This window comes from Klebsiella sp. X13 (assembly GCF_003323835.1).
Lineage (GTDB): Bacteria > Pseudomonadota > Gammaproteobacteria > Enterobacterales > Enterobacteriaceae > Klebsiella > Klebsiella ornithinolytica.
The window spans coordinates 5,225,646-5,404,711 of sequence record NZ_CP030874.1; the positions used below are offsets into that span (position 1 = coordinate 5,225,646).

Annotated in this window: 159 protein-coding genes, 5 tRNA genes, 6 rRNA genes and 1 riboswitch (1 of these 171 only partly in view); of the genes, 74 read left to right on the forward strand and 96 right to left on the reverse strand. The window is 54.5% G+C overall.

Features of this window, described 5'->3' with window-relative positions; translation table 11 throughout:
- The 4 genes from wzzE to trxA form a co-directional block, all read right to left on the reverse strand.
- Positions 1-63: the start of an ECA polysaccharide chain length modulation protein gene (wzzE, locus tag DSD31_RS24945; RefSeq protein WP_015585414.1), read on the reverse strand. The gene continues 984 nt to the left of window position 1, outside the view; only the first 63 of its 1,047 coding nucleotides appear in the window; it begins with the start codon at positions 61-63; the stop codon falls past the left edge of the window.
- 13 nt (positions 64-76) lie between these two features.
- Positions 77-1,180 (reverse strand): UDP-N-acetylglucosamine--undecaprenyl-phosphate N-acetylglucosaminephosphotransferase, encoded by a 1,104-nt coding sequence (wecA, locus tag DSD31_RS24950; protein WP_004869531.1) that lies wholly within the window; start codon positions 1,178-1,180, stop codon positions 77-79.
- A gap of 241 nt (positions 1,181-1,421) precedes the next feature.
- The gene (gene rho, locus DSD31_RS24955) at positions 1,422-2,681 is read right to left on the reverse strand and encodes a transcription termination factor Rho (RefSeq protein WP_002883293.1); all 1,260 of its coding nucleotides are present in this window, start codon (positions 2,679-2,681) and stop codon (positions 1,422-1,424) included.
- A gap of 333 nt (positions 2,682-3,014) precedes the next feature.
- On the reverse strand, positions 3,015-3,344 hold the full coding sequence (gene trxA, locus DSD31_RS24965; RefSeq protein WP_004869525.1) for a thioredoxin TrxA: 330 nt from the start codon (positions 3,342-3,344) through the stop codon (positions 3,015-3,017).
- 342 nt (positions 3,345-3,686) lie between these two features.
- Here trxA and rhlB point away from each other — a divergent pair, with 342 nt between their 5' ends.
- The gene (gene rhlB, locus DSD31_RS24970; RefSeq protein WP_004869522.1) at positions 3,687-4,952 is read left to right on the forward strand and encodes an ATP-dependent RNA helicase RhlB; all 1,266 of its coding nucleotides are present in this window, start codon (positions 3,687-3,689) and stop codon (positions 4,950-4,952) included.
- Between the two features lie 8 nt (positions 4,953-4,960).
- Positions 4,961-6,445 (forward strand): guanosine-5'-triphosphate,3'-diphosphate diphosphatase, encoded by a 1,485-nt coding sequence (gppA, locus tag DSD31_RS24975; RefSeq protein WP_113991363.1) that lies wholly within the window; start codon positions 4,961-4,963, stop codon positions 6,443-6,445.
- A 68-nt stretch (positions 6,446-6,513) separates the two neighbouring features.
- Here the strand turns inward: gppA and rep are convergent, their stop codons facing one another.
- Entirely contained in the window at positions 6,514-8,535 is a 2,022-nt protein-coding gene (gene rep / locus DSD31_RS24980) for a DNA helicase Rep (protein WP_004869516.1), read from the reverse strand.
- A gap of 112 nt (positions 8,536-8,647) precedes the next feature.
- On the opposite strand from rep, the gene ppiC (DSD31_RS24985) reads away from it, so the two are divergent.
- Positions 8,648-8,929, forward strand: a complete 282-nt coding sequence (ppiC, locus tag DSD31_RS24985) for a peptidylprolyl isomerase PpiC (protein ID WP_004869513.1) — start codon at positions 8,648-8,650, stop codon at positions 8,927-8,929.
- A gap of 50 nt (positions 8,930-8,979) precedes the next feature.
- Positions 8,980-9,261 (forward strand): peptidylprolyl isomerase PpiC, encoded by a 282-nt coding sequence (gene ppiC, locus DSD31_RS24990; protein WP_004869510.1) that lies wholly within the window; start codon positions 8,980-8,982, stop codon positions 9,259-9,261.
- Between the two features lie 85 nt (positions 9,262-9,346).
- Here the strand turns inward: ppiC (DSD31_RS24990) and ilvC are convergent, their stop codons facing one another.
- Positions 9,347-10,822 carry a ketol-acid reductoisomerase gene (ilvC, locus tag DSD31_RS24995; RefSeq protein ID WP_015585417.1) on the reverse strand — a complete coding sequence of 492 codons (1,476 nt, stop codon included), beginning with the start codon at positions 10,820-10,822 and terminating at the stop codon, positions 9,347-9,349.
- 163 nt (positions 10,823-10,985) lie between these two features.
- Between ilvC and ilvY the strand changes: the two genes are divergently transcribed.
- The gene (ilvY, locus tag DSD31_RS25000; RefSeq protein ID WP_004869503.1) at positions 10,986-11,876 is read left to right on the forward strand and encodes an HTH-type transcriptional activator IlvY; all 891 of its coding nucleotides are present in this window, start codon (positions 10,986-10,988) and stop codon (positions 11,874-11,876) included.
- Between the two features lie 81 nt (positions 11,877-11,957).
- Here the strand turns inward: ilvY and ilvA are convergent, their stop codons facing one another.
- From ilvA to DSD31_RS25035, 8 genes are all read right to left on the reverse strand, one after another.
- Positions 11,958-13,502 (reverse strand): threonine ammonia-lyase, biosynthetic, encoded by a 1,545-nt coding sequence (gene ilvA / locus DSD31_RS25005; protein WP_113991408.1) that lies wholly within the window; start codon positions 13,500-13,502, stop codon positions 11,958-11,960.
- Positions 13,503-13,504: 2 nt separating this feature from the next.
- Entirely contained in the window at positions 13,505-15,355 is a 1,851-nt protein-coding gene (gene ilvD / locus DSD31_RS25010) for a dihydroxy-acid dehydratase (protein WP_004869495.1), read from the reverse strand.
- A gap of 87 nt (positions 15,356-15,442) precedes the next feature.
- A complete protein-coding gene (gene ilvE, locus DSD31_RS25015; RefSeq protein ID WP_004869492.1) occupies positions 15,443-16,372 on the reverse strand; it encodes a branched-chain-amino-acid transaminase in 930 nt (309 codons plus the stop codon).
- A 16-nt stretch (positions 16,373-16,388) separates the two neighbouring features.
- Complete coding sequence (gene ilvM / locus DSD31_RS25020) at positions 16,389-16,646, reverse strand: acetolactate synthase 2 small subunit (RefSeq protein ID WP_004869489.1); 258 nt, start codon at positions 16,644-16,646, stop codon at positions 16,389-16,391.
- On the reverse strand, positions 16,643-18,289 hold the full coding sequence (ilvG, locus tag DSD31_RS25025) for an acetolactate synthase 2 catalytic subunit (protein WP_004869487.1): 1,647 nt from the start codon (positions 18,287-18,289) through the stop codon (positions 16,643-16,645). Before ilvG ends, ilvM begins: the two co-directional genes overlap by 4 nt.
- A 2-nt stretch (positions 18,290-18,291) precedes the next feature.
- Entirely contained in the window at positions 18,292-18,363 is a 72-nt protein-coding gene (gene ilvX, locus DSD31_RS26675; protein WP_201405924.1) for a peptide IlvX, read from the reverse strand.
- 66 nt (positions 18,364-18,429) lie between these two features.
- The gene (gene ilvL / locus DSD31_RS25030) at positions 18,430-18,528 is read right to left on the reverse strand and encodes an ilv operon leader peptide (protein WP_001311244.1); all 99 of its coding nucleotides are present in this window, start codon (positions 18,526-18,528) and stop codon (positions 18,430-18,432) included.
- An 85-nt stretch (positions 18,529-18,613) separates the two neighbouring features.
- Positions 18,614-18,826 (reverse strand): hypothetical protein, encoded by a 213-nt coding sequence (locus tag DSD31_RS25035; protein ID WP_126509988.1) that lies wholly within the window; start codon positions 18,824-18,826, stop codon positions 18,614-18,616.
- 67 nt (positions 18,827-18,893) lie between these two features.
- Here DSD31_RS25035 and DSD31_RS25040 point away from each other — a divergent pair, with 67 nt between their 5' ends.
- The gene (locus DSD31_RS25040) at positions 18,894-20,414 is read left to right on the forward strand and encodes a YifB family Mg chelatase-like AAA ATPase (RefSeq protein WP_015585420.1); all 1,521 of its coding nucleotides are present in this window, start codon (positions 18,894-18,896) and stop codon (positions 20,412-20,414) included.
- A gap of 24 nt (positions 20,415-20,438) precedes the next feature.
- Here the strand turns inward: DSD31_RS25040 and DSD31_RS25045 are convergent, their stop codons facing one another.
- The gene (locus tag DSD31_RS25045) at positions 20,439-20,777 is read right to left on the reverse strand and encodes a MaoP family protein (RefSeq protein WP_004869479.1); all 339 of its coding nucleotides are present in this window, start codon (positions 20,775-20,777) and stop codon (positions 20,439-20,441) included.
- Between the two features lie 118 nt (positions 20,778-20,895).
- Between DSD31_RS25045 and hdfR the strand changes: the two genes are divergently transcribed.
- Positions 20,896-21,717 (forward strand): HTH-type transcriptional regulator HdfR, encoded by an 822-nt coding sequence (gene hdfR, locus DSD31_RS25050; RefSeq protein WP_044351294.1) that lies wholly within the window; start codon positions 20,896-20,898, stop codon positions 21,715-21,717.
- Positions 21,718-21,809: 92 nt separating this feature from the next.
- Here the strand turns inward: hdfR and DSD31_RS25055 are convergent.
- The 8 genes from DSD31_RS25055 to btuB all read right to left on the reverse strand — a co-directional run bounded on the left by DSD31_RS25055 (position 21,810) and on the right by btuB (position 30,147).
- Positions 21,810-21,885 (reverse strand) — tRNA-Trp (locus tag DSD31_RS25055).
- A gap of 55 nt (positions 21,886-21,940) precedes the next feature.
- Positions 21,941-22,017, reverse strand: a tRNA-Asp gene (locus DSD31_RS25060).
- A gap of 54 nt (positions 22,018-22,071) precedes the next feature.
- Positions 22,072-22,187 (reverse strand): 5S ribosomal RNA (rrf, locus tag DSD31_RS25065).
- Between the two features lie 92 nt (positions 22,188-22,279).
- Positions 22,280-25,185, reverse strand: a 23S ribosomal RNA gene (locus DSD31_RS25070).
- A gap of 218 nt (positions 25,186-25,403) precedes the next feature.
- Positions 25,404-25,479, reverse strand: a tRNA-Glu gene (locus DSD31_RS25075).
- An 85-nt stretch (positions 25,480-25,564) separates the two neighbouring features.
- Positions 25,565-27,104, reverse strand: a 16S ribosomal RNA gene (locus tag DSD31_RS25080).
- Together the 16S, 23S and 5S rRNA genes with 3 tRNA genes alongside form the textbook arrangement of a ribosomal RNA operon.
- A 378-nt stretch (positions 27,105-27,482) precedes the next feature.
- A complete protein-coding gene (gene murI / locus DSD31_RS25085; protein ID WP_004869471.1) occupies positions 27,483-28,334 on the reverse strand; it encodes a glutamate racemase in 852 nt (283 codons plus the stop codon).
- Complete coding sequence (btuB, locus tag DSD31_RS25090; protein ID WP_004869468.1) at positions 28,279-30,147, reverse strand: TonB-dependent vitamin B12 receptor BtuB; 1,869 nt, start codon at positions 30,145-30,147, stop codon at positions 28,279-28,281. Before btuB ends, murI begins: the two co-directional genes overlap by 56 nt.
- A 67-nt stretch (positions 30,148-30,214) precedes the next feature.
- A riboswitch (cobalamin riboswitch) is annotated at positions 30,215-30,394 on the reverse strand.
- A 115-nt stretch (positions 30,395-30,509) separates the two neighbouring features.
- Between btuB and trmA the strand changes: the two genes are divergently transcribed.
- Positions 30,510-31,610: a tRNA (uridine(54)-C5)-methyltransferase TrmA gene (gene trmA, locus DSD31_RS25095; RefSeq protein ID WP_015585422.1), complete on the forward strand. Its 1,101-nt coding sequence runs from the start codon at positions 30,510-30,512 to the stop codon at positions 31,608-31,610.
- 55 nt (positions 31,611-31,665) lie between these two features.
- On the opposite strand, the gene DSD31_RS25100 is transcribed toward trmA, so the two are convergent.
- Both DSD31_RS25100 and fabR read right to left on the reverse strand, forming a co-directional pair.
- Complete coding sequence (locus tag DSD31_RS25100) at positions 31,666-32,025, reverse strand: YijD family membrane protein (RefSeq protein WP_004869462.1); 360 nt, start codon at positions 32,023-32,025, stop codon at positions 31,666-31,668.
- 15 nt (positions 32,026-32,040) lie between these two features.
- The gene (fabR, locus tag DSD31_RS25105; protein WP_004869459.1) at positions 32,041-32,676 is read right to left on the reverse strand and encodes an HTH-type transcriptional repressor FabR; all 636 of its coding nucleotides are present in this window, start codon (positions 32,674-32,676) and stop codon (positions 32,041-32,043) included.
- A gap of 196 nt (positions 32,677-32,872) precedes the next feature.
- On the opposite strand from fabR, the gene sthA reads away from it, so the two are divergent.
- Positions 32,873-34,273: a Si-specific NAD(P)(+) transhydrogenase gene (sthA, locus tag DSD31_RS25110; protein ID WP_004869456.1), complete on the forward strand. Its 1,401-nt coding sequence runs from the start codon at positions 32,873-32,875 to the stop codon at positions 34,271-34,273.
- Here sthA and oxyR read toward each other — a convergent pair.
- The 4 genes from oxyR to argC all read right to left on the reverse strand — a co-directional run bounded on the left by oxyR (position 34,256) and on the right by argC (position 38,714).
- The gene (oxyR, locus tag DSD31_RS25115) at positions 34,256-35,173 is read right to left on the reverse strand and encodes a DNA-binding transcriptional regulator OxyR (RefSeq protein WP_004869452.1); all 918 of its coding nucleotides are present in this window, start codon (positions 35,171-35,173) and stop codon (positions 34,256-34,258) included. The genes sthA and oxyR overlap by 18 nt on opposite strands.
- A 276-nt stretch (positions 35,174-35,449) precedes the next feature.
- Positions 35,450-36,823: an argininosuccinate lyase gene (gene argH / locus DSD31_RS25120; RefSeq protein ID WP_015585423.1), complete on the reverse strand. Its 1,374-nt coding sequence runs from the start codon at positions 36,821-36,823 to the stop codon at positions 35,450-35,452.
- 103 nt (positions 36,824-36,926) lie between these two features.
- Positions 36,927-37,703 (reverse strand): acetylglutamate kinase, encoded by a 777-nt coding sequence (gene argB / locus DSD31_RS25130; protein ID WP_088402725.1) that lies wholly within the window; start codon positions 37,701-37,703, stop codon positions 36,927-36,929.
- A gap of 6 nt (positions 37,704-37,709) precedes the next feature.
- Positions 37,710-38,714, reverse strand: a complete 1,005-nt coding sequence (gene argC, locus DSD31_RS25135; RefSeq protein WP_071359060.1) for an N-acetyl-gamma-glutamyl-phosphate reductase — start codon at positions 38,712-38,714, stop codon at positions 37,710-37,712.
- Between the two features lie 178 nt (positions 38,715-38,892).
- On the opposite strand from argC, the gene argE reads away from it, so the two are divergent.
- Together argE and ppc are read left to right on the forward strand one after the other, a co-directional pair.
- A complete protein-coding gene (argE, locus tag DSD31_RS25140; protein WP_004869442.1) occupies positions 38,893-40,044 on the forward strand; it encodes an acetylornithine deacetylase in 1,152 nt (383 codons plus the stop codon).
- Positions 40,045-40,299: 255 nt separating this feature from the next.
- Positions 40,300-42,951 carry a phosphoenolpyruvate carboxylase gene (gene ppc, locus DSD31_RS25145; RefSeq protein WP_004869440.1) on the forward strand — a complete coding sequence of 884 codons (2,652 nt, stop codon included), beginning with the start codon at positions 40,300-40,302 and terminating at the stop codon, positions 42,949-42,951.
- A 105-nt stretch (positions 42,952-43,056) separates the two neighbouring features.
- Here ppc and zinT read toward each other — a convergent pair whose 3' ends face one another.
- On the reverse strand, positions 43,057-43,707 hold the full coding sequence (zinT, locus tag DSD31_RS25150) for a metal-binding protein ZinT (RefSeq protein WP_015585425.1): 651 nt from the start codon (positions 43,705-43,707) through the stop codon (positions 43,057-43,059).
- Positions 43,708-43,858: 151 nt separating this feature from the next.
- On the opposite strand from zinT, the gene DSD31_RS25155 reads away from it, so the two are divergent.
- From DSD31_RS25155 to gldA, 3 genes are all read left to right on the forward strand, one after another.
- Positions 43,859-44,710 carry a helix-turn-helix transcriptional regulator gene (locus tag DSD31_RS25155; RefSeq protein WP_004869432.1) on the forward strand — a complete coding sequence of 284 codons (852 nt, stop codon included), beginning with the start codon at positions 43,859-43,861 and terminating at the stop codon, positions 44,708-44,710.
- Between the two features lie 211 nt (positions 44,711-44,921).
- A complete protein-coding gene (gene fsa / locus DSD31_RS25160; RefSeq protein ID WP_004869426.1) occupies positions 44,922-45,584 on the forward strand; it encodes a fructose-6-phosphate aldolase in 663 nt (220 codons plus the stop codon).
- 54 nt (positions 45,585-45,638) lie between these two features.
- Complete coding sequence (gene gldA, locus DSD31_RS25165) at positions 45,639-46,742, forward strand: bifunctional L-1,2-propanediol dehydrogenase/glycerol dehydrogenase (protein WP_032724973.1); 1,104 nt, start codon at positions 45,639-45,641, stop codon at positions 46,740-46,742.
- A gap of 30 nt (positions 46,743-46,772) precedes the next feature.
- Here gldA and metF read toward each other — a convergent pair whose 3' ends face one another.
- Positions 46,773-47,663 carry a methylenetetrahydrofolate reductase gene (gene metF / locus DSD31_RS25170; protein ID WP_113991364.1) on the reverse strand — a complete coding sequence of 297 codons (891 nt, stop codon included), beginning with the start codon at positions 47,661-47,663 and terminating at the stop codon, positions 46,773-46,775.
- A 167-nt stretch (positions 47,664-47,830) separates the two neighbouring features.
- A complete protein-coding gene (locus DSD31_RS25175) occupies positions 47,831-48,730 on the reverse strand; it encodes a LysR family transcriptional regulator (RefSeq protein WP_113991365.1) in 900 nt (299 codons plus the stop codon).
- A gap of 90 nt (positions 48,731-48,820) precedes the next feature.
- On the opposite strand from DSD31_RS25175, the gene DSD31_RS25180 reads away from it, so the two are divergent.
- Positions 48,821-49,192 (forward strand): carboxymuconolactone decarboxylase family protein, encoded by a 372-nt coding sequence (locus DSD31_RS25180; protein WP_004869411.1) that lies wholly within the window; start codon positions 48,821-48,823, stop codon positions 49,190-49,192.
- Positions 49,193-49,236: 44 nt separating this feature from the next.
- Here DSD31_RS25180 and DSD31_RS25185 read toward each other — a convergent pair whose 3' ends face one another.
- The gene (locus DSD31_RS25185) at positions 49,237-51,669 is read right to left on the reverse strand and encodes a bifunctional aspartate kinase/homoserine dehydrogenase II (protein WP_004869409.1); all 2,433 of its coding nucleotides are present in this window, start codon (positions 51,667-51,669) and stop codon (positions 49,237-49,239) included.
- Positions 51,670-51,671: 2 nt separating this feature from the next.
- Positions 51,672-52,832, reverse strand: coding sequence for a cystathionine gamma-synthase (gene metB / locus DSD31_RS25190; RefSeq protein WP_004869407.1), 1,161 nt, complete (start codon positions 52,830-52,832; stop codon positions 51,672-51,674).
- A 266-nt stretch (positions 52,833-53,098) separates the two neighbouring features.
- Between metB and metJ the strand changes: the two genes are divergently transcribed.
- Positions 53,099-53,416 (forward strand): met regulon transcriptional regulator MetJ, encoded by a 318-nt coding sequence (gene metJ, locus DSD31_RS25195; protein WP_004869405.1) that lies wholly within the window; start codon positions 53,099-53,101, stop codon positions 53,414-53,416.
- Positions 53,417-53,543: 127 nt separating this feature from the next.
- Here the strand turns inward: metJ and rpmE are convergent, their stop codons facing one another.
- Positions 53,544-53,759 carry a 50S ribosomal protein L31 gene (gene rpmE / locus DSD31_RS25200; protein WP_004869403.1) on the reverse strand — a complete coding sequence of 72 codons (216 nt, stop codon included), beginning with the start codon at positions 53,757-53,759 and terminating at the stop codon, positions 53,544-53,546.
- A 241-nt stretch (positions 53,760-54,000) separates the two neighbouring features.
- On the opposite strand from rpmE, the gene priA reads away from it, so the two are divergent.
- The 7 genes from priA (at position 54,001) to rraA (ending at position 62,002) form a co-directional block, all read left to right on the forward strand.
- The gene (gene priA / locus DSD31_RS25205; protein ID WP_004869402.1) at positions 54,001-56,196 is read left to right on the forward strand and encodes a primosomal protein N'; all 2,196 of its coding nucleotides are present in this window, start codon (positions 54,001-54,003) and stop codon (positions 56,194-56,196) included.
- Positions 56,197-56,347: 151 nt separating this feature from the next.
- Complete coding sequence (gene cytR / locus DSD31_RS25210) at positions 56,348-57,376, forward strand: DNA-binding transcriptional regulator CytR (RefSeq protein ID WP_004869399.1); 1,029 nt, start codon at positions 56,348-56,350, stop codon at positions 57,374-57,376.
- A gap of 91 nt (positions 57,377-57,467) precedes the next feature.
- Positions 57,468-58,463, forward strand: a complete 996-nt coding sequence (gene ftsN, locus DSD31_RS25215; protein WP_071887201.1) for a cell division protein FtsN — start codon at positions 57,468-57,470, stop codon at positions 58,461-58,463.
- A gap of 91 nt (positions 58,464-58,554) precedes the next feature.
- The gene (gene hslV, locus DSD31_RS25220) at positions 58,555-59,085 is read left to right on the forward strand and encodes an ATP-dependent protease subunit HslV (RefSeq protein WP_004869393.1); all 531 of its coding nucleotides are present in this window, start codon (positions 58,555-58,557) and stop codon (positions 59,083-59,085) included.
- A gap of 9 nt (positions 59,086-59,094) precedes the next feature.
- A complete protein-coding gene (hslU, locus tag DSD31_RS25225; protein WP_004869389.1) occupies positions 59,095-60,429 on the forward strand; it encodes an HslU--HslV peptidase ATPase subunit in 1,335 nt (444 codons plus the stop codon).
- Positions 60,430-60,497: 68 nt separating this feature from the next.
- Entirely contained in the window at positions 60,498-61,424 is a 927-nt protein-coding gene (menA, locus tag DSD31_RS25230; RefSeq protein ID WP_113991366.1) for a 1,4-dihydroxy-2-naphthoate polyprenyltransferase, read from the forward strand.
- A 92-nt stretch (positions 61,425-61,516) separates the two neighbouring features.
- Entirely contained in the window at positions 61,517-62,002 is a 486-nt protein-coding gene (gene rraA / locus DSD31_RS25235) for a ribonuclease E activity regulator RraA (protein WP_004869382.1), read from the forward strand.
- 63 nt (positions 62,003-62,065) lie between these two features.
- Here the strand turns inward: rraA and pfkA are convergent, their stop codons facing one another.
- From pfkA to cpxP, 3 genes are all read right to left on the reverse strand, one after another.
- On the reverse strand, positions 62,066-63,028 hold the full coding sequence (pfkA, locus tag DSD31_RS25240) for a 6-phosphofructokinase (protein WP_004869378.1): 963 nt from the start codon (positions 63,026-63,028) through the stop codon (positions 62,066-62,068).
- Between the two features lie 203 nt (positions 63,029-63,231).
- Positions 63,232-64,128 (reverse strand): CDF family cation-efflux transporter FieF, encoded by an 897-nt coding sequence (gene fieF, locus DSD31_RS25245; protein ID WP_004869375.1) that lies wholly within the window; start codon positions 64,126-64,128, stop codon positions 63,232-63,234.
- Positions 64,129-64,285: 157 nt separating this feature from the next.
- Positions 64,286-64,789 carry a cell-envelope stress modulator CpxP gene (gene cpxP / locus DSD31_RS25250; RefSeq protein ID WP_004869373.1) on the reverse strand — a complete coding sequence of 168 codons (504 nt, stop codon included), beginning with the start codon at positions 64,787-64,789 and terminating at the stop codon, positions 64,286-64,288.
- Positions 64,790-64,944: 155 nt separating this feature from the next.
- Between cpxP and cpxR the strand changes: the two genes are divergently transcribed.
- Entirely contained in the window at positions 64,945-65,643 is a 699-nt protein-coding gene (gene cpxR, locus DSD31_RS25255; protein WP_004869370.1) for an envelope stress response regulator transcription factor CpxR, read from the forward strand.
- A complete protein-coding gene (gene cpxA, locus DSD31_RS25260) occupies positions 65,640-67,013 on the forward strand; it encodes an envelope stress sensor histidine kinase CpxA (protein WP_004869367.1) in 1,374 nt (457 codons plus the stop codon). Before cpxR ends, cpxA begins: the two co-directional genes overlap by 4 nt.
- Positions 67,014-67,142: 129 nt before the next feature.
- On the opposite strand, the gene yiiM is transcribed toward cpxA, so the two are convergent.
- Positions 67,143-67,817: a 6-hydroxyaminopurine reductase gene (yiiM, locus tag DSD31_RS25265; protein WP_004869365.1), complete on the reverse strand. Its 675-nt coding sequence runs from the start codon at positions 67,815-67,817 to the stop codon at positions 67,143-67,145.
- 71 nt (positions 67,818-67,888) lie between these two features.
- On the reverse strand, positions 67,889-68,509 hold the full coding sequence (sodA, locus tag DSD31_RS25270; RefSeq protein ID WP_004869361.1) for a superoxide dismutase [Mn]: 621 nt from the start codon (positions 68,507-68,509) through the stop codon (positions 67,889-67,891).
- A 292-nt stretch (positions 68,510-68,801) separates the two neighbouring features.
- Between sodA and rhaT the strand changes: the two genes are divergently transcribed.
- Positions 68,802-69,836 carry an L-rhamnose/proton symporter RhaT gene (rhaT, locus tag DSD31_RS25275; RefSeq protein WP_004869358.1) on the forward strand — a complete coding sequence of 345 codons (1,035 nt, stop codon included), beginning with the start codon at positions 68,802-68,804 and terminating at the stop codon, positions 69,834-69,836.
- 4 nt (positions 69,837-69,840) lie between these two features.
- On the opposite strand, the gene rhaR is transcribed toward rhaT, so the two are convergent.
- Together rhaR and rhaS (DSD31_RS25285) are read right to left on the reverse strand one after the other, a co-directional pair.
- Positions 69,841-70,689, reverse strand: a complete 849-nt coding sequence (rhaR, locus tag DSD31_RS25280; RefSeq protein WP_004869355.1) for an HTH-type transcriptional activator RhaR — start codon at positions 70,687-70,689, stop codon at positions 69,841-69,843.
- Positions 70,690-70,761: 72 nt separating this feature from the next.
- The gene (gene rhaS / locus DSD31_RS25285) at positions 70,762-71,598 is read right to left on the reverse strand and encodes an HTH-type transcriptional activator RhaS (protein WP_004869353.1); all 837 of its coding nucleotides are present in this window, start codon (positions 71,596-71,598) and stop codon (positions 70,762-70,764) included.
- Positions 71,599-71,910: 312 nt separating this feature from the next.
- Here rhaS (DSD31_RS25285) and rhaB point away from each other — a divergent pair, with 312 nt between their 5' ends.
- The 9 genes from rhaB to rhaM all read left to right on the forward strand — a co-directional run bounded on the left by rhaB (position 71,911) and on the right by rhaM (position 81,829).
- Positions 71,911-73,377, forward strand: a complete 1,467-nt coding sequence (rhaB, locus tag DSD31_RS25295; RefSeq protein ID WP_048023488.1) for a rhamnulokinase — start codon at positions 71,911-71,913, stop codon at positions 73,375-73,377.
- Positions 73,374-74,633 carry an L-rhamnose isomerase gene (gene rhaA / locus DSD31_RS25300; protein ID WP_004869351.1) on the forward strand — a complete coding sequence of 420 codons (1,260 nt, stop codon included), beginning with the start codon at positions 73,374-73,376 and terminating at the stop codon, positions 74,631-74,633. The genes rhaB and rhaA overlap by 4 nt, the downstream gene beginning before the upstream one ends.
- Before the next feature lie 105 nt (positions 74,634-74,738).
- Entirely contained in the window at positions 74,739-75,569 is an 831-nt protein-coding gene (rhaD, locus tag DSD31_RS25305) for a rhamnulose-1-phosphate aldolase (protein WP_015585433.1), read from the forward strand.
- A gap of 176 nt (positions 75,570-75,745) precedes the next feature.
- Positions 75,746-76,732, forward strand: coding sequence for a rhamnose ABC transporter substrate-binding protein (gene rhaS, locus DSD31_RS25310; protein WP_004869349.1), 987 nt, complete (start codon positions 75,746-75,748; stop codon positions 76,730-76,732).
- A gap of 48 nt (positions 76,733-76,780) precedes the next feature.
- A complete protein-coding gene (locus DSD31_RS25315; RefSeq protein WP_004869347.1) occupies positions 76,781-78,292 on the forward strand; it encodes a sugar ABC transporter ATP-binding protein in 1,512 nt (503 codons plus the stop codon).
- The gene (locus DSD31_RS25320; RefSeq protein WP_162786338.1) at positions 78,289-79,296 is read left to right on the forward strand and encodes an ABC transporter permease; all 1,008 of its coding nucleotides are present in this window, start codon (positions 78,289-78,291) and stop codon (positions 79,294-79,296) included. Before DSD31_RS25315 ends, DSD31_RS25320 begins: the two co-directional genes overlap by 4 nt.
- Complete coding sequence (locus DSD31_RS25325; RefSeq protein ID WP_032718499.1) at positions 79,293-80,297, forward strand: ABC transporter permease; 1,005 nt, start codon at positions 79,293-79,295, stop codon at positions 80,295-80,297. The genes DSD31_RS25320 and DSD31_RS25325 overlap by 4 nt, the downstream gene beginning before the upstream one ends.
- Before the next feature lie 72 nt (positions 80,298-80,369).
- Entirely contained in the window at positions 80,370-81,518 is a 1,149-nt protein-coding gene (gene fucO / locus DSD31_RS25330; RefSeq protein WP_004869342.1) for a lactaldehyde reductase, read from the forward strand.
- The gene (gene rhaM, locus DSD31_RS25335; RefSeq protein WP_004869340.1) at positions 81,515-81,829 is read left to right on the forward strand and encodes an L-rhamnose mutarotase; all 315 of its coding nucleotides are present in this window, start codon (positions 81,515-81,517) and stop codon (positions 81,827-81,829) included. Before fucO ends, rhaM begins: the two co-directional genes overlap by 4 nt.
- Before the next feature lie 93 nt (positions 81,830-81,922).
- On the opposite strand, the gene DSD31_RS25340 is transcribed toward rhaM, so the two are convergent.
- The 4 genes from DSD31_RS25340 to DSD31_RS25355 all read right to left on the reverse strand — a co-directional run bounded on the left by DSD31_RS25340 (position 81,923) and on the right by DSD31_RS25355 (position 87,106).
- The gene (locus tag DSD31_RS25340; protein ID WP_032718515.1) at positions 81,923-83,188 is read right to left on the reverse strand and encodes an MFS transporter; all 1,266 of its coding nucleotides are present in this window, start codon (positions 83,186-83,188) and stop codon (positions 81,923-81,925) included.
- A 41-nt stretch (positions 83,189-83,229) separates the two neighbouring features.
- Positions 83,230-85,353: an alpha-galactosidase gene (locus tag DSD31_RS25345; protein ID WP_113991368.1), complete on the reverse strand. Its 2,124-nt coding sequence runs from the start codon at positions 85,351-85,353 to the stop codon at positions 83,230-83,232.
- A gap of 113 nt (positions 85,354-85,466) precedes the next feature.
- On the reverse strand, positions 85,467-86,462 hold the full coding sequence (locus DSD31_RS25350; RefSeq protein WP_113991369.1) for a substrate-binding domain-containing protein: 996 nt from the start codon (positions 86,460-86,462) through the stop codon (positions 85,467-85,469).
- A gap of 95 nt (positions 86,463-86,557) precedes the next feature.
- Complete coding sequence (locus DSD31_RS25355) at positions 86,558-87,106, reverse strand: helix-turn-helix domain-containing protein (protein WP_004869333.1); 549 nt, start codon at positions 87,104-87,106, stop codon at positions 86,558-86,560.
- A 100-nt stretch (positions 87,107-87,206) separates the two neighbouring features.
- On the opposite strand from DSD31_RS25355, the gene DSD31_RS25360 reads away from it, so the two are divergent.
- Together DSD31_RS25360 and DSD31_RS25365 are read left to right on the forward strand one after the other, a co-directional pair.
- Positions 87,207-87,866, forward strand: a complete 660-nt coding sequence (locus DSD31_RS25360; protein WP_015585440.1) for an AzlC family ABC transporter permease — start codon at positions 87,207-87,209, stop codon at positions 87,864-87,866.
- Positions 87,866-88,189 carry an AzlD domain-containing protein gene (locus DSD31_RS25365; protein ID WP_015585441.1) on the forward strand — a complete coding sequence of 108 codons (324 nt, stop codon included), beginning with the start codon at positions 87,866-87,868 and terminating at the stop codon, positions 88,187-88,189. The genes DSD31_RS25360 and DSD31_RS25365 overlap by 1 nt, the downstream gene beginning before the upstream one ends.
- Positions 88,190-88,230: 41 nt before the next feature.
- Here DSD31_RS25365 and DSD31_RS25370 read toward each other — a convergent pair whose 3' ends face one another.
- The 9 genes from DSD31_RS25370 to fdhD all read right to left on the reverse strand — a co-directional run bounded on the left by DSD31_RS25370 (position 88,231) and on the right by fdhD (position 94,638).
- The gene (locus DSD31_RS25370; RefSeq protein WP_004869327.1) at positions 88,231-88,785 is read right to left on the reverse strand and encodes a P-loop nucleotide/nucleoside kinase family protein; all 555 of its coding nucleotides are present in this window, start codon (positions 88,783-88,785) and stop codon (positions 88,231-88,233) included.
- A complete protein-coding gene (locus tag DSD31_RS25375; RefSeq protein WP_015585442.1) occupies positions 88,782-89,219 on the reverse strand; it encodes a PTS sugar transporter subunit IIA in 438 nt (145 codons plus the stop codon). The genes DSD31_RS25370 and DSD31_RS25375 overlap by 4 nt, the downstream gene beginning before the upstream one ends.
- A 9-nt stretch (positions 89,220-89,228) precedes the next feature.
- On the reverse strand, positions 89,229-89,498 hold the full coding sequence (locus DSD31_RS25380) for a hypothetical protein (protein WP_004869323.1): 270 nt from the start codon (positions 89,496-89,498) through the stop codon (positions 89,229-89,231).
- A 66-nt stretch (positions 89,499-89,564) separates the two neighbouring features.
- A complete protein-coding gene (locus DSD31_RS25385) occupies positions 89,565-90,407 on the reverse strand; it encodes a class II fructose-bisphosphate aldolase (protein WP_015585444.1) in 843 nt (280 codons plus the stop codon).
- Complete coding sequence (locus DSD31_RS25390) at positions 90,394-91,761, reverse strand: PTS sugar transporter subunit IIC (protein WP_004869317.1); 1,368 nt, start codon at positions 91,759-91,761, stop codon at positions 90,394-90,396. Before DSD31_RS25390 ends, DSD31_RS25385 begins: the two co-directional genes overlap by 14 nt.
- Positions 91,754-92,068 (reverse strand): PTS sugar transporter subunit IIB, encoded by a 315-nt coding sequence (locus tag DSD31_RS25395; RefSeq protein WP_004869315.1) that lies wholly within the window; start codon positions 92,066-92,068, stop codon positions 91,754-91,756. The genes DSD31_RS25390 and DSD31_RS25395 overlap by 8 nt, the downstream gene beginning before the upstream one ends.
- A gap of 11 nt (positions 92,069-92,079) precedes the next feature.
- Positions 92,080-93,060: a 6-phosphofructokinase gene (locus DSD31_RS25400; RefSeq protein ID WP_015585445.1), complete on the reverse strand. Its 981-nt coding sequence runs from the start codon at positions 93,058-93,060 to the stop codon at positions 92,080-92,082.
- A 401-nt stretch (positions 93,061-93,461) separates the two neighbouring features.
- Positions 93,462-93,674, reverse strand: a complete 213-nt coding sequence (locus tag DSD31_RS25405; protein ID WP_004869311.1) for a YdgH/BhsA/McbA-like domain containing protein — start codon at positions 93,672-93,674, stop codon at positions 93,462-93,464.
- A 127-nt stretch (positions 93,675-93,801) separates the two neighbouring features.
- Positions 93,802-94,638 (reverse strand): formate dehydrogenase accessory sulfurtransferase FdhD, encoded by an 837-nt coding sequence (gene fdhD / locus DSD31_RS25410; RefSeq protein ID WP_004869309.1) that lies wholly within the window; start codon positions 94,636-94,638, stop codon positions 93,802-93,804.
- 156 nt (positions 94,639-94,794) lie between these two features.
- On the opposite strand from fdhD, the gene fdnG reads away from it, so the two are divergent.
- From fdnG to DSD31_RS25440, 5 genes are all read left to right on the forward strand, one after another.
- The gene (gene fdnG, locus DSD31_RS25420; RefSeq protein WP_088402721.1) at positions 94,795-97,845 is read left to right on the forward strand and encodes a formate dehydrogenase-N subunit alpha; all 3,051 of its coding nucleotides are present in this window, start codon (positions 94,795-94,797) and stop codon (positions 97,843-97,845) included.
- 12 nt (positions 97,846-97,857) lie between these two features.
- Entirely contained in the window at positions 97,858-98,760 is a 903-nt protein-coding gene (gene fdxH, locus DSD31_RS25425; protein WP_004869304.1) for a formate dehydrogenase subunit beta, read from the forward strand.
- Positions 98,757-99,392: a formate dehydrogenase cytochrome b556 subunit gene (gene fdoI / locus DSD31_RS25430; RefSeq protein ID WP_004869301.1), complete on the forward strand. Its 636-nt coding sequence runs from the start codon at positions 98,757-98,759 to the stop codon at positions 99,390-99,392. The genes fdxH and fdoI overlap by 4 nt, the downstream gene beginning before the upstream one ends.
- Positions 99,389-100,318, forward strand: coding sequence for a formate dehydrogenase accessory protein FdhE (fdhE, locus tag DSD31_RS25435; protein ID WP_004869299.1), 930 nt, complete (start codon positions 99,389-99,391; stop codon positions 100,316-100,318). The genes fdoI and fdhE overlap by 4 nt, the downstream gene beginning before the upstream one ends.
- Before the next feature lie 201 nt (positions 100,319-100,519).
- Positions 100,520-101,443 (forward strand): alpha/beta hydrolase, encoded by a 924-nt coding sequence (locus tag DSD31_RS25440; RefSeq protein ID WP_113991370.1) that lies wholly within the window; start codon positions 100,520-100,522, stop codon positions 101,441-101,443.
- A 15-nt stretch (positions 101,444-101,458) separates the two neighbouring features.
- On the opposite strand, the gene fabY is transcribed toward DSD31_RS25440, so the two are convergent.
- From fabY to typA, 8 genes are all read right to left on the reverse strand, one after another.
- Positions 101,459-102,400 carry a fatty acid biosynthesis protein FabY gene (gene fabY, locus DSD31_RS25445; protein ID WP_004869293.1) on the reverse strand — a complete coding sequence of 314 codons (942 nt, stop codon included), beginning with the start codon at positions 102,398-102,400 and terminating at the stop codon, positions 101,459-101,461.
- A gap of 44 nt (positions 102,401-102,444) precedes the next feature.
- Positions 102,445-102,882 carry a D-aminoacyl-tRNA deacylase gene (dtd, locus tag DSD31_RS25450; protein WP_004869291.1) on the reverse strand — a complete coding sequence of 146 codons (438 nt, stop codon included), beginning with the start codon at positions 102,880-102,882 and terminating at the stop codon, positions 102,445-102,447.
- A gap of 2 nt (positions 102,883-102,884) precedes the next feature.
- The gene (locus tag DSD31_RS25455) at positions 102,885-103,739 is read right to left on the reverse strand and encodes a virulence factor BrkB family protein (RefSeq protein WP_004869289.1); all 855 of its coding nucleotides are present in this window, start codon (positions 103,737-103,739) and stop codon (positions 102,885-102,887) included.
- 2 nt (positions 103,740-103,741) lie between these two features.
- Entirely contained in the window at positions 103,742-104,332 is a 591-nt protein-coding gene (yihX, locus tag DSD31_RS25460) for a glucose-1-phosphatase (RefSeq protein WP_004869287.1), read from the reverse strand.
- Between the two features lie 166 nt (positions 104,333-104,498).
- On the reverse strand, positions 104,499-105,767 hold the full coding sequence (locus DSD31_RS25465) for an MFS transporter (protein WP_004869285.1): 1,269 nt from the start codon (positions 105,765-105,767) through the stop codon (positions 104,499-104,501).
- Between the two features lie 103 nt (positions 105,768-105,870).
- The gene (locus DSD31_RS25470) at positions 105,871-106,851 is read right to left on the reverse strand and encodes a sugar phosphate isomerase/epimerase family protein (protein ID WP_015585450.1); all 981 of its coding nucleotides are present in this window, start codon (positions 106,849-106,851) and stop codon (positions 105,871-105,873) included.
- A 7-nt stretch (positions 106,852-106,858) separates the two neighbouring features.
- The gene (locus DSD31_RS25475; protein WP_004869280.1) at positions 106,859-107,569 is read right to left on the reverse strand and encodes a GntR family transcriptional regulator; all 711 of its coding nucleotides are present in this window, start codon (positions 107,567-107,569) and stop codon (positions 106,859-106,861) included.
- 210 nt (positions 107,570-107,779) lie between these two features.
- On the reverse strand, positions 107,780-109,603 hold the full coding sequence (gene typA, locus DSD31_RS25480; RefSeq protein ID WP_004869279.1) for a ribosome-dependent GTPase TypA: 1,824 nt from the start codon (positions 109,601-109,603) through the stop codon (positions 107,780-107,782).
- A 378-nt stretch (positions 109,604-109,981) separates the two neighbouring features.
- On the opposite strand from typA, the gene glnA reads away from it, so the two are divergent.
- The 3 genes from glnA to glnG all read left to right on the forward strand — a co-directional run bounded on the left by glnA (position 109,982) and on the right by glnG (position 114,046).
- Positions 109,982-111,391, forward strand: a complete 1,410-nt coding sequence (gene glnA, locus DSD31_RS25490) for a glutamate--ammonia ligase (protein ID WP_004127100.1) — start codon at positions 109,982-109,984, stop codon at positions 111,389-111,391.
- A 187-nt stretch (positions 111,392-111,578) separates the two neighbouring features.
- On the forward strand, positions 111,579-112,628 hold the full coding sequence (gene glnL, locus DSD31_RS25495) for a nitrogen regulation protein NR(II) (RefSeq protein WP_004869278.1): 1,050 nt from the start codon (positions 111,579-111,581) through the stop codon (positions 112,626-112,628).
- Positions 112,629-112,636: 8 nt separating this feature from the next.
- Positions 112,637-114,046 (forward strand): nitrogen regulation protein NR(I), encoded by a 1,410-nt coding sequence (gene glnG / locus DSD31_RS25500; RefSeq protein ID WP_004869277.1) that lies wholly within the window; start codon positions 112,637-112,639, stop codon positions 114,044-114,046.
- A gap of 83 nt (positions 114,047-114,129) precedes the next feature.
- Here glnG and hemN read toward each other — a convergent pair whose 3' ends face one another.
- Both hemN and yihI read right to left on the reverse strand, forming a co-directional pair.
- A complete protein-coding gene (hemN, locus tag DSD31_RS25505) occupies positions 114,130-115,503 on the reverse strand; it encodes an oxygen-independent coproporphyrinogen III oxidase (RefSeq protein ID WP_113991371.1) in 1,374 nt (457 codons plus the stop codon).
- A 188-nt stretch (positions 115,504-115,691) separates the two neighbouring features.
- Positions 115,692-116,198 (reverse strand): Der GTPase-activating protein YihI, encoded by a 507-nt coding sequence (gene yihI / locus DSD31_RS25515; RefSeq protein ID WP_004869274.1) that lies wholly within the window; start codon positions 116,196-116,198, stop codon positions 115,692-115,694.
- 587 nt (positions 116,199-116,785) lie between these two features.
- On the opposite strand from yihI, the gene yihA reads away from it, so the two are divergent.
- Positions 116,786-117,418, forward strand: coding sequence for a ribosome biogenesis GTP-binding protein YihA/YsxC (gene yihA, locus DSD31_RS25520; protein ID WP_004869272.1), 633 nt, complete (start codon positions 116,786-116,788; stop codon positions 117,416-117,418).
- 135 nt (positions 117,419-117,553) lie between these two features.
- Here the strand turns inward: yihA and spfP are convergent, their stop codons facing one another.
- The gene (spfP, locus tag DSD31_RS26710; RefSeq protein WP_071892919.1) at positions 117,554-117,601 is read right to left on the reverse strand and encodes a small protein SpfP; all 48 of its coding nucleotides are present in this window, start codon (positions 117,599-117,601) and stop codon (positions 117,554-117,556) included.
- A 165-nt stretch (positions 117,602-117,766) separates the two neighbouring features.
- Positions 117,767-120,553 (reverse strand): DNA polymerase I, encoded by a 2,787-nt coding sequence (gene polA / locus DSD31_RS25525; protein WP_004869269.1) that lies wholly within the window; start codon positions 120,551-120,553, stop codon positions 117,767-117,769.
- Positions 120,554-120,949: 396 nt separating this feature from the next.
- On the opposite strand from polA, the gene DSD31_RS25540 reads away from it, so the two are divergent.
- Complete coding sequence (locus tag DSD31_RS25540; protein WP_015585452.1) at positions 120,950-121,858, forward strand: acyltransferase; 909 nt, start codon at positions 120,950-120,952, stop codon at positions 121,856-121,858.
- Positions 121,859-121,933: 75 nt separating this feature from the next.
- On the opposite strand, the gene dsbA is transcribed toward DSD31_RS25540, so the two are convergent.
- The 3 genes from dsbA to DSD31_RS25555 all read right to left on the reverse strand — a co-directional run bounded on the left by dsbA (position 121,934) and on the right by DSD31_RS25555 (position 123,916).
- On the reverse strand, positions 121,934-122,557 hold the full coding sequence (gene dsbA / locus DSD31_RS25545) for a thiol:disulfide interchange protein DsbA (protein ID WP_004869264.1): 624 nt from the start codon (positions 122,555-122,557) through the stop codon (positions 121,934-121,936).
- Between the two features lie 27 nt (positions 122,558-122,584).
- A complete protein-coding gene (locus tag DSD31_RS25550; protein ID WP_054829029.1) occupies positions 122,585-123,571 on the reverse strand; it encodes a serine/threonine protein kinase in 987 nt (328 codons plus the stop codon).
- A gap of 75 nt (positions 123,572-123,646) precedes the next feature.
- Positions 123,647-123,916, reverse strand: coding sequence for a YihD family protein (locus tag DSD31_RS25555; RefSeq protein WP_004869260.1), 270 nt, complete (start codon positions 123,914-123,916; stop codon positions 123,647-123,649).
- A gap of 71 nt (positions 123,917-123,987) precedes the next feature.
- On the opposite strand from DSD31_RS25555, the gene mobA reads away from it, so the two are divergent.
- Entirely contained in the window at positions 123,988-124,569 is a 582-nt protein-coding gene (gene mobA, locus DSD31_RS25560) for a molybdenum cofactor guanylyltransferase MobA (protein ID WP_048023468.1), read from the forward strand.
- Positions 124,566-125,081 (forward strand): molybdopterin-guanine dinucleotide biosynthesis protein MobB, encoded by a 516-nt coding sequence (gene mobB, locus DSD31_RS25565; protein WP_004869257.1) that lies wholly within the window; start codon positions 124,566-124,568, stop codon positions 125,079-125,081. The genes mobA and mobB overlap by 4 nt, the downstream gene beginning before the upstream one ends.
- 127 nt (positions 125,082-125,208) lie before the next feature.
- Here the strand turns inward: mobB and rrf (DSD31_RS25570) are convergent.
- From rrf (DSD31_RS25570) to DSD31_RS25590, 5 genes are all read right to left on the reverse strand, one after another.
- Positions 125,209-125,324: ribosomal RNA gene (gene rrf, locus DSD31_RS25570) — 5S ribosomal RNA — on the reverse strand.
- Between the two features lie 92 nt (positions 125,325-125,416).
- A 23S ribosomal RNA gene (locus DSD31_RS25575) occupies positions 125,417-128,322 on the reverse strand.
- 206 nt (positions 128,323-128,528) lie between these two features.
- Positions 128,529-128,604 (reverse strand) — tRNA-Ala (locus DSD31_RS25580).
- 109 nt (positions 128,605-128,713) lie between these two features.
- Positions 128,714-128,790: transfer RNA gene (locus DSD31_RS25585), tRNA-Ile, on the reverse strand.
- Positions 128,791-128,861: 71 nt separating this feature from the next.
- Positions 128,862-130,401 (reverse strand): 16S ribosomal RNA (locus DSD31_RS25590).
- A gap of 477 nt (positions 130,402-130,878) precedes the next feature.
- Here DSD31_RS25590 and DSD31_RS25595 point away from each other — a divergent pair.
- Positions 130,879-131,580: a FadR/GntR family transcriptional regulator gene (locus DSD31_RS25595; RefSeq protein WP_004869256.1), complete on the forward strand. Its 702-nt coding sequence runs from the start codon at positions 130,879-130,881 to the stop codon at positions 131,578-131,580.
- 12 nt (positions 131,581-131,592) lie between these two features.
- Positions 131,593-132,990 (forward strand): multidrug transporter subunit MdtD, encoded by a 1,398-nt coding sequence (gene mdtD, locus DSD31_RS25600; RefSeq protein WP_004869253.1) that lies wholly within the window; start codon positions 131,593-131,595, stop codon positions 132,988-132,990.
- Here the strand turns inward: mdtD and rbsR are convergent.
- From rbsR to kup, 7 genes are all read right to left on the reverse strand, one after another.
- Entirely contained in the window at positions 132,987-133,970 is a 984-nt protein-coding gene (gene rbsR / locus DSD31_RS25605) for a ribose operon transcriptional repressor RbsR (protein ID WP_004869251.1), read from the reverse strand. The genes mdtD and rbsR overlap by 4 nt on opposite strands.
- A 12-nt stretch (positions 133,971-133,982) precedes the next feature.
- Positions 133,983-134,912: a ribokinase gene (rbsK, locus tag DSD31_RS25610; RefSeq protein WP_086817487.1), complete on the reverse strand. Its 930-nt coding sequence runs from the start codon at positions 134,910-134,912 to the stop codon at positions 133,983-133,985.
- A gap of 102 nt (positions 134,913-135,014) precedes the next feature.
- A complete protein-coding gene (gene rbsB, locus DSD31_RS25615) occupies positions 135,015-135,905 on the reverse strand; it encodes a ribose ABC transporter substrate-binding protein RbsB (protein WP_099144753.1) in 891 nt (296 codons plus the stop codon).
- Positions 135,906-135,932: 27 nt separating this feature from the next.
- On the reverse strand, positions 135,933-136,898 hold the full coding sequence (gene rbsC / locus DSD31_RS25620; protein WP_004869245.1) for a ribose ABC transporter permease: 966 nt from the start codon (positions 136,896-136,898) through the stop codon (positions 135,933-135,935).
- Between the two features lie 5 nt (positions 136,899-136,903).
- Positions 136,904-138,409: a ribose ABC transporter ATP-binding protein RbsA gene (rbsA, locus tag DSD31_RS25625; protein WP_004869243.1), complete on the reverse strand. Its 1,506-nt coding sequence runs from the start codon at positions 138,407-138,409 to the stop codon at positions 136,904-136,906.
- A 10-nt stretch (positions 138,410-138,419) separates the two neighbouring features.
- A complete protein-coding gene (gene rbsD, locus DSD31_RS25630; RefSeq protein ID WP_004869242.1) occupies positions 138,420-138,839 on the reverse strand; it encodes a D-ribose pyranase in 420 nt (139 codons plus the stop codon).
- Positions 138,840-139,024: 185 nt separating this feature from the next.
- Positions 139,025-140,893 carry a low affinity potassium transporter Kup gene (kup, locus tag DSD31_RS25635; RefSeq protein ID WP_004869240.1) on the reverse strand — a complete coding sequence of 623 codons (1,869 nt, stop codon included), beginning with the start codon at positions 140,891-140,893 and terminating at the stop codon, positions 139,025-139,027.
- A gap of 217 nt (positions 140,894-141,110) precedes the next feature.
- Between kup and ravA the strand changes: the two genes are divergently transcribed.
- Entirely contained in the window at positions 141,111-142,610 is a 1,500-nt protein-coding gene (gene ravA, locus DSD31_RS25640) for an ATPase RavA (protein ID WP_113991372.1), read from the forward strand.
- Entirely contained in the window at positions 142,607-144,055 is a 1,449-nt protein-coding gene (viaA, locus tag DSD31_RS25645) for an ATPase RavA stimulator ViaA (protein WP_004869237.1), read from the forward strand. Before ravA ends, viaA begins: the two co-directional genes overlap by 4 nt.
- A 17-nt stretch (positions 144,056-144,072) precedes the next feature.
- Here the strand turns inward: viaA and asnA are convergent, their stop codons facing one another.
- Positions 144,073-145,065 (reverse strand): aspartate--ammonia ligase, encoded by a 993-nt coding sequence (asnA, locus tag DSD31_RS25650; RefSeq protein WP_004869235.1) that lies wholly within the window; start codon positions 145,063-145,065, stop codon positions 144,073-144,075.
- Positions 145,066-145,217: 152 nt separating this feature from the next.
- Between asnA and asnC the strand changes: the two genes are divergently transcribed.
- The 13 genes from asnC to DSD31_RS25720 all read left to right on the forward strand — a co-directional run bounded on the left by asnC (position 145,218) and on the right by DSD31_RS25720 (position 156,712).
- A complete protein-coding gene (asnC, locus tag DSD31_RS25655) occupies positions 145,218-145,676 on the forward strand; it encodes a transcriptional regulator AsnC (RefSeq protein ID WP_004869233.1) in 459 nt (152 codons plus the stop codon).
- Between the two features lie 91 nt (positions 145,677-145,767).
- A complete protein-coding gene (gene mioC / locus DSD31_RS25660) occupies positions 145,768-146,208 on the forward strand; it encodes an FMN-binding protein MioC (RefSeq protein WP_004869231.1) in 441 nt (146 codons plus the stop codon).
- A 381-nt stretch (positions 146,209-146,589) separates the two neighbouring features.
- On the forward strand, positions 146,590-148,479 hold the full coding sequence (gene mnmG / locus DSD31_RS25670; protein WP_004869229.1) for a tRNA uridine-5-carboxymethylaminomethyl(34) synthesis enzyme MnmG: 1,890 nt from the start codon (positions 146,590-146,592) through the stop codon (positions 148,477-148,479).
- Between the two features lie 113 nt (positions 148,480-148,592).
- A complete protein-coding gene (gene rsmG, locus DSD31_RS25675) occupies positions 148,593-149,216 on the forward strand; it encodes a 16S rRNA (guanine(527)-N(7))-methyltransferase RsmG (RefSeq protein ID WP_004869227.1) in 624 nt (207 codons plus the stop codon).
- Positions 149,217-149,830: 614 nt separating this feature from the next.
- Positions 149,831-150,211: a F0F1 ATP synthase subunit I gene (gene atpI / locus DSD31_RS25680; protein ID WP_004869225.1), complete on the forward strand. Its 381-nt coding sequence runs from the start codon at positions 149,831-149,833 to the stop codon at positions 150,209-150,211.
- 8 nt (positions 150,212-150,219) lie between these two features.
- Complete coding sequence (atpB, locus tag DSD31_RS25685) at positions 150,220-151,035, forward strand: F0F1 ATP synthase subunit A (protein WP_004869223.1); 816 nt, start codon at positions 150,220-150,222, stop codon at positions 151,033-151,035.
- Between the two features lie 47 nt (positions 151,036-151,082).
- Positions 151,083-151,322 (forward strand): F0F1 ATP synthase subunit C, encoded by a 240-nt coding sequence (gene atpE / locus DSD31_RS25690; RefSeq protein WP_000429386.1) that lies wholly within the window; start codon positions 151,083-151,085, stop codon positions 151,320-151,322.
- Positions 151,323-151,376: 54 nt separating this feature from the next.
- The gene (gene atpF, locus DSD31_RS25695) at positions 151,377-151,847 is read left to right on the forward strand and encodes a F0F1 ATP synthase subunit B (protein WP_004869221.1); all 471 of its coding nucleotides are present in this window, start codon (positions 151,377-151,379) and stop codon (positions 151,845-151,847) included.
- A 14-nt stretch (positions 151,848-151,861) separates the two neighbouring features.
- Positions 151,862-152,395 (forward strand): F0F1 ATP synthase subunit delta, encoded by a 534-nt coding sequence (gene atpH, locus DSD31_RS25700; RefSeq protein WP_004869220.1) that lies wholly within the window; start codon positions 151,862-151,864, stop codon positions 152,393-152,395.
- A gap of 12 nt (positions 152,396-152,407) precedes the next feature.
- Positions 152,408-153,949, forward strand: coding sequence for a F0F1 ATP synthase subunit alpha (gene atpA, locus DSD31_RS25705; RefSeq protein WP_004869219.1), 1,542 nt, complete (start codon positions 152,408-152,410; stop codon positions 153,947-153,949).
- Between the two features lie 50 nt (positions 153,950-153,999).
- Positions 154,000-154,863: a F0F1 ATP synthase subunit gamma gene (atpG, locus tag DSD31_RS25710; RefSeq protein WP_004869218.1), complete on the forward strand. Its 864-nt coding sequence runs from the start codon at positions 154,000-154,002 to the stop codon at positions 154,861-154,863.
- Positions 154,864-154,889: 26 nt separating this feature from the next.
- Positions 154,890-156,272, forward strand: coding sequence for a F0F1 ATP synthase subunit beta (gene atpD, locus DSD31_RS25715; RefSeq protein WP_004869217.1), 1,383 nt, complete (start codon positions 154,890-154,892; stop codon positions 156,270-156,272).
- A 20-nt stretch (positions 156,273-156,292) separates the two neighbouring features.
- Complete coding sequence (locus DSD31_RS25720; RefSeq protein WP_004869216.1) at positions 156,293-156,712, forward strand: F0F1 ATP synthase subunit epsilon; 420 nt, start codon at positions 156,293-156,295, stop codon at positions 156,710-156,712.
- Positions 156,713-157,118: 406 nt separating this feature from the next.
- On the opposite strand, the gene DSD31_RS25725 is transcribed toward DSD31_RS25720, so the two are convergent.
- The gene (locus tag DSD31_RS25725) at positions 157,119-159,290 is read right to left on the reverse strand and encodes a right-handed parallel beta-helix repeat-containing protein (protein WP_113991373.1); all 2,172 of its coding nucleotides are present in this window, start codon (positions 159,288-159,290) and stop codon (positions 157,119-157,121) included.
- A gap of 345 nt (positions 159,291-159,635) precedes the next feature.
- Here DSD31_RS25725 and glmU point away from each other — a divergent pair, with 345 nt between their 5' ends.
- The 7 genes from glmU to phoU all read left to right on the forward strand — a co-directional run bounded on the left by glmU (position 159,636) and on the right by phoU (position 167,982).
- Positions 159,636-161,006: a bifunctional UDP-N-acetylglucosamine diphosphorylase/glucosamine-1-phosphate N-acetyltransferase GlmU gene (glmU, locus tag DSD31_RS25735; protein WP_004869214.1), complete on the forward strand. Its 1,371-nt coding sequence runs from the start codon at positions 159,636-159,638 to the stop codon at positions 161,004-161,006.
- A 186-nt stretch (positions 161,007-161,192) separates the two neighbouring features.
- Entirely contained in the window at positions 161,193-163,022 is a 1,830-nt protein-coding gene (glmS, locus tag DSD31_RS25740) for a glutamine--fructose-6-phosphate transaminase (isomerizing) (protein WP_004869213.1), read from the forward strand.
- 339 nt (positions 163,023-163,361) lie between these two features.
- Positions 163,362-164,402 (forward strand): phosphate ABC transporter substrate-binding protein PstS, encoded by a 1,041-nt coding sequence (pstS, locus tag DSD31_RS25745; protein ID WP_004869206.1) that lies wholly within the window; start codon positions 163,362-163,364, stop codon positions 164,400-164,402.
- Between the two features lie 134 nt (positions 164,403-164,536).
- The gene (gene pstC / locus DSD31_RS25750) at positions 164,537-165,496 is read left to right on the forward strand and encodes a phosphate ABC transporter permease PstC (protein WP_004869204.1); all 960 of its coding nucleotides are present in this window, start codon (positions 164,537-164,539) and stop codon (positions 165,494-165,496) included.
- The gene (gene pstA / locus DSD31_RS25755; RefSeq protein WP_004869202.1) at positions 165,496-166,386 is read left to right on the forward strand and encodes a phosphate ABC transporter permease PstA; all 891 of its coding nucleotides are present in this window, start codon (positions 165,496-165,498) and stop codon (positions 166,384-166,386) included. Before pstC ends, pstA begins: the two co-directional genes overlap by 1 nt.
- 45 nt (positions 166,387-166,431) lie before the next feature.
- Entirely contained in the window at positions 166,432-167,205 is a 774-nt protein-coding gene (gene pstB, locus DSD31_RS25760; protein WP_004869200.1) for a phosphate ABC transporter ATP-binding protein PstB, read from the forward strand.
- A 51-nt stretch (positions 167,206-167,256) separates the two neighbouring features.
- Positions 167,257-167,982 carry a phosphate signaling complex protein PhoU gene (gene phoU, locus DSD31_RS25765; protein WP_004869199.1) on the forward strand — a complete coding sequence of 242 codons (726 nt, stop codon included), beginning with the start codon at positions 167,257-167,259 and terminating at the stop codon, positions 167,980-167,982.
- Between the two features lie 97 nt (positions 167,983-168,079).
- On the opposite strand, the gene yieH is transcribed toward phoU, so the two are convergent.
- A complete protein-coding gene (gene yieH, locus DSD31_RS25770) occupies positions 168,080-168,745 on the reverse strand; it encodes a 6-phosphogluconate phosphatase (RefSeq protein ID WP_004869197.1) in 666 nt (221 codons plus the stop codon).
- Between the two features lie 168 nt (positions 168,746-168,913).
- Here yieH and DSD31_RS25780 point away from each other — a divergent pair, with 168 nt between their 5' ends.
- Complete coding sequence (locus DSD31_RS25780; protein WP_004869195.1) at positions 168,914-170,251, forward strand: NCS2 family permease; 1,338 nt, start codon at positions 168,914-168,916, stop codon at positions 170,249-170,251.
- Between the two features lie 46 nt (positions 170,252-170,297).
- Here DSD31_RS25780 and DSD31_RS25785 read toward each other — a convergent pair whose 3' ends face one another.
- The 11 genes from DSD31_RS25785 to DSD31_RS26715 form a co-directional block, all read right to left on the reverse strand.
- Positions 170,298-170,864, reverse strand: a complete 567-nt coding sequence (locus tag DSD31_RS25785) for an NADPH-dependent FMN reductase (protein ID WP_004869193.1) — start codon at positions 170,862-170,864, stop codon at positions 170,298-170,300.
- 37 nt (positions 170,865-170,901) lie between these two features.
- Entirely contained in the window at positions 170,902-171,639 is a 738-nt protein-coding gene (locus DSD31_RS25790; RefSeq protein WP_065907279.1) for a 4'-phosphopantetheinyl transferase family protein, read from the reverse strand.
- A 155-nt stretch (positions 171,640-171,794) separates the two neighbouring features.
- Positions 171,795-172,754: an HTH-type transcriptional regulator YidZ gene (yidZ, locus tag DSD31_RS25795; RefSeq protein ID WP_004869189.1), complete on the reverse strand. Its 960-nt coding sequence runs from the start codon at positions 172,752-172,754 to the stop codon at positions 171,795-171,797.
- Complete coding sequence (locus tag DSD31_RS25800) at positions 172,723-173,907, reverse strand: MFS transporter (protein ID WP_015585461.1); 1,185 nt, start codon at positions 173,905-173,907, stop codon at positions 172,723-172,725. Before DSD31_RS25800 ends, yidZ begins: the two co-directional genes overlap by 32 nt.
- A gap of 118 nt (positions 173,908-174,025) precedes the next feature.
- Positions 174,026-174,430, reverse strand: coding sequence for a GNAT family N-acetyltransferase (locus DSD31_RS25805; RefSeq protein WP_113991374.1), 405 nt, complete (start codon positions 174,428-174,430; stop codon positions 174,026-174,028).
- A 181-nt stretch (positions 174,431-174,611) separates the two neighbouring features.
- Positions 174,612-175,976: a tRNA uridine-5-carboxymethylaminomethyl(34) synthesis GTPase MnmE gene (mnmE, locus tag DSD31_RS25810; protein ID WP_004869182.1), complete on the reverse strand. Its 1,365-nt coding sequence runs from the start codon at positions 175,974-175,976 to the stop codon at positions 174,612-174,614.
- 83 nt (positions 175,977-176,059) lie between these two features.
- Positions 176,060-177,706, reverse strand: coding sequence for a membrane protein insertase YidC (gene yidC / locus DSD31_RS25815; protein WP_004869180.1), 1,647 nt, complete (start codon positions 177,704-177,706; stop codon positions 176,060-176,062).
- A gap of 2 nt (positions 177,707-177,708) precedes the next feature.
- Complete coding sequence (gene yidD, locus DSD31_RS25820; protein ID WP_015585463.1) at positions 177,709-177,966, reverse strand: membrane protein insertion efficiency factor YidD; 258 nt, start codon at positions 177,964-177,966, stop codon at positions 177,709-177,711.
- On the reverse strand, positions 177,930-178,289 hold the full coding sequence (gene rnpA / locus DSD31_RS25825) for a ribonuclease P protein component (protein ID WP_049264554.1): 360 nt from the start codon (positions 178,287-178,289) through the stop codon (positions 177,930-177,932). The genes yidD and rnpA overlap by 37 nt, the downstream gene beginning before the upstream one ends.
- A 15-nt stretch (positions 178,290-178,304) precedes the next feature.
- Positions 178,305-178,445, reverse strand: coding sequence for a 50S ribosomal protein L34 (gene rpmH / locus DSD31_RS25830; RefSeq protein WP_004871828.1), 141 nt, complete (start codon positions 178,443-178,445; stop codon positions 178,305-178,307).
- 218 nt (positions 178,446-178,663) lie between these two features.
- Positions 178,664-178,744, reverse strand: coding sequence for a hypothetical protein (locus DSD31_RS26715; RefSeq protein ID WP_418325380.1), 81 nt, complete (start codon positions 178,742-178,744; stop codon positions 178,664-178,666).
- Positions 178,745-179,066: the final 322 nt, after the last annotated feature.

Genomic DNA, 179,066 nt, shown 5'->3' on the forward strand with positions numbered 1-179,066 from the left:
CCCGCGAATATCCAGCTCATTCTCAACGTTCACTGCTTGTGCTCCCGGTAATGGTTGAGTCATCACGTCCCCAGTTCTACTTGGTTAATTTTGGATTATTGCCGCTGTGTCGCCGTATTCTGCGTCTGATGCGCTTAACCAGTCGCGCCACTTTCCATGCGCGTTTAATGCAGTAGCCATAAAGGAAAAAGGCCAACAAAAAGAGAATTAACATCACCCATTCAGGAACGATACGGGTATATTCCGCCACCACGCCCACCAGCGCCAGCAGCGCGGCCGCCAGCGTGATCAGGACAAACGCCTGTCGGGAAGTAAACCCGGCACGCATGATCAAATGATGAATATGCTGGCGATCCGGAGAGAACGGACTCATGCCTTTACGCAGGCGACGATACATAATCGCCACCATATCCATCAACGGAATCGCAATAATCCACAGGGCGGTCACCGGGCTAATGGGATGCGTTTTGCCCTGGGTCGTTTCCAGCAGAATCCAGATGATGGTGAAGCCAATCATGGTACTGCCGGCATCCCCCATAAAAACTTTATAACGACGGCCAAGCGCGCCGAGGTTAAGTAAAATATAGGGCAGAATGGCGGCTATCATCGCAAAACACCACATTGCCAGGCTGTATTGGCCGTCAAACCACAGAATAATGCCGGTTGCCGCAAAGGAGACCGATGACAGACCGCCGAGCAGGCCGTCGATACCATCGACCATATTAAAGGCGTTAATCGCGGCCCAGACGGCAAAAAGGGTGAGGAAGAAACCAAAGGGGCCGAGGACCAGCTCCCACGAACCAAAAATATAGCCCAGACTACTCAGGTGCAGATTTCCTGCCGTCATCATGACAACGGCAATGGCGGCCTGAATCACCGCGCGAATTTTTACACTGATATCAAACCGGTCATCCAGCGCACCGACCAGCACAAGGATGCCGGCACAGGCCAGATATAAGGATGAATGGGGAATGTAATAATCAGCGATGGCAAAAGTAAAACAAATGCCAGCATAAACTGAGATGCCACCCACTAACGGAACCAAACCCTGGTGCCGTTTTCGATAGTTAGGTTTATCCACTAACCCGACTTTTTTTGCTGCTTTTCGGGCAACAAATATAAAAAGGGTAGTGAATAAGAAAATACTGATTAATTCAGTAATAGCAGTGAGTAAATTCACAACACATGTGCTCTCAGCATGGTTAATCCGGGAAGTATAACGACGATGTCTCAACTCCTGAAGGGGTAAAGCAGAACATTACAAATTTATTGTATAGATTTTAGTCTGTTAAAATCATCTCTGCCTGGAGTGGTGCGCTAATCATACGATAATCCCTGCTTCCTTTTCCCTTCCTGGATCATACAAACCCAAAAAACAAAACGCCACGCGATTGCGTGGCGTTTTTGGGCTTTTTTTTAACTTACGAGCGCTTCATCATATCGAAGAAGTCATCGTTCGTTTTGGTCATCGCCAGTTTGTTGATGAGGAATTCCATCGCGTCAATCTCACCCATCGGATGGATAATTTTACGCAGGATCCACATCTTCTGCAGCTCTTCCTGGGTGGTGAGCAGCTCTTCTTTACGGGTACCGGAACGGTTGTAGTCGATAGCCGGGAAGACGCGTTTTTCAGCGATTTTACGCGAGAGATGCAGCTCCATGTTACCGGTGCCTTTAAACTCTTCGTAGATAACCTCATCCATTTTGGAGCCGGTATCAATCAGCGCGGTGGCGATGATTGTCAGGCTGCCGCCCTCTTCCACGTTACGTGCTGCACCGAAGAAACGCTTCGGACGATGCAGGGCGTTGGCATCCACACCACCGGTCAATACTTTACCGGAAGCCGGAACAACGGTGTTGTAGGCACGTGCCAGACGAGTAATGGAGTCGAGCAGAATGATAACGTCTTTCTTGTGCTCAACCAGACGTTTCGCCTTCTCGATAACCATCTCGGCAACCTGAACGTGGCGAGAAGCCGGTTCGTCAAAGGTAGAAGCAACCACTTCACCTTTAACCAGACGCTGCATCTCGGTCACTTCTTCCGGACGTTCGTCGATCAGCAGCACCATCAGCACGCAGTCAGGATGGTTGTACGCGATGCTCTGCGCGATATTCTGCAGCAGCATGGTTTTACCGGCTTTCGGCGGTGCAACAATCAGACCACGCTGACCGCGACCAATTGGCGAAGCCAGATCCAGCACACGTGCGGTTAAGTCTTCGGTTGAACCGTTACCACGTTCCATGCGCAGACGTGAGTTCGCATGCAGCGGCGTCAAGTTCTCGAACAGGATCTTATTACGCGCGTTTTCCGGCTTGTCGTAGTTAACTTCGTTAACTTTCAACAGCGCAAAGTAACGCTCACCCTCTTTAGGAGGACGAATCTTACCGGAAATGGTGTCACCAGTGCGGAGGTTGAAACGGCGGATTTGGCTTGGGGATACGTAGATGTCATCGGGACCGGCGAGGTAGGAGCTGTCTGCGGAGCGGAGGAAACCAAATCCATCCTGCAGTATCTCCAGTACGCCATCGCCAAAGATATCTTCGCCACTCTTCGAATGCTGCTTGAGGATGGCAAAAATAATATCCTGCTTACGCATACGGGCCAGGTTTTCCAGCCCCATATTTTCGCCGAGAGTAATCAGCTCAGAAACCGGCGTATTCTTTAATTCGGTAAGATTCATAATGGTGTGGGTTCTTAAACTCGGGGTAGAACTCGAACTTAATGTTGTGAATGGTATGGCAGGAACATCCATGCCTGTTAACGGCCTTCATCTCGTGCCTGTACGTTGCCTGGTCACAGGAAAGAACGCAGAGCTGGAACGACAAAACGGAATGAGTGAAAAGCCCGGAATTTGTAGCCTCTCGCGCATTTTCTGCGGGACGCTTCGGGTAAAACAAGATTCAAACAATAAGGTATGTTTAAAACGAAGTCTGAAGTTAACTTAGCACGACTCTGGCCGGGCGTCCAGAGTTCCGCTAAAAATAGGAACCCGGACGCCGGAATGGCAAACTGCTTACGCCAGGTTGGCGTCGAGGAAATCTTTCAGCTGGCCTTTAGACAGTGCGCCAACCTTAGTTGCCGCCACTTCGCCGTTCTTAAACAGCAGCAGAGTCGGGATGCCGCGAATGCCGTATTTCGGCGCAGTACCCGGGTTCTGATCGATGTTCAGTTTAGCTACGGTCAGTTTGCCCTGATACTCTTCAGCGATCTCATCCAGAATCGGGGCGATCATTTTGCACGGACCGCACCACTCTGCCCAGAAATCGACGAGGGTTAGCCCGTCAGCCTTGAGTACGTCCGTGTCAAAACTGTCGTCAGTCAGGTGAATAATTTTATCGCTCATATTTAACTCCACAGGAATAAGCCTGGTGTGTTGGTGTCGCAGACATCAACGACGTGCCGATGCTACGTTATACACGTTATTTTTCAGGATGCCTCTATTACTGGCCACTGCGCGATCCGATCCCTCATGGATGTCGTCTTGCAGGAGCCAAAGCAAACCGCCTTCAAACCGTTCCCGGTAGATTAATTCTCCTCGACTCGCTGAGTAGTCTAAGCTTTCGAGGATTCATCAGGTTGCCGTAGATGCACCTTAAGTCATTTCGCGTATAGCCAACGAAAGGTTGACGTTATTTCAACGGATACGCTTTCTTAATGCAATAGTTAGCTGATATTCTACCACACTATGAGCAAAACACATTTAACAGAACAGAAGTTTTCCGACTTCGCCCTGCACCCGGCAGTGATTGAAGCCCTTGAAAAGAAAGGGTTTCATAATTGTACGCCCATTCAGGCACTCGCTCTTCCGCTAACGCTGGAAGGTCGTGATGTCGCCGGGCAGGCGCAAACCGGTACCGGAAAAACGATGGCGTTCCTGACGTCAACGTTTCATTACCTTCTCTCTCACCCGGCCAGCGCTGACCGCCAGGTAAACCAACCGCGTGCGCTGATCATGGCTCCTACCCGTGAGCTGGCGGTACAAATTCACGCTGACGCAGAACCGCTGGCTGCGGCCACTGGCCTGAAGCTGGGTCTGGCGTACGGCGGCGATGGCTACGATAAGCAGCTGAAAGTGCTGGAAAGCGGCGTCGATATTCTGATCGGTACCACCGGTCGTCTTATTGATTACGCTAAACAGAATCACATTAACCTTGGTGCGATTCAGGTCGTCGTACTGGATGAAGCCGATCGCATGTACGATCTCGGCTTTATTAAAGATATCCGCTGGCTGTTCCGTCGCATGCCGCCGACCAATCAGCGTCTGAACATGCTGTTCTCCGCAACCCTTTCTTACCGTGTCCGCGAACTGGCGTTTGAACAAATGAACAACGCCGAATATGTTGAAGTCGAGCCGGAACAGAAAACGGGTCACCGGATTAAAGAAGAGCTGTTCTATCCTTCCAACGAAGAAAAAATGCGCCTGCTGCAGACGCTTCTGGAAGAAGAGTGGCCGGATCGCGCTATTATTTTCGCGAACACTAAACATCGTTGCGAAGATATCTGGGGCCACCTGGCAGCAGACGGTCATCGCGTCGGCTTGTTAACCGGCGACGTCGCACAGAAAAAACGTCTGCGGATTCTTGAAGAGTTCACCCGTGGCGATATCGACATTCTGGTGGCGACCGACGTTGCTGCACGTGGTCTGCATATCCCGGCCGTAACGCATGTCTTTAACTATGACCTGCCGGACGACTGTGAAGATTACGTCCACCGTATCGGCCGTACCGGTCGCGCGGGCGCCAGCGGTCACTCCATCAGCCTGGCCTGCGAAGAGTACGCGCTGAATCTTCCGGCGATTGAGACCTACACCGGTCACTCTATTCCGGTCAGCAAATACAACCCAGATGCACTTATGACAGATTTGCCTAAGCCGCTGCGCCTGACGCGCCCGCGCACTGGCAATGGCCCGCGTCGCAGCGGTCCGCCTCGTAACCGTCGTCGTTCAGGTTAAATACATTTATGCTCAGTTCCACCTCGCTTTATGCAGCTATCGATCTTGGTTCTAATAGCTTTCATATGTTGGTTGTACGCGAGGTGGCCGGGAGCATCCAGACGCTCAGCCGCATCAAGCGCAAAGTGCGTCTGGCCGCTGGCCTGAACAGCGATAACACGCTCTCCGCGGAAGCGATGGAGCGTGGATGGCAGTGTTTGCGTCTGTTTGCCGAACGCCTGCAGGATATCCCCTCCATTCAGATTCGCGTTGTGGCCACCGCCACGCTGCGCCTGGCCGTCAATGCCGACGAGTTTTTAGCCAAGGCCCGGGAAATTCTCGGCTGTCCGGTGCAGGTAATCAGCGGTGAAGAAGAAGCCCGTCTGATTTATCAAGGCGTTGCCCATACGACCGGCGGCGAAGACCGGCGCCTGGTTGTCGATATTGGCGGCGCCAGTACCGAACTGGTGACTGGTACGGGGGCACAGACCACCTCTCTTTTTAGCCTGTCGATGGGGTGCGTCACCTGGCTGGAACGCTACTTCGCCGATCGCAACCTGACAAAAGAAAACTTCGATCTCGCAGAAAATGCGGCTCGGGAAGTTCTGCGTCCGATTACTGACATCCTGAATTACCACGGCTGGAAAGTTTGCGTCGGCGCATCCGGTACCGTTCAGGCTCTGCAGGAAATCATGATGGCGCAGGGAATGGACGAGCGTATCACCCTGGCTAAATTGCAGCAGCTCAAGCAGCGTGCGATCCAGTGCGGGCGCCTGGAAGAGCTGGAAATCGAAGGTTTAACCTTAGAACGAGCGCTGGTTTTCCCCAGCGGGCTGGCCATACTTATCGCCATCTTCAGCGAACTGAATATTCAGTGTATGACCCTCGCGGGCGGTGCGCTCCGTGAAGGCCTGGTTTACGGCATGCTGCATCTGTCCGTCGATCAGGATATCCGTAGCCGTACGCTGCGCAATATTCAACGCCGCTTCATGATCGACACCGAGCAGGCCCAGCGTGTAACCCAACTCGCAGCGCATCTGGTGAATCAGCTGGACGATGCCTGGGAGCTGGAATCGCTCAGCCGCGAGCTGCTCGCCAGCGCCTGCGAGCTGCACGAAATTGGCCTTAGCGTCGATTTTAAACGCGCCCCGCAGCACGCCGCCTATCTGGTGAGCAACCTCGATCTCCCCGGCTTCACGCCGGCGCAGAAAAAACTGCTCGCCACGCTGCTGCTCAACCAGACCAATACCATCGACCTCTCCTCGCTCCATCAGCAAAATGCTGTGAAACCGCGGGTTGCTGAGCACTTGTGTCGGCTGCTGCGTCTGGCGATCCTGTTTGCCAGCCGCCGTCGCGACGATCTGCTGCCGGCCATTTCACTCGCCGTCGACGGCGAGAAACTGGTGCTGACGCTGCCGGAGGGGTGGCTGGAAAGTCATCCGCTGGGTCGGGAGATGGTGGAGCAGGAGTGCCAGTGGCAAAGCTATGTCCACTGGGCTCTCGAAGTGGCTTAATTTCGCCTGATAAGCAGCGGGCTCAGTAAAATCTCCCGCTGTGTGCCACCGGGAGATACGCGGTCGTACTACTTCCCTTTCGCTTTTGCCAGCATCGCGCGAATATTGGCGACGTTGGCCTGCCCTTTATGCATCCGCTCCTCCGGCGAGATAACCTTGCGCTCCTGCTCCCAGATCAGGTCATCCTGCGGTAGCTCCAGCAGAAAACGGCTGGGCTCAGGGCGCACCAGCTCTCCGTACTGACGACGCTCTTTACACAGCGTGAAGGTCAGCTCTTTTTGCGCGCGGGTAATCCCGACATACGCCAGGCGGCGCTCTTCATCCACGTTGTCTTCATCGATGCTACTCTGATGCGGCAGCAGCCCCTCTTCCATACCCACCAGATAGACGTAGGGAAACTCCAGCCCCTTTGAGGCGTGCAGGGTCATCAACTGCACCTGATCCGACTCTTCATCGGACTCGCCGCGCTCCATCATATCGCGCAGAGTAAAACGGGTGACCACCTGGGTCAGGGTCATTGGCTCGTCTATGTCGCTGCCCTCGAGCATCTCCGTCATCCAGCTGAACAGCTGATTGACGTTTTTCATCCGCATTTCTGCGGCCTTCGGGCTCGGAGAGGTCTCATACAGCCAGGATTCATAATCCACCCCGCGAATCAGATCGCGCACCGCGGCGACCGGTTCGCGCTCCGCCAGGCGCTGGATGTCAGCCAGCCACTGCGTAAACCCGGTGAGCGCATCATAGCCGCGACCGGTTAGCGTCTGGTTGAGGCCCATATCAAAACTGGCGGTAAACAAGCTTTTGTTACGGGTCATCGCCCACTCGCCCAGCTTTTGCAAGGTGGCCGGGCCGATTTCGCGCTTTGGCGTATTAACGATACGCAGGAAAGCGCTGTCATCATCCGGGTTGGTCAGCACGCGCAGATAGGCCAACAGGTCTTTAATCTCGGGCCGTGAAAAGAACGACGTACCGCCCGAAATTTTGTACGGGATGCGGTTTTGCATCAGCATCTTTTCAAAGACCCGCGACTGATGGTTGCCGCGGTAGAGAATGGCGTAATCTTTATATTGCGTCTTATTGATAAAGTGGTGGGCGATCAGTTCCCCGGTCACCCGCTCCGCTTCATGTTCTTCATGGTTCGCTGAAAGCACTTTAAGCTCTGCGCCATATCCCAGCTCGGAAAACAGGCGTTTTTCGAAGACGTGCGGGTTGTTGGCAATCAGGATGTTAGCGGCTTTTAGTATGCGCCCGGAAGAACGGTAGTTCTGTTCCAGCTTAATCACCTGCAGCGCCGGGAAATCCTGGCTCAGCAGGACCAGGTTCTGCGGCCGTGCTCCGCGCCAGGAGTAGATCGACTGGTCATCATCGCCGACGACGGTAAAGCGCGCACGCTGCCCCACCAGCAGCTTCACCATCTCATACTGACTGGTGTTGGTATCCTGATATTCATCCACCAGCAAATAGCGAATCTTGTTCTGCCAGCGTTCACGCACCTCTTCATTGCGCTGTAACAGCAGGGTCGGCAACAGGATCAGATCGTCAAAATCCAGCACGTTGCAGGCCTTCATATGGGCATCATAGAGCCCGTAGCAGTGGGCAAAGATCCGATCCCGTTCACCCTTTGCGCCTGCCGCGGCCTGTGCCGGGGTTTGCAGATCGTTTTTCCAGTTGGAGATCGTCGAGATCAGCTGCTGTAACACGACTTTATCGTCGTCGATGAGCCCTTCGGTCAGCTCTTTAAGCAGCGCAACCTGGTCGGTATCATCGAACAGAGAAAAGTTAGATTTCATCCCCAGCGCAGCATATTCGCGCTTAATAATATCCAGCCCCAGGGTATGGAAGGTGGAAATCATCAGGCCCCGCGCTTCTTTGCGCCCCAGCGTTTGCCCGACACGTTCTTTCATTTCACGTGCCGCTTTGTTGGTAAAGGTTACCGCCGCAATATGGCGCGCCTGATAGCCGCATCCGCGGATCAGGTGAGCGATTTTATTGGTGATAACGCGGGTCTTACCGGAACCGGCGCCCGCCAGCACCAGGCACGGTCCGGTAACAAATTCGACGGCTTGTTGTTGGCCAGGGTTTAAACGCATGGGAGTCTTGCTCAATCTTCGAACGGGGTGGGGATTGTAGCAGAAAGCCGGGTGGAGATTTACCGGCTAATGGTAAAGTGTTGGCAACACCGATAATCCAGAGAACAAAACAATGGCAAAGTCCGCAGCAGCCCTGCATATCCTGGTAAAAGAAGAGAAACTGGCCCTGGAGATCCTCGCTAAACTGGCGCGAGGCGTCAGTTTCGATCACCTGGCAAAACGCTATTCGAAATGCCCGTCCGGACGCAACGGCGGCGATCTCGGTGAGTTTACGCAGGGGGCGATGGTCGGGCCGTTTGATAAAGCCGTCTTCACCTGCCCGCTGCTAAAGCCCTACGGACCGGTAAAAACGAAGTTCGGCTACCACATCATTAAGGTGCTCTACCGCCGCTAGCGCATGCTAATATTGCCCTCTGATTCATCGTCAATTATCAAGGTACGATCATGGCAAAAACAGCGGCAGCAATGCACATCCTGGTGAAAGAAGAGAAACTGGCACTCGACCTGCTGGAGCAGATTAAAAACGGCGCCGATTTCGAGAAGCTGGCGAAAAAGCACTCCACTTGCCCGTCAGGCAAAAAGGGCGGTCATTTAGGCGAGTTCAAACAGGGCCAGATGGTTCCGGCATTTGATAAAGTCGTCTTCTCCTGCCCTGAGCTGGAGCCGACCGGCCCGCTGCACACTCAGTTTGGCTACCACATTATCAAAGTCCTGTACCGCAAATAAAAAGCCGGGTGGCGGCTACGCCTTACCCGGCCTACATCTTGCGGTTGTGTAGGTCGGGTAAGCGGAGCGCCACCCGACAATCGGGTTAACCCGCTACTGCAATACGCTTCATATCAGTCATATAGCCGCGCAGTTTCTTACCCACCTGCTCAATAGCGTGGCTGCGGATGGCTTCATTCACGTCGCGCAGCTGAGCGTTGTCTACCGCGCCTTCGGCAATCGCTTTGCCCAGGTCGCCGGTCTGCAGGGTAGTCATGAACTCTTTCAGCAGCGGTACGCAGGCATAAGAGAACAGGTAGTTACCGTATTCTGCGGTATCGGAGATAACCACGTTCATTTCGTACAGACGCTTACGCGCGATGGTGTTCGCGATCAGCGGCAGCTCATGCAGTGATTCGTAGTAAGCAGACTCTTCGATGATACCGGAATCAACCATGGTTTCGAACGCCAGCTCAACGCCCGCTTTCACCATCGCGATCATCAGAACGCCTTTATCGAAGTACTCCTGCTCGCCGATTTTGCCTTCAAACTGCGGTGCGGTTTCGAACGCGGTTTTACCGGTCTCTTCACGCCAGGTCAGCAGTTTCTTATCGTCGTTGGCCCAGTCAGCCATCATGCCGGAGGAGAATTCGCCGGAGATGATGTCATCCATATGTTTCTGGAACAGCGGCGCCATGATCTCTTTCAGCTGTTCGGACAGCGCATAAGCACGCAGTTTCGCCGGGTTAGACAGGCGATCCATCATCAGGGTGATACCGCCCTGCTTCAGCGCTTCGGTGATGGTTTCCCAGCCGAACTGAATCAGTTTTTCGGCGTATGCCGGATCGGTACCTTCTTGCACCAGCTTGTCGAAGCACAGCAGAGAACCGGCCTGCAGCATACCGCACAGGATAGTCTGCTCGCCCATCAGGTCAGATTTCACTTCCGCAACAAAGGATGATTCCAGAACGCCCGCACGGTGACCACCGGTTGCCGCGGCCCAGGCTTTAGCAATCGCCATGCCTTCGCCTTTCGGGTCGTTTTCCGGGTGAACCGCGATCAGAGTCGGTACGCCGAAACCACGTTTGTACTCTTCACGCACTTCGGTACCCGGGCACTTCGGCGCCACCATCACGACGGTGATGTCTTTACGAATCTGCTCACCCACTTCGACGATGTTGAAGCCGTGGGAGTAGCCCAGCGCCGCGCCATCTTTCATCAGCGGCTGAACGGAACGCACAACGTCGGAGTGCTGTTTGTCCGGCGTCAGGTTAACCACCAGGTCAGCCTGCGGGATCAGCTCTTCGTAGGTACCCACTTTGAAGCCGTTTTCGGTCGCTTTACGCCAGGATGCGCGCTTTTCAGCAATCGCTTCTTTACGCAGCGCATAGGAGATATCCAGGCCGGAATCACGCATGTTCAGGCCCTGGTTCAGACCCTGCGCGCCACAGCCGACAATGACCACTTTTTTACCCTGAAGGTAGCTCGCGCCATCGGCGAATTCGTCGCGGCCCATAAAGCGACATTTACCCAGCTGCGCCAGCTGCTGGCGCAGATTCAGTGTATTAAAGTAGTTAGCCATGGTGATACCTCGTGATGTTGTACTGTCTTATTGTTCGGTTCGCTTGCCGTGTCTGTGCAAGAGAGAATGAACTTACTATATGACAGGAAATTTATTGCGGAAATTGATATATTCACAACGTCACGTTGCAATTTCTGCAATGCAAAACCGTGGAGTACGGAGTGTGGATTTACGCGATCTGAAAACCTTCCTGCATCTGGCCGAAAGCCGCCATTTTGGCCGCAGCGCGCGGGCGATGCACGTCAGTCCTTCCACCCTTTCACGCCAGATCCAGCGCCTGGAAGAAGATCTCGGGCAGCCGCTGTTTGTTCGCGATAACCGTACCGTCACCTTGACCGAAGCGGGCGAAGAGCTGCGCCTGTTCGCACAGCAGACGCTGCTACAGTACCAGCAGCTTCGTCATGCCATCGATCAGCAAGGTCCTTCGCTTTCCGGCGAGCTGCATATCTTCTGCTCGGTAACGGCAGCCTACAGCCATCTGCCGCCGATTCTCGATCGCTTCCGCGCTGCCCACCCTTCGGTGGAGATCAAGCTTTCCACCGGCGATGCCGCCGATGCGATGGAGAAGGTCGTCACCGGCGAGGCAGATCTCGCGATTGCCGGCAAGCCGGAAACGCTACCGGGCTCCGTGGCGTTTTCGATGCTGGAAAACCTGGCGGTCGTGCTGATCGCCCCGGCATTAGCCTGTCCGGTGCGCACCCAGGTGAGCCAGGAGAAGCCCGACTGGTCAACCGTACCGTTTATCATGGCCGATCAAGGGCCGGTGCGTCGCCGCATCGAACTGTGGTTTCGCCGCCATAAAATCAGCAATCCCTCGATTTACGCCACCGTGGGCGGCCATGAAGCGATGGTGTCGATGGTCGCGCTCGGCTGCGGCGTGGCTTTAATTCCGGAAGTAGTACTGGAGAACAGTCCGGAACCGGTACGCAATCGCGTGATGATTTTAGAGCGCAGCGATGAGAAAACGCCGTTTGAACTGGGCGTATGCGCACAAAAAAAGCGGCTGTATGAGCCGCTTATTGATGCTTTCTGGTCGATTCTGCCTAACCACTGACGTTTTTGCCGGGTGGCGGCGAAACGCCTTACCCGGACGGGGATCTGATTGTCGGCCCGCTAAGCGCAGCGCCATCAGGCATTAGCCCGCGAGAAAGAACCTGAACGCCGGGTTATTGGTTTCGTCGTGGCAGTCGTAGCCCAGCTCATGGAGTCGGGTTTCGAAATCCGGCTCATGCTCGCCAAGCTCGAACGCCGCCAGCACGCGGCCATAATCGGTTCCGTGGCTGCGGTAATGGAACAACGAGATGTTCCAGTGGGTCCCTAACGTATGCAGGAACTTGAGCAGCGCCCCCGGTGATTCGGGGAATTCGAAGCTGAACAGTCGCTCCTGCAGCGGTTTTGACGGCCGCCCACCGACCATATAGCGCACATGAAGTTTCGCCATTTCGTCATCAGAAAGATCGACAACGCTATAGCCGCCTTCGTGCAGCAGACTCAAAATCTCTTTGCGTTCCTCCAGACCGCGGCTCAGACGAACCCCGACAAAAATGCAGGCATCTTTGGCATCAGCAAAACGGTAGTTGAACTCGGTCACTGAACGACCGCCCAGCAGCTGACAGAACTTCAGGAAGCTGCCCTTCTCTTCCGGAATGGTCACCGCCAGCAGCGCTTCACGTTGCTCTCCCAGCTCGCAGCGTTCGGAAACGTAGCGCAGGCCGTGGAAGTTAACGTTGGCCCCGGAAAGCACATGTGCCAACCGCTCGCCGCGGATGTCATGCTGCGCGATATACTTTTTCATTCCTGCCAGCGCCAGCGCACCAGACGGTTCAGCCACGGCGCGGACATCTTCGAACAGGTCTTTCATCGCCGCGCAAATCGCATCGCTGTCGACGGTGACGATATCGTCAAGATACTCCTGGCAGAGGCGGAAGGTCTCGTCACCGATACGTTTCACCGCCACGCCTTCGGCAAACAGCCCGACGCGCGGCAGATCGACCGGATGCCCGGCGTCCAGCGCGGCTTTCAGACAGGCGGAGTCCTCTGCTTCCACCGCGATCACTTTGATCTGCGGCATCAGCTGCTTGATCAGCACCGCTACGCCTGCGGCCAGGCCACCGCCGCCTACCGGGACAAACACGCGGTCCAGATGTGCGTCCTGCTGTAGCAGCTCCAGCGCCAGCGTTCCCTGCCCGGCAATCACCATCGGGTGGTCAAACGGCGGGACCCAGGTGAAGTTCTGCTGTTGCGCCAGTTCGATAGCTTTCGCTTTTGCTTCATCGAAATTAGCGCCGTGGAGCAGGACCTCACCGCCAAAGTTACGCACGGCATCCACTTTGATATCCGCCGTGGCAACCGGCATGACGATCAGCGCCTTCACGCCAAGACGCGATGCCGAGAACGCAACCCCCTGGGCGTGGTTGCCCGCAGAAGCGGTGATCACGCCCTGCGCTTTTTGCTCTTCCGTCAGGCCTGCCATCATTGCGTAGGCCCCACGCAGCTTGAAGCTATGAACCGGCTGGCGATCTTCGCGCTTCACCAGAATCACGTTATCAAGACGCGACGAGATTTTTTCCATTTTTTGCAACGGCGTAATTTGCGCCGCTTCATAGACCGGTGCGCGCAGCACCGCCCTGAGATATTCCGCCCCCTCGGGGGCGGCAGACAGGGGTTGTGATTCAGCCATCATTAACCCCCCAGTTTTGATTTATCGCGAACCGCGCCCTTATCGGCGCTGGTTGCCAGGCTGGCATACGCGCGGAGTGCGAAGGAGACCTGACGTTCACGCGCTTTCGGCGTCCAGGCACGATCGCCGCGGGCCTCTTGTGCTTCACGACGCGCGGCAATTTCGGCATCGCTCAGCTGCAGCTGAATACCCCGGTTTGGAATATCAATGGCAATCATATCGCCATCTTCAATGATCGCAATATTGCCGCCGCTGGCTGCTTCCGGCGAGACATGGCCAATCGACAGGCCCGAGGTACCGCCAGAGAAACGTCCGTCGGTGATCAGCGCACAGGCTTTACCCAGGCCCATGGACTTCAGGAAGGTCGTCGGATAGAGCATTTCCTGCATTCCCGGACCACCCTTCGGCCCTTCATAGCGAATAACCACGACGTCGCCCGCCACCACTTTACCGCCAAGGATCGCGTCAACGGCTTCGTCCTGGCTTTCGTAGACTTTCGCTGGGCCGGTGAATTTCAGAATACTGTCATCCACCCCTGCGGTTTTAACGATACAGCCGTTTTCCGCAAAGTTGCCATACAGCACCGCCAGACCGCCGTCTTTGCTGTAAGCATGCTCCAGCGAACGGATACACCCTTCGGCACGATCGTCATCCAGCGTATCCCAGCGGCAGTCCTGCGAGAACGCCTGAGTCGTCCGAATACCCGCCGGGCCGGCGCGGAACATTTTTTTCACCGCGTCATCTTTGGTCAGCATGACATCATATTGATCGAGCGTTTGTGGCAGAGTCAGACCGAGAACGTTTTTCACATCGCGGTTCAGCAGCCCGGCACGATCGAGCTCGCCGAGAATACCCAGTACGCCGCCCGCGCGGTGCACATCTTCCATATGGTACTTCTGCGTGCTCGGCGCCACCTTACACAGCTGCGGAACCTTGCGGGACAGCTTATCGATATCGCTCATCGTGAAGTCAATTTCCGCTTCCTGCGCGGCGGCCAGCAGGTGCAGAACGGTGTTCGTCGACCCCCCCATGGCGATATCCAGCGTCATGGCGTTTTCGAACGCCGCTTTGCTGGCGATATAACGTGGCAGCGCAGATTCGTCATCCTGCTCGTAATAGCGCTTCGTCAGTTCGACGATACGTTTACCTGCGTTGAGGAACAGCTCTTTACGGTCGGCGTGAGTCGCCAGCAGAGAACCATTACCCGGCTGGGACAGACCCAGCGCTTCGGTCAGGCAGTTCATCGAGTTGGCGGTAAACATCCCCGAACAGGAACCACAGGTCGGACAGGCGGAACGCTCGACCTGCTCACTCTGTTCGTCGGAGACTTTTGGATCCGCCCCCTGAATCATCGCATCGACAAGGTCGAGTTTGATGATTTTGTCAGAAAGCTTGGTTTTCCCGGCTTCCATTGGGCCACCGGAAACAAAAATCACCGGAATATTCAGGCGCAAGGAGGCCATCAGCATCCCCGGGGTGATTTTGTCGCAGTTGGAAATGCAGACCATGGCATCGGCACAGTGCGCGTTAACCATGTACTCAACCGAGTCGGCGATCAGTTCACGGGATGGCAGTGAATAAAGCATACCCCCATGCCCCATGGCGATCCCATCATCCACCGCGATGGTGTTAAATTCTTTGGCAACGCCGCCTGAGGCTTCAATCTGCTCAGCAACCAGCTTACCCAGATCGCGCAGATGTACGTGACCCGGTACGAATTGGGTGAAGGAGTTAACAACGGCGATAATCGGCTTACCGAAATCAGCATCGGTCATCCCGGTTGCGCGCCACAGCGCGCGGGCACCCGCCATATTACGGCCGTGAGTGGTGGTGGCGGAACGGTACTTAGGCATGCTTTAGTTACTCCCAGTCTCTGTGACATGGGGCGCTGCGTGCCACCCCATTTTTTTATGCTTATGCTTGAAATATGACGGGTATATTTATTGGTTAACCTGATCCAACCAGCCCCATTTGTCCTCGGTTTCACCGGTGAAGAGACCAAAGAAGGCCTGCTGAATACGCTTGGTGACCGGGCCACAGCGACCTTCGCCAACCTGAATACCGTCCACGCTGCGCACCGGGGTGATTTCCGCAGCAGTACCAGACATAAAGACTTCATCAGCCAGATACAGAGATTCACGGGACAGCACCTGCTCGCGGACTTCAATATCCAGATCTTTTGCCAGTTTAATGATCGCGTCGCGGGTAATGCCCGGCAGCGCAGAAGAGGTAAATGGCGGCGTGAACAACACGCCATCTTTCACTTCAAACAGGTTCTCACCCGCGCCCTCGGAGATATAGCCGTTAACGTCCAGCGCGATCCCTTCCTGATAACCATGGCGGCGCGCTTCGCTGCCAACCAGCAGGGAAGAGAGGTAGTTACCACCGGCTTTTGCAGCGGTCGGGATGGTGTTGGGCGCGACACGGTTCCAGGAAGAAACCATCGCATCGATCCCCTGATCCAGCGCTTCAGCGCCAAGATAAGCTCCCCACGGGAACGCCGCGATGATCACGTCAGTGCTGTATCCCGCAGGCGGGTTAACACCCATGCCGACGTCGCCAACAAAGACCAGTGGACGAATGTACGCGCTGGTCAGGTTATTTTTGCGGATAACTTCGCGGCAGGCTTCCATCAGCTCATCAATGCTTTGAGAGACCGGAAAACGATAGATTTTGGCTGAGTCATGCAGACGCTGCATATGTTCGCGATGACGGAACACCACCGGTCCTTTATGCGAGTCGTAGCAACGGATGCCTTCAAACACGGAAGTACCGTAGTGAAGCGCGTGAGACATCACGTGAACCTTCGCCTCTCCCCACGGAACCATCTCGCCGTTGAACCAAATGTAATCAGCTTTTTTCGTCGTCATTTTTCTTCCCTTGCGCTTATGCGCGGATTTGTTGTGATGTTGGTTGCTGGATCTCGACGCAGGCGACGTCGACCAGCTTACTTAATTGACTAAACAGTAATTCGACGGGCCGCTGGCTGGCAACGGTCAATTCGATATTTATGTTGCCGGCATCTGCCGCGGTTTCCATATTCATGGAACAAACCTGAAAGCCGCGGTGACGAACCACGCGCAGCACGCGTTCTAAGGTTTCCGGGTTGAAGCGAGCCTGTAAAGCGACCTGATGTTGCATCATGATAATTTCTCCAGCATTTCTGCATTACTGGCACCGGGCGGTACCAACGGCCAGACGTTCTCAAGCTCATCGATTGAGACATGAAGCAGGTATGGCCCCTGGCTCGAAAGCATGGTGTCGAGAGCCGCTTCAACCTGGTCTTTACGGGTGATGTGCTGTCCAGGAATGCCGAAGGCGCTGGCCAGCGTGACAAAATCGGGATTATCGGTGAGGGTGGTTTCGCTATAGCGCTCCTCAAAAAACAGCTGCTGCCACTGACGCACCATGCCTAAACGCTGGTTATCCAGTAACAGGATCTTCAACGGCAGCTGTTTACGCTTCACGGTACCCAGCTCCTGCACGTTCATCATGAACGAGCCATCGCCGGAGACGCAGATAACGGTATCGTTCGGACGTGCAACTTGAGCGCCAACCGCCGCCGGCAGGCCAAAACCCATCGTGCCCAAACCGCTGGAGGTAATAAAATTCTCAGGACGTGTATAGGTCATATGCTGCGCTGACCACATTTGATGTTGACCCACGTCGGTTGTGACAACGCTATCGGCCGGCTTACGGTCGGAGAGCTGTTTGAGCAGCAGCGGTGCGTAAATACCCTCACCCGGGTGGTCGTAGCGCCATGCGTGCTCATCACGCAGCGCCTGATTATGCTGGCGCCAGGCGTCGATGGTCAGCGGCTTCTGCAACGCTGGCAGCAATGTATTCAGATCGCCCGTCAGGGCAACATGTGCCTGACGCAGCTTGTTCAGCTCCGCCGGATCGATATCCAGATGGATAACTTTGGCGTGCGGAGCAAAGGTGTTCAGCTTCCCGGTAACACGGTCATCGAAGCGGGCGCCAACAGCGATCAACAGGTCACATTCCTGTACCGCCAGATTGGCCGCTTTGGTGCCGTGCATCCCCAGCATTCCCAGATAGTACGGATAGGCCGCATCAACGGCGCCCAGACCTTTCAGCGTGCAGGTGACCGGCATTTGCGTAATGGCGATAAACTCGCGTAACGCAGGAACCGCCTGCGCCATACCCACGCCACCGCCGACGTACAGCATCGGTTTTTGCGCGGCGGCTAACATCTGCAGCGCCTGCTCAACTTCTGCATGGGGGAAGGCAATGTCGTTATCAACCGTCGAGAAATACGGTTCAAGCTCGCCCTTCGCCAGCTGGATATCTTTAGGGATATCAACCAGAACCGGACCTGGGCGGCCAGAGTTTGCGACCTGGAAAGCTTCAGCGATCACTCGCGGCAGCTCTTCCAGCGACTGCACGAGAAAACTGTGTTTCGTACAGGCCAGCGACAAACCAAGGACGTCCACTTCCTGGAAAGCATCGGTGCCGATAAACGGCGCCGCGACCTGACCGGTGATGGCGACAACAGGGATAGAGTCCAGTAACGCATCAGCCAGGCCGGTGATCAGGTTCGTCGCACCTGGACCTGATGTGGCGATGCATACGCCGGTTTTGCCGGTGGCGCGAGCATAGCCGATAGCTGCCATGGCCGCTCCTTGCTCGTGGCGGCACAACAGGTGTTCCACGCCGCCGTCATACAATGCATCGTAAACCGGCATAATCGCGCCACCAGGATAGCCAAAAACCGTGTCGACCCCCTGTGCCCGCAAAGCATGTACTACCCACTGCGCCCCATTCATAGTTAGTTCCCCGTCATAGATCGGGAGAAACAGAATTTTATGCTATTCGTCATTGTCTGCTCCTCGCTTATCATTTTTAAGTTATAAAAAAACCCCCGGACCTTTCGGTGCGGGGGTCTTAGTTCGTTAAGGCTTGATTTCTAAGCCTTTCCTCGTCCAAGTGCAGCCCCGCACGGTGGGATAATAATCACCACCACGCTAATCACGACCAGGCTAATCACTCGTAGAAGGGCTGTCATTTTCTGTACTTTCTGGCTTCTTGTTCGAAGGAATACCTAAAGAGTTACCACAGACATCACAATAAACACAAGATTTTTTTATACATCACTTACTGATCGCGCTAACAGTTTTTTGTAAAACAATTGTTTTTAATAGAAAAAATATAAAATGAAAAAAATTCAATTTATCACCCTTTTCTATGATGCTGCGGCGGTTTCCGCCAATACGCTCTTTCACCATGATGAGCGTCTGCGATGCCGCTTCCATCATGTGTGAAATGTCACAATATCCGGCGATATTCGCTGGAACATGCCGCATAAAATGCATTTCTTACTCATTACTGCCCCTTTTTCTGCCGACATAATGCTCGTACTCAGGAGGCATTATGTCACTCGCGATTATCTACACACGGGCTGCTTTTGGTATCAGTGCCCCGCTTATTACGATCGAAATTCATATCAGCAACGGGCTTCCGGGATTAACCATGGTAGGGCTTCCTGAAACCACGGTCAGAGAGGCTCGCGACCGGGTACGCAGCGCGATAATTAACAGCGGCTATACGTTTCCGGCCAAAAAGATCACCATCAATCTGGCCCCTGCCGATTTGCCAAAAGAAGGCGGGCGATACGATCTCCCCATCGCTCTCGCGCTTCTGGTCGCGTCGGAGCAGTTAGATGCGTCCAGGTTGAAGCAATATGAGTTTATCGGCGAGCTCGCGCTCACAGGGGCGCTACGTGGCGTTCCTGGCGCTATCTCCAGTGCAATGGAAGCGATAAAAGCCGGGCGACAAATTATCGTCGCTGAGGATAACGCGGCGGAAGTGGGGCTCATTGAGGGCCACGAGTGTCTTGTCGCCGGGCATCTGCAGGAGGTGTGTGCGTTTCTCGAGGGACGCCATGCGCTCAATCCTTCCATACCGGAGGAAGAGCATCCTGATGACTCTCTACCTGATCTGAGTGATGTGATTGGCCAGCAGCAAGGAAAACGTGCATTGGAAATCGTTGCCGCAGGGGGCCACAACCTGCTGTTGATTGGCCCTCCCGGAACAGGAAAAACCATGCTTGCCAGCCGGCTGCCAGGTCTTCTGCCACCGTTAAGCAATCAGGAGGCGCTCGAAAGCGCCGCTATCCTTAGTCTGTTGAGCCGCTATCGCGCAACAAAACAGTGGCGTCGGCGACCGTTTCGCAGTCCACATCACAGTGCTTCTCTCGCGGCAATGGTGGGGGGCGGTTCAATCCCGATACCCGGAGAGATCTCGCTGGCACACAATGGGGTGCTGTTTCTGGATGAACTACCGGAGTTTGAACGTCGGGTATTGGATGCTTTGCGGGAGCCGATAGAGTCAGGAAAAATACATATTTCACGAACCCGTGCGAAAATTGACTATCCGGCACATTTTCAGCTTATTGCGGCCATGAATCCCAGCCCCACCGGGCATTACCGGGGCCATCATAATCGCGCATCACCGGAACAAACCCTACGCTATTTGAGCCGCCTGTCCGGACCGTTCCTCGACCGGTTCGATCTCTCGCTGGAAATTCCTCTACCGCCCCCGGGAGCGCTTAGCCAGGCAGCCTCTGGCGTGGAAAATAGCGCCAGCGTGAGGAAGCGGGTTCTCGTCGCCCGAGACAAACAGCTGGCCCGGCAGGAGAAACTCAATGCCCAGCTGGAGAGTAACGAAATGAAAATCTGGTGTCCGCTCAGTAAAGAGGATGCTATCTGGCTGGAACAGGTATTATCGCAGCTGGGGCTTTCTATCCGCGCCTGGCAGCGTCTGCTGAAAGTCGCCCGGACCATCGCCGATATAGGAGGGGAGCCCTGTATTGAGCGCCACCACCTGCAGGAGGCTCTTGGCTATCGAGCGATAGACAGGATGTTGAACCATTTGCAAAAACTCATGGCATAAAAAAAGGGCTTACGCCCTTTTTTGTTAATCATCGCTTTCGGTGTAATCTTCAGCGCCTTCAACCTGCGGTTTACCGCCGGACAGCGTATGAAAACGCTTAGGCCGCTTAATACGCGCCATATACTTAATCCAGACGCGTTCCATTTCCGTGGCTGGCTCACGTTCACCACGACATACCGAAACAAACTGTTTTTCATCTTCGGTGACAGGTTCGCGTTTACCCAGTTCCAGTTCGTTAAGAGCATAACCATGCTGTTCCAGCAGTTGTGCCTCTTTGATGGTGAAATCACCATGACGGGAGAACCCGCGCGGATAATGTTTATTATCGAAAAAACGATTAGTCGTCATAAAGCTTTCCGCCATCCTACACGCTCCTGATTCTTTGGCCGAGCTATTTATGGCGCGGAGTATTAGTTACGCTTGACAGAGTGTAAAACAAAAGATTTAAATCATTACGACAAATAATTTTGCGGAGAAGAGTGTGGATACGGAATTGCTCAAAACTTTCCTTGAGGTGAGCAGAACTCGCCACTTTGGACGAGCAGCAGAGGCGCTTTATCTGACGCAGTCGGCCGTCAGCTTTCGTATTCGTCAGCTGGAAAACCAGCTTGGCGTGAACCTTTTTACCCGCCATCGCAATAATATCCGCCTGACGTCAGCCGGCGATAAGCTCCTTCCTTATGCCGAAACCCTGATGAACACCTGGCAGGCGGCACGAAAAGAGGTTGCGAATGCTTCCCGACATAATGAATTCTCAATTGGCGGCAGCGCATCTTTGTGGGAATGCATGCTTAACGGATGGCTGGGGAAGCTCTACAAAGAGCCCTGTAACCTGCAGTTTGAAGCGCGGATTGCGCAGCGACAATCGCTTGTTAAACAGTTACATGAGCGACAGCTTGATCTACTGATCACGACAGAATCGCCGAAAATGGACGAATTAAGCAGCCAGTTGCTTGGTAATTTTACGCTGGCACTCTACTGTACCTCGCCATTTAAAACTAAGAATGAATTGAATTATCTGCGCCTTGAATGGGGCCCGGACTTCCAACAAAATGAGGTCGGACTGATTGGCAGTGATGATGTTCCTCTGCTGACAACCAGCTCTGCTGAACTGGCCTATCAGCAACTCGCCGCGCTAAATGGTTGTACATGGCTGCCGACACGCTGGGCGAAGGATAAAAGCGGCCTGCATACGGTGACGGACAGTACAACGCTATCTCGCCCCCTGTACGCTATCTGGCTACAAAACAGCGATAAACAGGTACAGATCCGCGAAATACTGAAGACAAACATACTGGAATAATGCACGCCTCCAGGGACGGAGGATGTTGGAAGATTCTGGGGATGGTAAATAACAGACAAAAAAAATCCTTTGCCTGAGCAAAGGATTATATATGGCAGGGGCGGAGAGACTCGAACTCGCGACACCCGGTTTTGGAGACCGGTGCTCTACCAACTGAGCTACGCCCCTAAATCTCTTACTATTAAGCCCGCTAATTAAATTAGCAGGCTTAACTTTTAATAAGTGGCGGAACGGACGGGACTCGAACCCGCGACCCCCTGCGTGACAGGCAGGTATTCTAACCGACTGAACTACCGCTCCACCGAATTTTTCTACAACTACTGATTTTTACATCAGTTTACTGCGTAATTTGATGCCTGGCAGTTCCCTACTCTCACATGGGGAGACCCCACACTACCATCGGCGCTACGGCGTTTCACTTCTGAGTTCGGCATGGGGTCAGGTGGGACCACCGCGCTATCGCCGCCAGGCAAATTCTGTTTTCACCCCGCATTCCTGCGCGATGATGAATCTGTAATCAAGCTGAACATTCGTCTCTTCGCCAAAACAGCTTCGGCGTTGTAAGGTTAAGCCTCACGGTTCATTAGTATCGGTTAGCTCAACGTATCGCTACGCTTACACACCCGACCTATCAACGTCGTCGTCTTCAACGTTCCTTCAGGACTCTCAAGGAGTCAGGGAGAACTCATCTCGGGGCAAGTTTCGTGCTTAGATGCTTTCAGCACTTATCTTTTCCGCATTTAGCTACCGGGCAATGCCATTGGCATGACAACCCGAACACCAGTGATGCGTCCACTCCGGTCCTCTCGTACTAGGAGCAGCCCCCCTCAATTCTCCAGCGCCCACGGCAGATAGGGACCGAACTGTCTCACGACGTTCTAAACCCAGCTCGCGTACCACTTTAAATGGCGAACAGCCATACCCTTGGGACCTACTTCAGCCCCAGGATGTGATGAGCCGACATCGAGGTGCCAAACACCGCCGTCGATATGAACTCTTGGGCGGTATCAGCCTGTTATCCCCGGAGTACCTTTTATCCGTTGAGCGATGGCCCTTCCATTCAGAACCACCGGATCACTATGACCTGCTTTCGCACCTGCTCGCGCCGTCACGCTCGCAGTCAAGCTAGCTTATGCCATTGCACTAACCTCCTGATGTCCGACCAGGATTAGCTAACCTTCGTGCTCCTCCGTTACTCTTTGGGAGGAGACCGCCCCAGTCAAACTACCCACCAGACACTGTCCGCAACCCGGATCACGGGTCTACGTTAGAACATCAAACATTAAAGGGTGGTATTTCAAGGTTGGCTCCACGCAGACTGGCGTCCACACTTCAAAGCCTCCCACCTATCCTACACATCAAGGCTCAATGTTCAGTGTCAAGCTATAGTAAAGGTTCACGGGGTCTTTCCGTCTTGCCGCGGGTACACTGCATCTTCACAGCGAGTTCAATTTCACTGAGTCTCGGGTGGAGACAGCCTGGCCATCATTACGCCATTCGTGCAGGTCGGAACTTACCCGACAAGGAATTTCGCTACCTTAGGACCGTTATAGTTACGGCCGCCGTTTACCGGGGCTTCGATCAAGAGCTTCTCCTTACGGATAACCCCATCAATTAACCTTCCGGCACCGGGCAGGCGTCACACCGTATACGTCCACTTTCGTGTTTGCACAGTGCTGTGTTTTTAATAAACAGTTGCAGCCAGCTGGTATCTTCGACTGATTTCAGCTCCACGAGCAAGTCGCTTCACCTACCATCAGCGTGCCTTCTCCCGAAGTTACGGCACCATTTTGCCTAGTTCCTTCACCCGAGTTCTCTCAAGCGCCTTGGTATTCTCTACCTGACCACCTGTGTCGGTTTGGGGTACGATTCGTTGTTACCTGATGCTTAGAGGCTTTTCCTGGAAGCAGGGCATTTGTTACTTCAGCACCGTAGTGCCTCGTCATCACACCTCAGCGTTAACAGAAGTCCGGATTTACCTAAACTTCCCGCCTACATGCTTAAACCGGGACAACCGTCGCCCGGCTAACATAGCCTTCTCCGTCCCCCCTTCGCAGTAACACCGAGTACAGGAATATTAACCTGTTTCCCATCGACTACGCCTTTCGGCCTCGCCTTAGGGGTCGACTCACCCTGCCCCGATTAACGTTGGACAGGAACCCTTGGTCTTCCGGCGAGCGGGCTTTTCACCCGCTTTATCGTTACTTATGTCAGCATTCGCACTTCTGATACCTCCAGCAACCCTCACAGGCCACCTTCAACGGCTTACAGAACGCTCCCCTACCCAACAACACATAGTGTCGCTGCCGCAGCTTCGGTGCATGGTTTAGCCCCGTTACATCTTCCGCGCAGGCCGACTCGACCAGTGAGCTATTACGCTTTCTTTAAATGATGGCTGCTTCTAAGCCAACATCCTGGCTGTCTGTGCCTTCCCACATCGTTTCCCACTTAACCATGACTTTGGGACCTTAGCTGGCGGTCTGGGTTGTTTCCCTCTTCACGACGGACGTTAGCACCCGCCGTGTGTCTCCCGTGATAACATTCTTCGGTATTCGTAGTTTGCATCGGGTTGGTAAGTCGGGATGACCCCCTAGCCGAAACAGTGCTCTACCCCCGAAGATGAATTCACGAGGCGCTACCTAAATAGCTTTCGGGGAGAACCAGCTATCTCCCGGTTTGATTGGCCTTTCACCCCCAGCCACAAGTCATCCGCTAATTTTTCAACATTAGTCGGTTCGGTCCTCCAGTTAGTGTTACCCAACCTTCAACCTGCCCATGGCTAGATCACCGGGTTTCGGGTCTATACCCTGCAACTTAACGCCCAGTTAAGACTCGGTTTCCCTGCGGCTCCCCTATACGGTTAACCTTGCTACAGAATATAAGTCGCTGACCCATTATACAAAAGGTACGCAGTCACCTAACAAGTAGGCTCCCACTGCTTGTACGTACACGGTTTCAGGTTCTTTTTCACTCCCCTCGCCGGGGTTCTTTTCGCCTTTCCCTCACGGTACTGGTTCACTATCGGTCAGTCAGGAGTATTTAGCCTTGGAGGATGGTCCCCCCATATTCAGACAGGATACCACGTGTCCCGCCCTACTCTTCGAGTTCACAACGTGTGCATTTTAGTGTACGGGGCTATCACCCTGTACCGCCGGACTTTCCAGACCGTTCCACTAACACACGCGCTGATTCAGACTCTGGGCTCCTCCCCGTTCGCTCGCCGCTACTGGGGGAATCTCGGTTGATTTCTTTTCCTCGGGGTACTTAGATGTTTCAGTTCCCCCGGTTCGCTTCGTTAAGCTATGTATTCACTTAACGATAGTGCAACGAATTGCACTGGGTTTCCCCATTCGGAAATCGCCGGTTATAACGGTTCATATCACCTTACCGACGCTTATCGCAGATTAGCACGTCCTTCATCGCCTCTGACTGCCAGGGCATCCACCGTGTACGCTTAGTCGCTTAACCTCACAACCCGAAACTGTTTCGTAAAACAGTCCGCGTTGCGAAAATTTGAGAGACTCGAACACACCGCTTTTCCTTTCTTATTACGGAGAAAGGAAACAGTGTGTCGTTTCAATTTTCAGCTTGATCCAGATTTTTAAAGAGCAAATATCTCAAACGTGATTCCTGAGAATCAGTTTTGAGATATAGAGGTCGGCGACTTTCACTCACGAACCAGCAAGTGGCGTCCCCTAGGGGATTCGAACCCCTGTTACCGCCGTGAAAGGGCGGTGTCCTGGGCCTCTAGACGAAGGGGACACTGAAGTCTCAATCGCAAGACGCCTTGCTATTTACTTTTCATCAGACAATCTGTGTGAGCACTACAAAGGCAGGTTCTTTCAGGTAAGGAGGTGATCCAACCGCAGGTTCCCCTACGGTTACCTTGTTACGACTTCACCCCAGTCATGAATCACAAAGTGGTAAGCGCCCTCCCGAAGGTTAAGCTACCTACTTCTTTTGCAACCCACTCCCATGGTGTGACGGGCGGTGTGTACAAGGCCCGGGAACGTATTCACCGTAGCATTCTGATCTACGATTACTAGCGATTCCGACTTCATGGAGTCGAGTTGCAGACTCCAATCCGGACTACGACATACTTTATGAGGTCCGCTTGCTCTCGCGAGGTCGCTTCTCTTTGTATATGCCATTGTAGCACGTGTGTAGCCCTACTCGTAAGGGCCATGATGACTTGACGTCATCCCCACCTTCCTCCAGTTTATCACTGGCAGTCTCCTTTGAGTTCCCGACCGAATCGCTGGCAACAAAGGATAAGGGTTGCGCTCGTTGCGGGACTTAACCCAACATTTCACAACACGAGCTGACGACAGCCATGCAGCACCTGTCTCAGAGTTCCCGAAGGCACCAAAGCATCTCTGCTAAGTTCTCTGGATGTCAAGAGTAGGTAAGGTTCTTCGCGTTGCATCGAATTAAACCACATGCTCCACCGCTTGTGCGGGCCCCCGTCAATTCATTTGAGTTTTAACCTTGCGGCCGTACTCCCCAGGCGGTCGACTTAACGCGTTAGCTCCGGAAGCCACTCCTCAAGGGAACAACCTCCAAGTCGACATCGTTTACAGCGTGGACTACCAGGGTATCTAATCCTGTTTGCTCCCCACGCTTTCGCACCTGAGCGTCAGTCTTTGTCCAGGGGGCCGCCTTCGCCACCGGTATTCCTCCAGATCTCTACGCATTTCACCGCTACACCTGGAATTCTACCCCCCTCTACAAGACTCTAGCCTGCCAGTTTCGGATGCAGTTCCCAGGTTGAGCCCGGGGATTTCACATCCGACTTGACAGACCGCCTGCGTGCGCTTTACGCCCAGTAATTCCGATTAACGCTTGCACCCTCCGTATTACCGCGGCTGCTGGCACGGAGTTAGCCGGTGCTTCTTCTGCGAGTAACGTCAATCATCAAGGTTATTAACCTTAATGCCTTCCTCCTCGCTGAAAGTACTTTACAACCCGAAGGCCTTCTTCATACACGCGGCATGGCTGCATCAGGCTTGCGCCCATTGTGCAATATTCCCCACTGCTGCCTCCCGTAGGAGTCTGGACCGTGTCTCAGTTCCAGTGTGGCTGGTCATCCTCTCAGACCAGCTAGGGATCGTCGCCTAGGTGAGCCATTACCCCACCTACTAGCTAATCCCATCTGGGCACATCTGATGGCATGAGGCCCGAAGGTCCCCCACTTTGGTCTTGCGACGTTATGCGGTATTAGCTACCGTTTCCAGTAGTTATCCCCCTCCATCAGGCAGTTTCCCAGACATTACTCACCCGTCCGCCGCTCGTCACCCGAGAGCAAGCTCTCTGTGCTACCGCTCGACTTGCATGTGTTAGGCCTGCCGCCAGCGTTCAATCTGAGCCATGATCAAACTCTTCAATTTAAGTTTGATGCTCGTGAATTAAACTTCGTAATGAATTACGTGTTCACTCAGAGACTTGGTATTCATTTTTCGTCCGAGGACGTTAAGAATCCATGTCACTTTGAGTGCCCACACAGATTGTCTGATAAATTGTTAAAGAGCAGTGCGACGGCGCTGAGCGCTCTGTCGCGAGGTCCCGTATAATACGTTTTCCTCATTCAGAGTCAAGCATTTATTTTTGCTTTTCTCTGTTGGCGTTCATCGCTGAACCCCGCTAACCCGGCGGCCTGTAAGCCGTTGTTCCGTGTCAGTGGAGGCGCATTATAGGGAGTTCTGAGACGTTGACAAGCCCTGTTTTAAAAAAACTTTTCAACCGTCTCTTTTTTGTGCAAAACGCCATTAAAGTGGCAGTTTTTCGAGCTTCTCAAAGCCGTAACGCTGTAAAACGGGTAAAAGTTGTTCAGTTTCTGCCGTCAGCGCCATGCAATAAGCCATATTCGGGTCACTGGATTTCGCATCTGGCGCCTCATGTTCCAGCAGCCAGACGGTACGACGAGCAATCGCAGCACCGGAATCAATCATCCGGGTACCTTCCGGCAGCACCTGCTGCAGCTCTTCCTGTAAAAGAGGAAAATGCGTGCAGCCCAGCACCACCGTATCAGGCGGCTCCGCCATTCGCAGCCACGGGCGCAGAATACGCCGCAACTCCTCCAGCGGGACCGGTTCGCCGTGCAGCTTCGCTTCCGCCAGCTCGACCAGCTCCGCGGAGCCCAGCATCTCTATTTTGCATTCATTCGCAAAGCGGCTGATCAGCTCACGCGTATAGGGGCGTTTGACCGTACCGCGCGTCGCCAGCAGGCCGACGACGCCATTCGCCGTCAAGCGGGCCGCAGGCTTAATCGCCGGGACGACGCCCACAACAGGAAAGGCGAATTTTTCACGAAGGGCGGGAAGAGAGACCGTGCTGGCGGTGTTACAGGCAATGACGGCCAGCGCCAGCGGATAACGTTGTTGAACGGCAGTGACGATTTCGAGCACGCGTTCAACGATGAATTCTTCACTCTTCTCCCCGTAAGGAAAAGCCACGTTATCGAAAGCGTAGATGTAATGCAGATTCGGCAGCAGCTGCCGAATCTCATGATAAACCGACAACCCACCGACGCCGGAGTCAAACACCAGCACGGTGGGACGTGGATCAGAAGGTGTAGCTGCCAGACAAGTAGTATTCTCGTCCTGCAGTTTGGTAGCCATAAGCTGTCTCGTAATCTTTATCGAACAGGTTAGCTATTTTACCACGAACTGTCAGGCGATCGGTGATCGGATACGCGGCAGATACATCAAGCGTGCTGTAGCTTGGCAAAATGCGCTGCGTATTATTGTACTGAGACGTGTTGTTATCGTAGCGTTTACCGTAATACTGCCACGATACATCCATATCGACGTTGAACATCGTCCAGTCCACCTGGTACTTCGCCTGTCGCTTAGAGCGTCTGGCCAGGACTTCACCATTGTCATCATTACGCGGGTCGACGTACTGCAACGTGACGCGGTGGCTGAAAATGCCGGTGTCGATATTACCGGTCCACTCAACACCTTTAATGGTTGCGGCATTGATATTGTCATACTCGCCTTCATAGGTGACAGGATCCGAGTAATAGGTAATCAGATTGGTGATCTTGTAGTGATACGCAGACAGGCGCCAGTCCAGCGGGCCGGTGAGACCATCAAGTCCGGCTTCCCATTGTTGGGACTCTTCAGGTTTCAGGTTCGGATTTGAACTGATACCAAAACGGGTCGAACCAAACTGCTGTCCCAGTGAAGGCGCGAGGAAGCCGGTACCATAGCCGAGGGTCACGCGATAGTTTTCCACAAACTCCCAACCGGCGGTGGTCTGCCAGGTCCCGTGCCAGCCAAACTGCTCGTCATGGTCTTCGCGACCGGACGCTTCAAGCGTCACATCGCCAAACTGCTGCTGACCGGTCAGATACAGGCCGGTGTTATCACGCTTGTAGGTATCCGATATGACCGTATCCGACGAGGTCAGCCGCTGCTGTTGCCAGTCGACGCCGGCGCTCACCGAACCGTGGCCAACAATAACGTTATTGCCCCACTGCAGGTTACGCTGAGTCATCCGATCGAGCGTCGTACCATCATTGTACCGGCCGTATATGCTGCTGTAGTTGTAGTCTTTGACCTTCTGGTAGCTGGCAATCAGTTGTGAAGAGTAGATCCCGGAGCTGAATGCCAGACCCGCGTCCCAGCTCTGGTTATAGAGCTGCTCTTCATCTGCACTGTAGGCAGGGCTGTATGGCGGGCTCCCCAGATCGTAATCGCTATTATTGGTATAGCTACGCCCGCGGAAGAAGCCATTCAGATTATCGTTAAATTTATGTTCAAGACCGCCCCAGAACGCTTTGCTGCGGAAACCATCGCGATCCTGATCGTGAGACCAGCTCGAGTCAGGCTGAACGTTAAAGCCCTTGTTGCCCTCATAGGAACCGGCGACCGTCGCCACCGTATCACCGAAACGATGGCGAAGCGTGCCGTCGTATTGCTGATAGCCTTCAGAACCGACGCCTGCGGTGACCTTAGATTCTTCTTTATCAGAATGGGTGATGACGTTAATTACGCCACCCATCGCGCCGGAACCATAAATAGCCGAACGCGGGCCGCGGATGTATTCCACGCGTTGTACCAGAGAAAGCGGTATTTGATTGAGGTCAGGGTTGTTTGTAATACCGGGGCGCGGCATGGGAACGCCATCGATCAGCACCAGAACCTGTTTGGCCTCGGTCCCGCGGACAAATAAAGAAGAGCTCTGTCCCATCCCCCCATTCTGGGCAATATCCACCCCAGGCAGTCGACGCATAACGTCATTCAAATCCTTCGCCTGCCAGCGATCGATATCTTCCCGGGTAACTACGTCGGTCGGTGCAAGAACCGTGTTGACCGGCTGTTGAAAACGATTTGCTGTCACCACTAACGTATCTGAATTGCTGTCTTGCGCCCAGCCGGAAAATGCCGTGACGGAGAGAGCCGTCATCAGCGAAGCTTTTTTAATCATTGTAAAAGCATCCGTAACATATAAAGGATGCCGCTGGTTTCATCAGTAGCACGCGATGATAGAAACCAAATGCGACGTATTCCGGCAGGTCTTCGGGCTTGGGGCGTGTTATGGATGAGGACTTCCCACCTGACATCGGCAGTGTCTGCATAATGCGTTCATCCCACCTTCCTTACCGCTGCGCGTCAGCCCCAGATTTGCACTGGGTTCCCTTTTAACTCACAGGACCGGTTACACAATGCTATAATTAGAAACATATAGATGTCCAGACTTCTATAATTATATTTGATCCCTTCTCCGGGCTGGACATCCCCTACGCTTTCCCTACAATCCCCGCGTACTTATTTTATTCAGGATGCATCATGACCCCAGAACACCTTCCGACCGAACAATATGAAGCGCAGCTGGCAGAAAAAGTCGTCCGTCTGCAAAAAATGATGGTGCCTTTTGCCGCGCCGGTTCCGGAGGTGTTTCGTTCGCCGGTAAGTCATTATCGTATGCGTGCTGAATTCCGCCTGTGGCATGACGGTGACGACCTGTACCACATCATGTTCGATCAGCAGACGAAATCCCGGATTCGCGTCGATAGCTTCCCGGCGGCAAGTGAGCTCATCAATCAACTGATGGTCGAGATTCTTGACGGCGTGCGCGATAACCCGGTTCTGCGCCATAAATTGTTCCAGGTCGATTATCTGACGACCCTGAGCAACCAGGCCGTGGTATCGCTGCTGTACCACAAAAAACTCGACGATGAGTGGCGCCAGCAGGCCGAGATCCTGCGCGATGCGCTGCGCGCGAAAAACCTCAACGTGCATCTGATTGGCCGGGCCACCAAAACCAAAATCGAGCTCGATCAAGATTACATCGATGAGCGTCTGCCGGTTGCCGGTCGCGAAATGATCTACCGCCAGGTAGAAAACAGCTTCACTCAGCCGAATGCCGCCATGAATATCCAGATGCTGGAGTGGGCGCTGGACGCCACCAAAGAGGCGACGGGAGATTTACTGGAACTGTACTGCGGCAATGGTAACTTCTCGCTGGCCCTGGCGCGCAACTTCGATCGCGTACTGGCAACGGAAATCGCCAAACCGTCGGTCGCGGCAGCGCAGTACAACATTGCGGCTAACCATATTGATAACGTGCAGATTATCCGTATGTCGGCGGAAGAGTTTACGCAGGCCATGAACGGTGTCCGGGAGTTTAATCGTCTGCAGGGTATTGACCTGAAAAGCTATCAGTGTGAGACGATTTTTGTCGATCCGCCGCGCAGCGGGCTGGATAGTGAAACCGAGAAGATGGTGCAGGCGTACCCGCGTATTCTGTACATCTCCTGTAATCCGGAGACCCTGTGCCAGAATCTGGAAACCTTAAGCCAGACCCATGACGTCACGCGTCTGGCGCTGTTCGATCAGTTCCCGTACACCCATCATATGGAGTGCGGCGTCTTATTAACCCGCAAGTAGGCGATTTTTACAGAACCCGGCCCCACGATACTTGCCGGGTTCTGGCGTTAAGCGGTTACTCTGCCGCCGCATCCTTCCGGTTACGAATCCGGTAGCCGATCCAGAACACGGTAATCACCGACAGTACGGCCGGGAAGAAATTGGAGCCGATGTCCGGATATTCCGCGCGTACCACGGTGCTATACAGCAGAACGCCGAGAATAAAGCAGGCCGCCGCCAGGCCAGGCAGCCCCACGGGCATACTGCGGTTCTGGTAGCGCTGATGCAGACAGTAAACTGTCAGCAGCAAAGACAGAACCGGGAAGATGGAAAAGGGAACAATCGAGCTGAACAGCGCGGCGAAGGTTCCATTAATGGATAAACCAGCGATCAGCGCCAGCAACAGCGTACCTTTATCTTGAACTGAGTGTTTCATTGCTCGTCCTTCACGTTATTCGGAATGATTTGACATTTTTTCTTGTTCGCGGCGATACCAGTAATACGCGCCTTTCGAGATCATTCTGAGCTGCAGTACCAGTCGCTCTTCCAGCTGCCGACGCTGTTCAGGACTGACGTCCAGCGCCTCAGCGCCCGCGCTGAAAACGATAGTGACCATAGCTTCAGCCTGCGCTTCGGTAAAGGCGCGCGGCATATGGTTTTCGATTTCTAAATAATCGGCAAGTTCCGCGATGAAATGTTGAATTTCACGCGCCACGGCGGCACGAAACGCCGCGGATGTGCCAGAACGTTCCCGCAACAACAGACGGAAAGCGTTTGGGTTATTACCTATAAATTCCATGAATGTGGAGACAGAGGTGCGAATCACGCTGCCGCCTTTGGCGATACGCTGCCGCGCCTGACGCATCAGCTGACGTAGCATGAGCCCGCTCTCGTCGACCATCGTCAGACCGAGTTCGTCAACATCGCGAAAATGGCGATAAAAGGACGTTGGTGCAATCCCCGCCTCGCGCGCAACTTCGCGCAAACTCAAGCTGGCGAAACTCCGCTCAGCGCTCAGCTGGCTGAATGCGGCCTCGACCAGCGAACGTCGGGTTTTCTCTTTTTGTAGCGCTCTTACGCCCATCACGATGTCTGAATCCTTCCAATAGACCTGTTGGCACTATACCAGAGATTAAAACTAATCGGTTTAGCCAGGTTTGTGAATGATTGTTTACGAGCCGAATCTGCTTTTATGCCGCAAAAAAGCACAACGATAATTGGGTTAAAGCCCGGCGAATGTTATCATCGTGTTTATTTTATGTATAAAACAGGTGAGTAATGCCATGTCACACTCTTGGGATTATGATGCAATAGTGATTGGTTCCGGCCCTGGCGGTGAAGGTGCTGCGATGGGACTGGTTAAACAGGGAGCGCGTGTCGCCGTTATTGAGCGCTATCATAACGTCGGCGGCGGCTGTACCCACTGGGGTACCATCCCGTCGAAAGCCCTCCGCCATGCCGTCAGTCGTATTATCGAGTTTAACCAAAACCCTCTCTACAGCGACCATTCCCGTCTTCTTCGTTCTTCCTTCGCCGACATTCTTAACCATGCCGACAGCGTCATTAACCAGCAGACCCATATGCGTCAGGGTTTCTATGAGCGCAACCACTGCGAAATATTGCAGGGCAACGCGCACTTTGTTGATGAACACACGCTCGCCCTGGAATGTCACGACGGCACCGTCGAAACGATCACCGCGGAGAAATTCGTCATCGCCTGCGGCTCCCGTCCGTATCATCCGGCTGATGTCGACTTTTCCCACCCGCGCCTTTACGACAGCGATTCTATTCTCAGCCTGCAGCACGAGCCCCGCCACGTCATTATCTATGGTGCCGGGGTGATTGGCTGTGAGTACGCGTCCATTTTCCGCGGTATGGAAGTCAAAGTGGACCTGATAAATACCCGCGATCGTCTGCTGGCATTCCTCGATCAGGAGATGTCCGACTCCCTCTCCTACCACTTCTGGAACAGCGGTGTGGTTATTCGCCACAACGAAGAGTACGAGAAGATTGAAGGCGTTGATGACGGCGTGATCATGCATTTGAAATCGGGTAAAAAACTAAAAGCAGATTGCCTGCTGTACGCCAACGGGCGTACCGGTAACACCGATTCCCTGGCACTGGAAAATATTGGTCTGAAAACCGATAGCCGCGGTCAGCTCAAGGTCAACAGCATGTATCAGACCGCGCTGCCGCATATCTATGCCGTAGGCGACGTCATCGGTTATCCAAGTCTGGCATCAGCCGCTTACGATCAGGGTCGCATCGCCGCGCAGGCGCTGATTAAAGGTGAGGCTTCTGCCCATCTGATCGAGGATATCCCCACCGGCATCTATACCATCCCGGAAATCAGCTCCGTCGGTAAAACCGAGCAGCAGCTGACCGCCATGAAGGTACCGTACGAAGTGGGCCGCGCGCAGTTTAAACATCTGGCACGGGCGCAAATCGTCGGCATGAGCGTGGGCACGCTGAAGATCCTGTTCCATCGGGAAACGAAAGAGATCCTTGGGATTCATTGCTTTGGCGAGCGCGCGGCCGAGATTATTCATATCGGCCAGGCGATTATGGAGCAAAAAGGTGGTGGCAACACCATTGAGTACTTCGTCAACACCACCTTTAACTACCCGACCATGGCGGAAGCCTATCGGGTTGCCGCGCTAAACGGCTTAAACCGCCTGTTTTAACGCTTTGTCGAAATGGCCATCCATGGTGCTGCGGATGGCCTCCGCCAGATGTTCGTAGCGGCTGCGCAGCGGGGAACCGGGGCGGTAAACCAACCCGATCGTTCGTCTCGGTTCCGGCTTAATGCACGGAATATAGACCACGCCATCGCGTTTTCTCTCCTGCGGCACCGCTAACGCCGGCAGCAGCGTGATCCCGCTGCCTGCGGCCACCATGTTACGCAGCGTTTCGAGACTGGTCGCGCGGAAATGCGTATCTTCATCCGCACCGGCCTCAAAACAGAACCCCATCGCCTGATCGCGCAGGCAGTGGCCATCTTCCAGCATCAGCAGCTTCTCCCCGGCCAAATCGGACATCGGCACGCGATCGCGATTTGCCCACGGGTGATCTTCGTAGATTGCCAGCATCATCGGCTCGTCAAACAGCGGCACCTCGATAAAGGCCTCGCTCTCTTTCACCAGCGCGAGGATCGCGCAGTCCAGCTTGCCGCTGTCCAGCTGGGCCAGCAGCTGATGCGTTTGGGCTTCATGCAGGTACATTTCCAGCTTGGGAAACGTCTGGTGCAGCATCGGTATGATTTGTGGCAACAGGTAAGGGCCAATGGTCGGAATCAGGCCAATATGCAGCGGCCCGGACATGGTCTCACCCTGTTGACTTGCCATTTCCTTGAGCACTTTGACTTCGCGTAACACGGTACGCGCCTGATCCACCAGCAACAGTCCGGCCTGGGTAAACAGAACCTTACGGCTGGTGCGCTCCAGCAACATGACCCCAAGTTCATCCTCCAGCTTGCGGATTTGTCCGCTAAGCGTGGGTTGGCTGACGTGGCAGGAGTCCGCCGCGCGCCGGAAGTGGCGGTGCTCGGCTAGCGCAACCAGGTATTCAAGATCGCGAATATTCATTATTCATCCTCCGTCGCCATGATAGTTCATGGCGATAGATAGCATAGCAACGAACGATTATCCCTATCAAGTTTTCTGTTCAATAATAAACCCAGAAACGAGGCAAAAGTCAGAAAATCACGACATTGCCTCAGCATATTCCCTGACCAGATAACTAAAGCCAACGTGAACTTTTGCGGACCTTGTGTCCGCTTTTTTTTGCATAAAAAAGCCCGGACATAGCCCGAGCCTCTTTTCTCACTCATCCCACTGGAATCATTCAGGGGCGGCGAGGATTTACACCAGACGCTGTTTCGCGTCAGCAATCGCCTGGGCAACCTGCTTCGGCGAGACGCCGCCTTTTGCCGAGCGCTTATCCAGACAAGACTGCAGCGACAGAATCGGATAGACATCGTCGGCAATCACGCTGCTAAACTTCTGCAGGTCGGCCAGCGCCAGATCTTCCAGCGGTTTGCCCTGGGCGATCGCTTCAACAACCGCTTCCCCGACGATATGGTGCGCTTCACGGAACGGTACGCCTTTCGCAACCAGATAATCCGCCAGTTCGGTCGCATTTGCGTAGCCCTGCTGCGCCGCCTCTTCACAACGCGGACGCTTGACCTGAATACCATCCAGCACCAGCGTCGCCATATGCAGGCAGTCAAGCCAGGTATCGAGCGCGTCGAACAGCCCTTCTTTGTCTTCCTGCATATCTTTATTGTAGGCCAGCGGCAAACCTTTCAAAGTCATCATCATTCCAGTCAGGGCACCCTGAACACGGCCACATTTTCCGCGGATAAGTTCGAGCGCATCCGGATTCTTTTTCTGTGGCATCAGCGAGGAACCGGAGGTAACGCGATCGGATAATTCAATAAAACCGGCTTCGCCCGTATTAAAGAAAATCAGATCTTCGGCGAAACGTGACAGGTGAACCATGCCAATCGACGCATCGGAGAGCAGCTCCAGTACGTGGTCACGGTCAGAAACGCTGTCCAGGCTATTGCGGGTCGCCGAAGCAAAACCCAGCCAGTCAGCCAGCTGCTCGCGATCGATATCATAGGCGGTACCCGCCAGCGCACCGCAGCCCAGAGGGCTGACGTCCAGACGCTTAAGGGTATCCTGCAGGCGGCTTTCATCCCGCGCCAGCATCTCAACGTAGGCCAGGCACCAGTGGGCGAACGTCACCGGCTGCGCACGCTGCAGGTGGGTATAACCCGGCATAACGGCATCCTGGTTGTTCTGCGCCGTATCCACCAGCGCGCTTTGCAGCTGGCGGTTCGCAGAGAGTAGCTCCGCAACAGTATCTTTACACCACAGCTTCAGGTCGGTTGCGACCTGATCGTTACGGCTCCGCCCGGTATGCAATTTTTTACCCAGCTGGCCCACTTTGTCGATCAGTTTACCTTCCACCCAGCTGTGGATATCTTCCGCATCGCTTGCAAGAATTTGCTGCGGATTCGCCCGCACCTCTTCCAGCAGCACGCTGAGCGCCTCTTCCAGCTGCTGCTGCTCAGCGGCACTCAGAACGCCCACCGTCACCAGCGCTTTAGACCAGGCAACAGAGCCAACGATATCCTGCTCCGCCAGGCGATAGTCGAAGCGCAAAGAGTCGTTGAACTGCTTGAACCGCTGATCTGCTGCCTGAGTAAAACGCCCGCCCCAAAGTGCCATAACCATTTTCCTTAAATTCGTTTAGTTCTGCCGGGTGACGCTTCGCTAACCCGACCTACAGTCTTGTAGGCCCGGCCAGCAATACGCCGCCGGGCATGAAATATTAAGCCAGAATACGCGTGCCGATAGGCGTGCCATTAAATAATGCCGGCAGCTGTTCCGCGTGACGCCAGGAGGCGATATCCACCGGGCGTCCCAGCGCGCGCGCCGCATCCAGCGCGGCATTCACCTTGACGATCATGCCGTCAGTGATAATGCCTTGTTCGATCAGCTGCTCCGCCTTCGCCGCGGTCATCTCCGCGATGCGCTGGCCTTTACCATCGAGAATACCGCTGACATCGGAAAGCAGAATCAGATCCGCGCCGAGGGTCGCCGCCAGCGCAGTGGCCGCCTGGTCAGCATTCACGTTCATCAGCTCTCCTTCATCGGTCACGCCGATCGAACTGACTACCGGCAGGTAGCCGCCGGCCAGCAGGGTGTTAATCAGCGCCGGCGATCCCGGCTGCGCCAGGCCAACGTGGCCCAGATCTTCATCAAGCTGAGTGACCTTCACGCTATCACCATCGCCAAGGAACAGGCCAACGGACATAATATGGTGTTTCTTCGCCCATGCCAGCAGCGTCTTATTCGCGGTTCCCGCCAGCGCACCGGTAATAATGTCGATCTGATCCGCAGGCGTCACCCGCAGACCGTTTTTCTTGTTCACCGGCAGGTTGAGCTGCTTCATCAGCTCATCCACCACACAGCCGCCGCCGTGAACAATAACCAGCGGGCGATGATGCGTTTCACGATAATTGACCAGCGCGGTAAACAGACGCTCCAGCGCTTCTTCGCTGTCGAGTAAAACGCCGCCGAGTTTGATAATTAATGGGTTCATCATCACACCTTAAATAAGAGACTGCGTTTCAGCGAAGCCGAAACGAATATTCGCGCACTGTACTGCCTGTGCTGCCGCGCCTTTCAGCAGGTTATCTTCCGCCGCCACCACGATGATATGCTGGTCCTGAACCGCAAAACCGATATCACAGAATGGCAGACCTACGACGTTTTTCAATGCGGGCACGCCTTTATCGTATAAACGTACCAATGGCTTATCGGCATACGCCTGCTGGAACACACCGGCAACCTGCTCTTTGCTGACGCCCGGCTTCAGGCGGCAGGTAATGGTTTCCAGAATCCCACGTTTAAAGTTGCCGAGATGAGGCGTAAAAATCACCTCTGCGCCAAGATGGGTCGAGATTTCCGGGTGGTGACGATGGTTGAACACGCCATACGGCTGCAGACTGACTTCACAGAAGCTATTGCCGATGGCCGCTTTACGTCCCGCACCGCTGACGCCGCTGGTGGCGTTGATCACCGGCCACTGGGTAAGATCCAGCAGGTCCGCATCGATCAACGGCTTCAGCGACAGCTGAGCCGCCGTTGGATAGCAGCCCGGTACGGCGACCAGATTCGCCTCTTTCAGTTTGTCGACGCTCCACTCTGCCAGGCCATATACCGCCTGCTCAAGCAGGGCCGGATGCTGATGAGTAAAGCCGTAATATTTTTCGTAGAACGCACCGTCATTTACGCGGAAGGCGCCGGATAAGTCGAACACCACGCAGCCTGCGGCAAGGAACTGCGGCGCCAGGTCGTGGCTCACTTCATGGGCGGTAGCGAGGAAGACGACATCCACCCCGGCGCTAAATTCGCTGATATCTGACATCGGCTGCAGCGGTAAATCCACAATGCCTTTCAGCTGCGGATGCAAATCGGAAATTAATTTCCCTGCATCATTGCTTTGCGCGGAGACCGTCAAAGCGGTTATGGTCATATGAGGATGGCGATTTACATAGGTCACTAGCTCTGCGCCGGCATAACCGCTGGCACCCACAATCAGCGTCTTCAACATCGGGGCTCTTCACCTTCTTACGTCATATTTGTCCAGGAAGCATTTCTCTTCCTCACCCTGTTAAGCCGTAAGCACTTTCCCTACATTTTATGGGTTTTCTTACGCTCAACGATAATGTATTTTTATTCACTAATACTGCATGAATATTGATACTATCATGACCCGAGGTGTGTCAACAATGAAAAACAATTTACCACCCTTTATCGAGATTTACCGCGCATTGATCGCCACACCTTCCATCAGCGCAACCGAAGAGGCGCTGGATCAAAGTAATGAGACTTTAATCAATTTACTCGCCGGCTGGTTCCGCGAAATCGGCTTCAATGTCGAAGTGCAGCCGGTGCCAGATACGCGCAACAAATTCAATATGCTGGCCAGTACCGGCCACGGCGCTGGCGGCCTGCTTCTCGCCGGCCATACGGATACCGTTCCCTTTGATGACGGCCGCTGGACCCGCGATCCTTTCACCCTCACCGAGCACGAAAACAAGCTGTACGGCCTCGGCACCGCCGACATGAAAGGCTTTTTTGCCTTTATTCTTGATGCACTGCGCGATGTCGATGTCAGTAAGCTGAAAAAGCCGCTCTACATCCTGGCTACCGCCGATGAAGAGACCAGCATGGCCGGCGCCCGTTACTTTGCCGAAACGACCCTGCTACGCCCGGATTGCGCCATCATCGGCGAACCAACCTCTCTGCAGCCGGTACGCGCGCACAAAGGCCATATGTCCAACGCCATCCGTATCCAGGGGCAGTCCGGCCACTCCAGCGATCCGGCGCGCGGCGTCAACGCCATTGAGCTGATGCACGATGCCATTGGTCGCATCATGCAGCTGCGCGACTCGCTGAAAGAGCGCTATCACTACGATGCCTTCACCGTACCCTATCCGACGCTCAACCTCGGGGCTATCCATGGCGGCGACGCGTCAAACCGAATCTGCGCCTGCTGCGAGCTGCATATGGATATTCGCCCGCTTCCGGGCATGACGCTCAACGATCTCAACGGACTGCTGGATGAAGCGCTGGCACCGGTTAGCGAACGCTGGCCGGGTCGCCTGACCGTCTCCGAGCTGCATCCGCCGATTCCGGGTTACGAATGCCCACCGGACCACCGGCTGGTCCAGGTCGTTGAAAAGCTACTCGGCGCACAAACTGAAGTCGTGAACTACTGCACCGAAGCGCCGTTTATTCAGACGCTCTGCCCGACGCTGGTTTTAGGTCCAGGCTCTATTAATCAGGCCCACCAGCCGGATGAATATCTGGAAACCCGCTTTATCAAGCCGACCCGTGAGCTGATTACGCAGGTTGTCCACCATTTCTGCTGGCACTAAAAGCCAGTGGATCCCGCCCCTTTTCCTGGGGCGGGACGGTGATTCTGGTCACATTTCCATAAGCAACGCTTATCAAGCGACGTCTGAGTTAAATTTCGCAAATTGCCGCCATTTATTCGTTTGCTGAAGCGATTTCGCAACAATTGACGTGGGGGTTTTTACGTGGCTTTATAAAAGACGGCTGCTTATCCGCCGCTCAACGTTGCAGAGTGCCGGGTATAACAAAATAAAATGAGATGGGGTGTCTGGGGTAACATGAACGAACAATATTCCGCTTTGCGTAGTAATGTCAGTATGCTCGGTAAGGTGCTAGGCGATACCATCAAGGATGCACTGGGAGAGAACATTCTTGATCGTGTCGAAACTATCCGTAAATTGTCCAAGTCTTCTCGCGCCGGCAATGAAGCCAATCGCCAGGAATTGCTCACCACGCTGCAAAACTTGTCCAACGACGAGCTGCTGCCGGTCGCTCGCGCCTTCAGCCAGTTCCTGAACCTGGCGAATACGGCGGAGCAGTACCACAGTATTTCGCCAAACGGCGAAGCGGCCAGCAATCCGGAAGTGATTGCCCGCACCCTGAGAAAACTCAAAGACCAACCTCATCTCAACGAAGACACCATTAAAAAAGCGGTGGAGTCCCTGTCTCTGGAGCTGGTGTTAACCGCTCACCCCACCGAGATCACCCGCCGTACGCTGATCCACAAAATGGTGGAAGTGAACAACTGCCTGAAGCAGCTTGATAATAAAGATATCGCGGATTACGAACACCATCAGCTGATGCGCCGTCTGCGCCAGCTGATCGCCCAGTCATGGCATACGGATGAAATCCGTAAGTACCGCCCGACCCCGGTTGATGAAGCGAAATGGGGTTTTGCCGTTGTTGAAAACAGCCTGTGGGAAGGGGTACCAAACTACCTGCGCGAGCTGAATGAACAGCTGGAAGAGAACCTCAACTATCAGCTGCCGGTTGACTTTGTACCGGTGCGCTTCACCTCCTGGATGGGTGGTGACCGCGACGGTAACCCTAATGTGACCGCCGATATCACCCGTCAGGTGCTGCTGCTGAGCCGCTGGAAAGCCACCGACCTGTTCCTGAAAGATATTCAGCTGCTGATTTCCGAACTGTCGATGGTCGAATGTACCGACGAACTGCGGGAGCTGGCCGGTGCGGAAGGCGCGCAGGAACCGTATCGTTATCTGATGAAAAAACTGCGTACCCAGCTGATGGAAACCCAGGCCTGGCTGGAAGCTCGCTTGAAAGGACAGAAGCTGCCGAAACCTGTCGGCCTGATTACCCAGAACGAACAGCTGTGGGAACCGCTTTATGCCTGCTATAAGTCGCTACAGTCCTGCGGCATGGGCATTATCGCCAACGGCGAACTGCTCGATACCCTGCGCCGCGTGAAATCGTTCGGCGTACCGCTCGTGCGTATCGATATTCGTCAGGAAAGCACCCGCCATACCGAAGCGCTGGGGGAGATGACCCGCTATCTCGGCATCGGTGATTACGAAAGCTGGTCAGAAGCCGACAAACAGGCCTTCCTGATCCGCGAACTGAACTCCAAACGCCCGCTGCTGCCACGTCAGTGGGAGCCAAGCAATGAAACCCGCGAAGTGCTCGATACCTGCCGGGTGATCGCCGAAGCGCCGCACGGATCCATCGCCGCTTACGTGATCTCCATGGCGAAGACGCCATCCGATGTGCTGGCGGTTCACCTGCTGCTGAAAGAGTCCGGTATCGGCTTTGCTCTGCCGGTTGCGCCGCTGTTTGAAACCCTGGACGATCTGAACAACGCCAATGACGTCATGACCCAGCTGCTGAACATCGACTGGTATCGCGGCTTTATTCAGGGCAAACAGATGGTCATGATCGGCTACTCCGATTCGGCGAAAGATGCCGGCGTGATGGCCGCGTCCTGGGCGCAATACCAGGCGCAGGATGCGTTGATCAAAACCTGCGAAAAAGCCGGTATTGAACTGACGCTGTTCCACGGACGCGGCGGCTCTATCGGTCGCGGCGGCGCCCCGGCGCACGCGGCGCTGCTTTCTCAGCCTCCGGGAAGCCTGAAAGGCGGCCTGCGCGTGACGGAACAGGGCGAGATGATCCGCTTTAAATACGGTCTGCCGGAAGTCACCATCAGCAGTCTGTCGCTGTACACCAGCGCAGTCCTGGAGGCCAACCTGCTGCCGCCGCCGGAACCCAAACCGGAATGGCGTCACATCATGGCCGAGCTGTCGGACATCTCTTGTGACATGTATCGTGGCTACGTGCGTGAAAATAAAGACTTTGTCCCTTATTTCCGCTCCGCAACGCCGGAGCAGGAACTGGGCAAACTGCCGCTCGGCTCGCGTCCGGCAAAACGTCGCGCCACCGGTGGCGTCGAGTCCCTGCGCGCTATTCCATGGATTTTCGCCTGGACCCAGAACCGCCTGATGTTGCCGGCCTGGCTGGGCGCAGGTACCGCGCTGCAAAAAGTGGTAGAAGATGGCAAGCAGAGCGAGCTGGAAACCATGTGTCGCGACTGGCCGTTCTTCTCTACCCGTCTGGGCATGCTGGAAATGGTGTTCTCGAAGGCTGACCTGTGGCTGGCGGAATACTACGATCAGCGTCTGGTGAAACCGGAGCTATGGAAACTGGGCGCGGAGCTGCGTGAGCTGCTGTCCAACGGGATCAAAGTGGTGCTCGATATTGCAAACGACTCCCACCTGATGGCCGACCTGCCGTGGATCGCCGAATCTATCCAGCTGCGTAACATCTATACCGACCCGCTGAACGTCCTGCAGGCAGAACTGCTGCACCGTTCGCGTCTGGCGGAAGAAGAAGGTAAAGAGCCGGATCCGCGCGTCGAACAAGCGCTGATGGTCACCATCGCGGGCGTTGCCGCAGGTATGCGCAACACGGGCTAATTTATCAGCCGTTCCCGGTAAGACGATATTTACCGGGAAAAAACCGGATCGCGCCCGATCCGGTTACGCTTTCCCCGGTCCGCATCACGCGGCCGGGGATTTTTATTAATGGTGCAGCATTTCGTCGACAATCTGCTCTTTATGCAGAGCATAAGGATAATACGTCGGCCAGTTATCCATCTCTTTCAGTAGGGCCTCCTGCGAGTCATTGCCCATGAAGATATGGAAATGCTGTGATTTACGCGGTGCGATAATATGATCGCTGAACTGAACAAATTTCGGCGCTTTTGATTCCGCCTGCTGACATTCGAACAGGTAACGCACGCCTTTCTTGCCGGAAGCATAGGTCAGGATCTTATAGCCGGAATAGGTGTATTTACAGGCATTAACGGTTTTGCCAACGTGGAACTCCATCACGTTATCTTCGATCCCAATCTGGTCCACATCGGTGGCATACCCTTTCTTATAATATTCCCGATATTCCGCCACGCTCTTGCCGCCCGCTTTTTTGGCTTTTTGCTCCAGCACCGGATCCAAATCCCCCTTCAGCAGATACGGATTCACCGACTGCCAGATCCCATCCCAGTCGCTCAGCGCCCGATCTTTAACGTCGGCATCGGCAAAAATACCCTCGCTGGCCTTCACCTCCGCCTCCGTTAACGCGGGGCCATGGCTATGGTGGCCGTGAGCAAAGGTCTGAGCACTGGCTAACAGCATGCCAACCCCCAGCGCAAGGGCAGAAATCTTTTTGGTCATCACTCTCTCCTGAGTTAACATTTGCAATGATATGTTACGATATAACATATCATATATAATCTGCAATACGATTCCCCTTCATTACCCTCTGCTTTTACCCTTTCCACGCTGTCCGGTATGATAAAAATGTGGCGCCTTCTACGGAGCAAGAATGGATACCGATCTCAATCAACACATCGACGCGTTAATCAAAAGCCCGGCGACGATCCGGCAGATCCGATTTGCCACCGACAGCCGTCCGGCTTCCGGTAACGTGCAGAAGGCGGATTTTCCACGCCTCGACATCATGCTTGATGGGCAGCTTCACGATGCCGGTATCAAAGCCGATCCGCCCGTGCTGTCCCGGCACGACGTGCTGTTTATTCACGCCGGCGGATGGCATTCTCCCCGTTGGCAGTCGCCCTGTACCGTTCTGAGCATTGTGTTTGGCAAGCAGCAGTTAGAGCTCACCCTGACGCGCTGGAACGGCAGTATGTTGAATGTTGAGGAGAGGCTTCAGGTGCCGCGCCGCGGCCCCCGGACCGGCTCCTTCCTGCTCCAGGCGCTCAATGAGATGCAGATGCAACCGCAGGAACAACACACCGCGAGATACATCGTTATCAGCCTGCTGAGCCACTGCGCCGACCTGCTTGGTAGCCAGGTGCAAACCGCCTCCCGAAGTCAGGCGCTCTTTGAAGCGATCCGCAAATACATCGACGCTCGCTTTGCCGAACCGTTAACCCGCGAATCGGTGGCACAGGAATTTTATCTCTCGCCAAACTATCTCTCCCATCTGTTCCAGAAATGCGGGCCCATGGGGTTTAACGAGTATCTGAATCACATCCGACTTGAGCAGGCCCGAATGCTGTTAAAAGGCCACGACATGAAAATCAAAGATGTCGCTCACGCCTGCGGTTTTGTCGACAGCAACTATTTCTGCCGTCTGTTTCGCAAGAATACCGAGCGTTCTCCCTCCGAGTATCGCCGCCAGTATCACAGCCAGCTGACGGAGAAGCCGCGCTAAGCAGAAACTAGATTTTTGTAAGTAAGCCATCGCGTTTTTACGCTCGCCCTGCCCAGGTTCGCCAGATATAGCTGGAAAATGTGATCTAAATCATCCTTACCCGCAATGCGTACATTTATCCAGTTTTTGGCAAATTTGTCATCTGGCGACCCGCCGAGGAGAAGCCGTATCCTTACCTCAACATCACTGAATTGAGAATTGAGGAAAGGCTATGGAACTCTATCTGGACACCGCGAACGTAGCAGAAGTTGAACGTCTGGCACGAATCTATCCGCTGGCCGGAGTGACCACCAACCCGAGCATTATCGCCGCAGGCAAAACGCCGATCTGGGATGTTCTCCCGCGTCTGCAAAAGGCCATTGGAGCCGATGGAACGCTGTTTGCCCAGACGATGAGCCGCGATGCTGAGGGCATGGTGGCGGAAGCCAAACGGTTGAGTAATGCCGTTCCGGGCATCGTGGTTAAAATCCCGGTCACCGCTGAAGGCCTCGCCGCTATCAAATTACTGAAGAAAGAAGGCATCCCGACGCTGGGTACCGCGGTCTATAGCGCCGCGCAGGGGCTGCTGGCAGCGCTGGCGGGGGCAAAATATGTTGCCCCTTATGTCAACCGCGTCGATGCCCAGGGGGGTGACGGGATTCGCATGGTGCAGGAGCTGCAATCCCTGCTGGAACAGCACGCGCCGGGGAGCAAAGTGCTGGCCGCCAGCTTTAAAACTCCGCGTCAGGCGCTGGATTGCCTGCTGACCGGCTGTGAAGCTATCACCCTTCCCTTAGACGTAGCGCAACAAATGCTTGGCACCCCTGCGGTAGAGTCAGCCATAGAGAAGTTTGAGCAAGACTGGAATAACGCTTTTGGCAATCTGAACCTGTAACCCGATTGTCGCGTCGCCAGAGGGCGGCGCCACGATCAACCAGGAGGAATCGAAATGGATCGCATTATTCAATCCCCAGGCAAATATATTCAGGGTGCGAATGCTATCACCCGCCTTGGCAACTATCTCAAACCGCTGGCCGAACGCTGGCTCATTGTCGGCGACAAGTTTGTGCTGGGTTTTGCCGAAGAAAAGCTGCGTAAAAGCCTGACCGATGCGGGTCTGGCTGCTGAAATCGTGCCGTTTGGCGGTGAATGCTCGCATAATGAAATCAATCGCTTGCGTGAAATCGCCGGCGCTGCTCGCTGCAATGCCGTGCTGGGAATCGGCGGCGGAAAAACGCTGGATACCGCGAAAGCATTAGCCCACTTTATGAATCTTCCGGTAGTGATTGCCCCGACAATTGCCTCAACGGATGCCCCCTGCAGCGCCCTCTCCGTTATCTATACCGACGAAGGCGAGTTTGACAGCTATCTGATGCTGCCGCGCAACCCGAACATGGTGATTGTCGATACGCAAATTGTCGCCGGCGCTCCGCCGCGCCTGCTGGCAGCGGGCATCGGTGATGCGTTGGCCACCTGGTTTGAAGCCCGGGCCTGTTCACGCAGCGGCGCCACGACAATGGCCGGAGGCAAATGCACTCAGGCGGCGCTGGCGCTGGCTGAGCTGTGCTACAACACGCTGATTGAAGAAGGTGAAAAAGCGATGCTGGCGGCGGAGCAACATGTCGTCACGCCGGCGCTGGAGAAAGTTATCGAAGCCAACACCTATCTCAGCGGCGTTGGTTTCGAAAGCGGCGGACTGGCGGCAGCGCATGCGATCCATAACGGCCTTACCGCCATTCCGGACGCGCATCACTACTATCACGGTGAAAAGGTCGCCTTCGGGACACTGACGCAGCTGGTTCTGGAAAATGCCCCGGTGGAAGAGATTGAAACCGTCGCCGCGCTGTGTCACAGCGTCGGGCTGCCTCTCACCCTGGCTCAGCTGGATATTAAGGGCGATATTCCCGGCAAAATGCGTACCGTCGCGGAAGCGGCCTGCGCAGAGGGAGAAACTATCCACAATATGCCCGGCGGCGCGACCGCTGATGAAGTCTACGCCGCGCTACTGGTCGCCGATCAGTACGGCCAGCGTTTTCTGGACGAGTGGGAATAAAACAACATGGCCCTCGATGAGGGCCATTTTTTATACCGCCGGACGCACGCCCAGCGTATGGCAGATGGCGTAGCTCATCTCAGCACGGTTCAGCGTGTAGAAGTGGAAATCCTTCACCCCTTCACGGCTTAAAATCTTCACCATGTCCATGGCGATATTCGCCCCCACCAGCTGACGAGTTTCCGCATCGTTATCCAGCCCTTCAAACATTTTAGACATCCATACGGGAATACGGACGTTAGTCATGTCGGCAAACTTTTTCGCCTGTTTGAAGTTAGAAACCGGCAGGATGCCTGGAACAATTTCGACATCGATACCGGCGGACACGCAGCGATCGCGAAAGCGCAGATAGCTTTCCACATCAAAGAAGAACTGGGTAATCGCGCGGTTAGCACCCGCATCGACTTTACGCTTCAGGTTCAGCAGATCTGCCTGCGCGCTTTTGGCTTCCGGGTGAACTTCAGGATAGGCCGCAACGGAGATATCAAAATCCCCGACCTCTTTCAGCAGCGTCACCAGATCTGCGGCATACATATCAGGCTTACCGCTACCCGGCGGCAGATCGCCGCGCAGGGCAACGATGTGGCGAATACCGTTGTTCCAGTAGTCTTCGGCGATCGTGCGCAGTTCATCGCGGCTGGCGTCAATACAGGTCAGATGCGGCGCCGCTTCCAGACCGGTACGCTCCTTAATCCCCTTTATGATGCTATGAGTACGGTCGCGCTCGCCGGAGTTGGCGCCATAGGTCACCGAGACAAACTTTGGCTTCAGGCTGCTTAAGCGATCGATGGATTTCCACAAGGTTTGCTCCATTTCACTGGTGCGCGGCGGAAAGAATTCAAAGGACACATTAATCTGGCCCTGCACTTCTGCCAGGCTCTGATTCAGGGCTTCCCGCTGATTGGCGTGAAAAAAGCTCATACCTTACCTCATCAATCGCATTTTATTGTTTGTTGTGTTGCGAACTTCTATACGTTTAGACGTCCAGATGTAAAAATGACGGAAAAGAGAGCAGGCGTCAATAGAAAAATCAGCGTAAAGAGTGAGGAATATTCAGTGAAGATGAGATTAATTCATGCAACTCAACGCTAAGATAATGATTCCTCAATAAACGGCAGCAACCACGCGCGCAAAGCTTCATCTTCCGGTCGCGTCACTAATCCCAGCGACAAACGCAAGCGAGTCCCCTCCAGCGAATGAAATACCACCCCCTGACGCTGTATCGCGGCAAATGATGCCGGCAGCAAGATCATCCCTTCTCCGCGTGCGATACGTGCCAGCAGTACGTCATGCTCAGCGGGCTCCTCCACATACGCCGGCACGTAGCCAATACGCTCAAAAATGCGCCGGGTTGCGTCAAAAAAGGCCGGATTACGTTCGCGCCTGAACCAAAACAGCGGCCGATGATTCAGCTGTTCTAAGACCAGCCGGGAGATTGCGGATTCCGGCCATGACGCGGGTAGCGCCGCAATCAGCGGTTCATGATAGGGCAAAGGAGAAAGCGTTAACCCAGCGGCATCCAGCGGCAGCGCAATCAGCGCGGCGTCCAGCTTGCCTTTGCGCACCTGCTGAGCCAGGGCAGGCGAGGAGTGGCGAAGGAGGGAGAGCGCCCTGACCTGGCGACCCAACGCCGATTCCAGAGACGCAAAAATACCCTGTTCGAAGGCAGTCGTCAGCCCCAGACGTAAGGGCTGCTGCCGGTCATCGGACAGCTGCCCCAGCGCACTCAGCGTCGCCTCCTGCAGCGCCAGAAGCGGACGAATAAGCTCCAGCACCCGCTCACCCTCTGCGGTAAGAATCAGCCCTTTGGTATGGCGGACAAAAAGCGTCACGCCCAGCAACGTTTCCAGATGACGGATATGACGGCTCAGCGGCGGCTGCGAGATACACAACCGCTGCGCCGCCCGGCTGATATTATTCTCTTCCGCCACCACGGCAAAATAGCGCAGCAGGCGAATATCAAGAGTCTGTAAGCGTAAACTTGTCATACCTGAAAGGTATCACGAAAAGGGTATTACTCAAGTCCGATCAACGCCTCTAACCTTCTTCCCAACCCATCATCATTATGAGGAAAGATCATGACATCCGAGCGTTATACCACCGGCCTGGACATGTTGCAGCGCGTTGACGGTAAAGGCGGCGATGCCGTCGTCAAAAGCCTGCAGGCCATCGCCCCGGACTTTGCCCGCTACCTGATTGAATTCCCGTTTGGCGATATTTACGCCCGCCCGGGGCTCGATTTACGCAGCCGTGAAATCGCCACCATTGCCGCCTTAACCGCGCTGGGCAATGCCGCACCGCAGCTAAAAGTGCATATTGCCGCCGGGTTGCACGTCGGTTTGTCGCAGGAGGAGATTATCGAAGTCATCATGCAGATGGCGGTGTATGCCGGATTCCCGGCGGCCTTAAATGGCCTGTTCGCCGCCAAAGAGGTCTTTGCGGCGCATTGATGTTCCGAGACCAGACGCCGGTCTGGTCTCGGGCAGAGGCAGGATTAGAGCAGCTGTGCCAGACGGTTAATATCCGACTGAATAGCGCCAGCGGTCACGTCGCGGCCGGCACCCGGGCCGCGGATAACCAGCGGGTTATCGCGGTACCAGCGGCTCTCGATGGCAAAGACGTTATCGCACGGCAGCAGCGCCGCCAGCGGATGCTCCTCGCGGACGGCTTCAACGCCAACCCGCGCTTTTCCGTTGGCATCAAAACGCGCCACGTAGCGCAGAACCAGCCCCAGTTCACGGGCGGCCTCCAGACGTTGCAGCATCTGTTCGTTCAGCTCTTCGCCATTCTCAAAGAAGTGATCCACAGAGCCCTCTTCACAGTGCGCAGGCACCAGCGATTCGACGCGCACCTGATCGGGCTCGATGTCATAACCGGCTTCGCGCGCAAGGATAACCAGCTTACGCATCACGTCTTTCCCCGCCAGGTCAACGCGCGGGTCCGGCTCCGTCAGCCCCTGCTGCCAGGCCTGATCGACCAGATCGGTAAACGGCACGGTGCCGTCAAACTGCAGGAACAGCCAGGAGAGCGTGCCGGAGAAAATACCGCTCAGCGCCAGAATAGTATCGCCGCTGTCAATCAGGTCGCGCACGGTATGGTTCACCGGCAGACCCGCGCCGACCGTAGCGTTGTACAGCCAGTGGCGGCCCGTTTTCTCGAACGCATCGTGAATCTGACGATATTTATCGCTGCTGCTGGCCCCGGCCAGCTTATTGGCGCTGATGACGTGGAAGCCGTGGCTGGCAAAATCAAGGTACTGATCGGCCAGCTGCTCGCTGGCGGTCACGTCCAGCACCACTAAATCATCATAGGGATGAGCGCGCATCCACAGGAACAGCGACTCTTCATCCTGCTCAACGGCTTCATCGTTAAAGAACGCTAACGCGCGGCTGGCATCCAGACCGTCGTAGTTAAGCAGGCTGCGGCGGCTGTCCACCACGCCGGCGAGGACAAACTCGAAGCCGGTGCGGGCTGAGAGCGTACTCTGTTCACGGGCAAACAGCTCCAGCCAGCGCGAACCGATGTTGCCTTTACCAAACAGGACCAGGCCAATACGTTTTTCTGCCCGGAACAGGGACTGATGCAGGCCCTGAATCAGGCTTTCCGTCGGGCCTGCGCGCAGCACCGCCACCAGGCTAATCCCCTCTTCAGACTGCCAGGTAAACTCGACCGGCTGTCCTTTCAACTGCTGCCAGAAACGGTGGCAATGCAGCGGGTTACGGCTGACGCCCGCCCCGACCATCGCCACCAGCGCCAGCTTCTGACGCAGACGCAGCTCGCCCGGCAGACCCGCTTCATCGAGCAGACGCAGCGCGCTGTCGGCCACTTCCGAGGTATAGCAGAACTGCAGCAGCTTACGATCGGCATGCACCCCCACCGCCAGCGGGCGCAGCTGGGCGCGTTTAAAGATAAGATCCAGCTCCTTGTGCGCCAGCTTGAAATCCTGACCGGCGGGCACCTGGAACTCAATCAGGCAGACATCATCATGGCTGGTGACAATTCGCGCGCCGGTGCCGGACGCCAGCACGCGCTCAATGCGCGTGGAGCCTTGCTCAGGCGTGTAGCTACAGCGCAGCTGCAGATCGATATCGCTACCGGAGACCGGTTGAAGGGTACGGGCGTGCAGGACCGGAGCCGCCAGGCGCGCCAGCTCGCTGGCTTCATCCAGGCGCAGCAGCGGCAGCAGGCACGCATCCTTCACTTTACGCGGATCCGCGCTGTAGACCCCGGCCACATCGCTCCAGATAGTGACGCGAGACGCCCCGGCCAGGGCACCAATTTGGGTCGCGGAATAGTCAGAACCATTACGCCCCAGCAGGACGGTTTCCCCGGCGCTGTTGCGCGAGATGAAGCCGGTCACCACCAGACGTTTGTTGGGATGTTGTGCCATCAGCTGTTGCAGCAGCGGATAAGACAGACCTTCATCCACCTGCGGCTGCGCAGCGCGTTCGGCGCGCAGGAAGCTACGTGCGTCAAGCCATGCCGCTTCCAGTCCCAGCTGGTTGAGCACCGCGGCCATCAGACGTGCAGACCACACTTCGCCATGGCCGACCACTTCAGCATAGACCGCATCGGTCACGCCGCTATCCAGCAAGCCGGCGAGACGCTCGAGGTCGTGAATAAACGACGCGATCAGCGTATCTGCCGCTTCTGCCGACAGCAGGCTGGCGATCAGCTCCATATGGTAACGGCGCAGCGACTGCTGTACCTGATGCGCAGAAAGGCGATCGGTCTGGCTGAGCTTCAGCCAGCTAATCAGCTGGTTGGTGGTGCTGCCAGCGGCGGAGACAACCATCATGTCACCGGCCTGCGAGTATTCCGTCATGATCCCCGCGACGCGCAGGTAACATTTCGCATCCGCTAAACTACTCCCACCAAATTTGTGCAGCTGACGACCCTTCGCCCCTGCCTGCGCATTCACACTCATGTTTATTCCTCGTTTGCTGCCCGGAAGCCATTTTCCAGGTCGGCAATTAAATCTTCACCATCTTCAATACCGGTCGAAATACGCAGAAGCGTTTCTGAAATCCCCGCCGCCGCGCGCGCCTCAGGCGCCATACCTGCATGGGTCATCGTCGCAGCGTGCGAAATCAGACTTTCTACGCCCCCCAGCGATTCGGCCAGCGTAAACAGCGATAATCCGCTCAGAAAACGACGCAGCGTCTGCTCATCGCCCTTCAGCTCAAAGCTTAACATCGCGCCAAAACCTTTTTGCTGACGGGCAGCAATCTCATGCCCCTGATTTTCCGGCAGAGATGGATGATACAGTTTTTTCACCAGCGGCTGGGTTTTCAGATAGTCGACAATCGCCAGCGCATTGCGCTGTGCGACTTCCATACGCGGAGAGAGCGTACGTAAACCACGCAGCAGCAGGTAGCTGTCAAATGCGCCGCCGGTTACGCCGATATTATTCGCCCACCATGCCAGTTCGGTGACAACAGCCGGATCTTTCGCAATCACCACCCCGGCGACCACGTCAGAATGCCCGTTCAGGTATTTTGTGCACGAATGCAGCACCAGATCGGCTCCCAGCGCCAGCGGATTTTGCAGCGCCGGGCTCAGGAAGGTGTTATCCACCACGCTCACCGCACCCGCTTCACGAGCCAGCGTGCAGATTTTCGCAATATCCACCACGCGCAGCAATGGATTACTTGGGCTTTCGACCAACACCAGCTTCGGTTTTTCAGACAATGCCGCACTCAGCGCCTGTTCATCGTTCTGATCGACAAACAGAACCCGATAGCAGCCGCGCTTCGCCAGGCTATCAAACAGACGATAGCTGCCGCCGTAGCAGTCGTGAGGGGCCACCAGCAGATCGCCGGGCTTCAGGAACACGGTCGTCACCAGCAGAATCGCCGACATACCGGTATTGGTCAGAACGGCGCCCGCTCCCCCTTCCAGCTCCGCCAGCGCGCGCTGCACCACATCGCGGGTAGGGTTACCGCGGCGGGAGTAGTCGTGGGCACGGGGTTCATTAAAGCCGGTAAAGTTGTAGGTACTGGAAAGGTGAATCGGCGGGACAACGCAACCGTATTGTTCGTCGTCATTTAAACCGCTACGCACTGCGATGGTGGCCTGTTTACGCGTCATGTTGGGCAGTTCCTGGGCTGAATCGGTGAAAAGTCAGGCACCAGAGTAATCATTGTCACAATAGACGTCAATACATCTGGACATCTAAACTTCTTTGCGTATAGATTGAGCAAATAGAGAATAGCCGTTAAAATTATATGCATTAGCGCATCTCTGCAGGGGCTTATCAGGTGTCAGAACGCCCCCTCTACGGTAAACTACGCGCAATTATGGCCCGGACCGTGGTTCTGGCCCTTAACTAATGACTAGAGGATTAAAGGTATCTCATGGCTGAATGGAGCGGCGAATATATCAGCCCATACGCTGAGCACGGTAAGAAGAGTGAGCAAGTAAAAAAAATTACGGTATCCATTCCTCTGAAGGTGTTGAAGATCCTCACCGATGAACGCACGCGTCGTCAGGTCAACAACCTGCGCCACGCCACCAATAGCGAACTGCTGTGTGAAGCGTTCCTGCATGCATTTACCGGTCAACCGTTACCCAACGATGAAGACCTGCGTAAAGAGCGCAGCGATGAGATCCCGGAAGCGGCGAAACAGATTATGCGCGAGATGGGTATCGACCCGGATACGTGGGAATACTGAGTCAATAAAAAAGGGCGGAAGTGACCTTCCGCCCTTTTTTACGTCTCTGCCCACCCTGAATCTGCATGCCGGGCATAACGACAGAAACAAAAAAAGCCGCCCGTGGGCGGCTTTTTCTTCCGGCAACTTACTTGCTGGTGCCTGGAACGCTGAAGCGCTTGTTGAAGCGGTCAACGCGGCCACCGGTCGCAACATCACGCTGCTTGCCAGTGTAGAACGGGTGGCATTTACCGCACACGTCGAGGTTCAGGTCGTGACCTACGGTAGAACGGATTTTCATGACATTACCGCAAGAGCAAGAAGCAGTAATTTCTTCGTATTTCGGATGAATATCTTTTTTCATGGGAGAACCTCAGTTAAGGCCGCGTCGCTCTTCCAGCCCTAACGCCAGACACCACGCGATGTTAATAATTTCCCGGCGCAATTCCGCTAAGCGTAATCCCCGGGTAATAGATTCTGATGCTGCACGAAGCGCACCAAAGGCGGCGAATCATACAGAATTTGACCAGCATATGCAAACTGATCCGCGAGCCCTTATCACAATGTGTATACTAACCGGCCAGATTTCAAGTCAGGAAGATGACATGCCCGTCGCCCACGTTGCCCTGCCCGTCCCGCTGCCCCGTACCTTTGACTACCTGCTACCTGAGGGAATGCCGGTCAAAGCAGGCTGCCGCGTGCGCGTGCCGTTCGGTAAGCAAGAGCGTATTGGGATTGTGACCGCCGTCAGCGAACGCAGCGAGCTGCCGCTGGATGAGCTCAAGCCGGTCATCGCCACGCTGGATGCCGAACCGGTATTTTCTTCTGCCGTCTGGCGACTGCTGCTGTGGGCGGCCGACTACTATCATCATCCCATCGGCGATGTGCTGTTCCACGCCCTGCCGATCATGCTTCGCCAGGGGAAACCAGCCAGCGCAGCGCCGCAGTGGTACTGGTTCGCGACCGAGCAGGGCCAGGCTGTCGATATCAACAGCCTCAAACGCTCGCCGAAACAGCAGCAGGCTCTGGCCGCACTGCGTCAGGGAAGGATCTGGCGTCACCAGGTTGCGGAGCTGGAGTTCAACGATGCGGCGTTGCAGGCCCTGCGCGGGAAAGGGCTTTGCGAGCTGGCAAGCGAAGCGCCCGCCCTCACCGACTGGCGAACCCACTTTGCTGTACCCGGCGAGCGGCTGCGCCTCAACACCGAGCAGGCCACGGCCGTCGGGGCGATTCACAGCGCATCGGATCGGTTTTCAACCTGGCTGCTGGCGGGGATTACCGGCTCCGGGAAAACGGAAGTTTACCTCAGCGTGCTGGAAAACGTGCTGGCGCAAGGCCGACAGGCGCTGGTGATGGTGCCGGAAATTGGCCTGACGCCGCAAACCATCGCCCGTTTCCGTCAGCGATTTAACGCCCCGGTTGAAGTCCTGCACTCCGGCCTTAACGACAGCGAACGTCTTTCCGCGTGGCTGAAGGCCAAAAATGGCGAAGCAGCTATCGTCATCGGCACGCGCTCCTCGCTGTTCACGCCATTTAAAAACCTGGGCGTGATCGTTATCGATGAAGAGCACGACAGCTCCTATAAGCAGCAGGAAGGCTGGCGCTATCACGCCCGCGATCTGGCGGTGTGGCGCGCTCATAGCGAGCAAATCCCGATTATTCTTGGCTCGGCAACCCCGGCGCTGGAGACGCTATACAATGTCCGCCAGGGGAAATATCGCCAGCTGAAGCTGACAAAGCGTGCGGGTAACGCTCGTCCGGCGCAGCAGCACGTGCTGGATCTGAAAGGACAGCAATTGCAGGCGGGACTCTCCCCGGCGCTGATTGCCCGCATGCGTCAGCATTTGCAGGCCGATAATCAGGTGATTCTGTTTTTGAACCGCCGCGGTTTCGCCCCGGCGCTGCTGTGCCATGACTGCGGCTGGATCGCAGAGTGTCCGCGCTGCGACAGCTACTACACCTTGCATCAGGCACAGCATCATTTACGCTGCCACCACTGCGACAGCCAGCGTCCGATCCCGCGCCAGTGCCCCTCCTGCGGCTCTACGCATCTGGTGCCGGTCGGACTGGGCACCGAACAGCTGGAGCAGGCGCTGGCGCCGCTGTTTCCCGGTGTGCCGGTCTCTCGCGTCGACCGGGATACCACCAGCCGTAAAGGCGCGCTCGAACAGCACCTCTCCGATATTCATCGCGGCGGCGCACGCATCCTGATCGGCACTCAAATGCTGGCCAAAGGTCATCATTTCCCGGATGTTACCCTGGTGTCGCTGCTGGATGTCGATGGTGCGCTGTTTTCCGCCGATTTCCGCTCGGCAGAACGCTTCGCTCAGCTCTATACCCAGGTCTCTGGCCGCGCAGGACGCGCGGGTAAACAGGGAGAGGTGATTTTGCAAACCCACCATCCGGAACATCCGCTGCTGCAAACGCTGTTATATAAAGGCTACGACGCCTTTGCCGAACAGGCGCTGGCCGAAAGGCAGACCATGCAGCTGCCGCCGTGGACCAGCCATGTCCTGATTCGTGCCGAAGACCATAACAATCAGCAGGCGCCGTTGTTCCTGCAGCAGTTGCGTAATTTACTGCAGGCCAGTCCGCTGGCCGATGACAAACTGTGGGTGCTGGGTCCGGTTCCGGCGCTGGCGCCCAAACGCGGGGGCCGCTGGCGCTGGCAAATTCTGCTCCAGCACCCTTCACGCGTTCGCTTGCAGCATATCGTCAGCGGTACGCTGGCCTTGATCAATACGCTGCCGGAAGCGCGCAAGGTAAAATGGGTCCTGGACGTCGATCCTATTGAAGGTTAAGCCTTCTCTTGCGAGACGGATCGAAAAAATTCAACAACCATCACGTTTTTCATGAAAATTCTGTAACTCTCTGCGTCGACTATCTGCTAAAAATGTTGCTGATGTCAGAACACAAGGGAAGTGTCTGCGCCAGTCAGCGAGGAGAAAACAGGTGAAGCCCAAAAAACAGGTGGTTGCCGCCACAATGAAAGACGTCGCCCTGAAGGCAAACGTTTCAACGGCAACCGTGTCCCGAGCGTTAATGAATCCGGATAAGGTTTCTCAGACTACCCGTAACCGGGTGGAGCAGGCGGCGCTGGAAGTCGGCTATTTGCCGCAGTCGCTCGGACGCAATATGAAACGTAACGAGTCGCGTACGATTCTGGTCATCGTACCGGATATTTGCGATCCCTTTTTCAGCGAGATTATCCGCGGCATTGAGATTACCGCGGCAGAACAGGGCTATCTGGTGCTGATCGGCGACTGCGCCCACCAGAACCGGCAGGAAAAGACTTTTATCGATCTGATCATTACCAAGCAGATCGACGGTATGTTGTTGCTAGGCTCCCGTCTGCCGTTTGACGCAGGCGTTGAAGAACAGCGCAATCTACCGCCGATGGTGATGGCGAATGAATTTGCGCCGGAGCTGGAGCTGCCCACGGTGCACATCGATAACCTCACCGCCGCATTTAATGCCGTGAATTATCTGCACGAACTGGGTCACCAGCGTATTGGCTGTATCGCCGGCCCGGAAGAGATGCCGCTCTGCCACTATCGCCTCCAGGGCTATGTGCAGGCGTTGCGTCGTAGCGGGATCACCATCGATCCGCACTATATCGCTCGCGGTAACTTTACCTATGAAGCCGGGGCCAGCGCGCTGGAACAGCTTCTGGCGCTGCCGGTGCCGCCGACCGCGGTCTTCTGCCATAGCGATATCATGGCGCTGGGGGCGCTGTCGCTGGCAAAACGCCGGGGACTGAAGGTACCTGACGATCTGTCTATTGTCGGTTTCGATAATATCTCTTTATCCGAATTTTGCGATCCGCCATTGACGACCGTTGCGCAACCGCGCTTTGATATTGGCCGCGAAGCAATGCTCCTGTTACTGGATCAGCTACATGGTCACAATGTGAACAGCGGTTCACGATTGCTGGACTGCGAACTGATCGTTCGCGGCAGTACACGCAAAATCAGAGCATAACCATCAGGTTTTCGGGCCTGCTCTTCTGGTCAAAGGCCCGCCGCTTAAGTAACATGGCGGACTGACGAACGAATAAAACAGCGAAACGATAGTGGCACAACGAGATTATGTACGCCGCAGCCAACCGGCTCCTTCGCGGCGCAAAAAGGGTAATACCCGAAGCTCAAGGAATAAACAGAGCAGCCTTCCGGCGGTTTCACCGACTATGGTTGCGATCGCGGCGGCAGTGCTGGTGGCCTTTATCGGTGGGCTGTACTTCATCACGCACCATAAAAAAGAAGAAGCGGAAGCGCTGCAAAACCGTCAGGTGGCAGGTAATGGCCTCCCGCCGAAACCGGAAGAGCGCTGGCGCTATATCAAAGAGCTGGAAAGTCGCCAGCCTGGCGTACGTGCGCCTACTGAACCGACGGCCGGCGGGGAAGTCATGAAGCCCGAGCAGTTGACCAATGAACAGCGCCAGCTGCTGGCACAAATGCAGGCGGATATGCGCCAGCAGCCGACCCAGCTGACCGAGGTGCCGTGGAACGAACAAACCCCGGCTCAGCGCCAGCAAACGCTGCAGCGCCAGCGTCTGGCGCAGCAGCAGGTACAACAACAGCAGCAGGCTCAGCAACAATGGGCGCAAACCCAGCAGCAGGCGCCGGTGCAACAACAGCCGCGCGCGCAGCAGCGCGTTGCAGAGCAGCCGTACCAGCAGCCAAAGCCGGTACAACAGCCGAAACAAACCGCCTCGACGCAACAGCCGTATCAGGATCTGCTGCAGACGCCTGCGCATACCGCCGCACAGCCTAAAGCCCAGGCAGCTGCGCCGGTTGCTCGCGTTGAAGAGGCGCCGAAAGCAGCGGCGGAGAAGAAAGACGATCGTAGCTGGATGATTCAGTGCGGCTCCTTTAAAGGCGCAGAACAGGCGGAAACCGTTCGGGCGCAGCTGGCGTTTGAAGGGTTCTCCTCGCGCATTACCACCAACAATGGCTGGAATCGCGTGGTCATTGGGCCACTGAAGGGCAAGGAGAGCGCCAACGATATGATCACTCGCCTGAAGATGGCCGGACACGCAAACTGCATTCGTCTCGCCGCCAGGGGTTGAAACCCTAAAAATCCCCCCCATCTATAATTGCATTCTGCCCCGCGTGAAGCGCGGGGCCCCTATTCCGCTTTTGTAACCAAGGGGTCTGCTCGTGACAACAATAGTTAGTGTTCGCCGTAACGGCCATGTGGTTATTGCCGGTGATGGCCAGGCCACGCTTGGCAATACCGTCATGAAAGGTAACGTGAAAAAAGTGCGTCGTCTCTACAACGACAAAGTGATCGCGGGCTTCGCCGGCGGCACCGCCGACGCCTTCACGCTATTTGAACTGTTTGAACGTAAACTGGAAATGCATCAGGGGCACCTGGTCAAAGCCGCCGTGGAACTGGCGAAAGACTGGCGTACCGATCGTATGCTGCGCAAACTGGAAGCTCTGCTGGCCGTGGCGGATGAAAACGCTTCGCTGATCATCACCGGTAACGGTGACGTGGTGCAGCCAGAAAACGACCTGATTGCTATCGGCTCCGGTGGTCCCTACGCTCAGGCCGCTGCCCGCGCTCTGCTGGAAAATACCGATATGAGCGCACGCGATATCGCAGAGAAGGCGTTGAATATTGCAGGTGATATCTGCATTTATACCAACCATTTCCACACCATCGAAGAATTAGCCTCTAAAGCGTAAGGATCTCCCATGTCTGAAATGACCCCACGCGAAATTGTCAGCGAACTCGACAAACATATTATCGGCCAGGACGCGGCGAAGCGTTCTGTCGCTATCGCGCTGCGTAACCGCTGGCGCCGTATGCAGCTGAACGAAGAGCTGCGTCACGAAGTCACGCCGAAAAACATTCTGATGATCGGTCCGACCGGTGTGGGTAAAACGGAAATTGCCCGTCGTCTGGCGAAACTGGCCAACGCGCCGTTCATCAAAGTTGAAGCCACAAAATTCACCGAAGTGGGCTATGTCGGGAAAGAAGTGGATTCGATTATCCGCGACCTGACCGATGCGGCGATCAAAATGGTCCGCATGCAGTCGATCGATAAAAACCGCTATCGCGCGGAAGAGCTGGCGGAAGAGCGCATTCTTGATGTGCTGATCCCGCCGGCAAAAAACAACTGGGGCCAGGCGGAACAGCCTCAGGAACCGTCTGCCGCCCGTCAGGCATTCCGCAAAAAACTGCGCGAAGGTCAGCTCGACGATAAAGAAATCGAGATCGATCTTGCCGCTGCACCGATGGGTGTGGAAATCATGTCCCCTCCGGGCATGGAAGAGATGACCAGCCAGCTGCAGTCGATGTTCCAGAACCTGGGCGGCCAGAAGCAAAAACCGCGCAAGCTGAAAATCAAAGACGCAATGAAGCTGCTGATTGAAGAAGAAGCGGCGAAGCTGGTCAACCCGGAAGAGCTCAAACAGGATGCCATCGACGCCGTAGAACAACACGGTATCGTATTTATCGATGAGATCGACAAAATCTGTAAGCGCGGCGGCAACAGCTCCGGCCCGGATGTCTCTCGCGAAGGCGTGCAGCGCGACCTGCTGCCGTTGGTCGAAGGCTGCACGGTGTCGACCAAACACGGCATGGTGAAAACTGACCACATTCTGTTTATCGCCTCTGGCGCATTCCAGGTGGCCAGTCCGTCTGACCTGATCCCTGAACTACAGGGTCGTCTGCCGATTCGCGTCGAGCTGAAAGCGCTGACGACGGAAGATTTCGAGCGCATCCTGACCGAGCCGAACGCCTCCATCACCGTTCAGTATAAAGCGTTGATGGCGACCGAAGGCGTCAACATCGAGTTTACGGAAGACGGCATCAAGCGCATTGCGCAGGCGGCATGGCAGGTTAACGAAACCACCGAAAACATCGGCGCTCGTCGTCTGCACACCGTGCTGGAGCGTTTGATTGAAGACATCTCCTTTGACGCCAGCGAAATGGGTGGTCAGAGCATCATTATTGATGCCGAGTATGTTGGTAAGCATCTGGATGTGCTGGTGGCGGATGAAGATCTGAGCCGTTTTATCCTATAATCCGGTTCAATGTATTTTCATCACAATCGATGGGGCTATATATAGCCCCATTTTTTTGGCCAGGAATTATGACTGAACAACCGATAAACCGAACCCAGGCCTGGCTGGAAAGCCTGCGGCCAAAAACGCTACCGCTGGCCTTTTCCGCCATTGTTGTCGGTACGACGCTCGCGTGGCATCAGGGGTACTTCGATCCCTGGGTGGCGCTGCTGGCGCTGATCACCGCCGGCCTGCTGCAAATCTTATCCAACCTGGCGAACGATTATGGCGATGCCGTTAAGGGCAGCGATAAACCCGACCGTATCGGGCCGCTACGCGGCATGCAAAAAGGGGCCATTACCCAGCCGCAGATGAAACGCGCGCTGATCGTTACCGTGGTGCTGATTTGCCTCTCCGGGCTGGCGCTGTTGTTCTGCGCCTGGCAGACGATGGCCGATTTTATTGGTTTCATGGTGCTGGGGAGTTTAGCGATTATCGCCGCGATCACCTACACCGTCGGCACCCGGCCCTATGGCTACATCGGCCTTGGCGATATCTCGGTGCTGGTCTTCTTTGGCTGGCTTAGCGTCGCAGGAAGCTGGTATCTCCAGGCCCACACGATTGAAGCAACCATTTTCCTCCCCGCTACCGCCTGTGGTCTGTTAGCCGCCGCGGTGCTGAATATCAATAATCTGCGCGATATCGACAGCGACAGAGAGAACGGCAAAAACACGCTGGCAGTACGTCTGGGGCCGCTCAACGCTCGCCGCTATCACGCTTGCCTGCTCATCGGTGCGCCGCTGTGCCTGGCGCTGTTTACCCTAATTTCTCTGCATAGCCCATGGGGTTGTCTGTTCCTGCTCGCCACGCCGCTGCTGGTGAAGCAGGCGCGATTTGTGATACGCGAGCGCGAGCCGGTGGCAATGCGCCCGATGCTGGAACGCACGGTGAAAGCAGCGCTGCTGACCAACCTGCTGTTTGTCATTGGGATTATTTGCAGCAAGCTGGTAGGTTAACTGACAAATATCAATTAACAATTGATGATTTTGCCAACAATACGATTCGCGAGATATACTAAAATCTCTCGCAGCAACTGAACGTTAAGCCTATGAAATACGATACTTCCGAGCTTTGTGACATCTACCAGGAGGATGTCAACGTAGTGGAACCTCTGTTCTCCAACTTTGGGGGGCGGTCGTCGTTTGGTGGACAAATCATCACGGTGAAATGTTTCGAGGATAACGGGTTGCTATACGATATGCTCGAACAGAACGGCCGTGGTCACATCTTGCTGATCGATGGCGGGGGTTCCGTCCGACGTGCGTTGATTGACGCTGACCTGGCGCGTCTTGCCGTACAAAATGAGTGGGAAGGGATTGTCGTCTATGGCGCGGTGCGTCAGGTTGACGACCTTGAAGATCTGGATATTGGCATCCAGGCGCTGGCCGCCATTCCCGTGGGGGCTGCTGGCGAAGGTATCGGCGAAAGCGACGTACGCGTCAATTTCGGCGGCGTGACCTTCTTCTCCGGTGACCATCTGTATGCCGATAATACCGGGATCATCCTGTCCGAGGATGCACTGGATATCGAATAGCCTGCCCACTAATTAAAAAGGCCTTCTCTCTGAGAAGGCCTTTTCGTTTGTTTCACGCCAGAATTAGTACAGTTTCTTCGCGCAATCCAGCCAGTCATTTTTGAACGGACGCTTCATGTTCTCGATAGCGTCGATGATGTCGTGGTGCACCAGCTTCTCGTTCTGAATACCGACGCAGCGGCCACCGAATCCCTGCTGCAGCAGTTCAATCGCGTAGGCGCCCATGCGGGATGCCAGAATACGGTCATAAGGAACCGGGGAACCGCCGCGCTGAATGTGGCCCAGAACGGTCGCCCGGGTTTCACGGCCGGTTTCTTTCTCAATGTAGTGCGCCAGCTCGTCCACGTCGCACATATGTTCGGTAATGGCCACGATGGCGTGTTTCTTACCTTTGGCGATGCCGGCTTTGATTTCAGCGACCAGATCGTCACGCGTGTATTCCACTTCCGGCACCATGATGAACTCACACCCGCCGGCAATCGCCGCAGCCAGAGTCAGATCGCCGCAGTAACGCCCCATCACTTCAACAACCGAAATACGCTGGTGGGAAGAAGAGGTATCGCGCAGGCGGTCAATGGCTTCCACTACGGTGCTCAGCGCGGTAAAGAAACCGATAGTGTAGTCAGTGCCTTTGATATCGTTATCGATGGTGCCTGGCAGGCCGATGCACGGGAAGCCCATTTCAGTCAGACGCATCGCCCCCATGTAAGAACCATCACCGCCGATAACGACCAGCGCATCCAGGCCACGCTTTTTCATGTTCTCGAGCGCAACGGCACGAATATGTTCTTCGCGGAACTCGGGGAAGCGTGCTGACCCGAGGAAAGTGCCACCACGGTTGATCATGTCGGAAACACTGTAGCGGTCGAGCTGAACCATGCGATCTTCATACAGGCCGAGGTAACCGTCATAGATTCCAAAAACTTCCAGACCTTCCGTTAATGCTGCGCGCACAACGCCGCGAATTGCTGCGTTCATGCCCGGAGCATCACCGCCACTTGTCAATACACCGATTTTCTTAATCATGACTACCTCTGAACTTAGGAAGCAAAAAATAATCCTGTTGCCTGAAGCGCTCCTTCACCAGGAGTGCACGACGATAATTGCAATAGTATATCAAACGCTTCTGGCTGAATTGATTCAGGTCAGACCAAATGGCGGTAATTTATACAAAAAATGCCGATCTGCCCCACACTTTTACATCGAGTTTACAGACTATAACCCAAAGCTCAAAAAACGCCCTGCCGCGCCAGCGGCACCACAGAACAGGGATCCTGATGGATAATGACATCAGAACCCGGGAAACGGTGCAGAATTGCCTGCTCCACCTGATCGGCAATCACGTGTGCCTGAACCAGCGGGAGGTTATCTTCCATTTCCAAATGTATTTGAATAAAGCGAGTCGGCCCTGACTGCCGCGTCCGTAGATCGTGTGCCCCGCTGACGCCTGGCCATTCGGTCACGATATTGATAATTTCCTGACGTTCCTCGTCAGGAAGCGCGCGGTCTAACAACGACTGAATGGCGTCATAACCCATACGCAGAGCGCTATATAAAATATAGATGCCAATCCCGAGAGCAAACAGCGCGTCGGCACGATGCCAACCATACCAGGAGAGGCCCAGCGCCACCAGAATTGCGCCGTTCATCATAACATCAGACTGATAATGAAGCATATCTGCTCGCACCGCCTGACTTTGCGTTTTTCTGACCACCCAACGCTGGAACGTTACCAGCACCAGCGTGCTGACCAGCGCGATCAGCGTCACGGCAATACCGACACCCGCCGCCTGCATCGGTTCCGGACGCGCCAGGTGCTGAATACCGGTCAAAAACAGAAACAGAGCCGACCCGGAGATAAACATACTTTGTGCCAGCGCGGCCAGCGATTCTGCCTTACCGTGACCAAAAGTATGTTCCTCATCTGCCGGCTGGAGCGAATAGCGCACGACCAGCAGATTCGTTAACGAGGCGGCAATATCCACCAGCGAGTCCACAAGCGCAGCCAGAATACTCACAGACCCGGTGTACCACCACGCAAAAATCTTGATCAAAAGTAACGCGGACGCCATCACCGTCGCCGCAATAGCCGCACGGCTCACCAGCCGCCCATAAGATTGATTCATACATGCTCCTCTTCGGCGATGCGCTTAGTATAACCTGAACTGTTGTCGCAACGAGGAGCAAGGCGGGAGTCGTTTCGCCGAATGACAGGCAAAAAAAACCCCCACATCATGTGGGGGAAGACAGGGATGGTGTCTATGGCAAGGAAAACAGGGTCTACTACTGGGGTTGCACGGTATTGCTACTACTCGACAGCATGGTTGCTGAACCTTTTTGCATCCTTGCAACCTCGCGCAACTGATCCATTCGTTGCTGGTGTTTCGCATTAAGAACCGCTTGCTGCTCCGGCGTTAACAGGTGGTACATCTGGTTGCGAACCTTCGCCATTTCAATCTGGCGAGTAACCTGTTCCTGCGCCATTTTATTAGCCTGAGCGCGCACAGCGTTTTCATCAAAATTTTCTGCGGTGACAAGACGATGCATTGTCTCCATTTCGCTAACATTAATGGGTTGCCTGTCATGGCGTGCCCGTTGCATAAGATCTCGTAACTGCTGGCGTTGCTGTTCGGTTAAACTTATGCCGTCAAACATATGACTCTGGCTGGTGCGCTGCGCCCCGTCATCTCCGGGGAGCCAGTTAACGCTGGTAACGACTTCAGCGGCTTGGCTATATGCACTTAGCGCCAGCGTTGAGGCCATGACGGCAGCAATAACATTGCGCATCACATACTCCCAATACGTTTGTGTCTGTGTAGCGATTCAACGAGATACAGTCTACGATTCGGGCTGCAAACATGCGTCAGGGGGTGTAAAACAACGTAAAGTCATGGATTAGCGAGCCTTGATGACGTAATTTCTGCCTCGGAGGTATTTAAACAATGAATAAAATCCTGTTAGTTGATGATGACCGGGAGCTCACCTCCCTGTTAAAAGAGCTGCTCGATATGGAAGGATTTAACGTGCTCGTGGCCCATGACGGGGAACAGGCGCTGGCCCTTCTGGACGACAGCATCGATTTACTTTTGCTTGATGTGATGATGCCGAAGAAAAACGGTATCGATACGCTTAAAGAGTTACGTCAGACACACCAGACCCCGGTTATCATGCTAACTGCCCGCGGCAGCGAGCTGGATCGCGTTCTCGGCCTCGAGCTGGGCGCGGATGATTACTTGCCTAAGCCCTTCAACGATCGTGAGCTGGTGGCGCGTATACGCGCGATTCTGCGCCGTTCTCACTGGAGTGAGCAGCAGCAAACTACCGAAGTCGGTTCCCCGACGCTGGAAGTTGACGCCTTGAGCCTCAACCCCGGCCGCCAGGAAGCCAATTTCGATGGTCAGACCCTGGAACTGACCGGCACGGAATTCACCCTGCTCTACCTGCTGGCACAGCATCTTGGCCAGGTTGTTTCTCGTGAACATCTGAGCCAGGAAGTATTGGGAAAACGCCTGACGCCGTTCGATCGCGCCATCGACATGCATATTTCCAATCTGCGTCGTAAGCTGCCGGAACGCAAAGACGGCCATCCGTGGTTTAAAACCCTGCGCGGACGCGGCTACCTGATGGTTTCGGCTTCATGATAGGAAGTTTAACCGCACGCATCTTCGCTATTTTCTGGCTCACGCTGGCGCTGGTGTTGATGCTGGTTCTGATGTTGCCCAAGCTGGACTCGCGCCAGATGACCGAACTGCTGGAGAGCGAACAGCGTCAGGGCACCATGATTGAACAGCACGTCGAGGCCGAACTGGCGACCGATCCCCCCAATGACCTGATGTGGTGGCGTCGGCTGTTTCGCGCTATCGATAAGTGGGCTCCGCCGGGACAGCGTTTATTGCTGGTCACCAGCGAAGGCCGCGTGATCGGTGCAGAACGCAACGAAATGCAGATCATTCGTAACTTTATCGGCCAGGCCGATAATGCCGATCATCCGCAGAAAAAACGCTACGGCCGTCTGGAAATGGTCGGGCCGTTTTCCGTCAGGGATGGGGAAGATAATTACCAGCTCTATCTGATCCGCCCTGCCAGCACATCCCAGTCAGACTTTATCAACCTGCTGTTCGACCGCCCGCTGCTCCTGCTTATCGTCACGATGCTGGTCAGTTCGCCGCTGCTGCTGTGGCTGGCCTGGAGTCTGGCCAAACCGGCCCGCAAGTTGAAAAACGCCGCCGATGAGGTCGCCCAGGGCAACCTGCGTCAACATCCGGAACTGGAAGCCGGCCCGCAGGAGTTTTTAGCCGCCGGGGCCAGTTTTAACCAGATGGTCACGGCGCTGGAACGCATGATGACCGGTCAGCAGCGCCTGCTGTCCGATATTTCCCACGAGCTGCGTACGCCGCTCACGCGCCTGCAGCTGGGTACGGCCTTACTGCGCCGTCGCAGCGGCGAGAGCAAAGAGCTTGAACGTATTGAGACCGAAGCCCACCGGCTGGACAGCATGATTAACGACCTGCTGGTGATGTCGCGCAATCAGGCGAATAACGCGCTGGTCAGTGAAACGGTGAAGGCCAATCAGCTGTGGGGCGAAGTGCTGGATAACGCGGCGTTTGAAGCCGAGCAGGTTGGAAAATCCTTCACCGTCGAGTATCCGCCGGGTCCCTGGCCGCTGTACGGCAATCCTAATGCGCTGGAAAGCGCGCTGGAAAATATCGTCCGTAACGCGCTGCGCTACTCGCACACCAAAATTTCGGTCAGTTTTTCGGTGGATAAAGACGGCATCACGGTCAACGTCGATGATGATGGTCCGGGCGTCAGTCCGGAGGATCGCGAGCAGATTTTCCGTCCGTTCTACCGTACCGACGAGGCACGCGATCGCGAGTCCGGCGGCACCGGTCTGGGGCTGGCGATTGTCGAGGCGGCGATTCAGCAGCATCGCGGCTGGGTCAAAGCCGATGACAGCCCGTTAGGCGGTTTGCGGCTGACCATCTGGCTGCCGCTGTATAAGCGCACCTGATCGCTCTTCTCCGGCTTACGCTGCGCTTAGCCGGGCTACCACAACCGTCCGCAGACGGGTAGCCCGGACAGGCGCAGCGCGCCGCCTCAGGGATCGTTCGCAGCCAGCGCCTGCGGCGTTATCGGCGAATTATTTTCCCCACAATCTCCGCGAATTGTCTTCTATCTGCCCGCTCAGGCGCCGTTTCTGCATGGTACGGCTCCAGCTCACCGACAGCCCCGCCGCCGAGAGCAGGCGATGGTATTGTTCGTCATCGAACGGCATATGCCAGGCAATGGCCCCCGCCTCATGGACGCTCACATCGCTTAGTCGGGAAACCAGCTCCAGCGGCGCATCGCCGGATACCCGCCCGCCCGCCACGACCCGATACAGCCAGCCGGTTTTACCGCTGTTCTGCATAAGCTGCGCCATATCGCTGACAGCAAAATGATAGTTAAGCTTGAAGCACGGTGAACGCGGCTGCGTCACCTGAATCAGCGCCTCTCCCCAGCGAAAGATGTCGCCGATACAGACCTCTTTTTCGGTCAGTCCTTCGGTCGAGAGATTCTCGCCAAACGCCGGGGCGCAGAAAAGATCCGCCTGCTGCGGAAGTTCAAGAGCCCAATGGGCGTAGTGTTCACGGGGATAGTGGCACAGCGCGCGGTCCGGCCCGCCATGTATTTTCGTCTCCGCCTGTTCATCGCCCTCCAGCCCCAGTTCGCCGAGGGTCAGTTCACCGTCGACCTGAATTTTCCCGATGGCGCTTGGACGGCTGCCGTCGTAATCCCTTACCTTGCCCACAAAGACATTCACCGGATAGTGCATCGCTGCTCCTTTGCTGCGGATATAAAAAAAGCGAGTCATCAGACTCGCTTCTCGTTCAGCACAATGCAACCTTATTTTTTGGCGGCAAAACGTGCTGCTGCTTCGTCCCAGTTAACCACGTTCCAGAACTCTTTGATGTAGTCCGGACGACGGTTCTGGAATTTCAGGTAGTAAGCGTGTTCCCAAACGTCCAGGCCCAGAATCGGGAAGCCGGAAGCGCCGGAGATAGCTTCGCCCATCAGCGGGGAGTCCTGGTTAGCGGTAGAAACCACGGCCAGTTTGTCGCCCTTCAGCACCAGCCATGCCCAGCCAGAACCGAAACGGGTCGCAGCCGCTTTTTCAAACTCCGCTTTGAAGTTATCAACGGAACCGAAATCACGTTCGATAGCGGCTTTCAGGTCGCCCTGCAGGGTGGTACCGGTTTTCAGGCCTTTCCAGAACAGGCTGTGGTTAGCGTGGCCGCCCGCGTTGTTACGCAGTACGGTTTTTTTGTCAGCCGGCAGCTGATCCAGTTTGGCGATCAGTTCTTCAGCAGACAGGTCAGCAAATTCCGGCAGGCTCTCCAGCGCAGCGTTGGCGTTGTTAACGTAGGCCTGGTGATGTTTAGTGTGATGGATTTCCATCGTCTGCTTATCAAAGTGCGGTTCCAGGGCGTCATAAGCGTACGGCAGGGCTGGCAGTGTATAACTCATAATCATCTCCATTATTGTCAAGCGGCAGGAAGTGTTAATGCCGAGTAAGCAGTTGGTTCATTATAGTTAATTAAATGATATTGAAAACGCTTATCAATGCCGTATTTTTAATAAGGTTATAACCACAGGGTATACCTGCAATTTTGTGAGCTGGAACAAGTAATTAAGTTGTTGGTTGCCAGAGTTCAGCGTCACATGGCAACAGCCTGAAGGCGAGAAAACTGACCGATTTTTACACTCATCGTGTCGGAAGAAGATTTATCCGATAAAAAAATAGATGAGGATAAAATCAATGAATCACGCGATTACGATGGGTATTTTTTGGCATTTGATAGGTGCGGCCAGTGCAGCCTGTTTCTATGCCCCGTTCAAACAAGTTAAACAGTGGTCATGGGAAACCATGTGGTCAATCGGCGGGATTGTCTCCTGGCTGATTCTTCCCTGGGCTATCAGCGCGATGCTGCTGCCTGATTTCTGGGCCTATTACCGTTCCTTCAACGCCTCCACGCTCCTGCCGGTGTTTCTGTTTGGCGCCATGTGGGGGATCGGCAATATTAACTACGGCCTGACCATGCGCTACCTCGGTATGTCGATGGGGATCGGTATCGCCATCGGGATTACCCTGATTGTCGGCACGCTGATGACTCCAATTATCAACGGGCAGATCGATGTGCTCCTTCATACCCAGGGTGGCCAGATGACGCTGCTCGGCGTGCTGGTTGCGGTGATCGGCGTGGCGATAGTCACCCGGGCCGGCCAGTTGAAAGAGCGCAAGATGGGCATTAAAGCCGAAGACTTCAATCTGAAAAAAGGGCTCATGCTGGCGGTGATGTGCGGCATTTTCTCTGCCGGGATGTCCTTTGCGATGAACGCCGCCAGGCCAATGCATGATGCCGCGGCAGCGCTGGGAGTTGACCCGCTGTATACCGCGCTGCCCAGCTATGTGGTGATTATGGGCGGCGGCGCGCTGGTCAACCTTGGCTTCTGCTTTATTCGTCTGGCTAAAGTCAAAAACCTGTCGATCAAAGCCGACTTCTCGCTGGCAAAACCGCTGATTATCGCCAACGTGCTGCTGTCGGCGCTGGGCGGTCTGATGTGGTATCTCCAGTTTTTCTTCTATGCCTGGGGCCACGCCAGCATTCCCGCGCAGTATGACTACATGAGCTGGATGCTGCATATGAGCTTCTATGTGCTGTGCGGCGGGCTGGTCGGGCTGGTGCTGAAAGAGTGGAACAATGCCGGGCGTCGTCCGGTCAGCGTGTTAAGTCTGGGCTGCGTGGTGATTATCATCGCCGCCAATATCGTTGGCCTCGGCATGGCCAGCTAATGCCCTATGCGGCAACGCGACTGCGTTGCCGCCACTGCCCTGGGGTCATGCCAATTTCGCGATTAAAGACGACGGAAAAGTAGTTACTGTCTTCAAATCCGCACTGCATCGCAATGTCACCAATCAACCGCTCGGTGTGCTGCAATAAATACTGCGCGTGGCAGATACGCAGCTGACGCAGGTAATGGTTGATCGTCATCCCGGTCTGCTGGCGAAACTGCTGACGCAGCGCACGCTCGCCGCACCCCTCCCGCTCACAAAACAGCTCAAGAATAAAAGGTCGATTCAGGCTGCCGGCCAGTTCGGTCAGCAGCTTATCGAGGAGCGTTTCGCTTTGGGTCGCCGCCCGGTTATCGGTCGCATAGCGGTGGCGATGAAGAATCAACGCCAGCTGCGCAAACAGCAGCTCGGCCATGTTATTAGACTGCGCATCGCCGCGGGCGCTCTCCTGCTCCAGCTGAGTAATCACCTGGCGAACCTGAGCCATACCAGAACTGCCGATCCGCCAGTGCGGCATCCACGACGTCCCAAACAGACCGGGAATATGGGCCGCCCAGTCAAAGTTAAGCCGCAGACGATCCGGGCAATAGATGACGTTTTGCAGGACTAAATCATTCACCGAGGCGTAGGAGTGTTTGTCTTCGGCGCGAATATAAAACAGGTCGCCACGGGTAATGCGCCATGGGCGATCGTTAAGGACATGCAGGCCATTTCCCCGCCATACCAGTACCAGTTCGCAGAACTCGTGGGTATGCTCGGCGAAGACATTTTGCGGATAACGGTCGGCAACCGCTACCGCCTGAGAAGGAGAGGCAAAAAACTCATCTTTGCGCAGAATCAGCTGACCAGCCACTACCAGAACTCCACCGCCAATAACGGTTTATTATTCGCGTTTTTGCTCGCTAAAACGTTGACTGCTCTCGCGTTACTGAAGAATGGCGTCCCGTCCCTGACGGATATCGCGCGGCGACCAGGAAAACTCGCGGCGAAAAAGCGTCGAAAAGTGGTTACTGTCGCCGAAACCGCAACGATAGGCGATATCCGTGATGCTCTCATCGCTATGGCGTAGCAGGTGACGCGCCTTCATCAGTCGCACCCGATTGAGGTAGCGCTGCGGCGTCAGGCCGGTCTGTTGCTTCAGCTGGCGATGCAATGTCCTCAGCGACAGGGAAAACTTATCCGCCACCTCTTCCCAACAGACATCCTCGGCAAAGTGATCTTCCAGCCAGGCCATCAGATGATTCAGCCGCGCTTCGTTGTCGGCCGCCCCTTCCGCGAGGCTGCTTTTACGCAGCAGGACAAGCAGCTGCATAAAGAGAATCTCCCGTCCGGCGAGCGTATGCATATCCGGTTCGAGGCCGACGTCTTCCATCTGTCCGACGATCTGTCGTACCTGCTGTAGCACGGCCTGGTTCACCCGCCAGTGAGAGAGGTAATTCCCCTCTTGCTCCTGCGGTAACAGCTGATTGACGCCATTCAGAAAGCGAAAGGCATCCGGCGCGCGATAGAGCACGTTAGTCAGGCATAAATTGTCCGTATGTTCATAGAGATGACGATCGTGATCGCGAATAAAGCACACCGAACCGCCGCTGATGGTATAGGGCTGACCGTTGAACACATGAATCCCCGTGCCGTGCTCAACGATGACGATTTCATGGAAATCGTGATGATGTTCCGGGAACGCCGCCTGAGGGAGGCGTGGCTCAATGGCCACAGCAGAAGTCCCGGACTTAAAGAAATCCACGCTGTGCAAAATGGTCATAACGGCACCCTCGAAATGAGAAATGTTATCAATCAGTGCCACAAATAGTAATTAAGGGTCCGCAATCCAGCCTTCAATTTTTGACCGCAAAATTCGTAAAACCTGCCGCTTTTTCAAGAAACAGCCGGAAAGATCGGGAACTGCGGACAACATCACATCCTCTTCCCTGATGCTCATGAAGAGAATCTGTGACCTCCCTCACGGTCATCTTTGCTTTCTTGCCAGCCGCCTGTTTTCCCTGTCAGTGGCAAGAAGGTGCGCGATTCACGACTTTTTTAGACTGCTGACAATGATTTTTACAAGGATCTCCCCATGAGCTTTCGTCATTGTGTAGCCGTTGATTTAGGCGCCTCCAGCGGGCGGGTGATGCTTGCCAGCTATGAATGCGGCCCGCGTACGCTAACGCTGCGCGAAATACACCGCTTTACCAATAGCCTGCAAAAGGTGGATGGCTACGACTGCTGGGATGTCGACCGTCTGGAAGGCGAAATTCGCCGCGGGCTGGTGAAGGTCTGCGAGCAGGGTATCCTCATCGACAGTATCGGTATTGATACCTGGGGCGTGGATTATGTCCTGCTGGATAAGCACGGCGAACGCGTGGGTCTGCCGGTCTCCTATCGTGACCCACGAACCCAGGGCCTGATGCACCATGCCGAAGAGCAAATAGGCCGCGCCGAGATCTACCGCCGTAGCGGCATTCAGTTTATGCCCTTCAATACCCTATATCAGCTCCGCGCGCTGGTTGAGCAGCAGCCGGAACTGGTCAGCCAGGTTTCACATGCGCTGCTGATCCCTGACTACTTCAGCTTTCGCCTCACCGGCCATCTGAACTGGGAATACACCAACGCCACCACCACCCAGTTGATCAATATAAACAGCGATAGCTGGGATGAAGAGCTGTTGAACTGGAGCGGAGCGCCGCGCGAATGGTTCGGCACGCCAACGCATCCCGGTAACGTAATCGGTCACTGGTTATGCCCGCAGGGCAACGCCATTCCGGTGGTGGCCGTCGCCAGTCACGATACCGCCAGCGCGGTCATCGCCTCGCCGCTGGCCAGCAAAAACGCCGCGTATCTCTCTTCCGGCACCTGGTCGCTGATGGGCTTTGAAAGCAAAACCCCCTACACCGGTAGCGACGCGCTGCAGGCGAATATCACCAATGAAGGTGGCGCCGAAGGGCGCTACCGGGTGCTGAAAAATATCATGGGACTGTGGCTGCTGCAGCGGGTGCTGAAAGAACAAAACATCAGTGACCTGTCGGCGCTCATCGCCCGTACCGCTCGTCTTCCGGCCTGCCGTTTCGTCATTGACTGCAACGACGATCGTTTTATCAATCCGGCCAATATGAGCGCCGAAATTCAGTCCGCCTGTCGCGAGTCCGGGCAGCCGGTTCCCGGCGATGACGCCGAACTGGCGCGCTGCATTTTCGACAGTCTGGCCCTGCTCTATGCCCGCGTACTTCGTGAACTGGCCCAACTCCGCGGCCAGCCGTTCAGCCAGCTGCATATTGTCGGCGGCGGCTGCCAGAACGAGCTGCTCAATCAGCTGTGTGCCGACGCCTGCGGTATCACGGTGGTCGCTGGGCCCGTAGAGGCCTCCACGCTGGGCAATATCGGCATCCAGCTGATGACCCTGGACGAACTGAATAACGTCGACGATTTCCGTCAGGTGGTATGTCGCAACGCCGCGCTTACCACGTTTACCCCCAATCCTGAACATGAAATTGCCCGTTTCGTGGCGCAGTTTCAGCCACAACAGACTAAGGAGCTTTGCGCATGACCACTCAACTTGAACAAGCCTGGGATATTGCTAAACAGCGCTACGCTGCCGTTGGCGTGGATGTCGAGGAGGCCCTGCGTCAACTGGACCGACTACCCGTTTCGATGCACTGCTGGCAGGGCGATGACGTCGCCGGCTTCGAAAACCCGGAAGGGAACTTAACGGGCGGGATTCAGGCCACGGGGAACTATCCGGGCAAAGCTCGTAACGCCGGCGAGCTGCGCGCCGACCTTGAGCAGGCGCTGAGCCTGATTCCGGGGCCGAAACGCCTGAATCTGCACGCGCTCTATCTGGAATCAGATACGCCGGTGGCGCGCAATGAAATCAAGCCACAACACTTCCGCAACTGGGTTGAGTGGGCCAAAACCAATAAGCTGGGGCTGGATTTTAACCCCTCCTGTTTCTCCCACCCGCTGAGCGCCGATGGCTTTACCCTGTCGCACGCCAACGACGAAATCCGCCAGTTCTGGATCGATCACTGCAAAGCCAGCCGCCGTATCTCTGCCTGGTTCGGCGAGCAGCTGGGCACCCCGTCGGTGATGAATATCTGGATCCCGGACGGCATGAAAGATATTACCGTTGACCGTTTTGCCCCGCGCCAGCGTCTGCTCAATGCGCTGGATGAGGTCATCAGCGAAAAACTCGACCCGGCGCATCACATCGATGCCGTAGAGAGCAAACTGTTCGGTATCGGCGCAGAAAGCTATACCGTCGGCTCCAACGAGTTCTATATGGGATACGCCACCAGCCGCCAGACCGCGCTGTGCCTCGATGCCGGCCACTTCCACCCGACGGAAGTCATCTCTGACAAAATTTCCGCCGCCATGCTGTACATCCCGCGACTGCTGCTGCACGTCAGCCGCCCGGTGCGCTGGGACAGCGACCACGTCGTGCTGCTGGATGACGAAACCCAGGCTATCGCCAGCGAAATCATCCGCCACAACCTGTTCGACCGCGTGCACATCGGTCTCGATTTCTTCGACGCCTCGATTAACCGCATCGCGGCGTGGGTGATTGGTACCCGCAACATGAAGAAAGCGCTGCTGCGCGCCCTGCTGGAACCGACGGAACAGCTGCGCCAGCTGGAAGCTGACGGTGACTACACCGCCCGTCTGGCCCTGCTGGAAGAGCAGAAATGCCTGCCATGGCAGGCCGCCTGGGAGATGTATTGCCAGCGCCACGATACCCCGGCGGGCAGCCAGTGGCTGGATAGCGTACGCGCTTATGAAAAAGCGGTACTAAGCCAACGCGGCTAATCATCATTGCCGGACGGCGGCTGATGCCACAACCGCAGCCCGTAGGGTCAATCTTCTTTATGGTGCGGGGCTCCCCCCGCATCGCAGCAACAGGAATACAAGACTATGCAGAACATCATCAACGCCTGGTTCGTTCAGGGCATGATTAAAGCCACTTCCGATGCCTGGCTGAAGGGCTGGGACGAGCGTAACGGCGGTAACCTGACGCTGCGCCTCGACGACGCGGATATCGAACCGTTCGCGGCCGATTTTTACGCTAAGCCGCGCTACATCGCCCTCAGTCAGCCGATGCCCACGCTGGCGAACCAGCCATTTATCGTCACCGGTTCCGGCAAATTTTTCCGCAACGTCCAGCTCGATCCTGCGGCCAATCTCGGCGTGGTGAAGGTAGACAGCGATGGGGCGGGATACCACGTGCTATGGGGACTGACGGACGATGCGGTGCCGACCTCTGAATTACCGGCGCATTTTCTCTCCCACAGCGAGCGCATCAGGCTAACCAACGGCAAAGACCGCGTGATCATGCACTGCCACGCCACCAACCTGATTGCCCTGACCTATGTACTGGAGAACAACAGCGATCTGTTCACCCGCAAACTGTGGGAAGGCAGCACCGAATGTCTGGTGGTCTTCCCGGACGGGGTCGGCATTCTGCCGTGGATGGTGCCGGGCACCGATGAAATTGGCCAGGCCACCGCGCTGGAAATGCGCAAACATTCGCTGGTGCTGTGGCCGTTCCACGGCGTCTTCGGCAGCGGCCCGACGCTGGACGAAACCTTCGGTCTCATCGATACCGCCGAGAAGTCGGCCGAAGTGCTGGTGAAAGTCTATTCGATGGGGGGCATGAAACAGACCATCACCCGCGAAGAGCTCATCGCCCTGGGCAAACGCTTTGCGGTGCAGCCCATGCAGTCCGCGTTAGACCTGTATCAATAACAACATCGCGCCCCGCTCACCGAGACGGGGCGAACTCTGTCACCTGCAAATCATTCCCCGAGTATGTCGCACTGCAGGAAGGGGGCGGAGTCCACGGATGGACGGGTCATACAAGCCAACGCATCTGTAATGTGAATGACAACGGGAATCTAACTCAATCATGTGGAGTAAAAGCAATGAAAACAAAGACAAGCTTGATCCTCACCGTTGCCATTATGGCGTTGTCCGGTTCTGCTTCAGCGGAAGTGAAAATCGCCCTCGTGGCAAAATCGTTGGGAAATGGGTTCTTCGAAGCTGCGAACGTCGGCGCCCAGCAAGCGGCCAAAGAGTTAGGCGATGTTAAAGTCATTTATACCGGCCCGACCACCACCACGGCAGAAGCGCAGATCGAAGTCCTTAACGGATTGATCGCCCAGGGCGTGGATGCGATCGCCATCTCCGCCAACGATCCTGATGCCGTCGTCCCGGTGCTGAAAAAAGCCATGCAGCGCGGTATCAAAGTGGTCTCCTGGGATTCCGGCGTGGCGCCAGCGGGTCGGCAAATCCATCTCAACCCCTCCAATAATGCCCTGATTGGCGAAACCAACGTCCGGCTCGCCGCCGAGGCATTAAAAGCGCTGAATGTCGATAAAGGCGATGTGGCCGTGTTAAGCGCCACCCCGACCTCGACCAACCAGAATATCTGGATCGAGGAGATGAAAAAGGTGCTGCCGAAGTACCCTTCCGTCAATCTGGTCACCGTGGCCTACGGCGACGATCTGTCGGATAAGAGCTACCGCGAAGCGGTGGGCCTGCTGAAGTCATATCCCGAGCTGAAAGTGATCGTCTCGCCTTCTTCGGTCGGGATCGTCGCCGCCGCGCAGGCGGTCAAGGATCAGGGCAAGATTGGCAAGGTCTACGTGACCGGGCTCGGGCTGCCGTCTGAAATGGCCGGGGCGATTAAATCCGGCGCCAGCAAAAGCTTCGCTATCTGGAACCCTATTGATCTGGGCTACGCCGCCACTTATCTGGCCGACGATCTGGTAAAAGGGACGGCGAGTAAAACCGAAGCCAGTATGGGCAAGCTGGGTAAAGTCCAGCTGGATGCCAACGGCAACGGCGCGATGGCGCAGCCGTTCGTTTACGATGCCAGCAACATCGATAAATTCTCAAAAATCTTTTGACCCCGTTCCCCTCACCGATACCGGGAGGGGAAAAACTGGAGAATTATCATGACGGCATCCACTCCTCTGCTGTCGCTTAAGGGCATCACCAAGGTTTTCCCCGGTGTGCATGCCCTTGAGAACGTACAGCTCGATCTCTGGCCCGGCAAAGTGACCGCCTTAATCGGCGAAAACGGCGCCGGCAAATCCACGCTGGTCAAAGTAATGACCGGTATTTATCAGCCCGAAGAGGGCGAGATCCTCTATAAAGCAATCCCTATCCAGCTGCCGAACCCCGAGTCGGCGCATAAGGTGGGGATCACCGCCATTCATCAGGAAACCGTGCTGTTCGACGAGCTGTCGGTCACCGAAAATATTTTCGTCGGCCAGTATCTGTATACCGGCCTGCTGAAGAAACTCGACTGGCCCGCCATGCACCGCAAAGCCAGCGAAATCCTCACCCGCCTTGAGGTGCAGATTGACCCACGCGCGACGCTGAAAACCCTCAGCATCGCCCAGCGGCATATGGTGGCGATTGCCAGAGCGCTCTCCTTCGACGCCCAGGTGGTGATTCTCGATGAGCCCACCGCCGCCCTCTCGCAGCATGAGATTCTGGAGTTCTATCAAATCGTTGAACGCCTGAAGCAAGACGGGAAAGCGATTTTGTTTATCTCGCATAAGTTTGACGAAATTTTCGAACTGGCCGATTACTACACCATTCTGCGCGACGGCGTCTTCGTCAGCGCCGGCGCCATTAATGACATCACCGAAGAACGGATGGTGGCGATGATGGTCGGTCGCGCCATCACCCAGACCTACCCGAAAGTCGAGTGCACGCCGGGCGCAACGGTCCTGGAGGTGAAAAACCTCTGCCATCCCACCGAGTTTGCCAATATCCATTTTTCGCTGCGTAAAGGTGAAATTCTGGGCTTCTACGGACTGGTCGGCGCCGGGCGAACCGAGCTGATGCAGGCGCTCTCCGGGGTATCTCGTCCCGCGAGCGGGGAGATCGTGCTGAACGGTAAAACCATGCACTTCCGCCAGCCGGCGGACGCCATCCGGGCGGGAATTGTCTGCGTGCCGGAAGAGCGGCAGAAGCAGGGGGCGATTATTGCCCTGCCAATCGCCCAGAACATTAGCCTGCCGCAGCTCAGTCAACTCAATCCCAATGGCGTATTGAACGCCACCCGCGAATGGCAGCTGGCGAATGAATATGCCTCACGTCTGCAGGTCAAAGCGTTTAACTGGCAGCAGACGGTAGAAACCCTCTCCGGCGGCAATCAGCAGAAAGTGGTGATCGGCAAATGGCTGGCCACACACCCGGAGGTGATCATCCTCGATGAGCCAACCAAGGGGATCGACATCGGCTCAAAAGCGGCGGTGCATCAGTTTATGTCCGAACTGGTGGGCCAGGGGCTGGCGGTGATCATGGTGTCATCCGAGCTGCCGGAAGTCATGGGGATGGCAGACCGCATAATCGTGATGCATGAAGGGCTGATGGTGGCCGAATATCGCGCGGGGGAGGCAACGGCAGAAACCATCGTCAGCGCCGCCAGCGGCCTCGGTCGGGAGGCAGCATAATGGGGCGACAACTGCTTAAACACCGTGAAACGCTGCTGGCTGTCATCATCATTATGATGATCAGCGCGATCGGCAGCCGGGCACCGTCATTTGTCACGCCCGGTAATCTGGTGGAGATGTTTAACGACACCGCTATTCTGATCATCCTTGCCCTCGGTCAGATGATGGTGCTGCTGACCAAAGGTATCGATCTGTCGATGGCCGCCAATCTGGCGCTAACCGGGATGATTGTCGCGCTGCTCAACGCCCACTATCCCGAAGTACCGGTTTGGACGCTGTTGGTTCTGGCGACCCTGCTGGGCCTGCTGATGGGGATGATCAACGGCCTGCTGGTGTGGCGGCTCGGCATCCCGGCCATTGTGGTCACCCTCGGTACCATGAGCATCTACCGCGGCATTATTTTCCTGCTTTCCGACGGCGGCTGGGTCAACTCGCACCAGATGAGCGCCGATTTTCTCGGCCTGCCGCGCGCCTCGCTGCTTGGGCTACCGCTGCTGAGCTGGTGCGCCATCGCCGCGCTGTTGCTGGTGGGCTACTTTCTGCGTTACAGCCGTACCGGCCGGGCGCTGTACACCGCGGGCGGCAACGCTACCGCGGCGTATTACACCGGGATTAATGCGGGGAAAATGCAGTTCATCAGCTTCTGCCTCTCCGGCGCGCTGGCGGGCTTTTGCGGCTACCTGTGGATCTCGCGCTTTGCCGTCGCCTACGTTGATGTTGCCAACGGTTTTGAATTACAGGTCGTGGCCGCCTGCGTGATTGGCGGCATCAGTACGATGGGGGGAACCGGGCGCGTCATCGGCTGTCTTTGCGGCGCGCTGTTTCTCGGCATCATCAATAATGCGCTGCCGGTGATGGGTATCTCACCGTTCTGGCAAATGGCGATCTCCGGCGCGGTCATCGTTATCGCGGTGGTACTCAATGAGCGCGGCAACAAACGACACGGGCGGTTAATTCTGCGCAGTGCGGTGGTTGCCGCGCAAAAACAGACGGTGAAATCATGAGTAAAATAATGACCCCGGAAGAGACGATCAACATCGCACCTGCGCCGTCACCGCTGCACCGCCTGCTATGCTGGGAAGGATTTTTACTGGCGGTCACGCTGGTGGTCTTCGTGGTCTGCGCGCTGGCCTCGCCCTACTTCCTCAATATCTGGAATTTGTCGGACGCCACCTTCAACTTTACCGAGAAGGCGATTGTGGTCCTGCCGATGGCGATGTTGATTATCGCCCGGGAAATCGACCTCTCTGTCGCCTCCACCATGGCGCTGAGCTCAACGGTGATGGGCTTCTGCGCGGCGGCGGGGATGGATACGCCGCTGCTGGTGGCCGTCGGGCTGGGAGTGGGTCTGCTGTGTGGTCTGTTTAACGGCCTGCTGGTCACGCGTCTGAATCTGTCGTCGATCGTCATTACCATCGGCACCATGAGCCTGTATCGCGGTATGACCTACATTCTGCTGGGCGACAAAGCGCTGAACCACTATCCGGACAGCTTCGCCTGGTTCGGCCAGGGCTATGTGTGGGGTGCGCTCTCCTTCGAGTTCGCGCTGTTTATTCTTCTCGCAATCGCCTTCGCTTTCCTGCTGCACAAAACCAACTTTGGTCGCCGCACCTACGCCATTGGCAATAACCCGACCGGCGCCTGGTTTTCCGGTATCAACGTTAAGCGCCACAACCTGGTGCTGTTTGCGCTGGTCGGGCTGATGTCCGGGCTGGCCGCCGTGCTGTTGACCTCCCGGCTTGGCAGCACCCGCCCGACCCTGGCGATGGGCTGGGAGCTGGCGGTCGTGACGATGGCGGTACTCGGCGGCATCAATATTCTCGGGGGTTCCGGCAGCATGGTGGGGGTGATTATCGCCGCCTTTCTGATGGGGCTGGTGACGTTTGGCCTGAGCCTGCTCAACGTGCCGGGCATTGTTATGTCAATCATCATCGGCGCGATGCTGATTGTGGTGATCTCGCTGCCCATTATTACGCGGCGAGTGATGCAGCGAAGACGGATCTAATGTCGGACGGCGCTGTGGCTACGAGCGCAGCGCCGCCGGGCATAAAAATCACGGTAATTAAGGAGAATTATGATGAGTTTTATGTTGGCACTTCCCAAAATCAGCCTCCACGGCGCGGGCGCTATCGGTGATATGGTCAAGCTGGTAGCAGATAAACAGTGGGGCAAAGCGCTGATCGTCACCGACGGCCAGCTGGTAAAGCTCGGGCTGCTGGACAGCCTGTTCGCCGCCCTGGATGAGCAGCAGCTGCCTTATCATCTGTTTGACGAAGTCTTTCCCAATCCCACCGAGGCGCTGGTGCAACAAGGCTATGCGGCGTATCGGGAGGCCGGGTGCGATTACCTCATCGCCTTTGGCGGCGGCAGCCCAATCGATACCGCCAAAGCGGTAAAAATCCTCACCGCTAACCCGGCGCCCTCCACCGCTTACTCCGGCGTCGGCAAGGTGAAGAATGCCGGCGTACCGCTGGTGGCGATCAACACGACGGCCGGTACGGCGGCAGAGATGACCAGCAACGCGGTGATTATCGACGCCGGGCGTCAGGTCAAAGAGGTGATTATCGATCCGAATATCATCCCGGATATTGCGGTGGATGATGCCAGCGTAATGCTGGATATTCCGCCGTCCATCACCGCCGCAACCGGGATGGATGCCCTGACCCACGCCATCGAAGCGTTTGTTTCCGTCGGCGCCCATCCGCTTACCGATGCCAACGCGCTGGAGGCCATTCGCCTGATATCCCGGTGGCTACCGAAAGCCGTTGAGGACGGGCATAACCTCGAGGCGCGCGAGCAAATGGCATTTGGCCAGTATCTGGCGGGCATGGCATTTAACAGCGCCGGACTGGGATTGGTCCATGCGCTGGCGCATCAGCCTGGCGCCACCCACAATCTGCCGCATGGCGTATGCAACGCTATCCTGCTGCCGATCATCGAAAACTTTAACCGTCCGAACGCTATCGCTCGCTTTGCCCGCGTGGCGCAGGCCATGGGCGTGGACACCCACGGTCTGAGCGAGGAAGCCGCCAGTACAGAAGCCATCAACGCGATTCGCGCGCTGAGCAAACGGGTCGGTATCCCGCAAGGTTTCAGCCAGCTTGGCGTCACCAAAGCCGATATCGAAGGCTGGCTGGATAAGGCGCTGGCTGACCCCTGCGCACCATGCAACCCGCGCAGCGCCAGCCGCGATGAGGTCCGTGAGCTTTATCTGGAGGCCTTATGATCCGCAAAGCCTTTGTCATGCAGGTCAATCCCGACGCGCATGAGGAGTACCAGCGCCGCCATAATCCCATCTGGCCGGAGCTGGAAGCGGTACTCAAAGCGCACGGCGCGCATCGCTACGCGATTTATCTCGATAAGGATCGCCATCTGCTGTTCGCCACGGTGGAAATTGAATCTGAGGAGCGGTGGAATGCGGTCGCCAGTACCGATGTCTGCCAGCGCTGGTGGCAACATATGTGCGATGTGATGCCTGCCAATCCGGACAACAGCCCGGTGAGTGCGGAGCTCAAAGAGGTGTTTTATCTCGCCTGAATCGCCCGGGAAGCGGGTATAAAAAACGACGCCGCAGTTCACTGCGGCGTCGTGCCTGGCGCGCGGCCACGCCGAACGGTGCCAGGTGCACGATCAGGTCGTCATCGCCTTGCCCTCAACGCTGCCCAGGGCGGCTTTCCCTGACAGAGTGAACGCCGAGATAACCGTCACCACCAGCGCGATACCGCCGAGGATCATATAGGTGTCCTGGAAGCCAATCCGGTCATACATATTGCCGGCAAACGCGGAGAGGAAAATCGCCGCCACCTGTTTGGCAAACTGAAAACCGACCAGGTAGATCGTCGCCGACAGGCGAGTATCGAAGACGCCGGTGATGTATTTAAATGCCCCCACCAACAGGAACGGAACCTCGAGCGCATGGAGCATTTTTAGCGCCACGACTTCAGCGGCCGTCGTGGCGAACGATGAACCGATCATCCTTGCCGCCATCACCATCCCGGCAATCAACAAGGTATTTTTGGCGCCGATGCGGTTAATAATCCACGGCGAGCAGAACATGATAATAGCATTGCAGATCTCCCCGGCAGTGGTGGCAAAACCAAACGCCCGGGTCCCCGCTTCCGGGGTGGTAAAGAAGGATTTAAAGAAGGTAGCAAACTGCTGATCGAACACGTCATAGACGCAGGCCACGCCAACCACATACAAAATAAACATCCACATTTTGCGCTGGCGGAACATGCGCACCGCGGTTTTCAAATCTACGGCGGAACGATTGGCCCCCAGGGAGCCCAGCACCTGAGTCGCCTGGCTGGCCTGCGGCTTAGCTATCGCAACCAGTACCAGCAGCAGCAAGGCCGCGACCGATCCCATCCAGAAAACCCATTCCGGATTGACGCTAAACAACATGCCTGCGGTGGTCGCGCACAGCGCCCATCCCAGGCAACCAAAGGTACGCGCTTTGCCGTACTCAAATCCGCTATTCCGGCTGACGCGCTCGATGTACGCCTCCATCGCCCCGGCGCCCGCGGAAAACACAAAGCCGATGTAGGCACCGCCGCTTAACGCGCCGATCCAGATATTGGTTTTTAATAACGGAGCAAACACGTAGAGGAAGAATGGCGCAATCAGCACCAGCAGGACGGAGACGACCCACATCAGATGTTTCTTTAGCCCCAGCTTATCCGAAATAACGCCCAGCACCGGCTGAAAACAAATCGCAAACAGAGACAGGCTGGAAAACACAATACCGGTCTCGGTTTTGTTCAGCCCGATAACGTCCGATAGCCAGATCGGCAGAAACGGAAAACAGGTGGCCATGATGAAAAAGTAGAGAAAAAAGAACAGCCCGAAAATCCAGAAGTTAGGGTTGTTTTTATGGGTACAGGCGGTCGGGTTCATTTTATATTCCTCAATAAGGGCCGCCGGGCGGCCCATTGCCATCACACGCGTTGCAGACCAATCAAAATGGCGCTTTCCGGGTCGAGAATCGGCAGCGCCAGTCCCGCCTGTTGCAACCACTCGCCGCTTACCGTCTGCGGTGAGGTCATCCACGCCGGCAGCTTGCGCATGGTGTGGCCGCCCTCCCCCGTTACCTGAATATTGGGGTGATCAAGGAGCGTAATGTGATACCGCGCCCCCGCCTCCAGACCCGCAATGCGCAGCGGCGCCATCAGGCTGTAATCGGGCATTGCCAGCTGGCTCACCAGAAACAGCGCCTGCCCCTTATCTTCACTGACCACGCCGTGTGCGAGGGTGGTGGTATCCGGCATATCCAGCCGCCACTGCACGCCATGATGAATCACGTCGCGCCACTGCTTATGTAGCGCCGCATACTTGCGGTAGCCGGCACGCTCCTGTTCATCGGCGCTCACCGGATCCAGCTCCAGCCCCATATGACCAAACAGCGCGGTCAGGCCGCGAAAAGCGATACTGTGCTGACGGAAAGTAGCGTGACAGTGACGGTTGCCGATATGCGCCCCCATCACTTCCGGCGGGAAGAAATAACTCATGCCGCGCTGGATGGTATTACGCTCCAGCGCATCGTTATTGTCTGAAGCCCAGAAGCGGTGGCTGCGTTTAAGCACCTCGTAATCAATGCGTCCGCCGCCGGAAGAACAGGATTCAAACTCGATCTGCGGGAAGCGGGCCACTAAGGTATCCAGCAGGCGATAAAACTGACGGGTTTGCGCGTCGGCCGCCGCTTTGCCGTTATGCGCCGGCTGCACCAGCTCGCGGTTCATATCCCACTTCACATAATCAACCGCATGCTCGCCCAGCAGCCAGCTCATCCGCTCCAGCAGATAGTCGAACGCCTGAGGGATATTCAGGTTCAGAACATACTGATGACGTCCGGTCGGCGACTTATAGCCCGGCAGCGCTAGCACCCAGTCAGGATGCGCGCGGTATAAATCGGAGTTCGGGTTAATCATTTCCGGTTCAACCCAGATGCCAAACTCCATGCCCAGCGACTTCACATGGTCAATCACCGGCGTCAGGCCATTGGGGTATTTCTGCTCATCGAGATACCAGTCGCCGAGCGCCGCCCAGTCGTCGTTGCGCCCTTTAAACCAGCCGTCGTCTATGATAAATCGCTCGACGCCCAGCGCTGCCGCCTCATCCGCCATGCGCATGATGTATTGCGGGTCATGGTCGAAGTAAATCCCTTCCCAGGTATTGAGATGCACCGGTCGCGGTTTATTGCCCGGAAAGCGAATGATCTGCTCACGCAGATAGCGGTGGAACTGCTGACTCATGCCGTTCAGCCCCTGAGCGGAATAGCTGGCATAGAGGCTGGGTGTCCACAACGTTTCCCCTTCCGCGAGCGCCATTTCGCCCGGCAGATACAAGGCTTCCGCCTGTAGGTAGCGGCGGCCGTCGGTTTTCACCTCCGCGCGCAGACGGTGGTTGCCGCTCCAGCCCAGATGCACGCCCCAGACCTCTCCCTTCATTTCGCAAAACGCCGGGCTACCGGTAATCAGCGCCGGGAAATGTTCATGGGAGGTGCGTCCACGGCGATTTTCCAGCACAAAACTATCGTGTTCGAGAGTCAGACGATGCGGCTGAAATTCGCGAATCCAGCGGCCGTGGAACGCCATAACTTCGCGGGCACGCTCGGCAACCGGTAGCGTTACGGCCAGGCGATCGACCTGCCAGGGCTGCGGGCGAAGATTGGTTACGCCGTGTCGGACGCGCAGAACGCCGCTGCTATCGAGCTCAATGTCGCTTTCCAGACGCAGACCGGCCTGCTTGTCTTCGCTGGTCAGCGTTAAGCGCTGCCCCTCCTGCAAAGCCCCGGTAGTGACAAAGACCGGCGAACCATCCAGGCCCTGACGATGCCCCTCAATCCCCGGCGCGCCGAACAACCCGTGGCCCAGTTCGGCCATCAAGGTGACCGGCGAGTCAACATCAAGGCGACCGTTGGCGATCGGGCGAGCAAGCGTGTCAGCATCCTGCGGCGAAAAGTGAGCTAAATGCGGCCCCCAGTAGATTATTTCGGCGAACGGCTGGGTTTTGATCACCACATCAACCGTAGCGCTTTGCAGACGTAAAATCGAATCAGACATCAGACATCTCCACAACAAGGAATGCCTTACTGTTGATCCGAAACGTTTCGGGTAACAACCAAAACGTTTCGGATCCGTGATCGAGTGCAGAAATTAACGTTGTGGAGAGATGATCAGGCGGTTTCGCCAGGGATGAATTCAGGTTGCCAGAGCACCTGTAAAGAGGAGAGGTCGTCACCGGCGATCAGCCGCCGGACCATCTCTGCAATCTGCCGGCCGACGCCCTGACGGGTGGACTGAATCACCGCCGCGACCTGAGTATCGATAATGCTGTCCTGCGGCAATCCGTCATAAACCACTAATGACACGCGGCTATCGCCGGTCAGGCGACCCAGCTGCGAAAGCGCCATCGCCGCGCCGTCGCCGTGGGTATTGCAGTCAGTGACGATCGCCGTCGGCGGCTCCGGCAGGCGCAAAAGCTCCAGCGTAGCCTGGTATCCGCCGCGGCGGGTGGGCGACACGCTACGCAGCCAGCTATCGGACAGACCGGCTTCGCGCAAGGCGTCCAGGTAGCCGTTACGCCGCTGAGTGATAAACGCCTGGCTGTTGTTTTCCCCCAGCAGGGCGATGCGCTGATGGCCCTGGCTGATTAAGTGGCGAGTCGCGCGATATGTCCCGGCATAATTATCGAAATCAAACCAGGCGTAGGGCTGCGGCAGGCGGCTGCGGCCAAGCGCGAGAAAGGGGAATCCCGAGGAGAGCAACTGCGTCAGACGCGGATCGTCATCCAGCGTATGCGCCACGATCAGCGCATCGACTCGCCGGCTTTGCACCATGCGCATATAGCCATGTTTATCCGCCTGTTCATCATCCGCGATCAGCAGCAAATCAATTTCATAACGCGCCAGCTCATGGCTAATCTCCCCGACCATCTCGAGAAACACCGTGTTATTCAGCGGAGCCGGACGGACGGGGAACACCAGACCCACGGCATCGATTTTGCCCATTTTAAGGCGCCTGGCAAAGGTATTGGGCCGATAGCCGCGGCGTTTTGCTTCCGCCTCGACGCGGGTTCGCGTCTCCTGTGACACGTCGTCATAGCCGTTTAATGCCCGGCTGACGGTGGTGACCGAGATCCCAAGTTCTTTAGCAATGGCTTTCAGCGACATATGTATCCCTGTCTTCGCGGAGAATGCGGCTAGTTTCCCGCAATACGGAGATGGCGTCCAGCAACAGCCGCAGCGCCGGTGTTCTCGCCATCCCGTTAGTTTTGTTCAGCAACCAGTATCGCCTGGGTATCCGGTTCCAGCGCCTGGAAAACATGTTCCTGATCCGCCGGATAGCAGATGTAATCCCCCTCACCGAGCTCTTCCGGCGCTTCGGTCAACCCGACCCGCGCGCGCCCCTGGGTGATAATAATATGCTCAACCGAACCCGGCGGATGGGGGTGAGAAATCCGATCGGCACCTGGCTGCGTCAGTAATAAATAGATATCGCGACGGGCGCCCGGCGGACAGGTCGCCAGTAAAATGGCCTGGTAATGAGCCTGTTCGGCCACCACTTTGGTTCCTTCTCCGCGACGCAAAACCTGTGTCTTTTGCGCCTGCGGCTCCAGCAGTTGCGCAAAAGGAATATCGAGCGCGACGCAGAGGGCCCACAAGGTCTCCAGGCTCGGATTACCGTTGCCCGATTCCAGCTGCGATAACGTTGATTTGGCAATGCCTGCCCGGCGCGCCACTTCCGCCAACGACAGTCCGGTACGTGCACGTTCACGTACCAGGCTTTTGGCAATCAGGCTAATTGGCTGTGTCATACACGGCTCCGCGTTTTTTATATCGAACGATTCGTTCGTCTTGAAAATCGATATTGATGCGTTCATTATAATGGAAATTCGTTCGATATGGCTAAATAGTATGAAGCAGCACTTCTCCTGTCTCAAAGCAGACACCATCAAAGCAATCGCGTTAGTGTGCCTGGCGGTCGGCATCGTCGGCATGTCCTACGGTTCGCTGGCGATGGCCTATGGCTTCCCGGTATGGGTTCCGTTTGCGCTCTCCCTTTCGGTACTGGCAGGCGCCTCCGAATTTATGTTTATCGGCATTATCGCCAGCGGCGGGAACCCGCTAGCCGCTGCGGCGGCAGGCTTGCTGGTCAACGCCCGCCATATTCCGTTCGGCGTCACGGTGCGCGACCTCGTCGGCAAACGCGGCGTCAGCTTGCTGGGTTGCCATATTATGAATGATGAGAGCGTGGTGTTCGGGCTCTCGCAAAAAACGCCGGAACAGCGTAAAGCCGCCTACTGGCTGTGCGGGCTCGGCGTGGCGATTATCTGGCCCGTAGGGGCGCTACTCGGCGCCATGGTCGGCAAGCTATTGCCCGACCCGGAAACCATTGGTCTGGATGCGGTATTCCCGGCTATTTTGCTGGCGCTGGTGATTCCGGCGTTTAAAAACCGCACCACCTTAATCCGCGCCTGCAGCGGCGCGGCGCTATCCCTGGCCACCGTTCCCTTTGCTCCGGTGGGTCTGCCGGTGCTGCTCTCATTGTTTGGCTTGATGACGAGGAAAAAATAATGGCTGATATCACGCTGTTCATCGTCGGCATGGCGATTTTATCGGCAGGAACCTATTTGATGCGTCTGGGCGGGGCGAAGCTCGGCAGTCGTTTAGCGCTTTCTGAACGTTCTCAGGCACTGCTTTCCGATGCGGCAACGGTATTGCTGTTTTCTGTTGCCCTGGCGACCACCTTTTATGAAGGTGAACATTTTGCCGGCATGGCGCGAGTGCTGGGCGTCGGTTTCGCCGTCTTTCTTGCCTGGCGCAAAATGCCGCTGATCGTGGTGATTATTTCGGCGGCGGTGATCACGGCGCTGCTGCGTCTGGCCGGGCTTTCGTAGGCCGGACAGGCGCAAGCGCTATCCGGCAAGCAGACGCTCCGTCAACCCAGGGTCTGCTTAATCCACTCCGATAGCCTGATAATATCCAACGGTTGCTGTTGATCCACCGTGAAGACCGGGCCAAGTCGCATCGGCTCAGCCCGTTCAGCCAACAGGGCAAGCTCCGGCAGATATTCTTCTCCGGGGTGGCCCGCCCGACGATCCTGCAGACGCGTGGCATAGCGTGACACGGCAAGCTCAGGAGAGATTTGATTCCAGATCTCAACCACTTTCTCAACTCCCGCCTGATGCAGCCATCGTTGTAGCGTTTCCCGGGGCTGGAAACCGAACCAGGCGTCGACTAACCAGATAACGTTGGCTGGTGAATGGCCGATGATCGACCAGATAACCTCGTAGGCCGCGCATCCCAGCTGACGATTAAAAGGCCGATCGATGTCGGTAAAGCACGCCATAAACGGCTCTTTAATCTCATCGATGGTCAGGAGCGGCAGGCCAAAGGTTTGCGATAGCGCCTGGGTTATCGTGCTCTTTCCCGAAGCGGGGACGCCGTTAATTAAGATCACGGTTTTACAGCCGGCAGTGAGATGTCTGTTCATAACAACGCTATCACCTCTTCTCTGGTACTGGCGGCGCGAAGCCTGGCCATGGTTTCGTTATTGTCCAGCAGTGCAACAATCGCCCGAATTCCCTCTTCAATATGCGCATTGCTATCCTGGGCGCCGAACATAATGACGATATCCGCCCTGTCGCTTCCGGCAAATTGAATCGGTTTATCTAATACCACCAGACTGAAGCAGTTTCGCTTCACCCCGCACTCCGGTCTGGCGTGTGGAATGGCAATCCCCTCTTCAAATACGTAATAAGCACCGTGATTGAGAGTATTATCAATCACCGCTTTACTATAACTCTCAGAGATATACCCGTTCGCCACCAGGGGACTGGCGGCAAGCTCAATCACTTTGCGCCAGTCAGACTCCAGCACGCCGATCTGAATGGCATCGGCCTCAATCAGCAAATCTTTTATGGTCATTACGCCTCCCTAGATATTACGGCGAATAATATTGCGTAACTCATCAATACGAATAAATAGTGCGTCGATATCCTGACGATGTATTTTGCTTTTAGCATACACCGATAGCGCCCTGTTATACTTCAGCATCAATGCCTTCTGGATCTCACCATTGCCAGGCTCGCCCTGTAGTTCATTTTCCAGCGTCTTTATTTCCTCAGCCAGTTCGCGGGACAGCCGATCATAATCCTGCGGCGGATGATTCTCTTTTTTCCACAACGCTTTCAGTGATTGAAACATAATCTTCTCCCGCCCTGACGGGTGCAGGGCTAACCTGGTAATGACAATTTATTATTGCGGATTTAACTATTTAAATAATTCCATTTTTTCCATCAGCACCTGGGTGACCGCATTATTGGCGGGAATTAAAAACTTACGCACGCTGTCATTAACCTTACCTTTTTCAAAAGTGGTTTTACATTGGTCAACCCACTGCACGTTCATTTCTGTGCCCACATTGACCTTATTAATCCCTTCAGTCACCGCTTTACGCATATCCTCATCACTGACGCCGGTACCACCGTGCAGCACCAGCGGAACGCCCGTAGCCCGGCTAATCTCCTGAAGGCGCTGATGCTGGATCTGCGCCTTGCCGGTATAAAGGCCGTGCACGGTGCCGACGGAGACAGCCAGCATGTCAACCCGGGTCTCAGTTACGAAGCGCGTGGCGTCTTCGACGGTGGTAAAGCTGATATCCTCTGCGGCAACGGCTTTACCATCTTCTGAACCCCCGATGGCGCCCAGCTCCCCTTCAACGGTGATATTCCGCGGCCGCGCCATTTCCACCACAATCCGCGTATTGCCGATATTTTCCTCGAGCCCCAGGTGTGAACCGTCGTACATGACCGATGAAAATCCGGCATTCATGGCTGTTTCAATCGCACTGATATCAGAACAGTGATCCAGATGCAGACAGGTTGGCACATTTTCACTTTCCGCCAGTGAACGGACGGCATCCACCAGTAAACGATAGCCAAGATATTCCGCCGTACCGGTCGAGATTTGAATCATTAAAGGGCTATTGCTCTTTTGCGCGGCTTTAAAAAAAGCCGGTAGCATTTCAATACAATGCAAATTAAATGAGCCAATAGCTTTGTAATTTCTTTGCTGAGCGATTTTCAGAATATCGTTAAAATTATACAGACTCATGAATCTTTTCCCCTTTAGGCTTAGATGATGTACCGTTTACGAACCATGCCAGTGCGGCAACAAAAACAATAAACAAGGCGACAAATAACCAGTTGTTCTGTAAGGCATGGCCTAATACCAGGCCTGAACTAATAACATCTGAATCACTGAATGTGACGCCGGTAAAACCGTAGCTTTCAAGCATCGGTACCAGAATGGCAGGCAGGAAAGTAATAAACAGACCGTGAACCACACCGCCAATCATTGCCCCGCGACGCCCACCCAGCGCATTACCAAAGACGCCCGCCGTACCGCCGGCAAAGAAGTTGGTTAACAGTCCAGGGAGGATCATCGCCAGGCCAAACATCGGGAAGACCAACATGCCAATGATCGAACCCACCGTCGTTGCGAGGAATCCCACGATGACCGCGTTAGGGGCATAAGGGAACAGGACGGGGCAGTCCAGCGCCGGTTTCGCATCCGGCACAATACGCATGGCAATACCGCGAAAAGCCGGGACCAGTTCATTCAGTAACAAGCGCACGCCGCTGTAGAGGACAAAGACCCCTGCCACAAACTGAACAGACTGCATAAAGGCATACATCAGGTAGTTCACACCGCCGGAAAACTGGGCGATATACTCGGGTCCGGCAGCCAGCGCCGGGATCAGGTACATGGGGACCATCACCACCGCCATGGCGAGATAGGTATCCTGCAGAAACTTGAAGTTATCAGGCAGTTCAAGATCTTCTGTGGAGCGGGAACCTTTACCCACCACTTTGGCCACCGCCGCCTGGACTAAATATCCGATGGTGCAAAAATGCCCGAGAGCCACATCGTCAGAATCGGTAATACGTCTGACCACCGGCTGCGCTAACGCCGGCATCAGTACCGCCATGACGCCGCCAAAGATACCGCCGGTCAGGATCAGCGGCAGCCCGGTCAGCCCGGCTTTGTAGCCAATCACCGTGCCAATCGTTGCCATCCACAGCAGCGCCTGTCCGGTGAGGAAGATATATTTCAGCGGTGTCAGGCGGGCGATAATAATATTAACGGCAAAGATCACCATCAGCGTCAGCGCCACTTCAGAACCCAGTTCTCGATTCGCCAGACCGGCGATAGCAGCGACATCGGTGATGTATCCTTTCATCCCGAAACCGTGGGTGAAGATATCGTTAAGGAAGCTCAGGGTGGCGACAATAATATTAATGCCGGCCATCATAATTAAGAACCCGAGCAGCGTTTTAAACGTCCCCTCAACCGTTTTACCCACTGACTTCTTCTGTAAAATCAGACCCAGCATGGCAATAAACGCGATTAATATCGAAGCCTGGCCGAGCAAATCTTTTACAATAAACTCGATAAAGCTATTCATGATCGGTCACCTTCAGATTGCGCTCTTTCAGGAATGAGACAATTTTCCGCTCAATTTCATCTTTATCCGTCAGGCGGTTGAGGACCACTACACGTTTTATTTCCTCTTCATTAGCGTCGGCGGTTAATATGTCGGCGAATGTTTTTTGCGTCAAAATAATGTCGGATTTAAATGCTCCAGCTTCAGATACGGTGGTATGTTCAATATGTGCAGGAATTTCCAGCTTCTTTAATACTGCTTTCGCCGTCATTTCGATGGCAAAGCTTGAACCGAGGCCGCAGCCACATACGCAAAGAATTTTCAGCATGTAGGGTCTCCTCAAATAATATTGAGTTGTTTGGCAAGTTTATAATGATGTCCTTCGATATCTACCAGACGTTTTTTCATACTGACTAAGTCAATTGGAATAGGTTTATTGCTTGAATTTATAATAATGGCTTTATTTTTCATTCCTGACTGAATACAGCGAACGACTTCGTTCGCCATGATCGTGCCCTGGTAAATTTCTTCGCAGGTCGGGTCGCCGCTGCGCAGTCCATAGCCGATGATGGTTTTACGGATGCGGACACCGATGCGTGGCTCAAGCTGTTTGATCATCGTATCGATAGCCCCTTGAAACCCAGGGGAATACTCCCTGGTGTAACCTTCAGAGCAAAGTATCACCACGCTGTTTTGCTCGCGAAGCTTGCGTCTGACGCGCTCGGCCAGATCCTCTAATGGCATCTGTGCTTCCGGGATCAGCGCAATATCGGCATTACTTTTAATTGCTGACTGCAGCGTTAGCTCTCCACAATACCCTCCTAATATTTCAACCATAAACACCCGCCCAGGTAATGCTCTGCCGGTATTTCTTAAACGAGAAACCTCCTTGATAATTTGTTCGCAGGCTGTAGAAAAACCGATAGTATAATCACTACCGTATACATCATTATCGATAGTCATCCCGACACCGAAACAGTTAATATCAAATTCGCTAAGCGTATTAAGGAACTGTAGGCTGCCATCACCGCCGGCCATAATGAGTACATCAAGGCGCAGCGACTTAATTTTCCTGGCTATAGTTTCATACTCACTCCGCAGCAATTTACGCGTGGTTCGGCCGGACGTAATAACAGGCAGTGAACAAATAGAGAAATCGACAAGATCCCGCCAGGCGATTTCCTGATGATTTTTATCGAGCAGCCCAGGTATTCCACCATTAAAAATGGTGATCTCCGCGCTTGCGAGCTTCGCAACCTGAAAAATGAAATTATTAATTCCCGATACATCGCCACCGCTAATAACAATACCGATTTTCATGGTCACCACCGTCATATTTCCTTGCCCACATTTATCCCTAAGTTCAAGACCTGGATTTGCAACGAAGATCACATAATTATGATTAATTGATCCGTGGTAACGATTGACAGACGTAAATATGGGGTGTTTTTTGTGATGTGCGTCTCACTTAAAAGATGAGATCGCCTTAACAGTTATTTTCAAATAACTTTATTATTCATTAGGTTAAATATTGAGAGGATAGCGTGTCATTTTGCTTGCCAGCGGGTTAATTTCGTCGCCAAAAGCAAAGAAGAGAAACGTGATAAACACCACATTTTTTTGAGGAGAAGTGGAGGTGTCGGGCGGAGAGTTTTCCGGATGGTAAAAGCACAAAAACAAAAAAAGCGCCCGCAGGCGCTCTTTCGACGGTGATGCCGGTTTTATTTGTTCAGTTCTGCCGTCATATGCACGCGATTACCGGTGAAGGCTTCGGTGATGGTGTAAGAAGAAGCACCGGCGGCCTGAGCCTGAGCGGCGATTTTCGCTTCCGCACCGTCCATTGTAGAGGCGGTTGCGCTCACTGACTGCGCGGCGAAAGAACCAAAGGAAGCGGTAAGAGCGATAACTGCAGCAAAAGTTTTGATGCTTTTCATGATGTAAATCCTTCATTAAGTTGTTTGGGTAAGGCGTTGTGCCTTGATGTGATAAATAATAGACCTCACAACCCACGACTAAAAGCGGAAGGATTTGCTCTCATCGTTCAAAAAAATTGACTTATTTTTAACCGGCGATCAGCCGCTGCGGATGGGTGTAAACCGTTGCCCTGCCCGGGCGGCAAAAGCCCACCAGCGTCAGGTTGCAACGTTCCGCGACCTCCACCGCCAGCGCGGTAGCGGCGGAAACCGCAAACAGAATTTCCACACCGCACATTGCCGCCTTCTGCACCATCTCGTAGCTGGCACGGCTGGAGACTAGCGCCGCCCCGCATTGCCAGTCATCGCCCTCTTCTACCCGTCGCCCCAGCAGTTTATCCAGCGCGACGTGACGCCCGACATCCTCATGTCCGCCCGCCAGCTCACCGGACGGACGCAGCCACGCCGCCGCATGGGTGCAGCCGGTGATATGGCCAATCGGCTGAACATCACGAAGCTGCTCCAGCGCGCGATCGAGATTCCCCAGGCTAAAGGTTTGGGTGAAAGGTAAAGGTTGCACCGGCTTGCCGATATCGTTGAGCTGCTCAACGCCGCAAACGCCGCAGCCGGTGCGCCCGGCCAGCGCGCGACGGCGCTCTTTCAGCCCCATAAAACGACGACTGGAGAGTTCAATCTGCACTTCCAGACCGTTGCAGGCCGGCACCACTTCCATCCCGTAGATCTCGCGCCGGTTTTCAATAATCCCTTCGGATAATGAAAAACCGACGGCAAATCGTTGCAGGTCGGTGGGAGAGGCCATCATGACAACGTGTGAGATACCGTTATAGACCAGCGCCACAGGAACTTCTTCGGCTAATTCGTCAGACTGCGGATGTTGCAAATCATCGCGCTTCCAGAGCGCGACCTGACGACATCCTGTGATGTTTGTCACATTTTCAATTTGTTCGGGAGGGTTCTTGTTCACTTTGTCTTAACCGTATTGGAACAGGCATACACACAATGTGGTATTCTTTGCATACCCCTTCAAGTGAAAGGGTGATCACCCCCAATTCTGAACCTTTGCGGCGCTTACCGCAAAGTAAATAACTACATGTGACAATGTCGATACAAGGAGTGAACCATGCAGGTCAGCAGAAGGCAGTTCTTTAAGATCTGCGCTGGCGGTATGGCAGGCACAACGGCTGCAGCGCTGGGTTTTGCCCCAGGCGCCGCGCTCGCGGAAACCCGGCAATATAAACTGCTGCGTACCCGTGAAACCCGTAACACCTGTACGTACTGTTCTGTCGGTTGTGGGCTGTTAATGTATAGCCTCGGCGACGGTGCGAAAAACGCCAAAGCATCCATCTTTCATATCGAAGGTGACCCTGACCATCCGGTCAACCGTGGTGCGCTCTGCCCGAAAGGGGCGGGTCTCGTCGACTTTATCCATTCCGAAAGTCGTCTGAAGTTCCCGGAATATCGTGCGCCAGGCTCCGACAAATGGCAGCAAATCAGCTGGGACGACGCGTTCGATCGCATCGCGAAGCTGATGAAAGAAGACCGCGATGCCAACTTTATCGCCAAAAACGACGCCGGCACCACCGTCAACCGTTGGTTGACCACCGGCATGCTGTGCGCTTCAGCCTCCAGTAACGAAACCGGCTATTTAACGCAGAAATTCACCCGCGCGCTCGGTATGCTCGCGGTAGACAACCAGGCACGCGTCTGACACGGACCAACGGTAGCAAGTCTTGCTCCAACATTTGGTCGCGGTGCGATGACCAACCACTGGGTTGACATCAAAAACGCCAACCTGATCGTGGTGATGGGCGGTAATGCCGCTGAAGCGCACCCGGTAGGGTTCCGCTGGGCGATGGAAGCCAAAATCCATAACGGCGCGAAGCTGATTGTTATCGACCCACGCTTTACGCGTACTGCGTCGGTAGCCGACTTCTATACCCCGATTCGTTCCGGTACTGACATTACCTTCTTGTCAGGCGTCATCCTGTACCTGCTGAATAACGAAAAATTCAACCGCGAGTACACCGAAGCCTATACCAACGCCAGCCTGATCGTGCGTGAGGATTACAGCTTCGACGACGGGTTGTTCAGCGGCTATGACGCGGCAAACCGCAAATACGATAAGACCAGCTGGAACTATGAGCTGGACGAAAACGGCTTCGCGAAACGCGACACGACGCTGCAACATCCGCGCTGCGTATGGAATCTGCTGAAACAGCACGTTTCCCGTTACACCCCGGAGGTTGTGGAAAATATCTGCGGTACGCCGAAAGCGGACTTCCTGAAAGTCTGTGAGTACATCGCTGAAACCAGCGCCCATGATAAAACCGCGTCATTCCTCTACGCGCTCGGCTGGACGCAGCACTCTATCGGTGCGCAGAACATCCGTACCATGGCAATGATCCAGCTGCTGCTTGGCAATATGGGTATGGCCGGCGGCGGCGTGAACGCCTTGCGCGGTCACTCCAACATTCAGGGGCTGACCGACCTGGGGCTGCTGTCGCAGAGCCTGCCGGGTTATATGACGCTACCGAGTGAGAAACAGACCGACCTGCAAACCTACCTGGCCGCCAACACGCCGAAGCCGCTGTTGAAAGATCAGGTGAACTACTGGGGTAACTACCCGAAATTCTTCGTCTCAATGATGAAGGCCTTCTTTGGCGATAAAGCCACGGCGGAAAACAGCTGGGGCTTTGACTGGCTGCCGAAGTGGGATAAGGGCTACGACGTCCTGCAGTACTTCGAGATGATGCACCAGGGCAAGGTCAATGGCTATATTTGCCAGGGCTTTAACCCGGTGGCCTCGTTCCCGAACAAAAACAAAGTGGTCGCCTCGCTGTCGAAACTGAAGTTCCTGGTGACTATCGACCCGCTCAACACCGAAACGTCCACCTTCTGGCAAAACCACGGTGAGTCGAACGATGTCGATCCGTCGAAAATCCAGACCGAAGTGTTCCGTCTGCCCTCCACCTGCTTCGCCGAGGAGAACGGCTCTATCGTCAACTCCGGACGCTGGCTGCAGTGGCACTGGAAAGGCGCGGATGCCCCGGGGATTGCGACCACCGATGGCGAAATCCTCGCCGGCATCTTCTTACGTCTGCGGAAAATGTACGCTGAAAACGGTGGTCCGGCGCCTGAGCCGGTGCTGAATATGACCTGGAACTACTCCACGCCGCACGAGCCCGCTTCGGAAGAGGTGGCGATGGAGAGCAACGGCAAGGCGCTGGCGGATATTACCGATCCGGCCACCGGCGCAGTGCTTGTGAAGAAAGGCCAGCAGCTCAGCTCCTTCGCGCAACTGCGCGATGATGGCACCACCGCCAGCGGTTGCTGGATCTTCGCCGGTAGCTGGACGCCGGAAGGTAACCAGATGGCACGTCGCGATAACGCCGACCCGTCCGGGTTGGGTAATACGCTGGGCTGGGCCTGGGCATGGCCGCTCAACCGTCGCATTCTGTATAACCGCGCCTCTGCGGACCCACAGGGAAAACCATGGGATCCGAAACGCCAGTTGTTGAAATGGGACGGCGCAAAATGGGGCGGCGTGGACATTCCGGACTACAGTGCCGCCGCACCGGGCACCGACGTCGGGCCGTTCATCATGCAGCCCGAAGGCATGGGTCGTCTGTTTGCCCTCGATAAGATGGCGGAAGGTCCGTTCCCGGAACACTACGAGCCGTTTGAAACGCCGCTGGGCACCAACCCGCTGCACCCGAATGTGGTCTCTAACCCGGCCGCCCGCGTCTTTAGCGGTGACCTGCAACAGATGGGTAAAGCGGATAAGTTCCCGTACGTCGGTACCACCTATCGTCTCACCGAGCATTTCCACTACTGGACCAAGCATGCGCTGCTTAACGCCATCGCCCAGCCGGAACAGTTCGTGGAAATCGGCGAGAAGCTGGCGAACAAGCTCGGCATCGCGCATGGCGATACCGTTCGCGTCTCCTCCAATCGCGGTTATATCAAAGCCAAGGCGGTGGTGACCAAGCGTATTCGCACGCTGAAAGTGGACGGTAAGGATATCGATACGATCGGTATTCCTATCCACTGGGGCTATGAAGGGGTGGCGAAGAAAGGCTTTATCGCCAACACGCTGACGCCGTTCGTCGGCGATGCGAACACGCAAACGCCGGAGTTTAAAGCCTTCCTCGTGAACGTGGAAAAGGTGTAACGGAGACGACTTATGGCTTATCAATCGCAAGACATCATTCGTCGTTCCGCGACTAACGGTTTCACTCCCGCGCCTCAGGCGCGGGACCACCAGCAGGAAGTCGCGAAGCTTATCGACGTCACCACCTGTATTGGCTGTAAAGCCTGTCAGGTCGCCTGTTCAGAATGGAATGACATCCGTGATGAAGTCGGCAGCAACGTCGGGGTGTACGATAACCCCGCGGATCTGACCGCCAAATCCTGGACGGTAATGCGCTTCTCGGAAGTGGAGCAGAACGACAAACTGGAGTGGCTGATCCGTAAGGATGGCTGTATGCACTGCGCCGATCCGGGCTGCCTGAAGGCCTGTCCGTCGGAAGGGGCCATCATTCAGTATGCCAACGGCATCGTCGACTTCCAGTCCGAACAGTGCATCGGCTGCGGCTACTGCATCGCCGGCTGTCCGTTTGACGTCCCCCGGCTCAACCCGGAAGACAACCGCGTCTACAAATGTACGCTGTGCGTAGACCGCGTCACCGTGGGCCAGGAACCGGCATGCGTGAAAACCTGTCCGACCGGAGCGATTCACTTTGGCTCCAAAGAGGACATGAAGGTGCTGGCCGGCGAACGTGTCGCCGAGCTGAAAACCCGTGGGTATGACAATGCGGGCCTGTACGATCCGGCTGGCGTTGGCGGAACGCACGTGATGTACGTGCTGCACCACGCCGACAAGCCAAATCTGTATCACGGCCTGCCGGAAAACCCGGAAATCAGCGCCACCGTGAAGTTCTGGAAAGGGATCTGGAAACCGCTCGCGGCGGTAGGGTTTGCCGCGACCTTTGCAGCCAGCGTCTTCCACTATGTCGGGGTCGGTCCGAACCGTGCGGAAGAGGAAGAGGACAACCTGCATGAAGAGAATGACGAGGTGCGCAAATGAAAAGACGTGACACCATCGTGCGCTACACGGCGCCGGAACGCATCAACCATTGGGTCACCGCCTTCTGCTTCATGCTGGCGGCGATAAGCGGACTGGGATTCTTTTTCCCGTCCTTCAACTGGCTGATGCAAATCATGGGCACTCCGCAGCTGGCGCGCATTCTGCACCCGTTTGTCGGGGTCATTATGTTTGCCTCATTCATCATCATGTTTTTCCGCTACTGGCACCATAACCTAATCAATCGGGATGATATCTTTTGGGCGAAGAATATTCGTAAGATCGTCGTCAACGAGGAAGTGGGTGACACCGGGCGCTATAACTTCGGCCAGAAATGCGTATTCTGGGCGGCGATTATTTTCCTGGTTCTGCTGCTGGTAAGCGGTGTGATCATCTGGCGTCCGTATTTTGCGCCTGCGTTCTCAATCCCGGTAATCCGGTTAGCGCTCATGCTGCATTCATTTGCCGCAGTAGCCCTAATTGTGGTTATCATGGTGCATATTTACGCCGCCCTGTGGGTGAAAGGCACCATTACCGCGATGGTGGAAGGCTGGGTTACCAAAACATGGGCGAAGAAACATCACCCCCGCTGGTACCGAGAAGTTCGCCAGAAACAGGAAAATAAGACTGAATGAGTATTCGCATAATCCCACAAGATGAGCTGGGGTCGAGCGAGAAACGCACGGCGGATTATATTCCGCCGTTGTTATTCCCCAGACTCAAGAACCTCTACAATCGCCGCGCAGAGCGTCTGCGCGAGCTGGCAGAGAACAACCCGCTGGGCGATTTTCTGCGTTTTGCCGCGCTGGTCGCCCACGCGCAGGAAGTGGTGCTCTATGACCACCCGCTGCAAATGGATCTGACCGCGCGCATCAAAGAAGCCAATGCGCAGGGCAAACCGCCGCTGGATATTCACGTCCTGCCGCGCGACAAGCATTGGCACAAGCTGCTGCATTCGCTAATTGCCGAGCTGAAGCCGGAGATGAGCGGTACCGCGCTGGCAGTTATCGAGAATCTGGAAAAATCCTCCGATCTGGAGCTGGAAGAGATGGCAAGCGCGCTGTTCGCTTCCGACTTCGCGCTGGTGAGCAGTGATAAAGCGCCGTTTATCTGGGCTGCCCTGTCGCTCTACTGGGCGCAAATGGCCAGCCTGATCCCAGGCAAAGCCCGCGCAGAATACGGTGAAGCACGCCAGTTCTGCCCGGTATGCGGCTCAATGCCGGTTTCCAGCATGGTGCAAATTGGAACCACCCAGGGGCTGCGCTACCTGCACTGCAACCTGTGTGAAACCGAATGGCACGTGGTGCGCATCAAATGTAGCAACTGCGAACAGACCCGCGATCTCAACTACTGGTCGCTGGAAAATGAAGACGCGGCGGTGAAAGCCGAAAGCTGCGGTGACTGCGGGACTTACCTGAAGATTCTGTATCAGGAAAAAGATCCGAAAGTGGAGGCCGTGGCCGACGATCTCGCCTCGCTGGTGCTGGACGCTCGCATGGAGCAGGAAGGCTTTGCCAGAAGTTCGATTAACCCGTTTATGTTCCCGGGTGAAGGGGAGTAAAACCCCTCGTAGTGCCGGGTAATCCAGATTACCCGGTACTCTCCCCTCCCCGATGCGTAAGCACCTCAGCACAGGAAGGCCTTCGCTTTAGTACGCCCTTCTCCCGTTCCCGACGCGCATTTTTGATAAAAAACCCCTTTTCTATCGACTACAACCCAGGCTATAACACTGTATATCCATACAGACAAAAGGAATATAATGATGGCACTGGAACACGGTATCGCCCGGCTGGTTGAGGAGTTTATCGCCGCTGGGCGCCCCTCTTCACGACAGCAGAATATTGATGACCGGAGGGCGGGCTATGTAGCCAGTGCGGTGCTGGCCGGAGAAAGTGAAACGCGTGTGCAGGTGGACGACATCACGCTGGAAGGGATCAATTTTCGCGTGGTATCGCCGCAGAATGCTGCCGGTCCGCTGCCAACCGTTATCTACTATCACGGCGGCTGTTTTGTCAGCGGCAGCTTCGCCACCCACGATAAACAATGGCGTCAGCTGGCGTATGACAGCGGCTGCCGGGTGATTGCCGTGCAATACCGGCTGGCACCCGAGCAGACGTTTCCTGCCGCGCACGATGACGCGGAACGGGGAGCGCAGATTATCCGCCGCCACGCAGAAGCGCTTGGGGTGGATACCTCGCAAATCACCCTTGCGGGCGATAGCGCGGGAGGAAATCTGGCTCTCGTCACCGCGCTACGGCTGAAAGCCGCGGGTGCCTGGCTGCCCGCGCAGCTGATTCTGATTTATCCCATGCTGGATGCTACCGCGGCGTCCGCAAGCTACGTCAGCAACGGAGAGGATTACATTATCACCCGGGATACGCTCCTGAGCGGTTATGAAATGTACCTGCCCTCGACGGAGTCTGCACACCCGGAGGCCAGCCCGCTCTGGCGTGATGACTTCAGCGGCCTGCCCCCCGTGCATATCCTCACCGCCGAATATGATCCGCTGCGTGATGAAGGCGAAGCGCTGTATCAGCGAATGGTTGAGCAAAACGTGGCCTGTACCTGTCAGCGCTATGCTGGGGTGATTCACGGTTTCTTTCAGCTGGGTGGCATCAGTCTGGCGGCGCGCCATGCCATGGGAGATGTCGCCTGGCGAATCCGTTCACCAGGTCGGTCGCGATAATCACTGCGACGGGAATTACTCTTCTTCGTTCCCGCCCTCTTCATACGAACCAAACGGCTTCGCGGGCAGAACGATGTAAATACCTTCAAAAATGGCGCCCAGACTCTCACCGCCAAATAACTCAACCTGCAGCTGCACGCGGGCTTTACGTCCGCGCGCCAGGCGGTCGAGATCGCCGCTGAGCGACCCCAGATCGGCCACTGCGCTCGGGCGGCCGCTGATCGGCTGGCTGTAACGGATATGGGCATCGGCGAGAATAATCGTGCCGCCCAAATGCCGCTCGCGCAGCATCAGCCAGATCAGCCCCCAGCCGGTCAACGTCGCCAGGGAAAACAGACTTCCGGCAAACAGCGTATGGTGCGGATTCTGGTTACCGGCTTCGGGCATGGTGGTGATGAAATTTTTGCCGGTGTACTGCTGAATGCGCACGCCCATTTTTTCGCTGAGCGGAATGTGCTGATACCAGGCCTGCTGCAGCTGCCCGCACCAGTCGCCGCGATGCAGAATATCGTCCAGCGAGGCGATCGGTTTAATCATCAGGAAGTGGCGGATAGGTGTGGTGGTTGGCGTGGTAATCTCGCCCTGGTTAACAAAACCGAGCTTGGCAAAGAAATCCATCGCGTCTTCGCGAGCGCTACAGGTCACGCGCTTAACGCCTTCCTGACGAGCGACGGACTCCAGCGTCATCGCCATCAGCGTCCCCAACCCTTTATCCTGCACCGACGGGTGTACGGCCATAAAACGAATAGAGGCTTCGTTCTCCGCGTTTATATATAGCCGCCCGACGGCCACCAGGTTGCCTTCTTCATCCACTACCATCTGGTGATGCGCCATCGCATCCCAGGCGTCACGCTCCGATCCTTTGGGCTGATGAAGCGGCTTGCGCAACATCTCCCAACGGAACTGATAGTAGCTCTCGAGTTCGTCTTCTGTTTGCGGTACACGAAGGTGATACATAGCTGTACTCTCTTTTGTTACCCGCAGCCGGCCCGGAAGCTGGCTCATACCTGTAACCAAAAGGTCACAGGACCATCATTTACCAGTGATACCTGCATATCCGCAGCGAATCTCCCGGTTTGTGTGTTCATCTCCTGCTGGCGACAGCGCGCGACAAAATAGTCATACAGCGCTTCTGCTCTGTCAGGAGCGGCCCCTTTGGAAAAACCCGGGCGCATGCCCCGTTCGGTATCCGCTGCCAGCGTGAACTGTGAGACGACCAGCACGCTGCCGCCGGACTGCTGCACATTCAGGTTCATTTTTCCTTCGGCGTCGCTGAAGATACGATAGCCAAGCACGCGTTCGCACAGGCGATTCGCTTTTTGCTCATCATCGTCTTTCTCGACGCCCAACAACACCAGAAGCCCCGGGCCGATTTCACCCGTCACTTCGCCCTCCACGGTTACGCTTGCACGGGATACGCGCTGAATTAATGCAATCATAGTTATTCTGTTTCTTCTTTTTTAAGTTTGCGGTATTCCTCGAGAGTGACAGTAATTTCTGCCCCAAGCAAGACGATACACCACGTCCAGTACACCCAGACAAACAAAATAGGCACCACGGCTATGACGCCGTAAATCAGCTGATACGACGGAAACGCCGTGATATATAAGGCAAATGCTTTTTTACCCGCCTCAAATAACAGCGCCGCCACCAGCGCTCCAATAATCGCATCGCGATTGCGTACTTGGGTCGTCGGTACAATGCTATAAAGCAGCCAAAACGCCGTCCACGATAAAATCAGCGGGAAGAGACGCAGCACATCATCAATCACGCTGTTCAGTTCGCTTGCCCAGCGCAACGACAGCAGATAAGAGCTGATGGCCAGGCTCGCCCCCGCCAGCAGCGGCCCCAGCGTCAGAATCATCCAGTAAACGGCAAACGAGTAAATTTTGGACCGGGTGCGGGTGCTGCGCCAGATGGTGTTCAGCGCGCTATCAATAGAATACATCAGCAGCAGTGACGTCACGATCAGCCCGAAGGCGCCGACGGCCGTCATCCGGCTGGAGTTCGCAACAAACTGTTCGATGTATCCCTGGATGACATCCCCGGTCGCCGGGATGAAGTTAGCGAAGATAAAATGGCGAATCTGCCCGCTGACCTCAGAGAACATCGGAAATGCCGAGAACAGCGCAAAGACAACGGCGATCAGCGGCACCAGAGAGAGTAACGACACGTAGGCGAGATTCCCCGCCAGCGTCGTCATATGGTCTTCATCAATGCGCCGCCACAGCAGTTTTATCCAGGCCATCAGGGGCCGGACGCGATGCTTTGCTTTTTGATGAACGGTTTTGAGCATAGTTATTTCGCAAAGTAGGCGGGAATGGTCTCCTTTCCGGTCACCAGAATACTGGTGATCCCCAACTGGTTAGCCCCCGCTATATTATCGGCGTTATCGTCAAAAAAGACCGTATCTTCAGCAGAAAAACCTTCAGACTGCAGAACACTTTGATAGATCCGCGCCTCGGGCTTACGCATTCCCATCTCCTGGGAAAGATAGATATGGTCGGCGGCGGCCCGCACCTGCGGATATTCATCCGGCCAGAAGGTGGTATGCAGGCGGTTGGTATTCGACAGGACAACCACGCGGTGTCCCTGCTCACGCAGTTTTTGCATAATCGCGGTCACTTCCGGGCGCAGAGAGACAAAAACGGCCTGCCAGCCGTGGGAAAACTGCTCATAGCTCAGCGGCATATTCATTTCATGGCACATCGCTTCGGCAAAGGCCTCATCGCTAATTTCGCCGCGTTCGTGCTGATGGAACGCCTCGCCCATGGTGAAATGCTGCTTGAGCGTCGCGAGTGGGATGCGGCTCAAATCGCTCCATGTCCCGAGTACCCGGTTGAAGTCGATGTCGACAATCACATTACCTAAATCAAAGATATAGAGCATTTTTGTCTCCTTGCGCGCCATGAAAGATTAACTGTAGCGGGAAAGGCGGTATTTGACTATGTATGGTTTTTAAACCGAGGTACAGAACGATTTATGTCCGCCGGATAAAGCAAAGCCGCAGAAATCTGCGGCTTTGAGCGAACGAGGTGAGGGCAGATAACCGGCTCTAGGCCTCCGCGGTCTCTAAGACTCGTTTTCTTTGGTTAATACGCTTCACCAGCAATACTGAGGCGACGGCGCCGCAGAACGCAAAGCAGGCCATGATACCAAAGACAATTTTATACCCCAGAATGCCCGGGTTAAGATCCAGAATATAGCCGTAGAGGCTGAAACAGAACATGGCAGGGGCATAGCCGATAAAGCTACCGAGCGCCATGGCGGCACCGGTCTGGCTTTCCGCAATCTTTGCCTCGCCGATGGGGGCAAAGAAGACCGCACGCTGAGTAAAGACGATTGCCCCAAAGCCCAATGTGCAGGCCATTCCCAGATAAACCGGCATACTTTCATGCGGCAGCAGAATTAAGACCACCAGCGCAGCCGTACTGATACAAAAGGTGTAGAACAAATATTTACTCGGGGATTTCAGTATCTTATCCGAAATAATCCCGCCAACGGGGCCCCCGATCATCTTCAGGCAATACTGGTTAATAATGCCGTAAGCCCCCACCAGCGCGACAGGCAGCATATAAATATTTTTCAGGAACGGAATAAAGAATGTTAACCCGCAATAGACGGCATAGACAAAAAAGACGTTGAACGCAATCAGCCATATTGTCTTATCTTTCAGTACGGAGGACATACTGGTGTTTTTCTTTTCTTCCTGTGGGCTATCAACGGCTGCCGTTTTCACCTCATCATCATCCTGGTTCAGCACGAAGAAGATAATGACCCCAACGCTAATAACGATAATAGAATAAAACCAGATCCCTGCTTTAAACCCTAACAGGCCGCTGCCAAACCAGGCAAAGACCGCCAGCGCAGAAAAAGCGACAATGGTATCGACAATACCCCGTCCGGTTTCAAAGAAACCAAACAACCGCCCCTGCTGCTCGCTATTCCCCAGACGACTAACCGACTTTAATAATACCGGCCAGTTCATCATATCGCAGGTGACACCAAATAGTGCCCAGACAAAGAGAATCCCCCAGTATCCCGGCATGGTTGTCAGATAGATACCTAACAGCCCGGTGGCAATAAGCGAAAGGGACATGGTATATTTGCGCGGTAGTTTATCGGCAAAATAGATTGAAAGAAAGAAACCAATTGTCGTAACAAACGAGTTCACAGACATCGCATTGCCAATTTGACCATTGGTCAAATGAAAATACTCCTGCATCGGTATATAGAAAGCATCCTTTAGCGAGGGCAGTTTATAAATCGTACCACCGCACAGTGTCAATAAGCTAAAGAGTGCCCATTTCTTTTTTGTGAGCATATAATTCCTTAATGATTTTACAATCATTTAGTTTTTAAAGGAAAAAGAACCCTGACCACGCCTGACGGGTGGCATATCAAAAAATAAAAATCAGAGATTAAAATTAAGAGTTAATAATGCGGCTGGCCTCACTTTTTATTTCCTGCAGCGTTGTTCTGACAAATGCCAACTGTTGAAGAGCATCCGCTTTTTCTTTCAATAACCGGGTTTCCAGCTGTGAGGCATCGGGTAACGGTGTTTCGCTCATTTCCCGCCACGGGATCCACGGGTTGTCGCCTTCATCGGCAAAGCGAAATGCCGGGGCATAGTAGTCCACCTCTTCTTCCAGGCCGTAGGCGACCACCTGGGGGTGCTCGTCGCCCAGGCAAATCAGTCTGGTGAGCAACGCCTTAAACGGCATATCTCCTTGGCCGGAGACGCAGGCCTGATGTCCGAGACCGTTATCCTGCGGCATAATTAACGCATCTTTTATATGAACCTGAGTAATAAACGGAGACATCGCCTCTAATGCATGCAGCGGGTGCTCGTTGGCATTAATCATGTTCGCAAAATCAAAAAGCAGAGAGAGCGAAGACATACCGCTTTGCTCTATTAATGCGGTCAGCTCGTGGCTTTTCAGATCCTCATGCTGCTCAAGAGTAAAAGTCAGCCCGCTATCCTGATAACGCGCCTTCAGATACTGGATATCAAGAGCGATTTTTGACAGAACCTCTTGTAAATGCCCCTCATAGCGAGGGTAAAATCTGACGGAGCTGGCGCCCGTTTTTAATGCGATATGCGTTGCATGGTCGATCGCGTGTTTATCTGAAGCGCTGGTTTCTATATGGACATCAAGCTGTAATCTCCGTGCCTTTTCTGAGAAAGCGGCCAGTTCAGCATCACTCATTTTACCTAAGGAGCGCGTTTCACCATCGAGAACATGAATTTTCACCCCGCGCAGATTATTTTCATGGGCGATATCTAATAAATCGCCGGGTAATATACGCTCAAGCCGCATATTAAAATGATATGCATAGGCATGAAGATAAAGAGGAAGATTATCGACACGGGCGAGGATTTTTTCTGCATCGTATTGAGTTAGCATAACGTACCTACAAGTTAATAAAGAGGTCAACCGCCTCAAACCGCCAATATTCAATATCTATCTGAATGATATTGCCATCACTGTCAGCCCGGTGTTTTTCAATAAGAATGGCCGGCATACCTGAAGATCCGCCAATGAATTTACTGATATCGCCAGACATTCTGACCGGTTTAAACACCAGTTTTTTAGTTACGACGTCCTTTTGATACTCATTTTTCCAGACCGAGGAGAAGGATTGGTTTTCAAGCTGTTCAATAAATCCCGGAGCGACATTCGGGTTAATAAAGGTTTCGTGATAAAACACTTTATGCCCTTCCAGCGCCCCCCAACCGGTGATGAGGTACAGCTCATCAGATGCCGCTGTCGCAAGAAGCGGTCGCGCGGCCTCGGGGTAATTTGCCGTGCGGCTTTTTTCAATAAATCCCCAGGAGGGTTCCCGACCTTGTTCAAGCGCAGCGCGCTGAAAGCTGGCGGAGAGCTCCGGGCTATAGTTAAAACGAGGCTGGGTGACGAACCAGCCCTTCCGATCTTTACGGAAGATTCTCGATTCAGCCTCCAGGCTCAGGAGCGCCTGCCGCAGGGTCATACGCTTTATACCCAGCAGTTCGCCTAATTCTCGTTCGGAGGGGAGTTTACCGCCGGGCGCGGTGAGCCCTTCCCTCAGCCAGTGATCTAATTTTTCTTTCGCATTTTCGACGGTAGACAGATTTGTTGTCATTGTTTAACCCAATTGGTTTAAACCAGTTCCTGAATCTTACTCCGACGTGCAAAAAAAAAACAATATCTCCGTTATTCTTTGGGGATAAATGTGACCGGCCTCTCTTCGGAAAGCGCGTAACTATCTGCTGACTGGCGGGCGGCTATCGCGCCAGGGCAAAAAAAAACCCCGCCATCAAGGCGGGGTTCTGATATCGACAAGAAGCGGAAATTAATCTTCTTTCGCACCGCGCATTGCGCGTTTACGGTCGTTCTCGGTCAGATGACGTTTACGGATACGGACGGAAGTTGGAGTCACTTCTACCAGTTCGTCGTCATCGATGAACTCCAGAGCCTGCTCCAGGGTCATCTTAACTGGCGGAACCAGAACCGTTGCTTCGTCGGTACCGGAAGCACGCATGTTGGTCAGTTTCTTACCGGTCAGGCAGTTTACAGTCAGGTCGTTAGAACGACTGTGAATACCGATGATCTGGCCTTCGTAAACTTCAGCACCGTGACCCAGGAACAGCTTACCGCGGTCCTGCAGGCTGAACAGTGCAAACGCAACCGCTTTACCCTGACCGTTGGAGATCAGTACGCCGTTCTGACGCTGACCTACATCGCCCGCACGAACGTCGTCGTAGTGGCTGAAGGTGGAGTACAGCAGACCGGTACCGGAGGTCATGGTCATGAACTCAGAACGGAAGCCAATCAGGCCACGGCTTGGGATCACGTAGTCGAGACGTACGCGGCCTTTGCCATCTGGATTCATGTTTTTCAGGTCGCCTTTACGCTCACCCAGAGCCTGCATGACAGAACCCTGATGCTGCTCTTCAACGTCCAGCGTTACGTTCTCGAACGGCTCTTGTTTACGGCCGTCGATTTCGCGGAAGATAACTTTCGGACGGGAAACCGCCATTTCGAAACCTTCACGACGCATGTTTTCGATCAGAACTGACAGGTGCAGTTCACCACGACCGGAAACGCGGAATGCATCAGCATCCGGAGTTTCTTCAACGCGCAGCGCCACGTTATGCACCAGCTCTTTGTTCAGACGGTCAAGAATCTGACGAGAGGTAACGTACTTACCTTCTTTACCACAGAACGGAGAGGTGTTAACGCAGAAGAACATGGATACGGTTGGCTCATCGACTGACAGCGCCGGCAGCGCTTCAACATTCTGCGGATCGCAGATGGTGTCAGAGATGTTCAGTTCGCCCAGACCGGTGATCGCGATGATATCGCCCGCTTCAGCAATATCGCTGTCGATACGCTCCAGACCCAGGTGGGTCAGAACTTTACCCACTTTACCGTTACGGGTTTTGCCTTCGCTATCAACGATAGTGACCTGCTGGTTTGGCTTCACTTTACCGCGTTTGATGCGGCCGATGCCAATGACGCCAACGTAGTTGTTGTAATCCAGCTGGGAGATTTGCATCTGCAGCGGACCGTCAAGGTCAACGTTCGGTGCCGGAACACGATCGACGATGGTCTGATACAGCGGAGTCATATCTTCAGCCATATCTTCGTGATCCAGACCCGCAATACCGTTCAGCGCAGAAGCGTAAACGATCGGGAAGTCCAGCTGTTCGTCGGTCGCGTCGAGGTTAACGAACAGGTCGAATACCTGATCGACAACCCAGTCAGGACGCGCGCCAGGACGGTCAACTTTGTTGATGACAACAATGGGCTTCAGGCCATGAGCAAATGCCTTCTTGGTTACGAAGCGCGTCTGCGGCATTGGGCCATCCATTGCGTCAACAACCAGCAGAACGGAATCAACCATGGACATTACACGCTCAACTTCACCACCGAAGTCGGCGTGCCCAGGGGTATCAACGATGTTGATACGGTAGTCATTCCATTTAATGGCGGTGTTTTTCGCGAGGATGGTAATCCCGCGCTCTTTCTCCAAATCGTTGGAGTCCATCACTCGCTCTTGAGTTTCGGCACGCGCGTCGAACGTACCGGATTGCTGCAGCAGCTTATCAACCAGGGTAGTTTTACCATGGTCAACGTGCGCGATGATGGCGATATTACGCAAATTTTCGATCACAACTTTGCCTCAGGCATTAGAAATAGCGCGTTATTGTACACGGATTAATCGCAGTACAAAACAGGATCACAAACATCCTCCACAAACAAGTATTGCAGAGTTTCTTTGTGATCGCTTTCACGGAGCGTTAAAAGGGTTATTCAAGGTCAATTGCACCAAATTAGTGCCCAATGTTCACACAATTGCACTATATTGGTGCAATGCATTCATAATGGTGCAGCCCTTTTGCACGATGGAGTGCATGATAACGCCTTTTGGGGGCAATTTAAAAGTTGGCACAGATTTCGCTTTATCTTTTTTAAGGCAACAACGCCACATTAAGCAGTTAAAAAGTTTTCGTTACCACGACGACAATGACCAATCCGGGAGAGTTTAAGTATGTCCGCTGAACACGTTTTGACGATGCTGAACGAGCACGAAGTGAAGTTTGTCGATCTGCGCTTCACCGATACCAAAGGTAAAGAACAGCACGTCACAATTCCTTCTCATCAGGTAAATGCCGAATTCTTCGAAGAAGGCAAAATGTTTGATGGCTCCTCGATTGGTGGCTGGAAAGGTATTAACGAATCTGACATGGTTCTGATGCCGGATGCGACCACTGCGCTGATCGACCCGTTCTATGAAGAACCGACGCTGATCATCCGCTGTGATATCCTGGAACCAGGCACGCTGCAGGGCTACGACCGTGACCCGCGCTCCATCGCCAAACGCGCGGAAGAATACCTGCGCTCTACCGGTCTGGCGGACACCGTTCTGTTCGGGCCAGAACCAGAGTTCTTCCTGTTCGACGATATCCGTTTCGGTGCCTCTATTTCTGGCTCCCACGTTGCTATCGACGACATCGAAGGCGCATGGAACTCCTCCACCAAATACGAAGGTGGTAACAAAGGCCACCGCCCAGGCGTGAAAGGCGGTTACTTCCCGGTTCCGCCGGTTGACTCCTCTCAGGACATCCGTTCTACCATGTGTATGATCATGGAAGAGATGGGCCTGGTTGTTGAAGCTCACCACCACGAAGTGGCTACCGCGGGTCAGAACGAAATCGCGACCCGTTTCAACACCATGACCAAAAAAGCGGACGAAATTCAGATCTACAAATACGTTGTGCACAACGTTGCGCACCGTTTCGGTAAAACCGCGACCTTCATGCCGAAGCCAATGTTCGGTGACAACGGTTCCGGTATGCACTGCCACATGTCTCTGTCCAAGAACGGCGTTAACCTGTTCTCTGGCGACAAATATGCAGGCCTGTCTGAACAAGCGCTGTACTACATCGGCGGCGTTATCAAGCACGCTAAAGCGATCAACGCCCTGGCAAACCCGACCACCAACTCGTACAAGCGTCTGGTCCCGGGTTACGAAGCACCGGTCATGCTGGCTTACTCTGCCCGTAACCGTTCCGCTTCCATCCGTATCCCGGTAGTCACCTCGCCGAAAGCACGCCGTATCGAAGTGCGCTTCCCGGACCCGGCGGCTAACCCGTACCTGTGCTTCGCAGCACTGCTGATGGCAGGCCTTGACGGTATCAAGAACAAAATCCATCCGGGCGAAGCGATGGACAAAAACCTGTACGACCTGCCGCCGGAAGAAGCGAAAGAGATCCCACAGGTTGCAGGCTCTCTGGAAGAAGCACTGAACGCGCTGGACGCTGACCGTGAGTTCCTGACCGCTGGCGGCGTGTTCACCAACGACGCTATCGATGCTTACATCGCCCTGCGTATTGAAGAAAACGACCGCGTACGTATGACTCCGCACCCGGTTGAATTCGAGCTGTACTACAGCGTCTGATTTTGCTGTAAATCCCCGGTATTCCGTGTTGTGGCGTGGGGTACCGTGGATATTTTGTTGCCGTGGAAACTTTCAGCCCATCTCAGGATGGGCTTTTTTCTCCACCAACACTCTGATCTCATGCGCTTTTTACCTATAAAAAGCTATACTGCACTAAAATAGTGCACTCTTTTCAGGAGACTGTCAGATGGCAACAGGCACTCAGCCCGATGCTGGGCAGATCCTTAACTCTTTAATCAACAGTATCTTACTGGTCGATGACGACCTGGCGGTGCATTACGCGAACCCGGCCGCGCAGCAGCTGCTGGCGCAAAGTTCACGTAAGCTCTTTGGCACGCCGCTTCCGGAACTGTTGAGCTACTTTTCACTGAATATCGGCCTGATGCAGGAAAGCCTGCTGGCGGGCCAGGGCTTTACCGACAACGAAGTGACGCTGGTTATCGATGGCCGCTCGCATATCCTGTCTCTGACGGCACAGCGCCTGCCTGAAGGCTATATCCTGCTGGAGATGGCTCCGATGGATAACCAGCGACGCCTGAGCCAGGAGCAACTGCAGCACGCCCAGCAAATCGCGGCTCGGGATTTGGTTCGCGGGCTGGCCCATGAGATCAAGAACCCTTTAGGCGGCCTGAGAGGCGCTGCGCAATTGCTGAGTAAAGCGCTGCCTGACCCGGCATTGATGGAATACACCAACGTTATTATTGAACAGGCCGATCGCTTAAGAAATCTGGTCGACCGCCTGCTGGGGCCGCAGCATCCAGGGATGCACGTGACCGAAAGCATCCATAAGGTCGCCGAACGGGTTGTGAAGCTGGTCTCGATGGAACTGCCGGATAACGTCAAACTGGTCCGCGATTACGATCCGAGCCTGCCGGAACTTCCTCATGACCCGGACCAGATCGAACAGGTTCTGCTGAATGTCGTACGCAACGCGCTGCAGGCGCTGGGGCCAGAAGGTGGCGAGATCATCCTACGTACCCGAACCGCCTTTCAGCTGACGCTGCACGGCGTACGTTACCGCCTCACCGCGCGGATTGACGTTGAGGACAACGGCCCGGGAATTCCGTCCCACTTACAGGATACGCTGTTCTATCCCATGGTTAGCGGTCGCGAAGGCGGTACCGGTCTGGGGCTCTCCATTGCCCGCAGTCTTATCGATCAGCACTCCGGCAAAATTGAATTTACCAGTTGGCCAGGACATACCGAATTCTCGGTGTACCTGCCTATTCGGAAGTAGAGGTGTTTATGCAACGAGGGATAGCCTGGATCGTTGATGACGATAGCTCCATCCGTTGGGTGCTTGAACGCGCGCTCACCGGAGCAGGCTTAAGTTGTACAACGTTTGAAAGCGGCAACGAGGTGCTTGAGGCACTCACCACCAAAACCCCGGATGTACTGTTATCTGATATCCGGATGCCGGGAATGGATGGGTTGGCGTTACTGAAACAAATTAAACAGCGTCACCCAATGCTTCCGGTCATCATAATGACCGCGCATTCGGATCTGGACGCCGCGGTCAGCGCCTATCAGCAAGGTGCCTTTGACTATCTGCCCAAACCTTTTGATATTGATGAAGCGGTCGCTCTGGTCGATCGCGCTATCAGCCACTATCAGGAGCAGCAGCAGCCGCGCAATATCACGATAACCAGCCCGACGGCCGATATCATCGGCGAAGCGCCGGCGATGCAGGACGTCTTTCGCATCATCGGGCGCCTGTCGCGTTCATCAATCAGCGTATTGATCAACGGTGAATCCGGTACCGGTAAAGAGCTGGTTGCGCACGCCCTGCACCGCCATAGCCCGCGGGCAAAAGCGCCGTTTATCGCACTGAATATGGCTGCTATCCCAAAAGACCTGATCGAATCTGAGCTTTTCGGTCACGAAAAAGGGGCATTTACCGGCGCCAATACCGTGCGTCAGGGACGTTTTGAGCAGGCTGACGGCGGGACTTTGTTCCTCGATGAGATCGGCGATATGCCGCTCGATGTGCAGACGCGCCTGCTGCGCGTTCTGGCCGATGGCCAGTTCTATCGCGTTGGCGGCTATGCGCCGGTGAAGGTAGACGTGCGAATTATTGCGGCAACCCACCAGAACCTTGAGCAGCGTGTGCAGGAAGGAAAGTTCCGTGAGGACCTGTTCCACCGCCTGAACGTGATTCGCGTTCATCTCCCGCCGCTGCGCGAGCGCCGGGAAGATATTCCCCGCCTGGCGCGGCACTTCCTGCAAATTGCCGCCCGCGAACTGGGGGTCGAAGCCAAGCAGCTGCATCCGGAGACGGAAACCGCGCTCACCCGTTTAGCCTGGCCTGGTAACGTCCGCCAGCTGGAGAACACCTGCCGCTGGCTGACGGTGATGGCAGCAGGCCAGGAGGTTCTGACGCAGGATCTTCCCAGCGAACTGTTTGAAACCGCAATTCCCGATAGCCCGACGCATATGCAGCCGGACAGCTGGGCAACGTTACTGGGGCAGTGGGCCGACCGCGCTCTGCGTTCCGGTCATCAAAACCTGCTTTCTGAAGCGCAGCCGGAGATGGAGCGGACGCTGCTGACTACTGCCCTGCGTCATACGCAAGGGCATAAGCAGGAAGCCGCGCGACTGCTAGGATGGGGACGTAATACGCTAACGCGCAAGCTGAAAGAGTTAGGAATGGAGTAAATGTCATGCCCGGTGGCACTATGCTTACCGGGCCTACAGAATCCGTCGGCCGGGCAAACGAAGTGCCGCCCGGCATTGCAGAGTTAAATGACGCGAGAGAACTGCTGCATCCGCGCTTTCTGACGCAGATAGGCATCAAAGCACATGCAGATGTTGCGAATCAGCAGACGGCCTTTCGCCGTCACCTGAATGCTCTTGTCATCCACATCCACCAGCCCATCTTTTGCCAGCGGTGCCAGCAGCGCCAGATCGTCGGCAAAATAACGCTGGAAATCCAGTTCCCACCGCGTTTCTACCGCAGAGAAATCGAGATGGAACTGGCAAATCAGCGCCTTAATAACGTCACGACGAATACAGTCATCGCGGGTCAGCGCGATGCCGCGCCAGAGCGCATCTCCGGTTTCATCCACCTGTTGATAGTAAAGCTTCAGCTCTTTCTGGTTCTGCGCGTAGCAGTCGCCAATCATGCTGATCGCCGACACCCCCATCCCCAGCAGGTCGGTATCGCCCTGGGTGGTATAACCCTGGAAATTGCGGTGCAGGACGCCGTCGCGCTGAGCAATGGCCAGCTCGTCATCCGGACGGGCAAAGTGATCCATACCGATAAACTGATAGCCGGCGTCGGTGAGGGAGGCAATCGTCTCCTGCAGGATATCGAGCTTCTGTTCCGCCGAAGGCAGGTCGGCCTCTTTGATTTTACGCTGAGCGGCAAAGAGCGTCGGCAGATGCGCATAGTTGAATACGCTCAGACGATCGGGGTTGAGCTCGGCCACTTTTTGCAGCGTAAAGGCAAAACTCCCCGGCGTTTGTTTCGGCAGGCCGTAAATCAGATCGATATTCGTCGAGGTAAAACCAATCTCACGCGCGTGGTTGAGCAGGGCAAAGATAAACGCCTCATCCTGCTCGCGGTTAACCAGCCGCTGAACCTCTTTATTGAAGTCCTGCACGCCCATGCTCAGCCGGTTGAAGCCTTCCGATCGGAGATGATCCAGGACATCCAGTTCAATTTCGCGCGGATCGACTTCAATCGAGATCTCTGCATCGGCGTTAAAATTGAAATGGCTGCGCAGCAACTGCATTAAGCGGCTGATTTGCACTTTATTCAGGTAGGTGGGGGTACCGCCGCCCCAATGCAGCTGGTTCACCTGACGCCCGGCAAAGAGCGGCGCGCGATGAATAATTTCCTGCTCCAGCACATCCAGATACTGGTCGGCTTTATGCTGCTGGCGAGTCACAATCTTGTTGCAGCCGCAGAAATAGCAGAGCTTGTGACAAAACGGAATATGCACATACAGCGATAGCGGACGCTGCGGGTAGCGAGCTACCGCCTCGTCAAATTCTGCCGCACCAAACTCAGGTGAAAACTCCAGTGCGGTGGGGTATGAGGTATAACGCGGCCCCGAATAGTTATATTTCTGGATCAGGGCCAGATCCCAGTCGATTAACTGCACAGACATGCTCACTCCTTCCGATGGTGCCGTCGGCGGGTACGCCGCCCCGGCCCAACCGCACCTCGGGTGATGAGCCGGTTGCGCAGCCATTTCTGACGCCGCGACAACCGTCGTAGTTTAACGAATAACCACAGCAGATAACATACAACCAAAAGGGTTATAAGCAGGACCGGGAATCCGATTGAGTGCAAACGTTAGTTTCCACCCTTCAGCAGACGCATCATATCTTCCTGACGCTCTTCTTCTTCCTCATCCTCGTCATCATCGTAGGACAGGCCAAGCTGCTGCATCAGCTCATCAATACGATCGAGTTTGGCATCGACCCACGACTGCTCTTCAGCATTCAGGGTGCCCCCCTCTTCCAGACGTTCCAGCAGCGCGTCCAGGCGCTCATCGTTTTCCAGCAAATCCAGCTCAGCCTGTGGTGAAAGCATAGGTTTCTCGCTCTTCGGTTTGTGCTGCTTAGTAGCCGGGGTGCTTTCAGTCACGCCCAGCGGAATCGGTTTTTTACTCCCAATACGCGGATCTTGCTGCTGGCTCTGTTTTTTGCCGGATGACGCGGCATCACCGCCGGTTGCGCGACTTCCTGCCGCGTGACCACGATGTTTCTTCTGGCGTTTGCGATCGCGGGATTCCTGATTCATTTCTTCACGTGTCTTGCGATGCGTTTTGCCACGGGGTACGGATGTCGGTTTTTTCATATAGGTAATCTTCAGATTCGTTTTCTTCAGTATAGAATTGAGGCGGAATCTAGCAGAAAGCAAGCAAAGAAAAAAGGCGACAGATTACTCTGCCGCCTTTTTCCTCACTGATAACCCTTAGCGGGTTTCCACTTTCCCTGTTAGCTCACGACGCACCCTGTCTTTCCTTTAGCCAATAACAGTCCCTGTTATGTCCTTTTCCTTGTTAAAACGTCTCCAGACGTTGGTCATCCTGACATTAATCCCGGGTCTTCGCCCCCCTGGCGCTCCTGACAACTCATCCTGAGTCACTATCCTGTCGGCTTCCTTGCCTGTGCCCCTTACTTTACCGTTTTAATCCCATCCTACAACCAACCCTCAGAGTAAAAATGGCTATTTAAGATTGTTCTATAGTGTTAATTGTATGATTTTTAATGTGTTAACACGACCAACCCCCGTTGTTTCTCATCGATTGCCTCGACATTGAATGGACAATGTCTCACAAAGAGAGGGGTTTTTACTTACGACAGAGGATGCGGTAAAAACAGCCTTTTTCTGCTGTTCAGGTATAATCCCCGCCATAGCCTTATTTAACGGAGACGACAGTCTTGACTAACTGGAACTATCAACAGACGCATTTTGTCACCAGCGCACCCGATATCCGCCATCTTCCATCCGATACGGGTATCGAAGTTGCCTTTGCTGGTCGCTCAAATGCGGGGAAATCCAGCGCCCTGAATACGCTCACCAACCAGAAAAGCCTGGCGCGTACTTCTAAGACCCCTGGCCGCACCCAGCTAATCAACCTGTTTGAAGTCGCCGAAGGCAAACGCCTGGTCGACCTGCCGGGTTACGGCTACGCTCAGGTCCCGGAGGAGATGAAGATCAAATGGCAGCGCGCGCTGGGTGAATACCTGGAGAAACGTCTGTGCCTGAAAGGACTGGTGGTGCTGATGGATATCCGTCATCCGCTGAAAGACCTCGATCAGCAAATGATTGAATGGGCGGTAGAAAGCGATATCCAGGTTCTGGTTCTGCTCACCAAAGCCGATAAGCTGGCCAGCGGCGCACGTAAAGCGCAGGTGAATATGGTGCGTGAAGCGGTTCTTGCCTTTAACGGCGATGTGCAGGTTGAACCCTTCTCTTCGCTGAAAAAAACAGGCGTGGATAAGCTGCGTCAGAAGCTCGACAGCTGGTTTAATGAGATCCCTCCTCAGGAAGAGATCGCCGACGGAGAGTAGTCGCCGTTGTTTTCCCGGATAGCGGCGCCTGACGCCTTATCCGGGCTGCATCATCAGCCCACCGCAGTCCGCCAAAATTTTCTTTCGCGCAATAAAAAACGCCCCGGTCATAAATGACCGGGGCGGCTAAAATATTCAGCCAAATCCGATTACGTGAAGTAAAAGGTCTGAAAGATAGAACATCTTACCTCTGTACCCTACGTCATTAACTCTACTCTTCTTTCGGTTACGGAGAAAGCACTTTTTGTAGTTTTTTTTCACTCTTTACATAGCAAATTCAAATGATCATCACAAAACGCTATAAGTTATGTTGCTTACTTACAGAAAATCACCTTATCCACTGAATACTTAGTGCGCTTGATCCCAGTTTTCTCCGCTTCCTACTTCCACCAGCAGCGGTACCGCCAGCGTGGTGCTGTTCTCCATCAGTTCGTGCACCTTTTTCGCCACGGCATCAAGGTCATCTTTGTGCACTTCAAAGACCAGTTCATCGTGCACCTGCATGATCATCCGCACCCGCGGCTTCTCGGTCAGCAGCCATTCATCAACGGCGATCATTGCGCGCTTGATAATGTCAGCCGCCGTCCCCTGCATCGGGGCGTTGATCGCCGCACGTTCGGCGCCGGCACGACGGGCGCCGTTGCTGGATTTGATGTCCGGAAGGTAAAGGCGACGGCCATCCAGCGTTTCGACATAGCCCTGCTCTTTTGCCTGTGCCCGGGTACGCTCCATGTAATCAAGGACGCCCGGATAGCGCTCAAAATAGAGGTCCATATATTTCTGCGCTTCTTTGCGCGGAATATTGAGCTGCCGTGCGAGGCCAAATGCGCTCATGCCATAAATCAGACCAAAGTTAATCGCCTTGGCACTGCGACGCTGCTCGCTGCTTACGCTCTCCAGCGGCAGGCCAAAGACCTCTGCCGCCGTTGCGCGGTGGATATCTTTACCTTCCGCAAACGCGGTCAGCAGCCCCTTGTCACGCGACAGATGCGCCATAATGCGCAACTCAATTTGCGAGTAGTCGGCAGAGACGATGAGGTAATCCGGCGGCGCGATAAATGCCTGACGAATACGACGCCCCTCTTCGTTACGCACCGGAATGTTCTGCAGGTTAGGATCGGTGGAGGAGAGACGCCCCGTCGCCGTTACCGCCTGGTGATAAGAGGTATGCACGCGGCCGGTTTTGGGGTTAATCATCAGCGGTAGCTTGTCGGTATATGTCGACTTCAGCTTCGCCAGTCCGCGATATTCGAGAATAACTTTCGGTAGCGGATAGTCCAGCGCCAGTTCTTCGAGCACTTCCTCGGAGGTTGAAGGCGCGCCGCCCGGTGTTTTCTTCAGCGGTTTAATGCCTTGTTTTTCAAACAAAATAGTTTGAAGCTGTTTGGGTGAAGAGAGATTGAACTCTTCACCAGCGATCTCGTAGGCTTTCTGTTCCAGTTCGATCAGGCGCCTGGCGATCTCCTGCGAATGAGCGTGCAGTACAGCCGGATCAATGTTGACGCCGTTACGTTCCACGCGAGAGAGCACCGGTACCAGCGGCATCTCAATATGCTTAAAGATATTCAGCGGACCTTCATGCTGCTGCAGCTTCGGCCACATCTTCAGGTGCAGCTGCAGAGTGACGTCGGCATCTTCCGCCGCGTAGCGGCCGGCTTCTTCCAGCGCGATCTGGTTAAAGGTGAGCTGATTTTTACCTTTGCCTGCAATCTCTTCAAAGGTAATCGTTTTATGCTTCAGCCAGCGGTCGGCAAGGCTGTCCATATCATGGCGGCCCGCCACGCTATCAAGAATGTAGGATTCCAGCATGGTGTCAAAAGCGATGCCGCGCAGCTCAATATCATAGTTCGCCAGAATTCCGCGGTCATATTTCAGGTTTTGCCCGACCTTCAGCAGATTCTCGTCTTCCAGCAGAGGTTTCAACAACGTCAGTACGCGTTCGCGGGAGATCTGATCCGGTGCATCGAGATAATCATGCGCAACCGGTACATAGGCTGCAACGCCGGGCTCAATGGCAAACGACAGGCCGACCATATTGGCGGAGATATTATCCAGGCTGTCCGTTTCGGTATCAAACGCAAACAGCGGCGCTTTTTTCAGCTTCTCGATCCATTCGATCAGCGTCTGCTCATCAAGAATAGTGACGTAGTTTTCCGCAGACAGTGTCGCTACCACCTCGGCTTCTTCTTCCGCTACTGCCGCCGCTTCAGCCGGTTTTGCAGCTGGCTTAACGCCTTTTGACTGCATCCATTTGCCGGATTCAACATCGGTGATCCAGCGCTTAAATTCATATTTTTTGAACAGAGCCAACAGATCATCCGCCGCCGGCGGCAGCACGTGCAGCTCTTCACAGCTCAGATCCAGCTCGACGTCGGTTTTAATCGTCGCCAGCTGATACGAGAGGTAGGCCACCTCTTTATTCTGCTCCAGTTTTGCCGCCATCGTTTTGGCGCCGCGGAAAGTCAAACCGGCAATTTTTTCTGGCTCAGCGTACAACGTATCCAGCCCACCCAGCCCCTGCAGCAGCGCCTGGGCCGTTTTCTCGCCCACGCCGGGTACGCCTGGAATGTTATCGGAGGAGTCGCCCATCAGCGCCAGGAAGTCAATAATCAGCTCTGGCGGAACGCCGTACTTCGTCACTACTTCTTCCGGGCCAAGAATGGTATTGGTCATGGTATTAATCAGGGTAATTCCCGGCGTGACCAGCTGCGCCATATCTTTATCACCGGTACTGATGAGCACCGGGCGACCCGCTTTTTCTGCTTCGCGCGCCAGAGTTCCGATCACATCGTCCGCTTCGACGCCAGGCACAGCCATCAGCGGCAGCCCCATCGCTTTCACCATAGTATGCAGCGGTTCGATCTGCGCCCGCAGATCGTCCGGCATCGGCGGACGATGGGATTTGTAATGCTCAAACAGTTCGTCACGGAAAGTTTTCCCTTTGGCATCAAAAACCACAACGGCGTGCGTGGGTTGATACTGGAGGATCAGGCTTCGCAGCATATTCAGCACGCCATACATAGCGCCTGTCGGTTCTCCGGCGCTGTTAGTCAGCGGCGGGAAAGCGTGATACGCCCGGTAGAGGTAAGAGGAGCCGTCAACGAGGATAAGTGGGTTTTCTGGGATCTGAACCATAATTTCCGTGCCTGTTTATCAGATTATGGGTAAAGGATGCCACAGACAGGCCTGAAAACCTGAATTTTTCCCGCATTTCACCAAAAAGATTCGTTGATCCGGTCGATCGTGCGGCAGTAATATCTGTGGATAACTTTGTGCATAGTTTTATAAGGATAGCTGTCTGGTCTGAAATAAAATAACAAAAAACATAATTTAAGTTTATTTATCATAAAGTTAATGATTGATCCTTGCTTTTAATACCTTTCTAATGACTCAATGTTCCATGTGGATATAAGATCCGCCGTTTTTTCTGTTCTGGTAAGACCCGTCATTTGCTGCGTTTTCTGGTAAAATCAGCCTCTTGCACGGTTTAACTGCGCTCTTTATCAGCCTAACTTTCTGAATAAACTAACTATGTCGAGATTACTCGCTGCAATAACACTTCCGCTGAGTATCGCCCTTACCATCTTAGTCACCATTATCTGTTCCGTACCGATAATCATCGCCGGGCTGATTAAACTTCTTGTCCCCATCCCTGCGGTATGGCGTGCGATTTCCCGTTTCTGCAATTTCATGATGTATTGCTGGTGCGAAGGGTTGGCACTGCTGCTCTATCTGAATCCCAGACTGACGTGGGACGTGCAAGGTCTTGAAGGGCTGAGCAAGAAAAACTGGTATCTGCTTATCAGCAATCATCACAGCTGGGCGGATATCGTGGTGCTCTGCGTGTTGTTTCGCAAGCATATCCCTATGAATAAGTACTTCCTTAAGCAACAGCTGGCGTGGGTACCTTTTATCGGGCTTGCCTGCTGGGCGCTGGATATGCCCTTTATGCGTCGCTACTCGCGAGGCTATTTAATTCGCCATCCTGAGCGTCGCGGTAAAGATGTTGAAACCACTCGCCGCTCCTGCGAGAAATTTCGCTCGCATCCGACGACCATCGTCAATTTTGTAGAAGGTTCGCGTTTTACCGAAGATAAGCAGCGGCAAACTCGTTCACCTTATCGCAATTTATTGCCACCGAAGGCCGCAGGTATCGCGATGGCGTTGAACGTGCTCGGTGCTCAGTTCGATAAGCTGTTGAACGTCACGCTTTGCTATCCGGAGAACAACCAGAGGCCATTTTACGATATGTTAAGCGGTCGACTGACGCGTATTGTTGTTCGCGTTAATCTCATTCCCGTGGCGGAAGATCTGCACGGCGACTACGTGAATGACAAAAACTTTAAGCGCCGTTTCCAGCGTTGGTTGAATGAACTGTGGGAAGAGAAAGACTGTCAGCTGACGGAAATCATGCGGACAAAAGGACGCGAAGAGCATTGAACCTGATAACCATGCCACCTCCACTGGCGGTTTAAGAGAGATATGAAAAAAGCCGGTCAGTGACCGGCTTTTTTTTTACTTCTTCTCAACCAGCTGCTTAACGCTATCCGCATACTGGGCGACAAAGGCGTCCATATTGCTGGTATCCATTCCCTGCGGGTTCAGCTGATATTTGCCGTCGACGTACATTGCCGGTACGCCCTGCAGCTGGAAGTCAGCAGCCGCTTTTTCCTGCTGAGCAACCAGGGATTTCACGACAAAGCTATTCCATGCCGCATCGTAGTCTTCGCCTTTCACGCCAGCGTCAACGAAGACTTTACGAATATCCGCCACGGTCTGCACGGTCTGGGTCTTCTGTACCGCTTCAAACATCGGCACGGTGATCTTATCTTCAACGCCCAGCGCCATCGCGACGGCCCATGCCTGGGTTAAGTCTTTACCCAAAGGTCCGAGGAATTCAACGTGGTACTTGGTCATTTTGGCGCCTTCCGGCAGCTTTTTCTTCACGTTATCAGAAACGTGCAGCACTTCCTCAAACTGATAGCAGTGCGGGCAGTAGAACGAGAAGAACTCAAGAACCTGAGGCGCGCCGGCTACGGGCTTATCAAGGGTGATGTACTGCTTACCGTCGGTGATCTGGGCCGCAGAAGCACTAAAAGCCAGAATCATACCAGCCAGCGCCAGCCAAATTTTTTTCATGTTTACGTCTCTCCTGGAAATATCTGATTAATACATTGGCGTTAACTGAAGAGGGGGTTCTTGCAGAACCTTCACCTGCTCAAGAAAAGTTGCTGTCTGCCCCCGCCAGTAATCTTCCCCGGTAAGCCAGGGGAAATTAATAGGGAAAGCAGGATCGTCCCAGCGCCTGAGCAACCATGCCAGATAATAAACTAACCGCATGGCGCGTAAAGGTTCGATAAGGGCGATTTCGTCTGAATTGAACGGACTGAATTCTTCATAAGCTTCAACAATCATCTCCAGCTGCATTCGCTGCTCGGCTTTATCACCGTTCAGCAGCATCCACAGATCCTGGATGGCCGGACCGTTGCGGGCATCATCTAAATCAACAAAAAGCGGACCATCGCGCCAGAGAATATTACCGGCATGACAATCGCCGTGCAGACGCAGAATGTCCGCGTTGCCGTGCCATTGAGCGATAACGGCAGCAATCAGCTTATCTGCGGCGCGGAGGAAGTCCTTCTTCAGAGCTGAGGGGATCAGCGTTGAGTGTTCAAAAACGTCCCGCGGCGCGAACAAATACTCATTCACGCCTATCTCAGGGCGCGCGACAAAACGCGCTTTGCGCCCGGTCTGGTGCAAGCGCCCCAGATAACGGCCGACGGACTCCATTTGATCGAGGTTATCCGATTCAAACTGACGCCCACCTAAGCTGGGGAACACGGCAAAATAGAAGCCCTGATGCTGATGAAGAGTACTGTCATTGAAAAATAATGGCGCAGCAACAGGAACATCATCCTGCTTGAGCTGAAGGGTAAACTGGTGTTCCTCGAGGATCTGTTCGGCAGACCAACGTTCAGGACGATAGAACTTCACCACATAGCGATGGCGGTCTTCGTCCTGAAACTGGTAAACGCGGTTTTCATAGCTGTTAAGCGGAGTGAGCCCGGAGTCCACTCGCATCCCCAGATCGAATAGCCCATCGATGATGGTATCCGGGTTTAGCGTCTGAAAATTAAAAGCCTTATCGTGCATCCTGACATCCGATAATCTTAGGAATAGTTCAGGATATCATCTCATAACTCGTTCCGCGGCAGCACTTACAACCTTTTACTCTTTAATCACACCGCGAGCGCGCAATAAGGCCGTTTTGAAATCCTCTTCGTAATCTTTCTGAATACCAGGAATAACGGCTTCTTTTGCCGAATCACGCATTTTCAGATGATAAATCAGGATATCGTCGGAAAGATCGACCAGCTCGCCGTCGTAACCGGCCTCTTTTGCGAGTTTCTGCAAAAATTGCATCAGGTTCAGCTCCGGCTCTTTCTGCCAGGCTGGCTGGAGGAGTTCAATTACTTCATTCAGACGTTTACATTTCATGGTCATGCTCCTTACTCTTGATAGCGACAACTTAACAGGGTCAATCCCACAATGAAAGAGGCGATATTGATATGCAAGGCGAGGTCATAACCGGCGTTATATTAGCAGGCGGAAGGGCCACGCGGATGGGAGGTGCGGATAAGGGATTGCAGCTACTCGATGGTAAGCCATTATGGCGCCATGTTGCAGATGCGTTGTCTCCTCAGGTGACCCACCTGGTTATCAGTGCCAACCGTAATCTGGAACGCTGGTATGAAAGCGGGTATCCGGTGTATTCCGACAGTCTCTCTGACTTCCCGGGGCCATTAGCCGGTATGCTATCCGTGATGCAGCAGACACAGAGCGAATGGTTCCTCTTCTGTCCCTGCGATACCCCCTTTATCCCCTCATTCCTGGTTGAGCGCTTTATACAGCAGAAACAGACCGCTCCCGTCGTCTGGGTTTACGACGGAGAACGCGATCATCCCGCTATTACCCTGATGCATCGATGTTTAATGCCCGATCTGGCGGCATATCTTGCCGCAGGCGAACGACGCGTGATGGCTTTTATGCGCAACAGCGGCGGGCATCGCGTTGATTTCAGCGATGTCCGCCCGGCCTTTATTAACGTCAATACCCTTGATGACTTGCAGGGTATACAGGAGCAATCATGATCCCCGTTCTCGCCATTTCCGCCTGGAGTGGTACCGGTAAAACAACGCTGTTAAAAAAATTAATCCCCGCATTGTGTGCTGCTGGCCTGCGTCCGGGTTTGATCAAGCATACCCATCATAATATGGATGTCGATCTGCCGGGTAAGGACAGCTATGAATTGCGTAAAGCCGGGGCAGCTCAAACGATTGTCGCCAGTTCACAACGCTGGGCGCTAATGACTGAAACGCCGGATGAAGAAGAGGTGGATTTAGCCTGGCTGGTTAGCAGGATGGATGCATCAACGCTGGATTTGATTCTGGTTGAAGGGTTTAAGCATGAGCCGGTAGCGAAGCTCCTGCTTTTTCGGCAACAGGGTGGGCATCGTGTCGAGGAGCTCGTCCTGGATGAGCATGTGATTGCGGTAGTCAGCGATACTCCATTAGAGACATCACTCCCGCAGTTAGATTTAAACGATATTCCGCAGATCGCGGCGTTTATTCTACGCTGGTTGGCAGAAGCTCAATGGCAGTGAGTATTTCAGCAATGGGCGTAATATAGCGCCCGTTCTGCGTTATTCCTGCGAGATTAGGCGTTGCGTATAAATAACGATAAAAACGCAAAAAGCCCATCCGTCAGGATGGGCTTTTTACTGATTTGATGCCTGGCAGTTCCCTACTCTCACATGGGGAGACCCCACACTACCATCGGCGCTACGGCGTTTCACTTCTGAGTTCGGCATGGGGTCAGGTGGGACCACCGCGCTATCGCCGCCAGGCAAATTCTGTTTTCACCCCGCATTCCTGCGTGATGATGAATCTGTAATCAAGCTGAACATTCGTCTCTTCGCCAAAACAGCTTCGGCGTTGTAAGGTTAAGCCTCACGGTTCATTAGTATCGGTTAGCTCAACGTATCGCTACGCTTACACACCCGACCTATCAACGTCGTCGTCTTCAACGTTCCTTCAGGACCCTTAAAGGGTCAGGGAGAACTCATCTCGGGGCAAGTTTCGTGCTTAGATGCTTTCAGCACTTATCTTTTCCGCATTTAGCTACCGGGCAATGCCATTGGCATGACAACCCGAACACCAGTGATGCGTCCACTCCGGTCCTCTCGTACTAGGAGCAGCCCCCCTCAATTCTCCAGCGCCCACGGCAGATAGGGACCGAACTGTCTCACGACGTTCTAAACCCAGCTCGCGTACCACTTTAAATGGCGAACAGCCATACCCTTGGGACCTACTTCAGCCCCAGGATGTGATGAGCCGACATCGAGGTGCCAAACACCGCCGTCGATATGAACTCTTGGGCGGTATCAGCCTGTTATCCCCGGAGTACCTTTTATCCGTTGAGCGATGGCCCTTCCATTCAGAACCACCGGATCACTATGACCTGCTTTCGCACCTGCTCGCGCCGTCACGCTCGCAGTCAAGCTAGCTTATGCCATTGCACTAACCTCCTGATGTCCGACCAGGATTAGCTAACCTTCGTGCTCCTCCGTTACTCTTTGGGAGGAGACCGCCCCAGTCAAACTACCCACCAGACACTGTCCGCAACCCGGATCACGGGTCTACGTTAGAACATCAAACATTAAAGGGTGGTATTTCAAGGTTGGCTCCATGCAGACTGGCGTCCACACTTCAAAGCCTCCCACCTATCCTACACATCAAGGCTCAATGTTCAGTGTCAAGCTATAGTAAAGGTTCACGGGGTCTTTCCGTCTTGCCGCGGGTACACTGCATCTTCACAGCGAGTTCAATTTCACTGAGTCTCGGGTGGAGACAGCCTGGCCATCATTACGCCATTCGTGCAGGTCGGAACTTACCCGACAAGGAATTTCGCTACCTTAGGACCGTTATAGTTACGGCCGCCGTTTACCGGGGCTTCGATCAAGAGCTTCTCCTTACGGATAACCCCATCAATTAACCTTCCGGCACCGGGCAGGCGTCACACCGTATACGTCCACTTTCGTGTTTGCACAGTGCTGTGTTTTTAATAAACAGTTGCAGCCAGCTGGTATCTTCGACTGATTTCAGCTCCACGAGCAAGTCGCTTCACCTACCATCAGCGTGCCTTCTCCCGAAGTTACGGCACCATTTTGCCTAGTTCCTTCACCCGAGTTCTCTCAAGCGCCTTGGTATTCTCTACCTGACCACCTGTGTCGGTTTGGGGTACGATTCGTTGTTACCTGATGCTTAGAGGCTTTTCCTGGAAGCAGGGCATTTGTTACTTCAGCACCGTAGTGCCTCGTCATCACACCTCAGCGTTAACAGAAGTCCGGATTTACCTAAACTTCCCGCCTACATGCTTAAACCGGGACAACCGTCGCCCGGCTAACATAGCCTTCTCCGTCCCCCCTTCGCAGTAACACCGAGTACAGGAATATTAACCTGTTTCCCATCGACTACGCCTTTCGGCCTCGCCTTAGGGGTCGACTCACCCTGCCCCGATTAACGTTGGACAGGAACCCTTGGTCTTCCGGCGAGCGGGCTTTTCACCCGCTTTATCGTTACTTATGTCAGCATTCGCACTTCTGATACCTCCAGCAACCCTCACAGGCCACCTTCAACGGCTTACAGAACGCTCCCCTACCCAACAACACATAGTGTCGCTGCCGCAGCTTCGGTGCATGGTTTAGCCCCGTTACATCTTCCGCGCAGGCCGACTCGACCAGTGAGCTATTACGCTTTCTTTAAATGATGGCTGCTTCTAAGCCAACATCCTGGCTGTCTGTGCCTTCCCACATCGTTTCCCACTTAACCATGACTTTGGGACCTTAGCTGGCGGTCTGGGTTGTTTCCCTCTTCACGACGGACGTTAGCACCCGCCGTGTGTCTCCCGTGATAACATTCTTCGGTATTCGTAGTTTGCATCGGGTTGGTAAGTCGGGATGACCCCCTAGCCGAAACAGTGCTCTACCCCCGAAGATGAATTCACGAGGCGCTACCTAAATAGCTTTCGGGGAGAACCAGCTATCTCCCGGTTTGATTGGCCTTTCACCCCCAGCCACAAGTCATCCGCTAATTTTTCAACATTAGTCGGTTCGGTCCTCCAGTTAGTGTTACCCAACCTTCAACCTGCCCATGGCTAGATCACCGGGTTTCGGGTCTATACCCTGCAACTTAACGCCCAGTTAAGACTCGGTTTCCCTGCGGCTCCCCTATACGGTTAACCTTGCTACAGAATATAAGTCGCTGACCCATTATACAAAAGGTACGCAGTCACCTAACAAGTAGGCTCCCACTGCTTGTACGTACACGGTTTCAGGTTCTTTTTCACTCCCCTCGCCGGGGTTCTTTTCGCCTTTCCCTCACGGTACTGGTTCACTATCGGTCAGTCAGGAGTATTTAGCCTTGGAGGATGGTCCCCCCATATTCAGACAGGATACCACGTGTCCCGCCCTACTCTTCGAGTTCACAACGTGTGCATTTTAGTGTACGGGGCTATCACCCTGTACCGCCGGACTTTCCAGACCGTTCCACTAACACACGCGCTGATTCAGACTCTGGGCTCCTCCCCGTTCGCTCGCCGCTACTGGGGGAATCTCGGTTGATTTCTTTTCCTCGGGGTACTTAGATGTTTCAGTTCCCCCGGTTCGCTTCGTTAAGCTATGTATTCACTTAACGATAGTGTGACGAATCACACTGGGTTTCCCCATTCGGAAATCGCCGGTTATAACGGTTCATATCACCTTACCGACGCTTATCGCAGATTAGCACGTCCTTCATCGCCTCTGACTGCCAGGGCATCCACCGTGTACGCTTAGTCGCTTAACCTCACAACCCGAAGCTGTTTCGTAAAACAGTCCGCGTTGCGAAAATTTGAGAGACTCGAACACACCGCTTTTCCTCTCTTATTACGGAGAAAGGAAACAGTGTGTCGTTTCAATTTTCAGCTTGATCCAGATTTTTAAAGAGCAAAACTTCGCAGCATACCTTTTCAGGTACACTCTGAAGTTTTCTTGTTGTGCAGCAGTAAAGGATGGTGGAGCTATGCGGGATCGAACCGCAGACCTCCTGCGTGCAAGGCAGGCGCTCTCCCAGCTGAGCTATAACCCCATCGTAATGTTTCTCTCTGTTTACCGTAATTCGATATCGGGCAAGGCATGGTGATACGAAGCATACTGAAGTATGTGAGTGTCGCCATAACGCAGCACGGTAGCGAATTTGGTAGGCCTGAGTGGACTTGAACCACCGACCTCACCCTTATCAGGGGTGCGCTCTAACCACCTGAGCTACAAGCCTGCAGAGATTTTTTACTGCTTATTTTTCATCAGACAATCTGTGTGGACACTACAAAGGCAGGTTCTTTCAGGTAAGGAGGTGATCCAACCGCAGGTTCCCCTACGGTTACCTTGTTACGACTTCACCCCAGTCATGAATCACAAAGTGGTAAGCGCCCTCCCGAAGGTTAAGCTACCTACTTCTTTTGCAACCCACTCCCATGGTGTGACGGGCGGTGTGTACAAGGCCCGGGAACGTATTCACCGTAGCATTCTGATCTACGATTACTAGCGATTCCGACTTCATGGAGTCGAGTTGCAGACTCCAATCCGGACTACGACATACTTTATGAGGTCCGCTTGCTCTCGCGAGGTCGCTTCTCTTTGTATATGCCATTGTAGCACGTGTGTAGCCCTACTCGTAAGGGCCATGATGACTTGACGTCATCCCCACCTTCCTCCAGTTTATCACTGGCAGTCTCCTTTGAGTTCCCGACCGAATCGCTGGCAACAAAGGATAAGGGTTGCGCTCGTTGCGGGACTTAACCCAACATTTCACAACACGAGCTGACGACAGCCATGCAGCACCTGTCTCAGAGTTCCCGAAGGCACCAAAGCATCTCTGCTAAGTTCTCTGGATGTCAAGAGTAGGTAAGGTTCTTCGCGTTGCATCGAATTAAACCACATGCTCCACCGCTTGTGCGGGCCCCCGTCAATTCATTTGAGTTTTAACCTTGCGGCCGTACTCCCCAGGCGGTCGACTTAACGCGTTAGCTCCGGAAGCCACTCCTCAAGGGAACAACCTCCAAGTCGACATCGTTTACAGCGTGGACTACCAGGGTATCTAATCCTGTTTGCTCCCCACGCTTTCGCACCTGAGCGTCAGTCTTTGTCCAGGGGGCCGCCTTCGCCACCGGTATTCCTCCAGATCTCTACGCATTTCACCGCTACACCTGGAATTCTACCCCCCTCTACAAGACTCAAGCCTGCCAGTTTCAAATGCAGTTCCCAGGTTGAGCCCGGGGATTTCACATCTGACTTAACAGACCGCCTGCGTGCGCTTTACGCCCAGTAATTCCGATTAACGCTTGCACCCTCCGTATTACCGCGGCTGCTGGCACGGAGTTAGCCGGTGCTTCTTCTGCGAGTAACGTCAATCACTAAGGTTATTAACCTTAATGCCTTCCTCCTCGCTGAAAGTACTTTACAACCCGAAGGCCTTCTTCATACACGCGGCATGGCTGCATCAGGCTTGCGCCCATTGTGCAATATTCCCCACTGCTGCCTCCCGTAGGAGTCTGGACCGTGTCTCAGTTCCAGTGTGGCTGGTCATCCTCTCAGACCAGCTAGGGATCGTCGCCTAGGTGAGCCATTACCCCACCTACTAGCTAATCCCATCTGGGCACATCTGATGGCATGAGGCCCGAAGGTCCCCCACTTTGGTCTTGCGACGTTATGCGGTATTAGCTACCGTTTCCAGTAGTTATCCCCCTCCATCAGGCAGTTTCCCAGACATTACTCACCCGTCCGCCGCTCGTCACCCGAGAGCAAGCTCTCTGTGCTACCGCTCGACTTGCATGTGTTAGGCCTGCCGCCAGCGTTCAATCTGAGCCATGATCAAACTCTTCAATTTAAGTTTGATGCTCGTGAATTAAACTTCGTAATGAATTACGTGTTCACTCAGAGACTTGGTATTCATTTTTCGTCCGAGGACGTTAAGAATCCATGTCACTTTGAGTGCCCACACAGATTGTCTGATAAATTGTTAAAGAGCAGTGCGACGGCGCTGAGCGCTCTGTCGCGAGGTCCCGTATAATACGTTTTCCTCATTCAGAGTCAAGCATTTATTTTTGCTTTTCTCTGTTGGCGTTCATCGCTGAACCCCGCTAACCCGGCGGCCTGTAAGCCGTTGTTCCGTGTCAGTGGAGGCGCATTATAGGGAGTTCTGAGACGTTGACAAGCCCTGTTTTAAAAAAACTTTTCAACCGTCTCTTTTTTCACCAAATCAGCCCGTGACGTGGCAAAAAATCAGCGTTTTGCTGTTTTAACCAACGAAATAGTCCACCAGATGGCATACTGATACAGATAAAAAGAGAAAGGAACGGCATATATGTCTTTAAGCGCACAGCAACTGGCGGCACAAAAGAACATCTCCTGGGTATTAGCAGAGAAACTGGCTCAAAAAATCCTGACCGGCGAATACCCGCCGGAAAGTATTCTTCCAGGCGAAATGGAATTGGGGGAACAGTTTGGCGTGAGTCGCACCGCGGTACGCGAAGCGGTTAAGACGCTTACCGCCAAAGGGATGCTGTTGCCGCGCCCGCGTATCGGCACCCGAGTCATGCCACGCAGTAGCTGGAACTTCCTCGACAAGGAGCTGCTCTCATGGTGGTTAACGGAAGATAACTTTGAAGAGGTGGTGAGCCATTTCCTGGTTATGCGCAGTAGCCTGGAGCCTCAGGCCTGTTTTCTGGCAGCCACCTTCGGTAACGCGGAGCAAAAGGCCGAGCTCAATACCTTAATGGAAGAGATGGGCCAGTTAAAAAAACGCTTTCTGCGCGAACGCTGGATAGAAGTCGATATGGCCTGGCATGAGCACATCTATGAAATGAGCGGAAATCCGTTCCTGATCGCTTTCGCATCTCTGTTTCATTCGGTCTACCACACCTATTTCACCTCTATTACTCAGAACGAAGTGGTTAAGCTGGATCTCCACCAGGCCATTGTCGACGCTATCCAGGATAGCGATGGCCCGCGCGCGCTAAGCGCCTGCCAGACGTTATTGAGCGCACCAAACCATTCAGGCAAGTAACAAGGGTTCCGCATGAGCGAAAAAAAAGGGCGCAGTATGGCCGGACTGCCGTGGATTGCAGCCATGGCTTTTTTTATGCAGGCGCTGGATGCCACCATTCTCAACACCGCCCTTCCCGCCATTGCGCATAGCCTTAACCGTTCACCGCTGGCCATGCAGTCCGCCATCATCAGCTACACATTAACGGTCGCTATGCTTATCCCGGTCAGCGGCTGGTTAGCTGACCGCTTCGGCACCCGTAAGGTGTTTATCATTGCCGTCGGCCTGTTTACGCTCGGATCACTGGCCTGCGCCCTCTCCAGTTCATTAATGGAGCTGGTTATCTTTCGCGTGATTCAGGGGATAGGCGGCGCCATGATGATGCCGGTGGCGCGCCTGGCATTATTAAGAGCCTACCCGCGCAGCGAACTGCTCCCCGTACTGAACTTCGTCACTATGCCCGGCCTTGTTGGCCCTATTCTTGGGCCGGTGCTCGGCGGCGTGCTGGTTACCTGGGCCAGCTGGCACTGGATTTTCCTCATTAATATTCCTATCGGCATTATCGGGATACTTTACGCGCGCAAATATATGCCGGATTTCACCACCCCGCGCCGGCGTTTCGATACCACCGGTTTTCTGCTGTTTGGATTGAGCCTGGTACTGTTTTCCAGCGGCATCGAACTGTTTGGCGAGAAAATCGTCGCAACCTGGATAGCCCTTTCGGTCATTGCCCTCAGCGTCATCCTGCTGCTGGCCTATATCCGCCACGCACGCCGCCACCCGACTCCGCTGATCTCGCTTTCTTTATTTAAAACGCGCACCTTTTCGGTCGGTATTGCCGGTAATCTGGCGACGCGTCTGGGAACAGGCTGCGTGCCGTTTCTGATGCCCTTGATGTTGCAGGTCGGTTTTGGCTATCCGGCGATCGTCGCAGGCTGCATGATAGCCCCCACCGCCATCGGGTCGATTATCGCGAAATCGACCGTGACGCAGATTTTACGCTGGCTCGGCTATCGGAAAACCCTGGTCGGCGTCACCATTTTTATCGGACTGATGATTGCCCAGTTCTCATTCCAGTCTCCGGCAATGCCTGTCTGGATGCTCTTGCTACCGCTGTTTGTGCTGGGGATGGCGATGTCTACCCAGTTCACATCGATGAATACCATCACGCTGGCCGATTTGACCGATGATAACGCCAGCAGCGGCAATAGCCTGCTGGCCGTGACGCAGCAGCTATCCATTAGCCTCGGCGTCGCCATTAGCGCCGCAGTGCTACGTTTTTATGAAGGGTTCGACAGCGCCAGTACCGTTGAGCAGTTCCACTATACCTTTATTACGATGGGGGCGATTACCGTGGTTTCGGCGCTGACATTTATGCTGTTAAGAGCGAAAGACGGCCGCAACCTGATTAAGGAGCGGCACAAGCGTTAGACGGAGCCGCGAACGACCAGTTCCGGGGTGAGCTGAACGCGCTGCTGCTTCTGACCCGGATCGGCCATGCGATGAATCAGCACATCGATGGCCAGTTCGCCCAGTTCATCTTTCGGCTGATGGATAGTGGTCAGCGGCGGCGTCATATAGCGCGCCAGTTCGATATCGTCATACCCCACCAGCGCCATATCCTGCGGAATTCGTAACCCGGCCTGATACAGCGATTGATAGGCCCCAACGGCCATCGCGTCGTTGCCGACGAACACCGCCTGCGGCCGCTCGGGTAAGGCGAGCAGCTTTTGCATAGCGCTAAATCCGCCGCCAAATTCGAAATCACTGGTAATGACATAACCTTCCATCACCGGAAGCCCGGCGCGCGCCATTGCCGCGTGATATCCCTCCAGGCGCAGGCGCGACGGCGTTTTATCCAGCGGCCCGGCAATGCAGGCCACGCGGGTATATCCTTTATCAATCAGATATTGGGTTGCCATATCGCCGCCCAGCAGCGAATTGTCCTGAATCAGATCGCTATCGCCGTCGAACGGCGCCCAGTCCATCATCACCGTAGGGACTGACGGGTAGCGCTGCATAATTTCCGGTGAAGGTTGATGCGTTTCGGTACACAGCAGCAGCAGACCGTCGACGCGTTTTTGCATCAGCGTCTCAAGATTGCGGTTCATACGCTGCTCATCGCCTTCGGTATTACACAGCACCAGACTATAACCACGCTCAAAACAGCTGCGCTCCACGCCGCGCACCAGTTCCGAATAAAACGGATTGGTACTGGCGGTGATCAGCATGCCAATGGTCCGGGTCTGGTTTAATTTGAGGCTACGCGCCAGCGCAGACGGCGCATAGTTAAGGTTTTTAATCGCCGCATCAACTTTGGCGGTAATCGCCTCGCTGACGAAGCGATCTTTATTAATGACGTGAGAAACTGTTGAAGTGGAAACGCCCGCCTCGCGGGCTACATCCTTCATGGTAGCCAAACGTTACCCCTGTTGACGTAAAAACTCGTCGATTTCTTCGCGCCATGGTACGGAAGGCTGTGCGCCTTTGCGGGTAACGGCAATCGCTGCCGCGGCATGGGCAAAACGGATCGCTTCGTCCAGCGCGGTTCCTTCCAGTAAGGCCGTCACAAAGGCGCCATTAAAGGTATCGCCAGCGGCAATGGTATCGACGGCCTGAACTTTAAAACCGGGAACCCGACGGCCTTGACCGTCATGGCTGACCCATACGCCCCGGCTGCCAAGCGTAATCATCACGATACCAATGCCTTTTTCATGCAACACACGGGCAGCTTTAGCCGCATCGTCATCGTTTTCAACGCGGATGCCGGTCAGCTTCTCTGCTTCGGTTTCGTTAGGCGTAATAATATCTATCAGCGAAAGCAACTCATCTGGCAGGTGGCGCGCCGGTGCCGGGTTGAGCACAACGGTGGTCTGATGCTGATGGGCGATTTTTGCCGCCGCCAGCACGCTTTCCAGCGGTGACTCCAGCTGCATCAGCAGCGCCTGAGCACCCGCAATACGCGCTTTTTCCGCCTCAACCTGCTCGACAGAGAGCGCGGCGTTAGCTCCGGCATGAATACCGATGACATTCTCACCTTCGGCGTTAACAAAAATCAGCGCCACGCCGGTCGATTGAGCGTTGACCGCACGCACCGGCGCAACATCGATACGATCGCGCTCCAGCTGGCGGCGAACGCGTTCGCCGATATCGTCATCACCGGTACAGGCAATAAACGCAATATCCGCGCCGCTTCGCCCGGCGGCGACGGCCTGGTTAGCCCCTTTACCGCCGAAAGCCACCTGATAATGATGACCGGTGACGGTTTCGCCCGGCGTCGGGAAAGATTCAAGGTTAAGAATGTGATCGGCATTGATGCTGCCAAGGACGACAAGTTTGCCTGCGGTTTTCATTATTTCTGTTCCCGGGAAAGCGCGCCACCGGACTCCGGTGGCGCATGCCCTGCTTTTCTTTTTTATATTGTCCCTCGGATCGTTTCCGAGCCGAATCGCATATTACTGCTTAATGACCAGCTTCAGCTCAACCGGATAGCTGGCATCCACTTTCTCACCCTTCAGCACTTTATCAGCAGTCTCCACGCCTTTCACGCCGATCTGCTCTGGCAACTGAGCGATGGTCGCTGCCAGTTTGCCACTATTTACGGCTTTTTCGCCATCCGGAGTACCGTCAAATCCAACCACCATCACATCGGATTTGCCTGCCGTTTGTAATGCGCGCAGCGCACCCAGCGCCATTTCATCGTTCTGCGCAAACACCGCTTTCACATCAGGATGGGCGGTCAGCAGGTTCTGCATGACGTTCAGACCTTTGGTTCGGTCGAAGTCCGCCGGCTGGCTGGCCAACACATTGAATTTGTGCGCGGCAACGGCCTGCTTAAAGCCCTCACCACGTTCACGAGCTGCGGAGGTCCCTGCAATACCCTGCAGTTCAATCACTTTCGCGCCTTCACCGGCTTTCTTCGCAATGTAGTCGCCGGCCATCTTACCGCCCAGCACGTTATCAGACGCGATATGGCTGACGACGTCGCCTTTCGAAGCCTGACGGTCGAGGGTAATCACCGGGATCTTCGCCTGGTTAGCCATCTTCACGGCGTTACCTACTGCATCAGAATCGGTAGGGTTAATCAGCAGCAGCTTCGCGCCACGTACCGTTAAATCCTGCACGTTCGCCAGCTCTTTCGCCGGGTTGTTCTGCGAATCCAGTACGACAAGGTTGTAACCCAGTTTGTCAGCTTCTTTCTGCGCCCCATCTTTCAGAGAAACAAAGAACGGGTTATTCAGAGTAGAGATCACCAGGGCGATAGTGTCTTTGGCCATCGCGTTGGCGCTGACGGTTGCGCTGAGAGCCACAGCAGAGACCAGGGTCGCCAGTTTTTTCATATTCATAGTTAAGATGTCCTGTAGAGTTCTTAGTTACTGCTTTTTGTTGTCTACCAGCACCGCCAGCAAAATTACCACCGCTTTCACGATCATCTGGTAATAGGATGAAACGCCTAATAGATTCAAACCGTTGTTCAGGAAGCCAAGGATCAACGCACCAATCAAGGTACCGACAATACGGCCTTTACCACCCGCCAGACTGGTGCCGCCGAGCACGACCGCCGCGATAGCATCCAGTTCATAGCCGGTCCCCGCCGTCGGCTGCGCGGAAGAGAGACGCGCCACTTCGATAATCCCCGCCAGCGAAGCCAGCAGGCCGCATAACGAATAGACGATGATTTTTACTTTATTGACGCTGATGCCGGATAAGCGGGTTGCCGCCTCGTTACCGCCCAGCGCATAAATATAACGACCCAGCCGCGTATGGTGCAGCATGTACCAGGCCGCCAGAAAGACGATTGCCATAATCCACACCGGCGTCGGAACCCCTAACGGGCGCCCGATACCAAACCAGCCAAACAGGTCGGCGTTATCAGTAAACCCGGTGTTCACCGGACTACCGTTGGTGTAGACCATCGTCACCCCGCGCAGGAGCAACATCATCACCAGGGTAGCGATAAAGGCCTGAACACGCCCTTTCGCCACAATCACGCCGGTCACTGCGCCAATTGCCGCGCCTAAAGCAAGCGCCGCGGCAATCGCCACCAGCGCATTAACCTCCAGCCCCACAATCGATGCCGCAACCGCGCCGGTCAGCGCCAGCAGGGAGCCGACGGACAGGTCGATCCCCGAGGTCAGAATGACCAGCGTCATTCCGACGGCCATAATGGCGTTGACCGACGTCTGCTGCAGAATATTGAAGAGGTTATTAACGGTAAAAAAGTTGGGGCTCATGGTCGAAACAATCGCTATCAGCACCAGCAGGGCAATCAACGACTTTTGCTCCATCAGCCATGCTTTTGTGAAATAGCGGCGACCAGTAACAGCCTGGGTTGTCATCTTTTTTACTCCTGATTCACACGGTTAAGCTTGCCCACAGCGGCAGCCATCAATACTTCCTGGGTGGCCTGCTCGCGTGTGAACTCACCGCCGAGATGCCCTTCATGCATCACGATGATGCGATCGCTCATGCCCAGCACTTCCGGCATCTCCGAAGAGACCAGAATGATGCTCAGACCATCGGCTTTAAACTGGTTGATCAGCTGATAGATCTCTTTCTTCGCCCCCACGTCCACGCCGCGGGTCGGTTCATCAAGGATCAGCACCTTCGGCCGCGTCATCAGCCCGCGGGCGATGGCCACTTTTTGCTGGTTACCGCCGGAGAGCAGACCTATTGCCTGTTCCATTGACGGCGTTTTCACATTGAACAGGCGGATAAAATCGCTCACCGCCTGCTGCTCATCTTTGTGTTTCAGGCGGCCACCAGCATGGCTGAAATAGCGCAGTGCCGTTAACGACATGTTTTCTTTCACCGACATACCGAGCACTAAGCCATCGCGCTTGCGGTCTTCGGAAATATAGACAATCCCGTTTGCCAGACCATCCTGAGGGGAACGGGTCACCACTTCATGGCCGTCGAGCGTGACGGAACCGCTGGTGCGCGGCAGCGCGCCGTACAGCACCTTCATCAACTCCGTACGTCCGGCCCCCATCAGCCCGGCGACGCCGAGAATTTCGCCCTGACGAAGGGAAAAGGTCACATTTTCAACGCCCGGTCCGCACAGATTGTCCACCTTCAGACGAACCGTACCGGGCGCTTTATCCAGGTGCGGGTACTGATCTTCCAGCTTGCGGCCAACCATCATTTCGATCAGCAGATCTTCATTCAGACTGGCTACCTCGCGCTCGGCGATAAACTGCCCGTCGCGAAAGACCGTCACATCATCGCAAATCTCGAAGATCTCTTTCATACGGTGAGAGATATAGACAATTCCGCGCCCCTGCGCTTTCAGCTCGCGGATGACGCGGAACAGAGATTCCGTTTCGGTATCGGTCAATGCGTCCGTTGGTTCATCCATAATGATGACCTTCGACTCAAAGCTCAGCACCTTGGCGATTTCAACCATCTGCTGATCGCCAATCGACAGATCGCCCACCAGCTTCTGGCTGTTAAAGCGTAAATTCAGCTTTGCCAGCAGTTTGTCGGCTTCGGCATACATTGTTTTCCAGTCGATTTTGCCAAACCGGTTCACGAACTCACGACCGAGGAAAATGTTTTCCGCGATCGTCAGCTGTGGGATCAGATTGAGTTCCTGGTGAATAATGCCGATACCGGCTTCCTGGGAGGATTTCGGTCCGTTGAAGGTGATCTCTTTGCCGAGCCACAACAGCGAGCCGGCATCGCGAGTATAGATCCCGGTCAGCACCTTCATCATGGTGGATTTGCCAGCACCGTTTTCGCCGACCAGCGCCATCACGCGGCCAGCATAGACATTGAGCGAGGCGCCGGAGAGCGCCTTAACGCCAGGGAACGCTTTATCGATCCCTTTTAATTGCAATAAGGCTTCCATATCGGCGACCTCAGAACGTCACGCCGGCACAGAGAATAACGTTCGCATACGGGGAACACTCCCCGCTGCGAATCACCGCCTGACTATCTGCGGTTTGTTTTTTAAACTGCTCATGACTGGTGTAACGAATTTCAATGGTGTTTCCCTGGTGTTGCTGCAGCAGCTCAAGGTGAGTGAGCAACGTCGCATGGAGCTGCGGATTATGAGTTTTTATCTCTTCCGCCAGGATCGCCGCCTCAACCTGCATTTCCGCCGTCACCACCTCCAGAACCTGCATAAATGAGGGAACGCCCTGGGTTAATGCCATATCGATGCGCGCGCTGCTGCGGGGAACCGGTAAACCGGCATCGCAGACCACCAGCGTATCGGTATGACCCAGGCGGGAGATAACCGAAGAAATATCAGCGTTAAGTACGGTGCCTTTTTTCATTTTTCTCTTTTGCTCCATTAGCGAAACGTTTCGCTGTCGCAAGTATTGTCAATACACGCGCGAAAAACCATCACCAGAAGAGAGAAATGTGATCGCCATCGAAACGTTTCGCAAACGCCGGGAAGGAAAAGTGAAGCGGGGCAAAAAACCAAAAAAAGCCCTTCACGTGGAAGGGCTTCAGAGCATCAGATTTCGACCTGGGTACCGAGTTCAATCACCCGGTTTGGCGGGATTTCAAACTGGTCCGGCGCCCTCAGGGCGTTACGCTGCAGCAGGAGGTACAGTTTTCCGCGCAAACGCAGATACCATGGCCGTTTGCCGATAATCAGCGATTCATGCGACATAAAGAAGGAGGTTTCCATCATCCGACAGCTCAGGCCTTCCAGCCCGCAGCGGTGGAACACCTCTTCCACGTTTGGCGTTTCGCGCCAGCCGTAGCTGGCCACCACGCGCCAGAACGACGGTGAGATTTGCTCAATCTGCACCCGGCGGACGTTATGCACATAAGGCGCATCTTCAGTACGCAGCGTCAGCAGAATCACGCGTTCATGCAGCACCTTGTTGTGCTTCAGGTTATGCAGCAGGGCAAACGGAATCACGTTCAGCGCACGGGACATATATACGGCAGTCCCCGGCACGCGAACCGGCGGTGATTTTTCCAGAGAAGAGATCATCGCTTCCAGAGAGTTACCGTGTTCATGCATCCGACGCAGCAGACGGAAACGCTCGCTTTTCCAGGTCGTCATCACGGTGAACATCACCAGACCCAGGGTTAACGGCAGCCAGCCGCCGGAAACAATCTTATCGAGGTTGGCCGAGAACAGCGGAAAATCAATGCTCATAAAGGCGATAAGGAGCAGCGCGACAACGAACTTATTCCAGCGCCAGTTTTTACGCGCGACCGTAGTGAAGAGAATCGTGGTCAACACCATGGTTCCCGTTACCGCGATCCCGTACGCCGCCGCCAGGTTCGAAGAGTGCTCGAAGTTGATAATCACGATCACCACCGAGACATACAGCAGCCAGTTGATGAACGGAATATAGATCTGTCCGGACTCCATTTCCGAGGTGTGAATAATCCGCATCGGCGACAGATATCCCAGACGAACCGCCTGGCGAGTCAGCGAGAAGACGCCGGAAATTACCGCCTGCGAGGCGATAACCGTCGCCAGCGCAGCAATGATCAGCATCGGAATCAGCGCCCATTCAGGGGCCAGCAGGAAGAAGGGGTTTTTGATCGCCTCCGGGTGCTGCAACAGCAGCGCTCCCTGACCGAAGTAGTTCAGCACCAGCGAGGGCAGTACCACCGAGAACCAGGCCAGGCGAATCGGAAGTTTGCCAAAGTGCCCCATATCCGCATACAGCGCTTCAACACCGGTAATGGACAGCACCACCGCGCCCAGCGCAACAAAAGAGACGGTTTTATATTCAAGGAAGAAATGAACCGCCCAGTAAGGGTTTAGCGCCTGCAGCACTTCCGGGTTGGCGATAATGCTGCGCGCGCCCAGTACCGCCAGCAGCAGGAACCAAATCAGCATAATCGGCGCGAACAGCTTGCCGACCATACTGGTGCCGTGCTTCTGGATAGCAAACAGCAGCGTCAGCACGATAATGGAGATGGGGACAATCCAGGTATCCAGATTAGGGGCGATAATTTCCAGCCCTTCAATAGCCGACATGACCGAAATCGCCGGCGTAATCACCACTTCGCCATAGAAGAAGCTGCCGCCGATCAGGCCAAGAATAACCAGAACCGACGTCATTCGCGCGGACGTATTGCGGCCCGCCAGCGACATCAGCGTCAGGATCCCCCCTTCACCGGCGTTATCTGCGCGCATGACGAAGGTGATATATTTGAGTGATACGGTAAAGATCAATAGCCAGAATATTAGCGACAGAAAGCCGAAAACAGCATCACGTTCAACGCCAAACCCAAACTGACCAGACAGACATTCCCGAAGTGTATACAGCGGACTGGTACCGATATCTCCGTATACCACGCCGATAGCCGCCAGCGTTATTGCTGGCAACGATTGCTTATTATCAGTGCTCATAGACTAGTCTTTTCGTTTATAAAACAAATGTGTGCCTAGTCCCTTGGCCCACAAAAAGCGCACAGTATGCACGATTATTTGCTGAATCGTACCCCTAACGAACATCATATTAACCTGACTCAAAGAAAATAAATCGATTCTTCAGGCTATTACCATCCCTAATCAAACATCTATACTCGGATCAATAACGACACATGAAAAAGCACGCAACTCAATTATGGCTCAATCACATTTACTGGCAGAAAGAATTTCCCGGCTCAGCGCCTCCCTCGAAAAAGGTTTGTTCGAACGCAGTCACGCGATACGACTCTGCCTGCTTGCCGCACTCAGCGGCGAAAGCGTTTTTTTACTCGGTCCGCCGGGCATCGCTAAAAGCCTGATCGCCCGCCGCCTCAAATTTGCCTTTCAGCAAGCCCGCGCCTTTGAATACCTGATGACCCGCTTTTCCACTCCGGAAGAGGTTTTTGGTCCACTCTCCATCCAGGCGCTGAAGGATGAAGGACGCTACGAACGCCTGACGACAGGCTATCTTCCGGAAGCCGAAATTGTCTTCCTCGATGAAATCTGGAAAGCCGGGCCGGCGATCCTCAACACCTTACTGACGGCAATCAACGAACGTCATTTCCGCAACGGGGCGAAAGAAGAAAAAATCCCCATGCGCCTGCTGGTGGCGGCCTCAAACGAATTACCGGAAGCGGACAGCAGCCTTGAAGCGCTGTACGACCGTATGCTCATCCGTTTATGGCTGGATAAGGTTCAGGATAAAACGAACTTCCGCTCGATGCTGATAAGCCAGCAGGATGAAAACAGCAACCCGGTCCCCGCCAGCCTGCAGGTCAGCGACGAAGAGTTCCGGCAGTGGCAGCAGGATATCAGCGCCGTGACGCTTCCGGATAGCGTGTTTGAGCTTATCTTCCAGCTCCGCCAGCAGCTGGATACGTTACCGGGTTCGCCTTATGTCTCGGATCGGCGCTGGAAAAAGGCCATTCGTCTGCTGCAGGCCAGCGCCTTCTTCAGCGGCCGGGATACTATTGCTCCTATCGATCTGATTTTGCTGAAAGATTGTCTGTGGCACGATATCGAAAGCATGAATCTGATGTCACAGCAGCTGGAAACCTTGATGACCAGCCATGCCTGGCAACAGCAGGCAATGCTGACCAAACTGGGCGCCATAACCCAAAGACGCATCCAAATCCAACAGCAGCACAGCGACAAAACCGCGCTGAAGGTCACGCGCCTCGGCGGGATGTTCAGCCGTAAGCCGCATTATGAATTACCGTCTGAACTCAAAGATACCACGCTGACTCTGCTGCTCCAGCAGCCGCTTAAGCTGCACGATATGGAAGTGATTCATATTACCTTCGTCCGCGAAGAGCTTTCGCACTGGCTGGAAAAAGGCGGTGAAATCCGCGGCAAGCTTAACGGCATTGGTTTCGCCCAGCAGCTGAATATCGATGTCGATGCCAGCCAGCATCTGGTTGTGCGCGACGTCAGCCTGCAAGGATCCCGTCTTTCGTTGCCCGGCAGCGAATCGCAAGAAAACATGCCGGCAGAAATCCGCCAGCAGCTGGAAGCGCTGGATGACGAGTGGCACCAGCAACATAACCGCTTTAGCGAACAGCAAAAATGTCTGTTTATTCCCGGTGACTGGCTAGGACGTATTGAAGCCAGCCTGCAGGACGTCGGCACGCAGATTAAACAGGCGCGACAGCCATGACGCTGGATATGCTGAATGTCATGCTGGCAGTCAGCGAAGAGGGGATGATCGAGGAGATGCTGCTGGCGCTGCTGGCCTCTCCTCAGCTTGCCGTGTTCTTCGAAAAATTTCCGCGCCTGAAGAATATTATCGCCGCCGATATTCCACGCTGGCGGCAAGCCGTCAGAGCACGACTCAAAGAGACGCCGATCCCGCCGGAGCTGGATATTGAAGTACAGCACTATCAGCGATCGCAGCTGCTCTCCACCTCGCAGTTCATCGTGCAGCTCCCGCAGATCCTTGGCCAGCTGCATCAGCTGCACTCGCCGTTTGCAGCCCAGGCGCAGCTGCTGGTGGATGACAATGCGACCTTCACGCCCGCACTACATACCCTGTTTTTACAACGCTGGCGTCTGAGTCTGGTGGTGCAGGCAACCACACTCAACCAGCAGCTACTGGATGAAGAACGCGATCAGCTGCTGAGCGAAGTCCAGGAGAGGATGACGCTGAGCGGGCAGCTGGAGCCGGTGCTGGTGGAAAACGATAACGCCGCGGGCCGGCTGTGGGATATGAGCGCAGGTGAGCTGAAGCGCGGTGACTATCAGCTGATCGTTCGCTACGGTGACTTTCTCAGCCAGCAGCCGGAGCTGATGCAGCTGGCTGAACAGTTAGGCCGCTCGCGGGAAGCCAAATCGGTACCGAAAAAGGATGCGCCGATGGAAGCCTTTCGCAGCCTGGTGCGTGAGCCGGCAACGGTACCGGAACAGGTTGATGGCCTACAACAGAGCGACGATATCCTGCGCCTGCTGCCGCCGGAGCTGGCGACGCTGGGGATCACTGAACTGGAATTCGAGTTCTATCGCAAGCTGGTAGAAAAGCAGCTGCTGACCTATCGGCTACATGGCGACGCCTGGCGGGAAAAAATCACCGAGCGGCCGGTGACCCGACAAGATGTTGACGAGCAGCCGCGCGGACCGTTTATCGTCTGCGTCGATACTTCCGGCTCGATGGGCGGTTTCAACGAACAGTGCGCCAAGGCATTTTGCCTGGCATTAATGCGGGTGGCGCTGGCGGACAATCGCCGCTGCTTTATTATGCTTTTCTCCAGTGAAGTCGTGCATTACGAGCTGACGGGCCCGCAGGGTCTGGAGCAGGCGATCCGCTTCCTGAGCCAGCGTTTTCGCGGCGGTACGGATTTAGCCAGCTGTTTCCGTTCGATCATTGAGCGAATGCAAAATCCGCAGTGGGTCGATGCCGATGCGGTGGTGATTTCCGATTTTATTGCCCAGCGGCTGCCGGACGAGGTGATCAATAAGGTGGGGGAGCTACAGCGCAAGCATCATCATCGCTTTCATGCGGTGGCGATGTCTGTACATGGCAAACCCGGCATAATGCGCATCTTCGATCATATCTGGCGCTTTGATACCGGGTTACGTAGCCGCCTGCTGCGACGCTGGCGGCGTTAACGGATCTCTCCGGGCAATTAAAGGAGCGAAGTCACGCTCTCACGAACCTGCGCCGGCCATACGCCGCACTGCACCTGGCCGATATGATCCAGCTGCAGCAGCAGCATGGTAAGACGGGATTGACCAATGCCGCCGCCAATAGTCTGCGGCATTTCACCGCGCAGCAGCGCCTGGTGCCACTCCAGTTTCAGGCGATCCTCATCACCGGTGATCGCCAGCTGGCGCTTCAGGGCCTCGGCATCCACGCGGATCCCCATAGAGGAGAGCTCGAAAGCGTCTTCCAGCACCGGGTTCCACACCAGAATATCGCCGTTCAGGCCGCTAAAGCCTTCCTCAACCGACGTACTCCAGTCATCATAATCCGGCGCACGAACGTCGTGACGCTGACCATCAGAAAGCTTACCGCCAATCCCTATCAGGAATACGGCTCCCAGCTCTTTGGCAATCGCCCGCTCGCGGCCTTTGGCATCGAGATCCGGATAACGGCTCAGCAGCGTCTGGCTATGGACAAACTGAATCTGTTCCGGCAGGAACGGCGTCAGGCCGAACTCTTTACATACGGCGGCCTCGGTCGCTTTGATCCCGGCGTAGATAGCCTCTACGGTTGATTTTAATGTGCCGACATGACGTTCATCATCACCCATCACGCGTTCCCAGTCCCACTGGTCGACGTAAACGGAGTGAATGGCGGTCAGTCGGTCTTCATCGGGGCGAAGGGCCTTCATGTGCGTGTACAGCCCTTCGCCCGCGCTGAAGTCGTGTTGTCCCAGGGTTTGACGTTTCCACTTCGCCAGTGAATGAACCACTTCGAACTGGGCGTCTGGCAGTGTTTTCACTTTCACCTGAACCGCTTTCTCGCAACCAGACAGGTTGTCCTGAGTCCCGTCTCCTACGCGGCTTAAGATAGGTGCCTGGACTTCAATCAGACCAAGCTTCTCTTCCAGCTGGCGGGAAAAGTGAGACTTAACGAAACTAATCTGGCGTTGTTTTGCGATGTATGCGGTTTTCATTTTTTATTACTCCTGCGTCCTGTTGATATTGATTAAGCAACAAAAACGACCACAAATTCAATAATCAAACAACAAAAAGCCATGTTCACTTTTGATTCATTAAAATATATGGCTAATATAGAAAGAATCATCAAACATCATAAGAAAAACCTATGGAAAATTATCAGATCGACAATCTGGACCGCGGCATCCTGGAAGCCTTAATGGCCAATGCCCGTACCGCCTATGCTGAACTGGCCAAACAGTTTGGCGTCAGCCCGGGGACGATTCATGTTCGTGTGGAGAAGATGAAACAGGCGGGCATCATCACCGGTGCCCGTATCGACGTGAACCCCAAACAGCTCGGTTACGACGTCTGCTGCTTTATCGGCATCATTTTGAAAAGCGCCAAAGACTATCCCTCCGCGCTGGCCAAACTCGAAAGCCTCGACGAGGTTACCGAGGCCTACTACACCACCGGGCACTACAGCATCTTTATTAAGGTGATGTGCCGCTCGATCGATGCCCTGCAGCAGGTACTTATCAACAAGATCCAAACAATCGATGAAATTCAGTCCACCGAGACCCTGATCTCCCTGCAGAACCCGATCATGCGGACCATCCGCCCGTGATCGGGCTTTTTTAATCCCACATTTTCCACAGGTAGATCCCAGCTCTCACACAGCGTACAATGTGCCACTCTGAATAATTGAGCAGACGATCATGGCAGACATTACGCTTATCAGCGGCAGTACCCTGGGCAGTGCGGAATATGTAGCGGAGCATCTGGCTGAAAAGCTGGAAGAGGCGGGCTACAGCACCGAAATCCAGCACGGTCCGTTGATCGAGGATCTGCAGGCTGAAGGGATCTGGTTAGTTATCTCCTCGACACATGGTGCGGGCGATATCCCTGATAATCTGCTGCCGTTCTATGAAGCGCTTCAGGAAAAGCAGGCAGACCTGTCCGCCGTTCGTTTTGGCGCCGTAGGTATTGGTAGCCGCGAATACGACACCTTTTGCGGCGCCATCGACAAAATCGACAGCGCATTGAAGGCATGTGGTGCCCAACAGATCGGCGAAACGCTGAAGATAAATGTCCTGGAACATGAAATTCCGGAGGATCCGGCTGAGATTTGGGTCGGATCCTGGAAAGATTTACTCTAAGTTTTGTAAAGATCGTCCGATCTTCTGTGGATAACTACAGTTAAAAGCTCTGATCAACCGGTAGTTATCCAACGTATAACCAGTGGCTGCTTTTTGACCTGTGTATAACCCTTCATTTTGATCCCAGCTTATACGGAACAGGATCACCGATCATTCACAGATAGTGATCCTTCTTAAGCATTTGATCTTAAAACGCGGATCCGGCTTATCCACAGAAAGGTTCGATCCTAATAAGAGATCACAATAAAACAGATCTCTAAATAAAAGATCTTCTTTTTAATACTCAAGATCCCGGAGCTTTCTCGATCGACTAAAGTTGAGTAGAATCCACGGCCCGGGCTTCAATCCATTTTCAAACCGCTTTATGCGAGGCATACCACCATGTTTTATCAGGATCCTTTTGACGTCATCATCATTGGCGGGGGTCATGCAGGCACTGAGGCCGCGATGGCCGCAGCGCGAATGGGTCAGCAGACCCTGCTTTTGACACACAATATCGACACGTTGGGGCAGATGAGCTGCAACCCGGCGATTGGCGGCATTGGGAAAGGACACCTGGTAAAAGAAGTGGATGCGCTTGGCGGACTGATGGCGAAAGCGATCGACCAGGCAGGCATTCAGTTTAGGATACTAAACGCCAGCAAAGGCCCGGCGGTACGGGCGACACGCGCTCAGGCAGACCGCGTGCTCTATCGTCAGGCGGTGCGCACTGCGCTGGAAAACCAGCCCAACCTGATGATCTTCCAGCAGGCGGTTGAGGATCTGATTGTTGAAAACGATCGGGTTGTCGGTGCCGTTACCCAAATGGGTCTGAAATTCCGCGCCAAAGCGGTGGTCCTGACCGTCGGCACCTTCCTTGACGGCAAGATCCATATCGGACTGGATAATTACAGCGGTGGTCGCGCAGGCGATCCGCCGTCCATCCCCCTTTCTCGCCGCTTACGTGAGCTGCCGCTACGCGTCAGCCGCCTGAAAACCGGTACGCCGCCGCGTATTGACGCCCGTACCATCGATTTTAGCGTTCTGGCGCCGCAGCATGGTGATAACCCCATGCCGGTCTTCTCGTTCATGGGCAACGTGTCTCAGCATCCGCAGCAGGTACCGTGCTATATCACGTATACCAACGAGAAAACCCACGACGTGATCCGTAATAACCTCGATCGTAGCCCAATGTATGCCGGGGTGATTGAAGGGATCGGACCGCGTTATTGCCCGTCGATCGAAGATAAAGTGATGCGTTTTGCCGACCGTAACCAGCATCAGATCTTCCTCGAGCCAGAAGGGCTGACATCCAACGAAATTTATCCAAACGGTATCTCCACCAGCCTGCCGTTTGACGTACAAATGCAAATTGTTCGCTCTATGCAAGGCATGGAGAACGCCAGAATCGTTCGTCCAGGCTACGCTATTGAGTACGACTTTTTCGACCCGCGCGATCTGAAGCCGACGCTGGAAAGTAAATATATCCACGGTCTGTTCTTTGCCGGACAGATTAACGGCACCACGGGTTACGAAGAAGCTGCCGCCCAGGGGCTGCTTGCCGGTCTGAACGCCGGTCGTTTCTCTGCGGAAAAAGAGGGATGGGCACCGGCGCGTTCGGAAGCCTACCTCGGCGTGCTGGTCGACGATCTGTGTACTCTGGGGACCAAAGAACCGTACCGGATGTTTACTTCACGCGCCGAATATCGTCTGATGCTGCGCGAAGATAACGCCGATCTGCGTCTGACGGAACAGGGGCGTGAACTGGGTCTGGTCGATGATGAACGCTGGGCGCGTTTCAACGAGAAGCTGGAAAGCATTGAGCTGGAGCGTCAGCGTCTGAAATCCACCTGGGTTTATCCGGCGGCGGACAGTGCGGAAGAAGTGAATGCTCACCTGACTGCACCACTTTCTCGCGAAGCGAGTGGAGAAGATTTACTCCGTCGTCCGGAAATGACCTATGAGCAGCTGGTTCAGCTGTCGCCGTTCGCGCCGGGCCTCGAAGATGTGCAGGCCGCAGAACAGGTCGAAATCCAGGTGAAGTACGAAGGGTATATTGCTCGTCAGCAGGAAGAGATCGAAAGACAGCAGCGTAATGAGAATACGATCCTGCCGGCAACGCTTGATTATCGTCAGGTGATCGGGTTGTCGAATGAGGTGATTGCCAAGCTCAACGATCACAAACCGTCTTCAATCGGTCAGGCTTCGCGTATTTCCGGCATCACGCCAGCGGCGATCTCTATTTTGCTGGTCTGGCTGAAAAAGCAGGGGATGCTGCGCCGTAGCGCCTGATTGCCCTGACAGGCGGAATTGCGGATAGCAGGCTGCTTCTCCGCCCTTTTTGATTCACCGGCCCGGTAAGCGTCATCGCCTCCGGGCTCATTATTTCTGGACAGGTACTGAACGTGCTCAACAAACTCTCTCGTCTGCTGGCTGAAGCCGGTATTTCGCTCACCGATCACCAGAAAAACCAGCTGGTGGCCTACGTTGGCATGCTGGATAAGTGGAACAAAGCCTACAATCTGACTTCCGTTCGCGATCCGAATGAGATGCTGATTCGCCATATACTCGATAGCATTGTTGTTGCGCCGTACCTGCAGGGAACGCGTTTTATCGATGTCGGAACAGGGCCTGGACTACCGGGAATCCCGCTGGCGATAGTTCTCCCGCAAGCACATTTCACGCTGCTGGACAGCCTCGGTAAGCGCGTGCGTTTTCTTCGTCAGGTCCAGCATGAGTTAAAACTGGAGAATATCGCCCCGGTTCAGAGCCGCGTGGAAGATTTCCCCGCTGAGCCGCCGTTCGATGGCGTCATCAGCCGCGCATTTGCCTCGTTGAATGACATGGTCAGCTGGTGTCATCATCTGCCGTCGGAAACCGGCTGCTTCTATGCGTTGAAAGGGGTGGCCCAGGAAGATGAAATGGCAAATCTTCCCGAAGGATACACCGTCAGCGAGATCATCAGGCTGCATGTTCCTGAGCTGGAAGGGGAGCGTCACCTGGTGGTTATTAAGCCAAAAATGATTTAGTTTTTATCAAAAAATGTGAAAAAAATGAGACCGCCGCATGTTACAAAAATAAATGTCACTGCGAGCTATTCCCGGCGTGTTTTAACCATGTTTTTACTATGGGTTATCTCGAAGTTAACTTTAACGGTTGGTTAACCCATAAAATAGTCAACATTGAAAATATCAGTACGCTAAAAATCGAGTAACTGACAGGGCATACAGATGTTAAATATTTATTATAAATGTCAATAAAAGGTTTTCATTGTATGCGCGGTTGTTTTATAAAAACTGCTCATTTTTTATCTTTAATATCAAAAAGATGAAAACAGACAATTTATGAGCGGAATTAATTCGCTTTACTCTAAAATGTTTAATATGTGATCTGGTGCACGCTTTAATCTCTGTGTTTTCTCAGTATTTGCAGTTTCGTATGACGGCTCACAGATTGGCAAAATGCAGGAAAAGTTGCCTGCTGGAAAATAATTAAACATTTATTCACTATTTTGCTACTTATTGTTTGAAATCACGGGGCGTCACCGTATAATTTGTCCGCTTTTTGATGCTTGACTCTTCGTCTTAAAGGACGTTTTATACGACACGCGACATACCTCGAAGGGAGCAGGAGTAAAAACGTGATGTCTGTGTCGCTCTTGAGTCGAAACGTTGCTCGTAAGCTTCTGTTTATTCAGTTACTGGCAGTAATAGCAAGTGGACTGCTGTTCAGCCTAAAAGACCCCTTCTGGGGCGTCTCCGCAGTATGCGGAGGTTTGGCGGTTGTTTTGCCAAACATGTTGTTTATGATTTTTGCCTGGCGTCATCAGGCGCATACACCATCTAAAGGCCGAGTGGCCTGGACCTTCGCCTTCGGCGAAGCTTTCAAGGTGTTGCTGACCTTTGCCCTCCTCGCGGTGGCGCTGGCCGTATTCAAAGTGGTATTCATGCCGCTGATAGTGACGTGGGTTTTGGTGCTGGTGGTACAAATTCTGGCACCAGCTGTAATTAACAACAAAGGGTAAAAGGCATCATGGCTGCAGAAAATATGACGCCGCAGGAATACATAGGCCACCATCTGAACAACCTTCAGCTGGACCTGCGTACTTTCTCGCTGGTGGATCCGCACAACCCCCCGGCCACCTTCTGGACGCTCAACATTGACTCCATGTTCTTCTCAGTGGTGCTCGGTCTGTTGTTCCTTACCATTTTCCGTAGCGTTGCGAAAAAAGCGACCAGCGGTGTTCCTGGTAAACTCCAGACGGCTATCGAGATGACCATTGGCTTCGTCCATGGCAGCGTCAAAGACATGTATCATGGCAAGAGCAAGCTGATTGCTCCGCTGGCCCTCACCGTGTTCGTCTGGGTATTCCTGATGAACCTGATGGACCTGCTGCCAATCGACCTGATTCCGTATATCGGCGAACACATTTTCGGCCTGCCTGCACTGCGCGTGGTTCCGTCTGCTGACGTGAACATCACCCTGTCGATGGCGCTTGGCGTGTTTATCCTGATTCTTTTCTACAGCATCAAAATGAAAGGCGTGGGTGGGTTCGTTAAAGAACTGACGCTGCAGCCGTTCAATCACTGGGCGTTCATTCCTGTCAACTTAATCCTTGAAGGGGTAAGCCTGCTGTCCAAACCGGTTTCACTTGGTCTGCGACTGTTCGGCAACATGTATGCCGGTGAGCTGATTTTCATTCTGATTGCTGGTCTGCTGCCGTGGTGGTCACAGTGGGTTCTGAATGTGCCATGGGCCATTTTCCACATCCTGATTATTACGCTGCAAGCCTTCATCTTCATGGTTCTGACGATCGTCTATCTGTCGATGGCATCTGAAGAGCATTGATTTTTACCAACATACTACGTTTTTACTGAAACAAACTGGAGACTGTCATGGAAAACCTGAATATGGATCTGCTGTACATGGCTGCCGCTGTGATGATGGGTCTGGCGGCGATCGGTGCTGCGATCGGTATCGGCATCCTCGGGGGCAAATTCCTGGAAGGCGCAGCGCGTCAACCGGATCTGATTCCTCTGCTGCGTACTCAGTTCTTTATCGTTATGGGTCTGGTGGATGCTATCCCGATGATCGCTGTAGGTCTGGGTCTGTACGTGATGTTTGCTGTCGCGTAGTAAGTTGTTCGAAAGAAACCTAAGCCACAGAGTTAATTTAAGAGGTATTGTGCTGTGAACATGAACGCAACAATCCTCGGCCAGGCCATCGCGTTTGTTCTTTTCGTATGGTTCTGCATGAAGTACGTATGGCCGCCGTTAATGGCTGCCATCGAAAAACGTCAGAAAGAGATTTCTGACGGTTTGGCTTCTGCAGAACGCGCTAAGAAAGATTTGGACCTTGCACAGGCCAACGCGACCGACCAGCTGAAAAAAGCGAAAGCGGAAGCTCAGGTCATCATCGAGCAGGCGAACAAGCGTCGCTCTCAGATGCTGGACGAAGCTAAAGCTGAAGCAGAACAGGAACGCACCAAAATCGTCGCACAGGCGCAGGCTGAAATCGATGCCGAACGTAAACGTGCTCGCGAGGAGCTGCGTAAGCAGGTCGCAATCCTGGCTGTTGCTGGCGCCGAGAAGATCATCGAACGTTCCGTGGATGAAGCTGCTAACAGCGACATCGTGGACAAACTTGTCGCTGAACTGTAAGGAGGGAGGGGCTGATGTCTGAATTTGTAACGGTAGCTCGCCCCTACGCCAAAGCAGCTTTTGACTTTGCCGTCGAACACAAAAGTGTTGAACGCTGGCAGGATATGCTGGCGTTTGCCGCTGAAGTGACCAAAAACGAACAAATGGCAGAGCTTCTGTCCGGTGCTCTGGCGCCGGAAACGCTCTCTGACGCGTTCATTGCGGTATGCGGTGAGCAACTGGACGAAAATGGCCAGAACCTGATTCGGGTTATGGCTGAAAATGGTCGTCTGCAAGTGCTCCCGGATGTTCTTGAGCAATTTATTCACCTGCGCGCTGCCAGTGAGGCAACCGCAGAGGTAGATGTTATTTCTGCCTCCCAGTTGAGTGAAGCACAGCTTGAGAAGATCGTCGGCGCGATGGAAAAACGTCTGTCACGCAAAGTTAAGCTGAATTGCAAAATCGATAAGTCTGTTATGGCAGGTGTTATCATCCGTGCGGGTGATATGGTCATTGATGGTAGCGTACGCGGCCGTCTTGATCGCCTTGCAGACGTCTTGCAGTCTTAAGGGGACTGGAGCATGCAACTGAATTCCACCGAAATCAGCGAACTGATCAAGCAGCGCATTGCTCAGTTCAATGTGGTGAGCGAAGCTCACAACGAAGGTACTATTGTTTCCGTCAGTGACGGTGTTATCCGCATCCACGGCCTGGCCGATTGTATGCAGGGTGAGATGATTTCCCTGCCGGGTAACCGTTACGCTATCGCACTGAACCTGGAGCGCGACTCCGTAGGTGCAGTAGTCATGGGTCCGTACGCTGACCTCGCCGAAGGCATGAAGGTTAAATGTACTGGCCGTATCCTTGAAGTTCCGGTTGGCCGTGGCCTGCTGGGTCGCGTGGTGAACACCCTGGGTGCACCTATCGACGGTAAAGGTCCGGTTGAGCACGATGGCTTCTCGCCAATCGAAGTTATCGCTCCGGGCGTTATCGAACGTCAGTCCGTCGATCAGCCGGTACAAACCGGTTATAAATCCGTCGATGCCATGATTCCAATCGGCCGTGGCCAGCGTGAGCTGATCATCGGTGACCGTCAGACCGGTAAAACCGCGATGGCAATCGATGCGATCATCAACCAACGTGATTCCGGTATCAAGTGCGTCTACGTTGCTATCGGCCAGAAAGCGTCCACCATTTCTAACGTGGTACGTAAACTGGAAGAGCACGGCGCGCTGTCCAACACTATCGTTGTTGTGGCGACCGCTTCTGAATCTGCTGCACTGCAATACCTGGCACCGTATGCCGGTTGCGCAATGGGCGAATACTTCCGCGATCGCGGCGAAGATGCGCTGATCGTTTACGATGACCTGTCTAAACAGGCTGTTGCTTACCGTCAGGTTTCCCTGCTGCTCCGTCGTCCGCCAGGACGTGAAGCATTCCCGGGCGACGTGTTCTACCTCCACTCCCGTCTGCTGGAGCGCGCATCCCGCGTTAACGCGGAATACGTTGAGAAATTCACCAAAGGTGAAGTTAAAGGTAAAACCGGCTCCCTGACCGCACTGCCGATTATCGAAACCCAGGCGGGTGACGTTTCTGCGTTCGTTCCGACCAACGTAATCTCCATTACCGATGGTCAGATCTTCCTGGAAACCAACCTGTTTAACTCCGGTATTCGTCCTGCGGTTAACCCGGGTATCTCCGTATCCCGTGTGGGTGGTGCTGCTCAGACCAAGATCATCAAGAAACTGTCCGGTGGTATCCGTACCGCGCTGGCACAGTATCGTGAACTGGCTGCGTTCTCTCAGTTCGCATCCGATCTGGATGAAGCAACCCGTAAACAGCTGAGCCATGGTCAGAAAGTAACCGAGCTGCTGAAACAGAAACAGTATGCACCTATGTCTGTAGCACAGCAGGGTCTGGTCCTGTTTGCTGCTGAACGCGGTTACCTCGAAGATGTGGAACTGGCGAAAATCGGTAGCTTCGAAGCCGCTCTGCTGGCTTACGTTGACCGTGACCACGCTCCGCTGATGCAAGAGATTAACCAGACCGGTGGCTATAACGACGAGATCGAAGGCAAGCTGAAAAGCATCCTCGACTCCTTTAAAGCAACCCAGTCCTGGTAAAGTCTGGCGGCTTGCCTTAGGGCAGGCCGCAAGGCATTGAGGAGAAGTTCATGGCCGGCGCAAAAGAGATACGTAGTAAGATCGCAAGCGTCCAGAACACGCAAAAGATCACTAAAGCGATGGAAATGGTCGCCGCTTCCAAAATGCGTAAATCGCAGGAGCGCATGGCGGCCAGCCGTCCTTATGCAGATACTATGCGCAAAGTGATTGGTCACCTTGCAAACGGTAATCTGGAATATAAGCACCCGTACCTGGAAGAACGCGACGTTAAACGCGTGGGCTACCTGGTGGTGTCGACCGACCGTGGTCTGTGCGGCGGCTTGAACATTAACCTGTTCAAGAAAGTGCTGGCAGATATGAAAGTATGGTCCGATAAAGGCGTTCAGTGCGACATCGCAATGATCGGCTCTAAAGGCGTATCTTTCTTTAGTTCCGTCGGTGGCAATATTGTCGCCCAGGTGACTGGCATGGGGGATAACCCATCGCTGTCCGAACTGATCGGCCCGGTAAAAGTGATGTTGCAGGCCTATGATGAAGGCCGTCTGGACAAGCTGTACGTTGTCAGCAACAAATTTATTAATACCATGTCCCAGACTCCGACCATCACTCAGCTGCTGCCGTTACCGGCATCAGAAGATGCTGAGCTGAAGCGTAAATCCTGGGATTATCTGTATGAGCCAGACCCGAAAGCGCTGCTGGATACCCTCCTGCGTCGTTATGTCGAGTCCCAGGTTTATCAGGGCGTGGTAGAAAACCTGGCCAGCGAGCAGGCCGCACGTATGGTGGCGATGAAAGCCGCAACCGATAATGGCGGCAGCCTGATTAAAGAGCTGCAGTTGGTATACAACAAAGCTCGTCAGGCCAGCATTACTCAGGAACTCACCGAGATCGTCGGTGGTGCATCCGCGGTATAACCAGGTTAATTCGTAGAGGATTCAAGATGGCTACTGGAAAAATTGTCCAGGTAATCGGCGCCGTGGTTGACGTCGAATTCCCTCAGGATGCCGTACCGCGCGTGTACGATGCTCTTGAGGTACAGAATGGTAATGAGAGCCTGGTGCTGGAAGTTCAGCAGCAGCTCGGCGGTGGTATCGTACGTGCTATCGCCATGGGTTCTTCCGACGGTCTGCGTCGTGGTCTGGAAGTTAAAGACCTTGAGCACCCGATCGAAGTCCCGGTTGGTAAAGCAACGCTGGGTCGTATCATGAACGTGCTGGGTCAGCCGATCGATATGAAAGGCGACATCGGCGAAGAAGAGCGTTGGGCTATTCACCGTGCAGCTCCGTCCTATGAAGAGCTGTCCAGCTCTCAGGAACTGCTGGAAACCGGCATCAAAGTTATCGACCTGATGTGTCCGTTCGCTAAGGGCGGTAAAGTTGGTCTGTTCGGTGGTGCGGGTGTAGGTAAAACCGTAAACATGATGGAGCTGATCCGTAACATCGCGATCGAGCACTCCGGTTACTCCGTGTTTGCGGGCGTAGGTGAACGTACTCGTGAGGGTAACGACTTCTACCACGAAATGACCGACTCCAACGTTCTGGATAAAGTATCCCTGGTTTATGGCCAGATGAACGAGCCGCCGGGAAACCGTCTGCGCGTTGCTCTGACCGGCCTGACCATGGCTGAGAAATTCCGTGACGAAGGTCGTGACGTTCTGCTGTTCGTCGATAACATCTATCGTTATACCCTGGCCGGTACTGAAGTATCCGCACTGCTGGGTCGTATGCCTTCAGCGGTAGGTTATCAGCCGACCCTGGCGGAAGAGATGGGTGTTCTGCAGGAACGTATCACCTCCACCAAAACCGGTTCTATCACTTCCGTACAGGCCGTATACGTCCCTGCGGATGACTTGACTGACCCGTCACCAGCCACCACCTTTGCTCACCTTGATGCAACCGTGGTACTGAGCCGTCAGATCGCGTCTCTGGGTATCTACCCGGCCGTTGACCCGCTGGACTCCACCAGCCGTCAGCTGGATCCGCTGGTTGTGGGTCAGGAGCACTACGACACCGCACGTGGCGTACAGTCCCTGCTGCAACGTTATCAGGAACTGAAAGACATCATCGCCATCCTCGGTATGGATGAACTGTCTGAAGAAGACAAACTGGTGGTAGCTCGCGCACGTAAGATTCAGCGCTTCCTGTCCCAGCCGTTCTTCGTGGCAGAAGTATTTACCGGTTCTCCGGGCAAGTACGTCTCCCTGAAAGACACCATCCGTGGCTTTAAAGGCATCATGGAAGGCGAATACGATCACCTGCCAGAGCAGGCGTTCTACATGGTCGGTTCTATCGACGAAGCCGTGGAAAAAGCCAAAAAACTTTAACGCCTTAATCGGAGGGTGATATGGCAATGACTTACCACCTGGACGTCGTCAGCGCGGAGCAGCAAATGTTCTCCGGTCTGGTCGAGAAAATCCAGGTAACGGGTAGTGAAGGTGAACTGGGTATTTACCCGGGTCACGCACCGCTGCTCACCGCCATTAAGCCTGGTATGATTCGCATCGTTAAACAGCACGGTCATGAAGAGTTTATCTATCTGTCTGGCGGCATTCTTGAAGTGCAGCCTGGTAGCGTGACCGTTCTGGCTGATACGGCAATTCGTGGCCAGGATCTCGACGAAGCGCGAGCCCTGGAATCGAAGCGTAAAGCGGAAGAGCACATTAACAGCTCTCACGGCGACGTGGATTACGCTCAGGCGTCCGCGGAACTGGCCAAAGCGATCGCCAAACTGCGCGTTATCGAGTTGACCAAAAAAGCGATGTAACACCGGCTTGAAAGTTAAAAAGCCAGTCTGGTTTCCAGGCTGGCTTTTTTTATGGCTTCGTTTCAAATTTATCAAAACTAAAATGGCATTTTAATTTTTTGTGATGAGCGTCTCATTTTTGTTGATCGGTTAAAAAATGAAGCGTAGACTTGTTTTTGTGATGTAAATCACAAAACAAATTTACCAGAACACATTCTTTATCCAGGAAGTCATCATGAAACTGCTTAACAAAATCATCGCTTTCTTCAGTGCTATGAACGTCACTTTCGGTACCTTCAATCACTAAGTCGCCAGCCTCTCTGCATTTGCGCTGTACCGCTAACGAAAACGACAACACCTGCGGTGCGAAGCAGAACAAAAAAGGTCGCCCGAGGGCGGCCTTTGTGTTTTTCTCAGCCGGATATTGCTATCTACGGTTGAGAAAGTCTCCGGTAGCAAAACTGCCATCGGCATGACGCAGCAGCGGATCCGGTAGCGCCAGGGTTTGATAATCGGTGCTCAGAATGGTTTTCCCCTCTGCATTGACGCTTTTTCCCCCGCGAATAAAGTAGTTGTTATCTTCAATATTCCCGACAACGGCATCATCATATTTTCCGGGCTGGCTGCGCAGCGACAGATTGTCGCTGAAGTTGCCTTGAGTCTCTGGCTTACCGTATGGGCTGGGGCGGAAGAGATAGTTAAAGCGCTGGTTATCTACCGCGACGTTATTGACCACCACCAGCTTGCCGGGATTGAAATTATCAGTGAACCCGTCCAGATGGTTACCGATAGCAATGCTGTTACGTATTTCGTGGGCAACCGGCTGCCCTTCCCCACCGAGTTTAAAACCGTTACTGGTGTTATTGCGGGCAATTGAATTCTCGATCACCACAACGCCATTGGCACCGTCTTCGATTTTGTTAAACAGGTCGAATCCGTCATCGATATTGTCGTGTGAGTAGCAGCCTTCCAGGCGATTACCTTCCCCTACCCGCATTTTTACGGCGAAACCATCGGCGTTAATCTTACCGGGATCCTCATTGCCGTAGGATTCTGAGTTCACGACCCGGTTGTAGCTGGCCCATAGCGGGCGATCGGTTTTGTCCGGGGAGGAGATCTGGATCCCGGTATCCTCGTTTTTGTAGGCGGTGACGTTCTCGATCAGGTTATGGCTGCCCTGTATGCGCAGGCTCTTGTCTGTTATTGAGATACCCTTGATATGCCAGTAGCTTGCATCCAGCAGCAGGCCATGAATAACCGCCTTGTCGTCGGCCTGCAGCGTTTTTACCTTTTCTCTGAGCCCGCTGGCCTGTAGCTGAATCACCGTTTGCGGATAATCCCCGGCGGCTAAGATAATCTTTCCGCCCGGAGGCAACAAATCGACCGCGGTGGAGAGATCGAGCGGAGAATCAAGCGTCCCTTTCGCGTCAGACAGCCCCTCAGGGGAGACATGTAGCGTACTCCCTTCAACGCGGTGGCTGCGTTCAACCGTCAGGCTTTGTGTGATGGGTTTTTGGCTGCTGGTGGGTGTAAAAACAATCTCAAAGGTACTTTTCTCTTTGAGCGTCGCGGCTTGAGTAAACATCTCACCGGCCTTGACCTTTTTATTCATCCCAATCGTCACCTCATCCTGACGAACCGTGAAGTTACCGTCGCCACTGGCCCGGGCCTGCAATACGTAATCTGCGCTCTGGCTTACTGCGCCTGAGGCGATTTGCATCACGACCGGCCAGGTTTTGGCAACATAGGGCTGTGAAGCAACGGTATTCGCCGGGGATGTCACCAGAGATGCATGGCTGACGGTGATTTTGGCGTTACGAGAGGCAAAAAAGCCAACGTAGTAGCTATCTTTATCCTGTTGGGTGATCAGATCGGCATGAGGCACTTTTTGGCTCACCCACTTATCGCTGCCGACTGGTGCCCATGATGTTACAAATCCTTCGTTGGTTCGTTCGAGTCTGAGCTGGAAGTCCGGTGTCTGTTTAAGATCGATATTCTCTTTATAACTAAGCCGGTTGATAGTCGAACCTGCGTTTCCCCACGGTTGCGCGATCCCTTCCCGGGTGATGGCCTGGAGTTTGACGTGCGAGCGATCTTTTTTATCCTGGGTCATAATCGCGTTCATGACCATATTGGATGCCGCCGGAAACTCTTCGTAGCCAACCACCAAAGGCTGCTGCCGCGGATGGCCGATGATATCGCGTACCAGCAGCCCGGCGCCCTCCTGTGCAGCCGGAAGGGCGCCATTTTCTGGACCAAATTGATCCACCGTCACCGTGGCCTGCAGGATGAAATTCTGTCGGGCCGGTAGTTCGGTATAAAAGAAGGTCAAACCGTCGTGCGAGTTGGCTATTTTTCCGCCGCGGCTCTCAATGGTGATGGGGGCCTGGAGGTTGGCAGTATCCTGCGGAGCCAGTTTTTTGCCTGCTATCGTTACGTCGTTAACGCCGATCTTTTCCGGCAGCACGTTGGAGGAAAAATTCACGTCAGTTGATTGACCAAAAGCGATGCCTCGCCAGACATGCTGCTCGTCAGCCTGCAGCGGTAATGCGATAATTGTGCTGCAAAGGGCTAATGCCAAAGGTATTTTTTTATTCATTTTTGTCTCCTGGGTAATTATTGAGCAGTATTATCATAATAATGAAATGGCGTTTCTATTTGATGTGTCACAATTAATGAATATTGAAACTATGTTTTATTTTATTGATTTGCTTTATTCAGGTGTCAAAAAAACAGGAAAAGCAGTGGGATAGCAGGGATTTATCTCCCTTATGCGCTTTTTCAGGAGATAAACTCATTTACAGCGGTGAAAAATAGCACCATAAAATGGTGTATATCGTTGAGCCTGAGCGTTTTATCCTCGTCTCGTTTCATGATGAAAAATATGTAGATATTTCAACGTGAAAGGCTTTTACTTTTCGTTCTAATTGTTGTCAGGATGCGTATGTCAAACAGTGCGATGAGCGTGGTTATCCTTGCCGCAGGCAAAGGGACCCGCATGTATTCCGATCTTCCTAAGGTGCTGCACTCCCTGGCCGGGAAGCCAATGGTGCAACATGTTATTGATGCGACTAAAGATCTCGGTGCTTCGGCCGTACATCTGGTGTACGGGCACGGTGGCGATTTGCTGCGCCAGACGCTGCATGAAGATAATCTTAACTGGGTCTTACAAGCTGAACAGCTCGGTACCGGCCATGCCATGCAACAGGCGGCGCCGTTCTTCCATGATGATGAAGACATCATGATGCTGTACGGCGATGTTCCGCTGATTTCCGTTGATACGCTACAACGCCTGCGCGCGGCGAAGCCGCAGGGCGGCATTGGCCTGCTGACGGTAAAGCTGGACGATCCGAGCGGATATGGTCGCATTACGCGTGAAAACGGTCAGGTAACCGGCATCGTGGAGCATAAAGATGCCAGCGATGCGCAGCGTCAGATTCAGGAAATTAACACCGGTATTTTGATCGCTGGTGGGGCGGATTTAAAACGCTGGCTGGCGAAGCTGACGAACAACAATGTGCAGGGCGAATACTACATCACCGATATTATCGCCATGGCGTATCAGGAAGGGCGTGAAATCGTTGCCGTTCATCCGCAGCGCTTAAGCGAAGTTGAAGGGGTAAACAACCGCCTGCAGCTGTCGCGTCTGGAGCGCGTTTATCAAGCCGAGCAGGCGGAAAAACTGCTGCTGGCGGGCGTGATGCTGCGCGATCCTGCGCGTTTTGATCTCCGTGGTACCCTGAAACATGGGCGTGATGTGGAGATTGATACTAACGTTATCCTCGAAGGCAACGTGGTTCTGGGTGAGCGCGTGAAGATCGGCGCCGGCTGCGTGATCAAGAACAGCACCATTGGCGATGATTGTGAGATCAGCCCGTACTCGGTGGTGGAAGATGCTCATCTGCAGGCCGCCTGCACCATCGGGCCGTTCGCACGTCTGCGTCCAGGCGCCGAACTGCTGGAAGGTGCGCATGTCGGCAACTTCGTAGAAATGAAAAAAGCGCGACTGGGTAAAGGTTCGAAGGCAGGGCATCTCTCCTACCTCGGCGACGCGGAAATCGGCGACAACGTGAACATCGGCGCCGGTACCATTACCTGTAACTACGATGGCGCAAATAAATTCAAAACCATTATCGGCGATGATGTGTTTGTCGGTTCCGACACTCAGCTGGTGGCGCCGGTGACCGTGGGTAAAGGCGTCACGATTGCCGCCGGTACGACGGTCACGCGCGATATCGCCGACAACGAACTGGTTTTAAGCCGTGTGCCGCAGGTCCATAAACAGGGCTGGCAGCGTCCGGTGAAGAAGAAGTAATTTTTGGCTTATCGCCGGGGGGAAACCGCCCGGCGAACCAGGATGAGAGGATCAATATAGGTCCCCGTCCGCAGGCAGTACCATAAAAATAACCCCACTCTCTACAAGGCTCGGGGCGCCCGTAACGCGGGCAAATACAGGTCAGCGACAACGCATGGCATAACGCCATTATCAGGAAATTTAACTATGTGTGGAATTGTTGGCGCAGTCGCGCAGCGTGATATTGCTGAAATCCTTCTCGAAGGTCTACGTCGTCTGGAATACCGTGGATATGACTCTGCCGGTCTGGCAGTGGTTGATAACGCAGGGCATATGTCCCGCGTTCGTCGTCTCGGTAAAGTCCAGATGCTGGCTCAGGCGGTAGAAGAGCACCCGTTACACGGTGGTACGGGGATTGCCCATACCCGCTGGGCAACGCACGGTGAGCCGTCTGAAGGTAACGCGCATCCGCATGTTTCTGAACACATTGTGGTGGTCCATAACGGCATCATCGAAAACCACGAGCCGCTGCGCGAAGAGCTGAAAGCGCGCGGTTACACCTTCGTCTCTGAAACTGACACCGAAGTGATTGCTCACCTGGTGCACTGGGAGCTGGAGCAGGGCGGCACGCTGCGTGAAGCGGTACTGCGAGCCATTCCTCAGCTTCGCGGTGCCTACGGTACGGTGATCATGGATTCCCGCGATCCGTCCACGCTGCTGGCAGCGCGTTCCGGTAGCCCGATGGTTATCGGTCTGGGTATGGGGGAAAACTTTATTGCCTCCGATCAGCTGGCTCTGCTGCCGGTTACCCGTCGCTTTATCTTCCTGGAAGAAGGCGATATCGCGGAAGTGACTCGCCGCAACGTGACCGTATTCGATACCAAAGGCGCGCAGGTGAAACGTCAGGAGATCGAATCTAATCTGCAGTACGACGCAGGCGACAAAGGCACTTACCGCCACTACATGCAAAAAGAGATTTACGAACAGCCGAATGCGATCAAAAACACCCTCTCCGGGCGCATCAGCCATGGCGAAGTGGATCTCAGCGAGCTGGGCACGCATGCTAACGAAATGCTGTCTCAGGTTGAACATATCCAGATCGTAGCCTGTGGCACTTCGTATAACTCCGGCATGGTTTCTCGCTACTGGTTTGAAGCGCTGGCGGGCGTGCCGTGCGATGTTGAAATCGCCTCTGAATTCCGCTATCGCAAATCGGCGGTGCGTCGCAACAGTCTGATGATCACGCTTTCCCAGTCCGGTGAGACCGCGGATACGCTGGCCGCGCTGCGTCTGTCAAAAGAGCTGGGCTACCTCGGATCGCTGGCTATTTGTAACGTGGCGAGTTCTTCTCTGGTCCGCGAGTCCGATTTGGCTCTGATGACCAAAGCGGGCACTGAGATCGGCGTGGCCTCGACCAAAGCCTTTACCACTCAGCTGACCGTATTGCTGCTGCTGGTGGCAAAACTGGCGCGCCTTAAAGGTCTGGATGCCGCCGTTGAGCATGATATCGTTCATGGGCTGCAGGCGTTGCCGAACCGTATTGAGCAGATGCTGTCGCAGGATAAGCGTATTGAGGCGCTGGCCGAGAACTTCTCCGATAAGCACCATGCGCTGTTCCTTGGCCGTGGCGATCAGTATCCGATCGCGCTGGAAGGGGCGCTGAAGCTCAAAGAGATCTCTTATATCCACGCGGAAGCCTACGCGGCCGGTGAGCTGAAGCACGGCCCTCTGGCCCTGATTGACGCCGAAATGCCGGTGATCGTCGTGGCGCCGAATAACGAATTGCTGGAGAAGCTGAAATCCAACATTGAAGAAGTTCGCGCGCGTGGCGGCCAGCTGTATGTCTTCGCCGATGGCGAGGCGGGTTTTAGCAGCAGCGACAATATGCACATTATTGAAATGCCGCATGTTGAAGAGGTCATTGCGCCGATCTTCTACACCGTGCCACTGCAGCTGCTGGCCTATCACGTTGCGCTGATTAAAGGCACTGACGTTGACCAGCCGCGTAACCTGGCAAAATCGGTCACCGTAGAATAAGCCAACACGCATCAGACAAAGGGCTGCCATCCGGCGGCCCTTTTTTATTTCCCGCGATCGTTTTTCAGCGCTCTGCTGAAAAATGCTGCTGCGCGGGTTTATGACAAACCGTCATCTTCGACTACGATTTTAAGTGTCATAAAAAGAAAATTTTTCTGCAATCTTACGGTCACTTAAATAATTAACATTATGATTTATATTGTTTTTATTTTCGCCAGTCCGCTATCTTTTTGGGTGTCATAAAACTGTAATAATTCGTACATTTTACTGTCACCTCTTTGTCCTATTTTGCTCACCATAGCCTCGAAACAACGATTTACGAATCCAGCAGGAGACATTATGAACGTTATGCGTACCACCGTCGCAACAGTTGTCGCCGCGACCTTATCGATGAGCGCTTTCTCTGCATTTGCAGCTGCAAGCCTGACTGGCGCGGGCGCAACTTTCCCTGCACCGGTGTATGCCAAATGGGCTGATACCTATCAGAAAGAAACCGGCAATAAAGTGAACTACCAGGGCATTGGCTCTTCCGGTGGTGTCAAACAAATTATTGCTAACACCGTTGATTTCGGTGCTTCTGATGCTCCTCTGGCCGATGACAAACTGGCTCAGGAAGGCCTGTTCCAGTTCCCGACCGTTATCGGCGGTGTGGTTCTGGCAATCAACCTGCCTGGCGTGAAGTCGGGTGAGCTGGTTCTGGACGGTAAAACTCTGGGTGATATCTACCTGGGCAAAATTAAAAAGTGGGATGACGAAGCGATCGCTAAACTCAACCCGGGTATGAAGCTGCCGTCTCAGAATATCGCCGTGGTTCGTCGCGCCGATGGTTCCGGCACTTCCTTCGTGTTCACCAGCTACCTGGCGAAAGTGAACGAAGAGTGGAAATCTAAGATTGGCGCGGGTTCTACCGTTAACTGGCCGACCGGTCTGGGCGGTAAAGGTAACGACGGTATCGCCGCGTTCGTTCAACGTCTGCCGGGCTCCATTGGCTACGTAGAATACGCCTATGCGAAGCAGAACAACCTGGCTTACACCAAACTGCTTTCCGCAGATGGCAAGCCGGTCAGCCCGACGGAAGATAACTTCGCTAACGCGGCTAAAGGTATCGACTGGAGCAAATCCTTCGCACAGGATCTGACTAACCAGAAAGGTGAGAATGCATGGCCGATCACCTCAACCACCTTTATCCTGGTACACAAAGCTACGAACAAGCCAGAACAGACTGCTGAAGTGCTGAAGTTCTTCGATTGGGCGTACAAAAATGGCAGTAAAGAAGCCAACGCGCTGGATTACGCAACGCTGCCGGAAAGCGTGGTTGAGCAGGTTCGTGCTGCATGGAAAACCAACGTGAAAGACAGCAGCGGTAAAGCGCTGTACTAAATACCCGTCATACTTCGAGCCGCAGCTGCGTTGGCTGCGCTTGCTGCAACTCGAATTATTTAGGGTATAGCATTACGTTAGCCTGGAGGCACGGTAAAATGCGCGCTTCCAGGCCCAAACAGAAAGAGTAATCTATGGCTGCAACCAAGCCGGCATTTAACCCTCCGGGGAAAAAGGGTGACATAATTTTCGGCGTGCTGGTCAAACTGGCGGCGCTGATTGTGCTATTGATGCTGGGCGGCATCATCGTTTCCCTCATCATCTCTTCATGGCCAAGCATTCAGAAGTTTGGTTTTTCCTTTTTGTGGACCAAAGAGTGGGATGCGCCCAACGAAATTTTCGGTGCGCTGGTGCCGATATACGGGACGCTGGTGACCTCATTTATAGCGCTGCTGATCGCCGTTCCGGTGAGCTTTGGTATCGCACTGTTCCTGACGGAGCTCTCTCCTGCCTGGCTGAAACGTCCTCTTGGCATCGCCATTGAACTGCTGGCGGCCATTCCGAGTATCGTTTACGGCATGTGGGGCCTGTTTATCTTTGCTCCGCTGTTTGCCACCTACTTCCAGGAACCGGTAGGCAACGTCCTGTCGACGATCCCGTTTGTAGGAGCGCTGTTTGCCGGTCCGGCATTTGGTATCGGTATTCTGGCGGCGGGCGTCATTCTGGCCATCATGATTATTCCGTACATCGCCGCCGTCATGCGCGATGTGTTTGAACAAACGCCGGTGATGATGAAAGAGTCGGCCTACGGTATCGGCTGTACGACCTGGGAGGTCATCTGGCGTATCGTTCTGCCCTTTACCAAGAACGGGGTTATCGGCGGCGTGATGCTCGGTCTGGGGCGCGCGCTGGGGGAAACCATGGCGGTGACCTTCATTATCGGCAACACTTACCAGCTGGATAGCGTTTCACTGTATATGCCGGGGAACAGTATTACTTCCGCTCTGGCGAATGAGTTTGCCGAAGCGGAAACCGGGCTGCACGTGGCGGCGCTGATGGAGCTGGGGCTGATTCTGTTTGTGATTACCTTTATTGTTCTGGCCGCATCGAAGTTTATGGTGATGCGTCTGGCGAAGAGTGAGGGGGCGCGCTAATGGCCACGATTGAATTGCAAACCAGCACCGAGCTGGCTGAATCCCGTCGTAAGATGCAGGCTAAACGCCGGCTGAAAAACCGTATCGCCCTGACCCTGTCAATGGGAACCATGGTCTTCGGGTTGTTCTGGCTTATCTGGATCCTGATGTCCACCGTTACCCGCGGTATCGATGGCATGAGTCTGGCGCTGTTTACCGAAATGACGCCGCCGCCGAACACCGCGGGCGGTGGTCTGGCGAATGCCCTGGCGGGCAGCGGCCTGCTGATCCTGTGGTCGACGGTTTTCGGTACGCCGCTGGGCATTATGGCGGGTATCTATCTGGCGGAATACGGGCGTAAGTCAGCGCTGGCGGAAGTGATTCGGTTTATTAACGATATTCTGCTTTCCGCGCCATCCATCGTCGTGGGTCTGTTCGTCTATACCATCGTGGTTGCACAGATGCAGCACTTTTCCGGCTGGGCTGGGGTTATCGCCCTGGCGTTGCTGCAGGTGCCTATCGTGATTCGTACTACCGAGAATATGCTGAAACTGGTGCCGGACAGCCTGCGTGAGGCGGCCTATGCGCTGGGCACGCCGAAGTGGAAAATGATTTCTGCGATCACGCTGAAGGCCTCGGTGTCCGGCATCATGACGGGGATCCTGCTGGCTATCGCGCGTATCGCCGGGGAAACGGCGCCGCTGCTGTTCACCGCGCTCTCCAACCAGTTCTGGAGCACCGATATGATGCAGCCGATTGCCAACCTGCCGGTGACTATTTTCAAATTTGCCATGAGTCCGTTCGCGGAGTGGCAGCAACTGGCATGGGCCGGGGTACTGCTTATCACCCTGTGCGTATTGCTGCTGAACATTCTGGCGCGCGTGGTTTTCGCGAAGAATAAACACGGTTAATTTTTGCGGCGCGGCGAAATGCGGCGCCGAATGAGGAAGAGATTGATGAGTATGGCGAATGCGACCCCGGGTAAACTTTCAGTTCGTAACCTGAACTTCTACTACGGAAAATTCCATGCCCTGAAAAATATCAACCTGGATATCACCAAAAACCAGGTTACGGCGTTTATCGGCCCGTCAGGCTGCGGTAAATCGACCCTGCTGCGGACGTTCAACAAAATGTTCGAGCTCTACCCGGAGCAGCGCGCGGAAGGCGAAATCCTGCTGGATGGCGATAATATTCTGACCAATACTCAGGATATCGCTCTGCTGCGTGCCAAAGTCGGCATGGTTTTCCAGAAGCCGACTCCGTTCCCGATGTCGATTTATGACAATATTGCCTTTGGCGTTCGCCTGTTTGAAAAGCTGTCGCGTGCCGATATGGATGAGCGCGTGCAGTGGGCCTTGACCAAAGCCGCATTATGGAACGAAACCAAAGATAAACTGCATCAGAGCGGATATTCTCTCTCCGGCGGTCAGCAGCAGCGTCTGTGCATCGCGCGCGGTATCGCGATTCGTCCGGAAGTGCTGTTACTGGATGAACCGTGTTCAGCGCTGGACCCGATCTCCACCGGGCGCATTGAAGAGCTGATCACCGAACTGAAACAGGACTACACCGTCGTTATTGTTACCCACAACATGCAGCAGGCTGCGCGTTGTTCAGACCATACGGCATTTATGTATCTTGGCGAGCTGATTGAATTCAGTAACACGGACGATCTGTTTACGAAGCCCGCGAAGAAACAAACTGAAGATTATATTACTGGCCGCTACGGTTGATTGCCCTTCTGCTTTCACAGGATCTAACCCGTTGGGCATTCAGGAGACACCATGGACAACCTAAATCTTAACAAACATATTTCTGGCCAGTTCAATGCAGAACTGGAGTATATCCGCACTCAGGTGTTGACCATGGGTGGGCTGGTGGAACAGCAGCTGTCTGATGCGATCACCGCGATGCACAATCAGGACAGCGATCTGGCAAAACGCGTGATTGACGGCGATAAGCAGGTCAACATGATGGAAGTGGCCATTGATGAAGCCTGCGTGCGCATCATCGCCAAGCGTCAGCCAACCGCCAGCGATCTGCGTTTAGTCATGGCGATTATCAAGACTATCGCCGAGCTGGAACGTATCGGTGATGTGGCGGATAAAATTTGCCGCACCGCGCTGGAGAAGTTCTCCCAGCAGCACCAGCCGCTGCTGGTGAGCCTGGAATCGCTGGGGCGTCATACCGTGCAGATGCTGCATGACGTGCTGGATGCCTTCGCTCGCATGGATCTCGACGAAGCGGTGCGTATCTATCGCGAAGATAAGAAGGTGGATCAGGAATATGAGGGCATCGTGCGTCAGCTGATGACCTATATGATGGAAGATTCACGTACGATTCCAAGCGTGCTGACCGCGCTGTTCTGCGCCCGTTCAATCGAGCGTATCGGCGACCGCTGCCAGAATATTTGCGAATATATTTTCTACTTCGTTAAAGGTCAGGATTTCCGCCACGTTGGCGGCGACGAGCTGGATAAGCTGCTGGCGGGTAAAGATCCGAAAGAGTGATCCGCCGTAAAATACCCGCAGGCGCTACGCTTACCGGGTCGACAAAACCCCGGATCCTGGAGGCCGGATACGCGCTCGCGCTATCCGGCTTTTTTCATTAACGCGTAATATGCCATCCACGGGCTTTCCACAGCGCAGGCAGCTGTGCCAAATCAGTAAAGGTCGTCACTTTTGGATGAACTATCGGTTTGTTGTGCGGATCGGCGCAGAAGTAAAACACTTCCATTCCTGCCTCAATCCCGGACTGAGCGCCTGCACTGGAATCATCCACCAGAATGCAGTTTTCGACGTTAACGTTCATCGCCTTTGCTGCATGGAACATCAGTGCCGGATCGGGTTTCCAGCGCTGAATATCGTAACCGCTGTACAGTCGGTCGGGAAAATGGCGCAACATGCCGGTTCTTCCCAGCGAGTGCTGCATTTTACTGACCGGGCCGTTAGAGACCACGCACATCGGCACGCTGATCGTATCCAGCAGCGTTTCCGCTCCGGCAATCGCTTCCAGTTCAGAATCAAACAGGCGTGCGACTTCGGCACGGTAGAGAGGTTCGAGCTCTGGTTTTTGTAGATTAACGCCGTGCTCCTGGTTGATGGTATCAATGATTTCGTAGAGCTTTACGCCTTTGAAACGCTTAAAAATCTCGTCTAAATCCAGCGTAATGCCGAACGCTTTGAACATGTGAACATAGGCGCGGGAACAGATCACTTCGCTGTCGACCAGCGTGCCGTCGCAGTCGAAAAACAGGGCTTCTATTTGGGACATGCCGTTTCCATTTTAACAAGTTAACGTTTTCGTCCTGCCTATTCACAAGACGCAATCGTTGCCGTATAAGCAAATTCAATGAAAAAAATTACCATACAACTGCCCCCGGTGTCGCATTTTGGTATAGGATAGCGACGAATTTTCCCTCCTTTTGTTCGGAAACCGATAATGAGTCAACAACAAACCAGCCAGTCTTCTGGCCAGGGTCTGCTGGAGCGCGTATTCAAACTACGTGAACACGGCACGACGGCACGTACCGAAGCGATAGCAGGTTTCACCACCTTTTTGACAATGGTCTACATTGTTTTCGTTAACCCACAAATTCTTGGCGTAGCGGGTATGGATACCAGCGCTGTCTTTGTGACGACCTGTCTGATCGCCGCCTTCGGTAGTATTTTGATGGGGCTGTTTGCTAACCTGCCGGTTGCGCTGGCGCCGGCAATGGGGCTGAATGCCTTCTTCGCCTTTGTCGTCGTCCAGGCGATGGGGCTGCCGTGGCAGGTGGGGATGGGCGCTATCTTCTGGGGCGCCGTTGGTCTGCTGCTGCTGACTATTTTCCGCGTACGTTACTGGATGATTGCCAATATTCCCGTCAGCCTGCGGGTGGGGATCACCAGCGGTATCGGGTTGTTTATCGGCATGATGGGGCTGAAAAATGCCGGCGTGATTGTCGCAAACAAAGACACGCTGGTGAGCATCGGTAACCTGACCTCCCACAGCGTGCTGCTGGGGATTCTCGGCTTCTTTATTATCGCTATTCTCGCCTCCCGTAACATTCATGCTGCGGTGCTGGTCTCCATCATCGTCACGACGCTGCTGGGCTGGATTCTGGGTGATGTCCACTACACCGGTATTGTTTCCGCTCCGCCGAGCATTACGTCGGTGATTGGCCATGTTGATTTGGCTGGCTCATTTAATCTCGGTCTGGCGGGTATCATCTTCTCCTTTATGCTGGTGAACCTGTTCGACTCCTCCGGAACCTTGATCGGCGTGACTGATAAAGCCGGTCTGGCCGATGAAAAAGGCAAATTCCCGCGGATGAAACAGGCGCTGTTTGTCGACAGTATCTCATCGGTGGCCGGTTCCTTTATCGGCACCTCTTCTGTGACCGCCTATATCGAATCCTCCTCCGGTGTTTCCGTGGGCGGGCGTACCGGTCTGACGGCGGTGGTCGTGGGGATTCTGTTCCTGCTGGTTATCTTCCTGTCGCCGCTGGCGGGCATGGTGCCGGCGTATGCCGCAGCAGGTGCGCTGATCTATGTGGGCGTACTGATGACATCCAGCCTGTCGCGCGTGAAGTGGGACGACCTGACGGAAGCGGTGCCGGCCTTTGTGACCGCCGTGATGATGCCGTTCAGCTTCTCAATTACCGAAGGGATTGCGTTAGGCTTTATCTCTTACTGCGTGATGAAGATTGGTACCGGTCGTCTGCGCGATCTCAGCCCGTGCGTGATTATCGTCTCGCTGCTGTTCGTGCTGAAAATCGTGTTTATCGACGCGCACTAAGCGTCGAGCATAATAAGAAAGCCCGGCAGCGCTGCCGGGCTTTTTTTTACGCTTTCACTCGCTGAATATACTCGGCAAAGGCGCTCAGCTGTCCACTCAGATGGTCGAGTGTGCTCTGATCGACCACCTCTCCCGACTGCGGATCGACCTTGTTCTGAATCACGCCGCCCATAAACTCAGGCTTGTTCATCACCATCGCATCGAGGAACACCAGAATTTGACGCAGGTGATACTGGCAGCGTGCGCCGCCAATTGCGCCCATGGAGCTGGTTTGAATCAGGACCGGTTTCCCGGACAGCGGTTGTTCAGGCAGGCGCGACAGCCAGTCAATCGCGTTTTTCAGGCCGCCGGGAACGGAATAGTTATATTCAGGTGTAACGATAACAACGCCGTCGGCTTCGCGAATCTGTTGTGCAATATCCTGCACGCTTTGCGGAAACCCGTCTTCCTGCTGGATATCCGCGTCATATAACGGAATGTCGCCAATCGATGGCAATGCGGAGATCTCCATGCCCGCCGGCGCAATGCCAGGCAGGGTGCGCGCTACCATGCCATTAAAAGACCCCTTGCGCAGACTTCCGAGTAGCGTAACAACTTTCAACGTATCAGACATGATTGCTCCTTTGCATCATGATAGCCGGACAGACCGGTCAGTTGAGGGAGAGTGCTTTTTCTGTGGGCAGGCTGGTAAAGCGTATCAGACGGGCAGAGGGCTCCTTCGCTCGCATCTGTGCGTCCGGCAGGCTACGCCAGCCTTCCTGACAATTGTATTCCCAGACTTTAAGCTGGCCGATGGCCGGCGTGGCGGCAATCGACCAGACCAGTATCGGTTCCGCATCGCACAGGGCTTCAACAGGTTGCATGTTGGTGGTCCGTAGTCGCCCCGCGCCGGGTAGCAGCTGCAGACGGACGGGCGCTTCACCGGTCAACTTCAGCACGCTCCTGCGCAGCGCCACCAGCTGGGCGCGCGCTTCGTCAGGGTCATGCTGGATGTTAATCCATAAATTCTCATTGCTGTTGAACACGTAGCGGTTGGCGTCGTGCAGCGGGTGGACGCCGCGCGAGGCGTGCTGAAGCTCCATATCCAGCCCACAATCGCCTTCCGTCGTCAGGCTCACGCCGACAATGTTTCCGGCATAGGAAATGGAAAATCGCGGCAGGTGGGGATCGCGAAAAACGGGTCTGCCGTTCTCTTCGCTGATGATTTCGGGGAGCTCGCTAATGCCATACAGCATAAACAACAGTTCGGCGAGCAGCGAACGTGATGCGCGATAGCGGGTCTGTCGGTATTCTGGCAGGCGCTGCGCGGATTGATGACAGGCCGCGGACAGTCGTGTCGATAGCGGCTCCCTGGTGCTGAGTATCCCTCTTGCAAAATGCGTTGCCATTCGTCGCTCCGTGATTAATGGTCAGAGAAAAAGTTGGGGGTCTATTATCACCTGGTATTGATAGGTTTTAATGCGGAAATCCCCCCTTGAAAAGGGATTTGCGCGATTTTTACAATTTCTTGCGCAGTCAGGCGGGGATGGCAGGAGAAAACACGTCAGAGGGGGTCCGCATAGAGTCGCTTAAACGTTTCTCTGAGCCAGACTATCTTCGGGTTGTCGCTGTTGCGTTTGTGCCATAGCAGGGTAAAGGGCACCCGCGTTTTTTCCAGCAATAGCGGCTCCAGCGGAAGCGGCCGCGACACCAGCGGCAGGTGGTGCTGCCGGTTATAGTGATGGCAATAACGCGGCGCGGTGGCCAGCATCGTGTGATTCGGCTGGGCGGCCATAAACAGCGATTGTTCAAACCCCGGCAGGGTTAACGCAACGGTGCGTTTATGCCCCAGCTCGTGGAGAACATCATCCAGCGCCCAGGTATCACTCTGTTCCCAGCTGATATTGATATGCGGATAGCGTAAAAAGGTCTCCAGATTCCACTCTTCGTTGAGCGCCGGGTGATCCGCGCGCAGCCAGACCTGAGGCAGGTCGGTAAACAGGACTTCAAAATCGATATACCACGGCAGCTGGCTGAGTTGCTCCCGTGAACGCGGATGTGTTTCACGTCCGCAAAAGCCGATATCGACTTCACCGCGAATGATCGCATCCAGCGAGTCATAGTCCCAGTTGCGCAGGCGAATCAGCGCCTGGGGATAGCGCTGGTAGATTTGCTGCGACAGCGAATTAAACAGAATCATCAGCAGCGGCGTTTCCGCCGCCAGTTCGAACTTCAGACCGCTCGGCATGATGTGGTGGGGTTTATCGAGGATCTGATTGCCCATCTGCATCCAGTCCGCCAGATCCTGCTCCATGCTGGTCATCAATGGCGTCGGCGACAGACCGAGCGGCGTTTTGACGAATAGCGGATCGTCAAACCAGGCGCGCAGTTTAGCTAATGATTTACTCACCGCCGACGGCGAAACGTTCATGCGCTTCGCCGTGCGGGTGACGCTGAGCTCCTGGGTCAGAAGCTGCAGACAGAGTAATAAATTAAGATCGAGACTCGACAGGGATTTCTTCATTATGTTGCGCAGCCCGGACAGAGGAAGCGGCCAGAATCAGAACAATACTCACTATGCTACAGGCAATGAGAATCCCGATCAGCATATTCATGGCACTTAACCCGATGATGGCAGCGAGCCAAATCCACAGTGAAGAGCCGCAAACCTGAGCAATCCCCAGTACCGAACTGGCAACCCCAGCCCGCAGAGTAAATGGCCCCAGGGCCTGGCTCATGGCAACGCCAAAGCCCACAGAGAAGCCTGCGCAAATGAGCGCCAGACCCAGCATGGTTACCGTCTGGCTGGTGGCAAGGCAGAGCAAAGCCCCGGCCGTAAAGAACATCACCTGTGACGTCAGCATCAATGTACGCGGTTTAAACAGGGTGAGCGCAAAGGGCGTTGAGAACGACACCGTCATGCTGACCAGCGCCATTAAGGCCATCGCCATCGAGTATTGTCCACGATCGAACCCCATCTCCTCCATCATCAATACCGGGGAGACGTTAACGTAGGTGAGGATCGCCGTTACGCTGAGGGTAGTAATGACGATACGGCTGAGGAAAAAGCGGTTCAGCAGTGATTCCGTGGCATTTTTCTGCCCGGCAAGAGTCGGTGAAGGGGCTGCCGGCCGCGTTTCCCGCAGCATAAAGACCGAGAGCAGGCCGACCATCACCCCCATGCCGGTCATGGTGTAGAACAGGCTCTGCCACGGGTATTTCAGCATAATCAGGTGGCCCAAAACGGGAGCCAGGACCGGGATAATGCAGGTGATGCCATTTAACAGCGACAGCACCCTGGCGCGACGACGATCGTCGAGCGTATCGCGCAGGACGGCAAAGGCGACGACGTAGCAGCTCCCCGCCCCGATGCCCTGAATAAAACGCCCGACCAGGAAGAGATCGCTGCTCTGCGCGTGCGCGCAGAGCAGCGAGGCCAAAATAAATGTCGTCGAACCGAAAATGGCGACCGGCTTACGTCCGGATTTATCGGCTGCTCTGCCGGCAAACAGCATCGCGGCGGCCATGCCCGCAAGGTAAACCGAGAATGCAATATGCAGCTGTGCTTCGCTGGCGCCGAGGTCCTGCGCAATACGCGGCAAACCAACCAGATACATATCGATGCCGGATGGATAGAGTAAAACCAGCGCAAAACTGCAGATAAGAAAGCGTGCCATAGAACCCCCGCGAGAATAGAGGCGTACAGAGTAATGGCTATTGCGCGGCAGTACGAGTTGCCATTTGGACAACAATGATTTCCTGAGAGGAAAAACCCTCGCTGCGTTCTGCGATGAACTACCAGACTTTGGCCATGCCATCGCTGGCCGGGCGCACGGAAGTAAAACCAAACTTCGCATACAGCTCGGGGACATCGGCAACCAGAGAAACATACGCGCCCTGAAAGGTATTGGCATCCAGCCAGCGGACAATATTCTCCATAATCAGTCTACCCAGCCCTTTTCCCTGGTGCGCCGGATCGACCGCGACATCGACTATCTCGAAATTCACGGCGCCATCACCGACGATGCGACCCATGCCAACCGGAATTCCCTGCCAGAGAATATGGACGCCGTAGCAGCTGCGCGGCAATCCGGCTATCACGCCCTCCAGCGGGCGCGGTGACATGCCGGAGATCCGTCGTAAACGGCAAAAATCCTCTGCCGACGGGACGGTCTCGATAACGGCGTAATCAGAAGTCATGGCGGTATCCTGTTGTGGGAGGCTCATGACATTTAATGATGCCACGTTGTAGGAAGCAACCTTGCGTCGGTGAGATCGTGAGATGAAAGGAAAAACCTCCTGCCAGGAAAATAAAAAAACCTGCATAAACATTAAGTTGATGCAGGTTAGTTCATGCTCACCAAGGCATATTGATGATGCGTTATTTACCGATACAGAAGCTGGAGAAAATGCGTCCCAGCAGGTCATCAGAGGTGAATTCGCCGGTGATCTCGCTCAACGCCTGTTGCGAGAGCCTTAGCTCTTCAGCCAGTAGTTCACCGGCCCAGGCGCCAAGCAGCTGCGCTTTGCCCTGCTGGAGATGACTGGCGGCTTCTGACAGCGCCTGCAGGTGACGACGACGGGCGAGGAAACCGCCTTCCATGTTGGTATCGAAGCCCATGCTCTGCTTGAGATGGTTGCGCAGGACATCTACGCCCTCACCGGTTCGCGCCGACAGTCGAATCAGTGAGTGGCCATTCACTTCACTGATACCCAACGTTTCGCCAGTGACGTCAGCTTTGTTTCGGACCACGGTAATCGGCAGTTTCGCCGGTAAACGCTCGATAAAGTCTGGCCAGATTTCCGCCGGGTCGACGGCGCTGGTGGTCGTACCGTCCACCATGAACAGTACCCGGTCAGCCTGCTCGATTTCCTGCCAGGCACGTTCAATACCAATGCGCTCAACCTCATCATTGGCATCGCGGAGTCCTGCGGTATCGATGATATGCAGCGGCATGCCGTCGATATGGATATGCTCGCGCAGTACATCGCGGGTGGTTCCGGCAATATCGGTCACGATCGCCGCTTCGCGCCCGGCCAGCGCGTTCAGCAGGCTCGATTTCCCGGCGTTCGGGCGACCGGCGATCACCACTTTCATCCCTTCGCGTAGCAGGCTGCCCTGGCGGGCCTCGGCGCGAACGGCATCAAGATCGGCAATCACGCCGTTGAGCTGGGCTTCGATTTTACCGTCGGAAAGAAAATCGATTTCCTCATCCGGGAAGTCAATAGCGGCTTCGACATAGATACGCAGATGGGTCAGCGCTTCCACCAGATGATTCACCCGGGCAGAGAAGGCGCCCTGCAGCGAATTCAGCGCCGAGCGTGCTGCCTGCTCGGAACTGGCGTCAATCAGGTCAGCAATCGCTTCAGCCTGGGCGAGATCGAGCTTATCGTTAAGAAACGCGCGTTCAGAGAACTCCCCGGGCCTGGCGATACGCACGCCCGGCAGCGTCAGGATTCGTTTCAGGAGCAGATCCAGAATCACCGGGCCGCCGTGGCCCTGGAGTTCCAGCACATCTTCACCGGTAAAGGAGTTTGGGCCGGGGAACCATAGCGCAATACCCTGATCCAGCGGCGTGCCGTCGGTATCTTTAAAGGGCAGATAATCGGCGTAGCGCGGTTTTGGCAGCTTGCCGAGAACCGCTTGCGCGACGTCGCGTGCTTTGAGGCCGGAGATGCGCAGGATGCCCACACCACCGCGTCCCGGTGGGGTTGCCTGGGCGACGATAGTGTCGTTATGGCTCATGATGACTCTCTATGTAAATGTAAAAAAGGCGGTCTATTGACCGCCTTCTCTGGCATTGATGCTACTGCGGTTTAAGCAGAGTATCAGCTCTTTTTCTTCTCGCGGCTATGCAGACCACGCTTCTCGAGACCACGGTAAATCAGCTGCTGCTGAATAATGGTCACCAGGTTGCTGACGATATAGTAAACCACCAGACCTGACGGGAACCACAGGAAGAACACCGTAAAGATGACCGGCATAAAGGTCATGATCTTCTGCTGCATCGGGTCGGTCACGGTGGTCGGAGACATCTTCTGAATGAAGAACATCGTCGCGCCCATGATGATCGGCAGGATGTAGTACGGGTCTTGTGCTGACAGGTCGTGGATCCACAGGATAAACGGCGCATGACGCAGTTCAACCGAGGCGCTCAGCATGTAGTACAGCGCAAGGAAGATTGGCATCTGAATAATCAGCGGGAAGCAGCCACCCAGCGGGTTGACCTTTTCTGCTTTATACAGGGCCATCATTTCCTGGCTTTGACGCTGTTTGTCATCGCCCAGACGCTCACGCATTGCCTGAATCTTCGGCTGCAGCATGCGCATCTTCGCCATGGAGGTGTACTGCGCTTTGGTCAGCGGGTACATGATGCCACGAACGATAAAGGTGATAACGATGATCGAGAAGCCCCAGTTGCCGAGGAAGCTGTGGATGAATTTCAGCAGCTTAAACAGCGGTTGGGAGATGAACCACAGCCAGCCGTAGTCGACGGTCAGATCCAGGTGCGGCGCGACGGCTGCCATTTTGTCCTGAATGGCCGGGCCGACCCACAGAACGCTTTCCAGCTTGTCGGTTTGACCCGGCTGCACCAGTACCGGCTGCGATTTATAGCCGATGGCGACAACGCCGTTGCCGAGGTTGGCGGTGTAGAAGTTGTTGGTACCGCTGTTTTGCGGAACCCATGCGGTGGTGAAGTACTGCTGCAGCATCGCCACCCAACCGTCTTTGGTGCTGACGTTCAGGTTTTCGTTATCGACGATGGTATCGAATTTATATTTTTCGTATTTCGATTCAGACGTTGAATACGCGGCGCCACGGAAGGTGTGCATCGTAGACAGGCCACCGGTTTGCGTATCGCGGGCGGTTGGCAGGTTGGCAGTCTGTTTCAGCTGACCGAAGGTAGAAATCTCCAGCGGTTTTTCGCCAACGTTCTGCACGTTATAACCCACGTTCACCGCATAATCACCGCGTTTCAGGGTGAAGGTTTTGGTGAAGACGTTGCCTGCTTTATCGGTATACGTCAGCGGAATGACGATTTCGTTCTGGCCTTCCGCCAGCACAAACGCATCTTTATCGACGTTATACAGCGGGCGGGCTCCATTAGCCGGGTTATCCGGGCCATCACGACCGGTTAAGCCGCTTTGAGCCTGATAGATAAACTGTGGCGTGGTTTCCAGTAACTGGAACGGTTCAGTCGACTTCAGTGCTTTCGGATAAGCCGGAAGCAGCGCTTGCTCCACATCACCACCGCGGGTGTTGATGGTCAGCTCAAGCACATCGGTTTTTACCGTAATCAGTTTCCCCTGGCCACTGGCCGGTACGCCCTGGTCGGCGGCGCTACCCGCTGCTGTGGTCGTTGTCTGCGTGGTCTGTTGCTGAGCCTGAGGATTGTTATCCTGCTCCCAGGCTTGCCAGATCATGAAAGACACGAACAACAAAGCGATGATAAGAAGATTGCGTTGCGAATCCATCGTTAGTGTTCTCTGGTATCAAATGGTCCAGGCGGGACGGGATCGTCACCACCAGGGTGTAAAGGGTGGCATTTTAATACGCGTTTCACTGTCAACCAACTGCCTTTTATCACTCCAAACCTGCGCAATGCCTCAATTCCGTAGCTTGAACAGGTTGGCGTGAAACGACAATGCGGCCCGAGAAGCGGACTAATCAGGCGCTGATAGACCCGAATAAGGCCTATCAGGACCCGGGAGCCAGGCGACAATGGCGGCGCCATAATTTTTCCAACGCTTCCGAGAGAGCACGGTTATCGAGGTCAGCAACCCCTTTCTTTGCCACCACCACGAAATCCATTGGCGGGAGTTCATGTTGACGCAAACGAAAACTTTCACGCGTCAGACGTTTAATCCGATTGCGTTCATGTGCGCGTTTGACGTTTTTCTTGGCGACGGTAAGACCGATGCGGGGATGCCCCAGCGAATTCAGGCGGCCGAGGATGGTGATTTGCGGCGTGCCAGCCCGTTGTGGCTGCTGGAAGACGAAAGTGAAATGACTGGGAGTTAACAAACGTAACTCCCTGGGAAATGCGAGCTTAACCACGCAGGGTTAGCTTTATTACTTGGAAACGGTCAGACGAGCACGGCTTTTAGCACGACGACGTGCCAGAACCTGACGACCATTTTTAGTAGCCATACGTGCACGGAAGCCGTGAGAACGGTTGCGCTTCAGTACAGACGGTTGAAAAGTGCGTTTCATGGCGGTTTCTACCTAAACTTGAATAATTTCACTGACTTTTGCGTATACCCGAACGAACTTCGAACGACTTACGCGGCAGCGATGGTGATTAAAGAGGCCGGATTGTAATAATTGTACACTCCGGAGTCAATTCTCTTTCCTTATTTCTCGCACCTTGTCGCACAAAAAATGACCTGCGACAGGCAACGGAAAACGGGCATTACGCGCCGGGTGGAGGATTATACGGCCTGACGGGTAAAGCGCAAGGATCGCAAAGGATCTTTGTTAGATCGTTTAGGCCCTAAACCAGCATAGCTCATTAAATTTTCCAATATGTGGGCGAAATCGTGCCTCACTCCTCTCCGGATCGATTACACTTACCCGGCTTCGATCCTTCCTGTGGATAAATCGGGAAGAATCTGTTGAGAAACACAAGATATCTTTCTCAGTTTAGGCTATGATCCCCGGTCCTGATCGCGATCCACCGATCCGCATCGGATAAATACCGCAGATAGCGGTTCACGCGTCACCCCTTTTGTGCAGGGGCTTTTCGGCCAATGCAGGGTCTTGTCGACGTGTGCCAACAATCACGATTGTTTCTTTTTTTCTTTATATCGATTTTATGTTCGAGTGGAGTCCGCC

Excerpts from the sequence above, each read along its gene's own strand:
- ilvE (WP_004869492.1), bottom strand. The coding sequence starts at position 16,372 with ATGACGACGAAAAAAGCTGATTACATTTGGTTCAACGGCGAGATGGTT.
- glnG (WP_004869277.1), top strand. The coding sequence starts at position 112,637 with ATGCAACGAGGGATAGCCTGGATCGTTGATGACGATAGCTCCATCCGT.
- DSD31_RS25365 (WP_015585441.1), top strand. The coding sequence starts at position 87,866 with ATGGCTGATATCACGCTGTTCATCGTCGGCATGGCGATTTTATCGGCA.
- polA (WP_004869269.1), bottom strand. The coding sequence starts at position 120,553 with ATGGTTCAGATCCCAGAAAACCCACTTATCCTCGTTGACGGCTCCTCT.
- DSD31_RS25440 (WP_113991370.1), top strand. The coding sequence starts at position 100,520 with ATGGCACTGGAACACGGTATCGCCCGGCTGGTTGAGGAGTTTATCGCC.
- rbsK (WP_086817487.1), bottom strand. The coding sequence starts at position 134,912 with ATGAAAACCGCAGGCAAACTTGTCGTCCTTGGCAGCATCAATGCCGAT.
- rpmH (WP_004871828.1), bottom strand. The coding sequence starts at position 178,445 with ATGAAACGCACTTTTCAACCGTCTGTACTGAAGCGCAACCGTTCTCAC.
- fdhE (WP_004869299.1), top strand. The coding sequence starts at position 99,389 with ATGAGTATTCGCATAATCCCACAAGATGAGCTGGGGTCGAGCGAGAAA.
- fdxH (WP_004869304.1), top strand. The coding sequence starts at position 97,858 with ATGGCTTATCAATCGCAAGACATCATTCGTCGTTCCGCGACTAACGGT.
- yidC (WP_004869180.1), bottom strand. The coding sequence starts at position 177,706 with ATGGATTCGCAACGCAATCTTCTTATCATCGCTTTGTTGTTCGTGTCT.
- fdoI (WP_004869301.1), top strand. The coding sequence starts at position 98,757 with ATGAAAAGACGTGACACCATCGTGCGCTACACGGCGCCGGAACGCATC.
- kup (WP_004869240.1), bottom strand. The coding sequence starts at position 140,893 with ATGAGCACTGATAATAAGCAATCGTTGCCAGCAATAACGCTGGCGGCT.
- glnA (WP_004127100.1), top strand. The coding sequence starts at position 109,982 with ATGTCCGCTGAACACGTTTTGACGATGCTGAACGAGCACGAAGTGAAG.
- atpB (WP_004869223.1), top strand. The coding sequence starts at position 150,220 with ATGGCTGCAGAAAATATGACGCCGCAGGAATACATAGGCCACCATCTG.
- yieH (WP_004869197.1), bottom strand. The coding sequence starts at position 168,745 with ATGTCCCAAATAGAAGCCCTGTTTTTCGACTGCGACGGCACGCTGGTC.
- argB (WP_088402725.1), bottom strand. The coding sequence starts at position 37,703 with ATGATGAACCCATTAATTATCAAACTCGGCGGCGTTTTACTCGACAGC.
- DSD31_RS25470 (WP_015585450.1), bottom strand. The coding sequence starts at position 106,851 with ATGCTAACTCAATACGATGCAGAAAAAATCCTCGCCCGTGTCGATAAT.
- murI (WP_004869471.1), bottom strand. The coding sequence starts at position 28,334 with ATGGCTACCAAACTGCAGGACGAGAATACTACTTGTCTGGCAGCTACA.
- atpD (WP_004869217.1), top strand. The coding sequence starts at position 154,890 with ATGGCTACTGGAAAAATTGTCCAGGTAATCGGCGCCGTGGTTGACGTC.
- DSD31_RS25175 (WP_113991365.1), bottom strand. The coding sequence starts at position 48,730 with ATGACAAGTTTACGCTTACAGACTCTTGATATTCGCCTGCTGCGCTAT.
- DSD31_RS26715 (WP_418325380.1), bottom strand. The coding sequence starts at position 178,744 with ATGAGCTATGCTGGTTTAGGGCCTAAACGATCTAACAAAGATCCTTTG.
- DSD31_RS25780 (WP_004869195.1), top strand. The coding sequence starts at position 168,914 with ATGAGTCAACAACAAACCAGCCAGTCTTCTGGCCAGGGTCTGCTGGAG.
- atpH (WP_004869220.1), top strand. The coding sequence starts at position 151,862 with ATGTCTGAATTTGTAACGGTAGCTCGCCCCTACGCCAAAGCAGCTTTT.
- mnmE (WP_004869182.1), bottom strand. The coding sequence starts at position 175,976 with ATGAGCCATAACGACACTATCGTCGCCCAGGCAACCCCACCGGGACGC.
- asnC (WP_004869233.1), top strand. The coding sequence starts at position 145,218 with ATGGAAAATTATCAGATCGACAATCTGGACCGCGGCATCCTGGAAGCC.
- DSD31_RS25725 (WP_113991373.1), bottom strand. The coding sequence starts at position 159,290 with ATGAATAAAAAAATACCTTTGGCATTAGCCCTTTGCAGCACAATTATC.
- ppiC (WP_004869513.1), top strand. The coding sequence starts at position 8,648 with ATGGCAAAGTCCGCAGCAGCCCTGCATATCCTGGTAAAAGAAGAGAAA.
- rhaT (WP_004869358.1), top strand. The coding sequence starts at position 68,802 with ATGAATCACGCGATTACGATGGGTATTTTTTGGCATTTGATAGGTGCG.
- mobA (WP_048023468.1), top strand. The coding sequence starts at position 123,988 with ATGCAAGGCGAGGTCATAACCGGCGTTATATTAGCAGGCGGAAGGGCC.
- DSD31_RS25395 (WP_004869315.1), bottom strand. The coding sequence starts at position 92,068 with ATGCTGAAAATTCTTTGCGTATGTGGCTGCGGCCTCGGTTCAAGCTTT.
- fieF (WP_004869375.1), bottom strand. The coding sequence starts at position 64,128 with ATGAATCAATCTTATGGGCGGCTGGTGAGCCGTGCGGCTATTGCGGCG.
- zinT (WP_015585425.1), bottom strand. The coding sequence starts at position 43,707 with ATGACCAAAAAGATTTCTGCCCTTGCGCTGGGGGTTGGCATGCTGTTA.
- oxyR (WP_004869452.1), bottom strand. The coding sequence starts at position 35,173 with ATGAATATTCGCGATCTTGAATACCTGGTTGCGCTAGCCGAGCACCGC.
- hslU (WP_004869389.1), top strand. The coding sequence starts at position 59,095 with ATGTCTGAAATGACCCCACGCGAAATTGTCAGCGAACTCGACAAACAT.
- DSD31_RS25360 (WP_015585440.1), top strand. The coding sequence starts at position 87,207 with ATGAAGCAGCACTTCTCCTGTCTCAAAGCAGACACCATCAAAGCAATC.
- rhlB (WP_004869522.1), top strand. The coding sequence starts at position 3,687 with ATGAGCAAAACACATTTAACAGAACAGAAGTTTTCCGACTTCGCCCTG.
- DSD31_RS25355 (WP_004869333.1), bottom strand. The coding sequence starts at position 87,106 with ATGACACAGCCAATTAGCCTGATTGCCAAAAGCCTGGTACGTGAACGT.
- cpxA (WP_004869367.1), top strand. The coding sequence starts at position 65,640 with ATGATAGGAAGTTTAACCGCACGCATCTTCGCTATTTTCTGGCTCACG.
- rbsR (WP_004869251.1), bottom strand. The coding sequence starts at position 133,970 with ATGAAGGATGTAGCCCGCGAGGCGGGCGTTTCCACTTCAACAGTTTCT.
- ilvA (WP_113991408.1), bottom strand. The coding sequence starts at position 13,502 with ATGGCTGAATCACAACCCCTGTCTGCCGCCCCCGAGGGGGCGGAATAT.
- sthA (WP_004869456.1), top strand. The coding sequence starts at position 32,873 with ATGTCACACTCTTGGGATTATGATGCAATAGTGATTGGTTCCGGCCCT.
- metB (WP_004869407.1), bottom strand. The coding sequence starts at position 52,832 with ATGACGCGTAAACAGGCCACCATCGCAGTGCGTAGCGGTTTAAATGAC.
- DSD31_RS25385 (WP_015585444.1), bottom strand. The coding sequence starts at position 90,407 with ATGAGTCTGTATAATTTTAACGATATTCTGAAAATCGCTCAGCAAAGA.
- ilvD (WP_004869495.1), bottom strand. The coding sequence starts at position 15,355 with ATGCCTAAGTACCGTTCCGCCACCACCACTCACGGCCGTAATATGGCG.
- DSD31_RS25040 (WP_015585420.1), top strand. The coding sequence starts at position 18,894 with ATGTCACTCGCGATTATCTACACACGGGCTGCTTTTGGTATCAGTGCC.
- gppA (WP_113991363.1), top strand. The coding sequence starts at position 4,961 with ATGCTCAGTTCCACCTCGCTTTATGCAGCTATCGATCTTGGTTCTAAT.
- DSD31_RS25720 (WP_004869216.1), top strand. The coding sequence starts at position 156,293 with ATGGCAATGACTTACCACCTGGACGTCGTCAGCGCGGAGCAGCAAATG.
- yihI (WP_004869274.1), bottom strand. The coding sequence starts at position 116,198 with ATGAAAAAACCGACATCCGTACCCCGTGGCAAAACGCATCGCAAGACA.
- DSD31_RS25390 (WP_004869317.1), bottom strand. The coding sequence starts at position 91,761 with ATGAATAGCTTTATCGAGTTTATTGTAAAAGATTTGCTCGGCCAGGCT.
- DSD31_RS25045 (WP_004869479.1), bottom strand. The coding sequence starts at position 20,777 with ATGGCGGAAAGCTTTATGACGACTAATCGTTTTTTCGATAATAAACAT.
- atpA (WP_004869219.1), top strand. The coding sequence starts at position 152,408 with ATGCAACTGAATTCCACCGAAATCAGCGAACTGATCAAGCAGCGCATT.
- fucO (WP_004869342.1), top strand. The coding sequence starts at position 80,370 with ATGAGTTTTATGTTGGCACTTCCCAAAATCAGCCTCCACGGCGCGGGC.
- argE (WP_004869442.1), top strand. The coding sequence starts at position 38,893 with ATGAAAAACAATTTACCACCCTTTATCGAGATTTACCGCGCATTGATC.
- fsa (WP_004869426.1), top strand. The coding sequence starts at position 44,922 with ATGGAACTCTATCTGGACACCGCGAACGTAGCAGAAGTTGAACGTCTG.
- pstS (WP_004869206.1), top strand. The coding sequence starts at position 163,362 with ATGAACGTTATGCGTACCACCGTCGCAACAGTTGTCGCCGCGACCTTA.
- DSD31_RS25035 (WP_126509988.1), bottom strand. The coding sequence starts at position 18,826 with ATGCGGCATGTTCCAGCGAATATCGCCGGATATTGTGACATTTCACAC.
- DSD31_RS25155 (WP_004869432.1), top strand. The coding sequence starts at position 43,859 with ATGGATACCGATCTCAATCAACACATCGACGCGTTAATCAAAAGCCCG.
- rpmE (WP_004869403.1), bottom strand. The coding sequence starts at position 53,759 with ATGAAAAAAGATATTCATCCGAAATACGAAGAAATTACTGCTTCTTGC.
- sodA (WP_004869361.1), bottom strand. The coding sequence starts at position 68,509 with ATGAGTTATACACTGCCAGCCCTGCCGTACGCTTATGACGCCCTGGAA.
- mnmG (WP_004869229.1), top strand. The coding sequence starts at position 146,590 with ATGTTTTATCAGGATCCTTTTGACGTCATCATCATTGGCGGGGGTCAT.
- pstB (WP_004869200.1), top strand. The coding sequence starts at position 166,432 with ATGAGTATGGCGAATGCGACCCCGGGTAAACTTTCAGTTCGTAACCTG.
- DSD31_RS25315 (WP_004869347.1), top strand. The coding sequence starts at position 76,781 with ATGACGGCATCCACTCCTCTGCTGTCGCTTAAGGGCATCACCAAGGTT.
- rhaB (WP_048023488.1), top strand. The coding sequence starts at position 71,911 with ATGAGCTTTCGTCATTGTGTAGCCGTTGATTTAGGCGCCTCCAGCGGG.
- ppc (WP_004869440.1), top strand. The coding sequence starts at position 40,300 with ATGAACGAACAATATTCCGCTTTGCGTAGTAATGTCAGTATGCTCGGT.
- DSD31_RS25375 (WP_015585442.1), bottom strand. The coding sequence starts at position 89,219 with ATGACCATAAAAGATTTGCTGATTGAGGCCGATGCCATTCAGATCGGC.
- mdtD (WP_004869253.1), top strand. The coding sequence starts at position 131,593 with ATGAGCGAAAAAAAAGGGCGCAGTATGGCCGGACTGCCGTGGATTGCA.
- DSD31_RS25805 (WP_113991374.1), bottom strand. The coding sequence starts at position 174,430 with ATGACTTCTGATTACGCCGTTATCGAGACCGTCCCGTCGGCAGAGGAT.
- DSD31_RS25345 (WP_113991368.1), bottom strand. The coding sequence starts at position 85,353 with ATGTCTGATTCGATTTTACGTCTGCAAAGCGCTACGGTTGATGTGGTG.
- btuB (WP_004869468.1), bottom strand. The coding sequence starts at position 30,147 with ATGATTAAAAAAGCTTCGCTGATGACGGCTCTCTCCGTCACGGCATTT.
- rraA (WP_004869382.1), top strand. The coding sequence starts at position 61,517 with ATGAAATACGATACTTCCGAGCTTTGTGACATCTACCAGGAGGATGTC.
- phoU (WP_004869199.1), top strand. The coding sequence starts at position 167,257 with ATGGACAACCTAAATCTTAACAAACATATTTCTGGCCAGTTCAATGCA.
- DSD31_RS25380 (WP_004869323.1), bottom strand. The coding sequence starts at position 89,498 with ATGTTTCAATCACTGAAAGCGTTGTGGAAAAAAGAGAATCATCCGCCG.
- DSD31_RS25800 (WP_015585461.1), bottom strand. The coding sequence starts at position 173,907 with ATGGCACGCTTTCTTATCTGCAGTTTTGCGCTGGTTTTACTCTATCCA.
- DSD31_RS25595 (WP_004869256.1), top strand. The coding sequence starts at position 130,879 with ATGTCTTTAAGCGCACAGCAACTGGCGGCACAAAAGAACATCTCCTGG.
- rbsD (WP_004869242.1), bottom strand. The coding sequence starts at position 138,839 with ATGAAAAAAGGCACCGTACTTAACGCTGATATTTCTTCGGTTATCTCC.
- rhaS (WP_004869353.1), bottom strand. The coding sequence starts at position 71,598 with ATGACCATTTTGCACAGCGTGGATTTCTTTAAGTCCGGGACTTCTGCT.
- argH (WP_015585423.1), bottom strand. The coding sequence starts at position 36,823 with ATGGCACTTTGGGGCGGGCGTTTTACTCAGGCAGCAGATCAGCGGTTC.
- mobB (WP_004869257.1), top strand. The coding sequence starts at position 124,566 with ATGATCCCCGTTCTCGCCATTTCCGCCTGGAGTGGTACCGGTAAAACA.
- ilvM (WP_004869489.1), bottom strand. The coding sequence starts at position 16,646 with ATGATGCAACATCAGGTCGCTTTACAGGCTCGCTTCAACCCGGAAACC.
- metF (WP_113991364.1), bottom strand. The coding sequence starts at position 47,663 with ATGAGCTTTTTTCACGCCAATCAGCGGGAAGCCCTGAATCAGAGCCTG.
- ilvC (WP_015585417.1), bottom strand. The coding sequence starts at position 10,822 with ATGGCTAACTACTTTAATACACTGAATCTGCGCCAGCAGCTGGCGCAG.
- glmU (WP_004869214.1), top strand. The coding sequence starts at position 159,636 with ATGTCAAACAGTGCGATGAGCGTGGTTATCCTTGCCGCAGGCAAAGGG.
- fabY (WP_004869293.1), bottom strand. The coding sequence starts at position 102,400 with ATGTATCACCTTCGTGTACCGCAAACAGAAGACGAACTCGAGAGCTAC.
- rhaM (WP_004869340.1), top strand. The coding sequence starts at position 81,515 with ATGATCCGCAAAGCCTTTGTCATGCAGGTCAATCCCGACGCGCATGAG.
- hemN (WP_113991371.1), bottom strand. The coding sequence starts at position 115,503 with ATGTCTGTGCAGTTAATCGACTGGGATCTGGCCCTGATCCAGAAATAT.
- asnA (WP_004869235.1), bottom strand. The coding sequence starts at position 145,065 with ATGAAAACCGCATACATCGCAAAACAACGCCAGATTAGTTTCGTTAAG.
- glmS (WP_004869213.1), top strand. The coding sequence starts at position 161,193 with ATGTGTGGAATTGTTGGCGCAGTCGCGCAGCGTGATATTGCTGAAATC.
- yihX (WP_004869287.1), bottom strand. The coding sequence starts at position 104,332 with ATGCTCTATATCTTTGATTTAGGTAATGTGATTGTCGACATCGACTTC.
- trmA (WP_015585422.1), top strand. The coding sequence starts at position 30,510 with ATGACCCCAGAACACCTTCCGACCGAACAATATGAAGCGCAGCTGGCA.
- argC (WP_071359060.1), bottom strand. The coding sequence starts at position 38,714 with ATGTTGAAGACGCTGATTGTGGGTGCCAGCGGTTATGCCGGCGCAGAG.
- cpxP (WP_004869373.1), bottom strand. The coding sequence starts at position 64,789 with ATGCGCAATGTTATTGCTGCCGTCATGGCCTCAACGCTGGCGCTAAGT.
- rep (WP_004869516.1), bottom strand. The coding sequence starts at position 8,535 with ATGCGTTTAAACCCTGGCCAACAACAAGCCGTCGAATTTGTTACCGGA.
- viaA (WP_004869237.1), top strand. The coding sequence starts at position 142,607 with ATGACGCTGGATATGCTGAATGTCATGCTGGCAGTCAGCGAAGAGGGG.
- cpxR (WP_004869370.1), top strand. The coding sequence starts at position 64,945 with ATGAATAAAATCCTGTTAGTTGATGATGACCGGGAGCTCACCTCCCTG.
- atpG (WP_004869218.1), top strand. The coding sequence starts at position 154,000 with ATGGCCGGCGCAAAAGAGATACGTAGTAAGATCGCAAGCGTCCAGAAC.
- yidZ (WP_004869189.1), bottom strand. The coding sequence starts at position 172,754 with ATGAAGAAATCCCTGTCGAGTCTCGATCTTAATTTATTACTCTGTCTG.
- DSD31_RS25185 (WP_004869409.1), bottom strand. The coding sequence starts at position 51,669 with ATGAGTGTGAATGCGCAGGCAGGGGCGAAGGGTCGTCAGCTGCACAAA.
- atpI (WP_004869225.1), top strand. The coding sequence starts at position 149,831 with ATGTCTGTGTCGCTCTTGAGTCGAAACGTTGCTCGTAAGCTTCTGTTT.
- gldA (WP_032724973.1), top strand. The coding sequence starts at position 45,639 with ATGGATCGCATTATTCAATCCCCAGGCAAATATATTCAGGGTGCGAAT.
- menA (WP_113991366.1), top strand. The coding sequence starts at position 60,498 with ATGACTGAACAACCGATAAACCGAACCCAGGCCTGGCTGGAAAGCCTG.
- trxA (WP_004869525.1), bottom strand. The coding sequence starts at position 3,344 with ATGAGCGATAAAATTATTCACCTGACTGACGACAGTTTTGACACGGAC.
- dsbA (WP_004869264.1), bottom strand. The coding sequence starts at position 122,557 with ATGAAAAAAATTTGGCTGGCGCTGGCTGGTATGATTCTGGCTTTTAGT.
- DSD31_RS25405 (WP_004869311.1), bottom strand. The coding sequence starts at position 93,674 with ATGAAAAGCATCAAAACTTTTGCTGCAGTTATCGCTCTTACCGCTTCC.
- rhaS (WP_004869349.1), top strand. The coding sequence starts at position 75,746 with ATGAAAACAAAGACAAGCTTGATCCTCACCGTTGCCATTATGGCGTTG.
- mioC (WP_004869231.1), top strand. The coding sequence starts at position 145,768 with ATGGCAGACATTACGCTTATCAGCGGCAGTACCCTGGGCAGTGCGGAA.
- DSD31_RS25785 (WP_004869193.1), bottom strand. The coding sequence starts at position 170,864 with ATGTCTGATACGTTGAAAGTTGTTACGCTACTCGGAAGTCTGCGCAAG.
- rbsC (WP_004869245.1), bottom strand. The coding sequence starts at position 136,898 with ATGACAACCCAGGCTGTTACTGGTCGCCGCTATTTCACAAAAGCATGG.
- pstC (WP_004869204.1), top strand. The coding sequence starts at position 164,537 with ATGGCTGCAACCAAGCCGGCATTTAACCCTCCGGGGAAAAAGGGTGAC.
- DSD31_RS25550 (WP_054829029.1), bottom strand. The coding sequence starts at position 123,571 with ATGCACGATAAGGCTTTTAATTTTCAGACGCTAAACCCGGATACCATC.
- rbsB (WP_099144753.1), bottom strand. The coding sequence starts at position 135,905 with ATGAATATGAAAAAACTGGCGACCCTGGTCTCTGCTGTGGCTCTCAGC.
- priA (WP_004869402.1), top strand. The coding sequence starts at position 54,001 with ATGCCCGTCGCCCACGTTGCCCTGCCCGTCCCGCTGCCCCGTACCTTT.
- DSD31_RS25455 (WP_004869289.1), bottom strand. The coding sequence starts at position 103,739 with ATGCTCAAAACCGTTCATCAAAAAGCAAAGCATCGCGTCCGGCCCCTG.
- rho (WP_002883293.1), bottom strand. The coding sequence starts at position 2,681 with ATGAATCTTACCGAATTAAAGAATACGCCGGTTTCTGAGCTGATTACT.
- yiiM (WP_004869365.1), bottom strand. The coding sequence starts at position 67,817 with ATGCACTATCCGGTGAATGTCTTTGTGGGCAAGGTAAGGGATTACGAC.
- DSD31_RS25790 (WP_065907279.1), bottom strand. The coding sequence starts at position 171,639 with ATGGCAACGCATTTTGCAAGAGGGATACTCAGCACCAGGGAGCCGCTA.
- DSD31_RS25180 (WP_004869411.1), top strand. The coding sequence starts at position 48,821 with ATGACATCCGAGCGTTATACCACCGGCCTGGACATGTTGCAGCGCGTT.
- DSD31_RS25370 (WP_004869327.1), bottom strand. The coding sequence starts at position 88,785 with ATGAACAGACATCTCACTGCCGGCTGTAAAACCGTGATCTTAATTAAC.
- rhaD (WP_015585433.1), top strand. The coding sequence starts at position 74,739 with ATGCAGAACATCATCAACGCCTGGTTCGTTCAGGGCATGATTAAAGCC.
- atpE (WP_000429386.1), top strand. The coding sequence starts at position 151,083 with ATGGAAAACCTGAATATGGATCTGCTGTACATGGCTGCCGCTGTGATG.
- pstA (WP_004869202.1), top strand. The coding sequence starts at position 165,496 with ATGGCCACGATTGAATTGCAAACCAGCACCGAGCTGGCTGAATCCCGT.
- DSD31_RS25465 (WP_004869285.1), bottom strand. The coding sequence starts at position 105,767 with ATGCTCACAAAAAAGAAATGGGCACTCTTTAGCTTATTGACACTGTGC.
- DSD31_RS25475 (WP_004869280.1), bottom strand. The coding sequence starts at position 107,569 with ATGACAACAAATCTGTCTACCGTCGAAAATGCGAAAGAAAAATTAGAT.
- DSD31_RS25350 (WP_113991369.1), bottom strand. The coding sequence starts at position 86,462 with ATGTCGCTGAAAGCCATTGCTAAAGAACTTGGGATCTCGGTCACCACC.
- pfkA (WP_004869378.1), bottom strand. The coding sequence starts at position 63,028 with ATGATTAAGAAAATCGGTGTATTGACAAGTGGCGGTGATGCTCCGGGC.
- DSD31_RS25325 (WP_032718499.1), top strand. The coding sequence starts at position 79,293 with ATGAGTAAAATAATGACCCCGGAAGAGACGATCAACATCGCACCTGCG.
- DSD31_RS25340 (WP_032718515.1), bottom strand. The coding sequence starts at position 83,188 with ATGAACCCGACCGCCTGTACCCATAAAAACAACCCTAACTTCTGGATT.
- yidD (WP_015585463.1), bottom strand. The coding sequence starts at position 177,966 with ATGGCGCCGCCATTGTCGCCTGGCTCCCGGGTCCTGATAGGCCTTATT.
- DSD31_RS25100 (WP_004869462.1), bottom strand. The coding sequence starts at position 32,025 with ATGAAACACTCAGTTCAAGATAAAGGTACGCTGTTGCTGGCGCTGATC.
- rbsA (WP_004869243.1), bottom strand. The coding sequence starts at position 138,409 with ATGGAAGCCTTATTGCAATTAAAAGGGATCGATAAAGCGTTCCCTGGC.
- ppiC (WP_004869510.1), top strand. The coding sequence starts at position 8,980 with ATGGCAAAAACAGCGGCAGCAATGCACATCCTGGTGAAAGAAGAGAAA.
- dtd (WP_004869291.1), bottom strand. The coding sequence starts at position 102,882 with ATGATTGCATTAATTCAGCGCGTATCCCGTGCAAGCGTAACCGTGGAG.
- DSD31_RS25400 (WP_015585445.1), bottom strand. The coding sequence starts at position 93,060 with ATGAAAATCGGTATTGTTATTAGCGGTGGCGATGTATCGGGAATTAAT.
- metJ (WP_004869405.1), top strand. The coding sequence starts at position 53,099 with ATGGCTGAATGGAGCGGCGAATATATCAGCCCATACGCTGAGCACGGT.
- rhaA (WP_004869351.1), top strand. The coding sequence starts at position 73,374 with ATGACCACTCAACTTGAACAAGCCTGGGATATTGCTAAACAGCGCTAC.
- DSD31_RS25540 (WP_015585452.1), top strand. The coding sequence starts at position 120,950 with ATGTCGAGATTACTCGCTGCAATAACACTTCCGCTGAGTATCGCCCTT.
- ilvL (WP_001311244.1), bottom strand. The coding sequence starts at position 18,528 with ATGACAGCCCTTCTACGAGTGATTAGCCTGGTCGTGATTAGCGTGGTG.
- ravA (WP_113991372.1), top strand. The coding sequence starts at position 141,111 with ATGGCTCAATCACATTTACTGGCAGAAAGAATTTCCCGGCTCAGCGCC.
- ilvG (WP_004869487.1), bottom strand. The coding sequence starts at position 18,289 with ATGAATGGGGCGCAGTGGGTAGTACATGCTTTGCGGGCACAGGGGGTC.
- DSD31_RS25555 (WP_004869260.1), bottom strand. The coding sequence starts at position 123,916 with ATGAAATGTAAACGTCTGAATGAAGTAATTGAACTCCTCCAGCCAGCC.
- glnL (WP_004869278.1), top strand. The coding sequence starts at position 111,579 with ATGGCAACAGGCACTCAGCCCGATGCTGGGCAGATCCTTAACTCTTTA.